Annotated in this window: 162 protein-coding genes and 1 pseudogene (2 of these 163 cut by a window edge); 91 read left to right on the top strand and 72 right to left on the bottom strand. The window is 73.0% G+C overall.

Translation table 11 applies throughout. The annotated features are described in order from the left end of the window. The 8 genes from D7M15_RS19390 to D7M15_RS19425 all read left to right on the top strand — a co-directional run. On the top strand, window positions 1–18,397 hold the 3' portion of the coding sequence (locus D7M15_RS19390; RefSeq protein ID WP_165906295.1) for a type I polyketide synthase. Its footprint begins 6,368 nt before the window's first position; the window shows 18,397 of its 24,765 coding nt (coding positions 6,369–24,765); its start codon lies off the left edge, out of view; it ends in the stop codon at window positions 18,395–18,397. A gap of 160 nt (window positions 18,398–18,557) precedes the next feature. Then, window positions 18,558–30,002, top strand: a complete 11,445-nt coding sequence (locus tag D7M15_RS19395; RefSeq protein WP_121518674.1) for a type I polyketide synthase — start codon at window positions 18,558–18,560, stop codon at window positions 30,000–30,002. Between the two features lie 44 nt (window positions 30,003–30,046). Further along, window positions 30,047–41,272, top strand: coding sequence for a type I polyketide synthase (locus tag D7M15_RS19400; protein ID WP_121518675.1), 11,226 nt, complete (start codon window positions 30,047–30,049; stop codon window positions 41,270–41,272). Between the two features lie 129 nt (window positions 41,273–41,401). After that, a complete protein-coding gene (locus D7M15_RS19405; protein WP_121518676.1) occupies window positions 41,402–41,620 on the top strand; it encodes a DUF5988 family protein in 219 nt (72 codons plus the stop codon). A gap of 57 nt (window positions 41,621–41,677) precedes the next feature. Continuing rightward, window positions 41,678–42,640, top strand: coding sequence for an acyltransferase domain-containing protein (locus tag D7M15_RS19410; protein ID WP_121518677.1), 963 nt, complete (start codon window positions 41,678–41,680; stop codon window positions 42,638–42,640). Window positions 42,641–42,681: 41 nt separating this feature from the next. Next, window positions 42,682–43,737: an ATP-binding cassette domain-containing protein gene (locus tag D7M15_RS19415; RefSeq protein ID WP_121518678.1), complete on the top strand. Its 1,056-nt coding sequence runs from the start codon at window positions 42,682–42,684 to the stop codon at window positions 43,735–43,737. Between the two features lie 5 nt (window positions 43,738–43,742). Continuing rightward, complete coding sequence (locus D7M15_RS19420; RefSeq protein WP_121521042.1) at window positions 43,743–44,645, top strand: ABC transporter permease; 903 nt, start codon at window positions 43,743–43,745, stop codon at window positions 44,643–44,645. Beyond that, on the top strand, window positions 44,642–45,949 hold the full coding sequence (locus D7M15_RS19425; protein WP_121518679.1) for a sulfotransferase: 1,308 nt from the start codon (window positions 44,642–44,644) through the stop codon (window positions 45,947–45,949). The genes D7M15_RS19420 and D7M15_RS19425 overlap by 4 nt, the downstream gene beginning before the upstream one ends. 54 nt (window positions 45,950–46,003) lie before the next feature. Here D7M15_RS19425 and D7M15_RS19430 read toward each other — a convergent pair whose 3' ends face one another. The 4 genes from D7M15_RS19430 to D7M15_RS19445 all read right to left on the bottom strand — a co-directional run bounded on the left by D7M15_RS19430 (window position 46,004) and on the right by D7M15_RS19445 (window position 50,394). Next, the gene (locus D7M15_RS19430; protein ID WP_121521044.1) at window positions 46,004–47,002 is read right to left on the bottom strand and encodes a TetR/AcrR family transcriptional regulator C-terminal domain-containing protein; all 999 of its coding nucleotides are present in this window, start codon (window positions 47,000–47,002) and stop codon (window positions 46,004–46,006) included. A 57-nt stretch (window positions 47,003–47,059) separates the two neighbouring features. After that, window positions 47,060–48,139, bottom strand: a complete 1,080-nt coding sequence (locus D7M15_RS19435; protein WP_121518680.1) for an arylcarboxylate reductase — start codon at window positions 48,137–48,139, stop codon at window positions 47,060–47,062. Between the two features lie 100 nt (window positions 48,140–48,239). Next, window positions 48,240–49,631: an acyltransferase gene (locus D7M15_RS19440; RefSeq protein WP_121518681.1), complete on the bottom strand. Its 1,392-nt coding sequence runs from the start codon at window positions 49,629–49,631 to the stop codon at window positions 48,240–48,242. A 1-nt stretch (window position 49,632) separates the two neighbouring features. Further along, window positions 49,633–50,394 (bottom strand): alpha/beta fold hydrolase, encoded by a 762-nt coding sequence (locus D7M15_RS19445; RefSeq protein ID WP_121518682.1) that lies wholly within the window; start codon window positions 50,392–50,394, stop codon window positions 49,633–49,635. Window positions 50,395–50,703: 309 nt separating this feature from the next. Between D7M15_RS19445 and D7M15_RS19450 the strand changes: the two genes are divergently transcribed. Continuing rightward, window positions 50,704–51,684, top strand: a complete 981-nt coding sequence (locus D7M15_RS19450; protein WP_121518683.1) for a hypothetical protein — start codon at window positions 50,704–50,706, stop codon at window positions 51,682–51,684. A gap of 112 nt (window positions 51,685–51,796) precedes the next feature. Here the strand turns inward: D7M15_RS19450 and D7M15_RS19455 are convergent, their stop codons facing one another. Continuing rightward, entirely contained in the window at window positions 51,797–52,978 is a 1,182-nt protein-coding gene (locus D7M15_RS19455) for an arylcarboxylate reductase (RefSeq protein ID WP_121518684.1), read from the bottom strand. Between the two features lie 728 nt (window positions 52,979–53,706). Here D7M15_RS19455 and D7M15_RS19460 point away from each other — a divergent pair. Continuing rightward, window positions 53,707–54,222: a 4-phosphopantetheinyl transferase family protein gene (locus D7M15_RS19460; protein ID WP_121518685.1), complete on the top strand. Its 516-nt coding sequence runs from the start codon at window positions 53,707–53,709 to the stop codon at window positions 54,220–54,222. An 86-nt stretch (window positions 54,223–54,308) separates the two neighbouring features. Here D7M15_RS19460 and D7M15_RS19465 read toward each other — a convergent pair whose 3' ends face one another. Continuing rightward, on the bottom strand, window positions 54,309–55,601 hold the full coding sequence (locus tag D7M15_RS19465; RefSeq protein WP_121518686.1) for a helix-turn-helix domain-containing protein: 1,293 nt from the start codon (window positions 55,599–55,601) through the stop codon (window positions 54,309–54,311). Window positions 55,602–56,048: 447 nt separating this feature from the next. Here D7M15_RS19465 and D7M15_RS19470 point away from each other — a divergent pair, with 447 nt between their 5' ends. The 4 genes from D7M15_RS19470 (at window position 56,049) to D7M15_RS19485 (ending at window position 60,812) form a co-directional block, all read left to right on the top strand. Beyond that, window positions 56,049–56,627 carry a glycerol-3-phosphate responsive antiterminator gene (locus tag D7M15_RS19470; protein WP_240649381.1) on the top strand — a complete coding sequence of 193 codons (579 nt, stop codon included), beginning with the start codon at window positions 56,049–56,051 and terminating at the stop codon, window positions 56,625–56,627. A gap of 361 nt (window positions 56,628–56,988) precedes the next feature. Continuing rightward, on the top strand, window positions 56,989–57,675 hold the full coding sequence (locus D7M15_RS19475; protein ID WP_240649382.1) for an SDR family NAD(P)-dependent oxidoreductase: 687 nt from the start codon (window positions 56,989–56,991) through the stop codon (window positions 57,673–57,675). Between the two features lie 193 nt (window positions 57,676–57,868). Continuing rightward, window positions 57,869–59,332: an FAD-binding oxidoreductase gene (locus D7M15_RS19480; RefSeq protein WP_121518688.1), complete on the top strand. Its 1,464-nt coding sequence runs from the start codon at window positions 57,869–57,871 to the stop codon at window positions 59,330–59,332. Between the two features lie 52 nt (window positions 59,333–59,384). Next, window positions 59,385–60,812, top strand: coding sequence for an FGGY-family carbohydrate kinase (locus D7M15_RS19485; RefSeq protein ID WP_121518689.1), 1,428 nt, complete (start codon window positions 59,385–59,387; stop codon window positions 60,810–60,812). 37 nt (window positions 60,813–60,849) lie between these two features. Here the strand turns inward: D7M15_RS19485 and D7M15_RS19490 are convergent, their stop codons facing one another. After that, window positions 60,850–61,692 carry a helix-turn-helix transcriptional regulator gene (locus D7M15_RS19490; RefSeq protein ID WP_121518690.1) on the bottom strand — a complete coding sequence of 281 codons (843 nt, stop codon included), beginning with the start codon at window positions 61,690–61,692 and terminating at the stop codon, window positions 60,850–60,852. A 240-nt stretch (window positions 61,693–61,932) separates the two neighbouring features. On the opposite strand from D7M15_RS19490, the gene D7M15_RS19495 reads away from it, so the two are divergent. The 4 genes from D7M15_RS19495 to D7M15_RS19510 all read left to right on the top strand — a co-directional run bounded on the left by D7M15_RS19495 (window position 61,933) and on the right by D7M15_RS19510 (window position 65,203). Then, window positions 61,933–62,871: an SDR family oxidoreductase gene (locus tag D7M15_RS19495; protein ID WP_121518691.1), complete on the top strand. Its 939-nt coding sequence runs from the start codon at window positions 61,933–61,935 to the stop codon at window positions 62,869–62,871. Window positions 62,872–63,119: 248 nt separating this feature from the next. Next, the gene (locus tag D7M15_RS19500; RefSeq protein WP_121521046.1) at window positions 63,120–63,881 is read left to right on the top strand and encodes a class I SAM-dependent methyltransferase; all 762 of its coding nucleotides are present in this window, start codon (window positions 63,120–63,122) and stop codon (window positions 63,879–63,881) included. Between the two features lie 106 nt (window positions 63,882–63,987). Then, window positions 63,988–64,566, top strand: a complete 579-nt coding sequence (locus D7M15_RS19505) for a hypothetical protein (RefSeq protein WP_121518692.1) — start codon at window positions 63,988–63,990, stop codon at window positions 64,564–64,566. A 142-nt stretch (window positions 64,567–64,708) separates the two neighbouring features. Then, complete coding sequence (locus D7M15_RS19510; protein ID WP_121518693.1) at window positions 64,709–65,203, top strand: hypothetical protein; 495 nt, start codon at window positions 64,709–64,711, stop codon at window positions 65,201–65,203. A gap of 135 nt (window positions 65,204–65,338) precedes the next feature. On the opposite strand, the gene D7M15_RS19515 is transcribed toward D7M15_RS19510, so the two are convergent. The 3 genes from D7M15_RS19515 to D7M15_RS19525 are packed head-to-tail and all read right to left on the bottom strand — an operon-like array spanning window position 65,339 to window position 69,690. Continuing rightward, entirely contained in the window at window positions 65,339–66,019 is a 681-nt protein-coding gene (locus tag D7M15_RS19515) for a response regulator transcription factor (protein WP_121518694.1), read from the bottom strand. Then, window positions 66,016–67,365: a sensor histidine kinase gene (locus D7M15_RS19520; protein ID WP_121518695.1), complete on the bottom strand. Its 1,350-nt coding sequence runs from the start codon at window positions 67,363–67,365 to the stop codon at window positions 66,016–66,018. Before D7M15_RS19520 ends, D7M15_RS19515 begins: the two co-directional genes overlap by 4 nt. A 6-nt stretch (window positions 67,366–67,371) precedes the next feature. Further along, a complete protein-coding gene (locus tag D7M15_RS19525) occupies window positions 67,372–69,690 on the bottom strand; it encodes an MMPL family transporter (protein WP_121518696.1) in 2,319 nt (772 codons plus the stop codon). Between the two features lie 233 nt (window positions 69,691–69,923). On the opposite strand from D7M15_RS19525, the gene D7M15_RS19530 reads away from it, so the two are divergent. Continuing rightward, window positions 69,924–70,535 carry a helix-turn-helix domain-containing protein gene (locus D7M15_RS19530; protein WP_121518697.1) on the top strand — a complete coding sequence of 204 codons (612 nt, stop codon included), beginning with the start codon at window positions 69,924–69,926 and terminating at the stop codon, window positions 70,533–70,535. Between the two features lie 13 nt (window positions 70,536–70,548). Here D7M15_RS19530 and D7M15_RS19535 read toward each other — a convergent pair whose 3' ends face one another. After that, window positions 70,549–71,598 (bottom strand): SMP-30/gluconolactonase/LRE family protein, encoded by a 1,050-nt coding sequence (locus D7M15_RS19535; protein WP_121518698.1) that lies wholly within the window; start codon window positions 71,596–71,598, stop codon window positions 70,549–70,551. A gap of 154 nt (window positions 71,599–71,752) precedes the next feature. Between D7M15_RS19535 and D7M15_RS19540 the strand changes: the two genes are divergently transcribed. Then, window positions 71,753–73,645 (top strand): NAD(P)/FAD-dependent oxidoreductase, encoded by a 1,893-nt coding sequence (locus D7M15_RS19540; RefSeq protein WP_121518699.1) that lies wholly within the window; start codon window positions 71,753–71,755, stop codon window positions 73,643–73,645. A gap of 259 nt (window positions 73,646–73,904) precedes the next feature. Beyond that, a complete protein-coding gene (locus tag D7M15_RS19545; RefSeq protein ID WP_240649690.1) occupies window positions 73,905–75,326 on the top strand; it encodes an integrin alpha in 1,422 nt (473 codons plus the stop codon). 171 nt (window positions 75,327–75,497) lie between these two features. On the opposite strand, the gene D7M15_RS19550 is transcribed toward D7M15_RS19545, so the two are convergent. The 9 genes from D7M15_RS19550 to D7M15_RS19590 form a co-directional block, all read right to left on the bottom strand. Next, window positions 75,498–76,286 carry an enoyl-CoA hydratase/isomerase family protein gene (locus D7M15_RS19550; RefSeq protein WP_121518701.1) on the bottom strand — a complete coding sequence of 263 codons (789 nt, stop codon included), beginning with the start codon at window positions 76,284–76,286 and terminating at the stop codon, window positions 75,498–75,500. Continuing rightward, the gene (locus tag D7M15_RS19555; protein ID WP_121521048.1) at window positions 76,283–77,536 is read right to left on the bottom strand and encodes a cytochrome P450; all 1,254 of its coding nucleotides are present in this window, start codon (window positions 77,534–77,536) and stop codon (window positions 76,283–76,285) included. The genes D7M15_RS19550 and D7M15_RS19555 overlap by 4 nt, the downstream gene beginning before the upstream one ends. Window positions 77,537–77,624: 88 nt before the next feature. After that, the gene (locus tag D7M15_RS19560; protein ID WP_121518702.1) at window positions 77,625–79,004 is read right to left on the bottom strand and encodes a cytochrome P450; all 1,380 of its coding nucleotides are present in this window, start codon (window positions 79,002–79,004) and stop codon (window positions 77,625–77,627) included. Window positions 79,005–79,015: 11 nt separating this feature from the next. Next, window positions 79,016–79,576, bottom strand: coding sequence for an ATP/GTP-binding protein (locus D7M15_RS19565; protein ID WP_121518703.1), 561 nt, complete (start codon window positions 79,574–79,576; stop codon window positions 79,016–79,018). 2 nt (window positions 79,577–79,578) lie between these two features. Continuing rightward, complete coding sequence (locus tag D7M15_RS19570) at window positions 79,579–79,959, bottom strand: DUF742 domain-containing protein (RefSeq protein WP_121518704.1); 381 nt, start codon at window positions 79,957–79,959, stop codon at window positions 79,579–79,581. Then, entirely contained in the window at window positions 79,952–80,773 is an 822-nt protein-coding gene (locus D7M15_RS19575; protein ID WP_121521050.1) for a roadblock/LC7 domain-containing protein, read from the bottom strand. Before D7M15_RS19575 ends, D7M15_RS19570 begins: the two co-directional genes overlap by 8 nt. 20 nt (window positions 80,774–80,793) lie before the next feature. Further along, window positions 80,794–82,065, bottom strand: coding sequence for an ATP-binding protein (locus D7M15_RS19580; protein ID WP_121518705.1), 1,272 nt, complete (start codon window positions 82,063–82,065; stop codon window positions 80,794–80,796). A gap of 645 nt (window positions 82,066–82,710) precedes the next feature. Beyond that, window positions 82,711–83,988, bottom strand: a complete 1,278-nt coding sequence (locus tag D7M15_RS19585; RefSeq protein WP_121518706.1) for an amidohydrolase family protein — start codon at window positions 83,986–83,988, stop codon at window positions 82,711–82,713. A 122-nt stretch (window positions 83,989–84,110) separates the two neighbouring features. Continuing rightward, a complete protein-coding gene (locus tag D7M15_RS19590) occupies window positions 84,111–84,557 on the bottom strand; it encodes an Rrf2 family transcriptional regulator (RefSeq protein WP_121521052.1) in 447 nt (148 codons plus the stop codon). Between the two features lie 489 nt (window positions 84,558–85,046). On the opposite strand from D7M15_RS19590, the gene D7M15_RS19595 reads away from it, so the two are divergent. Beyond that, complete coding sequence (locus D7M15_RS19595; RefSeq protein WP_121518707.1) at window positions 85,047–85,250, top strand: cold-shock protein; 204 nt, start codon at window positions 85,047–85,049, stop codon at window positions 85,248–85,250. 390 nt (window positions 85,251–85,640) lie between these two features. Beyond that, window positions 85,641–85,985, top strand: a complete 345-nt coding sequence (locus tag D7M15_RS19600) for an SCO5918 family protein (protein WP_121518708.1) — start codon at window positions 85,641–85,643, stop codon at window positions 85,983–85,985. A gap of 64 nt (window positions 85,986–86,049) precedes the next feature. Here the strand turns inward: D7M15_RS19600 and D7M15_RS19605 are convergent, their stop codons facing one another. Then, window positions 86,050–86,379, bottom strand: coding sequence for a MerR family transcriptional regulator (locus tag D7M15_RS19605; protein WP_121518709.1), 330 nt, complete (start codon window positions 86,377–86,379; stop codon window positions 86,050–86,052). 822 nt (window positions 86,380–87,201) lie between these two features. Next, a complete protein-coding gene (locus tag D7M15_RS19610) occupies window positions 87,202–87,762 on the bottom strand; it encodes a Uma2 family endonuclease (protein WP_121518710.1) in 561 nt (186 codons plus the stop codon). 131 nt (window positions 87,763–87,893) lie between these two features. Here D7M15_RS19610 and D7M15_RS19615 point away from each other — a divergent pair, with 131 nt between their 5' ends. Further along, on the top strand, window positions 87,894–90,056 hold the full coding sequence (locus D7M15_RS19615; RefSeq protein ID WP_121518711.1) for a thioredoxin domain-containing protein: 2,163 nt from the start codon (window positions 87,894–87,896) through the stop codon (window positions 90,054–90,056). A 71-nt stretch (window positions 90,057–90,127) separates the two neighbouring features. On the opposite strand, the gene D7M15_RS19620 is transcribed toward D7M15_RS19615, so the two are convergent. After that, window positions 90,128–90,751, bottom strand: coding sequence for a TetR family transcriptional regulator (locus D7M15_RS19620; RefSeq protein WP_121518712.1), 624 nt, complete (start codon window positions 90,749–90,751; stop codon window positions 90,128–90,130). A 128-nt stretch (window positions 90,752–90,879) separates the two neighbouring features. Between D7M15_RS19620 and D7M15_RS19625 the strand changes: the two genes are divergently transcribed. Then, entirely contained in the window at window positions 90,880–92,091 is a 1,212-nt protein-coding gene (locus D7M15_RS19625; protein WP_121521054.1) for a pyridoxal phosphate-dependent aminotransferase, read from the top strand. 164 nt (window positions 92,092–92,255) lie between these two features. Continuing rightward, window positions 92,256–92,666 carry a hypothetical protein gene (locus D7M15_RS19630; protein WP_121518713.1) on the top strand — a complete coding sequence of 137 codons (411 nt, stop codon included), beginning with the start codon at window positions 92,256–92,258 and terminating at the stop codon, window positions 92,664–92,666. 154 nt (window positions 92,667–92,820) lie between these two features. Here the strand turns inward: D7M15_RS19630 and D7M15_RS19635 are convergent, their stop codons facing one another. Continuing rightward, window positions 92,821–94,644, bottom strand: coding sequence for a phosphoenolpyruvate carboxykinase (GTP) (locus tag D7M15_RS19635; protein ID WP_121518714.1), 1,824 nt, complete (start codon window positions 94,642–94,644; stop codon window positions 92,821–92,823). A gap of 385 nt (window positions 94,645–95,029) precedes the next feature. Here D7M15_RS19635 and D7M15_RS19640 point away from each other — a divergent pair, with 385 nt between their 5' ends. Together D7M15_RS19640 and D7M15_RS19645 are read left to right on the top strand one after the other, a co-directional pair. Then, window positions 95,030–95,845, top strand: a complete 816-nt coding sequence (locus D7M15_RS19640; protein ID WP_346428817.1) for a hemolysin III family protein — start codon at window positions 95,030–95,032, stop codon at window positions 95,843–95,845. A 101-nt stretch (window positions 95,846–95,946) separates the two neighbouring features. Next, window positions 95,947–96,312, top strand: a complete 366-nt coding sequence (locus D7M15_RS19645; protein WP_121518715.1) for a Uma2 family endonuclease — start codon at window positions 95,947–95,949, stop codon at window positions 96,310–96,312. Here the strand turns inward: D7M15_RS19645 and D7M15_RS19650 are convergent. Together D7M15_RS19650 and D7M15_RS19655 are read right to left on the bottom strand one after the other, a co-directional pair. After that, window positions 96,309–97,931, bottom strand: a complete 1,623-nt coding sequence (locus tag D7M15_RS19650) for a D-aminoacylase (RefSeq protein ID WP_121518716.1) — start codon at window positions 97,929–97,931, stop codon at window positions 96,309–96,311. The two genes, D7M15_RS19645 and D7M15_RS19650, sit on opposite strands and share 4 nt — an antisense overlap. Before the next feature lie 60 nt (window positions 97,932–97,991). Further along, complete coding sequence (locus D7M15_RS19655) at window positions 97,992–99,362, bottom strand: alanine racemase (RefSeq protein WP_121518717.1); 1,371 nt, start codon at window positions 99,360–99,362, stop codon at window positions 97,992–97,994. Between the two features lie 157 nt (window positions 99,363–99,519). Between D7M15_RS19655 and D7M15_RS19660 the strand changes: the two genes are divergently transcribed. The 6 genes from D7M15_RS19660 (at window position 99,520) to D7M15_RS19685 (ending at window position 106,111) form a co-directional block, all read left to right on the top strand. Next, window positions 99,520–100,635 carry a sugar kinase gene (locus tag D7M15_RS19660; protein WP_276314468.1) on the top strand — a complete coding sequence of 372 codons (1,116 nt, stop codon included), beginning with the start codon at window positions 99,520–99,522 and terminating at the stop codon, window positions 100,633–100,635. After that, window positions 100,632–101,378 carry an IclR family transcriptional regulator gene (locus tag D7M15_RS19665; RefSeq protein WP_121518719.1) on the top strand — a complete coding sequence of 249 codons (747 nt, stop codon included), beginning with the start codon at window positions 100,632–100,634 and terminating at the stop codon, window positions 101,376–101,378. Before D7M15_RS19660 ends, D7M15_RS19665 begins: the two co-directional genes overlap by 4 nt. Before the next feature lie 114 nt (window positions 101,379–101,492). Next, the gene (locus tag D7M15_RS19670) at window positions 101,493–101,903 is read left to right on the top strand and encodes a RidA family protein (protein WP_121518720.1); all 411 of its coding nucleotides are present in this window, start codon (window positions 101,493–101,495) and stop codon (window positions 101,901–101,903) included. A gap of 156 nt (window positions 101,904–102,059) precedes the next feature. Beyond that, window positions 102,060–103,529: a gluconate:H+ symporter gene (locus D7M15_RS19675; protein ID WP_121518721.1), complete on the top strand. Its 1,470-nt coding sequence runs from the start codon at window positions 102,060–102,062 to the stop codon at window positions 103,527–103,529. 131 nt (window positions 103,530–103,660) lie between these two features. After that, window positions 103,661–104,536: a serine protease gene (locus D7M15_RS19680; protein ID WP_121518722.1), complete on the top strand. Its 876-nt coding sequence runs from the start codon at window positions 103,661–103,663 to the stop codon at window positions 104,534–104,536. A 234-nt stretch (window positions 104,537–104,770) separates the two neighbouring features. Further along, window positions 104,771–106,111 (top strand): Nramp family divalent metal transporter, encoded by a 1,341-nt coding sequence (locus tag D7M15_RS19685; RefSeq protein ID WP_121518723.1) that lies wholly within the window; start codon window positions 104,771–104,773, stop codon window positions 106,109–106,111. Window positions 106,112–106,285: 174 nt separating this feature from the next. On the opposite strand, the gene D7M15_RS19690 is transcribed toward D7M15_RS19685, so the two are convergent. Beyond that, window positions 106,286–107,266, bottom strand: a complete 981-nt coding sequence (locus tag D7M15_RS19690) for a chitinase (RefSeq protein ID WP_240649693.1) — start codon at window positions 107,264–107,266, stop codon at window positions 106,286–106,288. A gap of 464 nt (window positions 107,267–107,730) precedes the next feature. Between D7M15_RS19690 and D7M15_RS19695 the strand changes: the two genes are divergently transcribed. The 12 genes from D7M15_RS19695 to D7M15_RS19750 all read left to right on the top strand — a co-directional run bounded on the left by D7M15_RS19695 (window position 107,731) and on the right by D7M15_RS19750 (window position 119,592). Continuing rightward, window positions 107,731–109,263 carry a hypothetical protein gene (locus D7M15_RS19695; RefSeq protein ID WP_240649383.1) on the top strand — a complete coding sequence of 511 codons (1,533 nt, stop codon included), beginning with the start codon at window positions 107,731–107,733 and terminating at the stop codon, window positions 109,261–109,263. Continuing rightward, window positions 109,260–109,988 (top strand): Flp pilus assembly protein CpaB, encoded by a 729-nt coding sequence (gene cpaB, locus D7M15_RS19700; RefSeq protein WP_121518724.1) that lies wholly within the window; start codon window positions 109,260–109,262, stop codon window positions 109,986–109,988. The genes D7M15_RS19695 and cpaB overlap by 4 nt, the downstream gene beginning before the upstream one ends. A gap of 7 nt (window positions 109,989–109,995) precedes the next feature. Further along, window positions 109,996–112,062 carry an AAA family ATPase gene (locus D7M15_RS19705; RefSeq protein ID WP_121518725.1) on the top strand — a complete coding sequence of 689 codons (2,067 nt, stop codon included), beginning with the start codon at window positions 109,996–109,998 and terminating at the stop codon, window positions 112,060–112,062. A gap of 3 nt (window positions 112,063–112,065) precedes the next feature. Further along, on the top strand, window positions 112,066–112,506 hold the full coding sequence (locus D7M15_RS19710) for a TadE family protein (protein WP_121518726.1): 441 nt from the start codon (window positions 112,066–112,068) through the stop codon (window positions 112,504–112,506). 292 nt (window positions 112,507–112,798) lie between these two features. Continuing rightward, window positions 112,799–114,139: a CpaF family protein gene (locus D7M15_RS19715; protein ID WP_240649694.1), complete on the top strand. Its 1,341-nt coding sequence runs from the start codon at window positions 112,799–112,801 to the stop codon at window positions 114,137–114,139. Between the two features lie 139 nt (window positions 114,140–114,278). Continuing rightward, window positions 114,279–115,220, top strand: a complete 942-nt coding sequence (locus D7M15_RS19720) for a type II secretion system F family protein (protein ID WP_121518727.1) — start codon at window positions 114,279–114,281, stop codon at window positions 115,218–115,220. A 13-nt stretch (window positions 115,221–115,233) separates the two neighbouring features. Continuing rightward, window positions 115,234–116,124 (top strand): DUF5936 domain-containing protein, encoded by an 891-nt coding sequence (locus D7M15_RS19725; RefSeq protein WP_121518728.1) that lies wholly within the window; start codon window positions 115,234–115,236, stop codon window positions 116,122–116,124. 297 nt (window positions 116,125–116,421) lie between these two features. After that, a complete protein-coding gene (locus tag D7M15_RS19730; RefSeq protein ID WP_121518729.1) occupies window positions 116,422–116,619 on the top strand; it encodes a hypothetical protein in 198 nt (65 codons plus the stop codon). A gap of 53 nt (window positions 116,620–116,672) precedes the next feature. Continuing rightward, the gene (locus D7M15_RS19735; protein WP_121518730.1) at window positions 116,673–117,299 is read left to right on the top strand and encodes a hypothetical protein; all 627 of its coding nucleotides are present in this window, start codon (window positions 116,673–116,675) and stop codon (window positions 117,297–117,299) included. 40 nt (window positions 117,300–117,339) lie between these two features. After that, window positions 117,340–117,936: a hypothetical protein gene (locus D7M15_RS19740; protein ID WP_121518731.1), complete on the top strand. Its 597-nt coding sequence runs from the start codon at window positions 117,340–117,342 to the stop codon at window positions 117,934–117,936. Window positions 117,937–117,943: 7 nt separating this feature from the next. Then, complete coding sequence (locus tag D7M15_RS19745) at window positions 117,944–118,687, top strand: OmpA family protein (protein WP_121518732.1); 744 nt, start codon at window positions 117,944–117,946, stop codon at window positions 118,685–118,687. 2 nt (window positions 118,688–118,689) lie between these two features. Continuing rightward, window positions 118,690–119,592, top strand: coding sequence for an alpha/beta hydrolase (locus D7M15_RS19750; RefSeq protein WP_121521062.1), 903 nt, complete (start codon window positions 118,690–118,692; stop codon window positions 119,590–119,592). A gap of 3 nt (window positions 119,593–119,595) precedes the next feature. Here D7M15_RS19750 and D7M15_RS19755 read toward each other — a convergent pair whose 3' ends face one another. Next, window positions 119,596–120,729: a WYL domain-containing protein gene (locus tag D7M15_RS19755; RefSeq protein WP_121518733.1), complete on the bottom strand. Its 1,134-nt coding sequence runs from the start codon at window positions 120,727–120,729 to the stop codon at window positions 119,596–119,598. Window positions 120,730–120,920: 191 nt separating this feature from the next. Between D7M15_RS19755 and D7M15_RS19760 the strand changes: the two genes are divergently transcribed. Both D7M15_RS19760 and D7M15_RS19765 read left to right on the top strand, forming a co-directional pair. Next, window positions 120,921–121,598 carry a TIGR03086 family metal-binding protein gene (locus D7M15_RS19760; RefSeq protein WP_121518734.1) on the top strand — a complete coding sequence of 226 codons (678 nt, stop codon included), beginning with the start codon at window positions 120,921–120,923 and terminating at the stop codon, window positions 121,596–121,598. 97 nt (window positions 121,599–121,695) lie between these two features. Next, complete coding sequence (locus D7M15_RS19765) at window positions 121,696–122,430, top strand: A24 family peptidase (RefSeq protein WP_121518735.1); 735 nt, start codon at window positions 121,696–121,698, stop codon at window positions 122,428–122,430. 351 nt (window positions 122,431–122,781) lie between these two features. Here D7M15_RS19765 and mgrA read toward each other — a convergent pair whose 3' ends face one another. After that, window positions 122,782–123,828, bottom strand: coding sequence for an L-glyceraldehyde 3-phosphate reductase (mgrA, locus tag D7M15_RS19770; protein ID WP_121518736.1), 1,047 nt, complete (start codon window positions 123,826–123,828; stop codon window positions 122,782–122,784). A 135-nt stretch (window positions 123,829–123,963) separates the two neighbouring features. On the opposite strand from mgrA, the gene D7M15_RS19775 reads away from it, so the two are divergent. The 4 genes from D7M15_RS19775 to D7M15_RS19790 all read left to right on the top strand — a co-directional run bounded on the left by D7M15_RS19775 (window position 123,964) and on the right by D7M15_RS19790 (window position 129,139). Continuing rightward, window positions 123,964–124,725 carry an isoprenyl transferase gene (locus D7M15_RS19775; protein ID WP_121518737.1) on the top strand — a complete coding sequence of 254 codons (762 nt, stop codon included), beginning with the start codon at window positions 123,964–123,966 and terminating at the stop codon, window positions 124,723–124,725. Between the two features lie 257 nt (window positions 124,726–124,982). Continuing rightward, window positions 124,983–126,305, top strand: a complete 1,323-nt coding sequence (locus D7M15_RS19780) for a PhoH family protein (protein WP_121518738.1) — start codon at window positions 124,983–124,985, stop codon at window positions 126,303–126,305. Between the two features lie 409 nt (window positions 126,306–126,714). Then, window positions 126,715–127,428, top strand: coding sequence for a transglycosylase SLT domain-containing protein (locus D7M15_RS19785; protein WP_240649384.1), 714 nt, complete (start codon window positions 126,715–126,717; stop codon window positions 127,426–127,428). A gap of 217 nt (window positions 127,429–127,645) precedes the next feature. Beyond that, on the top strand, window positions 127,646–129,139 hold the full coding sequence (locus D7M15_RS19790) for an AI-2E family transporter (RefSeq protein WP_121518740.1): 1,494 nt from the start codon (window positions 127,646–127,648) through the stop codon (window positions 129,137–129,139). Window positions 129,140–129,225: 86 nt separating this feature from the next. Here the strand turns inward: D7M15_RS19790 and D7M15_RS19795 are convergent, their stop codons facing one another. The 5 genes from D7M15_RS19795 to D7M15_RS19815 all read right to left on the bottom strand — a co-directional run bounded on the left by D7M15_RS19795 (window position 129,226) and on the right by D7M15_RS19815 (window position 134,424). Next, window positions 129,226–129,444, bottom strand: a complete 219-nt coding sequence (locus D7M15_RS19795; RefSeq protein ID WP_121521064.1) for a hypothetical protein — start codon at window positions 129,442–129,444, stop codon at window positions 129,226–129,228. A gap of 110 nt (window positions 129,445–129,554) precedes the next feature. Further along, window positions 129,555–130,451 (bottom strand): SPFH domain-containing protein, encoded by an 897-nt coding sequence (locus D7M15_RS19800; protein WP_240649695.1) that lies wholly within the window; start codon window positions 130,449–130,451, stop codon window positions 129,555–129,557. Window positions 130,452–130,736: 285 nt separating this feature from the next. Then, window positions 130,737–133,211, bottom strand: coding sequence for an FtsX-like permease family protein (locus D7M15_RS19805; protein ID WP_240649385.1), 2,475 nt, complete (start codon window positions 133,209–133,211; stop codon window positions 130,737–130,739). Continuing rightward, the gene (locus tag D7M15_RS19810; RefSeq protein ID WP_121518742.1) at window positions 133,208–133,903 is read right to left on the bottom strand and encodes an ABC transporter ATP-binding protein; all 696 of its coding nucleotides are present in this window, start codon (window positions 133,901–133,903) and stop codon (window positions 133,208–133,210) included. Before D7M15_RS19810 ends, D7M15_RS19805 begins: the two co-directional genes overlap by 4 nt. Continuing rightward, a complete protein-coding gene (locus D7M15_RS19815; protein ID WP_121518743.1) occupies window positions 133,900–134,424 on the bottom strand; it encodes a PadR family transcriptional regulator in 525 nt (174 codons plus the stop codon). Before D7M15_RS19815 ends, D7M15_RS19810 begins: the two co-directional genes overlap by 4 nt. Before the next feature lie 216 nt (window positions 134,425–134,640). On the opposite strand from D7M15_RS19815, the gene D7M15_RS19820 reads away from it, so the two are divergent. Beyond that, entirely contained in the window at window positions 134,641–135,174 is a 534-nt protein-coding gene (locus D7M15_RS19820; protein ID WP_121518744.1) for a carboxymuconolactone decarboxylase family protein, read from the top strand. 92 nt (window positions 135,175–135,266) lie between these two features. Here the strand turns inward: D7M15_RS19820 and D7M15_RS19825 are convergent, their stop codons facing one another. The 5 genes from D7M15_RS19825 to D7M15_RS19845 all read right to left on the bottom strand — a co-directional run bounded on the left by D7M15_RS19825 (window position 135,267) and on the right by D7M15_RS19845 (window position 142,685). Then, window positions 135,267–137,645 (bottom strand): SpoIIE family protein phosphatase, encoded by a 2,379-nt coding sequence (locus D7M15_RS19825; protein WP_240649386.1) that lies wholly within the window; start codon window positions 137,643–137,645, stop codon window positions 135,267–135,269. Between the two features lie 60 nt (window positions 137,646–137,705). Then, window positions 137,706–138,386, bottom strand: coding sequence for a class I SAM-dependent methyltransferase (locus D7M15_RS19830; RefSeq protein ID WP_121518745.1), 681 nt, complete (start codon window positions 138,384–138,386; stop codon window positions 137,706–137,708). A 157-nt stretch (window positions 138,387–138,543) separates the two neighbouring features. Beyond that, on the bottom strand, window positions 138,544–139,362 hold the full coding sequence (locus D7M15_RS19835; RefSeq protein WP_121518746.1) for a DUF402 domain-containing protein: 819 nt from the start codon (window positions 139,360–139,362) through the stop codon (window positions 138,544–138,546). Window positions 139,363–139,487: 125 nt separating this feature from the next. Further along, window positions 139,488–140,894, bottom strand: a complete 1,407-nt coding sequence (locus D7M15_RS19840) for a class II fumarate hydratase (RefSeq protein WP_121518747.1) — start codon at window positions 140,892–140,894, stop codon at window positions 139,488–139,490. 69 nt (window positions 140,895–140,963) lie between these two features. After that, entirely contained in the window at window positions 140,964–142,685 is a 1,722-nt protein-coding gene (locus tag D7M15_RS19845) for a fumarate hydratase (RefSeq protein ID WP_121518748.1), read from the bottom strand. Window positions 142,686–142,981: 296 nt separating this feature from the next. Between D7M15_RS19845 and D7M15_RS19850 the strand changes: the two genes are divergently transcribed. Further along, the gene (locus D7M15_RS19850) at window positions 142,982–143,596 is read left to right on the top strand and encodes a DUF1707 domain-containing protein (protein WP_206337500.1); all 615 of its coding nucleotides are present in this window, start codon (window positions 142,982–142,984) and stop codon (window positions 143,594–143,596) included. A 324-nt stretch (window positions 143,597–143,920) separates the two neighbouring features. Then, the gene (locus D7M15_RS19855; protein WP_121518749.1) at window positions 143,921–144,280 is read left to right on the top strand and encodes a WhiB family transcriptional regulator; all 360 of its coding nucleotides are present in this window, start codon (window positions 143,921–143,923) and stop codon (window positions 144,278–144,280) included. An 87-nt stretch (window positions 144,281–144,367) separates the two neighbouring features. On the opposite strand, the gene D7M15_RS19860 is transcribed toward D7M15_RS19855, so the two are convergent. The 3 genes from D7M15_RS19860 to D7M15_RS19870 form a co-directional block, all read right to left on the bottom strand. After that, window positions 144,368–146,761 carry an excinuclease ABC subunit UvrA gene (locus tag D7M15_RS19860; RefSeq protein WP_121518750.1) on the bottom strand — a complete coding sequence of 798 codons (2,394 nt, stop codon included), beginning with the start codon at window positions 146,759–146,761 and terminating at the stop codon, window positions 144,368–144,370. Between the two features lie 95 nt (window positions 146,762–146,856). Next, window positions 146,857–147,270: a VOC family protein gene (locus tag D7M15_RS19865; RefSeq protein ID WP_121521071.1), complete on the bottom strand. Its 414-nt coding sequence runs from the start codon at window positions 147,268–147,270 to the stop codon at window positions 146,857–146,859. A 10-nt stretch (window positions 147,271–147,280) separates the two neighbouring features. Then, on the bottom strand, window positions 147,281–147,787 hold the full coding sequence (locus D7M15_RS19870) for a helix-turn-helix transcriptional regulator (protein ID WP_121521073.1): 507 nt from the start codon (window positions 147,785–147,787) through the stop codon (window positions 147,281–147,283). A 176-nt stretch (window positions 147,788–147,963) separates the two neighbouring features. On the opposite strand from D7M15_RS19870, the pseudogene D7M15_RS19875 reads away from it, so the two are divergent. Further along, window positions 147,964–148,074 (top strand): annotated as a pseudogene (locus tag D7M15_RS19875) (type II toxin-antitoxin system RelE/ParE family toxin); the annotation flags it as partial. A 346-nt stretch (window positions 148,075–148,420) separates the two neighbouring features. On the opposite strand, the gene D7M15_RS19880 reads toward D7M15_RS19875, so the two are convergent. The 6 genes from D7M15_RS19880 to D7M15_RS19910 form a co-directional block, all read right to left on the bottom strand. Then, window positions 148,421–150,484 carry an AIPR family protein gene (locus D7M15_RS19880; protein ID WP_165906297.1) on the bottom strand — a complete coding sequence of 688 codons (2,064 nt, stop codon included), beginning with the start codon at window positions 150,482–150,484 and terminating at the stop codon, window positions 148,421–148,423. A 641-nt stretch (window positions 150,485–151,125) separates the two neighbouring features. Then, on the bottom strand, window positions 151,126–152,712 hold the full coding sequence (locus D7M15_RS19890; RefSeq protein ID WP_121518752.1) for a serine/threonine-protein kinase: 1,587 nt from the start codon (window positions 152,710–152,712) through the stop codon (window positions 151,126–151,128). A gap of 175 nt (window positions 152,713–152,887) precedes the next feature. Continuing rightward, window positions 152,888–156,085 carry a type I restriction endonuclease gene (locus tag D7M15_RS19895; protein ID WP_121518753.1) on the bottom strand — a complete coding sequence of 1,066 codons (3,198 nt, stop codon included), beginning with the start codon at window positions 156,083–156,085 and terminating at the stop codon, window positions 152,888–152,890. Further along, entirely contained in the window at window positions 156,082–157,350 is a 1,269-nt protein-coding gene (locus D7M15_RS19900) for a restriction endonuclease subunit S (RefSeq protein WP_121518754.1), read from the bottom strand. The genes D7M15_RS19895 and D7M15_RS19900 overlap by 4 nt, the downstream gene beginning before the upstream one ends. Then, the gene (locus D7M15_RS19905; protein ID WP_121518755.1) at window positions 157,347–159,458 is read right to left on the bottom strand and encodes a class I SAM-dependent DNA methyltransferase; all 2,112 of its coding nucleotides are present in this window, start codon (window positions 159,456–159,458) and stop codon (window positions 157,347–157,349) included. Before D7M15_RS19905 ends, D7M15_RS19900 begins: the two co-directional genes overlap by 4 nt. A gap of 90 nt (window positions 159,459–159,548) precedes the next feature. Beyond that, complete coding sequence (locus tag D7M15_RS19910; protein ID WP_206337391.1) at window positions 159,549–161,750, bottom strand: N-6 DNA methylase; 2,202 nt, start codon at window positions 161,748–161,750, stop codon at window positions 159,549–159,551. 352 nt (window positions 161,751–162,102) lie between these two features. On the opposite strand from D7M15_RS19910, the gene D7M15_RS19915 reads away from it, so the two are divergent. Continuing rightward, window positions 162,103–163,794: a DUF6119 family protein gene (locus tag D7M15_RS19915; RefSeq protein WP_121518756.1), complete on the top strand. Its 1,692-nt coding sequence runs from the start codon at window positions 162,103–162,105 to the stop codon at window positions 163,792–163,794. Between the two features lie 249 nt (window positions 163,795–164,043). Here D7M15_RS19915 and ychF read toward each other — a convergent pair whose 3' ends face one another. Beyond that, window positions 164,044–165,135 carry a redox-regulated ATPase YchF gene (gene ychF / locus D7M15_RS19920; protein WP_121518757.1) on the bottom strand — a complete coding sequence of 364 codons (1,092 nt, stop codon included), beginning with the start codon at window positions 165,133–165,135 and terminating at the stop codon, window positions 164,044–164,046. A gap of 337 nt (window positions 165,136–165,472) precedes the next feature. On the opposite strand from ychF, the gene D7M15_RS28255 reads away from it, so the two are divergent. Further along, entirely contained in the window at window positions 165,473–166,168 is a 696-nt protein-coding gene (locus D7M15_RS28255) for a DUF6542 domain-containing protein (RefSeq protein WP_127201778.1), read from the top strand. A gap of 80 nt (window positions 166,169–166,248) precedes the next feature. Here D7M15_RS28255 and D7M15_RS19935 read toward each other — a convergent pair whose 3' ends face one another. Next, a complete protein-coding gene (locus D7M15_RS19935; RefSeq protein WP_121521077.1) occupies window positions 166,249–167,271 on the bottom strand; it encodes a 4-hydroxy-3-methylbut-2-enyl diphosphate reductase in 1,023 nt (340 codons plus the stop codon). Window positions 167,272–167,375: 104 nt separating this feature from the next. On the opposite strand from D7M15_RS19935, the gene xseA reads away from it, so the two are divergent. Together xseA and D7M15_RS19945 are read left to right on the top strand one after the other, a co-directional pair. Then, window positions 167,376–168,584: an exodeoxyribonuclease VII large subunit gene (xseA, locus tag D7M15_RS19940; RefSeq protein ID WP_121518760.1), complete on the top strand. Its 1,209-nt coding sequence runs from the start codon at window positions 167,376–167,378 to the stop codon at window positions 168,582–168,584. A gap of 76 nt (window positions 168,585–168,660) precedes the next feature. Next, window positions 168,661–168,999: an exodeoxyribonuclease VII small subunit gene (locus D7M15_RS19945; protein ID WP_165906298.1), complete on the top strand. Its 339-nt coding sequence runs from the start codon at window positions 168,661–168,663 to the stop codon at window positions 168,997–168,999. A 78-nt stretch (window positions 169,000–169,077) separates the two neighbouring features. Here the strand turns inward: D7M15_RS19945 and D7M15_RS19950 are convergent, their stop codons facing one another. Then, window positions 169,078–169,626, bottom strand: a complete 549-nt coding sequence (locus tag D7M15_RS19950) for a DUF4245 domain-containing protein (protein ID WP_121521079.1) — start codon at window positions 169,624–169,626, stop codon at window positions 169,078–169,080. A gap of 149 nt (window positions 169,627–169,775) precedes the next feature. On the opposite strand from D7M15_RS19950, the gene glpX reads away from it, so the two are divergent. The 5 genes from glpX (at window position 169,776) to D7M15_RS19975 (ending at window position 176,929) form a co-directional block, all read left to right on the top strand. Next, window positions 169,776–170,834, top strand: a complete 1,059-nt coding sequence (gene glpX / locus D7M15_RS19955; RefSeq protein WP_121518761.1) for a class II fructose-bisphosphatase — start codon at window positions 169,776–169,778, stop codon at window positions 170,832–170,834. A 310-nt stretch (window positions 170,835–171,144) separates the two neighbouring features. Next, entirely contained in the window at window positions 171,145–171,897 is a 753-nt protein-coding gene (locus D7M15_RS19960; protein ID WP_121518762.1) for a GntR family transcriptional regulator, read from the top strand. A gap of 116 nt (window positions 171,898–172,013) precedes the next feature. Next, window positions 172,014–172,274: a hypothetical protein gene (locus tag D7M15_RS29170; protein WP_240649387.1), complete on the top strand. Its 261-nt coding sequence runs from the start codon at window positions 172,014–172,016 to the stop codon at window positions 172,272–172,274. Between the two features lie 88 nt (window positions 172,275–172,362). Next, a complete protein-coding gene (locus D7M15_RS19970) occupies window positions 172,363–174,936 on the top strand; it encodes a SpoIIE family protein phosphatase (protein ID WP_240649388.1) in 2,574 nt (857 codons plus the stop codon). Window positions 174,937–175,114: 178 nt separating this feature from the next. Beyond that, window positions 175,115–176,929, top strand: a complete 1,815-nt coding sequence (locus D7M15_RS19975) for an ATP-binding SpoIIE family protein phosphatase (protein WP_121518763.1) — start codon at window positions 175,115–175,117, stop codon at window positions 176,927–176,929. A 67-nt stretch (window positions 176,930–176,996) separates the two neighbouring features. Here the strand turns inward: D7M15_RS19975 and D7M15_RS19980 are convergent, their stop codons facing one another. Next, window positions 176,997–178,799, bottom strand: coding sequence for a serine hydrolase domain-containing protein (locus tag D7M15_RS19980; protein ID WP_121521083.1), 1,803 nt, complete (start codon window positions 178,797–178,799; stop codon window positions 176,997–176,999). 208 nt (window positions 178,800–179,007) lie between these two features. Further along, complete coding sequence (locus tag D7M15_RS19985; protein WP_121518764.1) at window positions 179,008–180,030, bottom strand: winged helix-turn-helix domain-containing protein; 1,023 nt, start codon at window positions 180,028–180,030, stop codon at window positions 179,008–179,010. A 248-nt stretch (window positions 180,031–180,278) separates the two neighbouring features. Here D7M15_RS19985 and D7M15_RS19990 point away from each other — a divergent pair, with 248 nt between their 5' ends. After that, complete coding sequence (locus D7M15_RS19990; RefSeq protein WP_121518765.1) at window positions 180,279–182,090, top strand: helix-turn-helix domain-containing protein; 1,812 nt, start codon at window positions 180,279–180,281, stop codon at window positions 182,088–182,090. A gap of 44 nt (window positions 182,091–182,134) precedes the next feature. Here the strand turns inward: D7M15_RS19990 and D7M15_RS19995 are convergent, their stop codons facing one another. The 5 genes from D7M15_RS19995 to D7M15_RS20015 form a co-directional block, all read right to left on the bottom strand. Beyond that, the gene (locus D7M15_RS19995) at window positions 182,135–183,043 is read right to left on the bottom strand and encodes a formylglycine-generating enzyme family protein (protein WP_121518766.1); all 909 of its coding nucleotides are present in this window, start codon (window positions 183,041–183,043) and stop codon (window positions 182,135–182,137) included. 151 nt (window positions 183,044–183,194) lie between these two features. After that, on the bottom strand, window positions 183,195–184,019 hold the full coding sequence (locus D7M15_RS20000; RefSeq protein WP_121518767.1) for a succinate dehydrogenase/fumarate reductase iron-sulfur subunit: 825 nt from the start codon (window positions 184,017–184,019) through the stop codon (window positions 183,195–183,197). After that, window positions 184,019–185,953, bottom strand: a complete 1,935-nt coding sequence (locus D7M15_RS20005; RefSeq protein ID WP_121518768.1) for a fumarate reductase/succinate dehydrogenase flavoprotein subunit — start codon at window positions 185,951–185,953, stop codon at window positions 184,019–184,021. The genes D7M15_RS20000 and D7M15_RS20005 overlap by 1 nt, the downstream gene beginning before the upstream one ends. Window positions 185,954–186,053: 100 nt before the next feature. After that, complete coding sequence (locus D7M15_RS20010; protein ID WP_165906383.1) at window positions 186,054–186,812, bottom strand: hypothetical protein; 759 nt, start codon at window positions 186,810–186,812, stop codon at window positions 186,054–186,056. A 177-nt stretch (window positions 186,813–186,989) separates the two neighbouring features. Then, window positions 186,990–187,277 carry a hypothetical protein gene (locus D7M15_RS20015; protein WP_121518770.1) on the bottom strand — a complete coding sequence of 96 codons (288 nt, stop codon included), beginning with the start codon at window positions 187,275–187,277 and terminating at the stop codon, window positions 186,990–186,992. A 411-nt stretch (window positions 187,278–187,688) separates the two neighbouring features. Here D7M15_RS20015 and D7M15_RS20020 point away from each other — a divergent pair, with 411 nt between their 5' ends. Together D7M15_RS20020 and typA are read left to right on the top strand one after the other, a co-directional pair. After that, a complete protein-coding gene (locus tag D7M15_RS20020) occupies window positions 187,689–189,905 on the top strand; it encodes an ABC transporter family substrate-binding protein (protein ID WP_121518771.1) in 2,217 nt (738 codons plus the stop codon). 161 nt (window positions 189,906–190,066) lie between these two features. Then, entirely contained in the window at window positions 190,067–191,938 is a 1,872-nt protein-coding gene (gene typA / locus D7M15_RS20025) for a translational GTPase TypA (RefSeq protein ID WP_121518772.1), read from the top strand. A 188-nt stretch (window positions 191,939–192,126) separates the two neighbouring features. Here the strand turns inward: typA and D7M15_RS20030 are convergent, their stop codons facing one another. Next, a complete protein-coding gene (locus D7M15_RS20030; RefSeq protein WP_121518773.1) occupies window positions 192,127–193,272 on the bottom strand; it encodes a hypothetical protein in 1,146 nt (381 codons plus the stop codon). A 524-nt stretch (window positions 193,273–193,796) separates the two neighbouring features. Here D7M15_RS20030 and D7M15_RS20035 point away from each other — a divergent pair. From D7M15_RS20035 to D7M15_RS20055, 5 genes are all read left to right on the top strand, one after another. Then, window positions 193,797–194,849, top strand: coding sequence for an ABC transporter permease (locus tag D7M15_RS20035; RefSeq protein ID WP_121518774.1), 1,053 nt, complete (start codon window positions 193,797–193,799; stop codon window positions 194,847–194,849). Between the two features lie 103 nt (window positions 194,850–194,952). Then, a complete protein-coding gene (locus D7M15_RS20040) occupies window positions 194,953–196,752 on the top strand; it encodes an ABC transporter substrate-binding protein (protein ID WP_121518775.1) in 1,800 nt (599 codons plus the stop codon). 123 nt (window positions 196,753–196,875) lie between these two features. Next, complete coding sequence (locus tag D7M15_RS20045; RefSeq protein ID WP_121518776.1) at window positions 196,876–197,853, top strand: ABC transporter permease; 978 nt, start codon at window positions 196,876–196,878, stop codon at window positions 197,851–197,853. Window positions 197,854–197,864: 11 nt separating this feature from the next. Continuing rightward, window positions 197,865–198,929, top strand: coding sequence for an ABC transporter ATP-binding protein (locus D7M15_RS20050; protein ID WP_121518777.1), 1,065 nt, complete (start codon window positions 197,865–197,867; stop codon window positions 198,927–198,929). A gap of 12 nt (window positions 198,930–198,941) precedes the next feature. After that, the gene (locus tag D7M15_RS20055; protein ID WP_121518778.1) at window positions 198,942–200,099 is read left to right on the top strand and encodes a dipeptide ABC transporter ATP-binding protein; all 1,158 of its coding nucleotides are present in this window, start codon (window positions 198,942–198,944) and stop codon (window positions 200,097–200,099) included. Between the two features lie 88 nt (window positions 200,100–200,187). On the opposite strand, the gene D7M15_RS20060 is transcribed toward D7M15_RS20055, so the two are convergent. Beyond that, window positions 200,188–202,359: a prolyl oligopeptidase family serine peptidase gene (locus D7M15_RS20060; RefSeq protein WP_121518779.1), complete on the bottom strand. Its 2,172-nt coding sequence runs from the start codon at window positions 202,357–202,359 to the stop codon at window positions 200,188–200,190. 183 nt (window positions 202,360–202,542) lie between these two features. Here D7M15_RS20060 and D7M15_RS20065 point away from each other — a divergent pair, with 183 nt between their 5' ends. The 4 genes from D7M15_RS20065 to D7M15_RS20085 all read left to right on the top strand — a co-directional run bounded on the left by D7M15_RS20065 (window position 202,543) and on the right by D7M15_RS20085 (window position 206,589). Continuing rightward, window positions 202,543–202,737 carry a hypothetical protein gene (locus D7M15_RS20065; RefSeq protein WP_121518780.1) on the top strand — a complete coding sequence of 65 codons (195 nt, stop codon included), beginning with the start codon at window positions 202,543–202,545 and terminating at the stop codon, window positions 202,735–202,737. A gap of 119 nt (window positions 202,738–202,856) precedes the next feature. Next, window positions 202,857–203,744 (top strand): N-acetyl-1-D-myo-inositol-2-amino-2-deoxy-alpha-D-glucopyranoside deacetylase, encoded by an 888-nt coding sequence (gene mshB / locus D7M15_RS20070; protein WP_121518781.1) that lies wholly within the window; start codon window positions 202,857–202,859, stop codon window positions 203,742–203,744. A 20-nt stretch (window positions 203,745–203,764) separates the two neighbouring features. After that, window positions 203,765–204,145 carry a DUF6113 family protein gene (locus D7M15_RS20075; RefSeq protein WP_121521085.1) on the top strand — a complete coding sequence of 127 codons (381 nt, stop codon included), beginning with the start codon at window positions 203,765–203,767 and terminating at the stop codon, window positions 204,143–204,145. Window positions 204,146–204,555: 410 nt separating this feature from the next. After that, window positions 204,556–206,589 carry a hypothetical protein gene (locus tag D7M15_RS20085; protein WP_165906299.1) on the top strand — a complete coding sequence of 678 codons (2,034 nt, stop codon included), beginning with the start codon at window positions 204,556–204,558 and terminating at the stop codon, window positions 206,587–206,589. Between the two features lie 90 nt (window positions 206,590–206,679). On the opposite strand, the gene D7M15_RS20090 is transcribed toward D7M15_RS20085, so the two are convergent. After that, window positions 206,680–207,552, bottom strand: a complete 873-nt coding sequence (locus tag D7M15_RS20090; protein ID WP_121518784.1) for a transglutaminase-like domain-containing protein — start codon at window positions 207,550–207,552, stop codon at window positions 206,680–206,682. A gap of 15 nt (window positions 207,553–207,567) precedes the next feature. Further along, entirely contained in the window at window positions 207,568–208,734 is a 1,167-nt protein-coding gene (locus D7M15_RS20095; protein ID WP_121518785.1) for a GNAT family N-acetyltransferase, read from the bottom strand. Between the two features lie 136 nt (window positions 208,735–208,870). Here D7M15_RS20095 and fdxA point away from each other — a divergent pair, with 136 nt between their 5' ends. Then, on the top strand, window positions 208,871–209,197 hold the full coding sequence (gene fdxA / locus D7M15_RS20100) for a ferredoxin (RefSeq protein ID WP_121518786.1): 327 nt from the start codon (window positions 208,871–208,873) through the stop codon (window positions 209,195–209,197). An 81-nt stretch (window positions 209,198–209,278) separates the two neighbouring features. Then, window positions 209,279–210,376, top strand: coding sequence for a succinyldiaminopimelate transaminase (gene dapC / locus D7M15_RS20105; RefSeq protein WP_121521087.1), 1,098 nt, complete (start codon window positions 209,279–209,281; stop codon window positions 210,374–210,376). Between the two features lie 146 nt (window positions 210,377–210,522). Here dapC and D7M15_RS20110 read toward each other — a convergent pair whose 3' ends face one another. Continuing rightward, the gene (locus D7M15_RS20110; protein ID WP_121518787.1) at window positions 210,523–210,843 is read right to left on the bottom strand and encodes an ATP-binding protein; all 321 of its coding nucleotides are present in this window, start codon (window positions 210,841–210,843) and stop codon (window positions 210,523–210,525) included. Between the two features lie 204 nt (window positions 210,844–211,047). Continuing rightward, complete coding sequence (locus D7M15_RS20115) at window positions 211,048–212,076, bottom strand: heavy metal transporter (protein WP_121521089.1); 1,029 nt, start codon at window positions 212,074–212,076, stop codon at window positions 211,048–211,050. A gap of 40 nt (window positions 212,077–212,116) precedes the next feature. On the opposite strand from D7M15_RS20115, the gene dapE reads away from it, so the two are divergent. Further along, window positions 212,117–213,196, top strand: a complete 1,080-nt coding sequence (gene dapE, locus D7M15_RS20120) for a succinyl-diaminopimelate desuccinylase (protein ID WP_121518788.1) — start codon at window positions 212,117–212,119, stop codon at window positions 213,194–213,196. Between the two features lie 115 nt (window positions 213,197–213,311). Then, complete coding sequence (locus D7M15_RS20125; RefSeq protein WP_121518789.1) at window positions 213,312–214,088, top strand: TIGR00730 family Rossman fold protein; 777 nt, start codon at window positions 213,312–213,314, stop codon at window positions 214,086–214,088. A 93-nt stretch (window positions 214,089–214,181) separates the two neighbouring features. Here the strand turns inward: D7M15_RS20125 and folP are convergent, their stop codons facing one another. Beyond that, on the bottom strand, window positions 214,182–215,048 hold the full coding sequence (gene folP / locus D7M15_RS20130) for a dihydropteroate synthase (RefSeq protein WP_121518790.1): 867 nt from the start codon (window positions 215,046–215,048) through the stop codon (window positions 214,182–214,184). Between the two features lie 331 nt (window positions 215,049–215,379). Here folP and D7M15_RS20135 point away from each other — a divergent pair, with 331 nt between their 5' ends. Next, complete coding sequence (locus D7M15_RS20135; RefSeq protein WP_121518791.1) at window positions 215,380–215,769, top strand: DivIVA domain-containing protein; 390 nt, start codon at window positions 215,380–215,382, stop codon at window positions 215,767–215,769. Next, on the top strand, window positions 215,756–216,382 hold the full coding sequence (locus D7M15_RS20140) for a DNA-3-methyladenine glycosylase I (protein WP_121518792.1): 627 nt from the start codon (window positions 215,756–215,758) through the stop codon (window positions 216,380–216,382). The genes D7M15_RS20135 and D7M15_RS20140 overlap by 14 nt, the downstream gene beginning before the upstream one ends. A gap of 24 nt (window positions 216,383–216,406) precedes the next feature. Here D7M15_RS20140 and D7M15_RS20145 read toward each other — a convergent pair whose 3' ends face one another. Then, window positions 216,407–217,195 carry an enoyl-CoA hydratase-related protein gene (locus tag D7M15_RS20145; protein WP_121521091.1) on the bottom strand — a complete coding sequence of 263 codons (789 nt, stop codon included), beginning with the start codon at window positions 217,193–217,195 and terminating at the stop codon, window positions 216,407–216,409. 322 nt (window positions 217,196–217,517) lie between these two features. On the opposite strand from D7M15_RS20145, the gene D7M15_RS20150 reads away from it, so the two are divergent. Next, window positions 217,518–217,685 carry a DUF3117 domain-containing protein gene (locus D7M15_RS20150; protein ID WP_106965600.1) on the top strand — a complete coding sequence of 56 codons (168 nt, stop codon included), beginning with the start codon at window positions 217,518–217,520 and terminating at the stop codon, window positions 217,683–217,685. A 180-nt stretch (window positions 217,686–217,865) separates the two neighbouring features. On the opposite strand, the gene D7M15_RS20155 is transcribed toward D7M15_RS20150, so the two are convergent. Beyond that, a complete protein-coding gene (locus tag D7M15_RS20155) occupies window positions 217,866–218,552 on the bottom strand; it encodes an O-methyltransferase (RefSeq protein ID WP_121518793.1) in 687 nt (228 codons plus the stop codon). 130 nt (window positions 218,553–218,682) lie between these two features. On the opposite strand from D7M15_RS20155, the gene sigE reads away from it, so the two are divergent. The 5 genes from sigE (at window position 218,683) to D7M15_RS20180 (ending at window position 223,509) form a co-directional block, all read left to right on the top strand. Beyond that, window positions 218,683–219,465: an RNA polymerase sigma factor SigE gene (gene sigE / locus D7M15_RS20160; protein WP_121521093.1), complete on the top strand. Its 783-nt coding sequence runs from the start codon at window positions 218,683–218,685 to the stop codon at window positions 219,463–219,465. Further along, a complete protein-coding gene (locus D7M15_RS20165; RefSeq protein ID WP_121518794.1) occupies window positions 219,462–220,382 on the top strand; it encodes a hypothetical protein in 921 nt (306 codons plus the stop codon). The genes sigE and D7M15_RS20165 overlap by 4 nt, the downstream gene beginning before the upstream one ends. A gap of 76 nt (window positions 220,383–220,458) precedes the next feature. Then, window positions 220,459–222,051 (top strand): trypsin-like peptidase domain-containing protein, encoded by a 1,593-nt coding sequence (locus D7M15_RS20170; RefSeq protein ID WP_121518795.1) that lies wholly within the window; start codon window positions 220,459–220,461, stop codon window positions 222,049–222,051. Window positions 222,052–222,184: 133 nt separating this feature from the next. Next, on the top strand, window positions 222,185–222,664 hold the full coding sequence (locus D7M15_RS20175) for a sec-independent translocase (protein WP_121518796.1): 480 nt from the start codon (window positions 222,185–222,187) through the stop codon (window positions 222,662–222,664). Window positions 222,665–222,825: 161 nt separating this feature from the next. Continuing rightward, window positions 222,826–223,509 carry a hypothetical protein gene (locus D7M15_RS20180; RefSeq protein WP_121518797.1) on the top strand — a complete coding sequence of 228 codons (684 nt, stop codon included), beginning with the start codon at window positions 222,826–222,828 and terminating at the stop codon, window positions 223,507–223,509. Window positions 223,510–223,648: 139 nt separating this feature from the next. Here D7M15_RS20180 and D7M15_RS20185 read toward each other — a convergent pair whose 3' ends face one another. Genes D7M15_RS20185 through D7M15_RS20195 form a run of 3 tightly spaced genes read right to left on the bottom strand, consistent with a single transcriptional unit; the run spans window position 223,649 to window position 226,888 of the window. After that, window positions 223,649–224,812, bottom strand: a complete 1,164-nt coding sequence (locus D7M15_RS20185; RefSeq protein ID WP_121521095.1) for an Mrp/NBP35 family ATP-binding protein — start codon at window positions 224,810–224,812, stop codon at window positions 223,649–223,651. A 56-nt stretch (window positions 224,813–224,868) separates the two neighbouring features. Next, window positions 224,869–225,540 carry a DUF1003 domain-containing protein gene (locus D7M15_RS20190; protein ID WP_240649389.1) on the bottom strand — a complete coding sequence of 224 codons (672 nt, stop codon included), beginning with the start codon at window positions 225,538–225,540 and terminating at the stop codon, window positions 224,869–224,871. Next, entirely contained in the window at window positions 225,533–226,888 is a 1,356-nt protein-coding gene (locus tag D7M15_RS20195; RefSeq protein ID WP_121518799.1) for a CBS domain-containing protein, read from the bottom strand. The genes D7M15_RS20190 and D7M15_RS20195 overlap by 8 nt, the downstream gene beginning before the upstream one ends. 270 nt (window positions 226,889–227,158) lie before the next feature. Between D7M15_RS20195 and D7M15_RS20200 the strand changes: the two genes are divergently transcribed. Then, entirely contained in the window at window positions 227,159–227,893 is a 735-nt protein-coding gene (locus D7M15_RS20200) for a hypothetical protein (RefSeq protein WP_240649390.1), read from the top strand. Window positions 227,894–227,962: 69 nt separating this feature from the next. Here the strand turns inward: D7M15_RS20200 and D7M15_RS20205 are convergent, their stop codons facing one another. After that, window positions 227,963–228,535, bottom strand: a complete 573-nt coding sequence (locus tag D7M15_RS20205; protein WP_121518800.1) for a hypothetical protein — start codon at window positions 228,533–228,535, stop codon at window positions 227,963–227,965. Between the two features lie 9 nt (window positions 228,536–228,544). Next, window positions 228,545–229,663 carry a magnesium and cobalt transport protein CorA gene (locus D7M15_RS20210; protein ID WP_121518801.1) on the bottom strand — a complete coding sequence of 373 codons (1,119 nt, stop codon included), beginning with the start codon at window positions 229,661–229,663 and terminating at the stop codon, window positions 228,545–228,547. A 466-nt stretch (window positions 229,664–230,129) separates the two neighbouring features. On the opposite strand from D7M15_RS20210, the gene D7M15_RS20215 reads away from it, so the two are divergent. Continuing rightward, a protein-coding gene (locus tag D7M15_RS20215) for a suppressor of fused domain protein (RefSeq protein WP_121518802.1) crosses the window boundary here: on the top strand, window positions 230,130–230,686 show its 5' portion. It continues 49 nt past the right edge of the window; the window shows 557 of its 606 coding nt (coding positions 1–557); it begins with the start codon at window positions 230,130–230,132; its stop codon lies beyond the right edge, outside the window.

Here is a 230,686-nt window from a genome sequence, read left to right on the forward strand (position 1 = left end):
CGCCCTGGAGACGGTCACCGAGGGACGGCCGGGCCCGGGGGTGGCGCTGGGCGCCGCCACGGAGGGCAAGTCGGCGTTCGTGTTCGCGGGGCAGGGTGCGCAACGGGTGGGGATGGGTGCTGAGTTGTATGGCGCGTTCCCGGTGTTCGCGGAGGCGTTCGATGAGGTGTGTGCGCATTTTGATGGGGAGTTGGCGCGTTCGCTGCGGGATGTGATTGCGGATGGTTCGGGTGCGTTGAGTGAGACGGGCTTTACGCAGCCTGCGTTGTTCGCGTTCGAGGTCGCGCTGTTCCGGTTGGTGGAGTCGTGGGGTGTGCGGCCTGACTTCCTGGTGGGGCATTCGATCGGTGAGTTGGCTGCCGCGCATGTGGCTGGTGTGTGGTCGTTGGCGGACGCGTGTCGTCTGGTGGCGGCGCGTGGTCGGTTGATGCAGGGGCTGCCTTCTGGTGGGTCGATGGTGGCGGTGGAGGCTTCCGAGGCGGAGGTGTTGCCGCTGTTGGAGGGTCGTACGGCGTCGATCGCGGCGTTGAACGGTCCGTCGTCCACGGTGGTTTCGGGTGCCGAGGAGGCCGTCGAGGAGGTCGCGGCGCACTTCCGGGGCGAAGGGCGTCGTACGAGCCGTCTCTCCGTCAGTCACGCGTTCCATTCGCCGTTGATGGAGCCGATGCTGGCGGAGTTCCGTACGGTCGCGCAGTCCGTGTCGTACGCGGCCCCCACCATCCCCGTCGTCTCCAACGTGACGGGTCAACTGGCCACTGCGGATGAGTTGTTGGACCCGGGTTACTGGGTCCGCCATGTCCGTGAGGCCGTCCGGTTCGCGGACGGCATCGCCACTCTCGCCGAGCGCGGCGTACGCCGCTACGTGGAGATCGGCCCCGACGGCACCCTGACCGCCATGGCCCAGCCCTCCGTACCTGCGGATGCGGCGCTGGTGGCGTTGCAGCGCAAGGACCGTTCGGAGGCGGAATCCCTGCTCAACGGCCTGGCTGCCGCGTTCGTGGACGGCGCGGACGTCGACTGGTCCGTGCCTTTCCCGCGCCGCGCGCGCGATGTCGTCCTCCCGACGTACCCCTTCCAGCGCGAGCGCTACTGGCCCACCGTCGCCACCGGCCGTACATCCGCCGCCGACGCCGGGCCGCTGGGCGCGCAGGACGCGGTGGACGCGCGCTTCTGGGAGGCCGTGGAGGCCGGGGACCTGGCGTCGCTCGGTACGACGCTCGGTGTGGACGAGGCCGCGTTGGACGGGCTCGTGCCCGCCCTCGCGTCCTGGCGCCGCAGCCGCCGCGAGGAGTCCGCCGCCGACGCGTGGCGCTACCGCGTCCGCTGGCAGCCGCTTTCCGTGCCGCCCGGCCCGGAACTGGCGGGCCGTTGGCTGCTGTTGGTGCCGGAGGGTACGGACGTGCCGGAGGGGCTGGACGCTCTCGGTGCGGGCGTGGAGACGGTACGGGTGCCCGCGCGCGCGGACCGTACGGTGCTCGCCGCCCTCCTGGGCGACGCAGCCGAGCAGGCCGACGTGACCGGCGTACTGTCCCTGCTCGCCCTCACCACCGGTGACGCGCCCGCCGACGAGGCGGACACGGCGCTCCCGGCGGGCCTGTGGGAGACCGTTTCCCTCGTACAGGCCCTGGGTGACGCCGAGTTGGCGGCGCCGCTGTGGACGTTGACGCGCGGCGCGGTGTCCACCGGCCGTTCCGACGCGGCGCCGCTCCTGGCGCCGTCCGCCCTGTGGGGCTTGGGTCGGGTGGTGGCGCTGGAACACCCGGAGCGTTGGGGCGGGTTGGTCGACCTGCCCGCCACCTTGGACGCGCGTACGGTCTCCCGTCTGGCTGCTGTCGTCAGTGGCGTGTCGGGTGAGGACCAGGTGGCGTTGCGTGCCTCGGGCGCGCTCGTGCGGCGGATCGTGCGGGCGGGTGCGCCCGAGGGTCCGGTGCGGGAGTGGACGCCGGGTGGCACGGTGCTGGTCACGGGCGGTACGGGTGCGTTGGGTGCGCAGGTGGCGCGTTGGGCCGTCGCCCGGGGTGCCGAGCACGTCGTCCTCACCAGCCGCCGGGGCAGCAAGGCGCCCGGTGCCGGTGAGCTGAAGGCGGAGCTGCGCGAGGCGGGCGCCAAGGTGTCGTTCGCGGCCTGCGACACGGCCGACCACGCCGCCGTCGCGCGCCTGCTGCGGAAGCACCGGGTGGACTCCGTCTTCCACGCGGCGGGCGTACTGGACGACGAGGCGGTCGACGCGCTCACCGAGGACCGGATCGAACCGGTGCTCCGCGCGAAGGTGCGCGGCGCGCGCCACCTCGACCAACTGACGCGCGAGCACGGCCTGTCGGCGTTCGTGGTGTTCTCGTCGATCGCGGGTGTGTGGGGGAGCGGCGGGCAGGCGGCGTACGCGGCGGCCAACGCCGCGCTCGACGCGCTCGTCGAGTCCCGTCGTGCGGAAGGGCTGGCGGGTACGTCCGTGGCCTGGGGCCCGTGGGCCGACGCGGGCATGGCCGCCTCCGACGAGGCGCGGGAGCACCTGCGGCGCCGCGGCCTCGACGCGCTGGCGCCGGACGCCGCGCTGCGCGCGCTCGACCGCGCGCTGGCGGCGGGCGACAGCACCGTGGTCGTCGCGGACGTGGACTGGGCGCGCTTCGGCGCCACGTTCACCAGCCGCCGCGCCGCCCCCCTGTTCGCCGAACTGCCCGAGGCGGCAGGCGCGTTGGAGGGCGTCGTCCTCCAGGACGCCGCCCCCGCGCTGCGCGGGCGGCTCGCCGGGCTGGCGGCGGAGGAGCGCGACCGCGCGCTGCTGGACCTCGTACGGCAGCACGCCGCGACCGTCCTGAACCACCGCGACGCGTCCGCCGTCGAACCGGCCCGCGCGTTCCGCGACATGGGCTTCGACTCGCTCACCGCCGTCGAACTCCGCGGCCTGCTCGGCGCCGACACCGGCCTCACGCTGCCCGCCACCCTCGTCTTCGACCACCCGACGCCGACGGCCGTCGCGGAGCTGCTGCGCGACGAGCTGTTCGGCGCCGACACCTCCGGCGCGGTGCCCGCCGCGCTCGGCGGGAGCGCCGTCTCGGACGACCCGGTCGTCATCGTCGGCATGGGCTGCCGCCTGCCGGGCGGCGTCGCCGGGCCGGAGGACCTGTGGCGGCTGGTCGAGGAGGGCGGCGACGCGATCGGCGGGTTCCCGACCGACCGCGGCTGGGACCTCGACGCGCTGTTCGGCGGCGCCGAGGGCGCTGCCACCGCGGAGGGTTCCACCGGTACGTCCGGGCTCAGCGACACCCGCAGCGGCGGCTTCCTGCACGACGCCTCCGGCTTCGACCCCGTCTTCTTCGGCATCAGCCCGCGCGAGGCGCTGGCCATCGACCCGCAGCAGCGGCTGCTGCTGGAGACGTCGTGGGAGGCCCTTGAGCGGACGGGCATCGCGCCCACGTCGCTGCGCGGCAGCCGTACGGGCGTCTTCGTCGGCGCCAGCACGTCCGGCTACGGCAGCGGGCTCCAGGAGGCGCCCGAGGGGCTGGGCGGTCATCTGCTGACCGGCAGCGCGGGCAGCGTGGTGTCCGGGCGCGTCTCGTACACGCTGGGCCTGGAAGGTCCGGCCGTCACCGTCGACACGGCGTGCTCGTCGTCGCTCGTCGCGCTGCACTGGGCCGCGCAGGCGCTGCGCAACGGCGAGTGCGACCTCGCGCTGGCGGGCGGCGTCGCGGTCATCGGGAACCCGGGCGCGTTCGTCGAGTTCAGCATGCAGGGCGGGTTGGCGCCCGACGGGCGCTGCAAGGCGTTCGCGGACGAGGCCGACGGCACCGGCTGGTCCGAGGGCGTCGGCGTGCTCGTCGTCGAGCGGCTGTCCGACGCGCGCCGCAACGGGCACACCGTCCTCGCCACCGTCAGCGGCTCCGCCGTCAACCAGGACGGCGCCTCCAACGGCCTCACCGCGCCCAACGGCCCGTCCCAGCAGCGCGTCATCCGTGCCGCGCTCGCGCAGGGCGGGTTGACCCCGGACGACGTGGACGCCGTCGAGGGCCACGGCACCGGCACGACGCTGGGCGACCCGATCGAGGCGCAGGCGCTCCTCGCGACCTACGGGCGGGACCGGGACGCCGAACGGCCGTTGTGGCTCGGCTCGGTGAAGTCCAACCTTGGGCACACGCAGGCCGCCGCGGGTGTCGCGGGCGTCATCAAGATGGTGCTCGCGCTCCAGCACGGGCGGCTGCCGCGCACCCTGCACGCCGACGCCCCGTCCACGCACGTGGACTGGTCGGCGGGTGCCGTACGGCTGCTGCACGAGGCCGTGGACTGGCCGCGTACGGACGCGGGACGGCCGCGCCGCGCCGGTGTGTCGGCGTTCGGCGTGTCCGGCACCAACGCGCACGTCGTCATCGAGCAGGCCCCGGACAGCACCACCCCGGACGTGGCGGCGACCCCGGACCGTGCCGACGACGCCCCGGCGGCGCGCTCCGGCGCGGACGCCCCGGTGATCCCGTGGGTGCTGTCCGGCCGTACGGCCGCCGGGCTGCGCGCGCAGGCCGAACGGCTGCTGGCGCATGCCGAGGCGCACCCCGCGCTCGACCCGCGCGACGTCGCGTACGCGCTCGTCACCACCCGCGCGGTCTTCGAGCACCGCGCAGTCGTCACCGGCGCCGACCGGGACACGCTCCTCGCGGGCCTGTCGGCCCTCGCGGAAGGCACCCCCGCCGCCCACGCCGTGTCGGGCGCCGTCGCGCCCGGCGGCCGTACGGCGGTGCTGTTCACCGGTCAGGGCGCACAACGGCCGGGCATGGGCGCGGAGTTGTACGAGGCGTTCCCGGCGTACGCGGAGGCGTTCGACGCCGTCTGCGCGCACTTCGACACCGAACTGGACCGCCCCCTGCGGGAGATCGTCGCCGACGGCTCCGGCGTGCTGGACGAGACCGGCTACACGCAGCCCGCGCTGTTCGCCGTCGAGGTCGCGCTGTACCGGCTGGTCGAATCCTGGGGCGTGAAGCCGGACTTCCTGATCGGCCACTCCATCGGTGAGCTGGCCGCCGCGCACGTGGCGGGTGTGTGGTCGTTGGCGGACGCCTGCCGTCTGGTCGCCGCCCGTGGCCGCCTGATGCAGGCCCTTCCCTCCGGGGGTGCCATGGTGGCGCTGGAGGCCACCGAGGACGAGGTGCTGCCCCACCTCGCGGGCCGCGCCGACGAGTTGTCCGTCGCCGCGCTCAACGGCCCCCGCTCCACCGTCGTTTCGGGCACCGAGGCCGCCGTCGACGCCATCGCGGAGCACTTCCGTGCCGAAGGCCGCCGTACGCGCCGCCTCTCCGTCAGCCACGCCTTCCACTCGCCGCTCATGGACCCGATGCTCGCGGACTTCCGTACGGTCGCGGAGAGCGTCACGTACTACCCACCGCGCGTCCCCGTCGTCTCCGACGTCACCGGCGTGCTCGCCACCGAGGAGCAACTGACCTCGCCCGCCTACTGGGTGGACCACCTGCGGCAGGCCGTGCGCTTCGCCGACGGCGTCCGCACCCTGGCGGCGCGGGGCGTCACCCGCTTCCTGGAGCTGGGCCCCGACGGCACCCTCACCGCCATGGCACAGGGCTGCCTCGACACCACCGCCACGGCGACGGACACGGCCACCGCCACCGACCCGGACGCCCCCGCGCCCCTCCTCGTCCCCGCCCTGCGCGACGACCGGCCCGAGGCCGCCGCCCTGCTGGCCGCCGTCTCCGCCGCCTTCGCGCACGGCGTCCCCGTCGACTGGGCCGCGCTGTTCGACGGCGCCGCGCGCCGCCGCGTGGACCTGCCCACGTACGCGTTCCAGCACCGCCCGTACTGGCTGGAGACCCCGCAGGCCGCCGTCGACGCCACCGCCCTCGGCCTCGTCCCCGCCGCGCACCCGCTGCTCGGCGCGGCCGTGCCGATGGTGTCGGGCCGTACGGCCGTCCTCACCGGGCGGCTGTCGCTGCGCGCGCAACCGTGGCTGGCGGAGCACCGCGTGGCCGGTGCGGCCGTCGTGCCCAGCACCGCGTTCCTGGAGCTGGCCGTACGCGCCGGTGACCAGGTCGGCTGCGGCCACGTACGGGAACTGCTGCTGGAGTCGCCGCTCGTGCTGCCCGAACAGGGCGCCGTGCAGCTCCAGTTGCGCGTCGAGGAGCCGGACGGGAACGGCGTCCGCATGCTCGGCGTGTACGGCCGCCCCGAGGCCGCCGGACCCGACGCGCCGTGGACCCGGCACGCCGGTGGCGTGCTCGACCCGCGCCCGCCGCGCGCCGGGCACGACGCGTTCGACTTCACGGCCTGGCCGCCGCCGGGCGCCGAGGCCGTCGACACGGACGGGCTGTACGACCGCCTCGCGGAGAACGGCTTCGCCTACGGCGCCACCTTCCGCGGCCTGCGCGCCGCCTGGCGCCACGACGGCGACGTGTACGCCGAAGTGACCGTCGGCGCCCGCGAGTCCGGGTCCGGCGCCACCGGCGCGCAGGCCGACCGCTTCGGGCTGCACCCCGCCCTGCTGGACGCCGCCCTGCACCCGCTGGGCCTCGGCGTGCTGGACGGGCTCGGCGCGGGCCGCATGCTGTTCGCGTGGAACGGCGCCGCGCTGTACGCCGCGGGCGCCACCACCCTGCGCGTACGGCTCGCCCGTACCGGCGCGGACACCCTGTCCCTCCAGGCCGCCGACGGCTCGGGACAGCCCGTGCTCGCGGTCGACTCGATGCTGATGCGCCAGGCCGACACCGCGGGCATTGGCGCGGCCGCCGCGACCGCCACCGCGTCGGCCGGTACCGCCGCCGCCCCGAAGGCGCCCGAGCGCCGTACGGCCGCGGAGGCCGCCCCGGGCGCCACCGACGCCGTACGGCGCCTGGCCGGGCGGCCGGAGCAGGAGCGCAGGCGCGCGCTGCTCACGTCCGTACGCACGCAGGTCGCGGCCGTCCTCGGCTACGACGGGCCGCAGGACGTCGACTCCGCGCGGTCCTTCACCGACCTGGGCTTCACCTCGCTGACCGCCGTCGAACTGCGCAACCAGCTCAGCGGCGCCCTCGGCGTGACCCTGCCCGCGACCCTCGTCTTCGACCACCCCACACCCACCGAACTCGCCGCGCACCTCGACGGCGAACTGTTCGGCGCGGACGCCGCCGGGGCCCTGGCCCGTACGGCGCCGGGCACCCCGCTCGACACCGACCCGATCGTCATCGTCGGCATGAGCTGCCGCTACCCGGGCGGCGTGACCGGCCCGGACGAGCTGTGGGAGCTGGTCGCCAGCGGGGGCGACGGCATCTCGCCGTTCCCCACCGACCGCGGCTGGGACCTCAACGCGCTGTACCACGCCGACCCCGACAACCCCGGCACCTGCTACACCCGCGAGGGCGGCTTCCTGCACGACGCGTCCGCGTTCGACCCGGCGTTCTTCGGGATCAGCCCGCGTGAGGCGACGTCGATGGACCCGCAGCAGCGGCTGCTGCTGGAGGCGTCGTGGGAGGCGCTGGAGCGCGTCGGCATGGACCCGCAGAGCGTGCGCGGCAGCCGTACGGGCGTCTTCGCGGGCGTCACGTACCAGGACTACACCACGCTCCTCGCCGCCGCGGAGGAGAGCTACGAGGGGTACGTCGGCACCGGCAACTCGCCGAGCGTGCTGTCCGGCCGCATCTCGTACGTCCTCGGGCTGGAGGGCCCGGCCGTCACCGTCGACACCGCCTGCTCCTCGTCGCTCGTCGCCCTGCACCTCGCCGTGCAGGCCCTGCGGCAGGGCGAGTGCGACCTCGCACTGGCCGGTGGCGTGACCGTCATGTCCACACCCGGTTCGCTGATCGAGTTCAGCCGTCAGCGGGCGCTCGCGGAGAACGGCCGCTGCAAGCCGTACTCCGCCGACGCCGACGGCGCCAGCTGGGCCGAGGGCGTCGGCATGCTCGCCGTCGAACGCCTCTCCGACGCGCGGCGCAACGGGCACCCCGTGCTCGCCGTCGTCAAGGGCAGCGCCCTCAACCAGGACGGCTCCAGCAACGGCCTCACCGCCCCCAACGGCCCGTCCCAGCAGCGCGTCATCCGCCAGGCACTCGCCTCCGCCCGCCTCGGCACCGCCGACGTGGACCTCGTGGAGGGCCACGGCACGGGTACGACGCTGGGCGACCCGATCGAGGCGCAGGCGCTGCTCGCCACGTACGGGCAGGACCGGCCGGAGGACCGGCCGCTGTGGCTCGGTTCGCTGAAGTCCAACGTGGGGCACAGCCAGGCCGCCGCCGGTGTCGGCGGCGTCATCAAGATGGTGCAGGCCATCCGCAACGGGCTGATGCCGCGGACGCTCTACGCCGACGAGCCCAGCACGCACGTCGACTGGACCGTGGGCGACGTGCGGTTGCTCACCAGCGCGCGGGAGTGGCCGGAGACCGGCCGCCCGCGCCGCGCCGGGGTGTCCTCGTTCGGGATGAGCGGCACCAACGCGCACGTCATCATCGAGCAGGCACCCGACGCGCCCGCCGACGCGGACGCGGCACCCGAAGCCGCCCCGGACGTACGCGACCGCGCCGCGCTGCCCGTCGTACCGGTCGCGCTCTCCGGCCGTACGGAGGAGGCGCTGCGCGAGCAGGCCCGCCGCCTCCGCGCGCGGCTCGTCGCGCACCCGGACACGGACCTCGTGGACCTCGGACGTTCGACGGCGGTCAGCCGCACGGCGTTCGAGCACCGCGCGGTGCTGCCCGCCGCCGACCGCGACGCGCTCGACGCGCAGCTGCGGGAGGTGGCCGAAGGCGGCGTCTCCGGCGGCTCCGGCGCCGTCACCGGCCTCGTACGACAGGGCGAGGGCCCCGTCCTGGTGTTCCCGGGGCAGGGCGCGCAGTGGGCGGACATGGGACGCGTGCTGCTCGTGGAGTCGCCGGTGTTCGCGGAGCGGATCGCCGCGTGCGAGGCGGCCCTCGACCCGTTCACCGACTGGTCGTTGACGGCCGTGCTGCGCGGCGACGAGGACGCGGCCGACCTGGACCGGGTCGACGTCGTCCAGCCCGTGCTGTGGGCCGTGATGGTGTCGTTGGCGGAGGTGTGGCGCTCGTACGGCGTGGTGCCCGCCGCCGTCGTCGGCCACTCGCAGGGCGAGATCGCCGCGGCGGTCGTCGCCGGTGCGCTGTCGTTGGAGGACGGCGCGCGCGTGGTGGCTCTGCGCAGCCGGGCCATCGTGGAGATCGCGGGCAGCGGCGGCATGATGTCCGTGCCGCTGGCCGCCGACGCCGTACGCGAGCGACTGGGCGCGTACGACGGCCGGTTGTCCGTCGCCGCCGTCAACGGCCCGACGTCCGTGGTCGTCTCCGGCGACGCGGACGCCCTCGACGACCTGTTCGCGGCCCTGACCGCCGACGGGGTGCAGGCGCGGAAGGTGTCCGTGGACTACGGGTCGCACTCCGCGCAGGTGGAGGCCATCCGTACGCAGGTGCTGGACGCCCTCGCCCCCGTACGGCCGCAGGAGGCGGAGCTGCCGTTCCCGTCCACCGTCACCGGACGGTGGCACGACGGCGAGAAGCTCGTGGACGCCGACTACTGGTACACCAGCCTCCGCGAGACCGTCCGCTTCGAGGAGGCGCTGCGGCTCCTCCTGGACGCCGGACACCGGCACTTCATCGAGGTGTCCCCGCACCCCGTCCTCGGTGTCGGCATGCGCGACACCGTCGAGGACAGCGGCGTCGAAGCCGCCGTCCTCGCCTCGCTGCGCCGGGACCACGGCGGCCTGGAACGGTTCCTGCTGTCCCTCGCCGAGGCCCACGTACAGGGCGTCGACATCGACTGGCGCGCGGTCTACGCCGGGAGCGGCGCCCGTACGGTCGAGCTGCCCACGTACGCCTTCCAGCGGCAGCGCTACTGGCCCGTCCTCACCCCCGGCGCCGCCGCCGACGACACGGTCGGCGCCACCGGCACCGACGCCGAGATCCGCTTCTGGGAGACCGTCGAACGCGAGGACCTCGAAACCCTGGCGCGGTCCCTGGAGTTGGGCGGGGACGCCCCGCTCAGCGAGGTGCTGCCCGCGCTGTCGCACTGGCGGCGCCACAGCCAGGAGAAGTCCACCGTCGACAACTGGCGCTACACCGTCCAGTGGACGCCCCTGACCGGCGGCTCCGGCCGGGCACTGTCCGGTACGTGGCTGCTCGTCGTCCCGTCCGCCGCCGCCGACGAGCCGCTGACCGCGTCCGTCGCGCGGGCGCTGGAGACGCACGGCGCGACCGTACGCACCGTCGAGACCGCCGGCGACACCGCGCGCGACGCGATGGCCGAGCACGTCCGCGCCGCGACCGGCGGCGACGCCGTCGCCGGCGTCCTGTCGCTGCTCGCCCTCGACGAGCGCGCCCACCCCGACCACCCCGACGTGCCCCTGTCGCTGTCCGCGACGCTGACCCTCGTCCAGGCCCTCGGTGACCTCGGCATCGAGGCGCCGCTGTGGTGCGCCACCAGCGGGGCCGTCGCCATCGGCCGCTCCGAGCCGGTGACCAGCGCCGCACAGGCCCTCGTCTGGGGCCTCGGCCGCGTCGCGGCCCTGGAACACTCCGACCGCTGGGGCGGCCTCGTCGATCTGCCCTCCCGTCGCCCAGCCACCACCCCGGACGGTGCGCTCCGCGCGTACCCCGAACTGGACTCCCGTGCCGCCGCCCGCCTCGCCGGGCTCCTCGCGGACCCGGCGGGCGAGGACCAGACCGCCGTACGCCCCTCCGGCGTGTACGCGCGCCGCCTCGCACGGGCGCCCATCGGCCAGTCCGCGCCCACCACGTCGTGGCGCCCGCGCGGCACCGTGCTCGTCACCGGCGGCACGGGCGCCGTCGGCAGCCACATCGCGCGCTGGCTCGCGGACCTCGGCGCGGAGCACCTGCTCCTCACCAGCCGCCGGGGTGAGGACGCGCCCGGCGCGGCCGAGTTGAAGGCCGACCTCACCGGACGCGGCTCCCGCGTCACGATCGCCGCGTGCGACGTGGCGGACCGGGACGCGCTCGCCGCGCTGCTCGACTCCGTACCGCGGGACGTCCCGCTGGACGCGGTGTTCCACGTCGCGGGCTCCCTCGACGACGGTGTCATCGAGCAGCTCGACCCCGCCCGCATGCAGCCCGTACTGCGCACCAAGGCCGGTGCCGCGCTGCACCTGCACGAGCTGACGCGGGACAAGGACCTGTCCGCGTTCGTGCTGTTCTCCTCCACGTCCGGCACCATCAGCGGCCCCGGCCTCGGCAACTACGCGCCGGGCAACGCGTTCCTCGACGCGCTCGCCCACCAGCGCGCCGCCGAGGGCCTGCCCGCCACCGCCGTCGCCTGGGGCCACTGGGCCGACGGCGGCATGGGCGACGGCGCGGTCGGCGACCGGCTCCGGCGCTACGGCGTGTACGACATGGCGCCCGAACTCGCCGCGTCCGCGCTGCTCCAGGCCATCGAGCACGAGGAGACCTGGATCGCCGTCACGGACATCGGCTGGGAACGCTTCGCGCCCGCCTTCACCGCGCCGCGCCCCAGCGCGCTCCTGCGCGACCTGCCCGACGCCGTACGGCACCTCACGTCCGCGAGCGACGCCGCCGACGGCGGCGGCGACCTGTCCGCGCTGCGCCAGCACCTCGCCGGACTCTCCGGCGACGAGCGGCAGGACGCGGTGCTGAACGTCGTACGGAGCTACGTCGCGACCGTCCTCGGCTACCCCGGGCCGGAGGCCGTCGAGCCGTCCCGCGCCTTCAGCGACCTGGGCTTCGACTCGCTCAGCGCCGTCGAACTCCGCAACGGCATGAACAAGATCACCGGCCTGCGGCTGCCCGCCACCCTCGTCTTCGACTACCCGACGTGCGCCGCGCTGGCCAGGCTGCTGCTGGAGGAGATGACCGAGACGGCCGCCGCACCGGCCGCCGCCGGGACGGCACCCGCCGCGGGCGGCACCGGGCTGGAGGAGGAGCCGATCGCGATCGTCGCGATGAGCTGCCGCCTGCCCGGCGACGTCCGTACGCCCGAGCAGTTCTGGCAGCTGCTGCGGGACGGCGGCGACGCGATCGGGCCGTTCCCCGAGGACCGCGGCTGGGACACCGACCGGATGTCGTCCGGCGAGCCCGGCGCACCCGGCAACATCACCGCGCAGCTCGGCGGGTTCCTGCCGGACATCGACCGGTTCGACGCGCCGTTCTTCGGGATCTCGCCGCGCGAGGCCGCCGCGATGGACCCGCAGCAGCGGCTGCTGCTGGAGGTGTCGTGGGAGGCGTTCGAGCGCGCGGGCATCGACCCGTACGCGCTGCACGGCACCCGTACCGGCGTCTTCGCCGGCACCAACGGCAACGACTACACGCACCTGCTCGTCGCCTCCGGTGAGGACTTCGAGGGCTACCTCGGCACCGGCAACGCCGCGAGCGTCGTCTCCGGCCGCATCGCGTACACCTTCGGCCTCGAAGGGCCCGCGCTGACCGTCGACACGGCCTGCTCCGCCTCGCTCGTCGCCCTGCACCTCGCGGCGCAGGCGCTGCGCAGCGGCGAGTGCGACCTGGCGCTCGCGGGCGGCGCGACGATCATGACGACGCCGGGCCTGTTCCTGGAGTTCAGCCGCCAGGGCGGGTTGGCGTCGGACGGGCGCAGCAAGGCGTTCGCGGACCAGGCCGACGGCGCCGGGTTCGCCGAGGGCGCGGGCATGCTCCTCGTCGAGCGGCTCTCGGACGCGCGGAGGAACGGGCACCCCGTGCTCGCCGTCGTCAAGGGCTCCGCCGTCAACCAGGACGGCGCCTCCAACGGCCTCACCGCGCCGAACGGCCCGTCCCAGCAGCGCGTCATCCGTGCCGCGCTCGCCAGCGGCGGACTGGAGCCCGGTGACGTGGACGCCGTGGAGGCGCACGGCACCGGTACGACGCTGGGCGACCCGATCGAGGCGCAGGCGCTCCTCGCCACCTACGGGCAGGGCCGGGACGCCGAACGGCCGCTGTACCTGGGGTCGGTGAAGTCCAACATCGGGCACACCCAGGCCGCCGCCGGTGTCGCCGGACTGATCAAGATGGTGCTGGCGCTGGAGCACGGCGTGCTGCCCAGCACCCTGCACGTGGACGCGCCGTCCAGCCACGTCGACTGGGACGCGGGCGACATCTCCCTGCTGACGGAGAACACCGCGTGGCCCGAGACGGGCCGCCCGCGCCGCGCCGCCGTGTCGTCGTTCGGCATCAGCGGCACCAACGCGCACACCATCCTGGAGGAGGCGCCGTCCCCGGCGGACGACGCGGACACCGGCCCGGACGCCGCGCCGGACACGGCCCCCGAGGCTCTCGCCGTCGCGCCGCTGCCCGTCGTGCCGTGGACGCTCAGCGCCCGCACCCGTACCGCCCTGCACGCGCAGGCCGAACGGCTGCTCGCGCACGCCGAGGCGCACCCCGCGCTCGACCCGCAGGACATCGGGCTGTCCCTCGCCACCGGCCGTACGGTCTTCGACCAGCGCGCCGTCGTCCTCGGCCCCGACCGGGACGCGCTCCTCACCGGGCTGCGCGCGCTCGCCGCGGGCGAGGACGCCGCCGACGTCGTCACCGGCACGGCCCGCGCCGAGGGCCGTACGGCGGTGCTGTTCACCGGTCAGGGCGCGCAACGGCCGGGCATGGGCGCGGAGTTGTACGAGGCGTTCCCGGCGTACGCGGAGGCGTTCGACGCCGTGTGCGCGCACTTCGACGCGGAGCTGGACCGGCCGCTGCGGGACGTGATCGCGGACGGGTCGGGCGTGCTGGACGAGACGGGGTACACGCAGCCCGCGTTGTTCGCCGTCGAGGTGGCGCTGTTCCGGCTGGTCGAGTCGTGGGGGGTGAAGCCGGACTTCCTGGTGGGGCACTCCATCGGTGAGCTGGCCGCCGCGCACGTGGCGGGTGTCCTGTCGTTGGCCGACGCCTGCCATCTGGTCGCCGCCCGTGGCCGCCTGATGCAGGCGCTGCCCTCCGGGGGTGCGATGGTGGCGCTGGAGGCCACCGAGGACGAGGTGCTGCCGCTCCTCGCGGGCCGCGAGGACGAGGTCAGCCTCGCCGCCGTCAACGGCCCCCGCGCCGTCGTCGTCGCGGGCGCCGAGGCCGCCACCCTGGCCGTCGCGGAGCACTTCCGCGAGGAGGGCCGCCGTACGCGCCGCCTGTCGGTCAGCCACGCCTTCCACTCGCCGCTCATGGAGCCGATGCTCGCGGACTTCCGGGCCGTCGCGGAACGCGTCGAGTACGCCGCCCCGCGCATCCCCGTCGTCTCCAACGTCACCGGCCGGCTCGCCGACGCCGCCGAACTGTCCGCCCCCGACTACTGGGTGCGGCACGTACGGCAGGCCGTGCGCTTCGCGGACGGCGTCCGCACCCTGGCGGCACAGGGCGTCACCCGCTTCCTGGAGCTGGGTCCCGACGGCACCCTCACCGCCATGGCGCAGGGCTGCCTCGACACCACCGAACCGGACGGCGCGGCACCGCTGCTCGTACCGGCGCTCCGCAAGGGCCGCCCCGAGGCCGCCGGGCTGCTCGCCGCCTGGTCCGCGCTGTGGACGGCCGGTGTGCCGCTGCGCTGGGACGGCGCGTTCGCGGACCGCGGCGCGCACCGCGTCGGGCTGCCGACGTACGCCTTCCAGGGCCAGCGCCACTGGCCGAAGGCGCCCGCGCCGGGCTCCGGCGACATCGGCTCCGTCGGCCTCGGCTCCGCGCGGCACCCGCTGCTCGGCGCGGCCGTGGAACTCGCCGGGGCGGACACGTTCCTCTTCACCAGCAGGCTGTCGCTCCGTACGCACGCCTGGATCGGTGACCACGCCGTGGGCGGCACCGTGCTGTTCCCGGGCACCGGCTACCTGGAACTCGCCCTCCGCGCCGCCGACCACGTCGGCTGCGAACAGGTCGACGAACTCACCATCGCCGCGCCGCTGGTGCTGCCCGAACACGGCGCCGTACGCCTCCAGCTGTCCGTCGGCGCCGCCGACGACGGCGGGCGGCGCAGCCTGGACCTGTACTCCCGCCCGGAGGACGCGCCCGACGAGCAGCCCTGGCTGCTCAACGCCAGCGGCGTCCTGTCGTCCACCGCGGACGCCGACGAACGCCCCGACGCGTACGACTTCACCGCCTGGCCGCCCCGGGACGCGGTCGCCGCGGAGGTCACCGACTTCTACGAGCGGTTCGCGGAGGCCGGGTTCGCCTACGGACCCGTGTTCCGCGGCCTGCACTCCGTGTGGACCCGCGGCGACGAGATCTTCGCGGAGGTCGGCCTGCCCGGCGAACACGAGGAGCTGGCACCCTCGTTCGGGCTGCACCCGGCGCTGCTGGACTCGGCGCTGCACGCCATGATGTTCGTGTCCCTCGCGGAGACCGAGAGCGGCCGACTGCCGTTCTCCTGGAACAACGTCACCCTCCGCGCCTCGGGCGCCGCCGCCCTGCGCGTACGGCTCGTGCAGGCGGGCGACGAGTCCGTCTCCCTGGAACTGGCGGACACCACCGGGCAGCCCGTCGCCCACGTCGACACGCTCACGCTGCGCCAGGTGTCCGGCGAACTCCTCAGCGGCGCCCGCCGCAGCCCGTTCCACGACGGGCTGTTCCGCCTCGACTGGACCGCCGTGCAGGCGTCCGGCACGGCCGCCGCCCCGGCGGACGGCGACTGGGCGGTGCTCGCGCGGGACGGCGGCGCCGAAGGCACGGCGGACGCCGAGGAGTTCGCGGCGGCGCTCCGTGCCGCGGGCGTGCCCGTACGGGTCGCGGGCGGGCTCGACGCGCTCGCGGGCGACTCCGGCGGTACGGCCCCCGGCACCGTGCTCGTCCCGTGCGCCCTCACGGCGGACGAGGCGGACGGCGACCTCGCGGGCGGCGCGCACACCGCGACGCACCGCGCGCTGGCCCGCGTCCAGGAACTGCTCGACGACCAGCGGTTCGACGACGCCCGGCTCGTCTTCGTCACCGACGGGGCCGTGGCCGCCGCCGACACCGACCACGCCGTGCCCGGCACCGCACCCGTGTGGGGCCTCGTACGGGCGGCGCGGACGGAGAACCCCGGACGGTTCACGCTCCTCGACACCGACCGGTCCGCCGACGCGCTGACGCTGCTGCCCGCCGCGCTCGCGTCCGGCGAACCCGAACTGGCCGTACGCGCCGGGGCGTTGCTCGCGCCGCGCCTCGCCCGCGTCGCCACCGACGAGACCCTGGCCGTGCCCGAGGACACCACCGCGTGGCGCCTCGACCTCACGGAGAAGGGCACCCTGGAGAACCTGCACCTGACGGCCGACGCCGACGCCGAACGGGCCCTCGCCCCCGGCGAGGTGCGGATCGCCGTACGGGCCGCCGGGCTCAACTTCCGCGACGTGCTCAACGCCCTGGACATGTACCCGGGCGAGGCGGGCGCGCTCGGCAGCGAGGGCGCCGGTGTCGTCACCGAGCTGGGGCCGGACGTCGACGGGCTCGCCGTGGGCGACCGCGTGATGGGCATGTTCTTCGGCGCGTTTGGCCCGACCGCCGTGGCCGACGCCCGCCTCCTCGCCCCCGTACCGCGCGGCTGGACCTTCGCCGAGGCCGCCGCCGCACCCATCGTGTTCCTCACGGCGTACTACGCGCTGGTGGACCTCGGCGGTGTGCGGAAGGGCGAGTCGGTGCTGGTGCACGCCGCCGCCGGTGGTGTGGGCATGGCCGCGGTGCAGCTCGCCCGGCACCTCGGCGCCGAGGTGTACGGCACGGCGAGTCCGGGGAAGTGGGACACGCTGCGGGCGTCCGGCCTGGACGACGCGCACATCTCCTCCTCCCGCGACCTGGACTTCGAGCCGAAGTTCCTCGTGGCCTCGGACGGTCGCGGCGTGGACGTGGTGCTGGACTCGTTGGCGCGGGAGTTCGTGGACGCGTCGTTGCGTCTGCTGCCGCGCGGTGGGCGGTTCCTGGAGATGGGCAAGACCGACATCCGGGACCCGGAGAAGGTCGCCGCCGACCACGACGGCGTCACCTACCGCGCCTTCGACCTCTGGGAAGCCGGACACGACCGCATCGGCGAGATGCTCCGCGCACTCGTCGCGCTCTTCGAGACCGGCGTCCTCCGCCCCCTCCCCGTCGCCACCTGGGACGTGCGGCGTGCGCCGGACGCGTTCCGGCATCTTCAGCAGGCGCGGCACGTGGGCAAGGTGGTGTTGACCGTTCCGGCCGGGTTGGACCCGGAGGGGGCGGTGCTGGTGACGGGTGGTACGGGTGGTCTGGGTGCGTTGTTGGCCCGGCATCTGGTCGCGGAACGGGGCGTGCGGCATCTGGTGCTGGCGTCGCGTCGGGGTGAACGGGCTCCGGGCGCGACGGAGTTGGCGGAGGAGTTGCGTGCCGAGGGTGCGGAGGTGGCGCTGGCGGCGTGTGACGCCGCCGACCGGGAGGCTTTGGCCGGGCTGTTGGCGGGGCTGGAGCGTCCGTTGACGGCCGTGGTGCACACGGCGGGCGTGTTGGACGACGGTGTCATCGGGTCGCTCACGCCCGAGCGGTTGGACACGGTGTTGCGTCCGAAGGCCGACGCGGTCGCCAACCTGCACGAGCTGACCGCCGACGCCGACCTCGCCGCCTTCGTCGTCTTCTCCTCCATCGCCGGTACGTTCGGCGGCGCCGGACAGGGCAACTACTCGGCGGCCAACGCCTTCCTCGACGCCCTCGCCCAGTACCGCCGCGCGCGCGGCCTCCCGGCCACGTCCCTCGCCTGGGGCGCCTGGGCACCCGGCGCCGGCATGACCAGCGACCTCAGCGAGGCCGACATGCAGCGCATGGCCCGTACGGGCATGCTGCCGCTCGCCGTCGACCAGGGCCTCGCCCTGCTCGACACCGCCAGCGGCCTGGACCGTCCCGTGTTCCTCCCCATGAACCTCGACGTGTCCGTGCTGCGCGAACACCCCGAGCTGGTCACCCCGCTCATGCGGGGCCTCGTCCGCACCACCCAGCGGCGCGCCGTCGAGGCGTCCGCGGGCGGCGCGGCGGCGGGCGGCGCCACCCTGGCCGACCAGCTGGCGCCGCTGTCCACCCCGGACCGCGAACAGCTGCTCACCGACCTGGTCGGCGCGCAGGCCGCGGCCGTGCTCGGCCACGCCTCCGCCGCGGACATCGAGCCCGACCAGGCGTTCAAGGACCTGGGCTTCGACTCGCTGACCGCCGTGGAGCTGCGCAACAGGCTCGGCGCCGCCACCGCCGTACGCCTCCCCGCCACCCTGGTGTTCGACTACCCGACGCCGATGGCGCTGGCCCGGCACCTGCTGACGGAGATCGCGCCGCCGGAGGTCTCCGGCGCCGAGGCCGTCAGCGGCGAACTCGACCGGCTGGAGAGCGCCTGGGCGTCCGCGTCCGTCGAGGCCGAGGACCGGACGCGGATCGCCGCCCGCCTCCAGGAGCTGCTGGCCCGGGTCCAGGAAGGGGCAGCGCCCGTACGGCGGCCCCGTACCGAGGAGCCGGACGCCGAGCTGGACTCCGTCGAGAGCGCCGACGAGCTGTTCGACCTGATCGACAAGGAGCTGGGCGGACTGTGACCCTCCGCGACGGGCCCCGCGCCCGACACCCCCGGCGCCCTGCCCGCGACTCCCGTACCGACGGCGCCGCCCGTACCGACAGCGACTCCCTTACCGCCCGTGGCCCCCGTAACGACCCGCGCCGCCCGCACTCCCGTGCGGCCTTGAGAAAGTGATTGCTGTGGCTGACGACGACAAGTACCTGGAGTACCTCAAGCGTGTCACGGCGGAGCTGCGGGACACCAAGCGGCAGCTTCGCGAGGCGGAGGAGAAGGACGCGGAGCCCCTCGCGATTGTCGCGATGAGCTGCCGCTACCCCGGCGGCGTACGGTCCCCCGAGGACCTGTGGCGGGTCGTGTCGGAGGGCGGCGACGCGATCTCCGAGTTCCCCACCGACCGCGGCTGGGACCTGGAGGCGGGCTACGACCCCGACCCCGACAACCCGGGGACCTTCTACGCCCGCGAGGGCGGCTTCCTGCACGACGCCTCCGCGTTCGACCCGGCGTTCTTCGGCATGTCCCCGCGCGAGGCGCTCGCCACCGACCCGCAGCAGCGGCTGCTGCTGGAGACGGCCTGGGAGCTGTTCGAGCGCGCCGGGATCGACCCGGCCACCCTGCGCGGCGGCAACGCGGGCGTCTTCGTCGGCGCCGCCACCTCCGGCTACGGCGTCGGCGTCACCGACATCCCCGAGGACCTGCACGGCATGCTCCTCGTCGGCAACGCCACCTCCGTCGCGTCCGGCCGTATCGCCTACCACTTCGGGCTGGAGGGCCCGGCCGTCACCGTCGACACCGCGTGCTCCTCGTCGCTCGTCGCGCTGCACTGGGCGGCGCAGGCGCTGCGCAGCCGCGAGTGCGACCTGGCCGTCGCGGGCGGCGTGGCCGTGATGGCGTCGCCCGGCATGTTCTCCGAGTTCAGCAAGCAGCGCGGGCTCGCCGCCGACGGCCGCTGCAAGCCGTTCTCCGACGACGCCGACGGCACCGGCTGGTCCGAGGGCTCCGGCCTGCTCCTCGTCGAACGCCTCGCGGACGCCCGCGCCAACGGGCACCAGGTGCTCGCCGTGCTGCGCGGCTCCGCCATCAACCAGGACGGCGCGTCCAACGGCCTCACCGCCCCCAACGGCCCCTCCCAGCAGCGCGTCATCCGGCAGGCCCTCGCCAACGCGGGCCTGGAGCCCGGCGACATCGACGCCGTCGAGGCGCACGGCACCGGTACGACCCTGGGCGACCCGATCGAGGCGCAGGCGCTGCTCGCCACCTACGGCAAGGCCAAGGACGAGGACCAGCCGCTGTGGCTCGGCTCCCTCAAGTCCAACTTCGGGCACGCGCAGTCCGCCGCGGGCGTCGCCGGGATCATCAAGATGGTGATGGCGATGCGGCACGGCAGGCTGCCGCAGACCCTGCACGTCAGCGAGCCGTCCGGGCACGTCGACTGGGACGCGGGCGCCGTACGGCTGCTCAGCGAGCCGCGTGACTGGCCAAGCCTGGACCGGCCGCGCCGGGCCGCCGTGTCGTCGTTCGGCATCAGCGGCACCAACGCGCACACCGTCCTGGAGGAGGCCCCGGAGCCCGACGCGGCGCCGGAGGCGGACACGGGGTCCGGGGCGGGGACCGTGCCCGCGCTCACCACCGTGCCGTGGCTGCTGTCCGCCCGCAGCGAGACCGCCCTGCGCGCGCAGGCCGCGCACCTCCTGGAGCGGCTGACCGACGGCGCCGACGCCCCCGACGCCCCCGGCGTCCTGGACGTCGCCCACGCCCTCGCCACCACCCGCGCCGCCTTCGAGCACCGCGCCGTCGTCGTCGCCGGTACGGCCGACCGCGACGCGGCGCTCCAGGCGCTCGCCGCCCTCGCGGACCCGGAGGAGGAGGGCGTCCCCGCGGGCGTCGTCACCGGCCGTACGGTGCAGGGCGGCACCGCCCTGCTGTTCTCCGGCGGCGGCGCCCAGCGCGCCGGGATGGGCCGCGAACTGTACGAGGCGTTCCCCGTGTTCGCGGCGGCCTTCGACGAGGTGTGCGCGCAGTTCGAGAACGAGCTGGACCGCCCCCTGCGCGACGTCGCCTGGGACGCCGACAGCACCCGCCTGGACACGATCGGCTGGACGCACCCGGCGCTGTTCGCGTTCGAGGTGGCCATGTACCGGCTGCTGACGCACTGGGGCCTCAAGGCGAAGTACGTGATGGGGCACTCCCTCGGTGAGTTCGCCGCCACGTACGTCGCGGGCGTCTGGTCGCTCCCCGACGCCTGCCGCCTGGTCGCCGCGCGCGGCCGCCTCATGCAGGCGCTGCCGGAGGGCGGCGCCATGACGGCGGTCCAGGCCACCGAGGAGGAGGTGCTGCCGCTGCTGGAGGGCCGTACCGACGAGGTGTCCGTCGCCGCCGTCAACGGCCCGAACTCCCTCGTCGTCTCCGGCACCGAGACCGCCGTCGACGCCGTCGCGGAACACTTCCGCGCCCTCGACCGCAAGGTCAGCCGGCTGCGTATCAGCCACCCGTCGCACTCCCCGCTGATGGAACCCATGCTGGACGACTTCCGGCGGGTCGCGGAGTCCGTCACCTACCGGGCGCCGAGGATGCAGGTCGTCACCAACCTCACCGGCGCCCTCGCCACCGAGGAGGAGCTGACCTCCCCGGACCACTGGGTGCGGCACGTACGGCGGTCCGTGCGGTTCGCGGACGGCATGCGGGCCCTCGTCGAGCAGGGCGTCACGCGCTTCGTCGAGATCGGCCCCGACAGCACCCTCACGGCCATGGCACAGAGCTGCCTCGCCGACGTCGAGGCGCGCGGCGACGACACCGTACGCGTGGCCATGGCCGCGCAGCGCAAGGACCGGCCCGAGGTGGCGGCCCTCTTCACCGGCCTCGGCAGCGCGTACGCGCACGGGGCGCGGCTCGACTGGACCACCGTCTTCGCCGGACAGTCCACCCGCCGCACCGAGCTGCCCACGTACCCGTTCCAACGGCAGCCGTACTGGCTGAAGATGAGCGCCGGAGCCGGGCTCGGGGACGCCGCGGCCGCCGGGCTGGGCGCCGCCGACCACCCGCTGATCGGCGCCGTCGTCCGCATCGCGGACGGCGACCAGGTGCTGCTCACCGGGCGGCTGTCCACCGCCGCGCAGCCGTGGCTCGCGGACCACGCCGTGTCCGGCACGGTCCTGCTGCCGGGCACCGCCTTCGTCGAACTCGCCGTACGCGCCGGGGACGAGGTCGGCTGCCCGCTGCTGGACGACCTCACGCTGGAGGCCCCCCTGGTGCTCGGCACCGGGCCCGGCGCCACCGCCGTACAGCTCCAACTCGTCGTCGGCGCGCCCGACCAGGCCGGACGCCGCCCCCTCGACGTGTACGCGCGGCCCGAGGGCGACGACCCCGACGCCCTCTGGACGCGGCACGCCAGCGGCGCGCTCGCCCCGGGCACCGCCGCGCCCGGCGCCGACCTGACGGCGTGGCCGCCGCCCGGCGCCCGGCCCGTACCGCTGGACGACTTCTACCCGCGCCTCGCCGGGGCCGGTTACCAGTACGGCGACGCCTTCCAGGGACTGCGCGCCGCCTGGCGGCAGGGCGACGAGGTGTACGCCGAGGTGGAGCTGCCCGAGGCGCAGCACGCCGCCACGGCGGGCTTCGGCCTGCACCCGGCGCTCCTCGACGCCGCGCTGCACGGCCAGTTGGCCGGTACGGGCGAGGGCGAGGGCGGCGGCGTGGGCCTGCCGTTCGCGTGGCGCGGGGTCGCGCTGCACGCGGTGGGCGCCACGGCGCTGCGCGTCCGGATCGCCCCCGGCGGCGACGGCGCCGTGACCCTCGACCTGGCCGACTCCGGGGGCAACCCCGTCGCGACCGTCGAGTCGCTGGTGTCCCGCGCCGTGTCCGCCGAGGCGCTCCGCGCGGCGGAGCCCAAGGCCGAGGACTCGCTGCACCGCGTGGCCTGGACCGCGCTGGACGACGCGGCGGGCGGCCCCGCGCCCGAGCCGCGCCGCTGGCACGTGCTGCGTGCCGCCCTCCCGCAGGCGGCGGCCGCCCGTACGGACGACCCGGCGGCGCTGCTCGCCGCGCACCCCGCCGCGCTGGGCAGCGCCGAGCGGATCACCGACCTGCCCGCGGAGCCCGCGACCGTACTGCTGCCGTGCGCCGGGCCCGGCACGGGCACCGGTGTGCCCGACGGCGCCGCCGTGCGGGACGCGGTGGCCGCCGTCATGACCACGGTCCAGGAGTGGCTGGAGGACGAGCGGTCCGCGCACGCGCGGCTCGCCGTCGTCACCGGCGGCGCCGTCGCCACCCGCGACGGGGAGGACGTCACCGCCCTCGCGGACGCCGCCGTGTGGGGCCTGATCCGCTCCGCGCAGGAGGAGAACCCCGGCCGTCTCGTCCTCGTCGACCTCGACGCGGCCGCCTGCCACGGCACCGCCCTGGCCCGCGCGCTCGACCGAGCGGAGACCGACGGCGAACCCCAACTGGCCGTACGGGGCGACGCGTTGCTCGTCCCGCGCCTCGCGCCCGCCCGTACGGGAGCCGCGCTCACGCCGCCCGAGGGCCACGACACGTGGCTGCTCGCGCAGGGCAGCGGCGGCACCCTCGAAGGCATGGCGCTCGTGCCGTACCCGGCGGTGGGCGAACCGCTCGCGGCGGGCGAGGTACGGATCGCCGTGCACGCCGCGGGGCTCAACTTCCGCGACGTGCTGATCTCCCTCGGCATGTACCCGGGCGGCGGCAACATGGGCAACGAGGGCGCCGGTACGGTCGTCGAGACCGGCCCCGGCGTCACCGACCTCGCCGTCGGGGACCGCGTGATGGGCCTGGTGTCCGGCGCGTTCGGGCCGGTCGCCGTCGTCGACCGGCGGCTGGTCGCCCCCGTACCCGACGGCTGGACGTTCGAGCAGGCGGCGACCACCCCGATGGTGTTCCTCACCGCCTACTACGCGCTGCGCGACCTCGCCGCCCTGTCCGACGGCGAACGCGTCCTCGTGCACGCCGCCGCGGGCGGCGTCGGCATGGCCGCCGTACAGCTCGCCCGGCACCTCGGCGCCGAGGTGTACGGCACCGCCAGCGAGGCCAAGTGGGACGCGCTGCGCGGCATGGGCCTCGACGAGCGGCACCTCGCGTCGTCCCGCGACAGCGGCTTCGAGCGGGCGTTCCTCGACGCGACCGACGGCGCGGGCGTGGACGTCGTCCTGGACGCGCTCACCGGCGAACTCGTCGACGCGTCCCTCCGGTTGCTGCCGCGCGGCGGCCGCTTCGTGGAGATGGGCAAGACCGACGTCCGCGACCCGGAGCAGGTCGCCGAGGCCCACGGCGGCGTCGCCTACCGGGCGTTCGACCTGTGGGAGGCCGGGCACGACCGGATCGGGGAGATGCTCGCCGAACTGGCCGAGCTGTTCCGCTCCGGCGCGCTGGAGCCGCTGCCCGTACGCGCCTGGGACATCCGGCGCGCCCCCGAGGCGTTCCGCTTCATGTCGCAGGCCAAGCACACCGGCAAGCTGGTGCTGACCGTGCCGCGCGCCTGGGACCCGGACGGCACCGTCCTGATCACCGGCGGCACCGGCACCCTCGGCGGGCTCGTCGCCCGCCACCTCGTCACCCGGCACGGTGTACGCCACCTGCTGCTCACCAGCCGCCGCGGCGCGGACGCCCCCGGCGCCGACGAACTCGCCGCCGGACTGCGGGAGTTGGGCGCCGACGTCACCGTCGCCGCCTGCGACGCGGCCGACCGTGCGGCGCTGGCCGCGCTCCTCGACTCCGTACCGGACGCGCACCCGCTGCGCGCCGTGGTGCACACGGCGGGCGTGCTCGACGACGGCGTGTTCGCGTCCCTCACCGCCGAACGCCTGCGGGGCGTGCTGCGCCCCAAGGCGGACGCCGCGCTGAACCTGCACGAGCTGACGGCCGACCGCGACCTCACCTCCTTCGTGCTGTTCTCGTCCGCCGCCGGACTCCTCGGCGGCTCCGGGCAGGCCAACTACGCCGCGGGCAACACCCTGCTGGACGCCCTCGCCCAGCACCGCCACGCGCACGGGCTGCCCGCCACCTCCCTCGCCTGGTCCCTGTGGGAGGAGCACAGCGGCACCACCGGCCACCTGCGCGAGGAGGACATCGCGCGCATCGCCGCGTCCGGGCTGCCGGTGCTCAGCACCGAGCAGGCCCTCGGCCTCCTCGACGCCGCGCTGGCCACCGACGAACCGCTGCTGGCGCCCGTACGGCTCGACCTGCCCGCCCTGCGCAAGCAGGCCGCCGCCGGGCGGCTCACCACGATGCTGCGCGGCATGGTGCGGGTCGTCTCGCGGCGCACCGTCGCGGGCGGCTCCGGCGACGGCGGCAGCGCGCTCGTCAAGCAGCTGACCGGGCTGCCCGAACCCGACCAGGAACGGCTGCTGCTGAAGACCGTGCGCAAGCGGGCCGCGGCCGTCCTCGGCTACCCGGACGCCGACGCGGTCGGCGCCGACCAGGCGTTCAAGGACCTGGGCTTCGACTCGCTGACCGCCGTCGAGCTGCGCAACCAGCTCGGCGCCGCCACCGGCCTGCGGCTGCCCGCGACCCTCGTCTTCGACCACCCGCGCCCCCTGGAGCTGGCGCGCTTCCTGCGCGGCGAACTCCTCGGCGGCGTCGAGGCCGTCGCCGAGACGGCGACCGTCACCGCGGCCGACGACGACCCCGTGGTGATCGTCGGCATGGCCTGCCAGTACCCCGGCGGCGTCGAGTCCCCCGAGGACCTGTGGCGACTGGTGTCGGACGGTGTCGACGCGATCTCCGCGTTCCCCGCCGACCGTGGCTGGCAGCTGTCCGCGATGCCGGACGGGCAGGGCGGATTCCTGTACGGGGCCGGGCAGTTCGACCCGTCCGTGTTCGGCATCAGCCCCCGTGAGGCGCTCGCCATGGACCCGCAGCAGCGCCTGCTGCTGGAGACGTCCTGGGAGGTCTTCGAACGCACCGGCATCGACCCGTCGTCCGTCAAGGGCAGCCGTACGGGCGTCTTCATCGGCGCCATGACCTCCGGCTACGGGGCCGGCCTGACGTCCCTCCCGGACGGCGTGGAGGGCTACATCGGCACCGGTGTGTCCGGCAGCGTCATGTCCGGCCGCGTCGCGTACACGTTCGGGCTGGAGGGTCCGGCGGTGACCGTCGACACGGCGTGCTCGTCGTCCCTCGTCGCCCTGCACATGGCGGTGCAGTCGCTCCGGCAGGGCGAGTGCGAGATGGCGCTCGCGGGCGGTGTCACGGTGATGGCGACGCCGGGCACCTTCGGCGAGTTCAGCAAGCAGAGCGGGCTCGCCGCAGACTGGCGCTGCAAGGCGTTCTCCGCCGACGCCGACGGCACCGGCTTCTCCGAGGGCGTCGGCATGCTGCTGCTGGAGCGCCGCTCCGACGCCGAACGCGCCGGACACCACGTCCTGGCCGTGCTGCGCGGCTCCGCCGTCAACCAGGACGGCGCGTCCAACGGCCTCACCGCGCCCAGCGGGAAGTCCCAGCAGCGCGTCATCCGTAGCGCGCTCTCCGCCGCCCGACTGTCCCCGGCCGACGTGGACGTCATGGAGGCGCACGGCACCGGCACCTCGCTCGGCGACCCGATCGAGGCGCACGCGCTGCTCGCCACGTACGGGCAGGGGCGCGACGAGGACCGGCCGCTGTGGCTGGGCTCCGCCAAGTCGAACCTGGGGCACACCCAGGCCGCCGCGGGCGCCGCCGGTGTCATCAAGATGGTCATGGCGATGCGGCACGAGGAGCTGCCCCGCACGCTCCACGCCGAGGTGCCGTCCCCGCACGTCGACTGGACCGCGGGCCACGTACAGCTGCTGACGGAGGCGCGGCCCTGGCCGCGCGGCGCACAGCCGCGGCGCGCGGGCGTGTCCTCCTTCGGCATCAGCGGCACCAACGCGCACGTGGTGCTGGAGGAGGGACCCGCCCCCGCCGCCGTACCCACCCCCGCCGGGCGGGCGTCCGCCGGGCCCGAGGCCGACGCGTCCGGTGACGCGTCCACCGGGCCGGTCGTCCTGCCCGTGTACGGGCGGACCCCGGACGCGCTCCGCGCCCAGGCCAAGCGCCTCTGGTCGCACCTGTCCGCCCAGGACGCGCCGCCCGCGCTGCGCGACCTCGGCCACTCGCTGGCCACGACCCGTGCCGTACTGGAGCACCGCGCGGTGGTCGTCGCCGACAGCCACCAGGAGTTCCTGGACGCGCTGACCGCCCTCGGGCGGGACGGCGACGCCACCGCCGAACTGCCCGCGGGCGTCGTACGCGGCGAGAGCGGCGGCGCCGGTCGCACCGCGTTCCTCTTCACCGGCCAGGGCGCGCAGCGCCCCGGCATGGGCCGCGAGTTGTACGAGCGGTTCCCCGTGTACGCCCGTGCCTTCGACGAGGTCTGCGCCGAACTCGACCGGCACCTCGCCGAGCCGGGCGGCCCGGCGCTGCGCGACGTGGTGTTCGCCGAGGCGGGCACGGACGAGGCGGCGCTGCTGGACCGTACGGCCTGGACGCAGACGTCGCTGTTCGCCGTCGAGACGGCGTTGCACGCGCTCGTACGCTCCTGGGGCGTCCACCCGGACGTGCTCATCGGCCACTCCGTGGGCGGCCTGACCGCCGCGCACGCCGCCGGGGTGCTCACCCTCGCGGACGCGTGCGCGCTGGTCGCCGCGCGCGGCCGACTGATGCAGGCGCTGCCGGAGGGCGGCGCCATGGCCGCCGTGCAGGCCACCGAGGAGGAGGTGCTGCCGCTGCTGGCGGGACGCGAGGCCGAGGTCGGCCTCGCCGCCGTCAACGGTCCGATGTCCGTCGTCGTCTCCGGCGACGAGGACGCGGTCGAGGCCGTCACCGCGCACTTCGCCGGGGAGGGGCGCAGGACGACGCGGCTCCGGGTCAGCCACGCGTTCCACTCGCCGCGCATGGACGCCATGCTCGACGACTACGCGGAGGTGGCGCGGAGCGTGCGGTTCAGCCCGCCGACCGTCCCCGTCGTCTCCGACCTGACCGGCGAGCGGGCCACCGACGAGGAGCTGTGCTCGCCCGACTACTGGGTCCGGCACGCCCGGCAGGCCGTACGGTTCCGCGACGGGGTCCGCACCCTGGAGGCGGACGGCGTACGGACGTTCCTGGAGCTGGGCCCGGACAGCGCGCTCACCGCGATGGCCGTGGACAGCCTCACCGGCGCCACCACCGCCACCGTCGCCGTACCGCTGCTGCGCCGTGACCGGTCGGAGGCCCGTACGGCGCTGCTCGCCGCGGGCACGCTGCACGCGCACGGCGCGGGCGCCGGGCTGACGACGCTGTACGGCGACCTGCCCGCCGAGGGCGCCCGCCGCGTCGAACTGCCCACGTACGCCTTCCAACGACGCCGGTTCTGGCTGGTGCCCGAAGAGGTCCCGGCGGCGTCCGGTACGGCGGCCGGTGGGGCGGACGCCGAGTTCTGGGCGGCCGTCGAGGGCGCCGACCTGGACGGGCTCGCCGCCCGGCTGGAGCTGGACGCCGACGCGAGGCTCAGCGAGGTGCTGCCCGCGCTGTCGTCGTGGCGCCGCCGCGAGGAGGACCGTTCCGCGCTCGACTCCGTGCGCTACGAGGTGACCTGGCGTCCCGCCGGTGGCAGCGCCGCCGCGTCCGTCTCCGGCACGTGGCTGCTGCCGCTGCCGTCCGCGCTGGACGGCGACGCCTGGGCCGTGTCCGTCGCCGACGCGCTCACCGCGCACGGCGCGCACGTCGTCCCCGTACCGCTGGACACCGCCGACCCGGCGGCCCTGGACCGTACGGCGCTGACGGAGCGGCTGCGCGCGGAGTTCGACGCGCACGGGCCCGTCGCCGGTGTCCTGTCGCTCCTCGCCGCCGCACCGGACGCCGACGCGCACGGGACGGCGGCGCCCGCCGGGCTCGTCGCCACCACGGTGCTGCTCCAGGCCCTGTCCGGCCTCGGCGGTGACGCGCCCCTGTGGTGCGTCACCCGGGGCGCGGTCGCCGTGCACGCGCAGGAGGACGTGCCCGCGCCCGAGCAGGCCGGGGTGTGGGGCCTGGGCCGTGTCGCCGCGCTCGAACACCCCCGGCTGTGGGGCGGCGTGGTGGACCTCCCCGCCCGGGACGCCGCGACCGACCCGACCGCCGCGACCGACCCGGCGGACGCCCTCGACGCGCGGGCCGGGGAACGCCTCTGCGCCGTCCTCGACGGCGCGCGGGCGGCCGGAGGCGCGCAGGGCCCGCAGCCCGCCGAGGACCAGGCGGCCGTACGGTCGTCCGGCCTCTTCGTCCGCAGGCTGGAGCACGCCCACCACTCCGGCACACCGGGCACCGTCCCGGAGCCGGACGGCTCCGGCTGGAAGTGCTCCGGCACGGTCCTGGTCACCGGCGGCACCGGCGCGCTCGGCGCGCACGTCGCCCGCTGGCTCGCCGAGCGCGGCGCCGAGCACCTGGTGCTCGTCAGCAGGCGCGGCCGGGACGCCGAGGGCGCGGCCGCGCTGGAGGCCGAACTCACCGGCACCGGCGTCCGCGTGACGATCGCCGCCTGCGACGCGGCCGACCGTACGGCGCTGGCGGCGCTGCTCGCGGAGCACCCGGTCGACGTCGTGGTGCACGCCGCGGGCGTGCTGGACGACGGCCCGATCGACGGGCTCACGCCGGACGGCCTCGCCGCCGTGCTGCGGCCCAAGCAGGCGGCGGCGCGCAACCTGGACGAACTGACGCGGGACCAGGACCTGTCCGCGTTCGTGCTGTTCTCCTCCATCGCCGGTTCGGTCGGCTCGCTGGGGCAGGCCAACTACGCGGCGGCCAACGCGTACCTGGACGCGCTCGCCCAGCGGCGCCACGCCCGTGGCTTGCCCGCGACGAGCGTGTCGTGGGGCCCGTGGGCGGGCGGGGGCATGGCCGGGGACGCGAAGGTCGCCGGCCGGGTCCGCGGCGCCGGTGCCCGGCCCATGGAGCCGGAGCGCGCGCTCGCCGCGCTCGCCGTGCTCCTCGCCCGGGGCGGGACGACGGCGACCGTCGCCGACGTCGACTGGGGCCTGTTCGCGCCCGGACTGACCGCCATGCGGCCCAGCCCGCTGCTGGCCGAACTGCCGGAGGTCGCCGCGCTCGGCGCGCAGGCGGCGCCGAGCGCCGACGCGGAGGCGGGCGCGGCGAAGCTCCGCGCCGAGCTGGCCGCCGCCGGTCCGGAGGAGCGGGAGCGGAAGCTGACGCTGCTGGTACGTACTCAGGTGGCCGGTGTGCTCGGGCACGCGGGGGCGGACGAGATCGGGCCCGACCGCCCGTTCAGCGCGCTCGGCTTCGACTCCCTGATGGCGGTCGAACTCCGCAACCGGCTCGGCCTGGTCACCGGCCTGCCGCTGCCCGCGACGCTGCTGTTCGACCACCCCACCTCCCGCGAGCTGGCCGTGCGCCTGCGCGGCGAGCTGGTGGCCCCGGACACCGGCGGCGCGCCCGTGCTCGCCGAACTCGACCGGCTGGAACAGGCCCTGGCGGCCGTACCCGGCGACGACACCCAGCGCTCCCGCATCGGCGCCCGGCTGCGGTCGCTGCTGGCGCAGTGGAACGGCGGCACCGGCGGCACGGACCGTACGGTGGGCGACACCACCGGGGGCGGCGAGGACACCCGCGACGTGAGCGAACGGATCAGCTCCGCGGGGGCGGACGAGATCTTCGACTTCATCGAGAACGACCTCGGGCTCTCGTGAGCGGCCGCGAGCCGGACGGGCGAGGAAGACACACAGGAGCGGCAATGGGCGACGACCAAGAGAAGATCCTCGGCTACCTGCGGAAGGTCACCGCCGACCTGCACCAGACGCGTCAGCGGCTCCAGGCCGCCGAGGCGAAGAACAGGGAGCCGATCGCGATCGTCTCCATCGGCTGCCGCTTCCCCGGCGGCGCCGAGGGGCCCGAGGACCTGTGGGAACTGCTGGGCTCCGGCACCGACGCCATGGCCGAGTGGCCCGCCGACCGCGGCTGGCGCACCGAGGAGCTGTACGACCCGGAGCCCGGCAAGCCCGGCAAGGCGTACACGAAGATGGGCGCGTTCCTCGACCGCGCCGCCGACTTCGACGCCGGGTTCTTCGGCATCGCCCCCCGCGAGGCCACGGGCATGGACCCGCAGCAGCGGCTGCTGCTGGAGACGTCGTGGGAGGCGTTCGAGCGCGCCGGAGTCGATCCGCTGACGCTGCGCGGCAGCCGTACGGGCGTCTTCGCGGGCACCAACATGCTCGACTACCCCGCGCTCCTCGGCGCCGCCCGCGACCCCGAGGCGCAGGACGGCGTGGGCAACTCGCCGAGCGTCGTCTCCGGGCGGATCTCGTACACGTTCGGGCTGGAGGGCCCGGCGGTGACCGTCGACACGGCCTGCTCCTCGTCGCTGGTCGCGCTGCACCTCGCGATGCAGGCGCTGCGCGCGGGGGAGTGCGACCTCGCGCTCGCCGGCGGCGCGACGGTGATGGCCACACCCACCCTGTTCCTGGAGTTCAGCAAGCAGCGCGGGCTGGCCGCCGACGGGCGCTGCAAGGCGTTCTCCGACGACGCCGACGGCACCGGCTGGGGCGAGGGCGCGGGCATGCTCCTCGTCGAGCGCCTGTCCGACGCGCGCGCGAACGGGCACCCGGTGCTGGCGGTCGTACGCGGCTCCGCCGTCAACCAGGACGGCGCGTCCAACGGCCTCACCGCGCCCAACGGCCCCTCCCAGCAGCGCGTCATCTGGCAGGCGCTCGACAACGCCGAACTCGCCCCCGGCGACGTGGACGCCGTCGAGGCGCACGGCACCGGTACGACCCTGGGCGACCCCATCGAGGCGCAGGCGCTCCTCGCCACCTACGGGCAGGACCGCGATCCCGAACGGCCGCTCTGGCTCGGCTCGGTGAAGTCCAACATCGGGCACACCCAGGCCGCCGCCGGGCTCGCCGGAGTGATCAAGATGGTGCAGGCCATGCGGTACGGCACGCTGCCGCGCAGCCTGCACGTCGGCGAGCCGTCCAGCCACGTCGACTGGACCGCCGGAGAGGTGCGGCTGCTGTCCGAGGCGCGGCCCTGGCCGGAGACGGGACGGCCGCGGCGCGCGGGCGTGTCGTCGTTCGGCGTCAGCGGCACCAACGCGCACGTCATCCTGGAGGCGCCCGAGCCGGAGCCGGACCAAGCGTCCGAGCCGGACACCGCCGACGCGGACGCGGACGCGCCCGGTGCCGCCGCTCCCGCCGAAGTGCCCGCGCGCCCGCTCCCGTTCCCCGTGTCCGGCCGCACCGAGGCCGCGCTCCGCGCGCAGGCCGCGCGGCTCCGCGCGCACCTGCACGGCCCGGACGGCCGGGGCCTGCGGCCCGCCGACCTGGCGTGGTCGCTGGCCGCGCACCGGGCGACGTTCGACCACCGTGCCGTCGTCGTCGCGGACGACCGCGACGCGCTGCTGCGCGGCCTGGACGCCGTCGCCGACGGCAGCCCGCTGGCGGGCGTCGTACGCGGCGTCGCCGACACCGAGGGCCGCGGCGTCCTCGTCTTCCCCGGCAGCGGCCCCGAGTGGCGCGGCATGGCCGTACAACTGCTGGAGCAGGACGCCGACTTCCGGGCTGCGCTGACCGAGATCTCCGAGGCCATCGGCCGGTACGCCGACTGGTCCGTGCTGGACGTCCTGAAGGGCGCCGACGGCGCGCCGGACATGGACCGCTTCGACGTGATCCAGCCGCTGCTGTTCGCCGTCAACACGGCGCTGGCCCGCCTCTGGCGCGCCCGCGGCGTCACGCCGTCCGCCGTCGTCGGGCACAGCCAGGGCGAGGTGGCCGCGGCGTACGTCGCCGGGGCGCTGACCCTCGACGACGCCGCCCTGGTCATCGTCCGCCGGGCCCAGGCCCTCACCGTCCTCGCCGGGCGCGGCGGCCTCGCCTCCGTGGCGCTGCCCCTCGCCGAGGTGGAGGAGCGCATCGCGCGCTGGGACGGCGCGCTGTGCGTCGGCGCCGTCAACGGCCCCCGCGCCGTGGTGGTGTCGGGCGACACCGACGCGCTGGTGGAGCTGCTCGACGAGCTGTCCGCGGAGGGCGTACGCACCCGGCGGGTGCCCGCCGACTACGCGTCGCACTCGTACCACGTGGACGAGGTGCGCGACCGGTTCCTGGCCGACATCGCCGCCATCCGGCCGCGCGCCGGGGACGTGCCGTTCTTCTCCACCGCCACCGGCGACTGGGTGGACACCGCGAGCCTCGACGCCGACTACTGGATGCGCAACCTGCGCGGCACCGTCCGCTTCGAGGAGGCCGTACGGGCCCTCGCCGAGCAGGGGCACCGCGCGTTCGTCGAGGTCAGCCCGCACCCCGTGCTGACCACCGCGATCGGCGACACCCTGGAGGACGCCGGGGTCACCGACGCCGTCGTGGCCGGCACGCTCCGCCGGGACGACGGCGGCGCCGACCGCTTCCTCGCCTCCGCCGCCGAACTCGCCGTACGCGGCGGGCCCGTGGACTGGCGCACCCTCCTGCACGGCGTGCTCGGCGGCGCGGGCGGGCGCGTCGACCTCCCCACGTACGCCTACCAGCGCCGCCGCTACTGGCCGCAGGCCAGCGCGGACGCGCGGCAGGACCCTGGCGCCACCACCGACGCCCCGTTCTGGGACGCGGTGGAGAACAGCGACGTCACCGCCCTCACCCGCGCCCTGCACGTCGACACCGACACCCTCGCCCGGCTGCTGCCCGCCCTCTCCGGCTACCGGCGCCGCTCCGTCGAGGGCGCCACCGTCGACTCCTGGCGCTACCGCGTCGCGTGGCAGCCCGTCGGCACCGAGGGCGCGCCGCCGCTGCGCGGCAGCTGGCTGCTGCCGCTGCCCGCCGGGCGCGCGGACGACCCGCACGTCACCGCCGTGGTGGAGGCGCTGACCCGCGCCGGTGCCCGCCCCGTACCGGTGCCGCTGGACCCGCGCGGCAGCCGTACGGAGTACGCCGACGCGCTGCGCGCCGTCCTCGGCGGCACGCCCGCCGAGGGGGACGCGCCCGCAGAAGGCGACGCGCCCGCCGGGGCCGAGGCCCCCGCCGGGGTGCTGTCCCTGCTGGCGCTCGACACCACCCCGTACGCCTCCGAGCCGGAACTCCCCTGCGGCTACGCCGCGTCCGTGGCCCTCGTCCAGGCCCTCGACGACCTCGGCACCCACGCGCCGACCTGGCTCGCCACCACCGGCGCCGTCCTCGCCGTACCCGGCGACGAGCCCGGCCCCGGCTTCCGCGAGCAGGCCCTCGTCTGGGGCTTCGGGCGCGTCGTCGCCCTCGAACAGCCCGAGCGCTGGGGCGGCCTCGTCGACCTGCCCGCCGTGCCCGACGCGGCGGCGGGCGACCGGCTCGCCGCGGTGCTCGCCGGGATCGGCGGCGAGACGGGCACCGAGGACGCGGTGGCCGTACGCGCCACGGGCGTACGCGGGCGCAGGCTCGTACGGTCGGGCACCGGCGGGGTGCCCGGCGTACGCGACTGGACCCCCTCCGGCACGGTCCTGGTCACCGGCGGCACCGGCGCGCTCGGCGGCCACGTCGCCCGCTGGCTCGCCCGCCACGAGGGCGTGCACCTGCTGCTCGTCAGCCGCAGCGGCGAGGACGCGCCCGGCGCCGGTGAACTCGCCGCGGAACTCCGCGCGTCGGGCGCCGGGGTCACCGTCGCCTCCTGCGACATCTCCGACCGCGACGCGCTCGCCGCGCTCCTCGCGGACATCCCCGCCGACCGCCCCCTCGACGCCGTCGTGCACACCGCCGCCGTCCTCGACGACGGCGTCGTCACCGCGCTGACCCCCGAACGCCTCGCCGGGGTGCTCCGCGTCAAGGCGCGGGGCGCGCTCCACCTCGACGCGCTCACCGCCGACCTGGACCTGTCCGCTTTCGTGCTGTTCGCCTCCACGGCGGGCACCTTCGGCGGCCCCGGGCACGGCAACTACGCGCCCGGCAACGCCTTCCTGGACGCCCTCGCCCAGGACCGCCGCGCCCGCGGCCTGCCCGCCACCTCCGTCGCCTGGAGCGGCTGGGCCGAGGGCGGCATGGCCAGCGGCGCCGTCGAACAGCGGCTCAGCAGGCACGGCGTACGGCGCATGGCGCCCGGCACCGCCGTCTCCGCGCTCCAGCAGGCGCTCGACCACGACGACACCAACACCGTCGTCACCGACATCGACTGGGACGTCTTCGGCGCCGAACTCGCCACCGGCCGCCCCCGCCCCCTCTACGCCGAACTCCCCGAGGCGCAGCGCGCCCGCGTCGCCGCCCGCGCGGCCGAGGGGCCCGCCGAGGGCCAGGCGGACGACGGGCGGAGCCTCGCCCGGCAGCTCGCCGCGCTCGGCGAGGGCGAACAGCGGCGCGCGGTGCTGGAACTCGTACGCGGCCACATCGCGTACGTCCTCAACCACGCGAGCCCGGACGAGGTGGAGCCCACCCGCGCCTTCCGCGAGCTGGGCTTCGACTCGCTCACCGCCGTCGAACTCCGCAACACGCTGACCGCCGCCACCGGCCAGCCGCTGCCCGCCACGCTCGTCTACGACTACCCGACGCCCGCCGCCCTCGCCGACCACCTCCGCGCCGGACTCGCCCCCGCCACCGGTGAGGCCGTGGCCGCGCCCGACGGCGCCGCGCCCGCGCGGGTGGACGGCGACCCCATCGCCGTCGTCGCGGTGAGCTGCCGTTTCCCCGGCGGCGCGAACTCCCCCGAGGAGTTCTGGGACCTGCTGGCACGCGGCGCCGACGCCATGACCGAGTGGCCCGACGACCGCGAGTGGGACGTGGACGCCCTCTACGACCCCGAGCCCGGACTGCCCGGCAAGAGCTACGCCAAGCACGGCGGGTTCGTGGACGGCATGGCCGACTTCGACCCGGCGTTCTTCGAGATCTCGCCCCGCGAGGCGCTCGCGATGGACCCCCAGCAGCGACTGCTGCTGGAGACGTCCTGGGAGGCGTTCGAGCGCGCGGGCATCGCGCGGGACACGCTGCGCGGCAGCCGTACGGGCGTCTTCGCCGGCACCAACTACCAGGACTACGCGTCCCGTCCGCTCGTCCCCGTCGAGGGCGCCGACGCCCACCTCGGCACCGGCAACTCGGCGAGCGTCATGTCCGGGCGGATCTCGTACACGTTCGGGCTGGAGGGCCCGGCGGTGACCGTCGACACGGCCTGCTCGTCGTCGCTGGTCGCCCTGCACTGGGCGGTGCAGGCGCTGCGCGCGGGGGAGTGCGACCTGGCGTTGGCGGGCGGGGTGACGCTGATGTCCGCGCCCGGCCTGTTCGTCGACTTCAGCCGTCAGCGCGGCCTGGCGGCCGACGGCCGCTGCAAGGCGTTCGCGGACGCGGCCGACGGTACGGGCTGGGGCGAGGGCGCGGGCATGCTCCTCGTCGAGCGGCTCTCGGACGCGCGCCGCAACGGGCATCCGGTGCTGGCGGTCGTACGCGGCTCCGCCGTCAACCAGGACGGCGCGTCCAACGGTCTCACCGCGCCCAACGGCCCCTCCCAGCAGCGCGTCATCCGCGCCGCCCTCGCCAGCGGCGGCCTGGAACCGGGCGACGTGGACGCCGTCGAGGCGCACGGCACCGGTACGACGCTGGGCGACCCCATCGAGGCGCAGGCGCTCCTCGCCACCTACGGGCGCGACCGCGACGCCGAACGGCCCCTGCTGCTCGGCGCCGTGAAGTCCAACATCGGGCACACCCAGGCCGCGGCGGGCGCCGCCGGACTGATCAAGATGGTGCTCGCCCTAGAGCACGGCGTGCTGCCGCGCACCCTGCACGTGGACGCCCCGTCCTCGCACGTCGACTGGTCCGCCGGGCACGTCGAACTGCTCGCCGAGGCCACCGGGTGGCCCGCGGCCGAACGGCCGCGCCGCGCGGGCGTGTCCGCGTTCGGGATCAGCGGCACCAACGCGCACGTCATCCTGGAGGAGGCGCCGGCCCCCGCGCCGGAAACCCGGGACACCGCGCCCGAGGGACCCGCGGAGGACGCGCCCGGAGCCGTACGGGCGACGCTGCCCGCCGTCGCCGCGCCGCCGGTGCCGTGGGTGCTCAGCGCCCGCTCCCGCGACGCGCTGCGCGCGCAGGCCGCACGCCTCCTCGCGCACGTCACGGACCGGCCCGACCCCGACCCGGTGGACGTCGGCCACTCGCTCGCCGTGACCCGTACGCCCTGGGAGCACCGCGCGGTGCTGCTCGGCGCCGACCGGGACGAACTGCTGGCCCAGCTCGCCGTACTCGCCGAACAGGCCCCGCCCGAGGGCGCGTCGGCCGGGAGCGACGCGTCGGCCGAGCGGGCGCCGGTGGGCGCGACGCAGCGCGGCGGCCGTACGGCGTTCCTGTTCGCCGGGCAGGGCGCGCAGCGGGTCGGCATGGGCCGCGAACTGCACGCCGCCTTCCCGGTGTTCGCCGAGGCGTTCGACGCGGCGTGCGCGCTGCTGGACGCCGAGACCCGCGCCGCCGGAGGGGACGAACGGCCCCTGCGCGACCTGGTGTTCGGCGCCGGTGACGCCGACGCCGAGGCCCTGAACCGCACGGGCCGCACCCAGCCCGCCCTCTTCGCGTTCGAGGTCGCCCTCTACCGCCTCGCCGAGTCCTGGGGCCTCGTCCCCGACCACCTCGTCGGCCACTCCGTCGGCGAGCTGGCCGCCGCCCACGTCGCCGGGGTGCTCACCCTGGAGGACGCCTGCCGGGTCGTCGCCGCGCGCGGCCGCCTGATGGAGCAACTGCCCGCGGGCGGCGCCATGGTGGCGCTCCAGGCGTCCGAGGACGAGGTGCTGGCGCTGCTCGACGGCCGCGCCGACGTGGGCGTCGCGGCGTTCAACGGGCCGCGCGCCACCGTCGTCTCCGGCACCGAGGCGGCCGTCGAGGAGGTCGCCGCGCACGTACGGGACACCCTCGGCCGCAGGACGACGCGGCTACGGGTCAGCCACGCGTTCCACTCGCCGCTCATGGAGCCGATGCTCGACGCCTTCCGGCGGGTGCTCGACACCGTGGAGTTCGCCGCCCCGAGCATCCCCCTCGTCTCCAACGTCACCGGCGCCGCCGCCACCACCGAGGAGCTGTGCTCCGCCGACTACTGGGTGCGGCACGTCCGGCAGCCCGTACGGTTCGCCGACGGCGTCGCGCTGCTCGCCGCACAGGGCGTCAGCCGTTTCCTGGAGATCGGCCCCGACGGCACGCTCGCCGCGCTCGCCGGGGCGAGCGTCGGTGACCACGACCCGTACGTCACGCCCGCCCTGCGCAAGGACCGCCCGGAGGCGCGCGCGCTGCTGACGGCCGTGGCCGAGCTGTACGTACGGGGCGCGCACGTCGCCTGGGACACGCTGCTGCCCGGCGGGCGGCGGGTGGACCTCCCCACGTACGCGTTCCAGCACCGGCGTTACTGGCTGAGGACCGCCGTCCAGCACGGCGACATGGGCGCCGCGGGCCTCGAACAGCCCGCGCACCCCCTGCTCGGCGCGGCGGTCGCGCCCGTCGGCAGCGACAGCGTCGTGTTCACCGGCAGCCTGTCCACGCGTACGCACCCGTGGCTGGCCGACCACGTGATCCTCGGCCGTACGATCCTGCCCGCCACCGGCTACCTCGACCTGGCCGTGCACGCGGGCGACCGTACGGACTGCGGCACCGTCGCCGAACTCACCCTGGAGACGCCCCTGGTCGTCCCCGACGGGGCCCCGACGCACCTCCAGGTGGTCGTCGGGCCGCCCGACGACACCGGGCAGCGGCCCTTCGGCGTGCACTCGCGCCCGTCCGGCGCCGCACCCGACGACCCGTGGCTGCGGCACGCCCAGGGCCTGCTGGCCCCGGACGCGCCCACCGCGCCCCCGGCGGACCTCACGGCCTGGCCGCCCGCTGACGCGGAACGCCTCGACACGGACGGCCTGTACGACACGATCGCCGTCGGGGGCCTCGCCTACGGGCCCGCCTTCCAGGGCCTGGAGACGGTCTGGCGGCGGGGCGAGGAGATCTTCGCGGAGGTCGCGCTGCCGGAGGAGGTACGCGGCGACGCCGCGCGCTTCGCCCTGCACCCGGCGCTGCTCGACGCGGCGCTCCAGGCGCTCATCACGAAGCAGCGCGGCGACGGTGGCGACGCCGACGCCGCCGGGGGCACGGACGCCGGGGCCACCGCCATGCTGCCCTTCGCCTGGAGCGGACTGACGCTGCACGCCGTCGGGGCCTCCGCGCTGCGCGTACGGCTGGCCCCGACCGACCGGGCGAACGAGTTCTCCGTGCTCGTCGCCGACCCCGACGGCCACCCCGTGGCGTACGCCGAGGCGCTCAGCCTCCGCGCGCTCTCCGCCGACCAGATGCGTGCCGACACGGCCACCGCGCCGCCCCTGCTGCGCACCCGTTGGCAGCCCGCCGACACCGCGCCGCCGCGCCCCGCCGCGGAGTCGCTGCGCTGGGTCCTGCTCGGCGGTCAGGACGACGGCGGCGTCGGCAAGGCCCTGGACGCCGCGGGCGTGCACCTGGAGACGTACGCCGACCTGGAGTCCGTCGCCCTCGCCGCCGACACCGGCATGGCCGTGCCCGCGGTGGTGCTCGCCCCGCTGGGCGGCTCCGGAGCCGGTACGCCGCCGGAGGCGGTGCGCGAGCTGCTGGCCGAGGCGCACGAGCTGTGCCGCCGCTGGCTGGAGGACGAACGGTTCGCGGACGCGCGCCTGTTCCTGCTCACCCGGGGCGCGGTGGCCGCCACCGAGGGCGAGCCCGTACGGGACCTGGCGGGGGCCGCGCTCTGCGGCCTGGTCCGTTCCGCGCAGGCCGAGTACCCCGAGCGGCTGTGCGTGATCGACCTGGACGACGCGGACGCCTCCCGCGCCGCCGTCCTCGGGGCGGTCGCCGCGGCACGCCCGCTGACGGCCGTACGGGACGGGGAGCTGCGGTACCCGGGGCTGACCCGGGTCGCGGCACCCGGCACCGCACCCGACGACACGGCACCCGACGACACGAAGCCCGCCGCCGCGCCCGTCTTCGCGCCCGGCGGCACCGTGCTCGTCACCGGCGCCACCGGCACGCTCGGCCGCGTCGTCGCCCGCCACCTGGTCACCGGGCACGGCGTACGGCGGCTGCTGCTCGCCGCCCGCAGCGGTCGTACCGCCGAGGGCGCCGACGAACTGGTCGCCGAACTCACCGGCCTCGGCGCCGACGTGCGCCTCGCCGCCTGCGACGTCGCCGACCGCGACGCGCTCCGCGCGCTGCTCGCCGACGAGGTGCCGGACGCGCACCCGCTGACCGGTGTGGTGCACGTGGCGGGCGTCGTGGACGACGGCACCGTGACCTCGCTGACCCCCGAACAGTTCGACCGGGTGCTGCGTCCGAAGGCGGACGCGGCCTGGCTGCTGCACGAACTGACCGCGGACCTGGGCCTGTCGGCGTTCGTGCTGTACTCCTCGGCGGCGGGCACCTTCGGTTCGCCCGGCCAGGGCAACTACGCCGCGGCCAACGCGTTCCTGGACGCCCTCGCCGCCCACCGGCACTCCCTCGGGCTGCCCGCCACGTCCCTCGCCTGGGGCCTGTGGGCGGCGGACAGCTCGCTCACCGCCGGGCTGGGGCAGGCCGACCGGCACCGCATGGAGCGCGGCGGCATGCGCCCGCTCACGGCGGCGGACGGCATGGCGCTGTTCGACGCGGCGCTGGCCTCCGGCGAGCCCGCGCTGACCGCGCTCCGGATGGCGCCCGCCGCGCTCGACGCGCTGCTGCGCGGCCGTCCCCTGCCCGCGCGCGGGCAGGGCAGGCGGACCGCGGGCGAGGCGCGCTCGTCCGCGCCGACGCTCCGCTCCCGGCTCGCCGGGCTCGGCGCGGAGGAACGCGCGAAGGTGCTGTTCGAGCTGGTACGGGACCGGGTGGCGGGCGTGCTCGGGCACGGTTCGGCGGCGACGGTCGAGGCCGACCAGTCGTTCACCGAGCTGGGCTTCGACTCACTCACGGCGGTGGAACTGCGGAACCAGCTGGTGGAGGCCACCGGCCTGCGGCTGCCGCCCACCCTGGTCTTCGACCTGGCGACCGCCGAGGCCCTGGCCGGGCACCTGGACGCGCTGCTCGCCGAGGGCGGCGACACCGCCTCCGCCGAGCCGTACCCGGGCGACCGGGACGCGGGCGGCGACGGCGGGCAGCGGGACGGCACCCTCGGCGCCCTGTTCCGGCAGGCGACCGAGGCGAACCGGATCGACGCCGGGTTCGAACTCCTGCTGGCCGCCGCCCGGTTGCGCCCGACCTTCGCCGCGCCGGACGAGCTGGACTCCGTCGCCGCCCCGGTCAAGCTGGCCGCCGCGAGCGGCCGTCGCGGCACGAGCGCCGGCACCGGCGCGGACGGCGGCGCGGACACCGCCGCCGTGCCGCCGCCGCTCGTCTGCTTCAGCTCGTACGTGGCGCTGGCGGGCGTGCACCAGTACGCGCGCTTCGCCTCCGCCTTCCGCGGCGAACGCGACGTCTGGGCCGTGCACACCCAGGGCTTCGGCCGCGGCGAGCGGCTGCCGGAGTCCCTGGACGCCGTCGCGCGGCTCCTCGCGGAGTCGGCGATGGCCTGCACGGGCGGCGTACCGCCGGTGCTCGTCGGCTCGTCCTCCGGCGGCAACCTCGCGCTGGCCGTGGCCGAGCACCTGGAGCGCGAGGGCGTACGGCCCCCGGCGGTCCTCATGCTCGACACGTACATGCCGCGGGCGGACTCGCCGTTCGTACGGTTCTCCGCCGAGATGCTGAAGGGTATGTTCGCGCGGGAGTCGATGTTCGCGCAGATGGACAACGACCGCCTGACAGCGATGAGTTGGTACATCGACATGGTGGGGGAGTGGGAGCCCGGACCGCTGCGCACGCCCGCGCTGCTGCTCCGCGCCTCCGAGCCGCCGCTGCCCCGGGAGGCCCTGGGCGACGACGCGGACGCGTGGCAGACCGAGTGGGACCGGGCGACGCGCACCGTCGACGTCACCGGGAGTCACTTCTCGATGGTGGAGGAGCACGCGACCGAGACCGCGCGCACCGCCGCGGAGCTGCTCGCGGCCCTGCCGGGAGGGGATGCCTGAGACCCCGCGGCGCCCGTGGACCCGTTCATTTAGGGATCTCATGAGCGCCGCGCTGATGGAATGGCGGTTGAAGGGTTTTCCGGCACCACCTGGCGTGTGCGATCGGTCAGCTTTCAGGAAGGATCTGCCATGGGGTCGAACGAGGCGAACGTCATTCTCCGAGGTGGTCCCGCCCAGGATCTTCCCGAACGGGACCGGGTCCGGCGGGTCGACGACATCACGGCACGGATCAAACTGGTGCGGTCGGACCGTTACGAGCACTTCGAACCGTCCACGGAGCGGGTCTCCGTGGAGGGGCGCGAGCTGCTGGCGTTCGACTGGACAGGTTCCACGTACGTAGCGGAGTGAACCGGGCGCCGTCCGCGCGCCCGTCTCCTATCGAAACAGTCCCGACCGAGGTGGCAGATGGCACTTGCGTTCATGTTCGGCTCCAACCAGTTCAACTACCAGCCCGACGGCATCCTGGAGTTCTACGACGGCAACAGCTCGGTCCGGGACACGTTCCACGACGTGGCCAAGTGGACCGGGGTCGACGTCGAGACCCTGTTGCGCGCCGACGTCGCCGCCGAGGGCGACCCGGAGCACCAGGTGCGGATCAATCTGGTGGGACTGGCGGCCGCTCAGCTGAGCATCCACGACATCCTGGTCGAGAAGGGCATACGCCCGGCGATCGTCGGCGGACTCAGCCTGGGCGGCCTGGTGGCGAGCTGTGTCGCGGGTGCCCTGTCACGCGAGGACCTGATCTCCCTCCTCTTCCGCAGCAACCAGCGGTTCGAACCGCACCAGGACGGCCGCCCGCAGGCGGCCGCCACCGTGTTCGCGTCCCTCGACGGCGACCCGGCGTGGTACTACGGCGACGAGCACGAAGGCGTCTGGCTGGGCGGCGACTTCGGGCTGGAGCCGACGGGGCGCAGCCGCGTCCTCATGCTCGCGGGCTACCGCGACGCCCTGGAGAAGCTCCGCGACGCGGCCCCCGAGCACACGGTCACCGTCAGCTACGACGTGGACGTCGCCGTCCACACCCCGCTGCGCGAGGCGGCCCGCGAGGAGACCCGGCAGCAGGTCTCCGAGGTCGCCTTCGCCGCCCCCCGGCTGAAGCTCTGCTCGTCGATCCAGCAGCAGACGCTGACGACGGCCGAGGAGGTGCGGGAGATGTTCGTACGGAACGTCGCCGAGCCGATGAGCATGGTCCACCTCGCCGAGGGGATGAAGCACGAGGGCGCCCAACTGGCCCTGGTGGTCGGCCCGTCGCTGATCAAGGACCTGCTCCGGTTCCCGTTCCCCGTCGGGTACGTGGACCGCCCGGGCGCCATCCCCGAGGCGGTGTCCGCCCTGTTCGAGCACGGCGTGGACATCCCGGACAGCTGAGTTGCGCACATCCATCTGAACACCGAGAAGCTGGAGAACCCATGCCCGGCGCGATCTACGCCGAAGGTCTGAAGAAGACCTTCGGCGACGTCACCACCCTGGACGGAATGGACTTGTCGGTGCCGTCGGGCTCCGTTCTGGGTCTGCTCGGGCCGAACGGCTCGGGCAAGACCACCACCGTGCGCATCCTCACCACCCTGCTCGGCGCGGACTCGGGCACGGCCATGGTCGCGGGCCACGACGTGTTCAAGGACCCGCAGAAGGTCCGCCTCAACATCGGCCTGTCCGGCCAGTACGCGGCGGTCGACGAGATCCTCACCGGCCGCGAGAACCTCCAGATGATCGCGGAGCTGTTCGGCATGAGCACCCGGCACGCCCGGATGCGCGCCGACGAGCTGCTGGAGTGGTCCGGCCTGACGGACGCGGGCAACCGCCAGTCGAAGACGTACTCCGGCGGTATGCGCCGCCGCCTCGACCTGGCCGCGGCCATGGTCGGGAACCCGCCGGTGATGTTCATGGACGAGCCCACCACGGGTCTCGACCCGCACAACCGGCTGCTGCTGTGGGAGGCCGTCGAGGCGCTCGTCGCCAACGGCACGACGCTGCTGCTCACCACCCAGTACCTGGAGGAGGCCGACCGCCTCGCGGACTCGATCTCCGTGATCGACCACGGCAAGGTCATCGCGAGCGGCACCTCCAACGAGCTGAAGCGGCTGGCCGGGCACGAGCGCGTCGAGCTGATCGTGCGCTGGCCGGAACAGTTCGACTGGACCGTGGAGTTCCTCACCCGCTTCGGCACCGGCAAGCCGGTGACGGACCGTTCCGCGCACCAGATCACGCTGCCGATCGAGGGCGGCGCGAAGCGGCTCGGGAAGATCCTCTCCGAGCTGGACAAGCACAACATCGAGGTGGACGACATCGGCCTGCGCCGCCCGACCCTGGACGAGGTCTTCCTCTACCTGACGGGTGAGGACGCCCGCCAGGCCCGCCGCAACGCCACCGTCTACGGTGAGGGCTCACCGGCGGACATACGCGAGGCCGAGACCACGCTCCAGCTCAAGCTCACGCATATCGTTCAGACGACGAATCGGGTGTGACCACGATGTCAGCTTCGACGCCTCCCACGATCGACCCCGGCGTCAACTCCGGGAGCATCCAGGCCGGTACGGGCGCGACGCCGCCGGTGGCCACGGTCGCCTCGTACCCGACCACGCCGGGCAGGTTCCCGCGTGAGGCGATGGTGTGCGCGCGGCGCCAGATCATCAAGATGTTCCGGCTGCCCGAGCTGATGGCGTTCAACCTGCTCCAGCCGCTGCTGTTCATCCTGCTGTTCGCGTACGTCTTCGCCGGAGCGATCGGCGGCGGCGCGGAGGGCCGGGACGACTACCGCGAGTTCATGATGGCGGGCTTCTTCGCCCAGTGCATCCTCTTCGCGACGGTCAGCTCGTCCGCCACCAACATCGCCCAGGACATGCACAAGGGCATGATGGACCGCTTCCGTTCGCTGCCGATGACCCGCGGCGCCGTCCTCACCGGGCGCACCATCGCGGACTTCGTGCAGAACGTGATGATGCTCCTCATGATGATCGTCATGGCGCTGATCGTCGGCTGGCGCATCCACGAGGGCTTCCTGAAGGCCCTCGCGGGCTTCGGCGTGATCCTCTTCCTCGCCTACTCCTTCTCCTGGGTCGGCGCGGCCATCGGCACCATGGTCCGCACGCCGGAGGCGGCCGCTGGCGTCGTCGTCATCCTTTTCCCGCTGACGATGCTGTCCAACGCGCTCGTGCCGCCGAGCACGCTGCCGCGGGTCCTCCAGCACGTCGTCAACTGGAACCCGTACAGCGCCACCGTGCAGTCCGCCCGCGAACTGTTCGGCAACGAAGCGCCCGCGTCCGACTCCTGGCCGATGCAGAACGCCACGCTGGCGTCCCTCGGCTGGTCCGTGCTGATCATCCTGGTGTTCCGCACGATCGCCGTCCGCCGCTACCGCGGAGTGTCCAGGTGACGGCGGCGGGCACGGGCATGCTGTACGACGCGCCCGCGCCCCGCCGCGCGGACCTGACGCCGCGCGGTGTCGCGCTGGCGTACCCGAAGCTGCCGCTCGCCATGCGGGCGCTCGCGGGCGCCGCCGGGCCGTTCCAGGACCGGCTGTGGCGCTTCGACCCGGACGAGCTGAAGGCGAAGGCGCGGGAGAAGACGGGCCTCACGGACTTCGGCGGCGACGGGCCGCTCGACGAACCGCTGGAGGTGCTCTGCCGTTCGGCCCGTACCGAGCTGCGGTTGAGCACCAACGGCAAGTTCGTGCTCCACAACCAGATCCTCGGCAGCCTCGTCAACCGGCTGCGGTTCCAGCGGCTCACCGAGACCCACCCGGAGATCTTCGCGGAGCCGGTGCGCCGCCCGCTGTTCGTGTGCGGCATGCCGCGCACCGGCACCACCTTCGTGCAGAAGCTCCTCTGGCAGGACAGCGGCTTCCGCTCCCTCCCGCTGTGGGAGAGCGCGAAGCCGCTGCCGAAGGGCGACCCGGCCGCGCCGCAGCCCGACCCCGACCCGCGCATCAAGGAGACCCGCACCGAGGTCCGCCTCACGGACAAGATCCTGCCCGAGCAGGCGACGATGCACGGGCTGGCGTACGACGAGCCGGAGGAGGAGAACCCGCTGCTGGCGATCTCCCACTGCTCGTCCATGTACGAGAACACGGTCCTCGCCCCCGCCTACCGCGAGTGGTACGCGGCGGCCGACCACACTGCGGGCTACCGGGACTTCGCCCGCGTCCTCCAGTACCTCCAGTGGAGCCGTCCCGACGGCGACCGCTGGTCGCTGAAGGCCCCCGGCCACCTGGAGATGCTGGGCCCGCTGCTCGCGGCCTTCGACGACGCCACGGTGGTCCGCACCCACCGCGACCCGGTCACCTCGGTCACGTCGTTCGCCAACATGGTCACGTACGGCGCCCGGATCTACTTCGACCACCCGGACCCGCTGTTGGTCGGCCGGTGCGCCACGGACTTCATCGAGCGGCTGCTGCGCGCGGCCGTGGCGAGCGGCCGGGAGGACGACCGGGTGGTGGACGTCCGGTTCCGCGACCTCGTCTCCGACCCGATCGGGGAGATGAAGCGGATCTACGAGGCGGCCGACCGCGACCTGGACCCCGACACCGAGCGGGCCATGCGGGACTACGCCACCTCCGAGGGCAAGCGCGGCGGGCGCAACCAGTACGCGGCCGAGGACTTCGCCCTCGACGTGGACGCCCTGCGGGAACGCTTCGCCTTCTACTACGAGCACTTCGACGTGCCGATGGACAAGCGCTGACGGCGCCCCGACCGGCGCCGACGGCGTGACCGCCGCCGCTCCCGGGAGTGCCCGTCACTCCCGGGGGTGCGGCCCGCCCCGGCCCTCGATGCGCGGCGCCAGGCCGTCCAGCAGCGCCTGGAGGCCCAGGTCGAAGAGGACGTCCAGCCGCAGCACGTACGTGCCGCCCATCGCCCCCATCAGCCGGGTGAACTCCGGGATGCGCCCGGACCGTTCCAGCGCCTGGAGCACGGGCGCGCGGCTGTCCCGCCACTGGTGCTCCGACTGGCCCGTGACGGCCTCCGCCTGAGCCTCCCACTCCAGGTGCACGGCCATGCCCTGGACATGGCTGTGGATCAGCAGGTGGATGTCGAACAGCTCGGTCGGGTCGAGACCACGGCCCCCCAGGGCGCGCAGCATCCGCTCGCCGTGGATCATCACGTTCGGTACGAGCAATGGCCGGGTCAGCGAACCGAGTTGGGCCAGCCACGGGTGTCTGCGGTACAGCGCCCACAGGGTGCGCGCCGCCGACTCCACGGGGAACCGCCAGCTGTCCGCACGGCCCGCCTCGGCCCCCGCGCCGTCCCCGTACGGGGCGCCGTCCCCGCACACCTCACCGAACGCGGCGTCCGCCATCAGCAGCACCAGCTCGTCCTTGCTGGGCACGTAGCGGTACGGGGCCATGGCGGCGACGCCGAGGCGGGCCGCGACGCCGCGCATGGACAGCGCCGCCAGCCCCTCCGCGTCCGCGATCCCGACGGCCGCCGTGACGATCCGGTCGAGGGTCAACTCCGGCTCCGCCACGGGCACGGAGGCCCTGCGCCGCCGCGGCGCGGGCACCGGAGCCGTACCCGAGACGACCGTGCCCGACCGCGGCCGGGTCTCCACCAGCCCCTCCAGCCGCAGCGTCGTCAGCGCCTTGGTGGCCGTGGCCAGGGCCACGCCCCACTCCCGGGCGATCTGCCGCGTGGAGGGCACCGCGTCCCCCGGCCGGAGTTCGCCGTCGGAGATGCGCCGCTGGATCTCGGCGCAGATACGCAGGTACGGGGGCTGGCTCGCCGGGTCCGCGGGGATCGGCACGTGGGTCGCGGCTCCTCTACGCTACGGGTGGCTCCGGTCCGGCGCGCCGCCTCAGTACAGGCCCTCCGGCGCGGAGTTGCTCTTGGTCAGCGGCTCCACGTTGGCCACGCCGTCGCACGGCCACTGCGGGCCGGTGTCGTGGCGCACGGCCTGGTCCCGCTCCAGCACGTTCGGCACGAACAGGTCCTCGTGCAGCACCGTGAGCCGTACGCGGCCCAGCTCACCGTAGCCCACGACGCGCGTCGGGTCGTCCCGGTCCACCACCGCGTGCGTCACCTGCGGGTAGTTGGAGACGTACGCCATCGTGCCGGAGCCCTCCTCCACGGGGAGGCCCATGCCGCAGCCGAAGGTGTTGCCGTAGCGCAGGCCGACCACGTCGCCCGCGATGGCGGCCTTGAAGTCGGCGTACTGGCTGGGCGAGATGTGCGTGCCGGACACCCCGATGCCCGCCAGCTTCGCGACCAGCTCCGGCCGCTTGCGCAGCAGCACCTGGAAGAGGGCGGGCGTCGTCTCCAGGTAGTCCACCTCGCGGCTGGCGAGGATGTCGATGACCTGCCCGGTGACGTGGTCCACGTACTGGTTCATCTCACGGAGACGGCTGCCGCGGATCAACTCCTTGACCCAGCGCGGGTCGAGGTCGATGCCGTACAGCACCGAGTCGCTGAGGCGGGTCACCCGCTCCATGCCGTTGCCGATGATGTGCGGGCCGCTCGGCCCGGCGAACACCCAGGTGCGGCCCGGTTCGAAGCCCGCGACCTGCTGCCCCCGGTGCAGCCACGCCGCGTGGTGCTGCGCCATCCGCTCGGTGTAGAACACCCGGCACGGGGAGCCGGTGGTGCCACCCGACTCGTACACGCGGCCCGACAGCGGGCGCGGCACGGCCTGCGGCAGCATGTCGAACGGGTCCATGTCGCGCAGCTGCGTCAGGTCGAAGTTGCCGAACGCGGACAGCTCGTCGTAACGCGTGATGTCGAGCGGGTCGAAGCCCAGCTCCGGCCGCTGCTTCAGCCAGTACGGGCTGCCCGACTCCGGGTCGAAGTGGCGGCGCAGGACGTCACGCGTCCACGCGTCCAGGTCCGTGTCGAGCGCGCGCTCGACGGAGAACGGCTCGCGTGCGTCGGTGGCCGTCATGGCTGTTCCTCTCAGGCGGCTGCGGTGCCGCCGGACGGGGGCGCGGGCGGCGCGTCCATCGTCTCGCCGCACCGCTTGGGGAAATCCTCACAACCGCACCTCAGGCGCCGTCGGCGGCCTCTTCCGGCGCGTACGCGTGCAGGCGGCGCTGCCAGGCGGCGCCGCGGAACAGCTCGGCGGCCGAGTCCGGCATGCTGACGTGCACGTCCAGCGACTCCTCCGCCTCCGGCGTCCCCATGATGTGCACCATCCACGGGATGACCATGTCCGGCAGCTCGCACCAGATCGGGCCGCCGGCACCGAAGTCGATGTCGTACGTGGGCAGCCGGGACAGGTTGTTCAGCTGGACGACGTCGCTGAACGCGCCGAAGGGCATGTGCGGCATGACGCGCTTGTGGCGGCCCGCGGCGCGCTGCGCCAGCAGGTACGCCGACTCCGCCCGCACCTGCTCGCCGGTGATCGACGCGAGGCTGTCCCGTACGGTGAGCGCGATCTCGCCCAGCGGGCGGGTCCGCAGCGCGTCCGCCGTCATGCTGGGCGGACTGCTGGTGATGGTGTTGCCCCAGTAGTCGTCGGGCAGCGTGACGCCCGGGGCGGGGCTGGTGAACCGCGCGATCAGGCCCAGCGTCTCGGGCGCCTCGGCGGGCCTGTTGCGCAGCTCCGCGAGGGTCTTCCACACATGGGCGGTGACCGCGTCGTTGGTGGACACCCACCGGTCGGTGCCCGCCAGGTCGGCCGCGGCCGCGTCCTTCATCGCCCGCGTCTCCGCGGCCGACAGGCGGCTGACGACGGTGGAGCCGTGGTGCCCGTTCCAGGCGATGCGGGTGAGCAGCACGGCCCGCGACCGGCGGGTCGGCACCCGGAAGCGGGCACTGCGCTCGCCCGCCTCCTGCGGCGCCTTCGCGGCGTGCTCGTCGAGCAGTTCCCGGTCGAGGTACGGCGCGGGGTAGCTCAGCCCGCGGTGCTCACGCGACCAGTGCTCCAGGAACGTGGTGAACGCGCCCGCGTCGACCAGCGCGTGCTTGATCCGTACGGCGAGGATGCCGCCCCCGCCCGCCGTGTGCGTGAGCCGTACGGCCATGGCGGGCACGTCGTCGCCCACGGCCTTGAGCAGCGGCACCGGCGGCAGCAGCTCCTTCAACTCCGGTCGCCCCGGCCGCCCGTACGCGTGCGCGTCGAGGGTGAGCGCGGAGTCCCGTTCCTCGAAGACGGCGCCCCGGTCGTTCAGCAGGACGCTCCAGCCGCCGTCCGGGTCCTCCGCCAGCCGCCCGCTCAGCGGCTGGTAGTGGCGCATCGTCGCGGCCAGCGACTCGCGCAGCGCGGCGCCGTCCAGCGTCTCGCGGTAGAAGAACGCGCGGTCCACGTAGAGGCCGCCCGTGATCATGTCCAGGGCGTTCAGCCGCATCCGGTCGCCGGTCGTCCCGGACCGTACGGTGAAGGTGCGCGGAGGGGGCTCCTTGCCACGGTCCGACCGGCGGCCGGGAAGGGCCATCTCAGGCACCGTCCTGGAAGTGCTTGCGCAGCAGGGCCGTTACCTCCGCCGCGCGCTCGGACAGGTAGAAGTGCCCGCCGCCGGTGAACACCTGCATCTCGGAGCCCGCGGTGGTGTGCTTCGACCAGTCGGCGGCCTCCTCGACGGAGGACTTCGGGTCGTTGTCCCCGATCAGCACGGTGATCGGGGCGTCCACGGTGAGGTCGCCGCCGGAGGCGTACGTCTCCACGGCGGTGTAGTCGCTGCGGATCGCCGGGAGGATCATCCGCAGCAGCTCCTCGTCCCCGAGGACCTGCGCGTCCGTGCCCGCCAGCTCGCGCAGTTCGGCGACCAGGCCGTCGTCGTCCCGCTTGTGAACCTGCTCGTCGCGGTGCCGGGACGGCGCGCGGCGCCCGGAGGCGAAGAGGCGGCGTACGGGCTTCTGCCCGGCCTTCTCCAGCCGGTGGGCCACCTCGAACGCCACGACGGCGCCCATGCTGTGCCCGAAGAACGTCGTCGGCCGGTCCGTCAGGTCGCCCAACGCCTCGGCCACGCGGTCCGCGAGGACCTCGACGGAGTCGACCCCCGGCTCCTTGCGGCGGTCCTGGCGGCCCGGGTACTGGATGGCGACGACGTCCACGTTCGGGTTCAGCGCCGCCGACACCGGGAAGTAGAAGCTCGCAGAGCCGCCCGCGTGCGGGAAGCAGACCAGGCGTTCACTCGCGTCCGGTGCGGGGTGGAACCTCCGGCACCAGAGACCGTCGCCTGCGGGAACTGCGCTCATGGAACCTGGGTGTCCTTTCCGGGACGGGGTGGGGAACGGTCGTACGCCGGGAGCCGACCACTCCCATTGACCCGTCGCCCCGCCCGTGAGAACAAGGGCAATCCGGTGCGGGCGGCGTAAGTCTGGTGGTTTCCCCGAATCTTGACCACCGGCGGCGACTGCCCTGGTCGGCCCTCCGGGCACAACCTACTGTCACCAAGGGGCCACGCGCACACGGTTCCCCGCGCGGCCCCCGCACACGAGGCCCGCGCGCCCGCGGCGCCCCGCGTGTCCGCGGGGTCCCCGCCCGATGTCACCAGAGGTCGAAGAATGAGCCTGGCGTTTCTCTGCGGCACCGAACTCCTGGACGGCGAGGCACGCGGCACGTCGGCCTTCCACACGCAGTCACCCGTGATGCGCTACCAGTTCGCGAAGTTCGCCTCCTGGGCGGGCGTCGACGTGGACGCGCTGCTGCACCCGGCGACCGGGGCACCCGACACCGAACCGGGCGCGCGCGCCCGCCGGGTGGCCCTCCCCTCCGCCATGCTCGGCATCCACGACGTGCTCCGGGTGCACGGCATCCGCCCGTCGGTGCTGGGCGGCTTCGGGGTCGGCGCCCTCACCGCGGGCTGCCTGGCCGGGGCGGTGACGCGCGAGGAGCTGTTCACGCTGCTGCTCGGCGACCTCACGGACGGCGCGGACGGGGGCGGCGAAGTCGCGGACGACGACGGGCAGGGCCGGTCGCGCGCCGTGGTGTTCCTGCCGCGCGACCACGACCCCGACTGGTACGCCGCGCTGGACCGGCGCCGCGTCCGCGTCGGCGTCTCACTCGGCACCGACCCCGACCGCACGTACCGCGTGCTGCTCCTCAACGGTGACGCCGACGCCCTCCGCGCCCTGGCCCACGAGGCGCCCGAGGGCGCCGTACGGCTGCACGGGCGCGGGCCCGCGGTGCTGCACAGCCCGCTGGCGGCGGGCGCGCGCGAGAGCGCCGCGCGGCGGCTCGACGGGCTGGCGTTCCACGACCCCGCGACGCCCGTCTGCTCCTGCCTGGAACCGCGGACGCTGACGCGCGCCGACGAGGTGCGCGAGCTGTTCGGCCGCTGCGCCGCCGAACCGGCCGACATCGGCGCGCTGGTGTCCGGTCTGGTCGCGCACGGCACCCGGCTGGCGCTGGTGCTCGGCCCGTCGCTGCCGCGCCACGTCGTCGACTTCCCGTTCCCCGTCGTCCACGTGGACGCACCGGAACGGGTCGAGGACGCCATCGCCGCCCTGCTGCACTACGGCGTGGGCGTCCCGGCGGCGGGCTGACCCGCGCCGACCCGGCCGCGGCACGGCCGGGTCGTACGGTCCGCCCGGTCGTACGGTTCAGCCGGGCGTACGGTCGCCGCGGCGGCCCGTACGCCCCGGCCACGCGGGACCGTCAGTACATGCCGTCCGGCAGCTCCCACGCCACCTGGAGCGGCTGGAGGTTGGCGACCCCGTCGCAGGGCCAGCCGTCCGGCGTCGCGCACCGCACGGCCTGGTCGCGCTCCAGCACGTTCGGCAGGAACAGGTCGTCGTGCAGCGTCGTGATCCGCAGCTGCCCCACCTCGCCGAAGTCGACGACGCGGCGCGGGTCCTTCTTGTCGACGACCGCCATCGTCACCTCGGGGTAGTGCGGCACGTACGGCAGCAGGTCCTCGTCCGGTCCCGCGCCGAGCCGCGCGGGCAGCCCCACGGCGTTCCCCAGCGCGTTCCCGTACGAGGTGCCGATGACGCCGCCGTCCAGCGCCGCCACGAACTCCCGGTACATGGACGGCATCACCTGCGTGCCCTCCAGCGCGATGCCGTCCAGCGCGGCCACCAGCTCGGGGCGCTGCCGTACGAGCACCTGGAGCAGCGCGGGCGTCGTCTCCAGGTAGTGGACGCGGGTGCTCTCCAGCACGTCCGTCATCTGCCGGACCACGTGCCCGACGTAGCGGTTGACCTCGGCCAGCCGCCCGTCCCGGATCAACTCCCTGATCCAGCGCGGGTCGACGTCCACCGCGTACACCAGCGACGCGTGCAGGCTCGCCGTCCGCCCGGCGCTCTCGCCCACCGGGTGCGGCCCGCTCGGCATCGCGTGCAGCCAGGTGCGGCCCTCCGCGAACCCGGCGCTCCGCAGCGCGAACCGGCGCCACGCGGCCTGCTGCGCGAGCATCGCCCCGGTGTGGAACAGGCGGCACGGCGCACCCGTCGTACCCCCCGTCTCGTACACCCGGCCGGACAGCGGGCGCGGTACGTTCCGCGGCAGCAGGTCGACGGGGTCGGTCTTGCGCAGGGCCTCCAGCGCGAACGGGCCGAACTGCTCCAGCCCGTCGTAGCCGGTGATCTCCAACGGGTCGAAGCCGAGGGTCGGCAGCCGCTCCAGCCAGAACGGGCTGCCCTGCTCCGGGTCGAAGTGGCGCGCGAGGACCCGGCGGGTCCAGGCGTCGAGGTCCGCGGAGAGTCCGGGCGCCGCCGCCGGGCCGGGGCCACCCGGGCCGCCGGTGTCTCCCGGGCCGCCGGGAACTGCCGCCGCGTCAGGTGTGCCGGGGGGTGCGGCGGCTGCGGGTGCGCCGTCCGACGACTCCGTGCTCGACATCGCCACGTCCTTTCACCCCACTCCGCGTACGGCGGCCGCCGTACGTGCCGGTGGGTCGGGTCGGTCGGAGGGGCAACCGCGCGGTCCGTACGCCCCCGCCGGGGCCGGTCGCGTACGCCTGCGCGGGAGCGGTGTGCCCGCCGACCCGGGACGGCCCGGCGGGGACACGCGGGTGCCGGGGTGCCGCCGCCGAGGCGAGCACGGGGGAAGCTCGCCGGCCGCGACGTCTCCTCCGGCCGGGTCCCATCCTTCCGTAGGGCTACTGGGGAAAACCCCACACCCGCGCGGAAGTTGATCGGCGCCGCCACTTAACCGGACGGCAACACGCTCGTTGTCAGATTCTTCCATTCGAGAGGTTGAGCTGTGGCCGCCGCTGACTAAGCTGTGCGCAGATGCCCAACAAGTAGGTAGGACGCCGGGGCTACCGGCCGGTCACCTGACGGGGGGTATCGCGCGGCTCAAGTGATGCGTGTATCCGCTTGGGGAAGCGCTTGCAATGCGGATCGGCTGCCTCTTCAATGGGCAGCCAGCGAGGGTACGACCCGACCAAGTCGTACACGGCCATTCGTTGCCGAAGCGGGGGATTCAGCGTGCAGAACGGACACACCAACCAAGGCATAATCCACGTCCTTGGCGGTCCGGCGCGTACGCACGCCGGATGGCCGGGGAGCCGGGGCGTCGAAGCGGGCCAGGCCGGGACGGGTCCGGTCCGCCGTGAGTCACGGGACGTGTCCTCCCTCACACCGCCCACCACCGCCGGGGGCAAGTGGCTCGGCGCGCGCGTCGAGATCGCCGCCGAAGGGCTGTGGGCGGTGGCCCTCGGGGAGAACATCGAACGGATGGGCGCCTCCGTGGAGACCGCCATCCCGCACCTGGGCCTCTCCGAGTCCCGCCTGCTGCACGCCGCCGAGTGGCAGAAGGTGCACACCGCCCGCCGTGCCGACCGCGGCAAGCTCGCCACCCAGATGTGGGTGCGCAAGGACGCCGCGCTCCAACTGCTCGGCTACGGGCTGGAGGTGGACCCCGGCTGCATCGACGCCAGCCACTCCGGGGACCGCGGCCGGGTCCGCCTGGAGCACCCCGACGGCGTCGTCTCCTCCGTGCACGTCACGGACGTACGACTGAGCGACGACCACGTCTGCGCCATAGCGACCTGGCACCGCCCGGAAGAGGTCCGGTACTGGGGCGACGACCCCGCCCGCGCGGGCCTGGACACGTCGCTGAAGAACTGGGCCGCCGTCTGAACGCACCCGGTACCGGTGACGACCTGACGACCGCGACCGTGGAAACGGTCGGACGCGCGTAGAGATGGAAGACGTTGGTGAGGTCGTCAGGTGCCGCCCGGTCGGGCCGTACGGTTCGCCGGTCCCAGCGGGGAACTCAGCTGCTCCCAGGCGAGGGCGGCGTAGCGGTACGCCTGCGCCTGCTGGAACAGGCCCGCCGCGCGCACCCGGCAGTCACGCGCCTCGGCCGCCAGCCCGGACTCCGCGAGGACCAGCCCCGCCGACAGCAGACTGGCACCCAGGCTGTGCGCCCGTACGTCGTCCCGGTCGCGCAGCACGCGCCGCGCCAGCTCCACCGCCGCCTCCGTACGGCCCTCCGTGTGCGCGCAGACCGCGTCGGCCGCGATCAGCCAGTGCGGCACCTCGGTCATGCTGACGAACCACATCATCTGCCGCGCGCGCTCCAACGACTCGCGTGCCGCGGCGGCGTCACCGCGGCTCAGCAGCGTCATGTTCGCGTACAGCACCGTCGTACGGCCCCACAGCTCCGGGTCCTCGATCGGCTTCAGCCGGGCGACCGACGCGGCGACGACCTCGATGGCCTCCTCGTAACGGCCCTCCTCGCGCAGGACCAGCGCCTGGTAGAGCCGGACGGAACCGAGCAGCGGCGAGAACGCCGTCTGCGCGCCGCCCTCCGTCGGGTCGAGGTCCGCGACCCAGCTGACGTTCCCCGTCCAGTAGCAGCAGCGGACCATCGCCTCCAGCGCCCGCAGCCTGCTCACCCGGCCCGAGGGCGCCGCGAGGTACGCCGCGTGCGCGTGCCGCAGCGCGTCACCGACGCGGCCGGTGCGCTCCAGCACGTCGGCGGTGGTGATCTGGACGCGCTGCCACAGCTCCGGCTTCTCCGCCGCGTCCAGGTTGCCGAGGAGCGACTCCAGGGACTCCAGCGACTCGCTCGTGCGCCCCAGCTCGCGCAGGATCTCCGCCACCGACAGCCGCGACTCCAGCAGCACGTCCTGGTGCTGCGCGGCCGAGTCGTTCTCCAGCACGGCGGTGAAGTGCTTCAGCGCGCCCTCGGGGTCGCCGTTCTCCCACTGCTTGCGCGCCTGCACGAAGCGGCTGACCAGGTCGACCCGGCGGACGTCGAGGCTCAGCGTGGGCCGCGCGGTCTGCGGCTCCGGCTCCTCGACCTCCTCCAGCAGATCCCGTACGGGCACGCCGAGCCGGTGCGACAGCACGCGCAGGACGTCCTCGCTCGGGACCCGCTTGCCGTGCTCCACGAGGGAGACGTAGCTGGGCGAGATGTCGGCTCCGGCGAGCTCCGTCTGGGAGAGCCCGGTTCTCAACCGGGCTTGTCTGATGCGGTGTCCTACACCTGGCCGGCGAGTCAAAGCGGTCATTCCTTCGTGGTGAGGGCGTGCTTTCACGTGTCACGTGCGGATTTGACGTCTGGACGCTCCCGATTGTGACACCAGTGTACGGCGCGTATTCGTTCTGTGACTCATAGTTGACTGCAATCGTCGTGCAGCGCGGAAGATCACGCGCCTGTTGAAGATCCCCCCTTCGGCCAGGTAAACGGATCATGGCAGACACGAGACGGGCGCCGCGAGCGGAAGTGTGCCCTGCAATCGGGGACCCACGGAAATTGTGGGTAATCGACTAGCGGCTGAGTTTTTTCGTCACGTCCGCGCCGCCCGCCCCCCTGCGCCGCCGGTGCCACCGCCCGCGCGGGAGCGCCGCCACCGCCCCGCCGGTCCCGGCCCGTCGGGCCCGCCGCGGGCGGCGATACGCTGCGTGCGGGCCGCCCGGTGCCGGGGGAGCGACGGCGTCGAGGGAGCCGTGGAGCCGTGGGGAGAAGCATGCGCGAGGAGCTGTCCCGTCTCCTGGAGGACCACCCGGTCGTCGCGACCGTGAAGGACGACGACGACCTGCGGGCCGTGCTGCGCTCCGACCGCGCGGTGGTCTTCCTCCTCTACGGCACGCTGATGAACCTCCCCGACCTGGTCGCCCGGCTCAAGACGCACGGCAAGACCGTGCTGGTCAACGTGGACCTGCTGGAGGGTTTCGGCGGCAAGGAGGTCGTCGTCCGCTACGTACGGGAGCGGGCCGGGGCGGACGGCGTGCTCTCCGCCAAGGCGCACCTGGTGCGGGCCGCCCGTGAGCTGGGGATCTTCGCGGTGCACCGGTTCTTCCTCATCGACTCCCTGTCGTACCGGAAGCTGGCCGGGCAGGTACGGCAGTCGCGGGCCGACGCGGTGGAGATCCTGCCGGGCTGCATGCCGCGCGTCATCGGCTGGGTCGTCGCGGACATCGACGTGCCGCTCATCGCGGGCGGTCTGGTCTGCGACCGCGAGGACGTGTTCGCCGCGCTGGGGGCGGGGGCGGCCGCGGTGGCGTCCTCCAACCACGCGGTGTGGGAGATGTGATCCGGTGTGGAATGGGCGGGCTTGACACCCGTTACGGACGCGACCTAGCTTGATACGCGCGGTGTCCGTATACGTCACCGCGCCGACAATCGCATATCGGATCCGGATTCGACCGGAGTGGTTACTAGAGACCAGAGAACAGTAACTCCCCGCAGCGGGGGATTACTGTTCTTTTTTGTGCCCGGATATCCAGCCGCCTTCCCGTGGCCCAGGCTGTGCTCACCGTGTACGCACCCATGACGTCGCTGGTCAAGGCCCTTTACCGGGCCGCTCCGGCACCCGTACGCACCTCCGCTGCGACGCCCGCCTTTCCCTGATCTTCCCGGGCACCACCCGGCCGAGCGACGAATGGGCAGCACCGATGGACATCACCGAGTTCTCCACCGGCTTCTTCTCCCTGAAGGGCAGGAACGCGATCGTCACGGGCGGCAACTCCGGTCTCGGACAGGCGTTCACCGTGGCACTCGCCAAGGCCGGGGCCGACGTGTACGTGCCGAGCGCCGCGCCCGACGACGGCACCACCGCGGAGCTGGTCGTGGCGGAGGGGCGCCGGATGGAGTTCGTCGCCTGCGACCTCACCGAGCCCGGCGTACCGCGGCGGATCGTGGACGGCTGCGTGGAGACGCTCGGCTCGGTGGACATCCTGGTGAACTCGGCCGGGGTCTGCCGGCTGGCGCCCGTGGCGGACTTCGGCCGCGCGGAGTGGGACCCGATGCTGGACGTGAACCTGACGGCGCCGTTCGAGCTGAGCCGCGAGGCGATGCGGCACATGGTCGCGCGGCGCTCCGGCAAGATCATCAACGTCGCGTCGCTGTTCTCGTTCCTCGGCGGCCAGTGGTCGCCCGCGTACGCCGCGACGAAGCACGCCGTGACCGGCTTCACCAAGGCGTACTGCGACGAGCTGGCGCAGTACAACGTCCAGGTCAACGCCATCGCGCCGGGCTACTTCGCGACCCCGATCACCGCCGCGACCCGCGCGGACCCCGAGGCCGCCCGCCGCGTCCTCGACCACATCCCCGCGGGCCGCTGGGGGACGCGGCGGACCTGATGGGCACCGTCGTCTTCCTCGCGAGCCGCGCGTCCGACTACGTCAACGGGCACACCCTCCCCGTCGACGGCGGCTACCTGGTCCGCTGACCCGCGTTCGTACGCCCGAGCCCGTACGTCCCAGCCCGTACGCCCGCGTCGTACGCCACCCGCACCCCGCCACCGCACACACCGCACCCCGAAGGAAGAACCCCATGGCCAAGTCCCTCTCCCCGCTCGGCCGCGCGGAGATCGTCGCCCGCCTCACGGAGCTGGTCGGCGCCGAGCGCGTCGTCACCGACGAGCGGCAGCTGCGGGAGGCGAGCGTCGACCGCTTCCGGAAGTACACGGCCGTCCACGGCATCTTCGACGGCCCGTTCCCCGCGGCCATCGTGAACGCCGCCTCCACCGAGGACGTCTCCCGCGTGCTGGCGTTCGCGAACGAGAACCGGATCAACGTCGTGCCGCGCACCGGCCGTACCGCCACCGAGGGCGGCCTGGAGACGGCGGTCGCGGACACCGTCGTCCTCGACGGCTCCGGGCTGGACACGATCGTCTCCATCGACACCGAGAACATGCAGGCCACCGTCGGCTGCGGGGTCGGCCTCCAGACCCTGGAGGACGCCCTGCGCGCGCGGGGGTTCACCACCGGCCACTCGCCGCAGTCGAAGCCGCTCGCGCAGTACGGCGGCCTGGTCGCGACCCGTTCCATCGGGCAGCTGTCGACGCTGTACGGCGCCATCGAGGACATGGTCGTCGGCCTGGAGGCGGTCTTCCCGGACGGCACCGTGTCCCGGATCAAGAACGTGCCCCGCCGCGCCGCCGGTCCGGACATCCGGCACGTCGTCATCGGCAACGAGGGCGCGCTCTGCTACGTCACCGAGGTCACCGTCCGGATCTTCCGGCACCTGCCGGAGAACAACGAGTTCCACGGTTTCCTCGTCGACGACATGGCGACCGGTATCGCCGTCGTCCGCGAGGTCGTCACCGGCGGCTTCCGCCCCTCCGTCGTACGCGTCTACTCCCCGGACGACGCCCGCCAGCACTTCGCCCACTTCCACGAGGGCAAGTGCGTCGTCGTGTTCGTCGCCGAGGGCCCCAAGGGCATCGTCCGCGCCACCAGCGAGGAGATCGAGCGGGTCGTCGCCGGGCACGCGCACGTACGGGTCGACCCGGCGCTGATCGAGGAGTGGTTCGGGAACCTCAACTGGGGCCCGGACAAGATCGAGGCCGAGAAGCGGGTGATGCGCGAGGAGGCGCACCTCGGCTACACCACGGAGGTCTCCGTCGACTGGTCGCGCACGGTCGCGCTGTACGACAGCGTGATGGCGCGCGTACGCGACGAGTTCCCCGCCCACGGCGACCTCACCCTGCTCGGCGCGCACTCCTCGCACAGCTACCAGACGGGCACGAACCTCTACTTCGTCTACGACTACCGCATCGACTGCGCTCCCCGCGAGGAGATCGAGAAGTACCACAAGCCCCTCAACGCGATCATCGTCGAGGAGGCGCTGAAGGCCGGGGGCTCGATGGTCCACCACCACGGCGTCGGCAAGTACCGGGCGCCGTGGGCGGCGGAGGAGCACGGCAGCGCCTGGCACATCCTCACCACGCTGAAGGCGGCGTTCGACCCGAACGGGATCATGAACGGCGGGACGATCTTCCCGCTCGACTCCTGACCGTGCCACCGTTCCCGCGTCACCCTTCCCGCACCACCGACCCGGAGTGGGCATGACTCGCTACCTCATCGGCATCGACAACGGCTCGCAGAGCACCAAGGTGACCGTCTTCGACGCGCGCGGGCGCGCCGTGTGCGCGGGGCGGCAGGCGCTGCGCCCGTACGACACCCCGCGGCCCGGCGTCGTCGAGCACCCGGACGACGACCTGTGGGCGTCCGTCGGGGAGGCGAGCAGGCGGGCGATGGCGGCGTTCCCCGGTGACCCCGCCGACATCGTGGGCGTCGGCCTGTGCACGATCCGGTTCTGCCGGGCGGTGCTGGCGGAGGACGGGTCGCTGGCGCAGCCGGTGATGAGCTGGATGGACGACCGCGTCTCCCGCCCGTACGAGCACACCGACCCGCGCGCCCGCTGGGTGACGACCTCGTCCGGCTACGTCACGCACCGCATGACGGGCGAGTTCCGCGACACCGCCGCCAACTACGCGGGCGTGTGGCCGCTGGACCCCGACACCTGGGCCTGGACGGAGGACGAGGAGGCGCGCGCCCGTACGGGGATGCCGCGCGCGATGCTGTTCGACCTGGTGTCGCCGGGCGACGTGCTGGGCCGGGTCACCGCGGCCGCCGCCCGGCACACCGGCCTCCCGGAGGGCCTGCCGGTGGTGGCGACCGCCAACGACAAGGCGGTGGAGGCGCTCGGCTGCGGCCTCCGCGACTCCGGCACGCTGCTGGTCTCCCTCGGCACGTACGTCGCGGGCATGACCACCGGCCCCCGCCACCTGCCCGACGCCACCGGCCTGTGGACCAACTACGCCTGCCGGCCGGGCGCTTACCTGTACGAGTCGGGCGGGGTGCGGCGCGGCATGTGGACGGTGAGCTGGGTGCGCGACCTGCTCGGGGAGGACGCCCGTACGGGCGCGCGGGAGGCCGGGCTGTCGGTGGAGGACTGGCTCAACGAGCGGGCGGCGGAGGTGCCGCCGGGCTGCGACGGGCTGATGACGGTCCTCGACTGGCTGGCGCCGACGGACGCGCCGTACCGCAAGGGCGGCATGTTCGGCTTCGACGGGCGGCAGGGGCCGTTCCACCTGTACCGCTCGGTGCTGGAGGCGTTGGCGCTCACCCTGCACGACGCGGCGGGCACGATGGCGGCGGAGCTGGGCACCTCGTTCACGCGCACCGTCCTGTCGGGGGGCGGCGCCGGTTCCGACCTGATGATGCGGATCTTCGCGGACGTCTTCGGCGTCCCCGCCCACCGCGCCGGGGTCACCGACGCGGCCGGTCTGGGCGCGGCCCTCTGCGCGGCGGTCGGCCTGGGCACGTACCCGGACTTCGACGCGGCGACCGACGCGATGGTCCGCCCCGGCCGGGTCTTCGCACCCGACCCCGGGAACCAGGCGGTGTACGCGGGGCTGGCCGAGGTGTACGGGCGCATCCGGGAGCGTACGGACCCGCTGTACCGGGAGTCGTACGCGCTGTTCGGCTGACGCGCTTCGGCCGACGCGGCTCAGAGGTGCCGGGGGTTCAGGGGACGGTCTGGGTGCCGATGACGGACAGCAGCCGCAGCTTCTCGTAGCTCTCGCTGCCGGGGGCGGCGGTGTAGACGAGCAGGCAGTGGGACTGCTCCGGGTCGAGCAGCGTCTGGCAGTCCAGCTCCAGCGCGCCGACCTCGGGGTGCAGGAACCGCTTCCGGTGGCGCGGGCGTACGCCGACCTCGTGGCGCTCCCACAGCGTCCGGAACTCCTCGCTCCGCTCCCGTAGCAGCTCGGCGTAGCGCGCGGCGGGCGAGCCGGGGCCGCGCAGCGCGACGACCCCGCGCAGCCCGGACGCGAACACCCGCGACAGCAGCGGATGGTCGGCGGGCGCGTACCGGGCGCGGGTGGCCGGGTCGGTGAACCAGCGGTAGCCGATGCTGCGTTCGGGCCCGGTCCAGCCGGTCGTGTCCCCGGTCAGCGCCACCCCGAGCGGCGTCTGCCGCAGCGTCTCGCCCAGCTCCGTGACGATCTCCGCGGGGGTGTCGGCCAGCCGGTCGAGGATGCGCAGCAGGCCGGGGCTGATGTGCTCGCTGGCCGCGCCCCGTACCGGCGGCGCCTGCCCGGCCAGCCGGAACAGGTGGTCCCGCTCCTCCGGGGACAGACGCAACCCCTGCGCCATCGACGCGATCATCCGCGCCGACGGCTGCGGGCCGCGCTCCCGTTCCAGCCGCGCGTAGTAGTCCGTCGACATGTGGCAGAGCGCGGCCACCTCCTCCCGGCGCAACCCGCCCGTCCTGCGCCGCCGCCCGCGCGGCAGACCCACGTCCTCCGGCTGGAGCAGCTCACGGCGGTGCCGCAGGAACGCGGCGAGCCCGGCCCGGTCGATCTCCACCTGTCTCCTCCGTACGTCCGCCGGGGCCGTCCCCGTGCTGCCCCCTTTCTACCGCCGCTGCCCGCGCGCAGCCACGGACCGCCGATCCCCCCGTACGGCCCACCGCCGCCGTACGCGTATCGGGCCGATCCCCCCGTGCGGCGCCGGGCGCGGACCCCGTATCAGCGGATCGGCAGTCCCTGGAGGGGACCGGCCGCACGCGTCATCGTGGAGGGGACGACACGACGAGGGAGACAGCACATGCCACGCGGAGACATCGACATCACCGTCCCGGACCTGGCCGGGAAACGCGCCGTCGTCACCGGCGGGAGCGACGGCATCGGACTCGGCATCGCGACCCGGCTGGCCGCCGCGGGCGCGGAGGTCGTCCTCCCCGTACGCAACCCCGACAAGGGCGAGGCGGCGCTCGCCGCCGTACGGGCGCGGGCCCCGCACGCCGACGTGTCGCTGCGCGCGCTCGACCTGTCCTCGCTCGCCTCCGTCGCGGCGCTCGGCGCGACCCTGCGGGACGAGGCCAGGCCCGTGCACCTCCTGATCAACAACGCCGGGGTGATGACCCCGCCCGACCGGCAGACGACCGCCGACGGCTTCGAGTTGCAGTTCGGCACGAACCACCTCGGGCACTTCGCCCTCGTCCACCACCTGCTGCCGCTGCTGCGCGCGGGCCGCGCCCGGGTCACCTCGCAGCTGAGCGTCGCCGCCAACAGCCACTCCATCCACTGGGACGACCTCAACTGGGAGCGCTCGTACGACGGCCGCCACGCGTACAGCCAGTCGAAGATCGCGCTCGGCCTCTTCGCGCTGGAGCTGGACCGGCGCAGCCGCGTCGGCGACTGGGGCGTCACCAGCACCCTCTGCCACCCCGGGATCGCCCCGACGAGCCTGCTCGCCGCCCGACCGGAACTGCGCCGCGACAAGGACACCACGGGGGTGCGCGTGATCCGCGCGCTGTCCGCGCGGGGCGTACTCGTGGGGACCGTACGGACCGCGCAGCTGCCCGCGCTGTACGCCGCCACCTCGCCCGACGCCGTACCCGGCCGCTTCTACGGGCCCGCCGGGCCCGGGCACATGGGCGGTCCGCCCGCGGAGCAGAAGCTGTACGGGCGGCTGCGCGACGCCGAGGAGGCGCGGCGGGTCTGGCGGGTGTCCGAGGAGCTGTGCGGGGTCCTCACCGGCTGACCCCGTCGTCCGCGCGCGCGGACGCCGGAAACCGCGCGCGGAAACGCGGCACCTCCGCGCGGAACGACCACCCCCGCGCGCGCCGACGAGCCGCGTCCCTCCGCGCGGAACGGTGCCACTGTCCGCGCGGAACGGCCCCACCGTGCGCGGAAACGGCGGCACCGCGCGCGCGGACGCCGGGACGCTCCCGCACGGTGGGACGGAAACCGGGTGACGCGGGGCCGTACGGCGTGCGCAGAATGCCCGCCATGGACCGCGCACGGATCAGTTCCCTCGCCCACGCCGACCACCCCGTCGCCGCGCCACTGGGCGACGACTCCGTACGGGCCCTGTTGGACCGCGCGTCGCCGGACGGGCCGGGGCGGGTGCTCGACCTCGGGTGCGGCACCGGCGTCTGGCTGACCCGCGCGCTCGCGGACCGGCCCGGACTCCGCGCCGACGGCGTCGACCACGACCCCGGTTCCGTCGCCGCCGCCACCCGCGCCGCCGACGCGGCGGGGCTCGGCGACCGCGTCGCCTTCCACACGGGCGACGCCTCCGCAGCCCGCTTCCCGTACCGGCACGACCTGGTGCTGTGCGTCGGCGCGACGCACGCGTTCGGCGGCCTGCTGCCCACCCTGCGGGCCGCCCGCGAACACCTCGCGCCGGGCGGCGCCGTGCTCGTCGGGGACGGCTTCTGGGAGCGCCCGCCCGGCCGGGCCACCCTGGACGCCGGGTTCGCCGCCGACGAGTACGACGACCTGGCGACGACCGTCGACCGGGTCGTGGCCGAGGGCTGGCTCCCGGTCCACGGGCACGTCAGCACCCTCCGCGAGTGGGACGACTACGAGTGGTCCTGGACGGGCGCGCTCACCCGCTGGGCCCTGGACCGCCCCGAACACCCCGACCACGACGAGGTGCTCCGCGCCGCGACCGGGCACCGCGACGCGTGGCTGCACGGCTACCGGGGCACGCTCGGCTTCGTCACGCTCCTGCTGCGCCGGGCCCCGGAGCCCCGTGATCCGACGTAGGCGGTGTCCGGGCGACGCCCGCACCACCGGGGTGCCCGGCCCGCGCGTACACTCACCGGCACGTCGCCGGTGGCCGCGGCGGAGACCGGGGGGAGGGCCACTGCCCGTGCACGACCACGACGGCGCCCGCGACGAGGGCGCCCCGGACGACGGCGTCGACCCGCCCGGCTGGGGCCCGCCACCCGTACGCCCGCTGCCCCTGCGGCTGTCGCTCGTCGTCCCGACCCTGGCGTTCCTGCCCCTGTGGTGGGTGGTCTGGCTCCTGCTGGCGGCCTTCTTCCTCTGCCTGGCGCCGTTCGCCCAGCTCGTCGTCCACCTGATGCCGCGTACGGAGAACGGCGCCGTACGGCTGCTCGACGCCACGCTGGGCCGGGTGCCGTTCCTCCCGCTGTGGTGCGTGACCCCGGTCGCGCTCGTACGGGAGGGGGACACGGCCTACTACCGGGCGCGCGTGGAGCGGCGGATCGCGCGGCGGACCCGGCGGGTGGCGACCGCGACGCACGCCCGCGAGCACCACCGCGAACTGGACCTGGGCGTCCACCACTTCCGCGGCGCGGGCGCGGGCCACGTCCTGCGCGTCGCCCGGCCGCGCGGCTGGGACCTCCACCCCGTGCTGCGTTCGCACCCCCGGCGGCGGCTGCGCCTCCGCCACGACGGCCGCCCGCGCCCCGGGGACACGGCGTAGCCGCCGCGCGTCCCCTCCGCCGGGTGCGGGCGGCGGTCGTGGGCCTGACCGGAGCGCGGATCGGGCCGTGCCGGGAAGACGTAGCATCGTCGCCGACGTGGCGAGGTGAAGGCCGTCGCCCGCTGACGAGGCGGTGTGAGACGTGAAACAGAAGAAGCCTTGGACGATCCAGTGGCACATCGCCGCGGACGGCACGGTGATCAAGCAGCGGTCTCGGGGGAGCGCGGAGCACGAACAGCTGTTCCAGGAGTTCGCGACGACGCGGACGCCGGAGATCGAGCAACTCGACGCCATGGAGGAGGAACGGCTCCGTGCCAGCGCCTCCGGCGAGCGGAGGGCCCGGGCCCTGCTCCACCTGACCTACGTGGCTCTCGCGGGGCTCGCGGTCGGGGTCGTGTCCACCGTGGTCGGCATGGATACCGGGTTCTTGACGCTGGGGTCGCTCGCCGTCGTCGTTCTCCTCGGGCTCAGCACGGGTCTCCTCATACGGGCATCGATGAGTGGGTATCAGCGCGCCCACCGGGAAGTCGGGTTCGCGTCGTCGGGGGGCGTCACGGTCGCCGCCCGCGAGGCCCGCACGATGATCAGCGATCCACGTGCCGTCTCCGGCCGGGAGTTCGCCGCCGTCCGGGCCTGACGGCCGCCGCGTGCGGTGACCAGAGGGCCCCGGGCCGCTCAAGTGCCGGGCCGTGGCGCCCGGTTAAGCGGTGCCCCGGTGCCCCGCGCGCCGGCGTACGCGGAACCAGCGTCGAGGGATGTGCTCCGGGGCGTCTCAGGACGCCGTGTCACCGGGGTCGACGAGCCCGGTGCGGTAGGCGATGACGACGAGCTGCGCCCGGTCCCGCGCGTCCAGTTTCGTCATGGCGCGCTGCACGTGGGCCCGTACGGTGAACGGGCTGAGGAACATCCGCTCGGCGATCTCCTGGTTGGACAGCCCGGTCGCGACCAGGGCCACCATCTCGCGCTCGCGCGGGGTGAGTACGGCGAGGCGGTCGGGGTGGTGCGGCGAGCCGGAGCGGTCCGGCGTCGCCAGGAAGCGGGTGACCAGGGACCGGGTCGCGGCGGGGGAGAGGAGGGTGTCGCCGTCCGCGATGGTGCGTACGGCGGCCAGCAGGTCCTCGGCCCCGATGCCCTTGCCGATGAAGCCCCCGGCACCCGCGCGCAGCGCCTGCGCGACGTACTCGTCCGTCTCGTACGTGGTGAGGATCAGGATGCGTACGGCGTGCAGCTCCGGGTCCGCGCAGATCCGCGCGGTGGCGTCGAGGCCGTCGACGTCGGGCATGCTGATGTCCATCACCACCACGTCCGGGCGCAGCGCGCGGGTCAGCCGCACCGCCTCGGCGCCGTCGGCGGCCTCCCCGACGACGGTGAGGTCGTCGGCGCTGTCGAGGAGCATCCGGAACGCGCCGCGCAACAGCGCCTGGTCGTCCGCGAGAAGTACGCGCAGCGTCACACCGCACCTCCGTCGGCGGGTACTCCGGGGGCGGGGGCCGTGGGCGACGGCGCTTCGGCCGGTGTCCCGTCCACGGGTGGGGCGGGCAGCTCGCTGGACACCAGGAAGCCGCCTTCGGGGCGGCTTCCGGCGGAGAGTCGGCCGCCGATGGCGGAGGCGCGTTCGCGCATGCCGATCAGGCCGTAACCGGGGGCGCGTTCGCCCATCGCGGGCGTCACCGGCACACCGCCACCGGCTCCCGTACCGCCCGTTCCCGTCAGGCCCGCTCCCGTACGGTTGCCCGCGCCGTCGTCGGACACGGTGACGGCCACCCGGTCCCGGCCCCAGACGAGACCGACCCGGGCGGTGCCGGTCCCGGCGTGCTTGGCCACGTTGGTCAGCGCCTCCTGCACGATGCGGTACGCGGTCAGGTCCACGCCCGGCGCCAACGGGCGGGGCGTGCCCTCCTCGTCGACCGCGACGTCGAGCCCCGCGCGCCGGAACGACGCCAGGAGCGTGGGCAGCCGCGCCAGCCCCGGCGGCGGGCCCGCGGGCGCGGCCGTGTCCCCGGTCTGGCGCAGCAGCCCGACGGTGGCCCGCAGGTCGTCGAGGGCGTCCCCGGTCGTACGGACCAGCTCCCGCAGGCTCTGCCGGGCCTGCTCCGGGCGGGCGTCGAAGAGGTGGGAGGCCACGCTGGCCTGCGCGTTGGCGAGGGTGATCTGGTGGGCCACCGCGTCGTGCAGGTCCCGCGCGATGCGTACCCGCTCCTCGCCCACCCGCTGCCGCGCCTCGCTGTCCCGGGTCTCCTCGGCGCGCTGGGCCCGTTCCTCCACGGCGGCGACGTACGCGCGCCGGTGGTGCGTGGAACGCCCCAGTACGCCCGCCACCAGCGGGAACGCCGCCACCGTGGCCATCCGGCTGGTGTCCTGCCAGGAGTCGGCCTCGAAGAAGGGCACCGACGCGACCAGCAGCACCGCGGCGGCGAACGACACGGTGCCCGCCGCCCGCCGTTCGGTGCGCGCGGTGAGGGCGCAGGAGTAGGCGGCGACCACGGCCGGGGCCACGATCAGCGGGTTCGGCAGCAGGCCCAGGACCGGCAGCAGCAGCCCGCACACCGTCGTGGCCGCCAGCGTCGCCAGCGGGGCGCGGTGCCGCGCGGGCAGCACGGCGCAGGACACCGTCGCGAGGACGTACGCCACCACGGGTGGCGGTGCCACCGTGTCGTCGTTCCCGACCCCGACCCCGACCACGCCGCCGAGCAGGCAGAGCGTGAACGCCACCGCCGTGACGACCGCTTCGCGCCGCCACCGTCCCTGCGGCAGGGGAGCCAGGTGCGACAGGGGAGCACCGTCACCCGTGTCCGTCATGGTGGGTCAGCGCCTGTCGAGGGGGAGCAGCGGCACGGTCGCGTCCGACCCGTACGTCGTCCCGGCGTCGGGCGTTCCGGCGGTGGGCCCGGAGGTGGGGCCCGCGGCGGCGGTACGGCTCAGCTCCTCGCCACGGCTCAGTGCCTCGCCCTCGATGTCGACGTTCGGCAGCACGCGGTCCAGGATACGGGGCAGCCACCAGGCCCGGTCGCGGAGCAGCGCCAGCACGGCGGGCGCGATCGCCATGCGGACGACGAAGGCGTCGAACGCGACGGCGGACGCCAGGCCGACGCCCATCGTCTGGATCGTCGGGCTGCTCATCCCGATGAACCCGGCGAACACGCTGACCATGATCACCGCCGCCGCGGCCACCACCCGCCCGCTGTGCCGGAAGCCGCTGACGACTGCCTCCTCGGGGGTCGCGCCGTGCACGTACGTCTCCCGCATGCGCGTCAGCAGGAACACCTCGTAGTCCATCGCGAGGCCGAAGACGATGCCGATGACCAGGATCGGCATCAGCGACATCACCGGGCCGGTCTGCTCGATCCCGACCAGGTCCGCCGCCCAGCCCCACTGGAAGACCGCGACGAGCACGCCGAACGCGGCACCCACCGACAGCAGGAAGCCGAGCGCGGCCTTGACCGGCACCAGTACGGAGCGGAAGACCGCCGTCAGCAGCAGCACCGCCAGGCCGATGACCACGGTGAGATAGGGGAGCAGGGCGTCGGACATGGCTTCGGAGATGTCGATGTTCATCGCGGTGGTGCCGGTCACCAGGACGGTGGCGCCGGTGTCGGCCTCGACGCGGGGGACGGTGTCCCGCAGCGCGTTCACCAGGTCCTTCGTCTCGCCGCTGTTCGGCGCGGTCTCCGGTACGGCGGTGAGCAGGGCGGTGTCCCCGCTGCGGCTGACGGTGGGTTCGCCGACGGACGCGACGCCGTCCACACCCCGTACCGTCTCGGCGACCCGGTCCGCGGCGCCACGCGCGCCGCCGGACCTCGGCGTGTCCACGACCACGGTCAGGGGGCCGTTGAAGCCGGGCCCGAAACCGTCCGACAGCAGGTCGTACGCGCGCCGCTGCGTCGTCTCGGTCGACTTGGACTCGTCGCCGGGCAGGCCGAGTTCGAGGCTGAGGGCCGGTACGGCGACGGCGCCGAGGCCGAGTCCGGCGGCCAGCAGCACGGGCACCGGGCGGCGCAGCACGAACCGCGCCCAGCGGACGGCGAGCCCCGGCCGTTCCACCCCGGTACCGGCACCGGTCCCCGGCGCGCGGTGCTGGGGCGGGACGCCGCGCCGGGTGCCCTTCCGCTCGGCGCGGGACAGCACCCGCGGGCCGAGGAAGCCGAACAGCGCGGGCACCAGCGTCAGCGCGACGAGCACGGCGAGACCCACGGCGCCCGCCCCGCCCAGACCGATCCGGGTCAGCTCCGGGATGCCGACGACGCCGAGCCCGACGAGGGCGATGAAGACGGTGGCCCCGGCGAAGACGACCGCCGACCCGGCGGTGCCCACCGCGTGCCCCGCGGCCTCCTCCGGGGCGCGGCCACGGGCGCGTTCGTCGCGGTAGCGGGAGGTGATGAAGAGGGCGTAGTCGATGCCGACGGCCAGGCCCAGCATCAGCGCCAGGATCGCGACCGTGGACGTCAGACCCAGCGGCACCGCCAGCGCGGTGACCAGGCCGAACGCGATGGCGACCCCGACGAGCGCGGTGAGCAGCGACAGCCCGGCCGCCGCCAGCGACCCGAGGGCGACGACCAGCACCACGGCGGCCACGGCCACGCCGACGATCTCCGTCGTACCGCCCGGCTCCTCCTCCACGTCCAGCGCCGAGCCGCCGACCTCGGCGGTGAGCCCCGTGTCGCGGGCCCGCTCGGCGGCCCGTTCCAGGGCGGACTTGGTGGGCGCGGTCAGGTCGGCGGTGTCGGCGTCGTAGGTGACCGTGGAGTACGCGACGGTGCCGTCCGCGCTGACGGCGTCCGTCTCGTACGGGTCGGTGACCGACGCGACCTGCCCGCCGCCCTCCAGCGAGCCGAGCGCGCCCCGTACGGCGGCCCGGTGCTCGCCCGCCGTCACCCGCTGCCCGTCGGGGGCGCGGAACACCAGACGGGCCTCGGCGCCCTGCGAGTTGGCCTCCGGGAAGCGCGCGTCGAGCAGGTCGAACGCCCGCTGCGACTCGGTGCCCGGCATGGCGAGGTCCTCCTCCTCCCCGGCGGGCGCCGTCGCGGCCGCGACGACCGCCAGCACCAGCGCGCCGAGCCACAGGCTGCCCACGAGGCGGCGACGGCGGAAGGCCCACCGTCCGATCCGGTAGAGGTACGTAGCCACCTGTCGATCACTCCAGACGCCGATGGGGAAGGGGGGGGGAGCGCGTGGTTCCCGCGCGGTCTCCCACACTTCCGTCCGGCACCCCGCAGGGCATCGTGCGCAGCCGCCGACCCGCTCTGGTGCGCCCGTACCAGCCGCCCGCGCCACCTGGTGCGTACGCACCAGAGGGGCACGCGTACGGGACCGGCGGCCGTACGGGGCCGGGCCCGTACGCCCGCCGGTACGCTTCCCGGGTGACGGAGCGCAGCGGGCGGCAGGACGGGCGGCGGCCCGCGAACGACGGGCCGCGCGCCGCCGCGCGCAACCGCGCCGCGCTGGTCGCCGCCGCCCGCGAGGTCTTCGCGGAACAGGGCCTGGCGGCCCCGCTGTCCGCGATCGCCCGCCGCGCCGGGGTCGGACAGGGCGTCCTCTACCGGCACTTCCCGGACCGCGCCGCCGCCGTCGCCGCCGTCCTGGAGGGGAACGTACGGCAGATCGAGCGGGCGGCCGACGAGGCGGACGCGACGTTCGCCGGCGTCCTCGGTGTGCTGACCTGGCACCTGACCGAGTCGGCGGGTTTCATCGGCCTGTTGGCCGCCGAGCGCCCGGGGGACCGTTCCGGCATCCGCGCGCACTCCCTCGCCCTCTCCGTACGGGTGCAACGCGCCCTGCGCAGGCACCTGCCCGACGCGCACCCGCTGAGCGGCGGGGAAGACCTGGGGCTGTCGGTCGCCATGGTGTCCGCCGCCGTCATCGGCGCCACCCGCGAGGAACGGGAGCACCGGGCGCTGGCCGCCTGGCGGCTGCTCGGCGTCGAGGTGGGCCCGGTGCGGGCGTGCGAGGGGCCCGAGGAGCACGACGTCTGAGGGTGGGGGCGGGTCAGCCGCCGTTGGACTGGCGGGTGCCCTCGGCGAGCGCGTCGAAGGCGTACAGGTAGCCGCCGGACGGGCCGCTCACCGTCACGTACGCCCGGGTGCCGCCGGGCGTGATCGCCACGTTCGTCGCGGACTCCAACCCCTTGGTGCCCGCCGGGAGTTCGACGGTCGCCAACCGCTTCCCGTACGGGTCGTACACGGCCATCGCCGCCCGCCCGTGCAGCCCCTGGTAGAGGTTGCCGTCCGCGTCCACGGCGATCGAGTCGGTCTGCGCGACGCCGCCGTCCACGCGGATCGCGGTGTGCCGGGAGGTGACGGCGCCCTTGTCGTCCAGCCGCAGGTACGAGACGCGGTTCTCGGTGAGTTCGCTGAACCACAGCCCGCGGTGGTCCGCGTCGAACGAGACGCCGTTCGGCGCCGCCAGCTCCCCGGCCAGCACGTCGGCCTGTTCGCCCGCGCGGTCGATCCGTACCACCCGCCCGTGCGCCTCGCCCTCGGACAGGCCGCGTGAGTCGCTGACGTAGAGGTTCCCGTCGCGGTCGAAGGCGATGTCGTCGGGGTTCATCCGCGCCCCGTCGACCTCGCCGGAGAAGAAGGTGCGCCGGTCGTCGCCGCCGGGCGCCAGGCTGACGATCTCGCCGTGCGCGAAGTCGCTCAGGTAGAGGCGTCCGTCGTACGGGCTGAACTGCGCCGACGTGTACGCCCCGCGGTCGTCCGTGTGGACCGCGCGGGACGTCCGCCGGTCCACGTCGACCCGCAGCACCTTGGGGGCGCCCGCGGGCGCGGTGACGTCCACGACGTACAGGCCGCCGTCCCGGCCGAACGTGGGTCCCTCCAGCAGCGTCATCCCGGTCGCCCCGTGCGGCCGGGTGAGCCGCATGACCCGCTCGGCCCGGAGCGTACGGGCGGCGGGCCCGGCCGCCGCCGTGTCGCCCGGCCCGGCGTGCGGCGCCGGGGCGTCCGCCGTCGCGGCGCGCTCCGTTCCGCAGCCGGTGAGGGTCAGGGCACCGAGCACCGCGAGGACGGCGAGGGGGCGGGCGGGGGGTCGCTGCATGGGGGGTCTCGCTCTCTTCGTACGCCCGGGGGTCGAGGGCCGGGCGTCGTACGCGGGTGGTCGGGGACCAACCGGACAGTGCTGTCCGGTAGTTGCTACCGTAGCCGACGGCCGCCGCCTCCGGGCGGCCCCACCGCCAGGAACGAGGCCCCGCATGACCACCCCCCGCACCCCGGAGCAGCCCGTGCGCACCACCCCGGACCCCCGTACGCCGGACCCGGCTCCCTGTACGCCCGACCCCGACGCGCTCGCCGCGCTGCGCCGCCGCTACCGGCACGAGCGGGAGCGCCGCGTACGGCCCGACGGGGCGGCCCAGTACCGGGACGCCGACGCCGGGTTCGGCTACTGGGCCGCCGACCCGTACACCGACGGGCCGCACGAACGCGCGCCCCTGCGCGACACCGTCGACGTCGCCGTCGTCGGCGGCGGGTTCGGCGGCATCCTCGCCGGGGCGCGCCTGCGGCAGCGCGGCGTCGCGCGCGTCCGCGTCATGGAGCGGGGCGGCGACTTCGGCGGCACCTGGTACTGGAACCGCTACCCGGGCGTCCACTGCGACATCGAGTCGCACGTCTACCTGCCGCTGCTCGACGAGACCGGCTACGTACCGGAGTGGAAGTACGCCCCCGGTGAGGAGATCCGCCGCCACGCTGTGCGTACGGCGCGGCAGTTCGACCTGTACGCGGACGCGCTGTTCTCCACCGAGGTCACCTCGCTCACCTGGGACGAGGCGTCCGAGACCTGGCTCGTACGCACGGACCGCGACGACGCCTTCCACGCCACGTACGTCGTCAACGCCACCGGCACCCTCACCGACCCGAAGCTGCCCGGCATCCCCGGCATCGAGGACTTCAAGGGCCACACGTTCCACACCTCCCGCTGGGACTACGCGTACACCGGCGGCACCCCCGAGGGCGGCATGACCGGCCTCGCGGACAAGCGCGTCGGCATCGTCGGCACGGGCGCCACCGGCGTCCAGGCCATCCCGATGCTGGCCCGCGACGCCGCGCACCTCTACGTCTTCCAACGCACGCCCTCCACCGTGGACGTACGCGGCAACCGCCGTACGACCGCCGCCGACGTCGGCGCCGACCGCGCGGGCTGGGCCCGGCGGCGGCGCGAGAACTACCTGCGGATCGTGTCCGGCGAGGACGTCGACGAGGACCTGGTGGCCGACCGGTGGACCGCGTCCGCGGGCCTGTTGGAGAAGCTGACGAGCTTCCGGCGCCCCGGCGGCGGTACGGGCTCCGCCGCGGCGGACCGGGCCGCATTCGAGGCGGCGTACGAGGCGGCCGACGCCGCCAAGATGGACGAACTGCGCGCCCGCGTCGCCCGTACCGTCACGGACGCGGGGACGGCGGAGCGGCTCCAGCCCTGGTACCGCTACGCCTGCAAGCGCCCCACCTTCTCCGACCTGTACTACCCGGCGTTCAACCGCGACAACGTGACCCTGGTCGACACCGCCGACACCCACGGCATCGAGCACGTCACCGCGCACGGCGTCACCGTCGGCGGCACCACGTACGCCCTGGACTGCCTGATCTTCGCCACCGGCTTCAACGTCGGCCGCTCCGGCCTCACTTCGGGACGCCTCCCCGTACGCGGCCGGGACGGCGTCCTGCTGCGGGACCGGTGGGCCGCGCGCGGACCGCGTACGCTGCACGGCCTCACCAGCCACGGCTTCCCCAACCTCATCCAGCTCGGCCCGCTCCAGAACGCCAGCAGCGTCAACTTCACCCACGTCCTGGACGAACAGGCCGTGCACGCCGCCGCCCTCGTCGCCGCCGCCGAGGCCGCGGACGCCCTGGTGGAACCGGCGCCGGAGGCGGAGGAGGCGTGGCTCGCCGTCCTGGCCGAGGACGCCCCCGACCACGAGTGGTTCCACGCCGAGTGCACCCCGGGCTACTACAACGCCGAGGGCCGGGGCCGCCCGAACGGCCCGACCTCGTACCCGCACGGCGCGGTCGCCTTCCACCGGCTCCTGGCGCGCTGGCGCGAGGAGTCCGTCACCGAGGCCCTCCACCCGCGCACGCACCCCCGCCCGACCTGACGCGGGCCGGGGGCCGGGCGCTGTGGCTGTGGCTGTGGCTGTGGCGAGACGGTGACGGACGGGAGGGCAACCCCCGGGGGGCCTCGGCCATCTCTGTCACCGAACCCGTTCCTGAACGCGAAGGAAATTGTGCATGAATGACGTGAAGAGCACGGCCGACGCCGACGGGCCGCAGCCCCGGCCCCGTCGTACGCGCCCCTCCCGCAGGACGGCCGCCCGTGCCGCGCTGCTGCTGACGGCGGGCGGTCTGACGGCGGGGATGCTGGCCGCGCAGACGGTGTACGCCGCGCCGGAGAAGCCGCGGCCCGCCGCGGAGGGGACCGCCGGGCAGCAGGCGGCGAAGAAGGCCGCGCACGAGGCCGACGCCTCCGAGGACCTCAACGGCGACGGCTACGCGGACCTCGTCAGCGGTGCCCCCGGCGCCACCGTCGGCGGCAAGTCGGCCGCGGGCTACGTGGTCGTCACGTACGGCTCCGCCGACGGCCTCGACGCCTCCCGCAAGCAGCTGGTGAGCCGCGCGACCAGCGGTGTGCCCGGATCGCCCGCCGCCAAGCAGCAGTTCGGCGCGTCCTTCAGCAAGGGCGACCTGGACGGCGACGGCTACGGCGACCTGGTCGTCGGCTCCGAGGACCCCGCGTCGGGGAGCGTCGTCCTGTGGGGCTCCGCCGACGGGCTGGTGGGCAGCACGGCCGTCGCGAAGTACGGTACGACGCCGCAGATCGGTGACTTCGACGGCGACGGACAGGCCGACCTCGCGCTCCTCGGCGACCCGGGCCCGAGCGGCGACGACCCCGTCGCGCAGCCCGCGGCGCTGTGGAAGGGCCCGCTCACGCGGTCCGGTACGCCCGCCGGGAAGCTGGACTTCCTCGCCCCGGCCGGGCAGGACGGCGACCAGAACACCGGCACCTCGATCAGCGGCCCGTCCTCGGCCCGCGCGGTGGGCGACGTCAACGGCGACGGTACGCAGGACCTCGCGTTCTGGTCGTACGAGGGCGACGGCGTGTACCGCAGCGACGCGCTCCTGGGCGGTCCCGACGGCTTCACCGTCTCGCGGGGCCCCGACCGGGGCGGCGCCGACATGGACCTGGGCGACGTCGACGGCGACGGCCACGACGACCTGGTGGTGAGCGGCGGCAGCGACCTGTACGACGAGGTGGTGGTCGTCTTCGGTACGGAGGACGGGCTGTCCGCCGACCGTCGGCAGAAGTTCGACCAGAGCATCGACGGGTTCCCCGGCGAGCCGCCGTCGGACGGCGAGATGCTCGGCTCGTGCGTCGCGGTCGCGGACGTGACCGGTGACGGCAAGGCGGAGGTCGCGCTCGGCATCAGCTGGAAGGACGTCGGGACCAAGACCGACGCGGGCGCGATCGCGCTGCTGCACGGTACGGAGTCCGGCGTGACCGGCGCGGGCAGCCAGGTGCTGCACCAGGACACCACGGGCGTGCCCGGAGTCGCGGAGGAGGGCGACGAGTTCGGCGCGGGCTGCGTCCTCGCGGACGTCGACGGCGACGGCCACCGCGACCTCCAGGCCTCCTCCACGGAGGAGAACGAGGGCTCCGGCGCGGTCTGGTCGCTGCGCGGCACCGACACGGGGCTGACGACCGACGGCGCCACGTCGTTCGGCCCGAGCGACCTCGGCACCCCGGTGACGAAGGCGCGGCTCGGCAGCCTGCTGCGCTGAGTCCGGCACCCGCGCGGACCGGCACCGTACGCGGACCGGGCCCGTACGCGGCGAGGAGCGCCCCGCACCCGCGGGACGCTCCTCGCCCGTCGTACCGTCGCCCACGCGCCCAGCCCGGCGCCCCGGCGTCGTTCCGGTCCGGTCACCGCGGTCCGGTCACCGCGGCCCGGGTCACTCCGGCCGTGGCTGCGCCAACGCCAGCTGCGACGCCAGCAGATGGGCGTCCAGCATGGCCGGGTCCACCGTACGTTCGGCCCGCGCGTACCCGGCGAGCATCCGCTTGGTGAGGACCAGCGCCTCCGGCGGGCGCCGCAGCAGCGGCCGCGTCCACGCCTCCACCGCGTCGTCCAACCGCTCCAGCGGCGCCGTCTCGTGCAGGACGCCCATCCGCAGCGCGGTCTCCGCGTCGAACGGGCGGCAGGTGAGCATCAGTTCGCGGATGCGCGCGACGCCCGCCTCCGACACGAGGCGGCCCATGGCACCGCCCCAGGCGGGCGGCAGCCCCAACCCCACCTCCGGCATGCGGAACTGGCAGGTGTCGGCGCCCACCCGCAGGTCGCAGTACGAGGCGAGGGCCAGCCCCGCACCCACGGTCCGGCCGTGCAGCCGGGCGATGGTGACGGCGTGCGTGCTCTCCAGCGCCTGGCACAGGCGGTGCGCCTTGTCCGCGAGGTGCCGCAGGGCCGCACCCGTGGGGTCCTTGGCGACGGCTTCCTGGTACTCGGTGCGGTCGGCGCCCAGGCAGAAGTCCTTGCCGTCCGAGGAGAGGACGAGGACGCGGATCTCGGGGTGCCCGTCGAGGGTGCCGAGCAGGCCGAGGAGGGAGTCGATCGCGGCGTTGCCGAGGGCGTCGTCGCGCCGCGAGGGGTTGAGCCGTACGTGGAGCAGCGCGCCGTCCTGCTCGACGCCGAGGTCCTCGTACGGGAAGGGGGACGGGAAGACGGGTGGTTGCTCGTTCATGCGAGGGCGACGTCCAGGTTCATCAGACGCCGGAACGCCACGCGGGGAGCCATGGTCGGCCGGCGTACCAGGGTGAGGCGGGGCAGGCGCCTGGTCAGCTCGCGCAGGAGCGTCTGCGCTTCCAGGCGGGCGAGCGGTGCACCGAGGCAGTAGTGGATACCGCCGCTGAAGGCGAGGTGCGTGGGTCTGCGGGAGACGTGGAACCGCTCCGGCTCGGCGTACTTGTCCGGGTCGTGGTGCGCGGCGCCGACCATCAGGTGGACCATCTCGTCCGCCCGGAACGAGGTGCCCGACAGTTCGCAGTCCGTGGCGGCGACCCGGCTGATGACGTGCACGGGGGAGTCGTAGCGCAGGGTCTCCTCGACGAACGAGGGGATCTGGTCGGGGACTTCGGCGACCTGCTGCCACCGGTCCGGTTCCTCGACGAGCCGGAGGGCCATCAGGGAGAGCAGCGTCGAGGTGGTCTCCAGCGCGGCCAGGAGGGCGAACAGGGCGACGTAGTAGGCGCCTTCGTCGGCCTTCTCCCGGTCCGGCTCCAGGTCGTCCCACTTCCGCGTCCACTGCGAGACAGGGTCGTCACCCGGCTGTCTACGGCGATCCCGTACCAACTCCAGGAAGTACGCCCTGAGTTGCGCCATCGCCGTATCCGAGCGGGCCAACTGGCTGGCCGCGGGCAGCAGTTCCTGCGTGAACACCTGCTCGTGGGTCAACTCCCGCAGGTACGGCCAGTCCGCGGCCGGTATGGAGAGCCAGCTGCCTATCGTGGCGACCGGCAGCTCCTCGCTCACCAGCTCGACAAAGTCCGCCGTCCCGTCGTCCCGCAGCCGCCCGGCCAGCGAGTCGCAGAGCCGCTCGACCGTACCGTCCACCGTGGCGCTGAGGCCCTGTATGGTCCCGCGGTCGAAGCTGCCGGTGACCCGCCGGGCCCGGGTGTGCTCCGGGGGGTTGAGCGCGGGCAGGGTGCTGCTGATCTCGCGCGCCGAGGAGGCGTTCCAGCGTGTCCGCGCACCCTGCTTCTCGCGCCACCGTTTGTCCGGTTCCAGCCAGTCACCACTCCGTAATATCCGGTCGCACAGCTCGAAGCTGGTGACGAGATGCCCTCCCCACGGGGCCGGAGCGACCCCGCCCCGTGCCCTGAGCTGCTGGTAGATCGGGTACGGGTCCTTCTGCCCCTCCGCGGTGCGGAGGCGGGAGAAGAGGGAGAGGGTGGCCCGGCGGTCCGTGGTGAGGGTCGGCGTTTCGGTCACGATGACGGCTCCTTGCTTGGCACAGCCGTCATGCGTACCCCTCGGATGATTGAAACATCCAGTATCACGGTGACTCGCCGTGTAACGTACGTCACTCGCCTCTCGTCCACGCCAGGAAGCGGCTGAACAGGCCCCCCTTGGGCTGCGACGGGGCCGGACGGGCCGCGTGCGACACCGGGCGGGACCGTTCCCCGCCGCCGGCCGCCTTCGGGACGGGCTGCGTGGCCGAGGCACCCGAACCGGGCGCCGCCATGGGCTTCATGACGCGCGGCGTGAAGCCGACCGGGATGGCCGCCAGGGACCGACTCCACGGCGCGGGCACCCAGTTCAGCTCCTTGAACGGGACGCGCAGCTCGATGTCCGGCAGCCGGTTCAGCAAGGACTCCACCGCGGTCACCGAGATGATGAAGGCCGGGTCCTTCGCCGGGCACGCGTGCGGCCCGGCGCCGAACGCCAGATGCGCCTTCGCGCTCAGCTGCTCGCGGTGCTCCGTCAGCTTCGGGTCGGTGTTGGCGGCGGCGAACGAGATCAGCACCGGGTCGTTCGCCCGCAGCGTGCGACCCGCCAACTCGACGTCGTGCGTGGGGTAGTGGGCCGCGTAGTTGGCGATCGGCGCGTAGTTCCACAGGGCCTGCGCCGTCGCGTCCTCCACGGGCAGCTTCGCCTGCTGCTCGTCGCTGAGGTAGAGGGCGCTGCTGGTGCCGATCACGGCGGTCAGCGGCGCGGTCCCGCCGGACAGCAGCGTGACGAGCTGGTGCAGGACCTCCTCGTCCGTCAGGTTCGCGGAGTGCTGCATCAGACGGGTCGTCAGGTCCTGACCCGGACTGCGGTGCTTGAGGGCGATCAGCTCCGACAGGGCGCCGCCCAGGATCTCGTCGGCGCCGGGCGTGCCCTCGAAGATGCCGCTGATCCCGGTGATGACCCGGTCACCGATCTCCGGGGGGCAGCCGAACAGGTCGCTGAACACCAGCAGCGGCAACGGCATCGCGTAGTCGGCCATCAGCTCCGCCTGGCCGTGGGAGCCCGGGCTGAACTGGCTGATCAGGTAGTCGGCGGACTGCTGGGTCTGCCGTACGAGCTGCATCTCGTTGACCGTGGCGAGGCTGTCCGTGACCGCCTGCCGCAGCCGGGCGTGTGCCGCCCCGTCGCTGAACAGCGCGTTGGGGCGGTAGCCCATCATGGGCAGGGCCGGGCTGTCGGCCGGGACCCGGCCCTCGTTCAACGCGTTCCAGCGGCGCGAGTCCCGGACGAACGAGACCGGGTTCTGGAGGATGTGGAGGCTCGCGTCGTAGCTGGTGATCAGCTCGACCTCCACACCCGGAGCGATGTCCACCGGTGCGCTGGGGCCCAGCGTCCGCAGGTAGGCGTAGTGGCCCTCCGGGTCCGACCCGAAGTCGGGCCCGAACAACTGGACGTTGTTGTGTGCGGGGCAGCCGGTGGTTTCACCGTCGGCGCTGGAATGCTGCTGCATTGCCGTCGCTCCTAGTTCAGTATGGACATCAAGTGCTTGACGAGGGTGATGAGTGCTTGCGCGGAGGACTGCTCGTCGCGTACGTCGCAGTGCACGACGGGGGTCTCGTCCGAGAGGTTCAGGGCTTCGCGTACCTCGTCGAGCGGGTAGTCGGTCGTCCCGTCGAACCGGTTGACGCCGATCGTGTACGTCAGGCCGAAGCGCTCGACCAGGTCCAGGACGGGGAAGCTCTCGTGGAGCCGCGCCGGGTCGACGAGGACGAGCGCGCCCAGCGCGCCCCGGGACAGCCCCTCCCACATCTCCTTGAAACGCTCCTGGCCGGGCGTCCCGAAGAGGTACAGGACCAGCGTCTCGCTGAGAGTCAGCCGACCGAAGTCCATGGCCACGGTGGTGGTCGTCTTGTGCGGGGTGCCGGAGAGGTCGTCGAAGCCCTCGCTGGCCTCGGTGATCTCCTCCTCGGTCTGGAGCGGCTCGATCTCGGAGATGCTGGCGATGCAGGAGGTCTTCCCGACTCCGAAGTGACCCACGATGAGGATCTTCACTGCGTGCGAGACATCTGGATTCAGGTACACGGTCAAGCTCCGAATCGGGTCTTCAGGCCGTCCAGGACGGCCATGAGCACTTCGAGGTCGGTGTGCTCAGCACGCGGAACGGGGTTCCTCACGAGCAGCAGGTTGCGCTCCTCCATCTGGGCCAGCAGGATGCGCACGACGCCCAGGGGCAGGTGCGTGTAGCCCGCGACCTCGGCGACGGACAGGTAGCCGTCGGTGATGACCTCCATCACGGCACGTGCCTCCGGGGAGAGCGTGCGCGCCGAGTGGGCGCCCTTCTGCGCGGTCACCAGGGTGGTGTGCGCGTACTGGTGCTCGGGGGGCAGCGCACGACCACTGGTGATCACGAACAGGGGTACTAAGTCCGAGGTCAGTTCGAGGTCCTGCTCCGGATCGTTAGGCATCGCCGACTCCCTCGCCTCGTACGGCCCCGTCCCGGGTCAGAGCAGGCGCGATCTCGTGCAGGCGGTTGGCGAACTCCTCGATGTCGCAGTCGTGTTCGGCCGCCGCCGTGAGGAACGCACGCTTTCCCGCCGCGATCAGGAAGATCCAACCGTGTGCGAACTCGATGACGGTCTGCCGCCATTCGGTCTCGTCCACGGACCCTATGAAGTGGAACGTGGCGCGGCTGTAGGCGTGGATGCCCGTCATGGCCGCGGAGATCGTGTCCGCCAGGTCCCGGCTGATGCCCGAACTCGCCCCGCGCGGCAGCCCCTCGGCGCCGAGCAGCAGGGCGTGGCTGGCGCCGGGCACCTCGGAGATCACCCGGTCCAGCTCGGGCAGGACGAGCCCCGACCCGCTCGGCCCGGTGCCGTACGACGCCTTCGCGTGCCCGGTCCGCTCCTTGGCGTTGACCCGGGCGTGCGAGACGAGGTTGTCGCCCAGCCGCGCCACCAGACGGTGCATCCGGAACGAGATCTGCTGCATGTCCACGTCGGGCTCAGCGGCGGCGGCCAGATAGGCGCCCTGCCCCGCCCCGATGAGGAACACCCAGCCGTGGGCGAACTCGATGATGGTCTGGTTCCACTGCCGGTCCTCCGCGTCGCCCGCGAAGTGGGCGGTGGCCCGGCTCAGCGACTGCATGCCGGACATGGCGGCGGAGATCGTGCGCGCGTCCTGCTCGGTGAGACCGTCCGTGGCGCCGCGGAGTATGCCGTCCGCGGACAGCAGCACGGCGTGCCGGGCGCGCGGGACGTTGTGGACGATGTCCTTGAGCATCCACGACAGATCGTCAGTGGTCATGCGTCTTCGGTCCCTTCTTCCGGGGAGGGGACGTCCAGGTTGCGGCCGGAGAGCGTGCCGCGTTGCAGGGCGCCGAGGCTGCCGCCGGACCGGCGCTGGAGCGGCGGGGTACCCGCCTGCTGCCCGCCGGGCTGGCCACCGTACTGACCGCCGTACTGGTCACCGGGTTGAGCGGCGTGCTGGCCGCCGTACTGCCCGACGTTGCCGTCCTGGCCGCCGGTGGCGCTCGTCAGGGGCGCCTGCCGCGCCGCCCGCTTCGGGAGGCCGTGCACCGTACGGGACGAGGCGCGCGCCTGGCTCTCGCCGCGGCGGATGTTGATCGGGGCGTTGGCGTCCCGCTCGGGCTCCGGCGCCGGCGTCTCTTCCATGGTCCACAGCTCCTTGGGCAGCAGGACGACAGCACGGACACCGCCGTAGCGGGACACACCGGTCACGTCGACCTTGAATCCGTACTGGCGCGCGATCAGACCGATGACGGGGAACCCGAACTTCGGCTGGTTGCCCAGTTGGGAGAGCCCGGGGACCGCTTCACCGGACAGCAGCGCGACGGCCTTCTGCCGGTCCTCGTCGCTCATGCCGACGCCCGCGTCGTCGATGACGATGCACAGGTTGCCCTGGACGCGCTGGAAGGTGACCTCGATGGGTGCGTCGTGCTGCGAGAAGCTCGCCGCGTTGTCCAGCAGCTCCGCGACCGCGAGGGCCACGGGGGCGACCGCCGACGCCTTGAGCGCCATGCCGCTCTGCTGCACCAGCTCGACCCGCTGGAAGTTGCGGATCTGGCCCTGCGCGCTGCGCACCACGTCGTAGACGCTGGCGGGCTTGTTGCGGCGGCCGAGGGGGGCGCCGCACATCACGGCGATGCCCTGGGCCTTACGGCCCATCTGCGCGTTGGCGTGGTGGACCTCGAGGAGGTCGGACAGCACCGCGTGGCCGCCGTACTTGCGCTGGATGTCGTCGAGGAGCGTGGTCTGCTCCGCGGCGAGGCTCTGGAGGAAGCGGGCCGCGCCCTTGAGGACGGCCTTCGTGCTCTCCTCCGACGCGCGCTCGGCCTCCCGGATGGCGGTGACCTGCTGCTGCCGGAACCGCTCCAACGCGGCCTGTGCCGAGTCCAGTTGGCCTTGCGTCAGGTTCAGTCGCTGGGTCAGGGCGTGCTCGGCTTCTCCCTTCTTCGTCTCCAGGGCTCTGTTGCGGGCGACAAGGGCCGCGGCTACGGCAATGGCTATCGCCAAGGCCGCGACCAGGCACCACATCAGCACATCTAGGGACATGAAAACCTTCCCTGGCGCGTAGTAGGCAGCGGCCGCCGACCCATCTCGCTGAAATCCGTGGTGAAGCCACCAGAAAGGCACGGACATTGCCACACGGGTGAGCAGGCTGACCCAGAGCGCCCAACCATCAAAGTGGATCAAGGCCGAGGACGCCGAAATGCTATCACCGCATATGCACGGCGACGCCTCTCTCCGGACGGACTAAACCCTGTCTCCGCGAGTTCCGCAAGCCGGAGTTGACGGGGTGTTCGACGGGTCGCACGCGGGGCGCCCGGATGGTCCGCGCAGGTCCGGTACGGACCCCCGTACGGCATCTACGACCCCCCGTCGACGCCCGGAACGTGCCCGGATGCGCGGGCGAAATGCCTGGTCAGTGAAGGCCGTTCCGCTCTCCACCCGATACGGGTCGCCGTGGTCGGGCAAGGGGCGCCGCCGGCGCGGGAGTTCGCAGGTGAGGCGGGCGACGGTGGTGCGCGGAGGGCCGTACGGCGTCGCGTTCGGGATTCCGCTTCCGCGTAGTGGCCGGTGACGAACGGGGTGGAACCGGTCGGTCCGGACGCCTTCCTGACGCGAACGCGCGGGCCGGTGAGGCCCGTTCTGCTACCGTGCCCCCGCACTTCGGGCGACGACGGGTCGGAAAGGCGCCTACGGGCGTCCTGTCGGCGGGCGCCGACTCGTGGGGTGCCCGGTCGACGCGCGTTCACCGGTGACGATCCCTCCGTCCAGGACGGTCAGCCGGAGTTCGCGGAGATTTCTGATGTCCGTGGTCGGATCCGCGCCCAACAACAGCAGATCCGCGCGTTTTCCGGGTGCCACCGCGCCGAGGTCCGGCCGTCCCAACTGCCGTGCCGCGCCACTCGTTCCGGCGGCGAGCGACTGCGTCGGAGTCATGCCAGCGGCGACCATCAGCGCGGCCTCGTCCAACGTGTTCGCGCCGAACGTGCCGTGCCCGGTGAACGAGTCGCTGCCCAGGGCGACATGGACGCCCGCCGCCGCCAACTTCCGTACGTTCCCCCGTAGATGCGGGTGGTTCGCGTCGTGCGCCCAGAGCGTCGGCACGTACGTCACCCCGCGGTCCCGCAGCAGCGTCACCAGCCCGTCGTCGGTGAGCGGTTCGACCGTGACGCCGTGCTCCAGCCCGTCCGTTCCCGCCTCCACCGCCTCGCGCGCCGCGGCCTGTTGGGTCGTGTGGACCGTCACCCGCAGCCCGCGCTCGTGCCCGGCCTCGACGCCCGCGCGGAGCAGGTCGCGGGGGAGCCGTACGAGCGGGACCGCGTCGGGGAACGGCGGTACCCGCCACACGTACCCCGGCGCGTCCCCGTGCGCGCACGCCCCCTCCGACAGCAGCTTCACCGCGTCCACCCCTTGGTCGGCCAGCCGGTGCACCAGGTCGCGCATCTCCCGTACGCCGTCCACCTCGGCCGCGAACCGTGCGCGCGCCCAGGGGTTGCGGCGGAGGACCGTGGCCGCCGGGTGCCCGTCCCGGCCGGTGATGCCGGGGCCGGTCGCCAGCAGCCGCGGGCCGGGCACGGTTCCGGCGGCGATCCGGGCGCGGGTCCCCAGCACGGCCTCCGCCGGGTCGCCCACCGACCGGACGGTGGTGACGCCGTACCTCGGGAACCGGCCGAGCAGCCCCGGCAGTCGGTCCCGCTCGAACGCGCGCAGCGACGCCTCGTCGGTCACCGCCGCCACGTCGTAGAGGTGGACGTGCGTGTCGATCAGCCCCGGCACCACCCAGCCCCCGGCCGCGTCCACCTCCCGTACGCCGCGCGGTGGTGCCGAGTCAACGGAGACCGCGGAGACGGCCGAGACGTCGGTGCCGCTGACGGCGACGTCGTACAGGCCGGGGAGCGCGGCGCGGCCGTCGAAGACGTGCGCGCGGCCGATGACCAGGTCGGGGGGTGCGGTGGCGGTGGGGTGCACGGGGTGCGCTCCTGGGGGTCGGTGGGTGTGGTGACCGCAACCGCCACTCTGGAGGTGGCAGTACGGGCCGGGGTGGGCCCGGGTCGGGTCGGTGTCGGTACGTGCGGGGTCGGGCTGCCGGGTCAGCGTGCGGTGGCGGGTGGACCCTCGGCGCTGCGCACCCTGCTGAGGAGGGCCGCGACCGTCGTACGGCCGAGCCGTTCCTCCAGGGCCCGTTCCGCCTCGCGGAACTCCGCGTCCAGCAGTGCGCCGATGTGGCGCCCCACCTCGCACGCGTCGCTGGGCGGGTGGGTGTGCCGCGACAGGACCGGGCCGTCCTCGACGGCGGCATAGGCGTCGTACAGCGTGATGTCCCGCGCCGCCCGGCACAGCGACCAGCCGCCGCCCCGGCCCTCGGTGGACCGTACGAGCCCGGCGTCCCGCAGGCGGCCGAGCACGCGTCGCACGAGTACGGGGTTGCCCGCCAGGCTGTCCGCGATCTCCGTCGAGGTGAGGGAGCCGCCGCCGCGGTGCGCGAGCATCGTCAGCGCGTGGATCGCGACCGCGCTCCTGCTGCTGAGCCCCGCCATGTCCCGCTCCCCGCCCATCACTCGCGGTCCCGCACGCCTGTGCCGTGGCCCGCTCCGTGCCGTGGCCCGCACTGTCAACTGCCACGACTGTAGTTGCGGTAAAGTCGACCGTCAACCGTGGCCCGTCGTACCCGCCGAGACCGCGCGGCTCGTCCCTCCGGTCGGACGGTCGGTCGCCACGGCTCCTGGAATGCTGTGTCCGGGCTTCCTCAATATCTGGTGCGGCGGAATGAGTATGTGACGGGGAATGCTTGCAGATTTGTTTCCGCGGCGCTTGGAGCCGCCACATTCGTTGAACGCGTACTGCTTCGCCGTGCTACTGTCGCTCCTGGTTGCAGTTGTGGTTCCCAAAACTTCGGGATTCTCGGTCGGCTTCGTGCCGCCGAAGTATTCCCGGCGATTCCGGTATCTGGTGGTCGGGGTAATCATCGCGGCGACGCGACATCCGCACGGTGCGGATGTCGGTGCAATGCCCCGAAGGAGAATGACATGAGTGCTGGTACCGTGAAGTGGTTCAATTCGGAAAAGGGCTTCGGCTTCATCGAGCAGGACGGTGGCGGCCCCGACGTGTTCGCCCACTACTCGAACATCTCCGCTCAGGGCTTCCGCGAGCTGCTCGAAGGTCAGAAGGTGACCTTCGACATCGCGCAGGGCCAGAAGGGCCCGACGGCCGAGAACATCGTTCCCGCCTGAATCGACTGACGCGCAGCTGGGGCCCGCATCCTACGGGGTGCGGGCCCCAGCTGCGTTCCGCTCGCGCGGCGCTCCCCCGCGGGGCGGTTCCGCGTGGTCGGCGTTGCCGCGACATCTGCCCCGGAGCAGGTGCGCGAACCTCCTCCGTGTGAAGAACGGTCCTCGGAAACTTCTGCGTACCGCCCTTGTGCGAGCCGGTGCGGTCGTACGCGACCAGGTCTCGAATGCGTTCCGCGCGACCCGTTCACGCGGCTCTTCGAGGAATTCGTTCAGCAAAGCATTTCCCGGTGCGCGCCCCACGGAGAAAGGCTTCGCACGTCCGCCGTACACGGCGGCAGAAGCCGCACTTCGAACGGGCTCGGCTCCTCGTCCCTCTCCCTGTGAGGCACCATGCGTTGTGTCATCGCTCGTTTCCCCTTCGACCTGACCAGGAACGGTGTGCTGGAGTCGATGAAGGGCGTCAAGCCCGAGTCGGCCACCGGCGATCTCGTCACCATCGGACGCCGTCGCTACCCCGTCAAACAGGTCGGTCAGGTCGTCACCCGCCAGGACCGCCGGGACTTCAGCGGCGCGGAAGTGCTGAGAGCCATGACGCGGCTCGGTTTCACCTGCCACACCCCCTCCGCCGTCGCGCCGACGTCGACGGCCAGTCCGTATCAGCGGGCTTCCGCCATGCTGGGAACGCGGGCCGTCCGCCCCGGCGAGGAAGCAGGCGTGGAGCCGGGACGGGCGTGACGAGGGAGCCCAGAGCGTGGTGCGCCGCCCGGGCGGGAAGTGCGGCGGAAGGGGCTTACCCCGGTCAGGTGGAGGATTCCGACCGGCTGCGGAGTTCCTCGTTGATGCGCTGAGCTTCTTCGAGCTGGTCCTCGAGAATGATGATGCGGCAGGCGGCCTCGATGGGTGTGCCCGCGTCGACGAGTTCGCGGGCCCGACCCGCGATACGCAGTTGGTACCGGGAATAGCGGCGGTGGCCGCCCTCGGAGCGCAGCGGGGTGATCAGACGGTGTTCGCCCAGAGCGCGCAGAAAGGCCGGAGTGGCGCCGAGCATCTCGGCCGCCCGGCCCATGGTGTAGGCGGGATAGTCGTCGTCGTCGAACTTGTCGGCGGTACTGGTACTGCGAGGGGGCATAGACCTCTTCTTTCGGGAACGCACCGGGGGGCCCGGGTGCCAATGGCACCCGGGCCCCGAGCTTTCAACACCATCTACCGGCTGACCGCGCCGGTTCTCTCGTATCGCGGGTCCGTCCGTGGAGGGACCGCGAGGATCGCGGTTGCGTGACCGGGGACCACCTTCCAATCCGGGGCCTGCGGTACCCGGGAGGACACTGTCCGAGCCCGGGCGATCCTGATGGTGTCTGCTCCTTACTGCTGTTTCGATCGATCCATCCGTACTGACGGCGAACGCGGTGTTGCCGTGCGACCCCTGGGGCCACCCGTTCCGGTCGCCAGTGGTGGAACCTCTCGCTCATGGCTCCACCACTCCGCGGCCGGACCGTTCCGCGTCCACCGGTCTGCGCGGCAGTTCGTCTCTGCCGCACCCTTCGACTTCTCGGCTACGGGAGAAACGTTAGCCTCCGTCGATCCGGATGTCTACCTTGGCGAGGGCAGATTTTCGTTGGCCACGGCGTCCTGGTTCCTGTGGCGCCGAACGGAGGGAAAGTCGCTCGCCCGTCTCGCGGCGACCCTCGTGCGCGCATGACCGGAGCGGCGGGCAGGTGCGGCGGAGCCCGGCCGGGTGCGGCGCCACGCGCAACCATGGCTCCGTGAACCGCCCGGCCAACTCCCAGTCGCCCTATCTCCTCCAGCACGCCGACAACCCCGTCGACTGTGGGCTGATGGGTCCGTGGAGAAGTGGACGAGCGTCATGGTGATCCTGGAGCCGGACGACCGAGGCGACCCCCCTCGCGACAGGCCGGGACGCCGCTACATCTGATGTCGCGCGCCTGTCACTTCAACGTCTCATCAATGTGACGGGGAACGGAGCGGCAGTCTTGATCACGTCGGTGAACATCTCGCCGTCCCTGTACGTCTTGGTGGCGGGGTCGAGGACGTAGGTGTAGGCGATGGGGACACCGGTGGTGGGCTGCTCGATGCGCCAGTAGAAGGGAATACCGGCTTTGGCGTACTGGTCCACCTTCACGATTCGGTCAGTGGTCTCCGAGCCGGGCGACACGACCTCGACGACCAGGAGTACGTGCTCGGGGCGGGTGGGCGTGAGGTCGGGGGTTTCCGCCCGGTAGACGATGACGTCGGGGCGGCGGTCGGTGGGGGGAACGTCCTGAAGGCGGACGTCGCAGTCGGTGTCGGCGTTCCAGTCCGGGCCTGCGGCGGCGTCCAGGGCGTTGGCCAGGAGGCGGGCCAGCCGGTTGTGGCGCTTGGAGGCGCTCGGGCTCGCGACGACCATCCCGTCCACGATCTCGATGCCGTCGCACTGCTCTTCGGGCCAGGAGTCGTACTGCTCCGCGTTGATCTGCGAGTGCATCCACGCGGGCGCCACCATTTCGGCGGTCATGACGTACGTCCTTCGAGGACGCGGCGCTCCTCGACTCAGCGTACTGCCCGCTTCCAGCGCGGATCGGCTATGCAGCGCGGGGACTTGCGGGCCGAACCGTCAGGGTCTCGTCGGCGTGAGAGGCTGCCACGATGAACCGCCTGGCCAACTCCCAGTCGCCCTATCTCCTCCAGCACGCCGACAACCCCGTCGACTGGTGGCCCTGGTCGCCGGAGGCGTTCGAGGAGGCGCGGCGGCGTGGGGTGCCGGTGTTGCTCAGCGTCGGGTACTCCGCGTGCCACTGGTGCCACGTCATGGCCGGGGAGAGTTTCGCCGACCCCGCCACCGCCGCGTTCCTCAACGAGCACTTCGTGTCCGTCAAGGTCGACCGGGAGGAGCGGCCCGACGTCGACGCCGTGTACATGGAGGCCGTGCAGGCCGCGACGGGGCACGGTGGCTGGCCGATGACCGTGTTCCTCACGCCCGACGCGGAGCCGTTCTATTTCGGTACGTACTTCCCGCCCGAGCCGCGCCACGGCATGCCGTCCTTCCCGCAGGTGCTGGAGGGCGTGCGGGCGGCGTGGGCGGAGCGGCGGGACGAGGTCGCGGAGGTGGCGGGCCGGATCGTACGGGACCTGTCCGGGCGCGGCGGGGCGTACGGGCGGATGCAGCCGCCGGGTGCCGAGGAGGCCGGGGCCGCCCTGCTGGGGCTCACCCGTGACTACGACGCGGCGCGCGGCGGTTTCGGCGGGGCGCCGAAGTTCCCGACGCCGATGGTGCTGGAGTTCCTGCTGCGGCACCACGCGCGTACGGGTTCGGAGGGCGCGCTCCAGATGGTGCGGGAGACGTGTGCGGCGATGGCGCGCGGCGGCCTGTACGACCAGCTGGGCAGCGGTTTCGCGCGCTATTCGGTGGACGCGGAGTGGATCGTTCCGCACTTCGAGCGGATGTTGTACGACAACGCCCTGCTCTGCCGTCTCCACGCGCACCTGTGGCGCGCCACCGGTTCGGCTCTCGCCCGCCGGGTCGCGCTGGAGACCGCCGACTTCCTCGTCCGTGAACTGCGTACCGCGCAGGGCGGGTTCGCGTCCGCGCTCGACGCCGACAGCGACGACGGCACGGGGCGGCACCGGGAGGGCGCGTACTACGTGTGGACGCCCGCGCAGCTCGTCGAGGCGCTGGGGGAGGACGACGCGGCGTACGCGGCGCGGCTGTTCGGGGTGACGGCGGCGGGCACGTTCGAGGAGGGCGCGTCCGTCCTCCGCCTGCGCGGGCCGGTGAGCGACGCGGACGAGGGCGCGGACGACGCCGCCGACACGGGCACGGACACCGACACCGACGCCGACGACTGGGCCGCGGCCATCTACGAGGACGCGCGCGCCGCCTCCGTACGGGAGCGGCTGCTCGCCGCCCGCGCGGCCCGCCCGCGCCCCGAGCGCGACGAGAAGGTCGTCGCGGCCTGGAACGGCCTGGCCGTCGCCGCCCTCGCCGAGACCGGCGCGTACTTCGACCGGCCCGACCTGGTGGAGGCCGCGTCCGGAGCCGCCGACCTGCTCGTCGCGGTGCACACGGACGAGCGCGGGCGGCTGTTCCGTACCTCGCGCGACGGGGTCGCCGGTCCCAGCGCCGGCGTGCTGGAGGACTACGGCGACGTGGCGGAGGGGATGTTGACGCTCTACGCGGTCACCGGCGAGAGCGCCTGGCTCCAGCTCTCCGGCGGTCTGCTGGAGGAGGTGCTGCGCCACTTCACCGGCGAGGACGGCATGTTGTACGACGCGGCGGACGACGCCGAGCAGCTGATCCGCCGCCCCCAGGACCCCACCGACAACGCCACCCCCTCCGGCTGGACCGCCGCGACCAACGCCCTGCTCACGTACGCCGCCTACACCGGCAGCCACCGCCACCGGGCCGCCGCCGAACGGGCGTTGGGCATCGTCGGCGCGCTCGCCGGGCGGGTGCCGCGCTTCGTCGGCTGGGGTCTGGCCGCGGCGGAGGCCGCGCTCGACGGGCCGCGCGAGGTGGCGGTCGTGGGCCCGGACGGCGACCCGGCGCGGGCCGCGCTGCACCGTACGGCGCTGCTCGCCACCGCGCCCGGCGCGGCGGTGGCGGTGGGCGAGCCCGCGGCGGGTACGGGCGCGGGCTCGGGTACGGGTGCCGACGCGGCGGAGTCCTGGCCCGTGTCGGAGCAGGTGCCGCTGCTGCGCGACCGGCCGCTGCTGGACGGGCGCCCGGCGGCGTACGTCTGCCGGAACTTCACCTGTGCCGCCCCGATCGCCGACCCGGAGACCCTGGCCCGCGCGCTCGACGCGGACTGACGCCCCGTACGCCCCGTACGCCCCGTACGCTCCCGCCCCGTACGCCCGACGGCGTCACGGCGTACGGGGCGTCACAGCGTCAGGCCGCGCTCCAGCACGCGCAGGGCGTGCGAGACGGGGACGGTGAGTTCGCCCTTCATGCCGTCGTCCAGCCAGTGGTACATCGCCTCGATCAGCGCGCTCAGCACGGCGGCCGTGACGACCTGGAGCTCCAGGTCGTCCTCCGGCCGCCCGGTGCGCTCCGACAGCACGAGCGCGAGCAGCCGCTTCGTCTCCGCCATGTGCTCGGCCATGCGCGCGCGGACCGCCGGTACGTCCCGGATGAGCGCCATGCGCTGCATCGCCTCCGCGCGCTCCCGCTCGTCCACCTGGAGCGCGAGGGTGCCGCACAGCGCCTCGCGCAGCGCGGTGACGGGCGGTTCGTCCTTCGGCCGCCGCGCCAGCGCCTCCGCGAACAGGGGGTCGTACTCGTCCGTGAGGACGATGTCCTCCTTGGTGGGGAAGTAGCGGAAGACCGTGCTCGGGGACACCTCGGCGGCCTCGGCGATCTGGTCGACGGGGGTCGCGTCGTAGCCCTGCTCGCCGAAGAGGTGGTACGCGGCCTGGCGGATCGCCTTGCGGGTCCGGATCTTCTTCCGCTCCCGCAGCCCCGGTTTACGGCAACTGGCGACGGACTTGATACATGCGGCGGTCATGGAACTCATTGTTCGCCATCCCGTTCGCCACGGCCATGTTCATGTCGTGCGGGGGCCGGGGAACTCCCGCGCACGGGGTGACCGAAAACACCGGGCGTGCCGAACGGGCCCCCCGTACAGTGGCGAACATGCAGGTGATCCAGTCGACGAAGCTCGCCAATGTCTGCTACGAGATCCGCGGACCCGTGCTGGAGGAGGCGATGCGGCTGGAGGCCGCAGGTCACCGCGTCCTCAAGCTCAACACCGGGAATCCGGCCGCGTTCGGCTTCGAGTGCCCGCCCGAGATCCTGGAGGACATGCTCCGGAACGTCGGCGACGCGCACGGGTACGGCGACGCCAAGGGGCTCCTCTCCGCCCGCCGCGCGGTGATGCAGCACTACCAGACCAAGGGCATAGAGCTGTCCGTCGAGGACGTCTACCTGGGCAACGGCGTCTCCGAGCTGATCCAGATGTCCATGCAGGCGCTGCTCGACGACGGCGACGAGGTGCTCGTCCCGGCCCCCGACTACCCGCTGTGGACGGCCTCGGTGTCCCTCGCGGGCGGTACGGCCGTGCACTACCGCTGCGACGAGCAGGCCGACTGGATGCCGGACCTCGCGGACATCGAGCGGAAGATCACCGACCGTACGAAGGCGCTCGTCGTCATCAACCCGAACAACCCCACGGGCGCGGTCTACGGCGAGGAGCTGCTGCGCGGGCTGACCGAGATCGCCCGCCGCCACCGGCTGATCGTCTGCTCCGACGAGATCTACGACCGCATCCTCTACGACGGCGCCACCCACACGCCCACCGCGGCGCTCGCCCCCGACCTGCTGACGCTGACGTTCAACGGGCTGTCGAAGAACTACCGCGTGGCCGGTTTCCGCAGCGGCTGGCTCGCCGTCTGCGGCCCGAAGACGCACGCGGCGAGCTACATCGAGGGCCTGACCATCCTGGCCAACATGCGCCTGTGCGCGAACATGCCCGCGCAGCACGCCGTCGCCACCGCCCTCGGCGGGCGGCAGTCCATCGACGACCTGGTGCTGCCCGGCGGGCGCATCCTGGAGCAGCGCGACACGGCGTACGACCTGCTCACGCAGATCCCCGGCGTGACGTGCGTCAAGCCGAAGGGCGCGCTGTACCTCTTCCCGCGGCTCGACCCCAAGGTCTTCAAGATCAAGGACGACCGGCAGATGGTGCTCGACCTGCTGCGGGCGGAGCAGATCATGGTCGTGCACGGCACCGGCTTCAACTGGCCGGAGCCCGACCACTTCCGCATCGTCACGCTGCCCGCGGCGACGGAGCTGGCGGACGCGGTCACCCGTATCGGTGCGTTCCTGGACGGGTACGGGCAGCCCTGACGCGCGTACGGGCCCGGGGCGGCCCGGCCCAAGTCACCTTCTGTGGCGGGCCGTTACCGGTGGTTTTGCGCTCTTGCGGATTTCCGGAAGTTCACCGCTCCGGGTCAACTTTAGACATTGTCCAAGCTAGGATGGTTTCCCGGAACTTGCCAGGAGGCCGTCCCATGTACGAACCGATCCGCGACCCGTCGGTCCACAGCATGGCCGAAGGGGACGGGCCGCACCGCTCGCGCGACGAGGAACTCGACATCCGCCTCGCCGGCCACCTCACCGCACTGCTGACCGTGACCGACGAGCTGCGCGCGCTCACGCCCGACCCCGATCTGGACGACGCGGGGCAGCGCCTCGCCGCCCAGTCGGCCCGGTTGGGCGGCGGCCGGGCGCCGCTGCGCGTGGAGCCGTCCGCGCGCAGCGCGAGCGCGGGTCACGTCACCGCGCTGCACCAGCGCGCGCACAACCTCGCGGGGATGGCGCTTGTGATCGCCACCTCCCGCGCCGACCAGGACGCGGCCGCGCTGGCCGCCGAGCGGCTGGAGGTGCACGGGGCCGCGCTGGGCCTCACCGCCAGCGCCTGAACGGGCGGTGCCCGAAGGGGCGTCGCGGGTACGGGTGTCGACGCGACGGGGCGGCCCCCGCACCGCTGTCGCTGGTACGGGCGGCCGTACGGAGCGCCGCCCGCGGGTCACGTACCCCCGCGGGTCCCCGTACGCCGCCCGTCCCCGTCCCGCCTCAGCCGAGGCGCGCCACCAGCGCCCGGTACTCGTCCCACAGCTCCGTCGGCGTGTGGTCACCGAAGGTGTTGAGGTGCTCGGGCACCAGGGACGCCTCGTCGCGCCACACCTCCTTGTCCACGGCGAGCAGGAAGTCCAGCTCCCCGTCGGACAGTCGGAGGCCGTCCGTGTCCAGGGCCTCCTTCGTCGGGAGTACGCCGATGGGGGTCTCGACGCCGTCGGCCTCCCCGTTCAGCCGCCCGACGATCCACTTCAGCACGCGCCCGTTCTCCCCGAAGCCGGGCCAGACGAACCTGCCGTCCTCGTCCTTCTTGAACCAGTTGACGTAGTAGATCTTCGGCAGCTTCGTCTGGTCCGCCTCGGCGCCGACGCGGAGCCAGTGGGCGAAGTAGTCGCCCATGTTGTAGCCGCAGAAGGGCAGCATCGCGAACGGGTCGCGGCGCAGCTCGCCGACCTTGCCCTCCGCCGCGGCCGTCTTCTCGCTGGCCACGTTGGCGCCGAGGAAGACGCCGTGCTGCCAGCTGAAGGACTCCGTGACGAGCGGTACGGCCGACGCGCGCCGCCCGCCGAAGAGGATGGCGGAGATCGGGACGCCCCGCGGGTCCTCCCACTCGGGCGCGATGATCGGGCACTGCCCGGCGGGGGTGGTGAAGCGCGCGTTGGGGTGGGCGGCGGGGGTGTCGGAGTCCGGTGTCCACTCGTCGCCGCGCCAGTCCGTGAGGTGGGCGGGCGTCTCCTCGGTCATGCCCTCCCACCACACGTCGCCGTCGTCGGTCAGCGCGACGTTGGTGAAGACGGAGTTGCCCCACAGGGTCTTCATGGCGTTGCCGTTGGTGTGCTCGCCCGTGCCCGGCGCGACGCCGAAGAAGCCCGCCTCGGGGTTGATCGCGTACAGCCTGCCGTCCGCGCCGAAGCGCATCCACGCGATGTCGTCACCGATGGTCTCGACGGTCCAGCCGGGGACGGTGGGCTCCAGCATGGCCAGGTTCGTCTTGCCGCAGGCGCTGGGGAAGGCGGCGGCGACGTACTTGGCCTCGCCGCGCGGCGGCGTCAGCTTCAGCACCAGCATGTGCTCGGCCAGCCAGCCCTCGTCGCGGGCCATCACGGAGGCGATGCGCAGGGCGTAGCACTTCTTGCCGAGCAGCGCGTTGCCGCCGTAGCCGGAGCCGTACGACCAGATCTCGCGCGTCTCGGGGAAGTGCGAGATGTACTTGGTGCTGTTGCACGGCCACGGCACGTCCCGTTCGCCCTTGGCCAGCGGCGCGCCCACGCTGTGCACCGCCCGGACGAAGAAGCCGTCGTCGCCCAGCTCGTCGAGGACGGGCTGCCCCATGCGCGTCATGGTGCGCATGGACACGGCGACGTACGCGGAGTCGGTGATCTCGACACCCAGCGCGGACAGCGGTGAGCCCAGCGGGCCCATGCAGAACGGCACCACGTACATCGTCCGGCCGCGCATCGAGCCGCGGAAGACGCCCTTGCGGCCGGTGAAGACCTCCCGCATCTCGGCGGGCGCCTTCCAGTGGTTGGTCGGGCCGGCGTCCTCCGCGCGTTCCGAGCAGATGAAGGTGCGGTCCTCGACGCGGGCGACGTCGGACGGGTCGGAGGCGGCGTAGTACGAGTTGGGGCGCTTGACGGGGTCGAGCTTCCGGAAGGTGCCGTTCTCGACCAGTTCCGCGCAGAGGCGGTCGTACTCGGCTTCCGAGCCGTCGCACCAGACGACCCGGTCGGGCTGGGTGAGATCGGCGATCTCACCGACCCAGGCGAGCAGTTCCTGATGGCGGGTCGGGGTGGTGGTGGGAGCCGCAATGCTGCGCGCCACGATCGCTCCAGACGGTGTGAGGGTGTGAGGTTCGTACGGATATGAGCACGCATATCCGTTTCTACAGGGTGGATCACCGCTCGCCCCTTGGGGGCCGCGACCCGGATGCATTCGTGGCAACGCTCATCCGGTGCCGCACTCGCTCATCTGATGTTGGCGTGCGAAGACTCATGTGTCCAGGGGGCAGCTCAGGTGAGCATCGCCACTCACGTGTGTCAGCCGTACGACAGGGCGGCGTCCACCACGTGAAGGGTGGCCGCACGGCGGGTCCGGAGAGCGGGACGCGGGACCGAACTTACGGAACCGTAGGTAGCCTGTGGCCATGACTGCTGCCGCGCACGGGCCCGAGCGAGCAACCGCGGGACGGACCAGGGGGACGGGACGCATGGAACGCAGCCGAGGGGCGGCGGGGGAGGCGGACGTGGCGGGGGCGGCCGTACCCGGGGCGCGTACGGGCGGGGAGGGCGTGTACGAGGAGGGCGCGTACGCGGAGGCCGTACGCGAGGAGCGGCGCGACGACACGGCGGACGCGGGCGGCGGCCCGCACCTGCCGCACGTGCCCCAACTGACGCCGATCAAGCCGCGGTTGCGCGGCTGGCTGCACGCGGGCATGTTCCCGGCGGCGCTCGTCTCCGGCGTGTTCCTGACCGCCCTCGCGGACACCGCCGCCGGGCGCCTGGCCTGCGCCGTCTACACGCTCACCGCCTGCATGCTGTTCGGCATCAGCGCCCTCTACCACCGCGGCGACTGGAGCCCCGGCGTCAACGCCGTGCTGCGGCGCCTCGACCACGCCAACATCTTCCTGATCATCGCGGGCAGCTACACCCCGCTGACCATCCTGCTGCTCTCCGGCAACAGCCGGAACCTGCTGCTGTGGGGCGTCTGGATCGCCGCCCTGTTCGGCATCGCGTTCCGCGTCCTGTGGGTCGGCGCCCCACGCTGGCTCTACACGCCGTGCTACATCGCGATGGGCTGGGCCGCCGTCTTCTTCCTGCCCGAGTTCCTGCGCAACGGCGGCGCCGTGGTGCTCGCCCTGGTCGTCGCGGGCGGCCTGCTCTACAGCGTCGGCGGCGTGGTCTACGCCCTCAAGCGCCCGAATCCGTCACCGCGCTGGTTCGGTTTCCACGAGGTCTTCCACTCGCTCACGCTGGCGGCCTTCGCGGCCCACTACGTGGGCATCTCCATGGTCGCCTACGGCTAGGCGGTGTCCGCCCAGGCCGCCCCGGCGCGGACCTGCGGCCCGAACCGGGCCCTAGAGGCCTGTCCCACGCTGGAGCCGGGCGATGTATCCAGGAGGCACCCATGTCCCGTATGACCGCGCTGATCAAGGCGTGGCACGAGTTGGACCTGCCGGGCGACGATGCCGATGCCGACCGGCCCGCTCAGATCGTTTTCGCGGTGGTGGAGACCGTGTCCACCACGCCCACGGTGATCAAGCGTGACTGGGAGGACAAACGGCTGCGCTACGCGGCGGCGGGCATCCCCGTCTATCTGATCGTCGATCCGAACGACGCCACCTGGCACGTGTTGGAGCTGGACGGCAGCCAATACGTGGAGACGGACAGGGGCCTCTTCGGCCAGGACCTCACGTTCCCCGCGCCCATGGGGTTCACCGTGCGGACCGAGGGCTGGCATCCGTACCGCCGGTCCGGCCGGGACACCGCCTAGCGGCCGTTGAGCGGGGTGCGGCGGATCGAGCGGCCCGCCAGGACGTCCGTACGGCGGCCGTCGCGGATCACCGGGCGGCCGTCGATCAGCACGTGCGGGACGCCGACCGGCAGCTGCCGCGGCTCCTCGAACGTCGACCCCGCCGCCACCGTCCCCGGGTCGAACAGCACCAGGTCCGCGCGGTACCCCTCGCGGACCAGCCCCCGGTCCGGCAGCCGTAGCCGGGCCGCCGGGCGGGACGTCAGGTGGGCCACGCACTCCTCCAGGGAGAGGACGCCCAACTCCCGTACGTACCGGCCGAGGTAGTGCGGGAAGGTGCCGTACGCCCGCGGGTGCGGCTTGGCGCCCTGGAGGATGCCGTCGCTGCCGCCCGTGTGCACGGGGTGCCGCATGATGGCGCGCACGTTCTCCTCGTGGCCCACGTGCTGGAGGATCGTGGTGCCGAGCCGGTCCTCCGTCAGCAGGCGGCGGGCCGTGGTGAAGGGCTCCTCGCCGCGCTCCCGCGCGCTGGCGGCGACGGTGCGCCCGACGTACCCGCGCAGGGCGTCGTCCGTCACCCCGGAGATCTCGATGGTGTCCCACTCGATCGGCACCCCGTGGCAGCCGTCGGCGCCCTCGACCTCCATCGTGTGCCGGACCCGGGCGCAGGTGTCGTCGTCGGCCAGCCGCGCGAGGACCGCGTCCGGGCCGCCCTCGCTCGCCCAGCTCGGCAGCATGGCGACGAGGGTGGTGCAGCCGGGGGTGTACGGGTACGTGTCGAGGGTGATGTCGGCGCCCGCCGCGAGGGCGTCGTCGAGGAGGGTGAGGAGTTCGGGGGCGCGGCCCTTGTTCACGCCGAAGTTCATGGTGGCGTGGGCGAGGTGCAGGGCGCAGCCCGCCTCACGGCAGAGTCCGACCATCTCCTCGTACGCGCCGAGGGCGCCCGCCCCGTACGAGCGGTGGTGCGGGCAGTAGTAGCCGCCGTGGTGGGCGACGACCCGGCACAGTGCGGTGAGTTCGGCGGTCGGCGCGTACATGCCCGGCGTGTACGTGAGTCCGGACGACATCCCCACCGCGCCCTGCTCCAGGCCCTCGGTGACGAGCTGCCGCATCCGGGTCAGCTCGTCCGCCGTCGCCGGGCGGTCCTCCCAGCCGACGGCGAGCATGCGGACGGTGCCCTGCGGCACCAGGTACGCGGCGTTGACGGCGATGCCCTGGCGGTCGAGCCGGTCCAGGTAGCCGCCGACGGTGCGCCAGTCGAAGTCGACGTCGGAGGGGGCGCCCGGCGCGGCGCCGTTCCAGCCCGCGATGGCCTGCCGTACGTCGGCCAGCGTGCGGTCGTCCACCGGCGCGTACGACAGCCCGTCCTGCCCGACGACCTCCAGGGTGACGCCCTGCGCGGCCTTCGCGGAGTGGTCCGGGTCGCGCAGCAGCGCGAGGTCGCTGTGCGCGTGCATGTCGATGAAGCCGGGGGCGAGCGCCAGCCCGTCGGCGTCCAGCGTGTGCCGGGCCGAGAGGCGCGGGCCGTCGCCCTCCGTCCGTACGGCGGCGATCCGGCCGTCGTCGAGGGCGACGTCCGCCACGTACGAGGGGCCGCCGGAGCCGTCGACGACGCGCGCTCCGCGGATCACGGTGTCCATGTCTGCCGGTGCCCTTTCTGCCGGGGTGGTCCGCCGGGGTGGTCCGCCGGGGAGTGGCGACTAGAAGAAGGTGCGGATCAGGTCGGTGACCGTGCCGTCCGGCTCCACGAGCGGGATCAGCTGCCACTTGTCGAAGATCGTGCACGGGTGCGACATGCGCAGCCCGACCCAGTCCCCGACCTCCAGCTCGGCGCCCGTACCGCCGTCGCCGCCGTCCGTACGCAGCCACGTGTGCTGGTCGGACAGGCCGGTCACGGTGATGCCGTCGGCGGGCCGTACGGTCCCGTCGCGCGCCGAGCGCACCGCGTGCGCCCGCGGCAGGTGCAGGTCGTGGGCGGCGTCGCGCTTCCCCGCGTTGAGGAACGCCTGGCCGGGGGAGGGGCGCGAGACGACCTGTGCCCAGAGGGTGAACGCGGAGAGCAGCGCGCCCTCGTCGGGTACGCGGTTGAACGGGGTCAGCTCCTCGTAGTGCCCGTCGTCGTGCGACACGTACGCGCCCGAGCGCAGCAGCTTCAGCACCGGCCGGGACAGCTCCGGCACCTCCGCGAAGACGTCCGCGACCGCGTCGAACCAGGCGCTGCCGCCCGCGCTCAGCACGATCTCGTCCACGTCCGCGCCGAACCGGCCCGCCGCGTCCAGCTCCGCCGTCAGCGCGGTCAGCCGCCGCAGCCACGCCCGTACCCGGTCGCCGTCGGCCTGCGGCACCTCGCCCTCGTAGCCCGCGACGCCGACGAGCCGCAGCGTGTCCGTGGCCGCCACGGCGTCCGCGACGGCGGCGCAGTCCGCCTCCGTACGGGCGCCGGTGCGGGCGCCCTCGCCCGCCGCCAGCTCGACGACGACGTCGAGGCGGCGGGGGGTGGCGGGGCCGGTTTCGGCACCGCGCAGGGCCTCGTCCATCAGGGCGACGCCGCGTACGGAGTCGACGTAGCAGACGAACCGGAAGTCCGGGTCGGCCGCCAGCTCACCGGCGAGCCAGCGCAGGGCGGCGGCGTCCACCAGCTCGTTGGCGAGGAAGACGCGACGCACGCCGAACTCCCGGCACACGCGCACCTGGTGCGGTACGGCGACGGTGATGCCCCAGGCGCCGTACGCGAGTTGGCGGGCGAACAGCTGCGGGGCCATGGACGTCTTGCCGTGCGGCGCGAAGGCCAGCCCGTGCCGTTCGGTGTAGTCCTCCAGCTGGCGGAGGTTGTGCTCGACTGCCTCCGCCGACAGGGCCAGCACCGGGGTGGTGAAGCCGCCCGTGAACAGGTCGCGGCGGGCCCCGGCGAGCGCGCCGACGCGGCTGCCCGCGGCGTCCGGCGGCAGGCCCTTCCAGCGGTGGTCGACGAGGTCGTCCGCGAGCGCGGCGAGCCGGTCGGTGGCCAGGTCCGGGGTGCGGGCGGCGGGGGTGCCGGGGGCGTCGGCGGCGTGGTCGGCCGGGCGGGGCATGGCGGCTCCGTAAAAGATCTTGTTGCAGGGAATGCAACACCCATTGCGCATAACGCTTACTGCTGTCTAGCATCCCGGCGAACCCCGGTCAATGGAGCGCGGGCGCCACCGCGCACCGGACGTACGGGGCACCCGGCCCGAAGGAGCGAGACGGATCGTGACCAGCCCCCCGCCCGCCGACGTCGTCTGCCTCGGCGAGTCCATGGTCACGTTCCTGCCGTCGCGGCCCGGCCCCCTCGCGGACGTGCCCGCGTTCCAACGCGCCATCGGCGGCGCCGAGTCCAACGTCGCCTGCGCCCTCGCCGGTGCCGGGCACCGCGCCCGCTGGGTCAGCCGCGTCGGCGCGGACGGCTTCGGTGACCACCTGCTCCGTACGATCACCGCCGCGGGCGTCGACACCGGCGCCGTCGAACGGGACCCGGACCGGCCGACCGGCGTGTACTTCCGTACGGACGGCGAGCGCGCCACCTCCCTCGGCGGCGCGGGGGAGGGTGCGGGCGGCCCCGCCTCCACCGCCGAGGTCGTGTACTACCGCGCCGGTTCCGCCGCCTCCGCCATGGCGCCCGACACCGTCGACCTGGCCGCGGCCCGCTCCGGCCGGGTCCTGCACCTCACCGGCATCACCGCCGCGCTGTCCGCCGGGTGCCTGGCGCTGAGCCGTACGCTCACCGCGCCGTACGAGGGCCGCCCGCTCGTCTCGTTCGACGTCAACTACCGCGTGGCGCTGTGGCGTCCGCCCGCCGACCCGCGCGTGCTGCTCGAACTGGCCCGCGGCTGCGACCTGGTGTTCGTCGGTGAGGACGAGGCGGAGGCGGCCTGGGGCGTCACGGGTGGCGCGGACGCCGTACGGGACGCGCTGCCGGAGCCCGCGACGCTCGTCGTGAAGCACGGCGCGGCGGGCGCGACGGCGTACGTGCGCGGGGGCGCCGACGGGAGCGGCGACGGCGCGTACGGCGACGGGGGTGACGACGCCCCGTACGGCGACGACCGCCGCGTGCGCGTCCCCGCGCCCCGCGTCGACGTCGTCGCGCCGGTCGGCGCGGGCGACGCCTTCGCCGCCGGGTACCTCTCCGCCGCGCTGCGCGGCCTGCCGCTCCGCGACCGGCTGCGCCACGGCCACCTGCTGGCCGCCGCCGCCCTCACCGTCCCCGGCGACCTGGCCGAACCCCCGGCCCGCGCCGACGTGGACCGGCTCGCGGCGCTCGACCACGAGGCGTGGGGCACACTGCGACTCGCCCCCGGCTGGACGACAGAGAAGGCGACCGCACCGTGAGTCAGACCGTCGACAGAGCGCTGAGCATCCTGCCCCTGCTGGCCCGTGGACCGGCCAACCTGGAGCAGGTCTCGCAGCAGCTCGGCGTGCACAAGTCCACGGCGCTGCGCCTGCTGCGCACCCTGCACGAGCACGGCATCGTCTACCGCCAGCCGGACCAGCGCTACCGCCTCGGCGCCCGCCTCTTCGCCCTCGCGCAGGAGGCGATCGAGAACCTGGACGTACGCGAGATCGCCCACCCCCACCTCGTACGCCTCAACGAGAAGACGGGCCACACCGTCCACCTCGCCGTGTACGAGGAGAGCGACGTGCTCTACCTCGACAAGGTCGAGAGCCGCTACCCGGTGCGCATGTACTCGCGCATCGGCAAGCCCGTCGCGATCACCGTCGCCGCCGTCGCCAAGCTGCTCCTCGCGGACCTGCCCGAGCAGGAGCGCCGCGAGATCGCGGACGGCCTCGACTACCCCGCGTACACCGCGAGGTCGACGCCCGACGCCGCCGCGTTCCTCGCCGAGCTGGCGCGCGTACGGGAACAGGGCTGGGCCACCGACCTCGGCGGCCACGAGGAGTCCATCAACTGCGTCGCCGCGCCCATCCGGGGCGCCGACGGGCGCGTCGTCGCGGCGATGTCCGTCTCGGCGCCCAGCGTGGTCGTGACCGCCGACGAACTCCTCACGCTGCTCCCGCTGGTACGGCGTACGGCCGACGCCGTCAGCGCCGACTACTCCGGGAAGCCCCGATGAACGCCCGGCCGCCCCGGGACCCGTCACCGCGGGCCGCGTGAGCCCCCGCACCCCGTCACCGAGAACCCCGTCACCGCACACCCCGTCCCCGTACGGAGAGCAGGAAGCGACACCATGAGCGACAAGACCGCCCTCACCCCCAGCACCCACACCACCCCGCCCGCCGCGTTCTCGCACGGTGTGCGGAAGGGCAACATCCTCCAGGTCGCCGGGCAGGTCGGCTTCCTGCCCGCCGTCGAGGGCCAGCCCCCGACCCCGGCCGGGCCGACGCTGCGGGAGCAGACGCTCCAGACCCTGGAGAACGTACGGGCCATCCTCGCGGAGGGCGGCGCGAGCTGGGACGACGTGATGATGCTGCGCGTCTACCTCACCGACACCGGCCACTTCGCGGAGATGAACGAGCTGTACAACGCGTACTTCGCGGAGCAGGACCTCCAGGCGCCGCCCGCGGCCCGTACGACCGTGTACGTCGGGCTGCCCGCCGGGCTGCTCATCGAGATCGACGCGCTCGCCGTACTGGACTGAGCCCCCGCCGTCCGGCAGGGTCCCGCACGCGCGGGGCCCGGCCGGGCACCAGCACCACCGCCGTACCCCCCCCGCACCACCCCCGTACCACCGTCCCCAGGAAACCCGAGGAGCCCGCCCCCAAGGACTCCGGCCGAACCCGAACGAGGTCGCCCCATGCTGCTCGCCGCCCCGGACCCCGAGGCGCCACCGCACACCGGTGGTCTGCTGCTGCTCATAGACGGGACCGCCGGTCTGCTGACCGTCGCCGTCCTCGGCATCGCCCTGCTGCTCTACCTGATCATCAAGGTCCGCCTCCAGCCCTTCGTGGCGCTGCTCGCGGTCTCCATCGCGGTCGGCCTCGCCGCGGGCCTGTCCGTCACCGAACTCTTCGGCACCGTGCAGAAGTCGGACGCGGTGTCCGTCATCGAGTCCGGCATGGGCGGCATCCTCGGGCACGTCGCGATCATCATCGGGCTCGGCACCATGCTCGGCGCGATCCTGGAGGTCTCCGGCGGCGCCGAGGCGCTGTCGGCGCGGCTGCTCGGCCTGTTCGGGGAGCGCAGGGCGCCGCTGGCGATGGGCCTCACCGGCCTGATCTTCGGCATCCCCGTCTTCTTCGACGTCGGCATCTTCGTGCTGGCGCCGATCGTGTACGCCGCCGCCAAGCGCTCCGGCAAGTCCGTACTGCTGTACGCGATGCCGCTGCTGGCCGGACTCTCCATGACGCACGCGTTCCTGCCGCCGCACCCCGGCCCGGTGGCCGCCGCCGGACTGCTCGACGTGGACCTCGGCATGGTCATCCTGATGGGTACGGTCTGCGGCATCCCGGCCGTACTCGCCGCGTGGGCGTACGCCGCCTGGATCGGCGAACGCATCTTCGTCGAGGTGCCGCAGGACATGGTCGAGGCCGTCGAGGAGTCCCGCAAGGCCATCGCGGACGAGCAGCGCGCGTCCGGCGTCGAGCCGAAGGAGACGCCGGTGTCGGTGGGCACGGTGCTCGCGATCATCGGTACGCCGCTGGTGCTGATCCTCGCCTCGACGTTCTCGTCGATCGCGTTCGACCCGTCCACGGCCCGCTCGGTGGTGGAGTTCGTCGGGCACCCGTTCGTCGCGCTGACGATCGCGCTGCTGCTGTCGTTCTACGTGCTGGGCATCCGCCGCGGCTGGTCCCGGCGTTCGCTGGAGACGGTGTGCACCGCCTCCCTCAAGCCCGTCGGCAACATCCTGCTGGTGGTCGGCGCGGGCGGCGTCTTCGGCGCGGTCCTGGCGGGCAGCGGCATCGCGAACGCGCTGGCGGACACGTTCAACGACATGGGCCTGCCGGTCATCGTGCTGGCGTACCTCATCTCGCTGGTGCTGCGCGTCGCGCAGGGTTCGGCCACCGTCGCGATCGTCACCAGCGCGGGCATCGTCGCCCCGTTGATCCAGCAGGGCGACTACTCGCAGGCGCACACCGCGCTCGTCATCATGGCGATCTCGGCGGGCTCGATCTTCGCCTCGCACGTCAACGACGGCGGCTTCTGGATCGTCGCCAAGTACTTCGGCATCTCCGAACGGGACACCCTCAAGTCCTGGACGGTGCTGGAGTCGGTGCTGTCGGTGGCCGGGTTCGCGGTCGCGGCGACGGTCAGCCTGCTGGCGTAGCGCCACGGCGCGCGGGGGCGTCGTCCGTACGCGTCGGGCGCACGCCCCCTTGTGCGCCCGACGCCCGCGACGAACAATGCGGTGCGACCAGACCGAATGCCCTTTCGGTCCACCAGAGAGGACCCCCACACATGAAAAGACCTCTCGCCGGTGCCCTGACCGCGGCCCTCCTCGGAGCCGCCGCCCTCACGGGCCTCACCGCGAACCCCGCCACGGCCACCGGCCACACCACCGCCACGGCCTCCGCCGAGGCGGGGAAGCAGACGAAGGCGGCCGCCCCCGACTTCGCCGGTACGGTTGCCCTGAGCAACTGCTCCGGCTCCGTCGTCCGCGTCCCGCAGTCCCAGCCGACCGACCCCGCCCTGGTCCTCTCCAACGGCCACTGCCTGGAGAGCGGCATGCCCGACCCGGGCACGGTCGTCGTGGACGAGCCGTCCAGCCGCAGCTTCGACCTCCTCGACGCGGGCGCCAACGAGGTCGGCACGCTCCAGGCCACCAAGATCGCGTACGGCACCATGACCGACACGGACGCGTCGATCTACGAACTCAGCTCCACGTACGAGGAGATCGAGTCCGAGTACGGCATCGAGCCCCTCGACATCGCCCCCGAGCACCCCACGGCCGGGACGAACGTCACCGTCGTCTCCGGCTACTGGAAGGACACCTACAGCTGCGCGATAGACGGCTTCGCGTACCAGCTGGAGGAGGGCGGCTGGACGCAGAAGGACTCCATCCGCTACACCCCCGAGTGCCAGGTCATCGGCGGCACCTCGGGCTCGCCGCTCGTGGACGACGCCACGGGCCAGGTCGTCGGGGTGAACAACACCACGAACGAGAACGGCGAGGAGTGCACCCTCAACAACCCGTGCGAGAAGGACGAGGCGGGCAACGTCACCGTCCACCAGGGCACCGGGTACGCGCAGCAGGTCTACCTCTTCGCGGACTGCATCACCACCGGCAACAAGATCGACCTCAGCCTCCCGGAGTGCGCGCTGCCCAGCCCGTGACCTCCTGACACGCTGACGTGCTGCCCGCGCACCCCGCCGGACCACCCGGCCGGTGCCCGGCCGACGGGGCCCCGGACCTCCCGGTCCAGGGCCCCACCGCGCGTCCGGGCCCGGTACGCGCGGTGGCGGCCCTGCACGGTGATCAGCCGTGCCCTCTTGTGCTGATCGGCGCGGGCTTGTTTCATTCGCCGTCACCGGTCACGTCACCGGTCAGGGACGAGTCGGGAGGCGGGCATGGCGGAGCAGGAGAGAGCCCCGGGTGGCGGGGAGGGGCCCGGCGCGGCGGAGGGGTCCGGCCCCGGTGCGGGGTCCGGTACGGCGGGCGGGGCCGAACGGCGGCCCAGCTGGCGGCTGTTGGGCCCCGGCATCGTGGTGGCCGCGACCGGGGTCGGCGCGGGCGACCTGGTGGCGACGCTGCTGGCGGGCAGCAAGTTCGGCTACACGCTGATGTGGGCGGCCGTCGTCGGCTGCCTCGTGAAGATCGCGCTCGCCGAGGCCGTGGGCCGCTGGCATCTGGCCACGGGCCGGACGCTGTTCGACGGCTGGCGCACGCTGGGTCCGTGGACCACGTACTACTTCGCGGTGTACGTCGTGGTCTGGGGCTTCGTCTACGGCGCCGCCGCGATGAGTTCCAGCGCGCTGCCGCTCCAGGCGCTGTGGCCGGACGGGCCGGGGCTGAAGTTCTGGGGGATCACGACGGGGCTGCTGGGGCTGGCGTTCGTGTGGTTCAACCGGTACGCGGTGGTCGAGAAGATCATGATGGTCTTCGTCGGCGTGATGTTCGTGGTGGTCGTGTACGTCGCGATCCGCGCCACGCCGCACCTGGGCGACGCGTTCGCGGGGCTGCTGCCCGTACTGCCGGACGGGTCGCTCGTCTACACCCTCGGCCTCGTCGGCGGGGTCGGCGGCACCATCACCATGGCGGCGTACGGCTACTGGATCAACGCCAAGGGCTGGACCGACTCCGGCTGGATGCGCATGATGCGCTTCGACAACCGGGTGGCGTACGCGACGACCGGCATCTTCGTCGTCGCCATGCTGATCGTCGGCGCCGAGCTGCTGCACGCGGGCCGGATCTCGCTGGCGGAGGGCGACAAGGGGCTGCTGGACCTGACGGACGTGCTGGAGGACCGGTACGGCGGCTTCACCGCGAAGCTGTTCCTCGTCGGCTTCTTCGCCGCCTCCTACTCGTCGCTGGTCGGCGTGTGGCACGGGGTGAGCCTGATGTTCGCGGACTTCGTGGACCGTACGCGGGCCGGTGGCGACGCCGGGGTGGAGGTCGTGGCGCGGGGGCAGCAGGAGCGGTCGCTCGCGTTCCGCGGCTACCTGCTGTGGCTGACGGTGCCGCCGATGGCGCTGCTCTGGCTGGACCAGCCGTTCGGGCTGGTGATCGCGTACGGGGTGCTGGGCGCGTTCTTCATGCCGTTCCTCGCGGTGACGCTGCTGTGGCTGCTCAACACCTCGCGTACGCCCCCGGAGTGGCGCAGCGGGCTCCTCAGCAACGGCATGCTGGGCGCCTCCGCGGTGCTGTTCCTCGTGCTCTGCGTCCAGCAGGTCCGCGACCTGCCCTGGTGACGGCGCCCTGACGACGGCGCCCCGGTGCCGGCGCGCCCGCGTGCCCGACGTGACGTGCGGGTGCCCGTACACGCCGAAGGGACCCGTGCTTCCGCAGCGCACGGGCCCCTTCGGGGTGGCGGTGCGGCCGGTCGTACGCACGGGGTGCGTACGACCGGCCGCGGGAGGCCGTCGTTACGACATGCCGTCCACGTGCGGGCCGACCGCGTCCGACCAGGCGTTGCCGCCGGTCGCGTCCCAGTTGGTGGACCAGGTCATCGCGCCGCGCAGGCCGGGGTAGGTCTTCTCCGGCTTGAACTCGCCGCAGTTCTCGCCCTTGGTGAGGCAGTCGAGGGCGTCGGTCACGACCTTGGGCTCGACGTAGCCGCCACCGGCGGCCTGCGAGGTCGCGGGGACGCCGATGCCGACCTGGGACTCGTCCAGGCCGCCCTCCAGCTGGATGCACGCGAGGCCGGTCAGGAAGTCGACCGTGCCCTGGGCGTAGACCTTGCCGTCGCAGCCGTTCATCGAACCGCTGTTGTAGTACTGCATGTTGACGACGGTGAGGATGTCCTTCACGTCGAGCGCCAGCTTGAAGTACTCGGTCTCGGTCGACTGCATGTCGATCGTCTGCGGCGCCATCGTGAGCACCAGGTCCGGGGCCTTCTCGGCGATCGCCTTCAGGGCCTTGCCCATGTACTGGGACTGGATGCCGTGTTCGAGGTCGATGTCGACGCCGTCGAAGCCGTACTCCTCCATGAGCGCGACGGTGCTGTCCGCGAAGGCGGTGGCGGAGGCGTCGTCGGTGACGGAGACGTTGCCCTTCTCGCCGCCGACGGAGATGACGACGGACTTGCCCGCCTCCTGCTTGGCGGCGATGTCGGACTTCAGCTCGTCCTCGGAGGAGGCCAGCGCCGGGTCCAGGTTGAACGTGATCTCGCCGGGCTTGTCGGTCGAGTCCGCGAACGCGACGGCGATGATGTCGTACGCGTCGGGCACGTCGCTGACGCGCTGCTTCTCGGCGCCGTTGTCGAAGTTCTGCACGTAGCCGGTGAGGGCGTGGGCGGGGACCTCGGCGGCCGACGGGCCGTCCTGGCCGGAACCGCCCTCGGCGGCGCCCGCCGACATGGCGCCGAGTCCTGCCGCCACCAGCGCGGCGGCCCCGGCCACCGCAATCGCGGTGCGGCCGGAGAGGCCGGCTATGCCGCGGTTTCGCTTACGCCTGGATTCGGTGCTGGGCTGCACTGTTGCCTCCGTGGCATGGGGGGATGTGGGGGGTGGAGACGTCGGTGTACGTGGGGTGGAACGCGGCGGTGGCCACTGCCGCGTTGAGGGGGAAGACTGGTCCAGACCAATAATTCTGTCAAGGGCTTGCGCACGACCCGTACTTATCCCGGAGCGCGCCGGGGTAGGGGGACGGGGGAACTCCGGGGGAGCGACCCGGAGGGAGTGCCGGGCGGTGGGGCGGGAGTGGTTCTCCGGCCGCGGCCGCCCCGATAGGGTGTTATGTCGTCAGTCGGTTGAGCGGATGACCGGACTCCGCGCCGGGTCCCCGACCGGGCGGCGGACCAGCAGGACGGCGGGACCGGGCTCGCGAGGCGGACCCGTGGCCACGCCGTCGTGGACAGGGGGACCGAGACGTGACGACTGCCTTGGCGGTCACCAGCCACGGGCACATGCTCACCCCGCCCGACCGGCACACGCCGCGGGCGCACATCTTCACGCCGCCGGACGAGCAGTCGCTGGACGACGCGCTCACCGAGACGCACACGCTGCTGGAGCAGCACGGGTACCTGATCGCGGTGTATCCGGAGACCCTGCCCACCCCGTACGTGCACCGGCTGCACGCCATCCGGTCCATCCTGGAGAGCGACCGGATCGCGCTGCTGCCCACCGCGCTGCCGCCGCTCGCCACGGGCGTACTGGCCCGGCAGCTGCGGCAGTTGTCGCTCTGCGACTTCAGCCCCGGCGTGCTCGGCTCCGCCGCGCGCCTCCTGGGGCACTACATCCACGCGGGCGCCCTGCTGAACTCCGTCGCCAAGCTCGACCGCATACCCGTCTCGCTCACCGCGCACGCCAAGTCCTGGATGCCGGGCACCCAGTTCGGCGTACTGGCCGCGCCCGAACCCGCGCTGGTCCGGCTCGGCGGCAGCGGTGAGCAGGGGAAGCTGGCGGGTCCGCAGTACGCGACCCGGCTGACCGTCGCGAGCAGCGGCATCGACGGGGAGTGGGTGACGCGGACGCTCGCCACGCAGTGGCGGGTGAGCGACATCCACGAGGCGTACCTGCCGGACGACTCGGCGCGCTGGTGGGGCACGGGCAAGCTGGTCGAGTTCGCGGCGGCCATATCGGACCTGTCGGTGCTCTACCAACTGGTGGCGTCCGTACGCCGCGACGAGTGCCACTGGTGCGGGCTGGAGATCATCGGCGACCGTTGCGCGTTCTGCTCCGCGACGCTCCCGCCGGAGCCCCCGGGTACGGGCGCCGGTACGGGTACGGCAGCCGCCGCGCGTGCCGTACGGGCGAAGGCGCCGCGTCCGCGCGGGCCGCGCCCGCAGGCCCCGCGCCAGCCGCGGCCGCAGGAGGCCCCGCAGCCGCGGGCGGAGGGGCGTTCGGCGGAGGGGCGGTCCGTGCCGGGGCAGACCGCGCCGGGGCGGCCCGTGGAGGGGCGGCCGGTCGAAGGGCGGTCCGTCGACGGGCGTTCGGGGGAGGGGCTGTCGGCGCGGCAGGCCCGGTCGGGTCGGTCGGGTCAGCCGGGCGAACCGGGTGCGACGGATCCGGCGGATGCGTCCGGTGGGTCGGGTCAACCGCCGGTCCAGGGCACGCCGTTACCGGCGGAGCCCGGCCGGGGGGAGCCCGTGCCGGGGCGGTCGCCGCAGGGCCCGCCGCCCGACCCGGGGCCGTACGCCCGCGAGCCGCGCCCCGGCGCCCCGGCACCCGGCAACCCGTACGCCCAGGACCCGTACCCCCAGGGCTCGCACACCCAGGACCCGTACGCCCAGGGCTCGTACGCCACCCACCCGTACTCCCAGGGCCCGCCCGCCCCGGGCCCCGGTGGCCCGCCCGCCGCCGGGCCGTCCGCCCCGGCCCACGGTCCGCCGCCCCGCGCGGACCGGCCCAGCAGCAGTCCCAGCAACGCCGTCACCGTCCACCAAGGGGTCCCCCGTCCATGAACTCACGCCAGCGCCGCGGCGTCCTCCTCATCGCGATCTCCGCACTGTGCGCCCTCGGCGTCTTCGCGGGCGTCCTGGCGGTGATCCGGAACGTGGAGTCGAAGGTCGGCCCGGAGACCACGGCGTACGAGCTGACGAGCGACATACCGGCCTACGAGTCCCTGGACCGCGACCGGTTCAAGAAGGTCTCGATGCCCGAGCGTTGGCTCCCCGACACCGCCGTCACCGACCTGGACGACCTGCGCGGCAAGATCGCCGTCAACCCGCTCCGCAAGGGCTCGCTGCTCCAGTCCGACATGGTGGCCGACCGACCGGCGCTCAAGCCGGGCCAGCAGGAGATCGCGATCATGATCGACTCGTCGACCGGTGTCGCGGGCAAGATCAACCCGGGCAACAAGGTCAACATCTACGCCACCTTCGAGGGCGACCGCGCCGGAGCGGGCGGCAAGGACCAGCCGTCCCAGTCCAAGGTGATCGTCAACGACGCGCAGGTGATCGACGTCGGTGAGCTGACCCCGTTCAAGGAGGGCGGCGACGACGACGCCCGCACCCGGGAGCGCGAACGCGAGGGCGTCCCCATCACCTTCGCGCTGTCCACGTCCGACGCCCAACGGGTCGCGTACGCCGAGTCGTTCGCCGAGCACGTACGCCTCGCGCTGGTCGCGCCGGGCAGCGAGCCGATCCCGGACGACGAGCGCACGTACACCCTCGCCGGGAACAAGTGAGGCCACCATGGTCACCCGTATCCTCCCGGCGGTGAGCGACCCGGACGCCGCGCGCGCCCTCGCCACCCTCCTCGACCAGCTGCCCGAGGCGGAGCCGCAGCCGCCCGCCGTGGACTCCACACAGCTCCTCAACACCCTCGCGCAGACCGCCGCGGAGTCCCTCGCGGACCTGCCGGAGGCCGTGCTCGTCCACGAACTGATCGGCTCCCTCCCGGCGTTGGAGCTGATCCGCGAGGTCGCGCTCCGCTTCCCGGCCGTCGCCGTCATCCTCGTCACCCGGGACACGTCCCCGAACCTGTACTCGGCGGCCATGGACGCGGGCGCGCGCGGAGTCGTCGGACTGCCGCTGGCGTACGACGAGTTGGCGGCGCGGATCAGCGCCGCGGCGACGTGGGCGGCGGGCGTACGGAGTCATCTCGGCGCCGGACCCGAGCCGTTCCGCGGCCCCGGCGGCACGGTCGTCGCCGTGACCGGCGCGAAGGGCGGCGTCGGCTGCACCCTCACCGCCGTCGAACTCGCCCTCGCGGCCCGCGCGTCGGGCCGCAACGCCGCGCTCGTCGACCTCAACCTCCAGTCGGGGGACGTCGCTTCGTTCCTGGACGTGCAGTTCCGGCGGTCGGTCGTCGACCTGGCGGGGATCGCGGACCTGACGCCACGCGTCCTCCAGGACGTGGTGTTCACGCACGAGACCGGCCTGTCGCTGCTGCTCGCGCCCGCCGAGGGCGAGCGCGGCGAGGAGGTCGACGACCGGGCCGCGCGCCAGATCGTCGGCGCGATGCGCGCGCGGTACGAGGTCGTCGTCGTCGACTGCGGCACCCAGATGCACGCGGCGAACGCCGCCGCCATCGAGATGGCCGACCGCGCGGTGCTCCTCACGACACCCGACGTGGTGTCCGTACGGGCCGCCAAGCGCATGGTCCGGCTGTGGGACCGGCTCCAGATCCGCAAGGCCGAGGAGACCGTCACCGTCGTCAACCGCGCCTCGAAGCACACGGAGATACAGCCCGCGCTGGTCGCCCGTATCGTCGGCACGCCCGTCGCGCAGGCGACCGTACCGGCGAACTTCAAGGAGCTGCACACCGCGCTCGACGCGGGCCGCATCCAGGACGTCGACCACCGCAGCACCGTGAAGCAGGCCCTGTGGTCGCTCGCCGCGGAGCTGGGCGCGGCGGCGCCGCTCCCGGAGGGCGGCAAGGGCGGCCGTGGGGGCCGCGGCAAGGGACGGCACGGCAAGGGCGGGAAGGGCGGCGACGCGTCCGGCGACGGGGGCGGCGGTACGGGGGAGAGCGCGGGCAGCATAGGCAGCGCGGCCCGCCCCGCCGCGCTGACCTCCGGCTCCTCCTCTTCCACTTCGTCCTCCGCTTCCGGCTCCGGTACGGGTTCCGGTTCCGGCGGGCGCGGCGGTTCCGACCGCGGCGCCGTACGCCTGTGGCACCGCCGGAGCTGGGACGACCGCGGCTCCGTCGCCCTCCCGGGCCTCCCCGCCGTCCCGGTCCCGCGCGGCCTCCCCGCGCCACCGGGCCGCCGTGGCGCGGCGCCCCCGGGCGGGGACGCCGCCACGGCGGCCGGGCGGGGCGCGGGACGTACGGGCGCGGGCTGGCGTACGCGTACGGACCGCGGCAGCCGTACGGCCGCCGGTCGACGTACGGCGGCGGACCCGCGCACGGCCCGGGACCCGCGCACCGCCGCGCGCGGCGGCGCGGGCGAACGCGGCGCGCTCACGGTCGAGTTCGCGGGCATGGCACCGATCGTCCTGGTCGTTCTCGCGCTGCTCTGGCAGTGCGTGCTGATCGGCTTCACCTTCACCCTCGCGGGCAACGCCGCCGACGAGGGCGCCCGCGCCGCCGCCTCGGCCGCCGCGTACGGCGACCCCGGCTCGGCCTGCGAGTTCGCCGCCCGCGAGCACCTGCCGGGCGCCTGGGACGCAGAGGCGTCCGTCAGCTGCTACCAGGCGGGCGGCGTCTGGAAGGCCGACGTCGACCTGGCCACCCCGGTCCTCTTCCCCGGCGCGGCCAACCTCCCCTTCACCGTCCACGGCAGCGCGGGCGCGGCAGTCGAAGCGGAAGCGGGGTGACCCATGCCGACACCGGTGGCGGTGCGGGCGGTACGGCGGGCGCGCCCGCCGGCGTGGTCGCGCGTACGGGCCGTACTGCGGCGGGCGTCCGCGCGGCGGACCCGCGAACGGGGCGCGTCCAGCCTGGAGTTCGCGGGGATGATCCCGTTCCTGCTCCTCGTCGGCCTCGCCGGGATCCAGCTGGGGCTGGCGGGCTACGCGGTGCAGCAGGCCGGTACGGGCGCCCGCGCCGCCGCTCGTACGGCGGGCCAGCAGGACGCCGGGGACTGCGCGGGCGCGGGCCGGTCGGCCATGAGCGGCTGGACGGCGGGCCGCGCGTCGGTCGACTGCTCCGGCGGCGACGAGGAGGCGACCGCGACCACCGAGGTCACCATCCCGTCGCTGATCCCCGGGATCGACAGCTTCGGCTCCGCCAGCCGGACCGTGACCATGCCCAGCGACTAGGGGCTGTCCGGCACATGGCGACCACCGCGACCAGGACGGGACCTGGCGGACAGGCACCAGGGGGCGCCCCGGCGGGGCACCACCCGCGAGCACACCCGCACCCACGACGTACCGCGCCCGCGTCACCCGACGGCGCGCGGCGACCGGACGGAAAGCCGGACGGAAAGCCGGTCGGAAAGGAGGCACACCCGTGAGCCTGCGCTCCCGGCTGAACGGCCCCGAGGGCGAGCCCCGCGGCTCCGGTTCGGGCCTCGGCAACCGCTCCGCCTCCCCCTCCGGAACCGGCTCCGGAATCGGCCCCGGTCCGGGCGCCGGCTCCGGTGACGCGACCGGCGCGGGCGGCGACGGCACCGGGCACCTCGTACCCGCGTACCGCGCGAAGCTGCTGGAGGAGATCGACCTCGCCGAGATGTCGACCCTCTCGCCCGCCGAGCGCCGCGTCCGCCTCGAACGGGTCCTCGGCCACATCATCAGCCGCGAGGGCCCCGTCCTGGCCACCCAGGACCGCGCGCTCCTCATCCGCCGCGTCGTGGACGAGGCGCTGGGCCTCGGCGTCCTCGAACCGCTGCTGGAGGACGCCTCGATCACCGAGATCATGGTCAACGGCCCGGACCAGGTCTTCGTCGAACGCTCCGGCCGCGTCGAGCGCGTCCCCGTCCGCTTCGCCTCGCACGAGCAGCTGATGCAGACCATCGAACGCATCGTCTCCACCGTCAACCGCCGCGTGGACGAGTCGAACCCGATGGTCGACGCCCGCCTGCCGACCGGCGAGCGCGTCAACGTCATCATCCCGCCGCTCTCCCTCACCGGCGCGACCCTGACGATCCGGCGCTTCCCCCGCGCGTACAAGCTGGACGAACTGATCCAGCTCGACACGCTCGACGAGCACATGCTGCTGTTGCTCTCGTCGTTCATCCGCTCGCGCTTCAACGTGATCGTCTCCGGCGGCACCGGCTCCGGGAAGACGACGCTCCTCAACGCGCTCTCCGCGCTGATCCCCGAGTCGGAGCGGATCATCACCGTCGAGGACGCCGCCGAGCTCCAGTTGCAGCAGCAGCACGTCATCCGCCTGGAGACCCGCCCGCCGAACGTCGAGGGCCGGGGCCGCATCACCGTACGGGACCTCGTACGCAACTCCCTGCGCATGCGCCCCGACCGCATCATCGTCGGCGAGGTGCGCGGCGGTGAGACGCTCGACATGCTCCAGGCCATGTCCACCGGCCACGACGGCTCACTCGCCACCGTGCACGCCAACAGCGCCGAGGACGCCCTGATGCGGCTCCAGACGCTCGCGTCGATGTCCGAGGTGGAGGTGCCGTTCGCCGCGCTCCAGGACCAGATCAACTCCGCGGTGGACGTCATCGTGCAACTCGCCCGACTGGCCGACGGCTCCCGCAAGATCGTGGAGATCTGCCTGCTGGCCTCGCACGGCCGGGAGTCGTTCGAGATCGTGCCCGTGTCCCGCTTCGACGCGCGGCCGATGTCGCCGGACGCCCGGGTGCACGGCACGTTCACGCACCTGCCGCTGCCGCGCCGTACGGCCGCCCGGCTCGCCATGGCGGGCGAGGCGGTGCCGCCCGCGTTCGGGGTGGCGGCGGCCGACGCGCAGCTCACGACGCGGCAGGCGGTGTAGGCCCCGGTCCTGACCGCCCGCAGCCCCGCCAGCCCCGGCCCTGACCGCCCCGGCCCCGCGCCCGTACGACCCCCGCGCCCGTACGATCCCGCCCCTCCCGGACCCGTACGCCCTCCCCGCCCGACCAAGGACCCGACCCATGGACAGACTCGCCCTCCTCACCCTCGGCGGCACGCTCCTCGCGGGCGCGCTCGCCGTCGCGGGCGTGCAGGCGTTCGCCGCCGGACGCGCCCAGCGCGAGGCCCTCCTCGACCGGCTCTCCACCGCGGACGGCGTCGACCTGCCGCCGGGCCGCCGACGGCACTTCGTCGCCGTGGACCGCAGGCTCCGCGGTACGCGCCTGGGCCGGGGCGTCCAGCTGAAGCTCGCGGCCACCGGACTGGACCTGAGCGCCGGGGAGTTCGTCGTCTACGTGCTCGCCGCGTCCGGCGGGCTCTGGTTCGTCGCGGCGTCGCTCCTCGCCCCGTTCTTCGGGCCCATCGCCGGACTCCTCGGCCTGTTCGCGGCGAACGCCTTCCTCACCTGGCAGCGCCAGAAGCGCATCGAGGCGTTCATCGGCCAACTCCCCGAACTGGCCCGCATCCTCGCCAACGCCACCTCCGCCGGGCTCGCGCTGCGCACCGCGCTCAGCATGGCCGCCGAGGAGCTGGAGTCCCCGGCCGGAGACGAACTCACCGTCGTCACCAACCAGTTGGCCGTCGGCCGTTCCATCGACGACGCCCTCAACGAGCTGGCCGAACGGCTGCCCTCCCGCGAACTCGTCGTCCTCGTCACCACGTTGGTGCTCTCCCACCGCGCGGGCGGCACCATCGTCAGCTCCCTGCGGAACCTCACCACCACCCTGGAGGAGCGCAAGGAGACCCGGCGCGAGGTCCGTACGATGCTCGCGGAGGTCAACGCCACCGCGTACACCATCCCCATCCTCGGCGTCGGCGCGATGCTGATGATGAACTCCATGTCGCCGGGCGCCCTCGACAACGTCACGGGCTCACCGATCGGGCAGTTCGCGATGCTGGTGGCCGTGGCGCTGTTCGCCGTCGGCTTCGCCGTCATCCGCCGGCTCGGCAAGATCGAGGTCTGAGGAGGCACGCCGCATGATCCCGCTCCTGCTCGCCCTGCTCGCGGCCGTCGCCACGGTCTGCGCCGTCGCCGGGGTACGCATGTACCGCGCCGACGCGCCCCTCCCCGCCGACCTCAGCCTCGCGCTGGAGGTCGGCGCCAGCCGCGCCCGTACGCACGAACAGGCCGTCGACCGGCTCGGCATGCGCTTCGCGCCCACCGTGCTCCGGCTGATGGGCCCCAAGCTCATGGAACGGAAGCGCCGCAAGATCGACCAGGCGGGCAACCCCGGCGGCCTCACCCTCGACCGGTACGCCGCCCGCCGCGCCGTCTACGGCGTGTTCGGCCTCGTCATGGGCCTCGTCGGACTCTCCGCGGGCAGCCCGCTGTTCACGCTGCTGACCCTCGCGTTCGGCTGGATCGCCGCCGACCTCGCCCTCGACCAGGCCATCCGCGACCGCAAGCGGGTCATCGAACGCACCCTGCCCGACTTCCTCGACGTCCTCGCCGTCGTCGTCTCCGCGGGCCTCTCCTTCCGGCAGGCGCTGGAACGCGTCGCGGAACGCTACGAGGGCCCCTGGGCCGACGAACTCAGCATCACCCTGCGCCAGATGGACATGGGCGTCAGCCGCCGCGAGGCGTTCACCCAGCTGCGCAAGCGGAACGCGTCCGAGCAGGTCGACCAGTTCGTCACCGCCCTCCAACAGGGCGAGGAACTGGGCGCGCCCATCGCCGACACCCTCGTGCAGATCGCCACCGACATGCGCCGCACGGACGCGCAGAACGCCCGCCGCAAGGCCGCCAAGACCGTACCCAAGGCGACGATCAGCACCATCGCGTTCCTGCTGCCGGGCACGCTCATCCTGATCGTCGCCACGTTCGTCCTCGGCTCGGACACCGACTTCGGCTCGATCCTGAACGAGTAGGCACGGCACCCGCGGCGGGGGCGGTGTCCGGTTTTCCCGCCGTGGGTATCGAATACGTCGCGGGAGTCCCAAAACCCTGGGCTGCCTGCACGGGGCATGAAACAGTCGGCAATGGAGCAACGACGGTGGGCGACGTTCGGTACGGACCGGGCGAACGGGAGGCGGAGGTGAGGGAGTTGGACGCGATGGGCAGCACCGGTCCGCGGACGGCCAGCACTCCGCGCGAGCCGACCCCGTACGTTACGGAACGCACCGCCCCGAGCGGTCCGGCCGACACCAGAGGAGACGGAGAACGAGATGAAGCCCATCCGCAAGTGGAGCACCACGGCCATCAACCAGATGCGGGGCCGCGGCGCGGACCGGGGCGCCGGAGCGATCGAGTACGCGGGCATCGTCATCCTGGTCGCCGGGATCATCCTCGCGATCCAGGGACTCGGCCTCTCCGGGCGTATCTCCGGCGCCATCAACACATGGGTCTCCGCCATCATCGGCTAGCCGCACGAGGGAGCGGGGGCGACCGGGGCGCGACGGTCATCCTGTACGGCACGGTGATATCCGGGCTGCTGTTCCTGGCGCTCGCCTTCTTCGCCGTCGCGCAGGCGGCCACCGTACGGAACGGCGGCCAGTCCGCCGCCGACGCCGCTGCCCTGGCGGCGGCGCGCGACGACCGCGACCAGTTCTTCGACGGCTTCCTCGACGCGCTGGGCGACAAGGACTCCTGGCAGGACTGGCTGGATCTCGTGGCGCCCCTCACCGGTGACGGCTGCGGGGCCGCGGGCGAGTACGCGGGGAAGAACGACTCCGACGTCGTCGCGTGCGACGCCGTCACCCGGGAGCGGGACCCCGGGTACACGGTGAGCATCGAGACCCGGTTCACCACCGGCAAGACGATCATCCCCGGCACGGACGACAAGACCGCCACGGCGGAGGCCACGGCCGTCGTCAGGCCCCGTTGCGACTTCGAGCGCGGGGGCGGCGGGGACGACGGGAGTGAGGACGGCGCAGGCGGGGACGAAGCCGGAGGGGACGACGACGGCGAGGACGACGGGGGAGGGGACAAGGGGAGCGAGCCGATCGAGATCAGCTGCGACGGCGAGGACTTCGAACTCGACCCCGACGACCTCGATCTCGACGTGGAGCCCTCCGACCTGTTCACCGTCGTCCTGGTCGACTGACGAGCGAACGACGAGCAGACGAGTAAAGGACAAGCGATCCATGAACGTTCGGCGCACCACGAAGGCCCGCAGGGCATTGACCGCTGCGGCGATCACGACTGGGCTGGTCCTCGCGGTCACCGGTTGCAGCGGGGGAGGGGACGACGGTGATTCGGACTCCGACAAGTCGTCGGAGCAGTCCGAGAAGGACGACGACGGCGGCGGTGACGACGGCTCGGACAGCGCCGACGACAACGAGGTGCTGGCCGAGGTCAAGGGCGGCGACGACCTCACGCTCACGTTCAACTCCGCCAAGCGTGAGGAGGGCGGCTTCGTCACGGTGACGGGGAAGCTCACGAACACCGGAAGCAAGCTGTGGATCTCCCCGAGCTGGTCGGGCGACGAGGAGGAGCTGGCGGCGAAGAACAAGACGTCGATGGCCGGCGCCAAACTGACCGACAAGAGCGGCAAGAAGCGTTACTACATCCTCCGCGACACGGAGGGCCGTTGCCTCTGCACCTCGTTCTCCAAGGGCATCAACGGGGGCGAGACCGAGTCCTGGTACGCGCAGTTCCCGGCCCCGCCCAAGGGCAACGACAAGGTCGACTTCCAGATCGCCGACATGCCGCCCGCCGACATCACCATCTCCGAGGAGTGAGGGCGTCATGAAGCCTTCTCATGCCCGCGCCCTGCGTCTCGCCGCGTGTACGACCACGTCCGCCGTCCTGCTCACCGGTCTGTCCGCGGCCACCGTGCACGCGGAGCCCTCGCCGCCGACCGGGGTCGAGGCACCGAAGCCCACCCTCCCCGGTGACGGCAACCCGACGACCATCCCCACCGGTGGTCCGACGCTCCCCGGGGAGACGGGCGGGCCCGGTCCCGACTACAGCGAGGCGCCCGACAACATCGGGGACGCGAAGCCCGTCACGCAGGTCGACGCGCGGGCTTCCGGGCTGAAGCTGGCGGACGGGGCGGAGCTGGCGGCGAGCAAGGTGCTGGACATCAAGTTCGTCACCGAGGACATCGGCGGTGAGGAGCGGCGCGAGGACAGCAACAACAAGACCAAGTTCACGCTCCAGGCCGAGGTCCTCTTCCCGAAGAACAGCGCGGAGCTGAACGGCGCGGCCCGCTCCCGTATCGCCGACATCGCGGCGGAGGCGGAGAAGCAGCAGGCGACCGAGGTGAACGTGTTCGGGTTCACCGACGACCTCGGCTCGTACGAGAGCGGCAAGACGCTGTCGAAGAAGCGCGCCACGGCCGTGCAGAAGGAGCTGTCCACGGAGTTGGACCCGGACGTGACGTTCAGCGTGCGCGGTTACAGCGAGGACTACCCCATCGCGGACAACGGCACGGAGGAGGGCCGGAAGAAGAACCGCCGGGTCGAGGTCTCCTTCCCCAGCGGCAAGTGACCGTGGACGACTGGCCGTTGGGCGAACGCTTCCCCAGTACGTCCGGGGAGGTGCGCTGGGCGCGGCTCGGGCCGGAGGCGGGCGCGGGGCCCGGTGGGCTGCGGCCGGTCGTCCTGTGCCACGGCACGCCGTTCTCGTCGTACGTGTGGCGGACCGTCGCCCGCGCGCTGGCCCGCGACCGTACGGTCCTCGTCTGGGACATGCCCGGCTACGGCCGGTCCGAGCAGGCCCCCGGCCAGGACGTCTCCCTGGCCGCGCAGGGCCGGGTGCTGGCCGAACTGCTCGCGCACTGGCGTCTCTCCGGTGGTCCGCTCGCCGGTCCGTACGCCGAACCCCTCGTCGTCGCCCACGACTTCGGCGGTGCCACCGCCCTCCGCGCCCATCTGCTGCACGGCGCCCGCTACGCCGCGCTGGCCCTCGTCGACCCGGTCGCGCTGGCGCCGTGGGGCTCGCCGTTCTTCCGGCTGGTGGCGGAACACGCCGCGGTCTTCGAGGAGTTGCCGCCCGCGCTGCACGGCGCTCTCGTACGCGAGTACGTGGCCTCCGCCAGCAGCGCCGGGCTGCCCGCGGCGACCCTCGACCGGCTGGTCGAGCCGTGGCTCGGCGCGCGCGGGCAGGCCGCCTTCTACCGGCAGATCGCGCAGGCCGACCAGCGGCACACCGACGAGGTGCAGGAGCGGTACGGCGAGATCGCGATCCCGGCGCTCGTCTGCTGGGGCGCGGACGACACGTGGATTCCGGCGGCCAAGGGGCGCGAACTCGCCTCCCGCGTCCCGGGCGCCCGGCTGGAGCTGATCGCGGGCGCGGGCCATCTGGTGCAGGAGGACGCGCCCGCCCAACTCACCGCCGTACTGCTGGACTTCGTCCGCGAGCAGGACCGCCGGGACGAGGCCGGGCGCGACTGACGGCTAACCGGCACCGGCCCCGTCCGCCTTCCCCGACTCCTCGGCGTCCGACGCCCCTTGCCCGTAGAGCGCGTGCAACTCCGCGACGGCGCGGGCGAGTTCGGTACGGGCCTCGGACGGCCCCAGCACCCGTACGTCCGTGCCGAACTGGAGCAGTTGGCGAACGGCCCGCAGCACCGGGTACGCCATCTCCACACCGACCCAGCCGCCACCGCCCCCGTCGTCACCACCGCCCCCGTCGCCCCTGCCCCCGCCCTCCTCCGGCAGCACCGCCGCCAGGTCGGACCCCGCGAGCCGCGTGAACATGTCCAGGCGCTCCCGCCGCACCCGCGCCCGTACGCGTACGCCCTCGGGCCGCCGTTCCACCTCCCGGCGCAGCACCTCCCACGCGTCCGCCAGCTCCACCCCGTCCCGGCGCCGCACGGGGGCGTCGGTCACCGTGGCCGCCGCGACGCGGTCCGCGCGGAACAGCCGCGGGCGCCCGCGCCGGTCCGCGACCAGGTACCAGGTGCCCGCCTTCGCGACCAGCCCGTACGGGTCGACCGTGTAGGTGCGCCGTTCGCGTTCCCCGCTGTGCCGGTAGCGGATGCGCAGCCGCCGGTCCGCGAAGACGGCCGTGTGGAGCACGTCCAGGTCGACCGCCGCCCCGTCGGAGCCCGTTCCCCCGGCACCCGCCCCGGTGCCCGTCGCGGCCGAACCCGCCCCGCCCGTACGGGAGTCGGGCCCCCGCCGCCCGTGCGCCAGCCAGCGGTCGGGGTCGACGAGGATGCGGCGGCTGGTCAGCTCGGCGGCGGGCCGGTGCGGTGCCGGGAGCGCCGCCATGACCTTGCGCAGGGCCGAGCCGAGCGCCTTGTCGAGGCCGAGGGCGGAGTGCGCGCTCTGCGCGGCCAGTACGAAGAGGGCGCGCGACTCGTCGGACGTGAGCCCGGTGACGTCCGTACGGAAGCCGGGCAGCAGCGCGATGCCGCCGTACCGCCCGCGTTCGGCGTAGACGGGGACGCCCGCGGCGGAGAGCGACTCGACGTCGCGGTAGATGGTGCGGACGGACACCTCCAGCCGCTCGGCCAGCTCGCCCGCGCGGACGCGGCCGCGGGTCTGGAGGAGCAGCAGGATGGACAGCAGCCGGTCGGATTTCACGTTCTCCAGAGTGCCCGGGATACCTGACGGAAGCTGTCACGTTTGGGCCGCAGAGTCGTCGGCACCGGCACGGACCCGCGGCCGTACGTCCGCACCGGGCCGTACGTCCGCACCGGGCCGTACGCCCGCACCACGCGTACGTCGTCCCGCCCGCGCCGCGCACCACTCCCGTCGAGCAGAGAGACCCCGCCATGACCACACCGGCCACCGACCACCACGCCACGCCCACCGCCATCACCCGGACCACCGCCACCGCCCGGTCCGCCGCGCCGAGCCCCGCCCCCGACCCCCGCCCGTACTACGCGCGCGCCGCCGACACGATGACCGCGCTGATCGCGTCCGTACCCGCCGACGCCTTCGACCGGCCGACCCCCTGCGACGGGTGGGACGTACGCGCGCTCGTCGGCCACGTCCTGGACGGCGCACGCCGGTTCGCGGAGCTGGGGGAGGGCGGCGCCGGTACGCGGATGCGCGCCCCCGCCGTACCGACCGGCCTGCCGGACGACGCCGCCGCCTGGACGGGGGCGTACGCCTCGGCGCGCGCCGGGCTCGCCGCCGTATGGGCGGACGACGCGCTGCTCGACGCGCCGTTCACGCTGCCGTGGGGTGACGTGCCGGGCCGCGTCGCGCTCTCCGGCTGCCTGCTGGACACCGTCACCCACTGCTGGGACCTGGCGCGGGCCCTCGGCGGCGACGCCGTACGGGAGCTGGACCAGGAGCTGGCGGAGTACACGCTGGCGTTCGCGGGGGACGCCGTACCGGCCGAACGCCGCCCCGTCCCCGGCCCGTTCGGGCCGGTGCGGCCCGCGCCGGAGGGCGCGGACGCGTACGGGCGGCTGGCCGCCTGGCTCGGCCGCGACGCGGCCTGAGCCGGCGGTCGCGCGCCCCCGGCGCGGGCCCGCCGCCCGCCCCCGCCCGCCCGACGTGCCGTACCGGGCGCGCCGGGCGCCCGCGTAGGCTCCCGGTGTGCTGACGCTGTGGACGGCCCTGGCCGCCTGGTACGGCGCGGCCGCGGGCCTCCTCCTGCCCCGCGCCGTCTACCGCCTCGCCGTCGACCCCGACGAGCCCTGGCGCGCCCACTGCCCGTACGGGCACCCGCTGGACGGCGTCGCCCGCGGCTGGTGGGGACGGGCGCGCTGCGGGGCGTGCGGCGGCGCGTACGGGCCGGGGGAGCCGCCGTCGGTCGCCGCGTGCGCCCTCGTGTGCGCGCTGCTCGCGGCGACGGTGGGCGTACGCCCGGAGCTGGGCGTGTGGCTGCTGGCCGCCCCGTTCGCCGTGCTGCTCGCCGCCGTCGACCGGGCCGTCAACCGGCTGCCGGACGTCCTCACCCTGCCGCTCGCCGCCGGTACGGCCGCGCTCCTCGGCCTCGCCGCGCTCCACCCGGACGCGGCGGGCAGCTGGCCCCGCGCCCTGCTCGGGGGCGTCGTACTGGCGGGCGTCTACTTCGTGCTGTTCTTCATCAATCCGAGTGGCATGGGATTCGGGGACGTGAAGCTGGCGCTCACCCTCGGTGTCGCCCTCGGCTGGTACGGCTGGGGCGTGCTGCTCGTGGGGGCCTTCCTCGGCTTCCTGCTGCTGGCCGCGTACGGCGCTGTACTGCTGCTTCGCGGTCGCGCGGAGCGTGGCACGGAGGTGCCGTTCGGCCCGTTCATGGTGCTGGGGGCGCTCGCCGGGGTGGTACTCGGGGGGCTCGCGGCGTAGGGGACGGGGCGCGTGTTCGGCGCCGGATGTGTGAACACGCCACGCGGTTGCGCGGATCGGCCACGGTGAGGGGCTATGGTGGAAACCCCCCCCTCGGGCCGGTCCGTATCCCCCCACGGACCGGCCCGCTTTCTGTCCGGGGCCGGTCCGCGGGCGCTTCCCGGTACGGTCCGCGGCGCCCGCGCGGCCCGGGGCGTACGGCGGCGCGGGAGGCGTACGGGGGGCGCGTCACCCACCGGGCCGCGCACCCCGCCCCACCCCCGGCTCCCGCCGGAGCCGCCCGCTGTCACCGCGAACGGCGAACGGCGGACGGCGAACGGCGGACGACGCTCCGCGAGCCGCGCCCGCCCGTCAGCTGTCGCTGCTGCGCGACCAGATGTTCACGCCCGGCTCCGACGTGGCGTACGTGTCGATCTCCGCCAGCTCCGAGTCCGTCAGCGGCGGCGCGCCCAACGCGGCCACGTTCGCCTCCAGTTGGGCGACGCTGCTCGCGCCGATCAGCGCCGACGTCATCCGCCCGTCACGCAGCACCCACGACAGCGCCAGCTGCGCCAGCGACTGCCCGCGCCGCTGCGCGATGTCGTTCAGGCCGTTCAGCCGCCGCCGTACCTCGTCCGTCAGCCACCCCGGGTCGAACGACTTGCCCTGCGACGCCCGCGAGCCCTCCGGGATGCCGCCGAGGTACTTGTCGGTGAGCATCCCCTGCTGAAGCGGCGCGAACGAGATGCAGCCCATGCCCTCCGACTCCAGCGTGTCGAGCAGCCCGTCGTCCTCGGTCCAGCGGTTGATCATCGAGTACGACGGCTGGTGGATCAGCGGCCGCACCCCCATCTCCCGCAGCAGCCGGGCGGCTTCGCGCGTGCGCTCGGAGCTGTACGAGGACACCCCCACGTAGAGCGCCTTCCCCTGCTGCACGGCGGACGCGAGGGCGCCCATCGTCTCCTCCAGCGGGGTGTCCGGGTCGTAGCGGTGGGAGTAGAAGACGTCGACGTAGTCGACGCCCATCCGCTTCAGCGAGGCGTCCAGCGAGGACAGCAGGTACTTGCGGGAGCCCCACTCGCCGTACGGGCCGGGGTGCATGAGGTACCCCGCCTTGGTGGAGAGCACCAGCTCGTCGCGGTACGCGCGGAAGTCCTCGGCGAGGACGCGGCCGAAGTTGGTCTCGGCGGAACCGGCGGGCGGCCCGTAGTTGTTCGCGAGGTCGAAGTGGGTGACACCCAGGTCGAAGGCCCGTCGCAGGATGGCCCGTTGGGACTCGACGGAGCGGTCGTCGCCGAAGTTGTGCCAGAGGCCGAGGGAGACGGCGGGCAGCAGCAGGCCGCTGCGGCCGGTGCGCCGGTACTCCATGGAGTCGTACCGCGTGGCCGCGGCCTGGTGGAGGGGAGTGTCGTCGGTCATGGGACTTTCCTATCAAGCGCGCACGCGTTTCCGTGCTTTTCGAGTCCGTGTGCGACCTTCGGCTTCTTCGGTCACCTCGACCGGCAGTAAGGTTCTGGGGTTCCCGGACTCGGCACGGAGGGGCTGGCCATTCCCATGAAGCTTCGCGACCTGGTGTACAGGCTCTACGCGCGCCGGGTGGAGGACCGTCTCGACCACGAGCGGGTGCCCAAGCACATCGGCGTCATCCTCGACGGGAACCGGCGCTGGGCCCGCGCCTCCGGCGGCACCACGGAGCAGGGCCACCAGGCGGGCGCGGTCAAGATCCGTGAGCTGCTGGGCTGGTGCGCCGAGACGGACGTCGAGGTCGTCACCCTCTGGATGCTGTCCACGGACAACCTGAACCGGGCCGAGGAGGAGGTGCTCCCCCTCGTCGGCATCATCGAGGACACCGTGCGCGATCTCGCCGCCGACGGCCGCTGGCGGGTGCACCACGTCGGCCAGCTCGACCTGCTCCCGGCCGGTACGCAGAAGGTGCTGAAGGAGGCGGAGCAGGACACGCGCGACAACAAGGGCATACTCGTCAACGTCGCCGTCGGCTACGGCGGACGGCAGGAGATCACCGACGCCGTGCGCTCCCTGCTCGCCGACCGCGCCACGCGCGGCGCGAAGCTGGAGGACCTGGCCGAGACGCTGACCGTCGAGGACATCTCCGAGCACCTCTACACGCGCGGCCAGCCCGACCCCGACCTCGTCATCCGGACCAGCGGCGAGCAGCGCCTCTCGGGCTTCATGCTCTGGCAGAGCGCGCACTCCGAGTACTACTTCTGCGAGGTCTTCTGGCCCGCCTTCCGCAAGGTCGACTTCCTCCGGGCGCTGCGTGACTACTCCGCACGCCATCGCCGGTACGGCAACTGACCGTCACTGATCGTTCAGCCCACCGCCGTCATATGCCGTTGCATGGCGGCCCCGGATGAGGGGAATATCCCTCATGGCCGGGCCCGTCCCAGGGCGTCGGCCCCGGGAGGCCCGTTGCACACCACGGACGTCCGCGGCAGCGCCGCGGAGCAGGACGCGGAGGGCCGGAGTCCGGCCCGCTCTGCGCGGTCCGGACCCGGTCACATCCCCCGCGACGCCGTCGCACCCCGACCTCATCCGAGGGGGTACGTCAAACCGTGGTGACCAGCAAGAAGCGCAGTCCGAACGGCCGGCGCACATATGTCATCGACACCAGTGTGCTGCTCGCCGACCCGTCCGCCATGGTCCGATTCGAGGAGCACGAGGTCGTGCTCCCGGTGGTCGTGATCACCGAGCTGGAGGCGAAACGGCACCACCCCGAGCTGGGGTACTTCGCGAGGCAGGCGCTCCGCCGTCTCGACGAGTACCGCGTGCAGTACGGCAGACTCGACGCCCCGGTGCCCATCGGGGACGTCGGCGGGACGCTCCGGGTGGAGCTGAACAACACCGACACGACGGTGCTCCCGGCGGGCTTCCGGCTCGGTGACAACGACACCCGCATCCTGGCCGTGGCCAGGAACCTCCAGGCGGAGGGGTACGACGTCACCGTCGTCTCCAAGGATCTGCCGCTGCGGATCAAGGCGTCGTCGGTCGGGCTGCTCGCGGAGGAGTACCGCGCGGAGCTGGCCGTCACGGAGTCCGGCTGGACGGGCATGGCGGAGCTGACGCTCCCCGGCGACGACGTGGACGAACTCTTCAGCGCGGACAGCGTGTACGTCCCGGAGGCGGCGGAACTCCCCGTCCACACCGGGCTCGTCCTCCAGTCCGAGAAGGGCAAGGCACTGGGCCGGGTCACCGCCGACGGGCGGGTACGGCTGGTCCGCGGCGACCGGGAGGCGTTCGGGCTGAAGGGCCGCAGCGCGGAGCAGCGCATCGCGCTGGACCTGCTGCTCGACCCGGACATCGGCATCATGTCGATGGGCGGCCGGGCGGGTACGGGCAAGAGCGCGCTGGCCCTCTGCGCAGGGCTGGAGGCCGTGCTGGAACGGCGGCAGCACCGGAAGGTGATGGTGTTCCGGCCGCTGTACGCGGTGGGCGGACAGGACCTGGGCTATCTGCCGGGCACCCACGACGAGAAGATGAACCCGTGGGCGCAGGCCGTCTTCGACACGCTGGGGGCGGTCGCCGGGCGTGACGTCATCGAGGAGGTCGTGAGCCGCGGCATGCTGGAGGTGCTGCCGCTGACGCACATCCGCGGGCGTTCGCTGCACGACGCGTTCGTCATCGTGGACGAGGCGCAGTCCCTGGAGCGGAACGTGCTGCTGACGGTGTTGTCCCGGATCGGCCAGGACTCCCGGGTCGTCCTCACGCACGACGTGGCGCAGCGGGACAACCTGCGGGTCGGGCGGTACGACGGGATCGTGGCGGTGGTGGAGCGGCTGAAGGGGCATCAGCTCTTCTCGCACATCACGCTGACCCGCTCCGAACGTTCGCCGATCGCCGCACTGGTGACCGAAATGCTGGAGGAAGGCCGGATTTAGCGAGCCGGACCCGGTCATTCGCGACCGGGGTTCGCGCGGGTGAGCGAAAGAGCTTACTCACGCGGCCCCGGTCGCGCTTGTTTTTCCGGCAAGCGCCAGACCCAAACGCCCTGTGAGCTTTCCCACTCGGCACAGAATTGCCTCAACCCTCGGGCGTCCGGCAGGGTGTGGTTTCTGTCAGGCCCCGCATGCGACTCACGTGTCCCTCTGGGGACGCAGCACCACACAAGTCAACAGCTGTTCGTCGCATGCCGCCCGAAGTACCACGCGGGCCAGCCCGGTTCGGATTCGTCCGGACGGAATGGCTTGCCGGGCCAGCGCCTCCCGTGACCAAGCACGAGGGAGGCCCGGGTCAGGGGCACGATTGCGCCCGCGAGGTCACCCCGCGGGCAGGCTGGAAGGAAACCGTGTGAGCCGGATCTCGGTCCGGGGATTCGCCGTGGCGTCCGCCACCGCGGTCACCACCGTTGGCGCCGTCGTCGGAGTGGCCACGGGCAGTGAGCAGGGCGACTCGACGAACGACGTCGAGGCGACCGCCGCTGACGCGACCGTCCTCGCGGACATCCCCGTGGGTGGCAATACCCAGGTTCAGACAGCTTCCCTGTCGCAGCAGGCGGACTCGCAGTCCATCGCGGCCGACTCGGCGGCGAAGCAGTCCGCGCAGGAGGCCGCCCGCAAGCAGGCGGCCGAGGCCGCGTCCGCCAAGAAGGAGGCCGCCGAGAAGAAGGCGGCCGAGGAGAAGGCGGAGAAGGAGCGGGCCGAGGAGCTGGAGACGGCCAGCCGTTCCGAGGAGCGCGCCGACAGCGGCGACTTCCCGGCGCAGGGCTCGTACTCGATCTCCGAGGTCAAGTCGATGGCCCAGCAGATCGTGGGCTCCGGCCAGTTCCAGTGCTTCTCGAACATCGTGGACCACGAGTCGGGCTGGAACTACCAGGCGAGCAACCCCTCCTCCGGCGCGTACGGCCTCGTGCAGGCCCTGCCCGGCTCCAAGATGTCGTCCGCGGGCGCGGACTGGCAGACGAACCCCGCCACGCAGATCAAGTGGGGTCTCAACTACATGAACGACCGCTACGGAAGCCCCTGCGGAGCCTGGGACTTCTGGCAGGCGAACAACTGGTACTGAGTACCCGCCGAGTCTCACCGGCGGGCCCGCCCGCCGCGTCGCTGCTGCCCCTGGCACCGGAAACGGACCGGGGGCAGCGGTGTGTCGCCGTACGCGAGCCGCCCGGGGCGGGTGTCGTACGGGGGCGCGGGTCGGAAGCAACCTTCCACACCGTAACGTCGTCCCCCACACGGCAACGGGCACGTGGATCCCGGTACGACGGGGGGCGGAGGGCGGCATGACTCGCAGGGTGGACAGGTTCCTGAGCGGCGTTCAGGACGTGGCGGGGAGACTCGCCGAGCGTCGGGCGCGGGCGACGGCGCCCGACGGGGGGAGCGGGGCCGTACGGCACGGCTCCCGGCAGGACGGCGGTGAGCGGGAGGCCGTACCGGAGCCCGCGCACCCCGCGTACGCGTACACCGCGCCGACCCGGCCGGAACCCGCGGCCGTCGTGCCGTGGGGCGTACGGGTCGCGGCCGAGGCCGGGTGGCGGCTGCTCGTACTGGCCGGTGTCATCTGGGTGTTGATGAAGGTGGTCAGCTCCATCGGGCTGCTCATCATGGCCTTCGCCGCGGGTCTGCTCGTCACCGCGCTGCTCCAGCCGACCGTCGCCCGGCTGCGCCGGATCGGGCTGGGGCAGGGGCTGGCCACGGCCGTCACGTTCATCGCGGGGCTGGCCGTGATGGGCCTCATGGGCTGGTTCGTGGTGTGGCAGGTGATGGACAACCTGGAGACGCTGACCGACCGGGTCCAGGAGGGCATCGAGGACCTGCGGACCTGGGCGATCGACGGCCCGTTCCACGTGTCCGAGGAGCAGATCAACGGCATCGCGGAGAACCTCAGCGAGTCCGTCGGCAACAACAGCGAGGAGATCACCACCGCCGGTATCGAGGGCGTGACGGTGATCTTCGAGTTCCTCACCGGGGCGCTGCTCGCCGTGTTCGTCACGCTGTTCCTGCTGTACGACGGGAAGCGCATCTGGGAGTGGACGCTCAACTTCGTCCCCGGCCCCGCGCGCAAGGCCGTCGCCGGCGCCGGGCCGCGCGCCTGGGCCACGCTGACCGGCTACGTGCAGGGCACGGTGATAGTCGCCCTCATCGACGCCGTGTTCATCGGCATCGGCATCTACTTCCTGGACGTGCCGATGGCGGTGCCGCTGGCCGTCTTCATCTTCCTGTTCGCGTTCATCCCGATCGTCGGCGCCGTCATGTCCGGCGCGCTCGCCGTGCTGATCGCGCTCGTCACGAACGGCGTGTTCACCTCGGCGATGGTGCTGCTGGTGGTCCTGGTCGTGCAGCAGATCGAGAGCCACATCCTCCAGCCGTTCATCCTCGGCCGCCTCGTCCGCGTCCACCCGCTGGCCGTCGTCCTCGGCGTCACCGGCGGCAGCCTCATCGCGGGCATCCCCGGCGCGGTCGTGGCCGTACCGCTGGTGGCGGTCACCAACTCGGTGGTCGGCTATCTGCGCGCGTACTCCGACGACCAGACGCCCCCTCAGCCGCACGGGCCGCACGCGCACGGCGCCACGGCCGTCTCCGCGCTGCCGGGCACGGCGGGCGTCGGCGAGATCCCCGTGACCGAGAGCGGCGCGCAGCCCGGCGGCGGCGCCACGGCCACCGCCACGCGCCCGGAGGCGGGCGGCGCGGCGACGCCGGACCTGCCCGGCGGGCCCGAGGGTTCCGGCGGGGGCTCCGACGGCGGCGCCGGCCTGCCCGGCGGCGGAGCCGCCTGAGCCGCCGTCCCGGACCGGTCGCCCGCTCGGTGGCCCACCGCGTGGCCGAGCCCCGGCCCGTACGCCTTCCGCGTACGGTCCGGGGCTCAGTCGTGTCCGCCCCCGTCGCGCGGCGGGCGGCCGCGGCGCGGAGGTGGGGCGGCGTCCCTCGGGAGGCGCCGCGCGTCCTTGAGGGATCTGCGCAGCAGGTAGTCGATCTGCGCGTTGGTGGAGCGGAGTTCGGCGGCGGCCCAGCGCGCCAACGCCTCGTACACCGCCGGGTCGAGCCGCAGCAGCACCTGCTTGCGCTTCTGCTGGCGGCTCATCCGCCGCCCCGGGGACGCTCCTTCGAGGTCCCCGGGCGCGTCCGCCGTCTCCCCGGTGTCCGCGTCGCGGGCCGTGGCGTCCGGCCCGGTGCCGTCCTCGGCGCGGCCGGTCACTGGTAGAGGGACCCGGTGTTCAGTACGGGCTGGGGCGAACGGTCGCCGCAGAGCACCACCAGCAGGTTCCCGACCATGGTGGCCCGGCGCTCCTCGTCCAGGTCCACGAGGCCCTGCTCGGTGATGCGCAGCACCGCGTCCTCCACCATGCCGCACGCGCCGTCGACGATGGTCTTGCGCGCGGCGACGACGGCGCCCGCCTGCTGCCGCTGGAGCATGGCGGAGGCGATCTCGGGCGCGTACGCGAGGTGCGTGAAGCGGGACTCGATGATCTTCACCCCGGCCGCCTGCACGCGCGCGGTCAGTTCGACGGCGAGCTTCTCGGTGATCTCCTCGGCGTTGCCGCGCAGGGAGCTGACGTCCTCGTCGTAGGCGTCGTACGGGTACTCGATCGCGATATGCCGCACCGCCGCCTCGGTCTGGGTGGAGACGAACTCCAGGTAGTCGTCCACGGCGAAGCTGGCCTGCGCGGTGTCGGCGATCTGCCAGACGACGACGGCGGCCAGCTCGATCGGGTTGCCGTACGCGTCGTTGACCTTGAGGACGGCCGTCTCGTGGTTGCGGACCCGGGTGGAGACCTTGGCGCGGGTGGTCAGCGGGTTGACCCAGCGGAGGCCGTCCGTACGGATCGTGCCCGTGTACCGGCCGAAGAGCTGCACGACGCGGGCCTCGCCCGGCGCGACCATGTTCAGCCCGATCATCGCGAACACCGAGCCGAGCAGCAGGAGTACGCCGACGACGATGAGGACGGGGCCGAGCGCGCCGTCCCCGGCGAGGACGCCGCCGAGCACGGTCAGCCCGGAGCCGACCAGTACGCCGACGAGGCCGAACAGCAGGGCGAGGCCGCCGGGGAGGCTGTGCGCGGCGATCTCGCGCACCTCGGGGGAGGGCATGTCCGGCAGGTCCGGCGTCGCGGCCGGAGCGGGCTTCGGGGCCGGGGCCGGGTGGTCCGCGACCGGGGGCGTGGTGTCCGGGGCGGGCTGCGGGTCCACTGGGTGCTGACTGGTCATACGGGCTCCCCGTCGGTGCGGCGATGGTCGCGATGTGCGCGCTCTGCCGTCTAGCAAAGTGATAGCACTTTAACCGAAGCCGGGCGGCCCCGGCCAGTGGCCCGGACCGCCCGTCCCCCGTTCACCCCCGCGCGCCCCCGTCGCGAGGCCCGTCGCCCGGTGCGCCCGCTACTCCGTACGCAGCCCGTCCGGCCGCATCAGGCGCCACAGCACCGGCATGCTGACGAGCGTCACCAGCAGGATCAGCACACCCCCGAGCCCGGTCATGCCGCCCAGGCCCCGCCAGTCGACGGACAGCGGCTGCTCCGTGATCCTCAGCAGCACCACGCCCAGCCCCAGCCCGGTGACGGCGGCCAGCGCCATCCCCAGCAGCACCGGCACGGCCGTCTGCCACAGCACCGACCACGCGAGCGTCGAACGCCGCGTGCCGAACGCGACCAGCACCGACAACAGCCGCTTGCGCTCCCGTAGTTGCTCCAGCGTGGAGACGACCATGCTGGCGCCGATCAGCAGCAGGACGCCCACGGCACCCAGGTACAGCCCCCGCTTGATGCTCGTGAACTCGTCCGACGCCTGCTGCGACTCCAGCTTCGACACGTACATCGTCGGGTCGAACGCGGCGGCCGTGTTCCGTACGTGCTCCGCGGCGTCCGGCACGTCCCGGTCGAGGGTCACGTACGTCTCGGTGGTGCCGTTCGCCAGCCGCTTCTCGGAGAGCGCCCCCGGGGTGGCGAGGACGCGCGGCACGAAGTTGCCCAGCTCGCTCGGGCGCGACCGCACCGTGGGCGCGTCCTCCGGTACGGTCCAGTGGTCCGGGCGGTGCTTGCCGCCCTCGCCGTCGTCGCCCCCGGTGAGGTCCACCACGGACCCGGCGCGCACGGGGTCCGGGCCGATCCGTTTGGCCGGGAGGTCGACGACGAACGTGTCGCCGTTCCGGCAGGAGTCGGTGCGGACGATCCGCGTGATCGCGGTGCATCCGGCGACCGCGATGTTCTCGCCCCCCGCCTCGGCCTGCTTCCCCGTCAGCTCCACGTACCCCGTCGTGACGTCCAGGGTCGAGGCGACGCCCTTGGTCTCGGCCAGCTTCCGCGACAGCTGTGCGGGCGCCCCCAGTTCGTACTGGGTGGAGACCATCAGGTCGGCGCGGTCCGAGCGGCCGGTGTCCTCCGTCTGGTCCTGTTCGACGGACGTGAACAGCATCTGCAACGCGATCGCCCCGGCCACCGCCACCGTGATCCCGCTGACCGCGCGCGCCGCCGTACCGCTGTCCAACTGGAGCCGCCGTACGGCCAGTTGGAACGGCACCGCACCGCCCCGCAGCCGCCGTACGGCCGCCTCCACCAGCCACGGCAGCATCGCCGTGACCCCGACGAGGACGAGCACGATGCCGCCCGCGACCTGGTACGTGGCGGCCGTGGACACGCTGTCGAAGCCGTTCAGCCGGGGCAGGAGCAGCGCCAGACCCACCACCGTGGGGACCAGCCGCCACCAGAGGCGCCGTCGCGGCGGGCTCGACCTCCGTACGACGCCCAGCGGTTCGATGACCACGCCGCGCAGCGCCAGGAGGGACACCGCGACGGCGCAGGCCGGGACGCCGAGCAGGATCAGGGCCAGGAAGCCCGCGCCGGGAGTCACATCGGTCGGGAACGCCGTGAACCGCTGGCTCTCCACCACCCCGATCAGCTGCCGCATCGGCAGGAACACCGCGCCGCCCACCAGCAGTCCGAGCAGCGCGCCGGTCGCCGCCTCGCCCGCGGCCACCCGGTGGGTCATCCGGGTGTCCGCGCCGACCAGCCGCAGCGCCGCCAGCCTGCGGTCGCGGCGCTCGCCGCCGAAGCGCACGGCGGCGGCGATGAACGCGGCCACCGGCAGCAGCAGGACGACGCAGATGACGATCAACAGGATGACCAGCTCGGGCTGGAGCGGTGGCGCCTCGGCGGGCTCCTCGAACCTGTCGACCCGCATCGCCGAGGTGAAGGGGCCGTCGTCGAGGTTCTCGTCGCCCGCGTAGAACAGCAGCTCCGTCGGGCCGGTCAGGCCCTCGTCCGCGATGGTGCCGGTGATCCGGTACGGCAGCCGCTCCCGGAGCAGCTCACCCTCGTCCGACTCCAGCAGCTTCCTCAGCGCGGGGGACGCGGCCATCTCGCCGTTCGCCGGGAGCGCGTCCAGGCCCGGCGGTACGGGCGGATGCGCGCCCTCCGGTCTGACGACCTGGCCGTCGACGCCGTCCCCGCGGAACTGGGTGCTGACGTCCGCGAAGAGCGCCGACCGGTCCGACTTGGGCACCATCTCGTCGATGCCCATCGTGTTCCGCGCGTCGCTCCGCGCCTCGCGCGCGGCCATCATGTGCGGCACGGACGCCGCCAGCAGCAGCACGGCGACGCCGAGGCCGACACCGAGCGCCGTGAGCGCCGTACGGGTCCAGCCCTCGCGCCCGCCGCCGACCGCGAACCGCGCGCCCATCGCCAGGTCCGCCAGCCACCCGCCGCCGGAGCCGCGTGAGCCGCGCGAGCCGCGCGAGCCGCGAGAACCACCGGAGCCGCCGCCGCCGTGCCCGCCGCCGTCGCCGCCGCGGGACCCGTCGGCGCCGTCGGGCGGCGCCGCCCCCGTACGCACCCGTGGGGGTGTCCTCGTGCCCGTCATCCGACGCCCGCCATGTCCCGTGCCTTGCCGTCCCGTACGACGACCTCGCGGTCGGAGTACGCCGCCACCCGCGACTCGTGGGTGACCAGGACGACGGCCGCGCGGGTGTCCCGGGCGGCGTCCGTGAGCAGCTCCATCACGCGCTCGCCGTTGAGCGAGTCGAGCGCGCCGGTGGGCTCGTCCGCGAAGATCACCCCGGGGTTGCCGACGAGGGCGCGCGCGATGGCCACGCGCTGGCCCTGGCCGCCGGAGACCTGGCCGGGCCGGTGGTCGTGGACGTCGTCGACCTCCAGCCGCTCCAGCCACTCGCGGGCGCGGGCGTTGGCCTCCTTGCGGTGCACGCCGACGAGACGCAGCGGCAGCGCCACGTTCTCCGTACAGGTCAGCTCCGGCACCAACTGCCCGAACTGGAACACGAAGCCGAACTCCGAGCGGCGCAGCGCGCTCCTCCCGGCGTCGGCCATCGCGGACAGGTCGCGGTCCTTGTAACGCACGGTCCCCGAGTCCGGCGGCACGATCCCGGCGAGGCAGTGCAGCAGGGTGGACTTGCCGGAGCCCGACGGGCCCATGACGGCGACGACCTCCCCGGCGTGGATCTGGAAGTCGGCCCCGGCCAGGGCGGGCGTGCTGCCGTACGTCTTGTGCAGGTCGTGCGCGCTGAGGAGCGCGCCCGTCGCGGTGGGCGTGGTCATCGCCGCACCTCCTTCGCGAGCTTGTCGAGGCGCGCGGCGGTCAGTTCGAGCCAGCGCAGGTCGGCCTCAAGGTGGAAGAGCGCGTGGTCGCAGATCAGTTGGTCCGCGAGGTCTCCGTCCTTCTTTCGGCGGGTGAGGTCGCGCATCAGCCGCAGGTGCTCCGCGCGCTGGGTGTCCAGGAGTTCGGCGGCGTCACGCTCCGTGAGCAGCGCGAGGACGACCTTCGTGTAGAGGACGCTCTGGAGGTACGGCTCCGGCTTCTCCGGGCGCGCCAGCCACTCGGCGACGTCGGTGACACCGGCGTCGGTGATGGCGTACCGCTTGCGCTCTGGACCACCGCCCGCCTCGACGCCGTCGACCTCGATGAGGCCGTTCTTCAGCAGGCGCGACATCGTCGAGTAGACCTGCCCGTAGTGCAGGGGGCGGTCGTGGCCGAAGCGCTCGTCGAAGGCGCGCTTGAGGTCGTACCCGTGGCGGGGGCCGGACTCCAGGAGACCGAGCAGGGTGTGGCTGATGGACATGCCGGGGACTCTACACCACGTGTATACACCTTGCGTATACATCGGGTGCAGAGTTCTGTGTACGCCCATGGTGAGCCGCTGAGCTGCGATGATGCCGCTCCGGCCGGTTCCCGGCGGCCTACGGGGCACGTACGACCGCCGCGCGGACCGCCGTACGACCGCCGCACGTCCACCCCCTCGGATGTGGCACCGTGGAGCCGACCACAGGGAGGCGGCATGGCACTGGACGACCTCGTCGCGGCACTGCCGGACTACGCCGGGGACCTCGGCGCGAACCTGCGCTCCGTCATCGGACGCTCCCCGCTGCCCCGGCCACGCCTCTGGGGAACGGTGCTCGCCTGCGCCGTCGCCGTACGCTCCCCACCCGTGCTGCGCGCCCTCGGACCGCAGGCGCGCGAGGAGTTGACGCCCGCGGAGTACACGGCGGCGAAGGCCGCCGCCTCGGCCATGGCGATGACCAACGTCTTCCACCGCGGCCGCCACCTGCTCTCCGACCCCGCGTACGTCACTCTCCGTGCGGGCCTGCGGACGAACGTCCTCGGCCACCCCGGGGTCGACCGGATCGACCACGAGACCTGGGCGCTCGCCGTCTCCGCGGTCCACGGCTGCGGCGCCTGCCTCGACGCGCACGAGCGCGCCCTGCGCCGGGCGGGCGTCGAACGGGAGGCGGTCCAGGAGGCGTTCCGGATCGCGGCGGTCATCCAGGCCGCGGGCACCACGCTGGACGCGGAGGCGGTGCTCGGCGACTGACGCGCGCGCCGGTGGCCCGCGAGCCGCCCCGGGCACGCCGAGGGGCGGTCACCGGTGCCCCGGTGCCGCCCCGTCCGCTGTCCGAAGAACCGCTACGGCAGCGGGAGTTCGAACCAGACCACCTTGCCCGTCGACAGCCGCGTCGCCCCCCAGCGCCGGGCGATCCGGTTGACGAGGTACAGGCCGCGCCCGCCCTCGTCCGTCGCGCGCGCCTGCCGCAGCCGCGGCAGCTGCGGCACGTCGTCGCCGACCTCGCAGCGGAGCATGTCCGTACGCAGCAGGCGCAGCGTGATGGGGCGCTCCGCGTACCGGACGGCGTTCGTCACGACCTCGCTGACCAGCAGCTCGACCGAGTCCGACAGCTCCTCCAGGTCCCAGCGCGCCAGCGCGCGCCGGGCCAGCCGCCGGGCCTGGCCCGCGGTCTGGGCGCGCGGGTCCAGATACCAGTACGCGACGTCGCTCGGGGTTATCCCGTCGAAGCGGGCGGCCAGCAGCGCGATGTCGTCGTCCCGGTCGCCGGGCCCGAGGATGTCCAGCACCTCGTCGCACAGCGGCTCCAGCGGCGGCGCCGTGCCCGGCCGGGTCAGCCGGGCCGTGTCGGCCAGCTTCTGGCGCAGGAAGTCGATGCCGGTCCACACGTCGCGTACGCGCGACTCGACCAGCCCGTCCGTGTACAGCAGCAGCGTCGCGCCCTCCGGCGCGTCCAGCTCCACCGCCTCGAAGTCGACGCCACCGACCCCGATCGGCGCGCCCGCCGGTATCCGCAGCACCTCGGCGCGCCCGTCCCGGTGCAGCATGACGGGCGGCGGATGCCCCGCGTTCGCCACCAGCAGGCGGTGCGCGACCGGGTCGTAGACCGCGTACAGGCAGGTGGCCATCCGGTCGCTGCCCAGCCGCTGGGCCTGGTCGTCGAGGTGGTGCAGCACCTCCTGCGGCGGCAGGTCCAGCCCGGCGAGCGTCTGCGCGGTCGTACGCAGCTGGCCCATGATCGCGGCCGACGTCATCGAGTGGCCCATCACGTCGCCCACGACCAGCGCGACCCGGCTGCCGGGCAGCGGGATCGCGTCGTACCAGTCGCCGCCGACGCGCGCGGTCTCGGCCGCGGGCAGGTAGCGGCTGGCGAGCGTGCAGCCGGTGGGCTGCGGCAGGGCGTCCGGGAGCATCGTGCGCTGCAACTCGTCAGCGATGTACGCCTCGCGCCCGTACAGCACCGCCTTGTCCACGCCCAGCGCCGTGTGCGTCGCCAGCTGGGCCGCGACGAGCAGGTCGTCCGGCTCGAACGCGGGCCGCTCCGGGCGGCGCAGGAACACCGCCGCGCCGATCACCCGGCGCCGCCCGCGCAGCGGGGCGAGGACGGCGCGGTGGCCGTCCGGCAGCTCGCAGTCCGGGCCGAGCAGTTCGGGCAGGGCGGAGCTGGCGGAGTCCGAGTCGGCGAAGACGGGACGTACGCCGCGCAGCACCTCGGCCAGCGGGCCGCCCGGCTGCACGTTGGTGTGCTCGGCGGCGCCCGACGTCGCCGCGTCCGGCTGCCCGAAGAGGAGCGGCAGCCCGCTGTCGGGGTGCTGCGCCTCCGGGATGCGGTCGCTGCGCCGCAGCCGCAGCACGAACGGGCTGGACGGGCGCTCGTCACCGACGGGCAGCGGGTCGCGCAGGTACACCAGGATGGCGTCCGAGTACGCGGGCACGCTGGCCCGGCACAGCCCGAGGACCGTCTCGTCGAGGTCCACGCCGCGCGCGATGCGCCGTGTGGCCGCGCCGACGAAGCGCAGCCGGTCGCCGCCGCGCCGCTCCCGCTCGGCGGTCTCGCCGTCCTCCGCGCTCAGGGGCGCGGCCGGTGCGGGTGCGGGAGTGGTCGCCGCGTCGCCGGGACCGCCCGTCGCCGGGCCGCCCGCCTGCTCCGCCGCGGCGGTCGCCTCCGGCGCCACCGTGCCCGTCGTACGCCGCCGGGCCGCGCCGCGTGCCGCGTTCCGGTCGAGGTCCGCCGCGTCCTCCGGTCGGCGTCTGCTGGTCGCCGCCGCGGCCGAACGGTCGCCCGCCGCGCTCTGCGCCCGCGCCGCCGTCGGGCGCTTCGCGCCCGCGCGCTTGCGCGCCGACTTGGCGCCGGTCGTCTTGCCGCCGCCCGTGGCGCGCTCCGCACCACCGCCGCTCGTCCCACTCGTACCCGCCGCGTCACCCACGTCGCTCACGCTACCCGCGTCACCGGCGGTACCGGACCCCCTTCGACGCCCGTCGCCGCGCACCGGCGCGGCCGCCTGCTCGCGGGGGTCGGGGACGGCGGCGTGCGCCGTCTCGTCCTCGTACGGCGCGGACTCGTACGGCGCGGGCCGGTCCGCCGTGCCACCGGCCGGTGGTGCGGCGCCGTCCGCGGGCGTGGCCGCGGCAGGACCGGCGGGCGGCCCTGTCGGCGGGTCCGGCGGCTCGGCTCTGCTCGCCGCGGGGGTTTCGTGCTCCGTCACGCGTTGGGTTTCCATCCGTCCGGGGCTTGCGCGCCAGGCGCGCGCCCTGAGCTTTCTGCTCGCGGGGCGGCGGGCCTAGGCACGCCGTCGGCAATGCAGGAAGAGCTGGATCTCGGGGGGTACTTCCGTGCTGGCCGGGGCGAAGGCGTACGCGTCCTCCCCGACGAGTTCGAACCCGGTGTCGCGCACGATCCGGCGCAGATCCTCTCTGAGGTAGCCGGATACCCGGATCGTGTTACCCAGGAACGGTATCGAGAAATCGTTCACATCCGCTTCCACCATCCCCAGGGCCATCAGCCCGCCCTCGCGCAACTGCCCGTGCAGCATGCGCAGGGCGTACGGGATCTCCTCACGCGGCAGCATCAGCACCGAGAAGAAGGCGGTGACACCGTCGAACGGGCCCAGCGCCTGCCGCTCCGTGTCGGCGATGTCCACCCGGTGGAACTCCGCGCCGGGCACGTTCTCCCGCGCCAGCTTGAGCATCCCGGGCGACAGGTCCGTGCCGACCACCTCGTGTCCCGCCTCGACGAGCTGCCGCGCGGTGGGCAGCCCCGTACCGCAGCCGAGGTCGAGCACGCGGGAGCCGGGCGGCAGCTCGGCCGCCAGCCAGGCACCCGCCGCGAGCTGGCCCTCCTTGTGCGGGAACGCCTCGTCGTAGCGGTCGCCGATCAGGTCGAACGCCTCGGCCTGGCCGCTGCGGTCCATCTCCGACCGGTTGAAGCCCGCGTAGGCCCCCTGGCCGTCGGTGCTGCTCATGTGAGGGCTCCTCTCCGGCCTGGTGCCAAGTCCCCTGGTGGGGATGGGAGTTGCGCAGCAGCGTCATGTTTACGGAGCTTGATCCTACGTTTGCGACCGGGGGGCGCATCAAGGGGTGCACGGAGGTTGTCGCCCGGCTGTGATCGACAGGCCCGCCTCACGGCGCCGAACCGCCGTTCCGCGCGCGCCGTACGGGCCCCTCCGCCTGCGCCGGAGGGCGGTCCAGCGCCCCCGGCCCCGCCGCCCGCTCCACGGCGTCCGGCTCCGGCGCGCGGTCCCAGTCGTCCGGCAGCGACGGCACCGGCCAGCGCGGGTCCGGGCGCCAGCGCTCCCAGCCGTCCGCGTACGGCGATCCCCACTCCCGGATCTCCTCCACCGCGGCACGCCCCGCCTCCCGCACCCGCCGGGCACCCGCCTCGTCCAGCAGGCCGACGCGTCGGGCCTCCGCGAACTCGTCCTCGTCCCGCCACTCCCAGCGCCCGTCGGGGAGGACCACGATGTCGAGGAAGTGGTCCTCGGAGTCGACGCCTCCGGACCAGCGGGTCCGGGGCTCCTCCAGGTTCACGTAGAAGTTCTTGAAGCGCCAGCCGCGGTCCCAGAACAGCCACACCGACCAGGGGTCGCCGGGCCGCGCCAGCTTCAGCACCCCGGTGCCGAACCACGGGCTGGTCACCGTCGTACGGGGCTTCGTGTAGCGGGTGGCCAGCGGCTCGCGGTGCACCGGCGTACCGTCCGCGAGCTGCGGCTTGACGCAGACCGTGCCCGGGGCGACCCACACGGCCAGCAGGTCCGGGGTGTCCCGGACGACGGTCACCGGGCGGCAGATGTGCGGGACGCCGTCCCGCCCGGCGCCGTTGGCGCGGTACCGCCACAGGACCCGGTCCCCGGGCGCCCACGCGCGCCGGGCGCCGCCCCGGCGGCTGCCGGGGGCGCCGTCACGGTCACCCGTACGCGATCCCGCCGTGTCCGCTGTCATGGGCAGAGCGTAGTGGGGACGCCCGTGGCGCGCCGTGACGCATGCCGCAGGGCACCCGTTCGGGCGGGGGGCGTACGCGGGGGCGTCCCGACCGGACCCGGGCCCCCGGGTGGCCCGGGGTCGGCCTACGGGTGCGTCATCCGCAGCACGTCGAGCGCCTCGTCCAGCTGCTCCAGCGTGAGGTCGCCGCGTTCCACGTGCCCGGCGGCGAGGACGGCCTCGCGGATCGTCGTGCGCTCGGCCAGCGCCCGCTTCGCGACGGCGGCGGCGTTCTCGTAACCGAGGTACCTGTTCAGCGGCGTCACCACCGACGGCGACGACTCCGCGTACTCCCGCGCCCGTTCCCGGTCCGCCGTGACGCCGTCCACGGTGCGGTCCGCGAGCAGCCGCGAGGCGTTCGCCAGCAGCCGTACGGACTCCAGCAGGTTCTTCGCCATCACCGGCAACATCACGTTCAGCTCGAAGCTGCCCGCCGCACCGGCCGCCGCCACCGTCGCGTCGTTCCCCGTGACCTGCGCCGCGACCATCAACACCGCCTCCGGGACGACCGGGTTGACCTTCCCCGGCATGATCGACGAACCCGGCTGGAGGTCCGGCAGCGCGATCTCCGCGAGGCCGGTGCGCGGGCCGGAGGCCATCCACCGCAGGTCGTTGCAGATCTTCGTCAGGCCCACCGCGACCGTACGCAGCTGGCCCGACGTCTCCACCAGCGCGTCCCGGGCGCCCTGCGCCTCGAAGTGGTCGCGGGCCTCCGTCAGCGGCAGCCCGGTCGTGCGGGCGGTCTCCGCGATGACCCGCGCGGCGAAGCCCGGGGGAGTGTTGATGCCGGTGCCGACGGCCGTGCCGCCCAACGGCAGCTCCGCCAGCCGCGGCAGGGACGCCCGCAGCCGCTCCACGCCGTAGCGCACCTGTGCCGCGTAGCCGCCGAACTCCTGGCCCAGGGTCACGGGCGTGGCGTCCATCAGATGCGTACGGCCGGACTTCACGACGTCCGCGAACTCCTCCGACTTCCGCGTCAGGGCCGCCGCGAGGTGCTCCAGGGCCGGGATCAGGTCGTCGGTTACGGCGGCGGTGGCGGCGATGTGGAGGGAGGAGGGGAAGACGTCGTTGGACGACTGGCTGGCGTTGACGTGGTCGTTGGGGTGCACGGGGGAGCCGAGGCGCTCGGTGGCGAGGGTGGCCACGACCTCGTTCATGTTCATGTTGGAGGACGTGCCGGAGCCCGTCTGGAACACGTCGACGGGGAAGTGCTCGTCCCAGCGCCCGTCGGCGACCTCCTCCGCCGCCTCCCGTACGGCCGCCGCGCGCTCCGCGTCGAGCACGCCCAGCTCGGCGTTGACCACGGCGGCCGCCGCCTTGATCTCGGCCAGCGCCCGGATGTGCGCGCGTTCCAGGCGCTGGCCGCTGATCGGGAAGTTCTCCACGGCGCGCTGCGTCTGCGCCCGCCACTTGGCGTGCGCGGGGACGCGCACCTCGCCCATGGAGTCGTGCTCCGTACGGAAACCGGTGTCGTCCGCCGCGTCGTCGCTCATGCCTCGAATCTACTGCGGCCGTACGGTTCCGCCGCGGTCGTACGGTGCCGCGCGGGGCCGACCGCCGGGCTACCGGCCGGGGCCGACCGGGATGGACGTCACGAACGGCTGCGCCGGGCCGGGGTCGGTGAAGAAGTCGTTCCCCTTGTCGTCCACGACCACGAACGCCGGGAAGTCCTCCACCTCGATCCGCCAGACCGCCTCCATGCCCAGCTCCGCGTACTCCAGGACCTCCACCTTCTTGATGCAGTCCTGCGCGAGCCGGGCCGCCGGGCCGCCGATCGAGCCGAGGTAGAAGCCGCCGTGCGCCGCGCAGGCGTCGGTGACCTGCTTGCTGCGGTTGCCCTTGGCGAGCATCACGAACGAGCCGCCCGCGGCCTGGAACTGCTCCACGTACGCGTCCATGCGGCCCGCCGTCGTCGGCCCGAACGAGCCCGAGGCGTACCCCTCCGGGGTCTTCGCCGGGCCCGCGTAGTAGACGGCGTGGTCACGGAGGTACGCGGGCATCTCCTCGCCCGCGTCCAGCCGCTCCTTGATCTTGGCGTGCGCGATGTCGCGCGCGACGACCAGCGGGCCGGTCAGTGAGAGCCGGGTCTTCACCGGGTGCCGGGACAGCTCCGAGCGGATCTCCGACATCGGCCGCGTCAGGTCGATCCGCACCACGTCCGCCGTGTCCTGCTCGGCCAGCTCCTCGCCGGTCGTCTCCGGCAGGAAGCGCGCCGGGTCCGTCTCCAGCTGCTCCAGGAAGACGCCCTCGGCCGTGATCTTCGCCAGCGCCTGGCGGTCCGCCGAGCAGGACACGGCGATCGCGACGGGGCAGGACGCGCCGTGCCGCGGCAGCCGTACGACCCGCACGTCGTGGCAGAAGTACTTGCCGCCGAACTGCGCGCCGATGCCGATGCGCTGCGTCAGCTCGAACACCCGCTGCTCCAGCTCCCGGTCCCGGAAACCGTGCCCGCCGGGCGAGCCCTCGCCGGGCAGCTCGTCCAGGTAGTGCGCGGAGGCGTACTTGGCGGTCTTCAGCGCGAACTCGGCGCTGGTGCCGCCGACGACTACCGCCAAGTGGTACGGCGGGCAGGCGGCGGTGCCCAGCGAACGGATCTTCTCCTCCAGGAACCTCATCATCGAGCCCTCGTTCAGCACCGCCTTCGTCTCCTGGTAGAGGAAGGACTTGTTCGCGCTGCCGCCGCCCTTGGCCATGAACAGGAACTTGTACGCGTCGCCGTCCGTCGCGTACAGCTCGATCTGCGCGGGCAGGTTCGTGCCCGTGTTCCGCTCGTCCCACATCGTCAGCGGGGCCATCTGCGAGTAGCGCAGGTTGAGCTTCGTGTACGCGTCGTGGATGCCGTGCGAGAGCGCCGCCTCGTCGCCGCCGTGCGTGAGGACCTGCTGTCCGCGCTTGCCCATCACGATGGCGGTGCCGGTGTCCTGGCACATGGGGAGGACGCCGGCGGCGGCGATGTTCGCGTTCTTCAGCAGGTCGAGGGCGACGAAGCGGTCGTTGGGGCTGGCCTCCGGGTCGTCCAGGATGCGGCGCAGCTGCGCGAGGTGGGCGGGCCGCAGGTAGTGCGAGATGTCGTGCATCGCCTCGGCGGCCAGCGTGCGCAGCGCCTCCGGCGCGACGGACAGGAACGTGCGCCCGTCCGCCTCGAAGGTCCGCACGCCCTCGGCGGTCACCAGACGGTACGGCGTGTCGTCCGGGCCGAGCGGCAGCAGGTCCGTGTAGGCGAACTCCGGTCGCTGCGGGCCGGAGTCGGCGGAACCGGCGGTACGGGTGGGGCTGGCGGCCATCGGACAACTTCCTCTCGGCGGTGAGCGCGTCCCAGCGTAGAACGCGCGGCGAGCGCCTCCCGTTCCGGGGTAGTCGCGATCTATCGCGTCTGGGTACTCTGGGTGGCGTGACTGGATTCCCGCTCGACGAACCCCCGCTCGACAAGCAGGCCGGACACGCGAGCGGTGACGCGGCGCGGCGCCCGGCGGTGAGCCTCGGCAAGCCCGGCGAGGAGGGCGCTGCCGGGCCCGTGCCCGCACCGGCGAAGGCCGAGCCCGGACCCGTACAGGCGCGTCCGGGGTCCGCGCGCCCCGAGGTGGACGCGCCCCCCGACGTGGACGTGCGCGCCTCGGACGCCGACCGGGACCAGGTCGCGGACATCCTGCGGGAGGCGCTGGCGCAGGGGCGGCTCGACGCGGAGGAGCACTCCGAGCGGGTCGAGGCGGCCTACTCGGCCAAGACCATGGGGCAGTTGGAGCCGTTGGTCCGCGACCTGCCGCGCCCCACGCCGCCGAGCGCGTACGCGCCGCCGCGGGACGAGGGCCCGTGGCCGCCGCACGGCGCCAGCGACCACCTGGTGGCGATCTTCAACGACACGTCGCGCAAGGGGCGTTGGCGCATCGGCCCGAAGACGAACGTCTTCGCGTGCTTCGGCTCCGTACGGATCGACCTGACCGAGGCGATCTTCGAGCAGCGCCGCATAGTGATCAACGCCACGTCCCTCTTCGGCGGGATCAGCGTGAAGGTCCCGGAGAACGTGACGCTCCGGGGCAAAGGGGCCGGGATATTCGGGGGGTTCGACATCTCTCCGCACGATTCGCCCGACCCGGACGCCCCCGTCGTGCTGGTGCAGGGCGCGGGCATCTTCGGCGCGGTCGAAGCGCGGCCCAAGCGCGGCAAGTTCCTCCGCGACCTGCGCAAGGAGCGCTGACGAGGGCGCTGGCAGGAGGCGCTGAACGGGCGCGCGCCGTACGGCCGTTGGCGTCCGTGGCGCGTTCCCTCGGCGTCGCGTGGGCGGTCCGGCCCGGTCGGCGTACGCCGTTCGCGGTCGCGGAGCTGGACGGTCCGGGGCCCGGGCGCACCCCTGCCACCGTATGAGTAAGCGTGCGCACAGCGGGTATTGCTCCGGCATCGTCTCTCGTACGGCGGCAGCGTGATCGGCATGATCCGCGTGACCTGCCGTGCGCAGCAGGACGGGTGAAGGTGATCAATCGACAGATCGACCCGCCGTAGCCGTCTCGTCAGGGAGTAGACCGTGCTGCAACCGCCGCATCAGTCACTGCAGGCCGCCACCGTTCCCGCCCAGCGTGCGCCCGCGCGCGGCGACCAGGCCGGCCCCTGGCATTCGGAGGCGGTGTGCCGACGTGACGAGGCGGGCCTGTTCTTCGCTCCCTCGAAGGAGCCGACGGCCGCGCGGCTGTCCCGGGAGCAGGCGGCCAAGCGGGTCTGCGCGGGCTGTCCGGTGCTGGTCGAGTGCCGCGAGCACGCGCTGGTCCAGCCGGAGCCGTACGGCGTGTGGGGCGGGCTCACCGCCGCCGAGCGCCGCGTCGTCCTCGCCCACCGCCGCCGGGCCGCGGCCGCGGCGGAGGGCACCCAGATACGCCGCATCGCCTGACGTGCGCGCGCCCGGACCGGGTCCGCCCCGGTCCGGGCGCGCGCACGTGTACGGCCCGACGCGCCGCCGTACGCCCGCCGTTCCCTCTTACGCGCCCCCGGCCGCGTACGCCGCCAGGTGCCGCCCCGTGAGCGTGGAACCGTCCGCGACGAGCGCCGCGGGCGTGCCCTCGAAGACCACCCGCCCGCCGTCGTGCCCGCCGCCCGGCCCGAGGTCGATGATCCAGTCGGCGTGGGCCATGACGGCCTGGTGGTGCTCGATGACGATCACCGACTTCCCCGCGTCCACCAGCCGGTCCAGCAGGCCGAGCAGCTGCTCGACGTCGGCCAGGTGCAGCCCGGTCGTCGGCTCGTCGAGGACGTAGACGCCGCCCTTGTCGCCCATGTGGGTCGCCAGCTTCAGCCGCTGCCGCTCACCGCCGGACAGCGTGGTGAGCGGCTGCCCGAGGGTGAGGTACCCGAGGCCCACGTCGGTGAGACGGCGCAGGACGCGGTGCGCCGCCGGTACGCGTGCCTCGCCCGCCCCGAGGAACTCCTCCGCCTCGGCCACCGACATCGCCAGTACCTCGCTGATGTCCCGGCCCCCGAGGCGGTGTTCGAGGACCGCGGCCTGGAAGCGCCGCCCCTCGCACTCCTCGCACGTGGTCGACATCCCGGCCATCATCCCGAGGTCGGTGTAGACGACGCCCGCGCCGTTGCATTCCGGGCAGGCGCCCTCGGAGTTGGCGCTGAACAGCGCGGGCTTCACGCCGTTGGCCTTGGCGAACGCCTTCCGCACCGGTTCGAGCAGCCCCGTGTACGTCGCCGGGTTGCTGCGCCGCGAGCCCCGGATCGGCGTCTGGTCGACCGACACCACCTCGGCGCCGCGCGGTACGGAGCCGTGGATCAGCGAACTCTTCCCGGAGCCCGCCACCCCCGTCACGACCGTGAGCACCCCCAGCGGTACGTCCACGTCCACGTCGCGCAGGTTGTGCGCCGAGGCGCCGCGGATCTCCAGCGCGCCGGTCGGCTTCCGTACGGTCCCCTTCAGCGGCGCCCGGTCGTCCAGGTGGCGGCCGGTGACGGTGCCGCTGGACCGCAGCTCCGCGACGGTCCCCTCGAAAGTGACCGTGCCGCCCGCCGAACCGGCGCCCGGCCCGAGGTCCACGACGTGGTCCGCGATCGCGATCGTCTCCGGCTCGTGCTCCACGACGAGCACGGTGTTGCCCTTGTCGCGGAGCCGCAGCAGCAGGTCGTTCATGCGCTGGATGTCGTGCGGGTGCAGCCCGGTGGTGGGTTCGTCGAAGACGTACGTGACGTCGGTGAGGCTGGAACCCAGGTGCCGGATCATCTTGACGCGCTGCGCCTCGCCGCCGGAGAGGGTGCCGGAGGGGCGGTCGAGGGAGAGGTAGCCGAGGCCGATCTCCACGAACGAGTCCAGGGTGTCCCGCAACGTGCCGAGCAGCGGCGCCAGCCGGGGCTCCGCCACACCCCGTACCCACGCGGCGAGGTCGCTGATCTGCATCGCGCAGGCGTCGGCGATGCTCACGCCCTGGATCTTCGACGAACGCGCCGCCTCGCTCAGCCGCGTACCACCGCACTCCGGGCAGTCGGTGAAGGTCACCGCCCGGTCCACGAACGCGCGGACGTGCGGCTGCATCGCCTCCCGGTCCTTCGACAGGAACGACTTCCGGATCTTGGGGATCAGCCCCTCGAAGGTCAGGTTCACGCCCTCGACCTTGACCTTCGTCGGCTCCTTGTGCAGGAAGTCCCGCATCTCCCGCGCGCTGTAGTCCCGGATCGGCTTGTCCGGGTCGAGGAGGCCCGACTCGGCGTACGTCCGCACCGTCCACCAGCTGTCCGACTTCCAGCCCGGGATGGTGAACGCGCCCTCCGCGAGCGACTTCGTGTCGTCGTAGAGCTGCGTCAGGTCGATGTCCGACACCGTGCCGCGGCCCTCGCAGCGCGGGCACATGCCGCCGGTACGGCTGAACGTCTGCTTCACCGTACGGGAGTCGCCCCGCTCCACGGTGATCGCGCCGCTCGCCCGTACCGACGGGACGTTGAACGCGAACGCGCCCGGCGGGCCGACGTACGGCGTGCCCAGGCGGCTGAACAGGATGCGCAGCAGCGCGTTCGCGTCGGTGGCGGTGCCGACCGTGGAGCGGGGGTCGGCGCCCATCCGCTCCTGGTCGACGACGATCGCGGTCGTCAGCCCGTCGAGCACGTCCACCTCGGGCCGCGCCAGCGACGGCATGAAGCCCTGGACGAACGCGCTGTACGTCTCGTTGATCATCCGCTGCGACTCGGCGGCGACCGTGCCGAACACCAGCGAGCTCTTGCCCGAGCCCGAGACACCGGTGAACACCGTCAGCCGGCGCTTCGGCAGCTCGACGCTGACGTCCCTCAGGTTGTTGACCCGCGCGCCGTGCACCCGGATCAGCCCGTGGCTGTCGGCGACGTGCGGGGCGGGCGCGGACCGGGGGTCCGTCCGCTCGGTCATGCTCGTTCCTCTCGCTCGGTACGGGCCGGTGCGGGGCCGGGGCCTCCCGGTACGGCCGGTGGTCGCACGCGTGGCAGCGCGCGTGGCCGGACGCGTCAGCGCAGCTCCTGGATGCGGATCAGGTTGCCCGCGGGGTCGCGTACGGCGCAGTCGCGCACCCCGTACGGCTGGTCCGTCGGCTCCTGCACGATCTCCACGTCGCCCGCCTGGAGCCGGGCGAACGTCTCGTCCAGGTCGGGGGTGGCGAGGTTGACGCCCGAGTACGTGCCCTTGGCCATCATCTCGGCGATGGTGCGCTTCTCGTCGTCGGTGATGCCGCAGCCCTCCGGCGCGGGCGGCTCCAGGACGATCGAGGTGCCGGGCTGGCCGACGGGGCCGACGGTGATCCAGCGCATGCCGCCGTAACCGACGTCGTTGCGCACCTCGAAGCCGAGGGCGTCGCGGTAGAAGGCGAGGGAGGCGTCGGGGTCGTCGTGCGGGAGGAAGCTGGAGTGAATGGTGAGGTCCATGCCGATCACGCTAGGCGGGGCCGGGCGCGGGCGCTTCTCGATTCCTGACCGTTCCGTCGCCCGTGGGCCGGTCCCGCACCGGCCGCTCCCGGACGGGTCGCGTGACCCGTTTCGCCACGCAGGACGGCATGCCCACGGTGGCGTCCGCGGCCTGCCGCCGGTAGACGCTGGGCGGTACGCCGACCAGCTCGGTGAAGCGGGTGCTGAAGGTACCCAGCGACGAACAGCCGACGGTGAAGCACACCTCGGTGACGCTCAGGTCGCCGCGCCGCAGCAGCGCCATGGCGCGCTCGATACGGCGCGTCATCAGGTACGCGTACGGCGACTCCCCGTACGCGGCGCGGAACCGGCGACTGAGGTGCCCGGCCGACATGTTCACCCCGCGCGCCAGCGCCTCGACGTCCAGCGGCCGCGCGTACTCCCGGTCGATCCGGTCCCGTACGCGCCGCAGCAGCGCCAGCTCGCGCAGCTGCGACGGGGCGGGCCCGGTGGGCCGGGCGTGCGGTGTGCTGCTCACACCCGCGATCGTGCCACGCCCCACCCCACCCTGCCCACCGCCGAACCGTGGCCCGTACGCAGACCCTCCAAGTCCCGCTCCATCCAAGGCGCTTGGCACCCACCTCTCACCCTCGGCGGCGCGCACGTTCCCCACTGTCTACGTCAGCCCCCTGACGCTCCGGCCCCGGAGGCGCCGTGGCGTACCCCGACGGTCGACGCCTGCGCGTCGTGTACACGATCGACAACGGAGAACTCGTGGTCTGGGTCGTCCACGTGGGACGCCGGTCGACCGTCTACGAGACCTGACCGCCGCTGGCCGGTGACGCCGAAGGGGTCGGAACCGACGGAGTCCGACCCCTTCCGACATACGTAAGCGACGTGGCCGCCTGCCACCCGGTCACACGTTGAACCGGAACTCCACCACAACCACTCTGACCTGCGGTTATGCGGGCACATCCCAGCACCATCCCAGCACGGGATTTACGACAAAGTACAACCGCGCTCAGGACCGCCAACGCTACACAACAGCGGAAGCGGCACGGCTGCATGAGCGTGCCATCGGATCGGACCGCGGAGGTGACCATGGCCGTCCGAAGCGGCTGAGCAGCCCGAAGAGGTTCTCCTCTTACTGGCTGGCGCGGTACGCACGCCGTCAGACCTCATCCTCTGCCTCTTCGCTGTGGATGCGCTGAGCCAGATCCCACAGGCTCAAGCCATCCGACTGATACCAGCGAGCCGTTCCCTGATTGGCCACGGGCCGCTCGTCCCAGTCGGCGTCCGCCCACATCTTCGACACCAGACCGGAGGGCGAGTACTGCTGCTCGTCGTAGGCCCACAAGATCGGCTTGGTCCGGTGATTAACCCAGGTCGCCTGGCGTCGCCTTTCGTCTTCACCAAGCCACCCTTCCATGGCGTCACGCTCGGGCTCGTTCAGGGCTTCGTACCGGAGGGGGGCTCCATCCTTGATGACACGCCGGTCGACCAACAGCGGCACGGTATTCGGGCGACGCGGCTTGCGCTCCTTCGCGGGAGGCTCGGGAACAGCGACGCCCTCGGCCAGATCACCAAGGACATGCTTCGCGAGTTCCCTACAAGTCTGCGCGGTCTGGAAAGCAGTCCTGATCTGGGGGCGCGGCCCGTATTGAGTCACAATCAGATGCGTCAGACGACGGACCAATTCCGGTACAAGGGCAGGAATCTTCTCCAGCACCTCACTGTCCCAGTCGAAGTCGGGGTCATCGATACTCGTGGCGCCGAGATACTGGAAGACCAAGTGGGTGACGAGAAAGCCTCCATGCTCCGTGGTCGCGGCCTCGCGACTATTCTCCCCACTGCCCAGTTCGTAGACCGCGCTCCGTGCCGCGCGCAGCGTGAGTACGGAGCGCCACACCTTCTGCGGAGAGGGTTCGCGTTTGAACAGCACGGTGTGGCTGCCCTTGGAACCCTGCTCCCAAAGGTTCTCCGTGGAACTAGCGACCCGGGCGGCCTGCTCTGCATCCGAGTGCAGGCAGGCAAGGGCAAGGGCAAGTTCGTCCAGTGAGCAGCCGGTCTCGGGAGCAGCGACCGGCTCGCCCCTCTTGATCACGTATTGCTTGCGCAGTTCGGCGCGCAGGTTAGCCTTGATCGCCTGGTGCACGGGTTCGAGCGCGATGTGATCACGCTGCTCAATGGCGTTCTGCCGGTTCGCCGCCTGCGAGACCTGCACGCCGAACTTCCGGTCCTCATATGTATTGATGACCTTGATGCTCAGAGTCGCGTGGGCCGCAGCCTCACCATCATCATGCATGGCTCTGGCGACTGCCCTTACCGTCTGGGCACCGTTGACGATGCTCGCCCCTGTCAGGGTGAGAGTGGTTGGCCTACTCTGCGGTGCCTTGGCGCTGTCGTGCTTCGCCGTAAGGGAGTCGCAGATCATGGTGATGCCGTTGTTCAGGTGCCAGAATCTGGTGGGATCGGACGTGAGCGTCTGGCCGATCTCTGCATTGGTGACGGTGGGCCCGAGCGGGGCCCGGAGATTCTGCTCGAACAGACCGGTACCGTGCGTCTCGTACCACTCAGCGACGCTCTCAGCGGAGACCGTGCCCTGATACGCCTCGAGCGGTCCTTTCTGCTGGTACCAGTCGTCAAGACGTACATCCAGGCGGATGGGCTCCCGCCGAAGGTCCGCATGAATCTGGTCGTGGAAGTCCGCGGCGTACAGCACCTCGACGCTCAATCGGGCGCCGTGCTTGTTGAACTCGTCGAGAGCGTTGTCCAGAACCTCGCGTGCGGGCGGAGAGGGCTCCACAGTGCCCATCAGCGCGATGACCAGAGTGGCTCTCTCGTTGACGATGAACGACCTGGCCTCCAAGGCGAGGGCGCTGGCACGCTGGTTGAACTGGTCGTACAGCTCGTTCTCGATCCGGTTGAGACCGTCCACCATCGCCTTGGCGGCGTCCACATCGAATGTCGCCGTTCCCTTATCGCTCCACTTCGCTTGGACCAGCAGAGCCTGCCCGCTCTCCGGTAGGGGCGCGATGGCATCCATTCCCTGGTCTGCGATGCCATCGGTCACGAAGCGGGCGGCCTCGGCCACGCTGCACTTAGCCACGCGTCGTACCGCTAGAGCTGCGAGGGCACGGGAGAGGAAGCGCAGTTCGTAGTTGCCCCCGCGGAAGTGGGCAATATCGCTGTCGTCTATCACCCCGTCAAATGTCTCGTGCAGCTGCTCGCGCACCTGCGTTACCTGGCGAGGTATGTCCGCCCCCGAGGTGGCCATGGATGATTGCCTTCCCACTGGTGATGTCTTCTTGATCGCTTAGTCTCGCGTCTTGATCCCCGACCCGTTGCCACGCTGCCGGAAGCTGAAGTCCACTACCACCAACGCAACACCAGCCGTGTCGATCGTGGCCTCCACCCAGTCCACCTCGAGGGGTACACGTCTCGCGCCAAACCAACCGTCGCGCGCCAGTCGGGCGAAACCTAGCCGCCCTCGGCATCGACGACACCACGCTGCGAATCGCCTCGTCGTGCGACATGGCGCGCAACAGTACGAAGGTGTCGCCAGTGTCCGGTGCGAGGACGACACCGCGGTCGCCTTGGTCGATGCGGATGGAGCGGATGTGCTGCCGGTCCTTTGCCGACTTCAGGGTCTCCAGTTTCAGACCGGGGTCCTTGAAGAGCTGGTCGAGGGGGAGCCGCTCGAACTTCTCCCAGGCGTTTGAACACGCCCTGCTTCACACTGCCCCGAAGCTTGCCGAGCTGCTGGCAGAAGCCGATGTCGAAGGCGAGATGCGGCATGGCGGCGGTCTCCTCCCGGTCCGCAATGCGGCGGGTTCGTACGTCAACGGTGCCGACGACGTCTCCGGTGTCGGCGGTTCAGCCCTGGGACAGGCCGTAGTCGATACGGGCCAGTACGTTGGCGATCTCTCTGGTCTCAGCATCATCAGGGCCGTACACGACGCACATGTCGGCGTGGAGCGGTTCGAGCATCGACCGGGCATCGGTGAGCCGGCTCTCTGCGAGCAGCAAGAACCCGATGCTGCGCCGCAGATCGACCGCCTCGTCGCTGGCGTCGCTCTCGATGGTGCGGACCTGACCTAGGATGGTCTGGAACTGCTGGAGCGCGACGGTTACCTGGCCGAGTTCGGCACGGCAGTGCGCGGCCTGGGTACGGCACATTCGTGCGTCCTCGCTGGTCACCCCTGCGGTACGGTCGTACGCCTCAGCCAGCGCGTCGAACTCGGGCAGTGCCTGGCGGTAGTCACCACCCAGGAACCGGATGGCGGCGCGCTGCCGACGGAGCCCCAGTACTTCGGAGCTCTCCGCACCAAGAGCCTGGGCCGCCGCGCCGACGATCTCGCCAAGCACCTCGGCGGCCTGCGCGAAGCGATCCTCCTCCAGGAGGGCGTTCGAGTGGGCGTAGGCATGTTTGATCTCGTCCCGCAGCTGCTCAGGTACCACGACGGGTGTCTGGTGCGCGTTCGGGTCGACGACCGTGGGGGTCGGGGTGACAGGAGCGGCCGTACGGCGCGGACGCGGGGCGAACGGCTGCCGGAACACCCCGGTGGGATCTGGGACGCCGGCCGGCCCTGTCTCGCCAGATGCTGGCGGCTGCCCGGCAGGAGGCAGAAACGGCAACAGCCTCTCGTACACGGCCTGCGAGTCCACCGGCCGCCGGTCCGGCCTCTTGAGCAGCAACTGACGTATGAGGTCCTCGATCTCCGTCGGCACATCGGCGCGCAGCTGCCTCAGCGGGGTGGGCGCGGCTTCTACCTGTTGCCGCATCACCTGGAAGTCACTGCCGGTGAAGAGGGGGCGGCCACAGAGCAGTTCGTGCAGGACGCAGCCGAGCGAGTACAGGTCGCTCTGCGGGGTGATCCGACCACCCTGCACCTGCTCGGGTGACATGTAAACGCTGGTCCCGATCGGGCGACCGGTTGCAGTCAGTTTGGTGACGTCTGTGCGCAGGATCGACGCGATGCCGAAGTCGAGGACCTTCACCGTGCCGTCCCGCGCCACCAGGACATTGCCGGGCTTCAGGTCGCGGTGAACGACGGGCACGTCATGGGCGTGCGAGAGAACCGTGCTCACCTGCGCGGCCACTGCGATGGCCCAGGAGATCGGCAACGGATGTTCGGGATGGATGTAGGCGCTGAGCGGAATCCCGTCGATCAGCTCCATCACCAGGTACAGCTGCTCGTACGAGCCTTCGGGGTCGAGTACGGCGTCGAAGACCTGCGGGACGCCAGGGTGCTGGATCCGTGCGGTGATCCGGGCCTCGCGGCGGAACCGTTTGGCGAACTCGACGGCCGCCTCGACCGACGTGATGGCGTCGTCGCGCACCACCTTGATGGCGATGGGCCGGTCGAGAACCCGGTCGAAGCCGCGCCATACATTGCCCATGCCACCGTTGCCGAACTGCTCGATGAGTTCGTAACGGTCGGAAATCAACCGAGGCGGCACCGTGCCCCCATAGCTTCAGCTGTACGTGATGGCCGTGCGCGGACGCGCGCGTCCAGTGTGGTGGCCGTTGCGATCTTCCGTCCAGCCTGATGCCGACGGCCGGCGGCGTTGTGTCCGAAACTATTCGGCTTGGCCACAACGCCGCACCGGCAGTGCTCTGCCGTTTGCTCGCCGCCTACTCCTCCACGCCTTCCTCACGGCGGATCATCCGCCAGGCAGCCCGGCGGGCGCTGCGGTTGAGGGAGGTGCGGAAGTCCGGGTCGGCGGAGCCGAAGTACCGTTTGCCGAGGTCGGCGGTCACGGTGACGTGGTCCATCATGTTGTCTTCGAAGACCTCGTTGAAGCGGTGTCCGAAGGCCTCCTCCGAGTCGTTCGCCACGGCGGCCTGGCGGACCCGCTTGTCCTCGACTGTCTTCTGGAAGGCGGGCAGGACGTCCTGCTCAGTGAGCTCCGTGCCGAACTTGTCGTTGAACTTGACGATCAACTCCGACAGCAGCGACTTGTCCTGCTCTTTCGCTGCCCCCGACCCGTCGCCGAGTCCCTTGAGCGTTGCCGTGCCCTCGGAGGTCAGGCTGATGTCGTGCTCGCCGGTCTTCTGAACACGCATGTGCGTCAGGTCGACCTCGCCTATGTCCACGCCGCCGTCCTGGCGCCGAGGCAGTCTGTTGAGCAGGTGCCGACCGAAAAGGTGCAGCCGCTCCAGGTCCGCATCCGGGAAGCCCATGATCTGCGCCATGAAGCCGTACTTGCGGGTGAAGTCCGACAGGTTCGCGAGGAACTCCTCCGCTTCTTCCTGCTGTTCCTCGTCGTCGCTGTCAAGCAGGCGGGTGAAGCGCTCGACTGCGGGGTCGGTGTGTCGGTACAGCTCGGCGTGCAGCCGCTCCCACTTGGCGGCGCTGCCGGCCGCCTGTTCCTGGGCCGCCAGGAAAGCCTCGGCGAAGGCCCGCATCTCGGCCTCCACGAGAACCGCGGCGCGCAGGACCTTGCCCTGCACCGTGTACAGCATGTTGGGGTCGCTGGGCAGCGTCTCGGCGTCCTCGAAGTACGGGACGAAGGACTGCTTGATCTCCTCGGTGTCGTTGACGAAGTCCAGGACCGCCAGGTCAGCCTGGGACTTGCGCTCGTGGGTGCGGTTCAGCCGCGACAGCGTCTGCACCGCAGAGATGCCGCCCAGCTTCTTGTTGACGTACATCGTCGTCAGGAGCGGCTGGTCGAAGCCGGTCTGGTACTTCTCGGCGACGACCAGAATGCGGTACTCCTTCTTGGCCCCCGCCGTACCGCGCCGCGCGCCCCTGTCGTCAGCCCGGGTGTACGCAAACGCCTTGGGCAGCGCGCCCTCCGACAGTCCGCCGTTCTCCTGCGTCTCGGTTGTCTCCTCTCCGTCGTACGACAGCGAGCCGGAAAAGGCGACGAGCACGCCGATGTCTTCGTAGCCCGGTCCGCGGTCACCGATGTACTTCTTCAGCGCACGGGCCATCTGTACTGCGCTGTGCCGGGAAGCGGTCACGACCATGGCCTTGGCCCGGTGGCCGAGCTTGGGTGCCGTGTGGGTCTTGAAGTGCTCAACGATGACCTGTGCGTGCTGAGCGACGGTCGACTCGTGCGTGAGCGCGTACCGGGCAAGCAGGCTATTCGCCTTCGACGGGTCGACCTCGCGCTCGTCGGGGTTCTTGTTGACCAGCTTCCAGTACGTGTCGTATGTGACGTAGTTCTTCAGCGGGTCGAGGATGAACCCCTCCTCGATGGCCTGCCGCATCGAGTACGTGTGGAAGGGCCGGTACGTGGCCCGGTCACCGGACTCCGTGAGCGTGCCGAACAGTTCGAGCGTCTTCGACTTCGGGGTGGCGGTGAACGCGAAGTAGGAGAGATTGGCGCTGCGGCCTCGATGCTCGGCGGCCTTCTTGAGCTTGGCGTCGGTGTCGAGCTCAGCCTCGATCTCGCTGGTGCCTTGGTCCTCGTCGGCAGCGTCGAGACCCAGGTCGCGCAGGGCCTTCCGTACGTCCTTGGCGGCGTCGCCGGACTGCGAGGAGTGCGCCTCGTCGATGATGATCGCGAACTTGCCGCCGCGGATCGTGGTCTCCTCGCGGCGCAGGTAGTCCAGAAGCGCCGGGAAGGTCTGGAGCGTCACGATGACGATCTTCCCGGTCTCCCGGGACAGCGCCTTGGCGAGCTGCTCAGACTTCGAGCCACCCTCCCGGCCGATCTTCACGACGAGCCCGGCCGTCTGCTCGAAGCTACCGACCGTTTCCTGGAGCTGACGGTCCAGGACGGTGCGGTCGGTGATGATGATGACCTTGTCGTAGACGGGCTTACCAGGCTGCAGACCGTTCCTCTCGACGGTCTCGGGGTCGAGGGCTGCGGGGTCGGTGTGCGTGTGCAGCGAGGTGAGCCGGTGCGCGAGCCAGGCGAGGGTGTTCGACTTGCCGGAGCCGGCGGAGTGCATCACCAGGTAGTCACGGCCGGCACCGTACGAGGACGCTGAAGCCGCGAGTTCGCGGACGGCGTGCCACTGGTGGAAGCGCGGGAAGATGACGGACTTCTTCGTCCTGCCCTCACTCATCTTCGCCTTGTGGACGTGCACGAACCGTTCGAGCAGGTCGAGCCAGTTGTCCTTCTGCCAGACGGTCTCCCAAAGGTAGGAGGTGGCGTACGTCCCGGGGGCGGCCTGGGCAGAGGGGTTGCCGGCGCCGCCGGGCAGGCCCGGCCCTTCGGAACCGGTGTTGAACGGCAGGAATCGGGTGCGTTCACCGCGGAGTTCGGTCGCTACGAAGACCAGGTCCGGATCGACGGCGAAGTTGGCGACCACGCGGCGGGTGAAGATCGGCTCTCTGGCGTCCCGGGACTTGCGGTATTGCTCCTTGGCCTGCTCCACACCCTGCCCGGTGAGCGGATTCTTCAACTCGGCCGTGGCGACCGGGATTCCGTTGAGGAACAGGGTCAGGTCGAGCCGGTTTCCCTTGTCGGCCTGCTTGGTGGCGTACTCCAGCTCGCGGACGACGGTGAGGCGGTTCTTGTTGTAGTTGCGGAGGATCGACTCCGACTCGACAAGCGACGGCTTGAAGTAGGCCAGGCGGATCCTGACGCCCTTATCCTTCACGCCGTTACGTAGGACGTCGAGGAGGCCCTCCGTCGTGATGGCCTGGTCGAGCCGCTGGGCGAAGCCGCGCTGGGCGGCATTGGGGTCGCCGCCGTAGTAGGCGACGATCTCCGCCCAGTCGGCGGCCTGGGTGGTGCCAATGAAGGTGAAGAGCTGGGTGGTATCGAGGCCGAGCTCGGGGCGGTAGTCGGCAGGGGACGTCCCGGTCCATCCGTGCTCGAGCATGGAGGCGACGATGGCGTCGCCGAAGGCGGACTCGTGGTGGATGGGGCTCATGGGGTGACCCCGTCCGTTACGTTGCGTCCGCTGGCGGTGGTTACGTCGAATTGGCCGGTTACGGCGGCGGTAATGAGGGCTTGGCGGCGTTCAGTGATTCGCGCAGTAAATTGGTCAATCTTTTCGCGGATTGGCCGTAGCTTGCGAATGTCGCGTCCGATACGCCGCTGCTCGCTCACGGAACCGACTGGGATGGGAATGCGCCCGAACATGTCCCAGTTGCGGAAGTCGAAGGCGCGTTCCCGGGTACTGAACGAGAATCCCGTTAGGTAGCCCTGCAAGGCGAGAATCCTCAATAGACGCCCATAATAGAACGTGTCACCCTCCCCCTTGAGGGACAGCACATGATTGACAGGGCTGCAGTTCCCCTCCGCCTCTGCTGTTCCAATCGCTCCGGCGAACCCGTCCAAACCGTGTACGACGACGTCGCCAACAAGTACATGCTGACCCTGGGGCTCACTGGAAGCTGAATTGGTGTAGCCTTCAGCGCGCCGAAGAGAACGGGCGGTAACTTGACCGTCGCGAAACGCTGTAACCACTTCAGGAGTGTTCGCCGTCGGACGCACATTTTTCTGCAAGAGCCACCGCATGGCAACAAGCGGCGTCCCATCTCGAAGGTTCGCCAGTTTGCTACGCCCGATGACTTCGAGGACTTGATGGTCGATTCGCTCGTTGAGCACCTGAACCAAACGGGTTTGGGTGCGCACCAGATCATCCATTTTCCCCGTCTCAATATCGAGGAAGTCGGCGATGCGGCACTGCTCGTCCAGCGGGGGGAGTGGGACCGGCGCATCCGAGAGTCGGTCACGGTTGAGCTCGATTTGATTGGTGGCACCCACCGCAAGCACGCTATAGACGAAACCCTGGAAGGGTCTCGACCCCAGCCAATAGTAGGCGAATCGAGGATTCATCTTCTCTTCATCTACTCTTGCGATAGTCACGTGACTATCTGCCATGCACGGGAAACCGTCCGGATCGAATTCGAAATAGCCAACTCGCCCCAACGTGCCCGTTCCGGTCGAGTTGATAAGGACATCCGAAGGCTTCAGATGCCCCTTTATTTTGGCAGGGTCTCCAATATGACCATGGAATCGGGTGCGCGTCCAGTCCAGCCCCGATTCCTGATTCGCTGCTTGACTAATTGCCCGTACAGGCCCAGCGTCGACATAATTCGGTGCGGTCCCTCGATTGAGCAATGTCGTGACCCTCTTAAGTCGCGACGCGGACCAGCTGGCAGGGAGCTCGGTATCGAAGACTGTGCTCATGCCGTCACCTCGCCCAGCAATGTCTGAATTTCTGTCTCCAGAGCCTTCAGTTCAGCATCGATCTCCGTTAGGGGCCGTGGCGGCTCGTATACGTAAAAGTATCGAGTGACGGGAATCTCGTACCCCACCTTCGTCTTGCCGTGGTCGATCCACGCGCCCGGCACGTACGGGTCGTCCGATACGTTCGGGACGTGCGGCAGGACCTCTCGCTTGAGGTACTCCTCGACGTCCTCCTCCAGCGGCACGTTTTCGTAGTCCCTCAGCTCTGGATCCGGCTCCAGGGTTCCGTCCTTCAGCTTCTGGATCTCGCCCTCCGGGTCGCGGACGCCGACCGCGTCGCGGAGCGCCTTGTTGAAGGGGGCGCCTGTTGGCCAGGTCCCGCCCGCCTCGACCACGGCATCCTTCAGAGCCACCCATGCCTCACTCTTCGTCCCCCAGCTCTGCCCGATCAGGGGCTTCAGCGCGGCGATGAAGTCCGCAGGAGCGGCCAGCTTGTGGATCGGCTTCGACGCTTCGAGAGCCGCGAGCGTCTCCTCGGTCAGCTCGAAGCGCAGCCTCAGCGGACGCTCGACCGTGACGCGGTGGTAGCCGAAGTCCGTGTTCTTGAAGACCTTGACCTTGTTGTGCAGCGGATGGGCCGCGTTCGCGGCGACGTCGAGGGCTTCGCCGTAAAGATTGGTCAGTTCCTTGATCTGGTCCTTGGTGATGTACTTCCGCTTGTCGCCCAGCGCCTTACGCATCTTGGCGAAGTGCTCGCGCGCGTCGAGGAGGACGACCTTGCCCTGGTGACCCTTCGACTTCCGGTTGGTCAAAATCCAGAAGTACGTGGAGATGCCCGTGTTGTAGAAGAGCTGGTCTGGCAAGGCGACGATGCCCTCCAGCCAGTCGTTCTCCAGGATCCACTGGCGGATCTTGGACTCTCCGGACTCCGCGGCGCCCGTGAACAGCGGGGAGCCGTTGAAGACGACCGCGACACGGCCGCCGCCCTTGAAGTAGCCCGGCTCACCCAAAGCCGCGTCACCGGGAACCCATTCCGTCGGCCGCATCTTGGAGATCATGTGCTGGAGGAAGAGGAGCGAGCCGTCGTTGATGCGCGGCAGGCCGGCCTCGAAGCGGTTATCGCCGCGACCCGTCTCGTGCTCCGCCTCGACCTCGTCCTTGACCTTCTTCCACTCCACGCCGAAGGGCGGGTTGGCGAGAATGTAGTCGAACTTCGCGCCCGTGTGGCCGTCATTGCTGAAGGAGTTGCCGAACTTGATGTTCTCCGGGGCTTGCCCCTTGATCATCAGGTCAGACCGGCAGATTGCCCAGGACTCGGCGTTGAGCTCCTGCCCGAACACCGCCACAGTCGCGTCAGGGTTGAGGTCCCCAATGAGGTCCTCAGCCGCGGTGAGCATGCCGCCCGTGCCACAAGCGGGGTCAAGCACTCTGCGGTGCGTCTCGGGGAGGGTGAGCGCGTCCTCGTCTGGGGCAATGAGGAGGTTCACCATCAGGTCGATGACCTCGCGTGGGGTGAAGTGCTCACCAGCGGTCTCGTTGGACTGCTCCGCGAATCGGCGGATGAGCTCCTCGAAGATGTAACCCATCTGGTGGTTGGAGATCACCACCTTAGGCTTGCCCTTCTCGTCCAGGACGGGCTTACCCTCGTCGTCGAGTTCGACGGGGCGCAAGTCGAGGTCCGCGAAGAGCCCCATCACCTCGTACAGCAGGTTCGCGTTGTCAAGCTTCTTGATCTGGCGGGGGAACTCGTACTGCTCCAGGACCTCCTGGGCGTTCGACGAGAACGCACCGATGTACTCGATGAGGTGCTCAGCGGCGTGCCCGGCGTCGCTCGCGATCTTCTTCAGCGTGTACGTGCTGGTGTTGTAGAAGGTCTGGCCGGAGGCCCGGCGCAGGAAGCGGTCCGGGTCGATGCCCTCGTTGTCCTTCAGCGCCTCAGCCTGTGCGATGACCTTGGCCTTGGTGGGCTCCAGTACACACTCCAGGCGGCGGAGCACAGTGAACGGCAGGATGACCTTGCCGTACTCCGACTGCTTGTAGTCGCCGCGCAGTTTGTCGGCGACGGACCAGATGTGGCCCGCCATTGCCGCGTGCTTGCTGTTGTTCAAGGGGTTCCTTCCCGCTGGGCCCGCCGTGTGGTTCAAGAAGCGGTTGGTAAAGTTTTGCAGGTCTGGGCGCGCACTGATGTGCTTGTGGTGTTAGAGAGTTGATGACCCGTCATTGACTATGGGTGGCAGCAGCACTCCGCCGGTCAGGCCCGAGGCGATGTCCCGGGCTGTGTCGGTGGCGAGGCGGGCGGCCTCGGTGGCTGCTGCCCGTAGCGCATGGAGATGGCGGAAGGCTTCGCCGTACGCGCGCTGCTCTGCCGGCGGGAGCAGCGGGACGCGGAGGCGGCGGGCGTCGACGCGCATGATGGTGCTACCTGTGGCGACACTGTGGACGTTCTCCTCCGCCGCGAGGAACCCCGCGAGGAACCAGGGGTCCAGGCGCGTGGGGTCGGGGCGGAAGAGCCAGAGATTCGGGCCGAGCAGGCTGCCCGCGTCCTGATCGCCGGCGACACGGAATCCGCTGCTCGCGCCCTGCACGTGCAGCATCTCCGGGAGCAGCACGTCCCCTCGCTGGATCTCGACCGCGGCCGCGCCTGGGGCGTCGTCAGAGGTACCGGAGGCGGGAGACCCCGATGCCACGTCTCGTGTCATGAGGACGCGGAGTCCCGCGACAGCTTCGGGGCGCTGGGACGTGGCGCCAGCCGCCCGACTCGCACGGGTGGCGCGGCCCGTCCCCGTCGTGCGGTGCACGGTCAACGCCGCCCCCCGGGTCAGGTCGGCCACGGTCGCCGTACGCCAGTTTCGGGCCTGTTCCCCGGCGGGCGGCCACTGCTGTTCGCCGCTCAATTCGGCCAGAACCGTGACTGCCCGGGACAGTTCGGTCCCCGCCTGGCGAGCCTGTTCCGCGAAGCGTGCGGGGCTGATGGCGACAGCGGCGGACCGCGTGTGGCGCGCGGGCGTGAGGTCCGTGACCTCGTCGAGGAGGTCAACGACGCCCACCGCGTGGGCAATGCCCGGCTCGGACCCGAAGTGGTCGGGGTCGGCGACGAAGGCGTGCCAGTACTGTCGGACGGCTGTGCGCAACCGGTCCGGGGTGCGGTCCCTGGCGGTTACGGAACCGGCCGTACGGCTGTCTGCCAGTGCATCCAGCGCTGCCGCGTCCAGGAACAGCACCGTCGAGGTGCCCGGCCCCTCCTGCGCGGGCCGCCGCAGCACCCACACGTGCAGTCCGACATGGAGCGGCTGCGCGATCCCGGAGGGCAGCGCAATCACGGCCCGCACCGCTCCACGCCGCACCAGTTCCGCCCTGATCCGCCTCCCCGAGGCACGCTCCGCCGTGCCCGGCGGCAGGGCCAGGACCGCATAACCGCCCGGCTCCAGGTGTGCCAGGCAGTGCTGCACCCAGGCGAGCTCCGGCTCGCCCTTCGGGGGCACTCCGTACTCCCAGCGCGCGTCGTAGGCGAGCTCGTCGTAACCCCAGTCGCGATCACCGTAGGGCGGATTACACAGGACGGCCCCGGCTCCGAGATCCGGGAAGGCATCCTGCCGCAGGCTGTCGCCCCCCTCGATACGGACGGCGAGAGATGCCGGGTCCGCCACCGGGGAGAGGATTCCAAGGCGGGCCACAGCCTGGTCGACCTGCGCCAGGACCGCATCCTGCCCATACAGATGCTCCGCTCCCCGCCAGGCCGCAGCGGCGAGCAGACCGCCCGAGCCGCAAGCCGGGTCGAAGACGCTCTTCGGGTACGCGTCCCCTGCCCCGGATGCCAGGTCTGCTATGAGATCGGCGAGCAGCGCAGGCGTGGCGTAGACGCCGCGCACACTGGTGTCGGCAGGGGTGCGCTCGGCCAGCGCGTCGAGCGCCGAAGGCCCGCCAGCCTCCCGTACGCACCGCACCAGCGCGCGCAGAACCGGCGCATCCTGCTTCTCGAACCCGGCCGTCTCCCTACCGCCCGGCCCGGTTTCGGCGTGGTCCCCTATCGCCCTCCCGACTGCTCGCACGAGCGCCGGGTCCGCGAGCGCGAGCACCTTCTCCTGCCCCTCTGGCCCGAGCCGTACAGCGGCGAGTACCGCGAGGCTCAGGCGTCCAACCAGCTCGTTCCCGGCCGTGTGCCGGCGGAGCTCCGCCTTGAATGCGCCCACGGGGGACCCTGCGGGCAGCTGACCGCGACCCGCCAGCCAGGCTTCGACCTCGCGCACGTCGTACGCGGGGCTGGCCTCCGTGCCTCCCACGGGGGAGGGGAAGTCGGCGTGCCGTCGGCGCCAGTTGCTGACCGTGGCCCGCGTGACATCCGCGAGACGCGAGATGTCTGCGGCCGTCACCAAGGTCGGCGGATCGGATTGCTGGGGCATCCAAACATCCTGTCAGCAGCTGGAAAAGGAGGCTCTGTCACTAATGCCAGTGTACACAGCCACCCGACTCGCATCAATCGTTTGACGGTGCTTTCAGTCTTTGCTTTCCTGGTGAGGCTTTCACTGGCCGCGTCCATTGAGTCCGAGACCGCATCTGGCGCGATGCCCCCAAGGGCACGCGTCGTCTGCTGTCTCACAGGCCAAGGTTCGCTCGCTTCCGCACACGAACCACGCTCTGTGCGGACTGGTCGGCGACCGGCCTGGTCACCGCGTTTCCTCTGCCACGCCTCATCCGACACCCGTAGGGCCCCTGCTATCGCATCCCGCGCATGCCAGCCGCCTGGAGGTTTGTATGACCGCTCGCACCCACCCCCGCACCGTGTACCAGCTTCCCAGCGTCACCCCGACCGTCGAAGCGATGTTGGAGGCCGTCGACCAGAAGTACCTGAAGACTCCGGGCGCCATCCTGGAAGTGTCTGCGTCGGAGGACCCGATCCAGCAGATCGCCGTCATCGTCCCCAACGACAAGGAGCAGGTGGGGTGGGGTGAGGTGTTCTCCAGCGGCTTCGGGACCTCCTTCACCATCCCCTCGCGGCGGCCCGCTGGCCTCCACCTGCTCGCCGTCGACGGCATGGTGTACGCCCTGGGCTCAGACATGGGCTACCGGATGCTGGAAAACTCTTACATCAACAAGCGGTTCGGGCTCGCGTTCGTGATGCGGGCCGGGAATCCGTACCAGCTGCGGGGCTTCGTGGCCCGGTCGATCGGCGAAGCACGTACCGACATCGCGCTGACACCCTCAGGCAAGCCGGTGCTCAGCCTGGCCATCCGCGAGTACGCCCAGCACGTCGACCGGCTCGGTGCCTACCTCAAGAACCTCGAGCTCACCCGTTCACGGCTCGGGCGCGTGGAACAGTTCAGCGCGGACGGCGGCGCGGGGCTGCGCATCCCCCTCGGGGTCGAGCGCGAGGACCTGATCGCGGACCTCCGTGAGATCGGGCGCGTGCTGCGGGACGAGAACCCGCAACCGGAGCTGGAGTTCGTCGAACACATCACGCCCGTCAGGGATGCCGCAACCCTCAAACTCCTCGACGCCGCCCTGGACACGGCCCTCGGGGAGCCTGCCGACGACAGGATCGTCTCCGCCGTTCCCGCGGAAATCTGGCAGCCATACCAGATGGCCAGCATGTTTCGCATCACGGTCAACAGCAGCGAGCCCGGCCACCGTGACGACTTCGACCTGTCTTATCTCCTCAACCGCGCTCGGGTGCAGCGTCACGGGATGCGCCTGGGCGCGCTGCGCGCGGGGACGGTGACTGGGTACCGTTACCCCCATCGCGGAGGCCGGGAACAGCTGTTCACCACCTCCGCCCTGCGCTGGATCGAGGCCCAGATCTCCCTGGAATCGCGCCGGTTCTGCCTAACCGACGGCGAGTGGTACGAGCTCGGCGCACGCTTCGTGGACCAGATCCGCGCGACCATCGCCCGGCTCTTCCAGCCCTCGCCCTCAGTAGTCCTTCCTACTTGGTACAAGGGTCAAACGGAGCGCCAGTACAACGAGAGCGCCCCCGATACACATCCGCATCTGCTCTGCATGGACCGCAGGAACGCACGCAACCCGCTCGGCCCCAGCCAGAGCCACTTCGAGGTCTGCGACTTGCTCACCCATGACGGCACTCTGATCATGGTCAAGCCCGCCCACGGTGGCTCCGGCCCGCTCAGCCACCTGTTCAACCAGAGCATCGTTGCTGTGCAGCTCCTTCAGGACGCGGAGGTGCGCCGCCAGTTCACCGAGCGCGTGGCCGCAGAGAGTAACGGCGACATCCTCTTGCCTGCCGACTTCGTGCCGCGTCGCGTCGTCTTCGCCATCAAGCTGGGCAACGGGTCCACACTAGCCCCGGACACTCTGTTCCCGTTCTCGCAGATCACCCTCGCCCAGACCGCACGGGCCCTGGAACAGGCCGGGATCACTGTGGAAGTGATCGGCATCCCGGAGTCCCAGGAGAAGCGCCCGCCCAAGCCGGGCTTCACGGCAGCTGCCTAGTCCCGCCAACCGCCCTCAAAACGGACGGGCCGAGCTACGCGCCGGGGCCCATCCCAGCACCGTCAGCCCATCCACATCCCAGCACATTCCCAGCACGGTACGGATGACCAGGGATGACGACAGGTGACGAGAGGTCAGCTATCCCAGCACCATCCCAGCACGGGAAAAACCAAGGGCCCGACTCCGAAGAGCAGGACCCTCTCTGACCTGCATGTTTGCCAGATCAGCGACGTGGTGATATGTCACCCACTAAACATTGAAGCGGAACTCCACCACGTCGCCGTCCTGCATCACGTAGTCCTTGCCCTCCATGCGGGCCTTGCCCTTCGCGCGGGCCTCCGTGACCGAGCCCGTCGCGACCAGGTCGTCGAACGAGATGACCTCGGCCTTGATGAAGCCCTTCTGGAAGTCGGTGTGGATCACGCCCGCCGCCTCCGGGGCCGTGGCGCCCTGCTTGATCGTCCAGGCGCGGGACTCCTTCGGGCCCGCCGTCAGGTACGTCTGGAGGCCCAGGGTCCGGAAGCCGACGCGGGCGAGGGTGGCAAGGCCCGGTTCGTCCTGGCCGACCGTCTGGAGGAGTTCCAGGGCTTCGGCGTCGTCGTCCAGTTCGACGAGGTCGGCCTCCAGTTTGGCGTTGAGGAAGACCGCCTCGGCCGGGGCGATGAGGGCGCGCTGCTCGTCCTTGAAGGTCTCGTCGGTCAGTTCGTCCTCGTCGACGTTGAAGACGTAGATGAACGGCTTCGTCGTCAGCAGGTGCAGTTCGCGCAGGGGCTCCGCGCGTTCCGTGCCCTGGCGGATGCCCGCGGCGAAGAGGGTGCGGCCGTCCTCCAGGATGGTCTGCGCCTCCTCGACGGCCTTCACCTCGGCCTGCTTGTCCTTCTTCACGCGGGCCTCCTTCTGGAGGCGCGGGAGGACCTTCTCGATGGTCTGGAGGTCCGCGAGGATCAGTTCGGTGTCGATGGTGTCGATGTCGTCGCGCGGGGAGATCTTGCCGTCGACGTGGATCACGTTGTCGTCCTGGAACGCCCTGATGACCTGGCAGATGGCGTCGGCCTCGCGGATGTTGGCCAGGAACTGGTTGCCCATGCCCTCGCCCTTGCTCGCGCCGCGGACGATGCCCGCGATGTCGACGAAGTCGACGGTGGCGGGCAGTACCTTCTGCGAGTGGAAGACCTCGGCGAGCTTGTCGAGTCGCGGGTCCGGGAGGCCGACGACGCCGACGTGCGGGTCGATGGTGGCGAACGGGTAGTTGGCCGCCAGCACGTTGTTCCTGGTGAGAGCGTTGAACAGGGTCGACTTGCCGACATTCGGCAGGCCGACGATTCCGATCGTGAGCGACACGTGGCGACTTCCCGTAGCGAGTGGACCGTGGCCGGGTGGGACCCTGGCGAGGACGAGCCCGCCGTACGCGGACCGATCCACCAGTCTACGGGCGGGCCTCGGGCTCCCGGAAAGGGTGTACGCGACCCGGCCGGCCCCGCGCCCGTACGCGACCGGGTTCCGCGCCACCCGCGCCGCGCCCGTACGCGACCCGGCCGGCCCCGCGCCCGTACGTCACCCGCCGCTCCGCGTCCTCCGACACCCGTTTGGGTCACGATTCGTCGAACAGGAGGACAAGATGATCCCCCCTGCGTGTCCATGCCGGAACCCTGCGGGGTGCGGGCCCTACGTTGGTGCGGTGGAGCCGTACAGCGCGCGGGCGACCCCGCAGAGCGACCAGCAGGCCGTACCGGCCGCCCGGAGGCCGAGGCCGCCCCGGCCGCTGCGGCCCGCCCGTGAGCCGCGCCGGACGCCCGAGGGGCGCCCCGCGCGTGCGCCCGCGCCGCCCAGCGCGCGCCGCCCCCGCGCCGCCGCGTCCCGCTCCGGGCGCGCGCCGCGCGCCGTCCCGGGCGCCGCGTTGCGCCGGGTGCTGACCCGTAGGCCCTCCAGGGAGGCGCTCACCACCGCCATGTCCCGGCTGCCCGCACCGCGGCTGACCGCGCTCGGCGCGGGCGTGCTCGCCGTGCTCCTGATGACCGTGGTGGGCGCGCTCGACGCGCTGCTCCTGGACGGTTCGCCCGCGGTCTACGGCGTGTTCTTCGTGCTGGTCAGCGCGGCCTCCGCCGGGTGGGTACGGCCTGCGGAGCTGTACGGGGCGCCGGTGGCGGCGCCGCTCGCGTACGTGGCCGGGCTGTTCTTCGTCAGCCCCGGCGGTGAGGGCTTCGGCAACACCGTGATGGGGCTGGTCTCAGGCCTGTCGTTGCAGGCGGGGTGGGTGTACGGCGGTACGTGCGTGGCCGGGGTGATCGCGCTCGTACGCCGGATCGCGTACGTACGCCGCCGGCGCGCGCGGCGTCGTGCGCGCGCCGTGGCGGCGGCGGTGGGTCGGGCCTGAAGCCGGGAGGGCCGGGCCTGAGCCGACGGTGGGCCGGGCCTGAAGTACGGGAGGGCGGCGCCGTCCCCCGCCCGTACCCCTCAGCCCGCGTCCTCCACGTGCCGCTTCCGCTTCTCCGCCGCCTCCGCCCGCAGGTCCCTGCGCAGCTCCTTGGGCAGCGAGAACGTCATGTGCTCCTTCACCGGCTGCACGACCTTCAGCCCCTCCCAGCCGCGCTCGCGCAACCACTCCAGCACGCCGTCGATCAGCACCTCCGGCACCGAGGCGCCCGAGGACAGGCCGATCGTGGTGACGCCGTCCAGCCAGGCTTCGTCGATCTCGCTCGCGTTGTCGACGAGGTGGCCCGCGGAGGCGCCGTGGTTGAGGGCGGTCTCCACGAGGCGTACGGAGTTGGAGGAGTTCTTGGAGCCGACGACCAGCACGAGGTCGGACTCGGCGGCGACCATCTTGATGGCGGTCTGCCGGTTCTGCGTGGCGTAGCAGATGTCGTCGCTGGGCGGGCTCAGCAGGTTCGGGTAGCGGCCCTGGAGCGCCTCGACGGTCTCCATCGTCTCGTCGACGGACAGGGTGGTCTGGGACAGCCAGACGACCTTGTCCGGGTCGCGGACCTCGACGTTCGTCACGTCCTCCGGGCCGTCCACGAGCGTGATGTGGTCGGGCGCCTCACCGCTGGTGCCGATGACCTCCTCGTGGCCCTCGTGGCCGATGAGCAGGATGTCGTAGTCGTCCTTGGCGAACCGGATCGCTTCCTTGTGCACCTTGGTGACCAGCGGGCAGGTGGCGTCGATGGTCGCGAGGGCGCCGCGTTCCGCCTCCTCGTGGACGGTGGGGGCGACGCCGTGGGCGGAGAAGATCACGATCTCGCCGGGCGGCACGTCCGTCGCCTCGTCGACGAAGATCGCGCCCTTCTGCTCCAGGCTCTGCACGACGTACTTGTTGTGGACGATCTCGTGCCGTACGTACACGGGTGCGCCGTACTGCTCCAGAGCCTGCTCGACCGCGATCACCGCGCGGTCCACGCCCGCGCAGTATCCACGGGGGGCGGCGAGGAGGATCCGGCGCTCGGCGGGGCGGCTGACGGGCGTAGCGGTCATGGCTCCCATCGTACGGGCCGTGCCGTGGCGCCCGGCCCGCCGGTGCACGGGGGCGGGGGCGTACGGCGTGACGGGTACGGGGAGTTGTCGGTGACGGGCCGTAGCCTCTTTGTATGGCACTCCAAACGTCCGCCGAGTCGCCGGTGCCCGTCGGGCAGCTGTCCCGGCTCATCGGTGAGTGGATCAACCGGCTCGGCGCGGTCTGGGTCGAGGGACAGATCACGCAGCTCAACCGGCGCTCCCGGCAGAGCTGGGTCTACCTCACGCTGCGCGACCCCTCGCACGAGGTCTCGGTCAACGTCGTGTGCCCGCCCGACGTGTTCGAGGAGGTCGCCGAGACGGTCACGCACGGCTCGCGGGTGGTGGTCCACGCCAAGCCGTCCTGGTACGCGCCGAGGGGGACGCTCTCGCTGCGCGCCGCGCGCGTCCGGCCGGTCGGCGTCGGTGAACTGCTCGTACGGCTGGAGCAGTTGAAGCGGACGCTCGCCGCCGAGGGGCTGTTCGCGGCGGAGCGGAAGAAGCCGCTCCCGTTCCTGCCGCAGCGCATCGGCCTGGTCACGGGCCGCGCCTCGGACGCGGAGCGCGACGTCCTGCGGAACGCGTCGCTCCGCTGGCCCGCCGTCCGCTTCGAGGTGCGCCAGGTGGCGGTGCAGGGCGCCCGCGCGGTGCCGCAGGTCGTCGGCGCCGTACGGGAGTTGGACGCGCTGCCGGAGGTGGACCTGATCATCGTGGCGCGGGGCGGCGGCAGCCTGGAGGACCTGCTGCCGTTCTCGGACGAGGAGCTGGTGCGGACGGTCGCCGCGTGCCGTACGCCGGTGGTGTCCGCGATCGGCCACGAGCGCGACGCGCCCCTCCTCGACCTGGTCGCGGACCTGCGGGCGTCGACCCCGACGGACGCGGCGAAGCGGACGGTGCCGGACGTGGGGGAGGAGCACGAGCGGGTACGGGCACTGCGCGAGCGCGCCTGGCGGGTCGTCAACGGCTTCCTGGACCGCGAGGAACGCGGCCTGGCCGAGGTGCGCAGCAGACCCGCGCTCGCCGACCCGCACGCCGTCGTCGAGGACCGGGCGGAGGACGTCGCGTCGCTGCTGGGACGCGCCCGCCGTACGTTCGGGCACCGACTGGACCGCGCCGAGGACGACTTGGCGCACACACGGGCGCGGGTCGTGGCGCTCTCCCCGGCGGCCACGCTGGAGCGGGGGTACGCGGTGCTCCAGCGCGCGGACGGCTCCGTGGTCCGCAGACCGGGCGAGGCGGTGCCGGGGACGGCGCTGCGGGCGCGGGTGGCCGAGGGGGAGTTCGGGGTGACGGTGACCGAGTGACGCCGGGGACGGGACGGTCGCGGCGGCGCGTCGCGGCCGGACGGGGTTGTCACAGGCACCCCCTAGCCTGGGGGCCATGACGACGGATGAGTCCACGGGGTCCACGTTGAGTTACGAGCAGGCGCGCGGTGAGCTGGTCGAGGTGGTGCAGCGGCTCGAAGCGGGCGGTTCGACGCTGGAGGAGTCGCTCGCACTGTGGGAGCGGGGCGAGGAGCTGGCGCGCGTCTGCCGCGACTGGCTGGAGGGCGCGCGGGCCCGGCTGGACGCGGTGCTGGAGGCGGACGCCGGAGCGGACGAGGCCGAGGACGACGAGGACGACGCGCTGGACGGTGGGGACGGCGCGGAGGCGGACGACGACGAGGACGGCGACGGGGACGACGAGGGCGCGGCCAGAACGGCGGCCGGTGTCAGCTGAGCCGCGCCCCGGCCCGTACGGCCCGTACGCCTCGGCTCGCTCCGGCCGCCACCTCGCCCGGCGTCACCTCGCGCGGTGTCACTCCGTACGGAGCGCCGCCGCCAGTTCCGTCAGCCGGTCGAGCGGGGCGGTGCCGGTGACCACGGTCGTCGCGCCGGACTCCGTACGGACCAGGGCGTCGTACTTCCCGCCCTCGTAGCGGGTCCACTCCTCGCCGCCGACGCGCTCCGTCTTCGCGGTCTTCCGCGCGCCCTGCGTGACGGACCGGACGAACGGGCCGGCGGGGCCGTCGCTCTGTTCCACCGCGGCGTACTCCTCGCCCGGCGCCAGGAAGCCGAGGTGCCAGGCGGCGCCGTGGTCGCCGGTGCCCTCGTAGCGCACGGAAGTGGCGCGCCACTCGTCGGACAGCCCCTCGGGGGCCGCCACCGGGTACGGGGCGGCGCGGCGGGCCGTGCTCACCTCGATGCCGTAACCGACCGTCTTGACCGGGTCCTTGTCCTCGTCGTGCGGGACGAACAGGTAGATCAGCCCGGCGAAGAGGGTGATCACGACGAGCGAGAGGACCATGTCCCGCGCCGTCTGGGTGCCGCGCTTCTTGTCTGCTGCCACACCCCCATCGTCTCCCATGGCCATGTCGCGCCCGGCCACGGGGCCCCCGGGCCGCTGCTCCCGGCGGGTGCTCAAACGTGGGGTGGTCTGCTCATTCTGGCGGCGGCTCGGTACAGTCGGGGAACCCTCGCCCGTGCGGCCGCCGCCGCGGAGAAAGGTGCGTCCCGATGACGGAACACCAGACGGAACGCCGGACGGAACACCACCAGCTCCCCTCGCCACTGGAGGTCAGCCCGGAGGCGCCCGACCGGAACCTCGCGCTCGAACTCGTACGCGTCACCGAGGCCGGTGCCATGGCCTCGGGCCGCTGGGTCGGTCGCGGCGACAAGAACGGCGCGGACGGTGCCGCCGTGAAGGCGATGCGCACCCTGGTCTCGACGGTCTCGATGAACGGCGTCGTCGTCATCGGGGAGGGCGAGAAGGACGAGGCGCCGATGCTGTTCAACGGCGAGCGGGTGGGCGACGGGACCGGCGCGGAGTGCGACGTCGCCGTGGACCCGGTCGACGGCACCACGCTCACCGCGAAGGGCATGGCCAACGCCGTCTCGGTGCTGGCGGTGGCCGAACGGGGCGCGATGTTCGACCCCTCCGCGGTCTTCTACATGGACAAGCTCGTCACCGGGCCCGAGGCCGCGGAGTTCGTCGACATCAACGCCCCGGCGTCGGTCAACGTGCGGCGCGTCGCGAAGGCCAAGGGCCTCACCCCCGGGGACGTCACGGTCGTCGTGCTGGACCGGCCGCGGCACGACGGGAACGTCCGGGAGATCCGCGAGGCCGGGGCGCGCATCAAGTTCATCGCGGACGGCGACGTGGCGGGCGCGATCATGGCCGTACGGGAGGGGACCGGCGTCGACATGCTGCTGGGCGTGGGCGGCACCCCCGAGGGCATCATCACGGCCTGCGCGATCAAGTGCCTGGGTGGTGTGCTCCAGGGCAAGCTCTGGCCGAAGGATGAGGAGGAGCGGCGGCGCGCGCTGGACGCGGGGCACGACCTGGACCGCGTGCTCCAGACCGAGGACCTGGTGGCCGGCGAGAACGTCTTCTTCGTGGCCACCGGGATCACGGACGGCGACCTGCTGCGCGGGGTGCGCTACCGCGCGGAGACCGCGTACACGCAGTCGCTCGTCATGCGGTCCAAGTCGGGCACCATCCGGCAGATCGACTCGACGCACCAGCTGGCGAAGCTGCGCGCGTACAGCGCGGTGGACTTCGACCGGGCGCGGTGAGCGGGGCGCGGTGACCCGCGGCGTACGAGGGCGGTGGACGCGCGTGCCGTACGGGGCCGGGTGACCGTTCGCGACTTCTTCGGAGCGGTTGAAGATCACTTCGGTCCGACCCCGTAGCGGAACGCGGTCGCTTCGGTTCGCCTCGGTTCGTTTCGGGGAGGGTTCGGCCGGGTTTGTGAAGGGCTTCACGGTCCGGTGAAGGTGCCCTGAACAGCAGGTCATCACTTCGGGTGAATCTTTGGCCGACTCTTGCGCTCGCCACCCTGGGTTGCCAGGCTGTCGCACACGGTCAACCTGTTGGGAGGGGCACGTGCCATTCGGTGAGCAGCCCGCGTATCTGCGTGTCGCCGGCGATCTGCGCCAGAAGATTGTCGACGGGAAGCTGGCGCCTCACACCCGCCTGCCCTCCCAGGCGCGCATCCGCGAGCAGTACGGCGTATCGGACACCGTCGCGCTGGAGGCGCGCAAGGTGCTCATGGCGGAGGGCCTCGTCGAGGGCCGGTCCGGCTCGGGGACGTACGTGCGCGAGCAGTTGGCGCCGCGCGGCATCGCCCGCGCCGCGTACCGCTCGGTGCCCGACGCCAGCCCGTTCCGCCAGGAGCAGGCGGACGAACGGGTGCGGGGCACCTGGGAGGCGCGCAGCGAGCAGGAGGAGGCCACCCCGGCGATCGCGGCGCGGCTCGGCGTCGAGCAGGGCGGGCGGGTGATGCGTACGCGGTACGTGTTCCGTTCGGAGGGCGAGCCGACGATGCTCTCCACCTCGTGGGAGCCGCTGTCGGTCACCGGTCGTACGCCCGTGATGCTGCCCGAGGAGGGGCCGTTGGCGGGCCAGGGCGTGGTGGAGCGGATGGCCGCCATCGACGTGGTGGTGGACAACGTGGTCGAGGAGGTCGGCGCCCGGCCGGGATTGGCCGAGGAGACGATGCTGCTGGGCGGGGTCCCCGGGCACGCGTTGCTGGTGATCCAGCGCACGTACTTCGCGGGACGGCAGCCGGTGGAGACGGCGGACGTGGTGATCCCGGCGGACCGCTTCCGCGCCACGTACCACCTGCCGGTGAAGTGAGGCGGCCACGGCCCGCGACAGCTCCGGTTCGGGTGGGCGAACATCTGGCCGAAAATGTTTGCCCTTTGTGCAAAGTTGAATGCACTGCGTGAGTTCAGACGCGTAGGCTCCGGCATATGCGAAGTGCGAGCGGCGACAGCAGTCCCGTGCTGCCCTGGCTCCTCATACGTCAGGACGGGCACGGCAACCGCTACCGCGTGGGCAGCTATGCCACCCGCGGTGAGGCGGAACAGATCGCGGCCCGGCTCGGCCGCCGGGCCGGACCCGTTCCGGCGGGCGGCGCGGGGTCGCGGTCCGGACCGTGCGCGGGGTCGGACGGTGACGCTGACAGCTATCTGGTCGAAAGCCGGACCGTCGAAGGAGCGGATCGCGGCTGATCGCGGTCAAATTCGGGTATGTGGGTCTTAGTCCTACTTGGCCGGACTTTCCCGGCCACCTCTGTACCCGATCGGGGACGTGGGCGGCGTGGCAGACACCGCTGGACCGGAGGGCGCCGCACGCCCGCCCGGTGATCTCGACGGGACGGCGCCCGGCTCCTCGCACGAGACGGTCTCGTCCCTGCTCGACACGCTGCACGTCGGCGTGGTCATGATCGACGCCCGCGGCCGCGTCCAGCTGTGGAGCCCGGCGGCCGAGGAGATCCTCGGCTGGCCGCCCGGCCGCCTCGCGGGCCGCCAGGTCGAGACCCTGCTCGCCCCCACCGGGGCCGATACCCCCGCCGAACTGGCCCGCGGCATCTACGACACCCTGCGCAGCGACCGGACCTGGCGCGGCGTCCTGCACGCCCGCCACCTCGAAGGCCACCGCGTCGAGATCGAGATCCGCGCCGCGCTGCTGCACGACGGCCACGGCACCGCGTACTGCGTCGCCAGCATCGCGGAGACCGGCCGACTGCGGTCGATCGAGCAGGACCTCGCCGCGCTCGGCGCCCTCTTCGACTCCTCGCCGCTGGGCATCGCCCTCTTCGACACCGAGCTGCGCTACCTCCGCGTCAACGAGGCGCTGGCCCGGCTGAACCGGCTGCCCGTCCGCGACCACGTGGGCCGGACCGTGTACGAGACGCTGCCGCCCGACATGGCCGCGGAGATCCAGCGCCTCCAGAACGTCGTCCTGCGCACCGGCCGTCCCATCGTCGACATGGTGACCTCCGCGCCCGACGGCGGCGCCCGCTCCGCCTCGTACAGCAGGCTCACCGACGACCTGGGCCACGTCCTCGGGCTGAGCTGCACCGTGATGGACGTGTCCGAGCGCCGTCACGCGCTCGCGAAGATCGAACGGGCCCGGCAGCGGCTCGCGTTGCTCGACCACGTCGGGGTCGCGCTCGGTGACCTGCTGGACGTGCCGCGGATCGCGCGGGCGCTCGCGTACGCGCTGGTGCCGCGGTTCGCGGACTACGCGGGGGTGATGCTGATCGGCCCGCTCGTCCACGGCGGCGACCTCCCGGCCACGGACCCCGGCGCGGGTACGCCGCTGCTCCAGCTCGGGGTGGCGGCGAAGCAGCGCGGGCCCGCGGTGGAACGGATGCTGCGGGCCGGGCAGGACATCGCCTTCGAGCCGCGTTCGCACTTCGGCCGGACGCTCAGCACCGGGGAGCCCCATCTCATCGAGTCGCAGGAGGAGTTGCGGGTCGCGACGTACCCCGGCGACCCGAAGGTGCAGGCGGCGCTCGACCTCGGGGTCCACTCGCTGCTGATCGCGCCGCTGCGGGCCCGCGGCATCGTGCTCGGGCTGCTGGTGATCAGCCGGGCCGACGGGCGCGACCCGTTCGACCGCGACGACATGACGCTCACCATGGACGTCGCCGACCGCGCGGGCACATCCCTCGACAACGCCCGTCTGTACGCCCGCGAGCGCGAGGGCGCGCTGATGCTGCAACGCAGCCTGCTGCCGCAGCGGGTGCCCGCGCCGCCGGGAGTGGGCGTCGCGTACCGCTACGTGCCGGGGAGCACCGGGACGGAGGTGGGCGGCGACTGGTTCGACGTGATCCCGCTGGCTGGCGGGCGGGTCGCGTTCGTCGTCGGTGACGTGGTCGGGCACGGGCTGCGGGCGGCCGCGACGATGGGGCGGCTGCGGACGGCCGTACGCACCCTGGCCGGTCTCGACCTGCCGCCGGACGAACTGCTGCGCCGCGTCAACGACTTGGCCGACGACCTCGCGCAGGGCCCCGACGACCCGCTCATGGCCACCTGCCTGTACGCCGTCCACGACCCGTCCACCCGCCGCTGCACCCTCGCGAAGGCCGGGCACCTGCCGCCGCTGCTGCTGCGCCCCCGGCAGGGCGGCGGTTGGCACGCGGACGCCGTGGAGCTGCCGTCGGGCGCGCCGCTGGGCGTCGGCGGGGGCGGCGTGGAGACCGCCGCCTTCGAGTCGGTCGAACTGGAGGTGGAGGAGGGCGCCGTGCTGGTGCTCTACACCGACGGGCTCGTGGAGCGCCGCGGCGAGGACATCACCGTCGGCATCGAACGCCTCCGCGCCCTCCTCGGCGCCGAACGCCCCGAACCCACCCTGGAGGACGCCTGCGACGAGGTCGTCGCCACCCTCCTCATCTCCGAGGCGCCCGGCACGTCCCGCGCCCCCCACCCGCCGGGCCCGTCCGGCTCCGGCCGCCCGCCCGGTTCGGCCGACGACGCCGCGCTGTTGATGGCAAAGCTCGGCGGCCTTCCCGAGGGCAGCTCCGCCTCCTGGACGTTCTCCGCGGGCAGTTACGCCGTACGCCGTGCCCGCGCCGCCGTCCGCGACGCGCTCCTCGACTGGGGGCTCGACGCCGTCGTGGACGAAGCGGTGCTGCTCGTCAGCGAGTTGGTGACCAACTCCCTGCGCTACGCCCACGGCCCCGTGGGCGTACGGATGGTGCGGGGCACGTCGCTGCTCGTCGAGGTGTCCGATCCGCTGCCCGACCCGCCGCGCGTACGGAACGCCACGGAGGAGGACGAAGGCGGGCGCGGCATACAGCTGGTGGCGCGTGAATCCCGTCGATGGGGTACCCGGCACGGCGCGTTGGGGAAAACTGTCTGGTTCGAGCTCCCTCTGCCGGGTTAGGAGAGAGGGGAAAGCTGACGGATGGCAGGGAACGAGGCACGGAGGTGTCCCGGGTGGCCCGGATTCTGTCGCAACCGACGACAATTCGTGCAGTGATCGCGAAGAGCATGTCCCGTTCGGCCCGCGCCTGCGAGACTGCTCCGACCGGCGAACACACCGGGGACGGGAAGGGGCGGCGTTGAGTGACATCCCAGTCGAGGCGGCCGGCAAGCCGGACGACGTACGCCGCGCGCTCGCACTCCTGAACGCGGCGGGCGCGCGCATCGGGAACTCCCTCGACCTGGAGACCACGGCCCGCGAACTGCTCGACGTCGCCGTCCCGCAGTTCTGCGACCTCGCCTCCGTGGACCTGTACGAGGACGTGCTGGCCGGTGACGAGCCGCACGCCGCCGGTCCCGGCCGGGACGGGAAGCTGCGCCGGGTCGGCTTCGCCAGCTCCGTGTCCGACGCGCCGCTGGCGCTGTCCTCGTACGACGAGGCGGAGGCGAACCCGATCACGGTCGGTTCCACGCACAGCTACGCCTCCCACTCGGCGAGCGCGGAAGCCCTCCGTACGGGCCGGGTCCAGCACACCGGCGGCCAGGACGGCTCCGTACCGGCGCAGTTCGGCACGGTGGTGCAGTCGACGCTTTCCGTGCCGATGGCGGCGCGTGAACGGGTGCTGGGGCTGGTGCAGTTCTCGCGGGCCAAGGGCAGCGAGCCGTTCGGGGAACGGGACGCGGCGCTCGCCGCCGAACTCGCCGCGCGCGCCGCCGTCTGCATCGACAACGCCCGGCTGTACCGCCGCGAGCACGAGCGCGCCCTCATCCTCCAGCGCAGCCTGCTGCCGCCCGGCAACCCGGAGGCCGCCGGGCTCGACATCGCCTGCCGCTACCTGCCGGGCAATCCGGCCACGGAGGTGGGCGGCGACTGGTTCGACGTCCTCGAACTCCCCGGACACCGCACCGCGTTGGTCGTCGGCGACGTGATGGGGCGCGGGCTGCGGGCCGCCGTGGCGATGGGCGAACTGCGTACGGCCGTACGGACGTTGGCGCTGCTCGACCTCGAACCGGCCGAGGTGCTCACCGCGTTGGACGAGATCGCGCTCGGCCTCGGGGCGCCCCCGTCCGAGGGCAGGGGCCGTCACGCCCGCAAGCAGCGCGCGGGGGCGGAGGACCTGGCCGAGGTGTACCTCGCCACGTGCGCGTACGCCGTCTACGACCCCGTCACCCGCCGCTGCACCTTCGCCAACGCGGGTCATCTGCCGCCCATCCTCCTCGAACCGGAGGACCAGGGCGGTTCCGCGCTGCTGCTGGAGGTCCCCAAGGGCGTCCCGCTCGGCGTCGGTGGCGAACCGTTCGAGCAGATCGAGGTCGAACTCCCCGACGGCGCGCTGCTCGCCCTCTACACCGACGGGCTCGTCGAGTCCCGCGACCACCCGCTGGACGAGGGCCTGACCGCGTTCCGTACGGCCCTCGCCGACCCGCCGCCCGCCCTGGAGGACGTCGCGGACCGGGTGCTGAACCGGCTGAACGTGCACCACGGCGAGGACGACATCGCCCTCCTCGTCGCCCGCGTGCACGGCCTGCCGTCCTCCGCCGTGGGCGACTGGCGGCTGCCCTCCGAGCCGCGCTCGGTGTCCCGCGCCCGCGAACTGGCCCGCGACCAGCTCACCGCCTGGCAGTTGGGGGACCTCGCGGACACCACGGAGCTGCTCGTCAGCGAGCTGGTGACCAACGCCCTCCGGCACGGCGAGGGTGAGATCCGGCTGCGGCTGCTGCTGGACCGCACCCTCGTGTGCGAGGTGTGGGACGCGGGCCTGGTCCAGCCCCGGCGCAGGCGCGCGCGGGCCACGGACGAGGGCGGGCGCGGGCTCCAACTGGTCGGGCTGCTCAGCGAGGCGTGGGGGAGCAGGCGGACCCCGCACGGCAAGACGGTCTGGTTCGAGCAGCGGCTCCCGGAGGCGGGCGCGAAGCCGGTCGACCCGACGGAGGCGCTGCTCAGCCTGTTCTGAGCGCGGGCCGCCGCGGCGGGCGCACTTCGGCCCCCCTCCGACCCCGCCCGTGTGCGGCCCCGGCCCGTCAGTCCGTGGACTCCGCCCAACCCTCCGCGCGGATACGGGCGTTGTCCCGCGGCCGGTCGCTCAGGAACACCGGCCGCCGCCCGTCCAGCACCCGTACGCCCGTCACGTACACCCCGCGGCCCTGCTGCTCGCCGTCCGTCGTGTACCGCCACCGTACGGACGTCACTCCGGCGGGCAGCGGCGCGCTCGCGCGCGCCCAACGGCGGCCGGAAAAGCCGGAGAAGGTGCCCGCGCCGGTGCCGGAGCCCTGCCAGCGGTGCCCGTCCGCGCGGAACTCCAGCGGCACCGGCCGCCAGGTGGAGCCCCCGTCGGTGCTGGCCTCCACGGCGCAGGTGTCGGTCGGCTCGGTGTCGTACCAGAGGCGGAAGTCCAGCGACGGGTCGTCCCCGCCCGCACGCGCGAGCGGCACCAGCAGCGTCGCGGTCGCCCCGTCGCGCTGACCGGAGAACCAGGCGGCGCGGCGGTCGCCCGTACGCACCGGCAGCGCGCGGGCCAGGTGCCGGGCGGGGGCGCGGCGGTAGTCGCTGGTGGCGCCCCACTCGCGGGTCGGGTGCACGCGGTTGGTGAGCAGGACGAGCAGGCTGCCGGACAGCGGGTCGCCCACCAGGCTGGTGCCGGTGAAGCCGGTGTGGCCGAAGGAGACGGGTGAGGTCAGGGCGTCCATGAAGAAACGCTGGTCGAGCTGCCAGCCGAGACCGCGGGCGGCCTCCGCGCCCAGGTCCGGGTTCTGGTTGGTGAGCAGCCTCCGCACCCAGGGTTCACCGAGCACGCGGTGCCCGCCGTACGTACCGCCGTTGAGCACCGCCTGCCCCAGGACGGCCATGTCGGCGGCGGTCGAGAAGACGCCCGCGTGCCCGGCGACGCCGCCGAGGTGGAAGGCGTTCTCGTCGTGCACGGAGCCGCGCACCATGCCGCGTCCGAGGGCCGGTTGGTACTCGGTGGCGGCGATCCGGTCCAGCCGTGACGCGGGCGGGTTGTAGCCGGTGTCCGCCATGCCCAGCGGTTCGGTGACGAGTTGGGCGACGAGCCGGTCGAGGCCCTTACCGGTGACCTCCTCGGCGAGCCGCCCGGCGGTGATGAGGTTCAGGTCGGAGTACGTGTACGCGCTGCCCGGCTCGAACGTCAGCGGCTGCGCGTAGATCGCCGCCATCCGCGCCTCGTTGTCCGGGTACGGGCCCAGGTCGTGCCAGGACTTCATGCCGGTGGTGTGGGTCAGCAACTGCCGTACGACGATCGCGGACTTGGCCGGGTCCGCGCGGTCGAACTCCGGGAGGTGGTGCGCCACCGGCGCGTCCAGGTCGACGAGGCCCTGCTTGGCCAGGGCGACCAGCACGACCGAGGTGAACAGCTTTGACACCGACGCCATGTCGAAGACGGTGTCCGCGCGCATCGGCACCCAGGCGTCGCGCGGCAGCTCCACGGGCTTCCCGGCGGCGGCGTCCCAGCTCTCGTACCGCAGCGCGTGGCCCCGCGCGGCGTGCTCCACGATCACGCCGTCCCGCGCGGCGAGCAGCACGAAGCCGGGGTGGGACGGGTGCGGGCGGCCGGGGCCGGGCCGCAGGTACTCGGCGGCGGCCGGGACCATCCGCGCCACGTGCTCCGCCAGCAGGCCCGCCCGTGCCGCGTCGCCGGGCCGCAGCGTACGCGGCCGGAACCGCAGGTCGCCGGGGGTCACGGTGGGGGGCCCGGTGTCGCCCGCGCGTACGGGGGCGGAGTCGGCCGCGGCGGGCACGCCCGCCCCCGACAGGCCGGTCAGGGCGGCGAGGCCGCCCGCGGCGCCCAGGAAGTGCCGACGTCTCATCACGGTGCGCTGCCCCCTGTCGGTCGGGCCGGTGCCGGTGCCGGTTCCGGCGCGGCACCGGGTACGCGTCCTCGGGTACGAGGGCACGGGCCCGCAGCGTACGCGGCCGGAGCGGGGACCGGGACCCGTCGGCGGGGGTTCCGTTGGTCGGACCTGTGGCGGCGCGCGTACGGGCCCGGCGTGGGCGGCACGCGTACGGCCCGCACGGTCAGGTGCCGGGCGGCGGGACGGCGGGCGACCGGACGGCGGGCGGGACGAGCTCGCGGGCGCCCGCCCTCAGCGCCAGGCCGACGGGCGTGAGGCTGTGCTGGACGCGGTTCCGCCGCCGGTCGCTGACGATCAGCCCGGCGTCGCGCAGCACGGCCGCGTGCTCGCTGGCCGACGAGACGGAGACACCGGCCCGGCGGGCGAGTTCGCTGGTGGTGCAGTCGCCGCCGAGGGACTGGAGCACCGCCGCCCGCGTGTGCCCGAGCAGCCGCGCGAGGTCGCGCGCGAGCGGCGCGCTCTCGGCGCGCTCCGCGCGGGCGCACGTCCCCTGCGCCGGGTACACGAGTGTCGGCGGCAGCTCCGCGTCGGCGAGCGCGACGGGCGTACGGCGGCAGAAGTACGACGGGATCAGCAGGATGCCGCGCCCCTCCAGACGCAGGTCGCGGTCGACGGGATAGTCCACCTCCAGCACCGGGGCCCGCCAGCGCATGGCGGGCGCGAACGTACGGAGCAGCGCGTCCGTGCCCTCGTACCACTGCGTGCGCGCCCGGCGTGCGCGGTCCTGTTCGACGCGCGCGCGGATCTGCGGCCACGACGGGCCGAGGGCCTGGTCCCGGTGCTCGCGCAGGGCCGCGCCGAGGCGGCGTACGGCCGGGCCGGAACCCTCGGCCAGGGTGCGCGTCCACGGGTCGGGCGGCCCCGCTCCGGCCAGCCGCCCGAGCTGCTCGCGGAGTCGGGCGCGCGGGGTCGACAGCAGCGCGTCGAGCCCGGCCTCGAACCCGTCGGTGCTCGCGGCGGGCGTGAGGAAGTCCGGGAAGTAGCCGTGCGCCGGTACGAGCGGCAGCAGCAGCCGCAGCGCGCTCCGGCCGTGCGCGAGGACGTGTTCCCGCCAGCCCGCGAGTACGGGATCGGCCTCGGTCCGCCGCAGCCGGTGCAGGCTCAGCACGGACTCCCAGAACGGGTCCGGCGCGTCGGCGACGTTCGTACGTGCCAGGTCTCCCGCGGTGAAGTGGACGCGCAGCATGTCTCCCCCTGACCGTGCGGCGTGGTCACCGCCCCCGTGCGGTGACTCCGGCCCGCCGTACGTGCGGCGGTCCGGCCCGGTCGTTGTGCGACCTTGCCGTCACTCTCTGTTCCAGACAAGGAGATCCGGGGAAATGGGACAACGGGACGCGGGGACGCACATGAGCTGCGGCGTCCCGGAGCACTGGGACGGCGCCGGGGACGACTCACCCGGCGGCGCCTTCGGGGGACGGCACAGAGGGGGACGCGATGTCATCGGACAAGGCGGCACGGGAGCGGCGGCGACCACCGGACGCCGTCGGGAAGGCGGGGAAGGCGGGGAACGCGGGGGACACCGCGCTCGCGGAGCTGCTCCAGGAGCTGAAGGAACGCAGCGGGCGCAGCTACACCGCGCTCGCCCACCGCTGCGGCATGAGCCGGTCGTCGCTCCACCGGTACTGCCGGGGCTCGATCGTGCCGAGCACGTTCGAGCCGGTCGAGCGGCTGGCGCGGGTCTGCGGGGCGAGCCGCGCCGAGCTGGACGTGCTGTACCGGACGTGGTCGCGGGCGTCGGCGGGGGCCGCCGTACCGGGACCGCCGTACGGCGGCGGCAGCGGCAGCGGCGACGGCACCGGCCCACCGCACCCGGCGCCCGCCCCCGCCGCCCTCGCCGCCCCGCCCCCGGGCGGGCGCGCGCGGCCCGCGCCCGCGCCGTTGGCGGGCGCGTGGCGCCGCCTCCGCCCGCTGGCGCTCCTGCTCGTGCTGGCCGTCACGTCCACCGCGAGCGGCCTGCCGTACGGCGGCCCGCACGGCCCGTACGACGGCGCCCCGCCGCGCGCCACCGGCGTGCCCGCCCACCCGGGCGTCCGCGACGGCTCCGCCGACCGGCAGGGCTACGAGGGACCCGACTGGTCCGTCGCCCCGCGCCCCGTGCCGAGCGAGTTCTTCGGCCTCACCCTGAATACGGACACCGGCCAGATGCCCGGCTTCCCCACCGGGGCCGTACGGCTCTGGGAGAGCGAGACCCGCTGGGGCGCCCTGGAGCCGCGGCGCGGCCACTACCGCTGGCAGGTCCTGGAGCGGATGGTCGACGCCGCCGAACGCGAGGGCCTGCCCGTCCTCCTCACCCTCAGCGGCACCCCGCTGTGGGCCGCCCCCGGCGGCCGCAGGTCCGCCTACGGGGACTCGCTCGCGTCGCCCCCGGCCGACCTGGCCGACTGGGACCGCTTCGTCCGGCACGTCGTCACGCGCTACCGCGGCCGCGTCGAGTCGTACGAGCTGTGGGACTACGCGGGCCACCCGCTGAGCTTCTCCGGCAGCGTCGACACCCTCGCCCGCATGACCGAGCGGGCGGCGGCCGTCATCGAGGACACCGACCCCGACGCGCTGGTGGTCTGCCCGTCGTTCGGCGAGCTGTGGACGGACCAGGGGCGGCAGCGGCTGCGGGACTTCGCGCGGACCGGCGCGTACGAGCACTGCGACGCGGCGGCGCTCAAGACCCCGCCGCGCACGGCCGACGGCCGCCCCGAGGAGATGCTGGACCTGGTCGCGAGCACGCACCGGCTGCTGTACGAGGAGGGCTGTCCCGACCTGCCGGTGTGGAACACCGGGACGGACCGGGACGTCGCCGTCGTCCCCCCGCTCGACGAGCGCCGCGCCCGCGACTACGCGGTCCGGTTCTACCTGGTCGGGATCTACGGCTGGCACGACCGCCTGCGCCGCACGTACTTCTACAGCTGGGGCAGCACGGACGTGCCCCTCGTCGTCGAGCCCGTCGACGGGGCCCCGACGGAGGCCGGGCGGCGGATGGGCAGGCTGCGGGAGTGGCTGGACGGCGCCCGCGTCGCGGCCTGCGGCCGGGGCGTCCGCGCGCGGCTGACGGGCGACGCGTACACCTGCCGCTTCGAGCGGCGCGGCGAGAGCCTCCGCGTGTACTGGACGTCGCGCGGCGACGGTTCGGCGTCCCTGGCCCCGGGCGCGTACCGGCTGCGGCACATGGACGGCCGGACCGAACGGGTACGGGCGGGCGACCGGCTGCGCTTCGGGGAGGAGCCCGTACTGGTCGACCACCGGGAGGGCTGACGCGCCCGGGTCCGGGCGACACCGCGCCGGGCGCCGTCCGGGGCTCAGGCCGCCGCGCGCGCGACGCGGAAGCCGGTGTTGCCGCTGGAGCTGTCCGGGGTGTTGCCCATGCGGGCGGAGGTCCGGTAGCGCAGGCAGTACGACTCGTGGCACAGGTGCGAGCCGCCGCGCAGCGCCCGGGTGCCCGGACCGAACGGGTCGGCGCACCACTCCCACACGTTCCCGGTCGTGTTGAACAGCCCGTACCCGTTGGGCGCGAACGCGTCCACCGGGCAGGTGCCCCGGTAGCCGTCGGCGGCGGTGTTGCGGTCGGGGAAGGAGCCGCGCCAGATGTTCATGCGGTACGCGCCGCCCGGATCCCGCTCACCGCCCCACGGGTACGGCTCGCCGCTCAGCCCGCCCCGGGCCGCGTACTCCCACTCGGCCTCGGCGGGGAGCCGTACGCCCGCCCAGGCGCAGTACGCGCGCGCGTCGTCGTACGACACGTGCACCACCGGGTGGTCCGCGCGCTCCGCCACCGACGAGTGCGGGCCCTCGGGGCGCCGCCAGTCCGCGTCGAACACCTGCCGCCACCACGGCGTCCCGACGGCGGCGCGGGTGGGCGGGAAGTCGTCGGGCAGGAAGCCCGCGAAGACGAACGACCAGCCGAACCGCTCCGCGTCCGTACGGTGGCCGGTCGCCTCCGTGAACGCGGCGAACTCGGCGTTGGTCACCGCCGTCGCCGCGATCCCGAACGGGTCGAGGCGCACCTCGCGCACCGGGCCCTCGCCGTCCGCCGGGTACGGGCCGCTGTCGGAGCCCATCAGGAACGGGCCGCCGTCCAGCTCGCACCACGCGCCGGGCCGCGCGGCCCCCGCACCGGCCCGCGTCGGCTCCGGCGCGGGGACGTCCGGCACCGGCCCGCCCCCGGCGTCGCGGGCGGGCGCGCAGCAGGCGCGGGGCTCGTCGCTCATGGTGCCGTCCTCCGCTGCGGGGCGTGCCGGGTGCGTCCGCCGCCATTGTGCGCGTACGGCCCGCACACCCGCCCGGCCGGGGCCGACGGGTGCACGGGCCGTACGCGTGAGGCCTTGTGGGGACGGGCCGTGGCGCCCGCCCCCGTACGGGTCACTCCCGCCGGCGGATCTTGTTGCCCAGCCAGACCAGCGGGTCGTACTTCCGGTCGGCCGCGCGCTCCTTCAGCGGGATCAGCGCGTTGTCGGTGATCTTGATGCCTTCCGGGCAGACCTCCGTACAGCACTTCGTGATGTTGCAGTACCCCAGCCCGTGCTCGTCCTGCGCCGTCGTCTTACGGTCCAGGCCCTGCTCCTCCGCCGCGTCCAGCGGGTGCATGTCCAGCTCCGCGACCCGCATCAGGAAGCGCGGACCGGCGAACGCGGGCTTGTTCTCCTCGTGGTCGCGGACGACGTGGCAGGTGTCCTGGCACAGGAAGCACTCGATGCACTTCCGGAACTCCTGCGAGCGCTCCACGTCCTCCTGCTGCATCCGGTACTCGCCCGGACCCAGCCCCTCCGGCGCCGCGAACGACGGGACCTCGCGCGCCTTCTGGTAGTTGAACGACACGTCCGTCACCAGGTCCCGTACGACCGGGAAGGCCCGCAGCGGCGTCACCGTGATGGTGTCCGTCCGCTCGAAGACCGACATGCGCGTCATGCACAGCAGCCGGGGGCGGCCGTTGATCTCCGCGCTGCACGAACCGCACTTGCCCGCCTTGCAGTTCCACCGCACCGCCAGGTCGCCCGCCTGGGTCGCCTGGAGCCGGTGGATGATGTCGAGGACTACCTCGCCCTCGTTCACCTCGACGGTGAAGTCCTCCAGCCCGCCGCCGTCCGTGTCGCCGCGCCAGACGCGGAAGTGCGCGTCGTAGCTGGTGCTCGGGCGCTCCCCGGCCGGGGCGTCCGCCGTACCGTTCTCCGCACTCGTCGTGCTCACTACGCCGTCAGCTCCTCGTCCGTCAGGTACTTGATCAGCTCCTCCTTCTCGAAGAGCTCCAGCAGGTCCGCGCGGATCGGCGGCATCTCCCGGCGGCGCAACGAGATCTGGCCCGCGGCGCCCGCCCCCGCACCCGACGTGGCGTCCGGGTCGGTGAGCGTGCAGACGAGATTCGCGCGCCGCCACTCGCGGTCCATCGCCGGGTAGTCGTCCCGGGTGTGGCCGCCGCGCGACTCCGTGCGGTTCAGCGCGGCGCGTGCCACGCACTCGCTGACCAGCAGCATGTTCCGCAGGTCGATGGCCAGGTGCCAGCCCGGGTTGAACTGCCGGTGCCCCTCGACGCCCGCGTGCCGCGCGCGCTCGCGCAGCTCCGCCAGGCTCTCCAGGGCGCGGGCCATCTCCTCGTCCCGCCGGATGATGCCGACCAGGTCGTTCATCGACTGCTGGAGCTGCTGGTGGATGGTGTACGGGTTCTCCGGCGTGCCACCCTCCGCCACCTCCTCCGGCGTGAACGGCCGCAGCGCCTCCGCCGCCGCCCGGTCGATCTCCGCGTCCGCGACCAGCGGGCGCTCGCCCGCGGCGAACGACTCCGCGTGCCGCGCCGCGTACAGCCCCGCGCGGCGGCCGAACACCAGCAGGTCCGACAGGGAGTTGCCGCCCAACCGGTTCGAGCCGTGCATGCCGCCGGACACCTCGCCCGCCGCGAACAGGCCGGGGACGCCGAGCGCCTCACCGGTGTCCGGGTCGACGTCGACACCACCCATCACGTAGTGGCAGGTCGGACCGACCTCCATCGGTTGCGCGGTGATGTCCACGTCCGCCAGTTCCTTGAACTGGTGGTGCATGGACGGCAGTCGGCGCTTGATGACGTCGGCGGACATCCGCGTCGACACGTCCAGGAACACGCCGCCGTGCGGGGTGCCGCGGCCCGCCTTCACCTCGGAGTTGATGGCGCGCGCCACCTCGTCACGGGGCAGCAGCTCCGGTGGACGGCGGTGCTTGGCCGGGTCCTCGTACCAGCCGTCCGCCTCCTCCTCGGACTCGGCGTACTTCTCCTTGAAGACGTCCGGCACGTAGTCGAACATGAAGCGCTTGCCGTCCGAGTTGCGCAGCACGCCGCCGTCGCCGCGTACGGACTCGGTGACGAGGATGCCCTTCACCGACGGCGGCCAGACCATGCCCGTCGGGTGGAACTGCACGAACTCCATGTTGATCAGCGACGCCCCGGCGAGCAGCGCCAGCGCGTGCCCGTCCCCGGTGTACTCCCAGGAGTTGGAGGTCACCTTGAACGACTTGCCGATGCCGCCCGTCGCCAGCACCACCGACGGCGCCTCGACGACGAAGAACCGGCCGGTCTCGCGCTCGTAGCAGAAGACGCCGGAGACCCGGTCGCCGTCCTTGAGTACGCGCGTGACCGTGCACTCCTGGAAGACCTTGAGGTGGGACTCGTGGTCCCCGGTCTCCTTGAAGTCCTCCTGCTGCAACGAGACGATCTTCTGCTGGAGGGTGCGGATCAGCTCCAGGCCCGTACGGTCGCCGACGTGCGCCAGCCGCGGGTACTCGTGGCCGCCGAAGTTCCGCTGGGAGATCCTCCCGTCCTTCGTACGGTCGAAGAGCGCGCCCCAGGTCTCCAGCTCCCAGACGCGGTCCGGGGCCTCCTTGGCGTGCAGTTCGGCCATGCGCCAGTGGTTCAGGAACTTCCCGCCGCGCATCGTGTCGCGGAAGTGCACCTGCCAGTTGTCGCCCTCGTTGACGTTGCCCATGCTGGCGGCGATGCCGCCCTCGGCCATCACCGTGTGGGCCTTGCCGAACAGGGACTTGCAGATGATCGCGGTGCGCAGGCCCTGCTCCCGGGCCTCGATGGCGGCGCGCAGCCCGGCGCCGCCCGCTCCGACGATCACGACGTCCCACTGCCGGCGTTCGACTTGCGTCATGTGTGGTCGATCCCTCTCAACATCTCTCCGGTCCCGGCGGGTTTCCGTGTCCCCGGGCTTACGTGTGTGTCCCGGAGCGCGCTCCGGTCCCGCGCGGCCCTCAGAAGAAGCGCGGGTCGTCGAACGCCCCGCTGGCCAGCAGGTACACGTAGAAGTCGGCCACCCCCACGCTGATCAGCGAGGCCCAGGCGAGCTGCATGTGCCGCTCGTTGAGCCTGCCGACGAAGCCCCACATCCGGTACCGCACCGGGTGCTTGGAGAAGTGCCGCAGCCGTCCGCCGATGATGTGCCTGCACGAGTGGCAGGAGAGGGTGTACGCCCAGATCAACGTGATGTTGGCCAGGAACACGAGCGTGCCGAGGCCCATGTGGCCCCACTCGTAGTCCGCGTCGCGGAAGCTGAGCAGGGTGTCGTAGGTGAGGATGACCGCGACCAGCAGGGCGGCGTAGAAGAAGTACCGGTGCAGGTTCTGGAGGATGAGCGGGAAGCGGGTCTCGCCCGTGTACTTCTTGTGCGGCTCGGCCACGGCGCAGGCGGGGGGCGAGGCCCAGAAGCCCCGGTAGTACGCCTTGCGGTAGTAGTAGCAGGTGAGCCGGAAGCCGAGCGGGAAGATCAGGATGAGCAGCGCGGGCGACAGACCCCACCAGCCGCCGAAGACCTCCCAGTTGGGCCCGCCCCGCATCGTCTCGCAGTTCTCCGCGAGGCAGGGGGAGTAGAACGGGGAGACGTACGGCGCGTCGTAGTAGTCCGTGTTCGCGAACGCCCGCCACGTCGAGTACACGACGAAGCAGAGCAGCCCGAACGCCGTCGCCGCCGGTGCCAGCCACCAGCGGTCGACCCGCAGGTGGCGTTCGGGGATGGCGGCGCGCCCGGGGGCGTCCGTGACGCCCCCGGGCGCGGGACGGTGCTCGGGGCTGTCCGGGCCCGCGGGCCCGGTGGGTTGAGTGGTTCCGGTGGCCAAGAGTGTCTCCGTCGGAGAAAGGGGGAGGGGGTGGCGGTCAGCGCCCGGGACACGGTGCCCCGGCGGGACCGGGAGTCAGGGCGCGCGTCGGTCCTTCGCCCCCAGGCCCTCGTCCTCCGCGTCCGTCCACAGAGCGCTGTCGTACGGCGCGTCCGGGATGCTCACCATCTCGGGGCGCTGCGTGGCGGGTTGGTCCGGGCTCGACGCGCGGAGCAGTGCGAGCGACTCCCGCAGGTGCTCGATGTCGCTGCGCATGCGCCGTAGTTCCAGGCTGTTGTCGACCTCCTGCTCGAGGCGGCTCACGCTCCGGGTGAGTTCGTCCAGACAGCGTTGGACGGTGGTCAGTTCGTCCTGCAGTGACATGTTCTGCGTACCTCCGCGGGCTGGTGGCCGGATCGGCTCACGCGCATGCGAGTGTTCCTGGTCACACTTCCGTTGGGAAGGGCGCTGCACCGGTTTCCCCCGACGGAGTGCGCAGGTTCCCCCGCGGGTGCCGGGTGAGGGCCCGGCGGCGGCGCCTACGGGGAGCGTGTTCGAGGCGCGCGTACGGCGTGCGGGTGCGGGCGGGGGCGCGTACGGGGCGGGGCGCGCGCGGCGGGCTCCGCCGCACGGGTGGCGTGCCGCCGGGGCCGCGCCGTGTCGCCGCGCCGGACGCGGCCGCGTCACCTTCAGTGGGCCCCGGACGAAGATGTGATGAGCCGCAAAGCCACCGGCGCGACCGTCGTGCGCGACGTACGGCCGCGGGGCGTGCGGCAGGCCCCGGAGGTTTGAGCGATGCCAGCCGTGCCCGCCGTCGACACCGCCGCCCGGCGCTGTGCCGCCGTACTCCTCGCCGTGACCCTGCTGGCCCCCGTCGCCGGGTGCTCCTCCGACGACGACGGCTCCGACGGCCGCAGCGGCGCGGCCCGCGACGTACCCGCCGCCGCGCGCGACCACGTCGCCACCGGCGGCACCCTCCGCTGGGCCGTCGACACGCGGCCGACCACGCTCAACGCCTTCCAGTCCGACGCCGACAAGACCACCGCCCGCGTCGCCGCCGCGACGCTCCCGCAGCTGTTCACGTTGGACAGCCGGGCCCGGCCGCAGCGCAACGGCGCGTACCTGAGCGACGCCGAGGTCACCGCCCGCGAGCCGCAGCAGAAGGTCGTCTACACCCTCCAGCCCGACGCGCGCTGGAGCGACGGACGGCCCATCGGGGTGGCCGACTTCCAGGCCCAGTGGCGGGCCCTGAACGGCGGCGACAGCGCGTACTGGGCGGCGCGCAACGCGGGCTACGACCGGATCGAGAAGATCGGCAAGGGCCCCGGCCCCCGCCAGGTCGAGGTCACCTTCGGGCAGCCGTACGCCGAGTGGCAGTCCCTCTTCACCCCTCTCTACCCGCGCTCCGTCATGGACCGCCCGAAGGCGTTCAACGAGTCGGCCCGCCGCGAACTCCCCGTCTCCGGCGGCCCGTTCCGGGTACGCGGGACGGACCGCGAGGAGGACACCACGACGCTCGAACGCGACCCGCGCTGGTGGGGCCCGCCCGCGAAGCTGGAACGGATCGTGCTGCGCGCCGTACCGCGCGCCGAGCGCGAGGAGGCCCTGGCGGCCGGGGAGTTGGACCTCGCGGAGGTCGACCCGGCGGTGGCGGACCGTATCGACGCCGCCGCCCCCGCCTCGGCGGCCGGTGACGCCGAGACGACCGGGGACGCCGACGCGAAGAAGCGCGCGGAGACGGGGGAGAAGGAGGCGAAGGGGCAGGACCAGGAGAAGGGGAAGCCGGAGGGAGAACGCCGCCGCCAGCTGCGCGGCTTCACCGTGCGCCGCGCCCTGGAACCCGCGTACACGCAGCTCGCCCTCAACGGTTCCAGCGGGCCCCTCGCGGACCCCCGCGTCCGCCGCGCCGTCGCCCGTACGGTGGACCGCGAGGCGCTGGCCGAGGAGGCACTGGGCAGCGCCGGGCTCCCCGCCGAACCGCTCGGCAGCCACCTGCGGATGCGCGACCAGCACGGCTACCACGACAGCAGCGACGCGCTCGGCGGCCGCGACGTGGAGTCCGCACAGGCGCTGCTCGCGGACGCCGGCTGGAAGGGCGCCACCGTCACCGGGCCCGAACGGGACGGGGACGGCCCGCGGCAGGACGTGAACGCCGACGGAGAAGGGGAGAGCGACGGCGAGGCCGAGACCGACGACCGCGCCCCCCGCGCCCGTACGCGTACCGGCGGGGACCTCGCCGCACCCGTCACGGCCGCCGAGGCCGCCCGCATCCAGAGCGGCCCGCTCACCCTCGCCCCCGACGCCGCCGCCCAGCGCGCCGGGCTGCTCGCCCAACTCGCCCGCGCGGCCGACCGGGAGGCGCGCGCGCACGACACCGGACGCGAGGAGCGCCGGGCCCGCGCCACCCGGCGGGACGCGGCGGACGCGCGGGCCCGCGCCGACGAGATGCGGCTGCTGACCGACGGCCGCGCGACGGCCGTACGGGTCCGCGGCGGGCAGCCGCTCTCCCTCCGCATGGTGCTGCCGTCCGGCCCCTCCACGGAGACGGTGCGGCGCAGCGGGCAGCGCATCGCGCGCTCCCTGAACGCCGTCGGCGTCCGCACCGAGATCGAGCACGTCGCCGACGACGGCCGCTTCCGCGACCGCGTCGCCTCCGGCGACTACGACCTGACCCTCTACACCTGGCCCGCCAGCGGCTACCCCGCCACCGACGCCGGGCCCATCTTCGCCAAGCCCGTCCCCGCCGAGGACGGTTCGCTCACCGTCGAGCAGAACTACACGCGCGTCGGCACCGACCGTATCGACCAGCTCTTCGAGGAGGCGTCGACCGAACTGGACGACGGCGCGCGGCAGGACCTGCTGCACGGCGCGGACGCCCGGATCTGGGCCGCGGCCGGTTCCGTACCCCTCTACCAGCGGCCGCAGCTCGTCGCGGCCCGTACGAAGATCGTCAACGCTGGGGCGTTCGGCTTCGAGACCCCGCGCTACCAGGACATCGGCTTCCGGAAGTAGCCCCCGCGCCGGTACCCCGCGCGGCCCGGGGCGGCCCCCGCCGCTCCGGGCCCGTACGATGGGTGTACTGGCCGCGGCGCACACCTAGGGATGAGCCCGGCGGGCGCGCGCACCGCACCGGTCGCGCCGCCATCCATCCGACCGGGAAGAAGCGCCTTCGCATGCCCACGCGCAACGACATCCGTAACGTCGCCATCGTCGCCCACGTCGACCACGGCAAGACGACCCTGGTGGACGCCATGCTGAAGCAGGCGGGCGCCTTCGCCGCACACCAGCTGGAGTCCGTCGACGACCGGATGATGGACTCCAACGACCTGGAGCGCGAGAAGGGCATCACCATCCTCGCGAAGAACACCGCCGTCCGTTACCACCCCAAGGGCGGCGGCGACCCGGTCGTCATCAACATCATCGACACCCCCGGCCACGCCGACTTCGGTGGCGAGGTCGAGCGCGGCCTCTCCATGGTCGACGCGGTCGTGCTCCTCGTGGACGCCTCCGAGGGCCCGCTGCCGCAGACCCGGTTCGTGCTGCGGAAGGCCCTGGAGGCCCGCCTCCCGGTGATCCTCTGCATCAACAAGACGGACCGGTCCGACTCCCGTATCGCGACGGTCGTCGACGACACGTACGACCTGTTCCTCGACCTGGACGCGGACGAGGAGCAGATCGAGTTCCCCATCGTCTACGCCTGCGCGCGCGACGGCATCGCCTCCCTCACCAAGCCCGCCGACGGCACGGTGCCGCAGGACAGCGACAGCCTCGAACCGTTCTTCAGCACGCTGCTGGAGACCGTGCCCGCGCCCACGTACGAGGAGGACGCGCCGCTCCAGGCGCACGTCACCAACCTCGACGCCGACAACTTCCTCGGCCGCATCGCGCTCTGCCGCGTGCAGAACGGCACCCTCCGCAAGGGCCAGACCGTCGCCTGGATGCAGCGCAACGGCACCGTGCAGAACGTCCGCATCACCGAGCTGCTGATGACCGAGGCGCTCACCCGCAAGCCCGCCGAGGAGGCGGGTCCCGGTGACATCTGCGCCGTCGCGGGCATCCCCGAGATCATGATCGGCGAGACCCTGGCCGACGCCGAGAACCCGGTGGCGCTGCCGCTGATCACGGTCGACGAGCCGGCGATCTCCATGACCATCGGCACGAACACCTCGCCGCTCGTCGGCAAGGGCGGCAAGGGCCACAAGGTCACCGCCCGCCAGGTGAAGGACCGCCTCGACAAGGAGCTGATCGGCAACGTCTCGCTGCGCGTCCTGACCACCGAGCGGCCCGACGCCTGGGAGGTGCAGGGCCGCGGCGAACTGGCCCTCGCGATCCTGGTCGAGACGATGCGCCGGGAGGGCTTCGAGCTGACCGTCGGCAAGCCCGAGGTCGTCACGCGCGAGATCGACGGCAAGACGTACGAGCCCATCGAGCGCATGACGATCGACTCGCCCGAGGAGCACCTGGGCGCGATCACGCAGCTGATGGCGGCGCGCAAGGGCCGTATGGAGACGATGGTCAACCACGGTTCGGGCTGGGTGCGGATGGAGTGGATCGTGCCGTCCCGCGGCCTCATCGGCTTCCGTACGGAGTTCCTGACGGACACCCGCGGCACCGGCATCGCGCACTCCATCTCCGAGGGCCACGAGCCGTGGTTCGGCGAGCTGCGGACGCGCAACAGCGGCTCGCTGGTCGCGGACCGCTCCGGCTCGGCGACGCCCTTCGCCATGATGAACCTCCAGGAGCGCGGCACGATCTTCATCGAGCCGGGCACCGAGGTGTACGAGGGCATGCTCGTCGGTGAGAACTCGCGGGCCGACGACATGGACGTGAACATCACCAAGGAGAAGAAGCTCACCAACATGCGCGCCGCCTCCGCCGACACCACGGAGAACCTGGTGCCGCCGCGGAAGCTCTCGCTGGAGCAGTCGTTGGAGTTCTGCCGCGAGGACGAGTGCATCGAGGTGACCCCGGAGACGGTCCGCATCCGCAAGGTCGTGCTCGACGCGCGCGAGCGTGGTCGGGCGGCGTCCCGCGCCAAGCGGTGACCGTCCGGAGGTAGCCGGAGGGACAGGAGAGGGGTGCTTCGCGACGGCGAAGCACCCCTCCCGCATACGGGGGTTACCCGCGGGTCCGGGATGTCGGTGGCGGCCGGGGGTCCGTCGAGCGGTGTTGCCTGGTGCCCGTGCCGCAACCGGGTCCGTCAGTCACCGCAGTCCGCGCCCGAGCCGCCGGGTCACCAGCCGGGCGGCGGGGGAGCGTACGGGTTGCCCGGATCGTGCGGCGGGGCGCCGCCGGGGCTCCTGTGACCGCCCTGGCCGCCGTAACCGCTGAAGCCGCCGTACCCGCTGGAACCGCCGTACGGGCCCGCGCCGCCGAACCCGCCGGGGCTGCCGGAGGCCGTCGCCGGGACGGCGCGCCGCGCCAGGGCGAGGAGGATGCCCAGCCCGGCGACGACGTAGAAGTAGTGCGTGTTGATGGAGAGCTGCTCGCGGAGGCTCAGGTCGCCGTAGTGCTCCATCAGCCTCTCCTTCACCACCAGCGTGGTGAAGAGGACACCGGAGCCGAGCAGCACACCGCCCGTCACCAGCCCGAGCGGGCGGGCGAACGTGGCGCGGGCCGCGGCCGCCCCGGCGGCGACCAGCAGCAGGGCCGCCAGCAGCCAGGACGACAGGGCCGCCGGTGGGGAGAGCAGCGAGATCAGCGTGCGCTCGCCGGTCAGCGTCATCTCGTACGCCTCCCAGTCCTGCCGCCGCCACGTGTCGATCTCCCAGCTGACGAGGACCGCCGCGCTCACCCCGAGCAGCAGCGCCGCCGTCACGGCGGCGCCGGTCGCGGGTCTGCCGGGCGGTCCGTCGGCGGGGTCGGCGGGCAGCGCGGGGCCGTAGCCGCCGTACGCGCCGCTGCCGTACGTGCTGCCGTACGGTCCGGGGCCGTCCGCGGGGCGCCGCCCGACCACCACGGCGACGACGAGCGCCGCGCCGAGGACCACCGCGCCGAGGGAGCTGAACAGCGCCTTCGACTTGAGGCCCTCGTCGACGCCCTGCATCCAGTCCGCGTTCAGCGTCCACAGGCTGGGCAGCCGGAGCGCCAGGGTCAGCGTGCCGGTGGCGGCGAGGATGCCGGCCGAGGAGGAGGAGCGCGGGGTGACGGCGGCGGCGACCACGTAGACGACGAGGAGCACGGGGTCGAACGGGGAGCTGGTCCACAGGCCGCCCGACGCGCGGGTGGGCACGCCCGTCCACATCCACCAGACGTGGGAGACCTCGTCGGCCTCGGTGAAGTCGCGGATGATCCAGCCGAGGCTGATCAGGGCGAGCAGCAGCAGGCAGACCGTGCCGAAGACGCGTGCCCCGCGCGCGAGTGCGTGCCCCTGCCCCATGCGTACCGCCCCCCATGTCCGGCCCGTGGGCCGCGACCCGCCCGGCCGCGCGGCCGGTGTGCGGCCCGTGGGCCGCCACCCGCCGCGGGGGTCCGTCGATCGCCTTCGCACCGAGGGCACACGTCGCCCCCGCGCCGTAGGGTCTACCCTAGGTCTACACGCGTCACACGCACGTCGGCAAGCCCTCCGGTGGACCTGTGGACCGGGAGAGCGGCACGGACATTCCCGTACGGACTTCAGAGATCGGCGTCCGTATATCGGTGCCACGTCGGCTGTGTTGCAACTGCGTTAAGGCACTTGTTGAATGAATGTCCGCTAATGTCCACTGAGCTGGTGCCGTGTCAAGCACGCTGGCACCTCGATCTGCACAATCTTCGCTCAAGATGCGTGTCAGGTCCCGGCACCGGGGCCAACACCCCTTGACTGCGTACTTATTCACTTGCAAAAGTCCGCTCAACCCACGGCACACCCCGGTGCCATCTGTACGGGTCCAGCGAGCACCACGAGCGCGGGGGCACTACGCGATGACGAATCCATCCCAGGCTGTGAAAGCCGGGGGCGATACCCCAGGTCCCGAGTCGGAGGGCCTGAGCAAAGAGCAGGGCGGCGGGCTCGCCAAGGCGGGCGCGCCGGCGGAGGCCGTCGGGCGTTCCCCCGGCCAGCTGATGTGGACGCGCTTCAAGCGCGACCGTACCGGCGTGGTCTCCGCGTGTGTAGTGATTTTCTTCTTCGCGGTCTCAGCGCTGGCCCCCGTGATCTCCAAGATCTACGGCAAGGACCCGTACACGCTGTACGGCCAGAACCAGTACGGCCTGCTCGACGACTTCGGCTTCCCGACCGGCGCCAACGGCGGCATGTCCGGGGAGCACTGGTTCGGGCTGGAGCCCGAGCTGGGCCGCGACGTCTTCATGCAGCTGCTGTACGGCATGCGCACCTCGCTGTTCACCGCCGTGATCGTGACCATCCTGATGGTCGCCACGGGCGTGCTCGTCGGCCTCGTCGGCGGCTACTTCGGCGGCAAGGTGGACTACTGGCTGGGCCGTGTCACCGACTTCCTGATGTCCTTCCCGAGCCAGCTGTTCTTCATCGCGACGATGCCGGTGGTCACCGCCGTGTTCGTCGACCCCGCGGAGGAGACGCCCACGTACCTGCGGGCCATCGCGATGATCTCGGTGCTGTGGTTCCTCGGCTGGATGGCCATGGCGCGGCTCGTCCGCAGCCAGGTGCTGACCCTGCGGGAGCGCGAGTTCGTCGAGGCCGCGAAGGTCACCGGCGCCTCGCCCTGGCGGATCATCCGCAAGGAGCTGCTGCCCAACATCTTCACGCCGGTCCTCGTGCAGGGCACCTACATGCTGCCCTCCGCGATCCTGAGCGTCGCCTTCCTCTCCTTCATCGGTGTCGGCTACGTGGAACCCACCCCCGACTGGGGCCGGATGTTCGCCATCGCCGGAAACATCTACGAGAACGACCCGACGTACATGTTCTTCCCCGGCATCGCCATGGTGGTCTTCGTGGTGGCCTTCAACCTTCTGGGCGACTCCGTACGAGACGCCTTCGATCCCAAGTCCGGACGCTGACCGTCCACCGAGGGGGGCTGCCACCCCTGCACCGGGTCTCCGGAGGGCTACAGGGCAGCAGCAGCAGACGGTTCCCAACTGACAGGCAGGTGCATTCCCCATCATGAACTCCATCCGATCGCACAGAGCCCGTGGAGCAGTAGTGCTCCTCGCGACCGGCTCGCTCCTGCTCGCGGGGTGCAGCGAAGGCAGCAGTGGCGGCGAGGACAAGTCCAACACCCAGGACGACGCGCAGTCGCAGTCCGAGGCCGTCGAGTACCTCGACGCCGCGGCTTCCAAGGGCCCGGCCGCGGAGGTCAAGGGGGCCCGCAAGGGCGGCACCATCCGCGCGTACCAGGAGGACGACTTCTCCCACCTGGACCCGGGCGAGATCTACGTCAGCGACGCCGGCCAGCTCGCCGGTCTGCTGCACCGCGGTCTGACCACGTTCCAGGAGGACGGCAAGGGCAAGACCAGCGTCGTGGGCGACATCGCCACCGACGCGGGCACCATGTCCGACAAGGGCCGCACCTGGAAGTACACGCTGAAGGACGGCGTGAAGGACCAGGAGGGCGACGAGATCACCTCCGCGGACGTGCGCCACTCGATCGAGCGGCTGTACTCCGAGGTCATCACGGACGGTCCGCTGTACGTGCAGCAGTGGCTCTCGGGCAACGGCGCCTCGTACCGCAAGGCGCTCCCGGACGGCCCGTACAAGGGCAAGCACCTGCCGGACGACGTCCTGGAGACGCCGGACGACAAGACCGTCATCTTCCACTTCAAGGACCCGCAGCCGGACGCGCCGCAGGCCCTCGCGATGGCGGGCTACGCCATCGTCCCGAAGGACAACGACACCAAGGAGAAGTACGACCAGGGCAAGGGTCTCGTCGCCCTCGGTCCGTACAAGATCTCCGAGTTCAACCCGGGCAAGGCGCTCAAGCTGGTCAAGAACGACCAGTGGGACCCGAAGACGGACCCGAAGCGCCACCAGTACCTGGACGGCTGGAACATCACGTTCAACCACAGCCGCGCGGACCAGACCGAGCGCATCCTCTCCGACCGCGGCGAGGGCAAGAACGCCACGCAGTTCAGCGGCTCGGTGGACTCGTCCAAGGTGAAGAAGGTCGTCACCGAGGCCGACGACCGCACCATCAAGGGCTACCAGCCGTACGTGTGGCAGCTCAACATGAACATGGACCGCATCAAGGACAAGCGCGTCCGCGACGCCATCACGTACGCCCTGCCGAACGCGCAGATCCTGCGTCCCGACGGCGGCACGTACGCGGGTGAGCCCGCCGGTGGCCTGCTGGCCCCGACGCTGCCGGGCTACGAGAAGGGCTACGACCCGTACGGCAAGCTCAAGAAGCCGAACGGCGACCCGGAGAAGGCCAAGGAGCTGCTGAAGGAGGCCGGCGTCAAGAAGGGCACCAAGCTCGTCTACGCCTACGCCAACGTCCCGCAGCGCCAGAAGCAGGCCGAGATCATCACCAAGGCCCTCGAGGACATCGGCTTCGACATCCAGAAGAAGGACGTCGACCAGGCCACCTGGTACGAGCAGATGGGCAAGGTCAAGAACGGCTTCGACCTCTACATGACGGGCTGGGGCCAGGACTTCCCGACCCCCTCGACCGTGATCCCGCCGTCGTACGACGGCACGCAGATCGCGGACGGCGCGTCGAACTACTCGCACATCAACGACAAGCACGTGAACTCGGAGATCGCCCGCATCCTGAAGATCCAGGACCCGGAGAAGGCGACCCCGGAGTGGACGAAGCTGCACAAGTACATCGTGGAGAAGGTCAACCCGGCCGCCCCGCTGTACTACACGAAGCAGCTCCAGATCTACGGCTCGAACGTCGGCGGTGCCCGGTACAGCACGGAGCGCAGCTACATCGACATCACGCGTCTGTTCCTGAAGAAGTAACACCGTTCCACCCCGGGTCTCCCGGAGACGCGCGTCCGGCCACGGGCGCGCGTCTCCGGGCCCGGTCCGGAGCGCACCGTCCTCTCCCGTCGAAGCAGCCGTGCTGAGAGCAGCGAACCCCCTATGTTGAAATATCTGAGTCGCCGGTTGCTCGGCGCCTTCGTGATCCTGATCCTGATCAGTGCGTTCACGTTCTTCCTGTTCTTCGCCATCCCGCAGGACCCCGCGACCCTCTCGTGCGGTCGCAACTGCACGGAGGCGAACCTCGAGCTCATCCGTAACCAGATGGGTCTGAACGACCCGGTTCCCGTGCAGTACTGGGAATTCATGAAGGGCATCGTCGCCGGACGTGACTTCGCCGTCGGGCACTGCGACTCACCCTGCTTCGGCATCTCGTTCGACAGCGAGCGGAACATCTGGGACACGATCATGGACCGTCTCCCGCTGACGGTGTCCCTCACCATCGGCGGCCTGGTCATCTTCCTGACCGTCGGCATCGGCCTCGGCATGATCGCCGCCCGCAAGAAGGGCACGCTGATCGACAAGACGGTCAGCTCCGCCTCCCTGGTCTTCAGCTCCATGCAGATCTACTTCCTGGGTCCGATCGTCCTGGGTCTCCTCGTGTACAACACGGGCTGGCTGAGCGCGCCCAAGTACGAGCCCATCAGCGGCGGCGTCTTCGCCTGGGCGGGCGGCCTGCTGATCCCCTGGTTCGTGATGTCGCTGATCTTCACCGCGAACTACACGCGTATGTCGCGCTCGACGATGATCGAGCAGCTCCAGGAGGACCACGTCCGTACGGCCAAGGCCAAGGGCATGTCCCGGAAGTACGTCTTCTTCCGCTACGCGTGGCGCGGCTCGCTGATCCCGATCGTCACGATCATCGGCGTCGACCTCGGCGCGTTGCTCAGCGGCGCGGTGGTCACCGAGTTCACGTTCAGCCTCGCCGGTCTCGGCCGGCTCGCGGTGGACTCCGTCACCGACAAGGACCTGCCGATGACGATGGGCGTGATGCTGGTCGGCGCGGCTTTCATCCTGATCTGCAACATCATCGTGGACGCCTTGTACGCCTTCATCGACCCGCGTGTGCGGCTGTCCTAGGAGATCGACCCGTGACCACAATCACCAAGACCCAGGAGAAGCCGACCCCGGCCGGGTCGGACCCGTTCCTGTCGGTACGCGACCTGCACGTCCGGTTCTCCACGGAGGACGGCATCGTGAAGGCGGTGGACGGGCTCTCGTTCGATCTCGAACGCGGCAGCACCCTGGGCATCGTCGGCGAGTCCGGCTCCGGCAAGTCCGTCACCAACATGACGGTGCTCGGGCTGCACAACCCGGAGCGTACGGAGATCACCGGGGAGATCCTGCTCGACGGTGAGGAGCTGACCGGCGCCAAGGAGAAGACGCTGGAGCGCCTCCGCGGCAACAAGATGGCGATGATCTTCCAGGACCCGCTGACGGCCCTGTCGCCCTTCTACACGATCGGCCGCCAGATCGGGGAGCCCTACCGCAAGCACATGGGCGCCTCCAAGCGGGAGGCGCACCTGCGGGCGATCGAGATGCTCGACAAGGTCGGCATCCCGAACCCGAAGCTGCGCGTCAACGACTACCCGCACCAGTTCAGCGGCGGCATGCGGCAGCGCGCCATGATCGCCATGGCGCTGGTCTGCAACCCGGACCTGCTGATCGCGGACGAGCCGACCACCGCGCTCGACGTGACGGTGCAGGCGCAGATCCTGGACCTGCTCAAGGACCTCCAGCAGGAGTTCGGTTCCGCGATCGTCTTCATCACGCACGACCTGGGCGTCATCGCGAACGTCTCGGACGACATCCTGGTGATGTACGCGGGCCGCGCCGTCGAGCGCGGCAGCACCCGCGAGGTCCTCACGGCCCCGCAGCACCCGTACACCTGGGGCCTGCTCAGCTCGATGCCGCGGATCACGTCCAACGTGGACGAGGAACTGAAGCCGATCGAGGGTTCGCCGCCCAGCCTGCTGAACCCGCCGTCCGGCTGCCCGTTCCACCCGCGCTGCGAGTTCGTCGGTGAGGTGCCCGCGGGCGCCTCCTGCACCGGCGAGCGCCCGCTGCTGCCCCCGGGGCGGGGCTCGGCCTGTCACCTGACGGCCGAGCAGAAGCGGACCTTCTTCATCGAGCAGATCAAGCCCCGGCTGGGCTAGGGAGAACGAGACATGAGTGACGAACTCACCCTGACCAAGCCGGAAGGCGCCCAACCGCGTTCCGGCGAACCGCTGATGACGGCCGAGGGGCTGACGAAGCACTTCCCGATCAAGGGCGGCTTCCCCATCAAGCGGACCGTCGGCGCCGTGCAGGCCGTCGACGGGATCGACCTCAGCGTGCACGCGGGCGAGAGCTTCGGCCTCGTCGGCGAGTCCGGCTGCGGCAAGTCCACGACCGGGCGGCTGCTGACGAGGCTCCTGGAGCCGACCGGCGGGAAGATCACGTACCGCGGCCAGGACATCACGTACGCCAAGCGGCGTGAGCTGGCGCCGATCCGGTCCGAGATCCAGATGATCTTCCAGGACCCGTACTCGTCGCTCAACCCCCGGCAGACCGTGGGTTCGATCGTCGGCGGGCCCATGGAGGTCAACGGCATCAACCCGCCCGGCGGTCGCGAGAAGAAGATCCGCGAGCTGCTGGAGACGGTCGGCCTCAACCCCGAGCACTACAACCGCTTCCCGCACGAGTTCTCGGGCGGTCAGCGGCAGCGCATCGGGGTGGCGCGGGCGCTCGCGCTCGAACCGAAGCTGATCATCGCGGACGAGCCGGTGTCCGCGCTGGACGTGTCCATCCAGGCGCAGGTGGTCAACCTGCTCCAGGAGGTCCAGCGGAACATGGGCATCGCGTTCCTGTTCATCGCGCACGACCTCGCCGTCGTACGGCACTTCTCGCAGCGCGTCGCGGTGATGTACCTCGGGAAGATCGTCGAGGTGGGCGACCGCGAGGACATCTACACCCGGCCCCGGCACCCGTACACGCACGCGCTGCTGTCGGCCGTACCGGAGGCGTCCCTCGACGAGGACGTGGCGGACAACGCGGGCCGCGAGCGCATCCGCCTCGCGGGCGACGTGCCCTCGCCGGTGAACCCGCCGTCGGGCTGCCGCTTCCGTACGCGCTGCTGGAAGGCGCAGGACAAGTGCGCGACCGAGGCGCCGCCGCTGGTCCAGATCGGCGGCAACGCCGCCGGACACCTCACCGCCTGCCACTTCCCGGAGGAGGGCACCATCGCGGACCGCGGCAAGGACGTGATCCTCGACGAGGCGCTGGTCTCGCTGGAGGGCGCGCACTCCGGTGACGGGCAGGTCGGCAAGGTCAAGAAGGGCGACTGACACCGGCGCACCGCGCCGAGTGACCCGGGTGGGCCCGTACGCCGTGTGCGTACGGGCCCCTCGCCGTCCGGGCGCGGCCCAAACGGGGTTACGCCAGGCCCAACGACCGCTTCAGGAAGGCCACCTGGAGCAGCAGCAGGTTCTCCGCTACCTCCTCCTGCGGGGTCATGTGCGTGACACCGGACAGCGGCAGCACCTCGTGCGGGCGCCCGTCGGCCAGCAGCGCGGAGGACAGCCGGAGGGTGTGGGCCACCGCCACGTTGTCGTCCGCGAGGCCGTGGATCAGCATCATCGGCCGGTGCTCGGCGGCGGCCCGGGACAGACCGGCGTCCGTGATCAGGGAGTTGGCGGCGTACGTCTCCGGGTCGTCCTGCGGGGTGCCCAGATAGCGTTCCGTGTAGTGCGTGTCGTACAGCCGCTGGTCCGTCACCGGCGCGCCCACGACGCCCGCGTGGAACACGTCGGGGCGCCGCAGCACGGCGAGCCCGGCCAGCAGACCGCCGTACGACCAGCCGCGGATGCCGACGCGCGACAGGTCCAGCGGGTACGCCTCGGCCAGCGCGTGCAGGGCGTCGACCTGGTCCGTCAGGTTGACGTCGGCGAGGTCGCGGGAGATCGCCTTCTCCCACGCGGGGGAGTAGCCGGGGGTGCCGCGGCCGTCCACCACGAGGACGGCGAAGCCCTGGTCCGCGAACCACTGCGAGGTGAGGTGCGCGTTGTGCGCCGCCACGACGCGCTGCCCGTGCGGCCCGCCGTACGGGTCCATCAGCACCGGCAGCGGGCCGTCGCCCTCCCGGTGGCCGGTGGGCAGCAGTACGGCGGCGGGGATCTCGCGCTTCCCGACGTGCAGCAGCCGGGGCGCCGCGCGGAGGACGGGCTCCTCCGCGTACGTGGCGACGGTGCCCAGCGGTTCCGTACCGCCGTCCTCCGTCAGCCGCAGCACCGAGACGAGCGCGCCGGGGCGGTCCGGGGTGGCGGAGCTGAGGACGACGGTGTCGCCGCCGCGTACCGCCGACGCCACGTGCGGCACCGGGTCGGTGGCGACGCGCTCCCAGCCGCCCTTCGCGCCGCTGCCGCGGAACGCGGCGCGGTACACGCCGATGTCGCCCGCGTCGGTGCGACGGGTGTCGCCGGGCCGCGCGTCGGCGGGGTCGCCGGGAGAGGCGGAGAAGAGGACGTCCTCGTCCCCGACGTCCAGCACCGCGCGCACGTGCAGCGCGGACGACGTGAGCGGGCGGTCGCCCACCATGAGCAACCGTGCGCCCCCCTTGTCCTCGACGCGCACCAACCGCCCGTCAGGGGTCCAGGCGGGCACACCAGCGAAGAGTTCGAGCCAAACCTGATCGTCCTCCGCGTGCAGCGGCGAGGTCGCGCCGGTCTCCGTGTCGACCGTCAGGCAGAGCTGGCTGCGCTGGTCGCGGGCCTGGACGAGGAGCACTGGCGGGCCGTACGACGACCAGTGCACGCGGGCCAGGTACGGATACCGCACCCGGTCCCAGGTGACGTCCAGCCGCCCGTCGCCCTCCACGTCGAAAAGGTGCAGCGTGACCTCGGCGTTCGCCGTACCGGCCGCCGGGTACGCGACCTCCGTCGGCTCCCGGTCCGGGTTGGCGGGATCGGAGATCCACCAACGGGTGACGGGCGCGTCGTCGGCGCGGGCCACCAGCAGCCGTTCGCTGTCTGGCGACCACCAGTACCCGCGGTGGCGGCCCATCTCCTCGGCGGCCACGAACTCCGCGAGGCCGTACGTCACCGTGCCCGACTCGGGCGTGGCGAGGGCCCGTTCGGACGTGCCGTCGGAGTCGACCGTACGGAGTCCGCCGCCCGTGACGTACGCGACGCGGCGGCCGTCGGGGGACGGGCGGGGGTCCACCACGGCGCCCGCGGCGGGGAGTTCGCGGGCGGTGCCCGCCCGCAGCTCGGCGGTGAAAAGGCGGCCGGAGAGGGCGAAGGCGGCCAGTTCCACGGCGGCGTCCGTGGCGTAGCCGACGATCCCGGCCGAGCCCTCGCGGCTGCGCTCGCGCCGCGCCCGTTCCTCCGGGGGCAGTTCCTCCGCCGCCCCGTCCAGCAGCACCTCCGGGTCCGCCGCCGGGAACTCCCCGCCGTCGGGCAACTCCCGGACCCACAGGGCGTTCCCCCGGTCAGCGCCGTCCCGGGAACGGAGGAAGACGACGCGGCCGCCGTCGGGCGCCACGGTGAAGGCACGCGGGGCACCCAGTGAGAATCGGTTGGTTCGCGCGTGTTGCCGGGGGAAGGTCATAGCCATGGGGCCGAGCGTAGAGGGTCCCGGACTGGCTTGAATCGAATATGCGCCCCTGCCCTGCACCCGTGCACTGGACCATGCTGGCTCACGGATAGTTATGATCCGTTGCGCATGCTGGGTCTTGGGGTATGAAGAATCCGGTTTCCGTTCGCGAGTGCGTGTCTTGGGAGGTGAACCGCCGTGGGCCTGTCGATTTCGGCGGTCGTGCTGCTGGCGATCATCGTCTTCATGCTCGTCAAGAAGTCAGGGCTCAAGGGTGGGCATGCGCTCGTGTGCGTGCTGCTGGGTTTCTACCTGGCGGGCACCTCCTTCGCGCCGTCCATCGAGGACCTGTCGGCCAACGTGGCGAACATCGTCGAGGACATCAGCTTCTGACGGCGGCCACGGGCGGCGTCAGTCGACGCCGACTCCCGCTGGCGGCCTCCGTACCGGCTTCCGGCGGTCGCGGGGCGCGGCCGTCGTCGGTCGCCGCGCGCGCGTCGTAGGGTCGGGGCATGACCGATGTCCCCGACCGCCGTCTGCTGTTCGTGCACGCGCACCCGGACGACGAGTCGATCAACAACGGCGCCACCATGGCCAAGTACGCGGCCGAGGGCGCCCTCGTCACGCTGGTGACCTGCACCCTCGGCGAGGAGGGCGAGGTGATCCCGGCGGAGCTGGCGCATCTCGCGCCCGACCGCGACGACACCCTCGGCCCGCACCGCGTCGGTGAACTCGCCGCGGCCATGCGCGAGTTGGGTGTCACCGACCACCGCTTCCTCGGCGGGCCCGGACGGTACCGCGACTCCGGCATGAAGGGCGCTCCGCAGAACGCGCGCCCCGACTGCTTCTGGCAGGCGCCCCTCGACGAGGCGGCCGCGCACCTCGCCGCCGTCGTCCGCGAGGTGCGGCCGCAGGTGCTGGTGACGTACGACCCGGACGGCGGCTACGGCCACCCCGACCACGTCCAGGCGCACCGTGTCGCCATGCGCGCCGCCGAGTTGGCGGCCGACCCCGACCACCGGCCGGGCGCGGGGGAGCCGCACGCCGTGACGCGTACGTACTGGAACTGCGTACCGCGCTCCGTCGTCGAGCGGGGGCTCGCCGCGCTCCGCGAGACGGACGCGCACGCGTTCGCGGGCATCGCGGACGCGACCGACATTCCGGGCGTGGTGGACGACGCGGAGGTCGCCGTGTCCGTCGACGCCGGTACGGAGCACGCCGCCCGCAAGGCCGCGGCCATGCGGGCGCACGCGTCACAGATCGCGGTCGACGGCGCGTTCTTCGCACTTTCGAACGACCTCGGGCAGCCGCTCCTGCGCGTGGAGCACTACCGTCTCGCGGGTGAGGACGCACCCGAAGGCGCCCCCGTCGGCGACCTGTTCGCCCCGGTGGCGTCGTGAGCACCGGCACGGGCGAGGCGATGGGCACCCGGCTCCGCTACGCCGTGTACGCCCTGCTGGTCGTGCTTGGCCTGCTGACCGGCGCCGCGGGCTCGCTCGTCCAGGCGGGCTGGTCGGCGGGGGGCGTGCCGCTGGCGCTCGCGGGCGCCGCCGGACTCTTCTGGGGCGGCGCGCAGTTGACCCGCGCCAAGGCGGGCGCGGTCGCCCCGGCGGCCGGTTGGCTGCTGGCGGTCATGCTGCTCACGCTGCCGCGGCCGGAGGGCGACTTCGTCTTCGGCGCCGGACTCGGGGCGTACGTCTTCCTGTTCGGCGGGATGCTCGTCGCCGTGATCTGTGCCACGCTCACGTTGCCCGCGGTGCCGGCGCCCGTGGACAAGCGCCGTGGAACGTACGGGCCGTAGCCGCGTCGAGTGCCGCCGGAGCACCCGCACGGGTGCCGATCCACCGGTCCGCGTACCGGTGTCGGCGGCCCCAAGTATGGTGGTGCGCGCCGGAGAGCCGCTTTCGGACAATCGCGAGGGCGGCGAATCCAACCGGGAGAACCTGCTTTGAGCCGTGAAACTGACAGTTCGTCCTCCGGGTCCGACGGGCGCGGTGGCCCCGTCTACCCCCGGGCACCGGGCCGTACGGCTCCGCCGACGGGCCCGCGGGTCCGCCGGACCGGGGTGCCCCGGGACCGGACCCCGACGCCGAGGCCCGCGCCGAGCGGCCCGGCAAGTCCAACAAGGGCGGCAAGGGTGAGCCGAAGACCGAGACGACGCTGACGACCCGTATCCGCATCAACATCCCCGGGTCGCGGCCGATTCCCCCCGTGGTGATGCGCAAGCCCGTCGGTGACGAGGACGCGTCCGCCGAGGAGGCGCCCGACGCGGAGCGTCCCGGTGCGCCGGGTGCGGCGTCGATGGCGGGCGGCGGCGCCGACCGGGGCGCGGACGGCGGGAGTCCGGGCGGCGCGGGCGCGCCCGACGGCGCCGACGGCGGGTTCAGCCAGGGCACCAGCGACTGGTTCGCCCCGCGCAGGACGCCGAAGGCGGAGCCCGACCCGGGCCGCGGCGCGGACCCGGACGCGACGTTCGGCGGCCTGGGCGGCGCCCGGCGCGCGGACGCGCCGTACCGCCCCGACGACGACTACGGCGACCACGGCGACGGCGCGGGCGGGAGCACCCCGTACGACGGGCGGCCGGACCCGTACGGGCAGGCCGATCCGTACGGCCGGTCCGGCGCGGACGCGTACGCCGACCCGTACGGTGACCCCTACGCCCGGCCGTACCAGGACCACGCCGACACCCCGGCCGACGGCTTCCCGGAGGTCGGCCTCGGCCCGGAGGACACCTCCGCGGGCTTCCCGTACAGCGGGCTGTCCGGACTGCCCGACGCCGACGCGACGGGCGCCATGCCCGTCGTACCGGACCCGTCGGCGGCGCCCGGCACCCCCTCCGGCACGATGGGCCCGCCCCGGCCCGTCGGCCCGACGACCGGACCGGCCGAGGGCGACATGCCGCTCGGGCCGCCGGACGACGACCTGCCGCGCGACCCGACGTTCGGGCTCGGCACCGGGCCCGTGGGCTTCGGCGGCGAGAGCGGCCCGACGAGCCCGATCTCGTCGCTCTACACGCAGGGGACCGGGCCGCGGAGCGGTTCCGGCGCGCCGGGTGCCGACGACCGGCCCGGCGGCGGCCCGTACGGCGGGGGCGGCGGGCACGTCACCAGCGACACCCTGGTGGGCGGCATCCCCCGGGTGCCCTCCGACGGGAGCGACCACCCAGGCGGCCCGGCGGCGGGACCCGGCGGCGCCGGGCCCGACCAGGACCTCGGCGGCCCGGACGCCCCCGGCGCCCACGACGAGCCGCCCGCCCGCGACGACCGGCCCGAGCCGCCGCCCGCCTCCAAGGGGCGGTCCAAGCTGGTGCTCGTCGGCGCCGGACTGGTCGGCGTGCTCGGCCTCGCGTACGGCGCCGGGCTGCTGCTGGACCACGCCGACGTGCCGAACGGGACCACGGTCCTCGGCGTCGACATCGGCGGCAAGGAGAAGCAGGCGGCCGTCGACACGCTCGACGCGGAGCTGGGCGACCGCGTCACGGCGCCGCTGACCATCGTCGCCGACGGGCAGAAGAGCCAGCTCAAGCCGACCGTGGCGGGGCTGAGCATCGACACCGAGGCGACCGTGCGGGACGCGGCGGGCCGCGACTACAACCCGGTCTCCGTGATCGGCTCCCTGTTCGGCGGCAGCCGCGAGGCCGACGCCGCCGTGGAGGTCGACGAGGAGAAGCTGGAGGCCGAACTGGCCACGCTCGGCACCGGTTCGGACGCCGCGGGCCCCCGGGACGGCATGGTGAAGTTCACCAACGGCAAGGCCGTCGGGGTGCCCGGCAAGCCGTACAAGGGCATCGACACGGGTGAGGCGGTGTCGACGATCGAGGACGCGTACCGCGACCGCGCCGCCACCGGAGAGAACGCGCCGATCAACCTCCCGGTCAGCACGCAGCAGCCGAAGATCGGTGAGCGGGAGATCCAGGCGGCGGTACGGGGCTTCGGCAAGACGGCGATGTCCGGCTGGGTGTGGCTCAAGGCGGGCGACGTGGAGGTGCCGTTCAGCGAGAAGACGATCGGCACGTTCCTCACGATGCGGGCCGGTGGCAGCTCGCTCCAGCCGGTGATCGACCCGGAGGCGTTGCAGAAGACGTACGGCACGGCCTTCGACGGCGTCGTCGTCGAGGGCGGCGCGGGCACCGTCGAGATGACGCCGAAGCACGCGGCGGCGGCGATGCTCCAGGCCCTGCGCGAACCGGCCCCGGCGGAGCCGGACAAGCGGGTGGCCGAGGTCGAGGGCGCCCGCAGCAAGTAGCCCGGCAGCACACCGAGGGGAGCCGCCCGGTCGCGCAGGCGACGGGGCGGCTCCCCTCGTGTGCCGGTCGGAACGCGGTGCGGGCGGCGCTCAGTTCAGCCGGGCCCGTGCCGCGCGCGCCTCGCGCCGTACGGACTCCGCCGAGCTGGGCTCCATCGCGGCCACCAGGTCCGCGTACTCCTCCAACGCCCGCGCGCCCGCCACGAAGTCGCCGCGTTCCACGAGCAGTTGCGCGTGCTCCAGGCGCAGCCGCAGCGGGTGGTGGGGAAGGAGCAGCGCGAGTTCGAGGGCCCAGAGGCGTACGTCCGAGTGCTCGGGCCGTGCGGCCGCCCACGCCCGGATGTTGTTCAGCACCCGCAGCACCGTCTCCAGCGGGTCGGCGGGGCGCAGCAGCGCGCGGGGCACGGATCTGCGTTCGCCGGTGGCGTGCGCGACGAGCAGGTCGACGTCGGGTGCGGAGAGCGTACGTCCGCCCGCGTACGGGTCGGCCAGTACGTGTTCGCCGTCCGGGTCCCCGAAGGCGACGACGAAGTGGCCGGGCAGCGCCACCCCGTACACCCGCGCGCCCGCCCGCCGGGCGACCTCCAGCCACACCACCGAGAGCAGGATCGGCAGCCCGCGGCGGCGGCCGAGCACGGCCTGGAGGAGGGAGGAGTCGAGGCGCCGGTAGTCTGCGGGGGTGCCGTGGAAGCCGTACCGCTCGCCGAGCAGCCGCCGCAGCGCCTCCGCCCACGCCCGCGGCGCGTCCGGCGGCAGCCCGGCGGGGAGTTCCCCGGCGAGCCGGTCCAACTCGATCTGCGCCGCGTCGATCGCGGCGTCGCCGCCGGGGGTGGCGGCGTCGGGGCACCCGGGGTCCCGGGCCCCGGCGTCCCGTTCGTTGCCTATCAGCAGGCACAGCAGTGCCAGGTCGGGGCGTTCGCCGGTGGCCTCGCGGCGGAAGCGCTCCCGGTTGTCGTTCGTCATGGAGGACCTCTGGCGTCAGTTCCGCGGTGCGCGGCGGTAGTGGTAGGCGTGGTGGTCCGCGAAGCCGAGACCGTCGTAGAGGGCGCGGGCCGCGGCGTTCTCCGTCTCCACCTGGAGGTACGCGGCAGAGGCGCCCTCCGCGAGCGCCGTACGGGCCAGCTCCGCCATGACGGCGCCCGCCAGACCGCGTCGCCGGTGGGCGGGGGCGACCTCCACGGCTGAGAATCCGGCCCAGCGGCCGTCCACGACGCACCGTCCGATGGCGGCGGGCGGCCCGTCGCCGTCCGCCTCCCCGGGGACCGTCGCGAACCAGACGGAGGGGCCGCCGCTCAGCACGCGCGTCGCGGTCGCGCGTACGGCGTCGTCGGAGCCGGAGCCGGAGCCGGAGCCGGGACCGGAGCCGCTTCCGGGACCGGGGCCGGAGCCCCGCCCCGCGCCCCCGCCCGGCCCCGCCGGTGCCCCCGCGTCCCCCGTCCGCCCGTACGCCCGCAGCCACGCCGCGCTCACGCGGCGGTCCAGCCGTACCCGCGCGTCCGGGGCCCGGTCGGCCAGCGGCGCGAGGGCGCCCGTACGCATCAGGGTGTGCCGCTCGGCGGTCCAGCCGCGCGCGTCGAGCGCGGCGGCCAGCATCTCGTCCGTACCGGCGTGCCCCGTCGTGACCTGGAACCGCGCGGGCAGACCCCGTTCCGCGTACCAGCCCTCGACATACCGCAGCACCTCGTCCAGCGGCGCCCCCGGGTCGCCCAGCGGCAGTACGGAGTTGGCGCGCGAGGTGAAGCCCTCACGCGGCGCGGGGCGCGCGCCCTCCCGCGCGGCGGCCGCCCGTACGGGGCTCGCCCGCAGCGTCCACTCCCCGAGGGCCGCCGTCTCGACGGCGGGCCAGCCGCGCGCCGCGACCCGCTGCAACTCGTACGCGCCCGCCGCCGGTACGCCCCGCCGCCGCGCCGGCGTGGCGGGCACCACCTTGCCCGCCACCAGCGCCTCCTCGCGCAGGGCGACGCTCCGCCCGTCGCGTCGCGTGACGTGCAGGGTGCCCTCCGACCACGACGTCAGAACCCCTACAGTGTCGGTGAAGGCCGCCTTCGGTTCCTCCGGGCCCGTCCTGGTCCGGACGGACACGCGCTTCCCCACATCCTCCGGGGAAACGCGGACCTCCAGGCGCCCGCCTGTGGTGTACTCCACCGCTGCACCCACCCTCCTGTTCGTCGCACGCCGGGGACCGGGGATACTGGGTGCGGGCATCGACGACGCCGCGCTCCCGCGCGCCCCGCGGCAGGGCCTTACTCGCTCCGCCGCCCCTATCGAGAGGAACGACAGCGTGACCTACGTCATCGCGGAGCCTTGTGTCGATCTTAAGGACAAGGCCTGCATCGAGGAGTGCCCCGTCGACTGCATTTACGAGGGCCAGCGGTCCTTGTACATCCACCCGGACGAATGCGTCGACTGCGGTGCCTGCGAGCCGGTCTGCCCGGTCGAGGCGATCTTCTACGAGGACGACACTCCTGAGGAGTGGAAGGACTACTACAAGGCGAACGTCGAGTTCTTCGACGACCTCGGTTCGCCCGGCGGCGCCTCGAAGCTGGGCCTGATCGAGCGCGACCACCCCCTCATCGCCGCGCTGCCCCCGCAGAGCCACGACGAGTGACCTGACGGCGGGCGTGCCCGGCGGTCCCGTACGGCCTGTCCGTACGGGACCGCTGCGTTCCCAGAGAAAGTGAGCAACTCCGTGTCATCCCTCTCCGCCCGGCTGCCCGCCTTCCCCTGGGACCGCCTGGAGCCGTACAAGGCGACGGCCGCGGCCCACGCGGGCGGCATCGTCGACCTGTCGGTGGGCACCCCCGTCGACCCGGTCCCCGCACTGGTCCGGCGCGCGCTCACCGACGCCGCGGACAGCCCCGGTTACCCGACCGTCTGGGGTACGCCCGCCCTGCGCGACGCGATCACCGGCTGGTGCGCGCGCCGACTCGGCGCGGAGGGCGTCGGGCACGGGAACGTGCTGCCCGTCGTCGGCTCCAAGGAGCTGGTCGCCTGGCTGCCGACCCAGCTGGGCCTGGGCGCGGGCGACCGCGTCGCCCACCCGAGGCTGGCCTACCCGACGTACGAGGTGGGTGCGCGCGCCGCCGGCGCGGAGCCGGTGCCGTACGACGACGTGACGGAGCTGGACCCGGCCGGGTTGCGGCTGCTCTGGCTCAACTCCCCGTCCAACCCCACCGGGCGTGTGCTCTCCGCCGACGAGCTGCGTACGGCGGTGGCCTGGGCGCGCGCGCACGGGGTGCTGCTCGTCAGCGACGAGTGCTACCTCGAACTGGGCTGGGACACCGAGCCGGTGTCGGTGCTGCACCCGGACGTGTGCGGCGGCTCGTACGAGGGGATCGTCGCCGTCCACTCGCTGTCCAAGCGGTCCAACCTGGCCGGTTACCGGGCGGCGTTCGCCGTCGGCGACGCGGCCGTCCTCGGTGACCTGCTGCTGCTGCGCAAGCACGGCGGGATGATGACGCCCGCGCCCGTACAGGCCGCGGCCGTCGCGGCGTTGGGCGACGACGCGCACGTGGCGGAGCAGCGCGCGCGGTACGCGGAGCGGCGTACGGCGCTGCGCGGGGCGCTGGAGGCGTACGGCCTGCGGATCGAGCACAGCGAGGCGTCGCTGTACCTGTGGGCGACGCGCGACGAACCGTGCTGGGACACCGTGGGCGACCTGGCCCGGCACGGAGTGCTGGTCGCGCCGGGGGAGTTCTACGGGGAGGCGGGCGCGCGCTTCGTGCGGGTCGCGTTCACGGCGACGGACGAGCGGGTCGAGGCGGCGGTGAAGCGGCTCGCGGGGTAGGCGCGGGGGCGCGGGGTGCGCCCGTACGCGGACGAGGGGCCCGGGAGTCGAACTCCCGGGCCCCTCGCCCCTGTCGCGCCCGCGTCGTCCCGTGGCCGGGACCCCGCGGGGCCGCGCGTGTCCCGTACGTCAGGACATCCCGTACGTCAGAGCGGCAGACCGCCGGGCAGGCCACCGGAGTTCGACTCGGTGTTGTTGCCCTCGACGGTGTCGCCCACGACCTTCGTCGCCGCCGGGACGCCGGAGTCCACCACGTCCTTGCCCGCCTGACCGGCGAGGCCGGTGGCGTTCTTGGTGGTGCCGTCGAGCGTGTCGCCGGCGTCCGCGCTGTCGAGGTTGGTCAGTCCGCCCAGACCGGAAGCCTGGTCGGCGGCGCTCGCCGCACCGGCCACGCCGACGACGGAGGCGGCACCCGCTGCGGCGAGCAGGGCGGCCTGGGCGATCCGGCGCGTGAGGGGGAGGGACATGTTGCTCCTTTGACGGCGAGGGTGTGGTGGTTCCGTACGTTCGCGGCCGTACTCGCTGTCGACCGGAACGCCCTGCCTATCGCGTGGAGCGGGCCGAAAGTTGCGGGCCAACTCGGTAAAGGATTGGTAACGCGTCGCATTATCGGTCTTGCGACACCCGTGCCGCGCGGCTCCCCGTACGCCCCTCGCACACCCCGTGCGCTGCTACGACGGCTCCGTCGCCAGCCCCAGTACGACGGACTCCCGGCCGCCGCCCGCCTCTTCGTCGTCCGTCTCGCGCCAGCCCTCCTCGGACCGGTCGGCCGTCCACTCGCGGCCGTCGTACGCGATCTTGTCGATGCGCAGTTCCTCCCAGTGCGCCAACGCCCAGTGCGTCAGCTCCCAACCGCGCTTCCGCGTGGGCGCGCTCAGTACGACCTCCGGGTCGGCCGCCTCCGTGGCGGCCGTACGCGCGGCGGTGTCCCCGCCGTTCGCCGTGTCCCCGCCGTCCACCGGCTCCGCGCCCGGCTGTTCGCCGCCGCCCGCCGGGGTGTCCGCCGTGCCGGACGGGGGGCCCGACCCGCGCAGCACGTCCTCGCCGAACTCCCGCGCCAGCTTCTTCCGTACGGCCTCCGGGTCGCCCGCCCGGTCGATCCCGCCGGGCCCCGTCGTGCAGTTGAGCGCCGCCGCCCGGCGGCCGGTGAGGGCGGAGGCGAGCAGCGCGGCGTTCGCCTCGTGCTTCGCGTACGCCTGCGGGAAGCCGCTGCGCTGCACCTTCTGCGCGGCGACGGTGAGGGGGAGGCGGGAGTAGCCCGGGACCTCCACCAGGTGGTCGTAGAACTTCCCCGACGCGTACACCGGGTCGAGGATCTCCCGCTCGCTTCCCCAGCCCTGCGAGGGGCGTTGCTGGAAGAGGCCCAGCGAGTCGCGGTCGCCGTGCGAGATGTTGCGCAGCCCGGACTCCTGGATGGCGGTCGCCACGGCTATCGTCACGGCGCGTTCCGGCAGTTCGCGGGAGGACGCGACGGCCTCGATGGTCGCGGCGTTCACCGCCTGCTCGGGCCGCACCCGGTACTCCGCCCCGTCGCCGTCCTCGCCCTCCCCGGACGCGCGCACGGTGCACCGCGCGGGGCCCGCGCCGCCCATGACGTATTGCGTCGCCAGGTAACCGGCGACGCCGAGCAGTACGGCCAGTGCGGCGAGGGCACGGAGTGCGCGGCCGTGCCGCCGTCGGGGAGTGGAGGTCGCTGACACGGGGTCCAAGGTACCGGTGCGCCGCGACTAGGGTGTGGCCATGTCGTACAAGGGACTTGACCTGGAGCAGGACGCGGCCGCGCTCACGGCGCAGCTCGTCGACTTCCCCTCCGAGAGCGGCGCCGAGAAGCCCCTCGCGGACGCCGTGGAGGCCGCGTTGCGGGACCTGCCGCACCTGCGCGTCGACCGGTACGGCAACAACGTCGTGGCCCGTACGGACCTGGGCCGCGCCGAACGCGTCATCCTCGCCGGGCACATCGACACCGTGCCCGCCGCCGACAACGTCCCGTCCCGCCTCGACGACGACGGCGTCCTGTGGGGCTGCGGCACCAGCGACATGAAGTCCGGCGTCGCCGTGCAGCTGCGCGTCGCCGCCACCGTGCCCGCGCCCCTGCGCGACCTGACCTTCGTCTTCTACGACAACGAGGAGGTCGACGCCAGCCTGAACGGCCTCGGCCACCTCGCCGCCGCCCACCCCGACTGGCTCGCGGGCGACTTCGCCGTCCTCCTCGAACCCTCCAGCGGCCAGGTCGAGGGCGGCTGCCAGGGCACCCTCCGGGTCCTGCTCCGTACGGAGGGGACCCGCGCCCACTCCGCGCGCGGCTGGCTCGGCGTCAACGCGATCCACGCGGCGGAGCCCGTACTGGCCCGGCTCGCCGCGTACGAGCCGAGGCGCCGGGTGATCGACGGGTTGGAGTACCGCGAGGGGCTGAACGCCGTCCGCGTCGAGGGCGGTGTCGCGGGCAACGTCATCCCGGACGAGTGCGTCGTCACCGTCAACTTCCGCTACGCGCCCGACCGCAGCCCCGAGGAGGCGCTCGCGCACGTGCGCGAGGTGTTCGCGGGGTGCGGGGTGGCGGAGCTGACCGTCGCCGACAGCTCGCCCGGCGCGCTGCCGGGGCTGGCGCACCCGGCGGCGGCCGCGTTCGTGGCGGCGGTCGGCGGCGAGCCGAAGCCGAAGTACGGGTGGACGGACGTGTCCCGGTTCAGCGCCCTGGGCGTGCCCGCCGTCAACTACGGGCCGGGCGACCCGAACCTGGCGCACAAGCGGGACGAGCACGTCCGTACGGAGACGGTGCTGCACTGCGAGGCGGCGCTGCGCGACTGGCTCACGGGCTGAGCGGACCCCGTACGTCGTGGACCCGCGTACGCCCTCCCGCCCACGGGAGGTGCGCCGCCCGTCACCCGCGACTGCGTACCCTTGCCGGAAGATCGGCGGCAGAGGGGAGCACGGCATGAGCAGGCCCGAGGAACAGCAGGAGGAGCGGGGCGGGCGGGAGCCGCGGGAGCAGCGACTCGGGCCGGTGGTACGCCGTCGCGGGCACATGCAGGAGGGCACCACCGACCAGCGGCTGCTCGACACCGCCGGGTCCTCGGACTTCGTCCACCAGGACCCCTGGCGCGTCATGCGCATCCAGTCCGAGTTCGTGGAGGGCTTCGGCGCCCTCACCGAACTCGGCCCGGCCGTCAGCGTGTTCGGCTCCGCGCGTACGCCCGTGGACTCGCCCGAGTACGAGTCGGGCGTGCAGGTCGGCCGCCGCCTCGCGGAGGCCGGGTTCGCGGTGATCACCGGCGGCGGTCCGGGCGCGATGGAGGCCGCCAACAAGGGCGCCCTGGAGGCGGGCGGCACCTCCGTCGGCCTCGGCATCGAGCTGCCCTTCGAGCAGGGCCTCAACCAGTACGTCGACATCGGCGTCAACTTCCGCTACTTCTTCGTGCGGAAGACCATGTTCGTGAAGTACGCCACCGGCTTCGTGGTGCTGCCCGGCGGCATGGGCACGCTGGACGAGCTGTTCGAGGCGGTCACGCTGGTGCAGACGAAGAAGGTCACCCGCTTCCCGATCGTGCTGCTCGGCACCGCGTACTGGCAGGGCCTCATCGACTGGCTGCGCGACTCCGTGGCGGCCACGGGCAAGGCGTCCGCGAAGGACATGGAGCTGTTCCACGTCACGGACGACCTGGACGAGGCCGTGGCGCTGGTGACCAAGGAGGCGGGCGGCAGCCCCGTGTAGCGACGGCCGGGGCCGGGGCGCGGCGCCCGTACGGTGGCCGCGCCCGTACGCCCGGCGGCGCGCCCGCGCCCGTACGCGCCCCGAGCCCGTACGTCAGGCCAGGCCGCGCCGGGCCACCGCCGGGGGCCGGTGGCCGGCGAGGGACGCCACCATGTCCAGCACCTGGCGGGTCTCGTCGACCTCGTGCACGCGGTACACGCGGGCGCCGAGCCACGCGGACACGGCGGTCGTCGCGAGCGTCCCGACCAGCCGCTCCTTCAGCGGCCGGTCCAACGTCTCCCCGACGAAGTCCTTGTTGGACAGCGACACCAGCACCGGCCAGCCCGTCGCGGTCATCTCGCCCAGCCGCCGGGTGGCGTCCAGCGAGTGCCGCGTCGACTTCCCGAAGTCGTGCCCCGGGTCGATCATGATCCCGTCCCGGCGCACGCCCAGCCCGGCGGCCCGTTCCGCCAACCCCAGCGTCACCCGCAGGATGTCGGCCATCACGTCGCCGCCCTCGTACGCCACCCGGTGCGGGCGGGTACGCGGCTCCGCGGTGCCGACGTGCGTGCACACCAGCCCGGCGCCGTACCGCGCGGCCACCTCCGCGAGCTTCGGATCGGCGCCGCCCCAGGCGTCGTTGAGCAGGTCGGCACCGGCGGCGCAGACCGCCTCACCGACCTCGTGCCGCCACGTGTCCACGCTGATCACCACGTCCGGGTGGCGCCGCCGCACCTCGGCCACGAAGCCGACCGTACGGCGCGCCTCCTCCGCGACCGTCACCTCGTCGCCGGGACCGGCCTTCACGCCGCCGATGTCGATGACGGCGGCGCCCTCCGCCACCGCCTGCTCGACGCGGTCCAGCGCGGGCTCGTCGCGGAACGTGGCGCCGCGGTCGTAGAAGGAGTCCGGCGTCCGGTTGACGATCGCCATGATCACCGGCTCGTTCACGCCGAACTCGCGTGTCCCCAGGCGCAGCATCGCCGTCCTCTCGCTCGCGCCGCCACCACGTGACGGCTGCCCGGTGCCCTCTCCCCGGGCACCGCTGCCGACCCTAGGCGATGTCCGGGCGATCTTCTCGGGCTCGCGACGACGGCCACGGCACCTCGCGGCGTTGTCGGAGTCGTCCGTGTACGGCCCGGTACGAGGACGATCCTCCGCCTTGCGATGCACCGCGTCCGACGCCGCGAGCCACCCCGCGAAGACCGCCCGGACACCACCTGGGCGATGTCCGGGCGATGTCCGGCTGTCGGTGCCGCGTGGGACGATCGGACACCATGGGCAGCCGCACAATCCGTCGGACCTCGGGGAGATGGCCGTGTTCTGGTTCTTGTTGATCTCGCTCGTCGTGGTGGTCGCCGCGGTCACGCTCGCGGTGCTCGGCAGCGGCGACGGCCACGACCCGGACGGCGCCGCGGTCGGGGGACTGACCGACGTGCCGCCGGACCGCCTGGACGACCCGCTCCCGGACCACCGCCCGGTGGGCCGCGCGGACGTGGACACGCTCCGGCTGCCGCTGGCCGCCCGCGGGTACCGCATGCGCGAGGTCGACGAGGTGCTCGACCGGCTGGGCGCCGAGCTGGCCGAACGGGACGCGCGCATCGCCGAGTTGGAGTCCGCGCTGGCGGGCGCGCAGGCGGCGGCCATGGGGCGTACGGACCTGTTCGAGGGCGTGGAGGAGAGACGGCGTGACGAGCACTGACGACACGGGAGCACCGGACGCGCCGGACGCCGGGGGCGGCGCGCTGCCGGGTCCGGACGGCCGCCCGCGCTGCCCGTGGGGGCTCTCCGCCGCGGACTACACGGCGTACCACGACGACGAGTGGGGCCGCGCCGTCCACGGCGACGACGCGCTCTACGAGCGGATGAGCCTGGAGGCGTTCCAGTCCGGGCTGTCGTGGCTGACGATCCTGCGCCGCCGCGAGGGGTTCCGGGCCGCGTTCGGCGGCTTCCGGATTCCGGTGGTGGCGGCGTTCACGGCGGCGGACGAGGAGCGGCTGCTCGGCGACACGGGCATCATCCGCAACCGCGCGAAGATCGCCGCCACCGTCGCCAACGCCCGCGTCGCCGCCGCGCTGCCCCCGGGCGAACTGGACGCGCTGATCTGGTCGTTCGCGCCCGACCCGGCGGACCGCCCCGCGCCGCGCGCGCTGAGCGACGTACCCGCGATCACCCCGGAGTCGACCGCGCTGTCGAAGGCGCTCAAGAAGCACGGCTTCCGCTTCGTCGGCCCCACCACGGCGTACGCCCTCATGCAGGCGTGCGGCCTGGTCAACGACCACCTCGCGGACTGCTGCGCGCGCGACGCCTGTTGACCGACGCCTGTTGACGTACGGGGGTCAGCGCCCGGTGTACCGGGGCTGCTCCTTGTCCACGAACGCCCGCACCGCGAGGGCGTGGTCCGCCGACCCGCCGGCGAGGACCTGGAGCGCCGCCTCCTTCTCGAGCGTCTCGGCCAGCGAGTGCGACGCGCCGTACGCCAGCGACTCCTTGAGCGCGGCGTACGCCACCGTCGGGCCCGACGCCAGCCGTCGTGCCACCGCCTCCGCCTCGGCGGCCAGCTCGTCGGCGGCCACCACCTGGTTGGTCAGGCCCAGTTCGAGCGCCTCTGGCGCCTTGACGTTGCGGGGGAACAGCAGCAGCTCCGTCGCGCGCGCGGTCCCGATCAGCCGCGGCAGCGTCCACGACATCCCCGAGTCGGCGGTGAGCGCGACCCCCGCGAAGGACGTGTTGAACGCGGCGGTGTCGGCCATCAGCCGGTAGTCCGCCGCGAGCGCGAACCCGGCGCCCGCGCCCGCCGCGACGCCGTTGACGGCGGCCACCACGGGCTTCGCCATCCCGGCGATCGCCAGGGTGATCGGGTTGTAGTGGTCGTGCACGGTGGTCAGCGCGTTGCCGCCCCGCTCGCGCAGCGCCCCGACGTGCTCCTTGAGGTCCTGCCCGACGCAGAACGCGCGGCCGTTCGCGGTCAGCAGCACGGCCCGTACGTCCTCCGCGTCCGCCGCCGTCCGCAGCGCGTCGCGCAACGCCTCCTTCGTCTCGTGGTCGAGCGCGTTCATTGCGTCCGGGCGGTTCAGGGTGATCGTCGCGAGACCCTCGGTGAGGTCGTAGAGCACGGTGTCGGCCATGCGCCACAGCATGGCCCAGATCACCGGGAGCCGGAAGACGGTCCCGCCGCCCGCCGGACCCCGTGACGCGCGCGGGCTCCCGCGCGGTCCGCGACGTACGGGCGACGGGTGCCCGGAAGCGGAACGTCGAGCCGGAGCAGGGCTTGATCGCCGGATTGGGGTGGTTTGGGAGGGAGCGTTGCCGAAGGGATGCAGACCGCTGTTGGTCATCGGGTCACGGCATGCGGGATAATGGGTGGGAAGCAATGTGTTCGATGCCGGTCACACGTGCCTACGGAGGCCGTCGGCTGACGATGAGCTGGTTTCAGGAAGGGGAACGAGCATGGCGGCCATGAAGCCGCGAACGGGCGACGGCCCGCTCGAGGTGACCAAGGAGGGGCGGGGCATCGTCATGCGCGTTCCTCTCGAAGGCGGTGGGCGACTCGTCGTCGAGCTGACCCCGGACGAGGCGGTGGCGCTCGGCGAGGAGCTGAAGAAGGTCTGCGGCTGACACCTGTGACCATCGGGCTGCCCCGGAGCGTGCAGACGCCCCGGGGCTCCGCCTTGTCCGGGGGCGGGACGGGACGGTGGGGACGGCGCGGGCCGCGTGAGATTGCGCACCCGCGGGCCCGGCGCCTCCGGGGCTCGTGGGGCCCGCGCATCCGTGGGTCGTCCCGGCGGCGTACGGGCGTCAGCGGCCCTGTTTGACGGCGCACAGCAGCCCGTCGCCCACCGGCAGCAGCGAGACGGCCAGCGCGGCGCTCTCCCGTACGGTCCGCAGCACCTCGCGCAGCCGGATCACCTCGCTGCGCTGGACGCCGGAGTCCACGGTGTGGCCGTCGGCGAAGACGCCCTCGAAGCAGACGAGGCCGCCGGTCCGCAGCAGGCGCAGGGATTCACCGAGGTAATCGGGGTATTCCATGCGGTCACCGTCACAGAAGACGAGGTCATAACCGCCGTCCGCGAGGCGCGGCAGCACATCCAGGGCGCGGCCCGGAATGAACCGCGCGCGGTTGCCCGCGAATCCGGCGCCGCGGAATGCCTGGCGCGCGAATTGCTGCCGCTCCGGCTCGATGTCGACCGTGGTCAGCACGCCGTCGGGGCGCATGCCCCGCAACAGGTAAATTCCCGAGACGCCGGTGCCCGTGCCGATCTCGGCCACCGCCTTGGCGTCGGCGGTGGCGGCGAGCAGCCGGAGAGCGGCGCCGGTGGCCGACGAGACCGAGGACAGTCCCGCCTCGCGCGCGCGGTCGCGGGCCCAGCGGAGCGCGGCGCCCTCGGCGTTCTCGACCAGCTCGGAGGAGTACGCGTCGGCGAACGCCCAGCTCGTCTGCCGGTTGCCGCTAATGGCCCTCTCCCGTCCCCGTGGTCGACGCAACCGAGACTGTATCGGCTGCCCCGGGAACCCGTCGGTGGGACCGGGCGTTGGGAGAGTGGGTGAATGGACGAGAAGCGAGTCGCAAATGCAGGTCAATTCTGCTTATCCGGAGCTAACGGGCGAGGTGGCTATGGTAGGGGCTCCACTGGACACCACCAGAGCCGACAGGGGAGGTGCGGCTGCGGCCGGGGGCCGGGGAGTGCTTCGGCGCTTTCGCTGGTCGGCGGACGAGCCGAAATCCGTGACCAACAATGCTGACCACGTCCACCCAGCCGACTCCGCCGCGACCGCGACTTTCGACACCGATGCGGATTCCCCGACGTGGACCCCTCCCACCTGGGAGGAGATCGTCAGCACGCACAGCGCCCGGGTCTACCGGCTGGCGTACCGCCTGACGGGGAACCAGCACGACGCCGAGGACCTCACCCAGGAGGTCTTCGTCCGCGTCTTCCGCTCCCTGTCGACGTACACCCCCGGCACCTTCGAGGGCTGGCTGCACCGCATCACGACCAACCTCTTCCTGGACACCGTGCGCCGCAAGCAGCGCATCCGTTTCGACGCGCTCGCGGACGACGCCGCCGAGCGGCTGCCCAGCCGGGAGCCCACCCCGCAGCAGCACTTCAACGACACGCACTTCGACGCCGACGTGCAGCAGGCACTCGACACCCTGGCGCCCGAGTTCCGGGCGGCGGTGGTCCTCTGCGACATCGAGGGCCTGTCGTACGAGGAGATCGCCGCCACCCTCGGCGTGAAGCTCGGCACGGTGCGCAGCCGTATCCACCGCGGGCGGTCGCACCTGCGCAAGGCGCTGAAGCACCGCTCTCCCGCGGCGCGCGCCGAGCAGCAGCGCGCGCTGAGAGCCGTCATCCCGGCGGTGCCGGGCGCGCTGACGGAGGAGGTCGTGGCGGAGTGAACGGCGCCGACAACGGCCTGACGCCCGCCGAGGAGCATCTCGGCGACCGTCTGGCGGCACTCGTGGACGGCGAGTTGGGGCACGACGCGCGCGAGCGCGTCCTGTCGCACCTGGCCACCTGCTGGAGCTGTAAGGCCGAAGCCGACGCCCAGCGCCGCCTGAAGAACGTCTTCGCGGACGCCGCGCCGCCGCCCCCCTCGGACGGCCTGCTGGCGCGTCTCCAGGGGCTGCCGGCGGGCGGCGACCCCGGCTCCGGCCCGGGTTCCGGGGGGACCCTCGGCGACGACGACGAGGAACGCGGTTCCCTTCCCGGCGTCCTGCGCCGCACCCGGCCCCCGCTGGCCCTCGACTACTTCCCGGGCGGGCGTGGCGCCAGCGTGCTCACCCCGGACCGCGGCTTCCGGATACATCGCGCGCACGAGCCGGAGCGGGCGCCGTCACGGGGACGCCGGTTCGCGTTCGTCGCGGCGGGCGCGTTCTCCGTCGCGGCCCTCGCGCTGAGCGGCCCGCTCAACTCCGGCTCGGCCGGGGGCTCGCCGGTCGCGGCGGGGGAGCGCGGTGGTGCCTCGGCGGGCCCGACCCGTGCGCCCACGTCGCCCGCGGCCGCCGAGCGGGAGTCCCGCCGCCGGGGCGGCGGCGAGTCCGGGCAGCAGCGCGCGGCCACCGCGTCGCCGCGTCCGGCGGCCAGCCAGTCCGTACGGACGCAGCTGGTGGCCGGGATGTCGGAGCCCATGCGAGACCATCCGCTGATGCGCGGTTCGTCGGCCTTCACGCCCTCGCTGCCGGGGCCGCCATCGCTGTCCCGGGCTCTGGCGGCGGAGAAGCGGACGCCGCTGGACGCGGTGCCGGGCCGCACCCCCGCGCCGAAGGCCCCGGCGCCCTCGCCCGCCACGTCGGCGGTCACCCCGGAGCGCTGATCGCCCGCCTCGCTGGGCCCGGCCCCCGTGGACCTGGTTGAATCCTGTGCCAGGCGCGGAGAACGATGGGGAGAGCATGGACGAGGGGAAGGCCACCCGGCCGAAGTGGTGGAGCCGCCCACGCAGGGCCTCCGTTGACGAGCCGTACGGCGGCGTGAGCGGTGACGGCGGGATGCCGCCGCCCGAGGCCGCCACGCCGCCGCCCGGACCGTCCGCGCCAGCCGGGGCGCCCGGCGGCCCGGGTGGGACTGCCCCGCGGCCGCTGCACGCCGAGGACCCGTACCACACACCGCCGTACGGCGGCCCCGGCCCGTGGGCGCCCGCACCCCCCGTGCAGCGCCCCGGCCCGCCGCCCGGCGGTGGCACGACCCCCGCGCAGGGCACCGCGGCCGCCGGACCGCACCCGCCCGCGCAGGCCGCCACGCCGGGGCGGACCGGGCAACTCCCGGGTGCGGCACCGGCGCAGGCCGCCGCGCCGCCCGAGGCACAGGGCTTCCCGCAGTCCCCCTGGCTCGGCTACGACCCCTGGGCCGCGCCCCACGCCGCCCCCGAGGAGCCCCGCCGCTCCGGCCGCCGCCGCGCCGTCATCGGCGCGGTCCTGCTGGCGCTGCTCGCGGGCGGTCTCGGCGGCGCCGCCGGGGCGTACGTGGAGCGCCAGGGCGGCTTCGGCGACGTCGAGCTGGCGCAGGCCCCCGCGGAGAAGACCGGCCGCGCGCCCGGCAGCGTGCCCGGGATCGCCGAGGCGGTCCTGCCGGGCGTCGTCACCATCAACGTGCGCGGTGGCGGCAGCGAGGGCACCGGCACCGGCTTCGTGCTGGACGACAAGGGCCACATCCTCACCAACAACCACGTGGTGGAGCCCGCGGGGAACGGCGGCAAGGTCCAGGTCACGTTCAACGGCGGCGAGACCGCCGAGGCCGAGGTCGTCGGCCGCGACGGCGGGTACGACCTGGCGGTCGTCCGCGTCGAGGGCGTCTCCGGGCTGGACCCGTTGCCGCTGGGCAACTCCGAGTCCGTACGGGTCGGGGACCCGGTGATCGCCATCGGCGCCCCCTTCGGCCTGGACGGCACGGTCACCACGGGCATCATCAGCGCCAAGGAGCGGCCCATCACGGCTGGTGGCGAGGACGGCGCCAGCGACATGAGCTACGTGGACGCGCTCCAGACGGACGCGTCGATCAACCCCGGCAACTCCGGTGGCCCGCTGGTCGACCACAAGGGCCGCGTCATCGGGATCAACAGCGCCATAAAGGCCGCCGCCGAAGGCCAGCAGGCGCCCGGCGACACCCAGGGCGGCAGCATCGGCCTGGGCTTCGCCATCCCGGTGAACCAGGCGAAGCGGGTCGCGGAGGAGCTGATCAACACGGGCAAGGCGATCCACCCCGTGATCGGCGTGACGCTCGACATGGCGTACGCGGGCAACGGCGCCCGCGTCGTGGACAAGGGCAGCGGCAGCGAGCCGGTGACCCCCGACGGCCCCGGTGACAAGGCGGGTATCCGCGCGGGCGACCTGATCACCGAGGTGGACGGCCAGCGGGTGAACAGCGGCGAGGAGCTGATCGTCAAGATCCGCAGCCACCGCCCCGGCGACGTGCTGGGCCTTCGGCTGGAACGGGACGGCAAGGAGAAGTCCGTACGCCTCAAGCTCGGTACGGCGAGCGGCCGGTGAGGTGCCCGACGAGGTGCGGGGACCGGCCGGTACGGGTGCCTGTTTCTGAACGATCGACCCGGTCCGCGGGCGGTCCGCTGGGGTACCGTGACTCCGGGCAGGACAGGCGTGGACGTAGAGAGGGAGCTGTCAGGTGTTCTTCGACATAGGACCCCTCGAGCTGATCGCGCTGATCATTCTGTCGATTTTGGTGTTCGGCCCGGACAAACTGCCCAAGATGATTCAGGATGTGACGGGATTCATTCGCAAGGTCCGACAGTTCTCGGACAACGCGAAGGAGGACATCCGGACCGAACTGGGCCCGGAGTTCAAGGACTTCGAGTTCGAGGACCTCAACCCGAAGACCTTCGCCCGCAAGCATCTGATGGACAACGACGACCTGGGCATCAAGGAGATCCGTAACGGCTTCGACCTGCGGAAAGACCTGGCCGAGGTGACCGACGCGGTGAACGGCAAGGACACCGCGAACGGTTCCGGGACGGCCGGTGGCAGCGGCGGCGGCACCGGCGCGGAGGGCGCGGACAGCACCGCGTCGCGGCCGAACCTGACGAAGGGCGAACCGACTCGTACCGCCAAGGACGAGCCGCCGCCCTTCGACTCCGACGCCACCTGAAACAGGACATCCCGCCCTCCGCTGGAGTCGTTATCCGGGCGCGTATCACCGGTCATGCCCGACACGGCCGTTGCGGGTGGCTATTCTCCCTGTGTCCGGGGTCGGGCCGTCCGAGGGGGGCGGCCGTCCATGGCACGGGGCAACTAGGAGGCGTCGCGCAGATGGAGACGACGAGTCGCGTAGGACCGCAGGGAGCGCCCGGCGGCACGCCGGGCGACGGAGCGGCGACCGCCACGGGTGACGAGTCCGCGGGACGCCGTTCGGTGGACGGCTATCTCAAGGCGGCGTTCCCCTGGTACGGCCTCGACGAGGCGTTCACGGGGCCCCGCTGGCTGAACCAGGTCGGTGCCACCTCCGACGGCACGGTCGAGCACGGCTCCACCGGCCACGGGGACGAGCCCTCGCTCCGGCTGGAGGTCGGCCCGGAGAACGGCCGCTTCGTGGTGGTCGTGACGGTCGCCAGCCGCCCCGTACGGCGCAGCGCGGACGGCACCGGCGTGCTCGACGCCTCGTCCGTGTCGACGGTGGCCTGGCTCGCCGGTTCGGGGCTGCTGTCCCGCACCTGGCCCACCGAGATGGAGCGTTCGCTGCGGCAGGACTGGCTGGACCAGCAGACCGCGATCGCCTGGGAGTTGGCGGACGACCTGGCCGCCCCGGACTGGTCCGGGCTCTCGCTGCCGGTGGACGGGGTGGCGACCGAGTTCCACTACCGCGAGTCGGAGTACGGCTGGGTGCTGGCGGGCGCGGCCGGGGACGGTGTGCTGCTCGGCGCGTACGGGCGCGGGATGAGCGCGTACGGCCTCGGCTTCTCCGTGATCAAGGAGATCGGGGACTACGTGCGCTGAACCGCGTACGCGCGTACGTCTCCTCGCACCGGACGGGTGCGCGACGTGGCGGCGGTCGGGCCCCGGGGGCCACCGCCGCCACACGTCCGTCCGGGGCCGGACGGGAACGGTCGGCGCCGACCGTTCCAGCGCGGAACGGTCAGAACTTGTTGCTCGGCGTCAGCCCCAGCGACATGCCCGCCAGGCCGCGTTCGCGGCCGCCCAGCTTGCCCGCCATGGAGCGGATCGCCGCACCCGCGGGGGAGTCCGGGTCGCTGAGGACCACGGGCTTCCCGTCGTCGCCGCCCTCGCGCAGCCGTACGTCGATCGGGATGGAGCCGAGGACCGGGACGTGGGCGCCGGTGCTCCGGGTGAGCCCCTCCGCGACGCGCTCGCCGCCGCCCGTACCGAAGACGTCGACCATCTCGTCGCAGTGCGGGCAGGGCAGTCCGGCCATGTTCTCGATCACGCCGACGATCTTCTGGTGGGTCTGCACGGCGATCGAACCGGCCCGCTCCGCGACCTCCGCCGCGGCCTGCTGCGGGGTGGTGACGACGAGGATCTCGGCGTTCGGCACGAGCTGCGCCACGGAGATCGCGATGTCGCCCGTGCCGGGCGGCAGGTCCAGCAGCAGCACGTCCAGGTCGCCCCAGAAGACGTCCGCGAGGAACTGCTGGAGGGCGCGGTGCAGCATCGGGCCGCGCCATACGACGGGGGCGTTGCCGGGCGTGAACATGCCGATGGAGATGACCTTCACGCCGTTCGCCGACGGCGGCATGATCATGTCCTCGACCTGGGTGGGCCGGGCGTCGTCGGTGCCGAGCATGCGCGGCACGGAGTGGCCGTAGATGTCGGCGTCCACGACGCCGACCTTGATCCCGTCGGCCGCCATCGCCGCCGCCAGGTTCACCGTGACCGAGGACTTGCCCACGCCGCCCTTGCCGGACGCCACGCAGTAGACGCGGGTCAGCGAACCGGGCTGCGCGAACGGCACCTCCCGCTCCGGCTTGCCGCCGCGCAGCGAGTCGCGCAGCTCGCGGCGCTGCTCGTCGCTCATCACGTCCAGCTCGACGCTGACGCCGGTGACACCGGCCACGCCCTGGACGGCCTCGGTGACGTTCGCGGTGATCGTCTCGCGCAGCGGGCACCCGGACACGGTCAGATAGATCCCGACCGCGACGGCGCCGCCGTCCGCGATGTCGATGGATTTGACCATCCCCAGGTCGGTGATCGGCCGGTGGATCTCCGGGTCGTTCACCGTCGCGAGCGCGGCACGGACCGCGTCTTCCGTGGGGGTGGCGTCTGAGGGCGTGTCGGTAGCCATGCCGAAATGGTACGGCTCCCGTGGCCCGCCGTGGAAAGCGAGGACGGCGGTCTTGGTCACGCCTCCGGGCGCGGCCCGTCCCCGCCGTGCTCGCGCCGTGCGTCGCCGCGCTCCCGCCGTACGTCGTCCCGCTCGCGCCGTACGTCGCGCGCGCCCCGCCCGTCCCGTACGTCCTGCCGCGTGTCGTCCGCGTCCCGCTCCGGGGGCCCGTACCGCTGGGTGTGCCCGTCGCCCTGCCGCAGCTCCTTCAGCACCTCCTCCAGCTCGGACCTGATCCAGTCGCGCGTCGCGACCTCGCCCAGCCCCAGCCGCAGCGCGGCGATCTCGCGGCTCAGGTACTCGGTGTCGGCGATGCTGCGTTCGTTCTGCTTCCGGTCCTGTTCGAGGTTGACCCGGTCCCGGTCGTCCTGCCGGTTCTGCGCCAGCAGGATCAGCGGGGCGGCGTACGACGCCTGGAGGGAGAGCGCGAGCGTCAGGAAGATGAACGGGTACTCGTCGAAGCGCATCTCCGCGGGCAGCACCGAGTTCCAGGCGATCCACGCGACGACCGTGACCGTCATCCAGACGAGGAACCGCCCCGTCCCCAGGAAGCGGGCGATCTTCTCCGACAGCCGTCCGAACGCGTCCGGGTCGTACTCCGGCAGCAGCCCCCGGCGCGGTGCCCGCGGTACGTCCAGCCTGCGGCTCCGTTCCGCCCGCCGCTGTGTCCGCTCCTCGCGCTCAGCCACCGCCCGCACCCTGCCCCTCGCCGCTCCCACCCGTGTCGCCGCCCCTACCGCCGCCGTCGTCGTCCCGCGTGCCGTCGTCCCGCCCGTGCGGTGGCTCGCCGGCGCCCGGCCCGATCGAGTCGCGCCAGTCGTGCGGCAGCAGGTGGTCGAGCACGTCGTCCACGGTGACGGCGCCCAGCAGGTGCCCGCCCTCGTCGACGACGGGTGCCGCGACGATGTTGTACGTGGCCAGGTAGCCGGTCAGCTCCGGCAGCGGGGTGTCCGGCGCGATCGGCTGGAGGTCGGTGTCGACGATCGAGCCGACGAGGGTGAACGGCGGGTCGCGCAGCAGCCGTTGGAAGTGCACGACGCCCAGGTAGCGGCCGGTGGGGGTCTCGTCGGGCGGCCGGCACACGTACACCTGCGCGGCGAGCGGCGCGGACAGGTCCGCGACCCGTACGCGGGCCAGCGCGTACGCCACCGTGGCGTCCGGCCCGAGCACGATCGGCTCCGTGGTCATCATGCCGCCCGCGGTGTCCTCCTCGTACGACAGCAGGCGCCGTACGGGTGCCGCGTCCTTCGGCCGCATCAGCTCCAGCAGCCGTTCCCGTTCCTGCTCGGGCAGTTCGGACAGCAGGTCGGCGGCGTCGTCCGGGTCCATCGCCTCCAGGACGTCCGCGGCGCGCTCCTCCTGGAGACTGCCGAGGATCTCGACCTGGTCGTCCTCGGGCAGCTCCTCCAGCACGTCCGCCAGCCGGTCGTCGTGCAGTGCCGCCGCGACCTCGCCGCGCCGCTTGGGGGAGAAGTGGTGCAGCATGTTCGCCAGGTCGGCCGGGCGGACGTGCTCGAACGTGGCGAGGAGGTTGGCCGCGCCCTGGTCCGTCTCGTCCAGCGCGAAGCCGGTCACCGCGGACCACTCGACGGTGAGCGTCTCGCGGCGGCGGCGCAGCGTACGGCCGCCCTTGCGGACGAAGACCTTGTCGATCCGCCAGTCGCGCCGGGCGGGCAGCCGGATCAGCCCGACGTCCAGCACGGTGACCTCCTCGCCGGTCTCGACGAGGGTGACGCGGCGGTCCAGCAGTTCGCCCAGGACGAGGGTCTCGCCCGCGCGCTGCTCGAAGCGGCGCATGTTGAGCACGCCGGTGGTGACGACCTGGCCGGACTCGACGCCCGTCACCCGGGTAACCGGCAGGAACACGCGGTGGCGGCTGACCACCTCCACCACCAGGCCGAGCACGCTGGGCGGCTTCCCGCCGGGGCGCAGCAGCGCCACCACGTCGCGTACGCGGCCGACCTGGTCGCCGTTGGGGTCGAAGACCGCGACCCCGGAGAGGTGCGACACGAAGACCCGTGAGGAGCTCGCCGCCATCCGGCTGCCTCCTCACGTCCGTTCGTCCGCGCCGTGCGCGCGGTCCCGCGCGGTCGTTCCGGCGGGTGCAATGTCCGGTTCAGGCTAACGTGCACCGGCCCGGGGGTGCGGACCGGCACCGTCCGGGACGGCTCCCTGACGGACCGTCGGCCGGACCCCGGTAAGGTGCGGTCGTTCCCGCTTCGCCCACCCGCCGAACCGCAGGAGGAAGCCGACGTGACTGTACGCGTTCGCACGCGACGTGACACAGCTGTGGCGGGGGCCTTGTGCGTGGGACTGGCGGCGGTCCTCACGGCGTGCGGCGGCGAGGACGAGGGGCCCAAGGGGTCGAACGGGGTGGACGGACTGTCCGCGCCGAAGATCGAGAAGAAGACGCGGGCGGCGGTCGAACGGGCCCGGTCCGTACGGCTGTCGGGGACGGTCGTCAGCAAGGGGCAGACGTACCGCCTGGAGATGCGGCTCAAGCAGAACGGCGGCGTCGGCGAGGTGTCCAGCAAGGGCGGCGACACGTTCGAGCTGATGCGCGTCGACAAGGACCTGTACCTGAAGGCCGACTCCGAGTTCTGGGCGCACAAGGAGCAGGGCGACGACGCGAAGCCGTCGGAGGCGGACGTGGCGGCCGCCGGCAAGCTGGAGGGCAAGTACGTCAAGGTGCCGCACGAGGACCCGGCGTACGAGCAGTTGAGCGTCTTCACCGACATGCGCGTCATGCTCGACGGGCTGCTGACCCTCGACGGCGAACGCGACACCGGCGACCACGGCGAGGTCGACGGGACCGCCACGCTGCAACTGCGGGCGGGCGAGGGCAAGGGCGGCATGTTCGAGGTCGCCCTGGACGGCACCCCGTACCCGCTGCGGCTCGAACGGGGCGGCTCGGCGGGCACGGTGCGGCTCGACGACTGGAACAAGAGCTTCGCGCTGAGCGCGCCGAAGGAGGAGCAGGTCGTCGACTACGGCGAGGCGGTCTCCCCGGAGGGCTCGTCGGACGGTTCGTCGGGCCGCTGAGCCGCCGTCGCCGTACGGGTACGGGCGGGCCGTACGGCGTACGCCGGGCCGCGCCGAACGCCCCGGCGTTCAGCCCCGCGTCGCGCGCCGCTTCCGGCCGAACAGCAGGCGCGGCAGCGCCGCCGGGGCCGGGCGGCGCGTCGTCGCCGGGGTCGGCAGCGGCGCCGCCGCGTGCGACCCGTCCGGCATCGCGCCGGGGCGCTCGCCGGGCGCCCCCGCCGTCTCCAGCCGCAGCACCCGGCACTCGCGCGCCCAGCGGTCCGTGACGGTGTCCGCGTCCGGCGCGTTGAGCCGCTTGCCCTTCAACTCCTCGACGGCCGCCGTCCACCGTTCGCCGCCGGGCTCCAGCACCGCGACCCGTACCGGCCAGGCGACCAGCCGTCCGCCCTTGTCCTTGCTGCGCGCCGTCACCGTCGCCGCGGCGCCGTCGGTGAGCCCGAGGTCGTCCAGCGGCTGCTCCAGCGGCCCGTCACCGACGAGGCACACGGCGCCCTCGTGCCACACGTGCCACAGCGCGCGGGCCGGTCCCACGGGGCCGCGCACCCACAGCAGCCCCGACTTCTTCGCGGCCTCCTCGACGAGGGCGCGGTCGGCGGTTCCGGGCGTCCCGGACGGGTCCTGCGGCGGCTGCTGGGCGGTCATGGGGGCAGGCTACAGCCAGCCGTTGCGCTTGAATCCCCGGTGGATGGCGACGCAGATCACGGCGGTGAGCGCGAGGACGGACGGGTAGCCGTACGTCCACTCCGTCTCCGGCATGTGCTCGAAGTTCATGCCGTAGATGCCCGCGATCATCGTGGGCACGGCGAAGATCGCGGCCCACGAGGTGATCTTCCGCATGTCCTCGTTCTGGGCGACGGTGGCCTGCGCCAGGTTCGCCTGGAGGATGGAGTTGAGGAGGTCGTCGAAGGCGAGGACCTGCTCGTTCACGCGGGTCAGGTGGTCGGCCACGTCCCGGAAGTAGTTCTGGATGTCCGGGTCCACCAGTCGTACGGGACGCTCCGCGAGCAGCTGCATCGGCCGCAGCAGGGGGGAGACGGCGCGCTTGAACTCCAGCACCTCGCGCTTGAGTTGGTAGATCCGGCCCGCGTCGCCGCCGCGTCGCCGCTGCACCGCGCTGTCCGAGAAGACCTCGATCTCGACCTCGTCGATGTCGTCCTGCACGGCGTCCGCCACCGCCAGGTAGCCGTCCACCGTCTGGTCCGCGATGGCGTGCAGCACCGCCGAGGGGCCCTTGGCCAGCAGCTCCGGGTCGCTCTCCAGCCGGTGCCGCAGCGCCCGCAGGGAGCCCTGGCCGCCGTGCCGGACCGTGATGACGTAGTCCCGGCCGGTGAAGCACATCACCTCGCCGGTCTCCACGACCTCGCTGGTGGCGGTGAGTTCGGCGTGCTCGACGTAGTGGATGGTCTTGAAGACGGTGAAGAGGCTGTCGTCGTAGCGCTCCAGCTTCGGCCGCTGGTGCGCGTGGACCGCGTCCTCGACGGCCAGCGGGTGCAGCCCGTACTCCTGGGCGATGCCGGAGAACTCCTGCTCCGTGGGCTCGTGCAGCCCGATCCACACGAACTCGCCGTCCCCGGCGCCGGACCGCACGATGCGCAGCGCCTCCGCCGGGTTGAGCTGGTTCTCCTCGCGGCACCCGTCGCGGTAGACGGCGCAGTCCACGACGGCGCTGGCGGCCGGGGTGCGGGTGTTGTCGTAGGCGTACGACGTGTGGCCGCCCCGGCGGAGGAGGGCGGGGCGTACGGCGGCGCGCAGGTCTCGGATCATCGACATGCTGGCTCCTTGGGGGATGCCGAGCCGTCGGCGGCAGGCGCAACGCTGCCCGGAATGGGGACCTACGGTCCGGCGGTCCCCGTACGGGACACGGCCGGAGGTCTGCAAAGCGGGCACCGCGCGAGGCCGCGCTGACGGCGTTCGCTGACGGTGGGAAGGGGAGCGGAACGTGGGCGCTCCTCCGTCGTACGCACTCCCGGCGGACCCGCGACGTCACCGCTCAGCGGTTCAGCGGTGGGAAGGGGCCTCAGACGCGGGGGCGTGGGTGCCTGGCGGAGGAACCGTCGGTACTGCACGGTCGACTCGGATCCATGCGCCCCACCTCCTCCAGCCGGTCCCCCGTGGGGGACGATCACGCGGCTCTGGCCGACGGCCCACGCTAGCACCCACGGGACGCCGCCCGGACCAGACAGGGGCCGGGCGGGCCGCAGTTTGCCGACTGCTTACGCGCTCTATGCTCGCTCGTATGGTGGACGTCCTGCAACGCGCCGAATCCCGGCTGCGTACGGCGCTCGGTGAGCCCGACGCGCGCGCCGCGGTGACCTTCCTGGGCACCGAACGCATCGAGGTGCTGCGCTTCGGCGCGGGCGGGCCGGAGGCCGTCGTACGGTACGCGACGCTCGGCATGTCCGCCGCCCCGATGGCCGACCCCGCCGCGCTCCTCGCGGACCCCGAACGGGGGCCGCGCGCCGAGCTGTTGCTGTCCCTGCGGTCCGGCCGGGTGCCCGCGGGCACCCTGGACAAGGTGCTGCGTCCGCTCGCCGTGCTCGCCGCGTCGCCCCAGGTCGAGGGCGTCGTCGTGGCCCCGGGCGCGTCGCTCGACGTGGGCGAACCGCTGTGGCCCGGCGCCGGGTTCACCTCCGTGCTGGTCGCCGAGGGCGGCGGGCTGGTGCCGGACCTGGAGCCGGACGGGGCGCGGGAGGCCGTACGGTTCCTGCCGCTGCTGCCGATGGCGCCGACCGAGGCGGCGTGGAAGCGGGTGCACGGCGCGGCCGCGCTGGAGGAACGCTGGCTGCGCCACGG

Source organism: Streptomyces sp. Z26 (assembly GCF_003665095.1).
GTDB classification, from domain to species: domain Bacteria; phylum Actinomycetota; class Actinomycetes; order Streptomycetales; family Streptomycetaceae; genus Streptomyces; species Streptomyces phytohabitans.

Coding starts and splice junctions, on each gene's coding strand:
- D7M15_RS19400 (WP_121518675.1), top strand. CDS start 30,047: ATGGGCGACGACCAAGAGAAGATCCTCGGCTACCTGCGGAAGGTCACC.
- D7M15_RS19405 (WP_121518676.1), top strand. CDS start 41,402: ATGGGGTCGAACGAGGCGAACGTCATTCTCCGAGGTGGTCCCGCCCAG.
- D7M15_RS19410 (WP_121518677.1), top strand. CDS start 41,678: ATGGCACTTGCGTTCATGTTCGGCTCCAACCAGTTCAACTACCAGCCC.
- D7M15_RS19415 (WP_121518678.1), top strand. CDS start 42,682: ATGCCCGGCGCGATCTACGCCGAAGGTCTGAAGAAGACCTTCGGCGAC.
- D7M15_RS19420 (WP_121521042.1), top strand. CDS start 43,743: ATGTCAGCTTCGACGCCTCCCACGATCGACCCCGGCGTCAACTCCGGG.
- D7M15_RS19435 (WP_121518680.1), bottom strand. CDS start 48,139: ATGACGGCCACCGACGCACGCGAGCCGTTCTCCGTCGAGCGCGCGCTC.
- D7M15_RS19440 (WP_121518681.1), bottom strand. CDS start 49,631: ATGGCCCTTCCCGGCCGCCGGTCGGACCGTGGCAAGGAGCCCCCTCCG.
- D7M15_RS19445 (WP_121518682.1), bottom strand. CDS start 50,394: ATGAGCGCAGTTCCCGCAGGCGACGGTCTCTGGTGCCGGAGGTTCCAC.
- D7M15_RS19450 (WP_121518683.1), top strand. CDS start 50,704: ATGAGCCTGGCGTTTCTCTGCGGCACCGAACTCCTGGACGGCGAGGCA.
- D7M15_RS19455 (WP_121518684.1), bottom strand. CDS start 52,978: ATGTCGAGCACGGAGTCGTCGGACGGCGCACCCGCAGCCGCCGCACCC.
- D7M15_RS19465 (WP_121518686.1), bottom strand. CDS start 55,601: ATGACCGCTTTGACTCGCCGGCCAGGTGTAGGACACCGCATCAGACAA.
- D7M15_RS19475 (WP_240649382.1), top strand. CDS start 56,989: ATGGACATCACCGAGTTCTCCACCGGCTTCTTCTCCCTGAAGGGCAGG.
- D7M15_RS19480 (WP_121518688.1), top strand. CDS start 57,869: ATGGCCAAGTCCCTCTCCCCGCTCGGCCGCGCGGAGATCGTCGCCCGC.
- D7M15_RS19485 (WP_121518689.1), top strand. CDS start 59,385: ATGACTCGCTACCTCATCGGCATCGACAACGGCTCGCAGAGCACCAAG.
- D7M15_RS19495 (WP_121518691.1), top strand. CDS start 61,933: ATGCCACGCGGAGACATCGACATCACCGTCCCGGACCTGGCCGGGAAA.
- D7M15_RS19500 (WP_121521046.1), top strand. CDS start 63,120: ATGGACCGCGCACGGATCAGTTCCCTCGCCCACGCCGACCACCCCGTC.
- D7M15_RS19520 (WP_121518695.1), bottom strand. CDS start 67,365: ATGACGGACACGGGTGACGGTGCTCCCCTGTCGCACCTGGCTCCCCTG.
- D7M15_RS19535 (WP_121518698.1), bottom strand. CDS start 71,598: ATGCAGCGACCCCCCGCCCGCCCCCTCGCCGTCCTCGCGGTGCTCGGT.
- D7M15_RS19540 (WP_121518699.1), top strand. CDS start 71,753: ATGACCACCCCCCGCACCCCGGAGCAGCCCGTGCGCACCACCCCGGAC.
- D7M15_RS19545 (WP_240649690.1), top strand. CDS start 73,905: ATGCTGGCCGCGCAGACGGTGTACGCCGCGCCGGAGAAGCCGCGGCCC.
- D7M15_RS19550 (WP_121518701.1), bottom strand. CDS start 76,286: ATGAACGAGCAACCACCCGTCTTCCCGTCCCCCTTCCCGTACGAGGAC.
- D7M15_RS19560 (WP_121518702.1), bottom strand. CDS start 79,004: ATGCAGCAGCATTCCAGCGCCGACGGTGAAACCACCGGCTGCCCCGCA.
- D7M15_RS19570 (WP_121518704.1), bottom strand. CDS start 79,959: ATGCCTAACGATCCGGAGCAGGACCTCGAACTGACCTCGGACTTAGTA.
- D7M15_RS19575 (WP_121521050.1), bottom strand. CDS start 80,773: ATGCTCAAGGACATCGTCCACAACGTCCCGCGCGCCCGGCACGCCGTG.
- D7M15_RS19580 (WP_121518705.1), bottom strand. CDS start 82,065: ATGTCCCTAGATGTGCTGATGTGGTGCCTGGTCGCGGCCTTGGCGATA.
- D7M15_RS19590 (WP_121521052.1), bottom strand. CDS start 84,557: ATGGCGGGGCTCAGCAGCAGGAGCGCGGTCGCGATCCACGCGCTGACG.
- D7M15_RS19595 (WP_121518707.1), top strand. CDS start 85,047: ATGAGTGCTGGTACCGTGAAGTGGTTCAATTCGGAAAAGGGCTTCGGC.
- D7M15_RS19600 (WP_121518708.1), top strand. CDS start 85,641: ATGCGTTGTGTCATCGCTCGTTTCCCCTTCGACCTGACCAGGAACGGT.
- D7M15_RS19605 (WP_121518709.1), bottom strand. CDS start 86,379: ATGCCCCCTCGCAGTACCAGTACCGCCGACAAGTTCGACGACGACGAC.
- D7M15_RS19610 (WP_121518710.1), bottom strand. CDS start 87,762: ATGACCGCCGAAATGGTGGCGCCCGCGTGGATGCACTCGCAGATCAAC.
- D7M15_RS19615 (WP_121518711.1), top strand. CDS start 87,894: ATGAACCGCCTGGCCAACTCCCAGTCGCCCTATCTCCTCCAGCACGCC.
- D7M15_RS19620 (WP_121518712.1), bottom strand. CDS start 90,751: ATGACCGCCGCATGTATCAAGTCCGTCGCCAGTTGCCGTAAACCGGGG.
- D7M15_RS19625 (WP_121521054.1), top strand. CDS start 90,880: ATGCAGGTGATCCAGTCGACGAAGCTCGCCAATGTCTGCTACGAGATC.
- D7M15_RS19630 (WP_121518713.1), top strand. CDS start 92,256: ATGTACGAACCGATCCGCGACCCGTCGGTCCACAGCATGGCCGAAGGG.
- D7M15_RS19640 (WP_346428817.1), top strand. CDS start 95,030: ATGGAACGCAGCCGAGGGGCGGCGGGGGAGGCGGACGTGGCGGGGGCG.
- D7M15_RS19645 (WP_121518715.1), top strand. CDS start 95,947: ATGTCCCGTATGACCGCGCTGATCAAGGCGTGGCACGAGTTGGACCTG.
- D7M15_RS19650 (WP_121518716.1), bottom strand. CDS start 97,931: ATGGACACCGTGATCCGCGGAGCGCGCGTCGTCGACGGCTCCGGCGGC.
- D7M15_RS19655 (WP_121518717.1), bottom strand. CDS start 99,362: ATGCCCCGCCCGGCCGACCACGCCGCCGACGCCCCCGGCACCCCCGCC.
- D7M15_RS19670 (WP_121518720.1), top strand. CDS start 101,493: ATGAGCGACAAGACCGCCCTCACCCCCAGCACCCACACCACCCCGCCC.
- D7M15_RS19675 (WP_121518721.1), top strand. CDS start 102,060: ATGCTGCTCGCCGCCCCGGACCCCGAGGCGCCACCGCACACCGGTGGT.
- D7M15_RS19680 (WP_121518722.1), top strand. CDS start 103,661: ATGAAAAGACCTCTCGCCGGTGCCCTGACCGCGGCCCTCCTCGGAGCC.
- D7M15_RS19685 (WP_121518723.1), top strand. CDS start 104,771: ATGGCGGAGCAGGAGAGAGCCCCGGGTGGCGGGGAGGGGCCCGGCGCG.
- cpaB (WP_121518724.1), top strand. CDS start 109,260: ATGAACTCACGCCAGCGCCGCGGCGTCCTCCTCATCGCGATCTCCGCA.
- D7M15_RS19705 (WP_121518725.1), top strand. CDS start 109,996: ATGGTCACCCGTATCCTCCCGGCGGTGAGCGACCCGGACGCCGCGCGC.
- D7M15_RS19710 (WP_121518726.1), top strand. CDS start 112,066: ATGCCGACACCGGTGGCGGTGCGGGCGGTACGGCGGGCGCGCCCGCCG.
- D7M15_RS19720 (WP_121518727.1), top strand. CDS start 114,279: ATGGACAGACTCGCCCTCCTCACCCTCGGCGGCACGCTCCTCGCGGGC.
- D7M15_RS19725 (WP_121518728.1), top strand. CDS start 115,234: ATGATCCCGCTCCTGCTCGCCCTGCTCGCGGCCGTCGCCACGGTCTGC.
- D7M15_RS19730 (WP_121518729.1), top strand. CDS start 116,422: ATGAAGCCCATCCGCAAGTGGAGCACCACGGCCATCAACCAGATGCGG.
- D7M15_RS19740 (WP_121518731.1), top strand. CDS start 117,340: ATGAACGTTCGGCGCACCACGAAGGCCCGCAGGGCATTGACCGCTGCG.
- D7M15_RS19745 (WP_121518732.1), top strand. CDS start 117,944: ATGAAGCCTTCTCATGCCCGCGCCCTGCGTCTCGCCGCGTGTACGACC.
- D7M15_RS19760 (WP_121518734.1), top strand. CDS start 120,921: ATGACCACACCGGCCACCGACCACCACGCCACGCCCACCGCCATCACC.
- mgrA (WP_121518736.1), bottom strand. CDS start 123,828: ATGACCGACGACACTCCCCTCCACCAGGCCGCGGCCACGCGGTACGAC.
- D7M15_RS19775 (WP_121518737.1), top strand. CDS start 123,964: ATGAAGCTTCGCGACCTGGTGTACAGGCTCTACGCGCGCCGGGTGGAG.
- D7M15_RS19790 (WP_121518740.1), top strand. CDS start 127,646: ATGACTCGCAGGGTGGACAGGTTCCTGAGCGGCGTTCAGGACGTGGCG.
- D7M15_RS19795 (WP_121521064.1), bottom strand. CDS start 129,444: ATGAGCCGCCAGCAGAAGCGCAAGCAGGTGCTGCTGCGGCTCGACCCG.
- D7M15_RS19800 (WP_240649695.1), bottom strand. CDS start 130,451: ATGCCCTCCCCCGAGGTGCGCGAGATCGCCGCGCACAGCCTCCCCGGC.
- D7M15_RS19805 (WP_240649385.1), bottom strand. CDS start 133,211: ATGACGGGCACGAGGACACCCCCACGGGTGCGTACGGGGGCGGCGCCG.
- D7M15_RS19810 (WP_121518742.1), bottom strand. CDS start 133,903: ATGACCACGCCCACCGCGACGGGCGCGCTCCTCAGCGCGCACGACCTG.
- D7M15_RS19815 (WP_121518743.1), bottom strand. CDS start 134,424: ATGTCCATCAGCCACACCCTGCTCGGTCTCCTGGAGTCCGGCCCCCGC.
- D7M15_RS19820 (WP_121518744.1), top strand. CDS start 134,641: ATGGCACTGGACGACCTCGTCGCGGCACTGCCGGACTACGCCGGGGAC.
- D7M15_RS19825 (WP_240649386.1), bottom strand. CDS start 137,645: ATGGAAACCCAACGCGTGACGGAGCACGAAACCCCCGCGGCGAGCAGA.
- D7M15_RS19830 (WP_121518745.1), bottom strand. CDS start 138,386: ATGAGCAGCACCGACGGCCAGGGGGCCTACGCGGGCTTCAACCGGTCG.
- D7M15_RS19835 (WP_121518746.1), bottom strand. CDS start 139,362: ATGACAGCGGACACGGCGGGATCGCGTACGGGTGACCGTGACGGCGCC.
- D7M15_RS19840 (WP_121518747.1), bottom strand. CDS start 140,894: ATGAGCGACGACGCGGCGGACGACACCGGTTTCCGTACGGAGCACGAC.
- D7M15_RS19845 (WP_121518748.1), bottom strand. CDS start 142,685: ATGGCCGCCAGCCCCACCCGTACCGCCGGTTCCGCCGACTCCGGCCCG.
- D7M15_RS19860 (WP_121518750.1), bottom strand. CDS start 146,761: ATGACCGAGCGGACGGACCCCCGGTCCGCGCCCGCCCCGCACGTCGCC.
- D7M15_RS19865 (WP_121521071.1), bottom strand. CDS start 147,270: ATGGACCTCACCATTCACTCCAGCTTCCTCCCGCACGACGACCCCGAC.
- D7M15_RS19895 (WP_121518753.1), bottom strand. CDS start 156,085: ATGAGCCCCATCCACCACGAGTCCGCCTTCGGCGACGCCATCGTCGCC.
- D7M15_RS19900 (WP_121518754.1), bottom strand. CDS start 157,350: ATGAGCACAGTCTTCGATACCGAGCTCCCTGCCAGCTGGTCCGCGTCG.
- D7M15_RS19910 (WP_206337391.1), bottom strand. CDS start 161,750: ATGCCCCAGCAATCCGATCCGCCGACCTTGGTGACGGCCGCAGACATC.
- D7M15_RS19915 (WP_121518756.1), top strand. CDS start 162,103: ATGACCGCTCGCACCCACCCCCGCACCGTGTACCAGCTTCCCAGCGTC.
- D7M15_RS19935 (WP_121521077.1), bottom strand. CDS start 167,271: ATGGGAGCCATGACCGCTACGCCCGTCAGCCGCCCCGCCGAGCGCCGG.
- xseA (WP_121518760.1), top strand. CDS start 167,376: ATGGCACTCCAAACGTCCGCCGAGTCGCCGGTGCCCGTCGGGCAGCTG.
- D7M15_RS19945 (WP_165906298.1), top strand. CDS start 168,661: ATGACGACGGATGAGTCCACGGGGTCCACGTTGAGTTACGAGCAGGCG.
- D7M15_RS19950 (WP_121521079.1), bottom strand. CDS start 169,626: ATGGGAGACGATGGGGGTGTGGCAGCAGACAAGAAGCGCGGCACCCAG.
- glpX (WP_121518761.1), top strand. CDS start 169,776: ATGACGGAACACCAGACGGAACGCCGGACGGAACACCACCAGCTCCCC.
- D7M15_RS29170 (WP_240649387.1), top strand. CDS start 172,014: ATGCGAAGTGCGAGCGGCGACAGCAGTCCCGTGCTGCCCTGGCTCCTC.
- D7M15_RS19980 (WP_121521083.1), bottom strand. CDS start 178,799: ATGAGACGTCGGCACTTCCTGGGCGCCGCGGGCGGCCTCGCCGCCCTG.
- D7M15_RS19985 (WP_121518764.1), bottom strand. CDS start 180,030: ATGCTGCGCGTCCACTTCACCGCGGGAGACCTGGCACGTACGAACGTC.
- D7M15_RS19990 (WP_121518765.1), top strand. CDS start 180,279: ATGTCATCGGACAAGGCGGCACGGGAGCGGCGGCGACCACCGGACGCC.
- D7M15_RS19995 (WP_121518766.1), bottom strand. CDS start 183,043: ATGAGCGACGAGCCCCGCGCCTGCTGCGCGCCCGCCCGCGACGCCGGG.
- D7M15_RS20005 (WP_121518768.1), bottom strand. CDS start 185,953: ATGACGCAAGTCGAACGCCGGCAGTGGGACGTCGTGATCGTCGGAGCG.
- D7M15_RS20015 (WP_121518770.1), bottom strand. CDS start 187,277: ATGTCACTGCAGGACGAACTGACCACCGTCCAACGCTGTCTGGACGAA.
- D7M15_RS20020 (WP_121518771.1), top strand. CDS start 187,689: ATGCCAGCCGTGCCCGCCGTCGACACCGCCGCCCGGCGCTGTGCCGCC.
- typA (WP_121518772.1), top strand. CDS start 190,067: ATGCCCACGCGCAACGACATCCGTAACGTCGCCATCGTCGCCCACGTC.
- D7M15_RS20030 (WP_121518773.1), bottom strand. CDS start 193,272: ATGGGGCAGGGGCACGCACTCGCGCGCGGGGCACGCGTCTTCGGCACG.
- D7M15_RS20035 (WP_121518774.1), top strand. CDS start 193,797: ATGACGAATCCATCCCAGGCTGTGAAAGCCGGGGGCGATACCCCAGGT.
- D7M15_RS20040 (WP_121518775.1), top strand. CDS start 194,953: ATGAACTCCATCCGATCGCACAGAGCCCGTGGAGCAGTAGTGCTCCTC.
- D7M15_RS20045 (WP_121518776.1), top strand. CDS start 196,876: ATGTTGAAATATCTGAGTCGCCGGTTGCTCGGCGCCTTCGTGATCCTG.
- D7M15_RS20055 (WP_121518778.1), top strand. CDS start 198,942: ATGAGTGACGAACTCACCCTGACCAAGCCGGAAGGCGCCCAACCGCGT.
- D7M15_RS20060 (WP_121518779.1), bottom strand. CDS start 202,359: ATGACCTTCCCCCGGCAACACGCGCGAACCAACCGATTCTCACTGGGT.
- mshB (WP_121518781.1), top strand. CDS start 202,857: ATGACCGATGTCCCCGACCGCCGTCTGCTGTTCGTGCACGCGCACCCG.
- D7M15_RS20075 (WP_121521085.1), top strand. CDS start 203,765: ATGGGCACCCGGCTCCGCTACGCCGTGTACGCCCTGCTGGTCGTGCTT.
- D7M15_RS20090 (WP_121518784.1), bottom strand. CDS start 207,552: ATGACGAACGACAACCGGGAGCGCTTCCGCCGCGAGGCCACCGGCGAA.
- D7M15_RS20110 (WP_121518787.1), bottom strand. CDS start 210,843: ATGTCCCTCCCCCTCACGCGCCGGATCGCCCAGGCCGCCCTGCTCGCC.
- dapE (WP_121518788.1), top strand. CDS start 212,117: ATGTCGTACAAGGGACTTGACCTGGAGCAGGACGCGGCCGCGCTCACG.
- D7M15_RS20125 (WP_121518789.1), top strand. CDS start 213,312: ATGAGCAGGCCCGAGGAACAGCAGGAGGAGCGGGGCGGGCGGGAGCCG.
- folP (WP_121518790.1), bottom strand. CDS start 215,048: ATGCTGCGCCTGGGGACACGCGAGTTCGGCGTGAACGAGCCGGTGATC.
- D7M15_RS20135 (WP_121518791.1), top strand. CDS start 215,380: ATGGCCGTGTTCTGGTTCTTGTTGATCTCGCTCGTCGTGGTGGTCGCC.
- D7M15_RS20145 (WP_121521091.1), bottom strand. CDS start 217,195: ATGGCCGACACCGTGCTCTACGACCTCACCGAGGGTCTCGCGACGATC.
- D7M15_RS20150 (WP_106965600.1), top strand. CDS start 217,518: ATGGCGGCCATGAAGCCGCGAACGGGCGACGGCCCGCTCGAGGTGACC.
- sigE (WP_121521093.1), top strand. CDS start 218,683: ATGGTAGGGGCTCCACTGGACACCACCAGAGCCGACAGGGGAGGTGCG.
- D7M15_RS20170 (WP_121518795.1), top strand. CDS start 220,459: ATGGACGAGGGGAAGGCCACCCGGCCGAAGTGGTGGAGCCGCCCACGC.
- D7M15_RS20180 (WP_121518797.1), top strand. CDS start 222,826: ATGGAGACGACGAGTCGCGTAGGACCGCAGGGAGCGCCCGGCGGCACG.
- D7M15_RS20185 (WP_121521095.1), bottom strand. CDS start 224,812: ATGGCTACCGACACGCCCTCAGACGCCACCCCCACGGAAGACGCGGTC.
- D7M15_RS20195 (WP_121518799.1), bottom strand. CDS start 226,888: ATGGCGGCGAGCTCCTCACGGGTCTTCGTGTCGCACCTCTCCGGGGTC.
- D7M15_RS20205 (WP_121518800.1), bottom strand. CDS start 228,535: ATGACCGCCCAGCAGCCGCCGCAGGACCCGTCCGGGACGCCCGGAACC.
- D7M15_RS20210 (WP_121518801.1), bottom strand. CDS start 229,663: ATGTCGATGATCCGAGACCTGCGCGCCGCCGTACGCCCCGCCCTCCTC.